This window comes from Nocardioides aurantiacus, assembly GCF_003752505.1.
GTDB classification, from domain to species: Bacteria; Actinomycetota; Actinomycetes; order Propionibacteriales; family Nocardioidaceae; genus Marmoricola; species Marmoricola aurantiacus.
The window spans coordinates 3785997-4014376 of sequence record NZ_RKHO01000001.1; the positions used below are offsets into that span (position 1 = coordinate 3785997).

Sequence of the window (228380 nt, forward strand, 5' to 3'; positions counted from 1 at the left end):
GTCACCCGCGACCCCGGGGCGGCCCGGTCCGCCCTCGACGGCCTCGAGGGCGTCCAGTCGGTGGCCCCGGGCGGCGAGGGCGACGGCTGGACCGAGCTGAGCGTCGTGCTCGCCGACGCCCCCGACTCCGAGGCCGCGGAGGCGACGGTGGAGCGGATGCGCGAGGCCCTCGCCGGCCAGCCCTCGACCTACGTGGGTGGCGCGACGGCCGAGGCCGTCGACCTCGCCGACGCCTCCGCGCGCGACCGGCTGGTGATCTTCCCGCTGGTGCTGCTGCTCGTGCTCGGCGCCCTGCTGCTCCTGCTGCGGGCGGTGGTCGCGCCGGTGCTGCTCGTGCTCACCGTCCTGGCGACGTACGCCGCGGCGCTGGGCGTCGGCTGGTGGGTCTTCTCCGGCCTGCTCGGCTTCTCCGGCATCGACCAGGGGATGCCGCTGCTGGCGTTCCTGTTCCTGGTCGCGCTAGGCGTCGACTACAACATCTTCCTGGTCACCCGGACCCGCGAGGAGGCCCGGCTGCACGGCCCCCGCGAGGGCATGCTGCGCGCGCTGGCCGCCACCGGCGGCGTCATCACCAGCGCGGGCGTGCTGCTGGCGGCGGTCTTCGCGGTGCTCGGCGTGCTGCCGCTGGTGGTGCTCGCCCAGCTGGGCGTGGTGATCTGCATCGGCGTGCTGCTCGACACGCTGCTGGTCCGCACCGTGCTGGTGCCCTCGCTCGCGCTGCTCCTGGGCGACCGCTTCTGGTGGCCGCGCAGGGTCGGTCCGGACCACGCGGCACAGCGCGCCGACGACGTCGTCGCGAGTGGTTCGCGCAGCTAGGGGCGCTCGGCAGGGACCGAGCCGAGGCACGCTCGGGAGACCGTGGCACCTGCCACCCTCTCCCGAGTCCGTCGGAGGCGGCTCGGGCCTGCGGCCACGTCGCCGCAGGGTCCTGGACCGAGACCGAGGGGGCGCTCGACGTGGCTCCCACCCAGGGGCAGCCGGTCACGGGTGGGGTGCGGGGTGGACAGCGCTTTCACCGCCAGGTCCGCTCCGTCGACGGCGAGCCGGGTCAGGGACCGCTCCTCGTCCCGGACCCGGAGGCCTGCCGCAGGGCCCACCCGGCCACGCGTGCGGCTCAGCGGTAGGTCGTCAGCTCCGGCAGCCCGTCGAGGTGTGCGTGGTCGTTGAAGGTGACCAGCGTCGTGCCCCGTCGGCCGACCACCAGTCGGGTCAGGCCGGAGTTGACGCAGACGACGTTGAGCTTGCGCCACAGCCGGGTGGCGACCTCGGGGTCGCCGTCGGCGAGCAGGCTCGCGGTCACCCAGGCGATCACGCCACCGGAGGTGACGACGGCCGTGGTGCCCGGCGCGCCGTCCTCCGTCGTACGCCGCAGCACCTCGCCGACGCGCGCGGTGAAGGCCGCGAACGGCTCGGGGTAGCGGTCGGCGTGCGCCGGGTCCATCCACGACTCCAGCGCCGTCTCGAGCAGCGCCTGGTAGCCGCGCTTGTCGGTGGGGGCCTCGGCCGGCGGCCCCGTCTCCGGCTGGGGCATGCCGTCGAGCACCGCGACGTGGTCGAACTCGTCCCACGCGGGGTCGACGGAGACGTCCGCGGCCGCGGGGGCACCCGGGAGCTCACCCAGGGCGGCCTCGGCCGTCTCCCGGTGGCGGCGCATCGAGCCGCGCAGCACCACGTCGGGGACGACGCCGCGCGAGGCCAGCGCCCGGCCCAGGACCCGGCCCTGGTCCCAGCCGGTCGGGGAGAGCACGTCGTAGTCGTCGGCGTCCCAGGAGGCCTGGCCGTGGCGGACGAGCAGCAGCTGGCCCACGCCTAGCCGGCCGCGATGATCGCGCGGCAGCGCTGCTCGAGGTAGCGCGCCGCGGGACCGAAGCCGGCGTACACCTCGTTGGTGGTCTGGCCGTGGAAGTAGCGGTAGTAGATCTGCTGGGCGATGACGCCGAGCCGGAACAGCCCGAAGACCTCGTAGAACCGCCACTGCTCGGGCGTCAGGGTGCGGCCCGTGCGCTCGAGGTAGTAGTCGACGACCTCCTGGCGGGTCAGCATCCCCGGCGCGGTCGTCGGCTGGCGCCGGAACTGCAGGAAGAAGTCGTCGTCGTCGGCCTGCACCCAGTAGCCCAGCGTGCCGCCGAGGTCCATCAGCGGGTCGCCGACCGTGGCCATCTCCCAGTCGAGGACGCCCACCACGCGGGTGGGGTCGTCGCGGTCCAGCACCAGGTTGTCGAAGCGGAAGTCGTTGTGGATCAGGCAGTGCCCGACGTCGGCGGGGCGGTGCTCCTCCAGCCAGCCCATCACCTCCTCGTAGTCACCCACGTCGTCGGTGCGGGCGTCGCGGAAGCGGCGCGACCAGCCCGAGACCTGGCGCTCGACGTAGCCGTCGCCCTTGTTCATCGCCGCCAGCGGCGTCTGGTCGACGTCGACGGCGTGCAGCTCGACCAGCACGTCGAGAGCGTTGGTGCACAGCTGCCGCACCTGCGCCTCGTCGAGGTCGAGGCCGGGTGGGAAGTCGCGCCGCGGGATGACGCCGTCGACGCGCTCCATGACGTAGAAGTCCGCGCCGATCACGGACTCGTCCGTGCAGAGCGCGATCATCCGGGGCACCAGGGGGAAGACCCCCGCCAGTCCCTCCTGGACGCGGTGCTCGCGCGTCATGTCGTGGGCGCCCTTGGCCTTCTGGCCGGCCGGGGGCCGGCGCAGGATCAGGTCGTGGTGGCCGTCGCGCAGCGAGTAGGTCAGGTTGGAGGCGCCACCGCCGAACTGCTGCACCTCCACCTCCTGGCCCAGCTCGGTGCCCTGCTCGGCCAGCCAGCGGCGTACGGCGTCGAGGTCGAAGGCATCCTCCTCGCGCACCGGGCTGGCGCCCTCCAGCGTGGTCCCCTGCTCGCTCATCCCTGCTCCCGTCCCATGGCGTGCAGGCGCGAGGCCTGCCGCCGCATGGTCTCGTCGTACGCCGTCCGGTCGGTCTGCTTGAGCTGGTGGGCGGCCCGCGCCGCCGGGTCGGGCAGGACCAGCTCCTCGCCGCGGTCGAGGCCCGCGAGGACCTCGGCGGCTATGTCGTCGGCCCCCAGCGGGGCGTGGTCGACCAGCTTGCGCATCAGCGGCTCCAGCAGCGGGTCGGCGCCGCGGAGGCTGGCCACCAGCCCGGTCCGGAAGTACGACGGGCACACGACCGCGCACCGCACGCCGAACTCCGCGAGCTCGTGGCCGGTGGTCTCGCTCAGCGCCACGACGGCCGCCTTGACGGCGTTGTAGGAACCCATGCCGGCCGGGTGCACCAGCCCGGCGAGCGAGGCGACGTTGACGACCAGGCCGGACCCCTGCTGCTTCATCAGCGGGGTGAAGGTGCGGGTGCCGCGGACCGCGCCGAAGAGGTTGACCTCGGTGATCCACTGCCACTCCTCGAGCGTGGCGACGTCGAGGCGACCGCCACCGGCGACCCCGGCGTTGTTGACCAGCACGTCGAGGCCGCCCCACTCCTGCTCGACCCACGCCCGGGCCGCGGCCCAGTCGTCGTCGGAGCGGACGTCGAGGTGGAGGAACGGACCCGTCCCCGGGTCGTCGGCCACGTCGGCGACGACCACGTCGTCCCCGCGGGAGCGGTACGCCGCGGCCAGCGCGGCGCCCAGCCCGCCCGCCCCCCCGGTGACCAGGACGCGGCTCATCGGGCGCCCCGGTGCTTGGCCAGCTCGAGCCGGGCGACCACGCCGCGGTGGACCTCGTCGGGGCCGTCGGCCAGGCGCAGCGCCCGGGCGGTGGTCCACATCCCGGCGAGCGGGAAGTCCTCGGAGAGCCCGCCGCCGCCGTGCAGCTGCATCGCCATGTCGATGACGTCCTGCGCCATCCGCGGCACGACCACCTTGATCTGGCTGACCTCGCCGAGGGAGTGCGCGGGGCCGGCGGTGTCGAGCTTCCACGCGGCGTGCTGGACCAGCAGCCGGGCCTGGTCGATGGCCATCCGCGCCTCGGCGACGCGCTCGCGGTTGCCACCGAGGTCGATGATCCGCTTGCCGAACGCCTGCCGGGCCAGTCCCCGGCGCACCGCCAGCTCGAGCGCGACCTCGGCCTGGCCGATCAGCCGCATGCAGTGGTGCACCCGGCCGGGACCGAGCCGACCCTGGGCGATCTCGAAGGCGCGGCCCTCGCCGAGCAGGACGTTCTCGCGCGGCACCCGGACCTGGTCGAAGGAGACCTCGGCGTGGCCGACCGGCTCGTCCTGGACGCCCATCGTGGTCAGCAGCCGCTCGACCTTCACGCCGGGGGCGTCGAGGGGCACCAGCACCATCGTGTGGCGGCGGTGCCGGTCGGTGTCGGTGTCGTCCTCGGGCACCGAGCGGCCCATGAAGACCAGCACCCGGCAGTCGGGGTGGCCCACGCCGCTGGTCCACCACTTGCGGCCGTTCACGACGACCTCGTCGCCGTCGAGGATCGCGCTGGCGTCCATGTTGGTGGCGTCGGAGGAGGCGACCCCGGGCTCGGTCATCGCGAAGCCGGAGCGGATCCGCCCGTCGAGCAGCGGGCGCAACCACTGCTCCTGCTGCTCCGGGGAGCCGTAGCGCAGCAGCACCTCCATGTTGCCCGTGTCGGGCGCGTGGCAGTTGAAGACGTAGGGCGCGAGGTGGGAGACCCGGCCCATCTGCTCGGCCAGCGGGGCGTAGTCGGCGTTGGTCAGGCCGCGACCACCGGCCGTGCCGTACTCCTCCGCCCACGCGTCGCCGTGCTCCGCCGGGAGGAAGAGGTTCCACAGGCCCTGCTCGCGAGCCTGCCCGCGCAGCTCCTCGAGGAGGGGCGACTCCTGCCACCGCGCCGGGTCGGCCTGCGCGCTGACCTCGCGGTGGTACGCCGCGGCGACCGGCTCGATGCGGTCGGTGACGAACGCCCTCACCCGCTCCGTCAGCTCGGCGGCCCGGTCCGAGGGTGAGAAGTCCATGCCGCGACCCTACAGAGGGCGACGGACGTCACACCGGGGGTCGCCGGAGGGCGGCCTCAGCCGCAGAGGTTGCGGGCCGTGGCGCGGGTCGGACCCCACTCCATGCTCGGCGTCCACTGCAACGAGGGATCGCCGATCTGCCCGGGGCGGGTCTCGAACAGGGCGCGCACCCGGACCGACTCACCGGGCCGCAGCGTCAGCGGGAGGACCGAGACCTGGCGGTCCCCGTCCTGACCGACCTTGATGCCGGCGGGCTCGCCGTCGACGGTCAGCGCCTGGAGGCGTCCCTCGGTCGGGGCGTAGAGGCGCAGGTTCATCGCGTCGTCGCCCTTGCGCGCGTAGGTGCCGTCACCGGTCACGAACTCGGTGAGCCGGGCCACGTCGTCCGGCACGTCCGAGCGCAGCTCCATCTCGGCGACGACCTGCTGTCGTCCGGCGGCCGTGCAGCCGAGCGAACGGATGTCGGCGTCGTAGCGGAGGTAGTACTGGATCTTCGCCCGGGTCGAGTCGTTAAGGTAGAGGCCCACCGACGGGCTGATGCCCTCGTCGCGCGGCAGTGCCGCCGCGATGGGGGTGTCCTCGATCCGGCGCTGCTCGTCGTCGCTGTCGCTCCACACCAGGAAGCGTCGCTGCTGCGCGGCCTGGCTGAGCACCCGCACCAGCTCCAGCTGGTCGCCCTGGCCGCTGAGCAGCGCGTCCAGGATGCCGCGGCTGACCTCCTGGAAGTAGGCGTCCTGCTCCTCGTTGCTGCGCAGCCGCTGGTAGGGCTCGTTGAGCAGCAGGCGCGGTGCGTTGTCCGCGTCCAGGCGCACGCCACCGGCCTCCACCGGTCCGGTGGCGCGCAGCACCTCGGCGAGGGTGACCGGGTCGACCGACACCACCCCGTCCACCTGCTGCCCCCGCTGCTCGGCGAAGCGGGCCATCAGGGACGCGGCCCGGGGGAAGTCGGGGATCAGGTTGGTGTCACGCAGGTCGAGCGCGACGTTGCGGCCGTAGAGGTCGACCTCGTCGGGCGTGAGGCGCGCGACGGGATCGGCGGAGAGGCCGAAGAGGCTGGCGTTGCCCTGCTTGCCCAGCTCCACGCGACCGTCCTCGGCCCGCAGCACCGACAGCGACCCGGGAAGGCCCCCCGTGCTGCGGATCTCGGCGTTGTTCTGCACCACCAGGAGGTACTCGCGGCGGTCACCGGCGCCCAGCATCGCCGGGAGCAGCTCGACGGCCTTCTCGGCGGCACCGAGCGACCGGTCCAGCTCCTGCACCTGCTGCTGGAGGTCGGCCACGGGTCCGGACAGGGGACCCACGAGCCGGTCGCTCCGGACCCCGGCGACCGCGCGGTCGGCACGGGTCGAGGCGTCGTGCGCCTCCGTCACGGGGCCGCTCACCGAGGCGAGCGTGTCGAGCCTGATGCCGCCGTCCTCGGACCGCAGCCCCCCTCCTCGCACCGTCTCCAGCACGCCCAGGGCGGGCGGCAGCGCGTCCGCGCCGAGCACGTCGACGCTGCGGGCGACCCGGCGCACGGCATCGACGTCGTCGCCGACGACCGGCAGGTGGGTGAGCGCGGCGAAGCCCCACCCGTCGGAGTGGCGACGGGCCACGTCGGCCTGCTCGGCCAGGCGCGACCCGGCGGAACGGGTGGCGGCCTCGTCCCCCGCGGCGAGCTCGGAGCGGAGCCGGCCGGCCGCGCTCTCGGCCTCACGGAGCGCCAGGGCCGTGCGCGCCACCTGGTAGGCGAGGAACCCGAGTCCGAGGACGACGAGGACGACGACGATGCGTCGACCACGACGTGCCCCTCGGGACCGCCTCGGCGGATCCCGACGGGAGCGTCTGCTCAAGCGCGTGGGTCAGGCGGACTGACGGCGGCGCGCGACGACGAGGGCGGTGCCGCCCACCGCGAGGAGTGCGGCGCCACCGAGGAGCAGGCCCGTCTCGGGGCCACCCGTCGAGGGCAGCACGCCCGTGCTGGGCGCCGCGGAGCCCGACACGTCGCTGCTGGGCAGGACGTCGGTCTTCGGCTGGTCGTCGCCGTAGCCGTCGGCGGCGTGGGCCGCCGGCGTCAGGGTCAGGGTGGACAGTGCGGTGACGACCGCGACGCCGGAACCGGCAAGCAGCTTCTTCATGGTGTGACTCCCCCGTTGGGTGCGTGGATCCAAGATCGCCTCGTCATCGTGGCACGGAAACCCCGTGCGGCTGTCATCGACGGATGCCGTGACGAGACGACGACCGATTGCGGTCTAGCCCAGATGCTTCCCGGCTCGCTCGCGACGAAACCTCGACGTCCGCATGGTGACCGCAGGACCAGCCTCAGCCCGCGACCGTCACCACGACGCGCGCGCGGGTCACCGGCTCCTCCCAGCGCTGGGCGACCCGCTCGAGCCGCCAGCCCGACCACAGCAGCATGAGCAGGGCGACCAGCAGCACCGCGGCCACGCTGCCGAGCAGCGCCAGGGTCGAGAACAGCAGGCTGGTGACCGTGGTGCTCAGCGCCAGCCGGGCGCTGTAGCCGACCATCACCACCGGCGGCGCGGGGGTGGCCCGGGCGCTGCGGAGGTCCGCGGCGTAGGGCCGCTGCACGCTCCACCTCGACGCCCCCGCGACCACCTGGAGGGTGACCACGAGCGTGAGCGAGAGCACGGCGGCGAGCTCGGCAGCGGTCGGCGTGCCCGCCCGCAGCGCCCCCAGCACCAGCGTGATCGACGCGGCCCCGACGAGCAGCTCGACGAGCACCCAGCAGCGGGCGAGCAGCACGGTGCGCGCGGCGACGGGGAGGTTCTCGCGCCACAGCATGCCGCGACCGTCGAGGCACCACGCGTTGACGGCGAACAGGAGCGCACCGCCGGAGACGACGAGGCCCGGCAGGATCATCAGGTTGCGCCAGTCCAGCGCGCCCAGCAGCGCCACCAGCCCGGGCATCACGGCCAGCACCAGCGTGCCCCGTCGCAGCGGCACGGACCGCCACACCGAGGCGCGGTCGAGGCGGACCAGGGCGCCCAGCTCGGTCCGGGGCGTACGCCGGGCCCGGTGCTGCCCGCCCTCGAGGCGCAGCTCCTCGCGCATCGGGCGCGCGAGCGCCCACCCGGCGGGCCAGGCGCCGGCGAGGACCAGCCCCACCAGGGCGACGCCGAGCCCGACGACGCCCGTGCCCCAGCCCCACCAGCGGTCGGCGGACCCGTCGAGGACGACGCCGAGCAGCACCCGGGTCGGCGAGCGGTCGAGCGCCGCGGTGACGCTGCCGGACAGCACGACGGCCGCGCCGGCGGCGGCGAGCAGACCGACGCCGAGCCGGAAGACCAGCGGGCCGTGCGGGCCGCGGCGTACGCCCTCGACGCACCAGCCCACCAACTGCGCCAGCGCGGTCGCCAGCAGCACCCACAGCAGCACGGGCAGCTGGTAGGCCCACCACCGCGTCGGACCCAGGGCCCAGGCCGTCGACCCGAGCAGCAGCCAGGCCTGGAGGAGCCAGGCGATGTTGAGCGGCGCCATCAGCAGGGCGCCGAGGTGGTCGACCGCGCTGGAGACGGGGAACGCCACCGCCTGGTCACGCGGCAGCAGCTCGCGCCCGCCGGCCGAGGCCACGGCGGAGACGACGGCCAGGACCACGAAGGCGAAGCCGGCGGCGGGGAGCAGGGCCAGCACCCTGCCGCCGGCGGTCTCGTCCCCGACGTAGGCCGGGACCACCGCGACCGCCACCGTGACCACGGCGACGCCGCCGGCGCCGAGGCGCACCCGGCGCCGGGACGCCGGGGTCAGGCCGGAGCGTCGGAAGGCCAGCAGCGCCGGCAGGTCGTGGCGGGCCCGGCGCAGCTCGCGCCAGGTCGTGGTCCGGGTGGTCATCGGGCGCTCATCCCTCGCTCACCCCAGCAGGGCGCGGTAGGTCTCGGCCCCGCGCTCGCCGCCGAGCTCCCCGGAGTCGAGCGTCGCCACCCGGGCCCCGCCGCGCAGCACCAGGGCCTGGTCGCACGCCTGCATCGCCAGCTCGCGCAGGTGGGTGCTGACCAGCACCGCGGCGCCGCGGGCGCGGGCGTCGGCGACCACGTCGAGGGTGGCCTCGACCCCCAGCGGGTCGACGCCGTCGAAGGGCTCGTCGAGGAGCAGCACGCCGGGCTCGTGGAAGGCCGCGAGGACCACCGAGAGCCGCCGGCTCATGCCGTGGCTGAACCCCGAGGTCACCCGGTGGGCGACGCCGCCGAGCTCGAACCGCTCCAGCAGGTCGCGGGCGCGCGGCTCCCACCCGTCGAGGCGACGCAACCGCGCCGAGAGCTGGAGGTGCTCCCACGGGGTGGCACGCGGGACCAGCCCGCCGACGTCGGGGCAGTAGCCGGTCAGCCGCTTCACCGTCATCGGGTCGGCCGCGACCTCGACGCCGTCGACCTGCACGTGCCCCGCGGTCGGCGGGATCACCCCGGCCAGCACCCGCATCGTGGTCGACTTCCCGGCGCCGTTGCGCCCCAGCAGCGCCGTCGCCCGCCCGGCGTGGGCGGTCACGTCGATCCCCTGCACGGCGTCGACCTCACCGAAGCGCACCCACAACCCGCGCACGTCGACCCTCGGACTCGTCACCCGACCATGATCACCGAGCCACGCCGTCCCGGTGTCCGTTTTGGGGGTATCCGTGGTGAGGCGGGTGCACCGCCGCCCCCGCCGCGCAGGGCACGACGGGGGCGGTGGGAGGAGCGGTCAGGCGGGCGGTCAGACGGGCACTCAGGCGGGGAAGGTCTCGCCCGCGGCCGCCATCTCGCGCAGCCGGTCGGTGGGCGCGAAGCGGTCGCCGTACAGCTTGGTCAGCTGGTCGGCGCGCTCGACGAAGCCGGCCAGGCCGTGGCCGGTCGGGCCGTCGTACCCCTGCATGAACTGGACGGTGCCGCCGGTCAGGGGCGGGTAGCCGATGCCCATGATCGAGCCGATGTTGGCCGCGGCGGCCGACTCGATGACGCCCTCCTCGAAGCACTTCGCGGTCTCGAGCGCCTCGATGAACAGGTAGCGGTCCTTGAGGTCGTCGATGTCGGCAGGCTCGTCGGCGGGCGGGAACAGGTCCTTCAGGCCCGACCAGAGGTGGGTACGCCGACCGCTCTCGTCGTAGTCGTAGAAGCCGGCGCCCCGCAGCCGACCCGGGCGGCCCTCGTCGATCATGGTCTGCACGACGTGGGAGGCCGGGTGGGCGGTGTAGGACTCGCCCTCGGCGTCGGCGGTGGCCTTGGCGATCTTGGCCATCAGCTCCATGTTGAGCTCGTCGGAGAGCTGCAGCGTGCCGACGGGGTAGCCCGCCTGCGTGGCGGCCCGCTCGACCGAGGTCGGGTGGACGCCCTCGCCCAGCATCGCCAGGCCCTCGTTGACCATCGTGCCGATGACGCGGCTGGTGTAGAAGCCGCGGCTGTCGTTGACCACGATCGGCGTCTTCTTGATCGCCTGCACGACGTCGAGCGCGCGGGCGACGGTCTCGTCGGAGGTCTGCGCGCCGCGGATGATCTCCACCAGCGGCATCTTGTCCACGGGCGAGAAGAAGTGCAGGCCCACGAAGTCGGCCGGGCGGTCGACGGCCTTGGCCAGCTCGGTGATCGGCAGCGTCGAGGTGTTGGAGCACAGCAGCGCGTCCGCATCCACGACCGACTGGATCTCGGCGTACACCTGGGCCTTGAGGGCCGGGTCCTCGAAGACGGCCTCGATGACCAGGTCGACGCCGGCGAAGTCGGCCGGGTCGGTGGTCGCGGTGATCCGGTCGAGGACCTCGGCCTTCTTGGTCTCGTCGAGCTGGCCGCGCTCGACGGCCTTGGCCAGGATCTTCTCGCTGTAGGCCTTGCCCTTGTCGGCCGACTCCTGGGCGACGTCCTTGAGCACGACCTGCATGCCGGCGCGGGCGCACGAGTAGGCGATGCCGGCGCCCATCATCCCGGCACCGAGCACGCCGACCTTGGTGGCGGTGAACTTCTCCACGCCGGCGGGGCGCAGCGAGCCGCCGTTGATGGCGGAGAGGTCGAAGAAGAACGCCTGGATCATGTTCTTGCTGTTCGAGCCGGTGATCAGCTCGGCGAGGTAGCGCGACTCGATCCGGCTGGCGGTGTCGAAGTCGACCTGGGCGCCCTCGATGGCCGCCGACATGATCGCGCGCTGCGCGGGGTAGTCGGCGCCCTTGACCTGCTTGCGCAGCATCGCGGGGAACGCGGGCAGGAACGCCGCGAGCTTGGGGTTGCTGGGCGTGCCGCCGGGCAGCTTGTAGCCCTCGCGGTCCCACGGGTTGGCCGAGGGGGTCTCGTCGTCGGCGTGGGCGAGCACCCAGGCGCGCGCGGCCGGGAGCAGCTCGTCCTGGCTCGCGACCAGCTCGTCGACCAGGCCCTTCTCCCTGGCCTTGGCCGGCTTCATCCGCGGGCCCTGGAGCAGGACGTCCATCAGCGCGGTCTGGATGCCGAACATCCGCACGGTGCGGGTGACGCCGCCGCCACCGGGCAGCAGGCCCAGGGTCGCCTCGGGCAGGCCGATCTCGTAGCGGCCGTCGACGGCGATCCGGTGGTGGCAGGCGAGCGCGATCTCGAGGCCGCCGCCCAGCGCCGCGCCGTTGATGGCCGCGACGACCGGCTTGCCCAGGGTCTCCAGGCGACGCAGGTCGGCCTTGACCTGCTCGACCTCGCCGAACACCGCCTCGGCGTCCTCACGGGTGGTGGTCACCATGCCCTTGAGGTCGCCGCCGGCGAAGAAGGTCTTCTTGGCCGAGGCCACGACGACGCCGCGCACCTCGTCCTTCTCGGCCACGAGCCGGGTGATCGCCGCGTGCATGCCGTTCTTGTAGCGCTCGTTCATCGTGTTGGCGCTCGACTGCGGGTCGTCGAGGGTCAGGGTCACGACGCCGTCGGCGTCGCGGTCGTAGGTCACTGCGGAGTCAGTCATCGGTGTCTTCCTGAGGAGTGGTGGAGGTCGGTGCCCTGCGGAGGTCGCTCGGCGACCGTCCCGAGCGTCAGACCAGCTCGACGATGGTGGCGATGCCCATGCCGCCGCCGACGCACAGCGTGGCCAGCCCGCGCTTGAGGTCGCGGCGCTCGAGCTCGTCGATCAGGGTGCCGAGGATCATGGCGCCGGTGGCGCCCAGCGGGTGGCCCATCGCGATCGAGCCGCCGTTGACGTTGGTGACCTCCTCGGAGATCCCCATGTCGCGCATGAAGCGCATCGCGACCGCGGCGAAGGCCTCGTTGATCTCGAACAGGTCGATGTCCTCGACCTTGAGCCCGGCCTTGGCCAGCGCCTTGCGGCTGGCGGGGGCGGGACCGGTGAGCATGATCGTCGGGTCGGCGCCGGAGACGGCGGCGGAGACGATGCGCGCCCGCGGGGTCAGGCCGAGGTCGGAGCCGACCTGCTCGTTGCCGATGGCCACCAGCGCGGCCCCGTCGACGATCCCCGAGGAGTTGCCGGCGTGGTGGACGTGGTCGATGCGCTCGACCCAGTGGTACTTCTCCAGCGCCACCGAGTCGAAGCCGCCCTGCTCGCCGATGCCGGCGAAGGAGGGGCGCAGCCTGGCCAGGCCCTCGACGGTCGACTCGGGCTTGATGAACTCGTCGTGGTCGAGCACGACCATGCCGTTGCGGTCGCGCACCGGGACCACCGAGCGGGCGAAGCGGCCGTCGGCCCAGGCCTTGGCGGCGCGGGCGTTGGACTCGACCGCAAAGGTGTCGACGTCGGAGCGGCTGAAGCCCTCGAGCGTGGCGATGAGGTCGGCGCCGATGCCCTGGGGCACGAAGTCGGTGGCGAACGCGGTGGCCGGGTCCATCGCCCAGGCGCCGCCGTCGCTGCCCATCGGCACGCGGCTCATCGACTCCACGCCGCCGGCGAGGATCAGGTCCTCGAAGCCGCCGCGGACGCGGGAGGCGGCCTGGTTGACGGCCTCGAGGCCGGACGCACAGAACCGGTTGAGCTGCACGCCCGCGACGGTGTCGGGCAGCCCGGCCGCGAGCGCCGCGGTCTTGGCGATGTCGCCGCCCTGGTCCCCGACGGGCGAGACGACGCCGAGCACGACGTCGTCGACGCGGTTCGCGTCGAGGGAGGGGTTGCGCTCCTGGACCGCCTCGAGGAGGCCGACCACGAGGTCGACGGGCTTCACCTCGTGCAGGGTGCCGTTCTTCTTCCCCTTGCCTCGCGGGGTGCGGACGGCGTCGTAGACGAACGCATCAGTTGCCATGGGAGTCCCAACTACTCGAGCGGTGCGTGACGGGCGGCCGACGGCGTCGCGGGCGGAGCCGGGCTCGTCGGTGTCACGATCATTGTGACAGTACTGCTGTCAACGTCAACGGCGTGCCGCGTGTGGGGCAGGTCACGACGGCCGGGGCGCGGCGTACGGTCCCTCGCATGAGCCTGCCCCGCAGCGCCCCGCACGCCCAGGGCGTCGACGCCGCCGGGGTCCTCGACCTGCTGGACGCGGTCGAGGACGTCGGCATCGACCTGCACGGCCTCGTCGTGGTGCGTCGGTCACGTCGTCGCCGAGGGCTGGTGGAGCCCGTACGCCGCCACGCGGCCGCACCTCGCCTACTCGCTGTCCAAGACGCTGACCGCCACCGCGGTCGGCCTCCTGGTCCAGGAGGGCCGTGTCGCGCTCGACGACCCGGTGCTCGACCTGCTGCCGCCGGAGGTGCGCGAGCACGCTTGCCCCGGCTGGGAGTCGGTGCTGGTCCGCCACTGCCTGTCGATGACGGTCGGCCACGACGTCGACGCCTGGCCGGCGCTCGGGCTGCGCGGCGGCACCGCCCCGACCGACGAGTGGCTGCACCGCGTCGTGGCCACCCGGCTCGACCACGCCCCCGGGGCGGAGTTCGCCTACGACCAGGTGGCGACCTACCTGCTCTCGCGCGCGATCACCCACGTGACCGGCGAGGACCTGCTCGACGTGCTGCGCCCCCGGCTGCTGCGGCCCCTGGGCCTGTCCGAGGACGTGCCGTGGCACCGCGACCCCGCCGGGCACGCGCTCGGGTTCAGCGGCGCGCACCTCACCACCGAGGCGATCGCGACGATCGGCCAGCTCCACCTCGACGGCGGCACGTGGCAGGGCGAGCAGCTCCTCGACCCCGCCTGGGTCGCCGAGGCCACCCGGGCGGTCGGGCCGCTCAACCGCGACCCCGGCGCCGGGCCCGACTGGCGGCGGGGCTACGGCTTCTCGTTCTGGCAGATGCGCGGCGGCTACCGCGGCGACGGCGCCTTCGGGCAGCTGATGGTGGTGCTGCCCGAGCACGACGTCGTAGTGGCGACCACCGCGGCGACCACCGAGATGCAGCTCCTGGTCGACCTGGTCCGCGACCACCTGGTGGCGGCGCTGGACGGCGCGCTCGACGACAGGGCCGACGGGGACGGCGGGGTCCAGGCCACCGAGGCACGCCTGCTCGAGCGGCTCGCCGGGCTGCAGGTGCGGCCCGTCGCCGCGACCGCCCCGGCGCCCGGCCCGGTCGCAGCGTCACGCGTCGCGTCGGGTGGGACCGACCTCGACCCGGCGTACGACCGGGTGGAGGTGGCGGCCGACGGGGGCAGCGTGGTGCTGCACCGCGGCGCCGAGGCCTTCGAGGTGGCGCTGGGCGACGGCCGCTGGGCGGAGTCGACCTGGCACCGCGACGGCGGGGCGTGGTCGCTCCCGGTGGCCGCGAGCGGCGGGTGGGTCGACGAGGACCGGTTCATCGCCGAGGTCCTGGTGGTCGAGTCGGCCCACCGGTTCGGAGTCGAGGTCCTCGCCGCCACCGACGGCGCGCCCGAGGCACGCCTGCGGTGGCGCGAGGTCCCGCTCAACGGCCCCGACCCGTGGCACTCCGCGGCGCGGGGGCCGCTCGACCAGGACCCGACGGTCCGCTAGCCCTCCTGCTCGGTGGGGCGCACCAGCAGCTCGTTGACCGCCACCCGGCGGGGCCGGGTCACGATGAACTCCACGGCCTCGGCGATGTCCTCGGACTCCAGGCGCTCCATGTCGCTGAAGCGCTGGTTGATGGTCTCCTGCACCTCGTCGCGGTTGTGCGAAACCAGCTCGGTCGCGACCGCGCCGGGCTCCACGAGCGAGACCCGCACGTGGCGCCGGGTGACCTCCTGGCGCAACGACTCGCTGAACGCCCCGACGGCGTGCTTGGTGGCGTTGTAGACGCCGCTGCCGTTGCGGGCCACGCGGCCGGCGACCGAGGAGACGTTGACCAGGTCGGCCACCTGTCGGGGCCCGTCCTGCGCCGCCTCGAGGAGGTGGGGCAGCGCCGCGTGGGCGACGTAGAGCAGCCCCTTGACGTTGAGGTCGACCATGCGGTCCCACTCCTCGACGGGGGCGTCGACGACCGGCCCGAGCAGCATCACGCCGGCGTTGTTGACCACCGTGTCGAGCCGGCCCAGCGTCTCGACCGTCTGCACGACCGCGGCGACGGCCTGCTCGGCGTCGCTGACGTCGGCGGTGACGGTCAGGGCGCGACCGCCGTCGGCGGTGATCGCCGCGGCGAGCTCCTCCAGGCGGTCCGTGCGCCGGGCCACGAGCGCGACCGCGGCACCGCGGGCGGCGAGCGAGCGGGCCGTCGCGTGGCCGATGCCGCTGGAGGCACCGGTGACGAGGGCAACTGTTCCGTCGAGTGAGTCAGCCATGCCCCCGACGCTACCCAGCGGCCGGAAGGACCGTGGTGGCGTCGGTGACCGCGGCGCGCAGCTGCAACCGGGTCCAGAACAGCGACCCCGTGAGGTCGGCGCCCCGCAGGTCGGCCCCGCGCAGGTCGGCACCGAGCAGGTCGGCGTCGGTGAGGTCCTGGCCGCGCAGGTCGGCCCCCAGCAGCACGGCGCCGCGCAGCGTCGCCCCCACCAGATCGTCCTCGCGCAGGTCGCGTCCGGCCAGGTCGCGGCCGCGCAGGTCGGCCCCGCCGCCGCCGCGCACCGCGGCGCTGACCTCGCCCAGCAGCGGGTCGGCCCGCAGCTGCAGCCGGAGCACCTCCACGTCGCCGGGGGCGTCGGCGGCCTGCTCGACCTGCTGCCGCAGCCCGGCCACCTCCTCGCGCAGGGCGGCGTCGGGGCAGCGGGCGTCGGCCTCGGCGAGGTACCAGAGCAGCTCGTGCAGCCGCTCGACGACCTCGAAGTCGGCGAACATCGCGGGCCGCACCTCCGGGTCGCGCCAGTCGCGTCCGGCGTACGACGCGGCGACCCGCTGGCCGGCGCCGAAGCAGTCGTAGACCGTGCAGCCGCGGAACCCCAGCTCGGGCAGCCGGTCGTGGACCGTGCAGCCGAAGTGGTCGCCCAGGTGGGGGCACGGCACCCCGGCGGGCTTGTCGATGGCGAACTCGCTCGAGGTCGAGAACGCCGGCACCACGCAGCACAGCCCCACGCAGGCCGCGCAGTCGGCGGCCAGGTGGTCGCGACCGGGCGCGGCGGCCGGCCTCACGACTGGACCACGACGCCCCGCTCCAGCAGGCCCTCGACGTCGGCCACGCCCCAGGCGACCAGCGCCTCCCGGGTCAGGTGGCCGGGCTCGGGGGCCGGCGGCAGGCTCAGCGTGCTCGGCGTACGGCTGAAGCGGGGGGCGGGGGCGGGCTGCACCACGCCCTCGTGCTCGACGAAGACCTCACGGGCGGCCATGTGCGGGTGGGTCCGCGCCTCGGTCAGGGTCACCACGGGGGCCACGCACGCGTCGGTGCCCTCGAAGACCTCGGTCCACTCCGCGAGGGTCCGCTGCGCGAAGGCGGCGGCGACCTGCTCCCGGAGCTCGCCCGCACGGGCCAGGTCGTAGCGGTCGGGTGCGTCGGGCAGCGGCAGCAGCCGGACCAGCTCGTCGTAGAACTGCGGCTCGAGCGGGCCCACCGAGACGTGGCGGCCGTCGGAGGTCTCGTAGAGGTCGTAGAACGGCATGCCCCCGTCGAGCAGGTTGGTGGCGCGCTCCTCGCGCAGCGAGCCGCCGGCGAGGAAGGCCGAGGCCATCGTGTTGGCGTGGGCGGTGCCGTCGACGATCGCGGCGTCGACGACCTGGCCGCGGCCGCTGGTGCGGGCCTCGAGCAGCGCGGCGAGCACCCCGATCACGAGGTACGTCGACCCGCCGCCGAAGTCGCCGACCAGGTTGCTCGGGAAGTGCGGCCGGGCGGGGTCCTGGCCCATGCCGTGCAGCGCGCCGGTGATCGAGATGTAGTTGAGGTCGTGTCCGGCGCTGGCGGCGAGCGGCCCCGTCTGGCCCCACCCGGTCATCCGGCCGTAGACCAGGGCGGGGTTGCGCTCGTGGCACTGCTCGGGGCCGATGCCGAGCCGCTCGGTCGTGCCCGGCCGCATCCCCTCGACGAGGACGTCGGCGTGCTCGACCAGGTCGAGGACCACCCCGGCGGCGTCGGGGTGCTTGAGGTCGAGCGCCACGCTCGGCCGGCCGCGGTTGAGCAGATCGGTCGGCCCGCCGGTCAGCATCGACCCGCCCGGCCGCTCCACCCGCACCACGTCGGCACCGAGGTCGGCGAGCGTCATGCAGGCGTGCGGACCGGGACCGATCCCGGCGATCTCGACGACCTTGACCCCGCTCAGCGGACCCGTTCCCCGACCCAGCTCGTACGTCATGGCCGCGATCATGACAGAATTGCTGTCAGGGTCCAGGGCCCCGCGCAGGCGCGCTCGGGACCGGCCCGGAACTGGCCCGGACCTGTCCTGGACGCGCCACAGCCCCGCGGCGCGCGCCGCGGGGCTGTGGTCGGGTCGATCAGGCTCGGGACCGGAGCGGCCTCAGAGCAGCCCGATGTCCTCGAGGTACTTCTTGGCGACCTGCTCGACGGGCTGGCCCTCGACGTCGACCAGGGCGTTCAGCTCGGCCATCTTCTCCTCGTCGAGGTCCTTGAAGATCTCGTCGGCGAGCGTCTTGTAGGTCTCGGCGTGCTCCTGGTAGACGGCGTCCTGCCAGGTCATGGACAAGTTGTAGAGGATCATCACGCCCGGGTCCTCGACCAGCTCGAGGTTGAGGGCCTGGATGCGTCCGTCGGTGGTGAAGACCTCGCCGAAGTCGCACTTGCCGTCGCTGGTCTCGGTGTAGATCAGGCCGGTGTCGAGGATCTGGATCTGCGACTGCGGGATCTTGTAGCCGGTGGCCTTCTCCCACAGCACGAGGCCGTCGGGACGGTCGGGGAACTCGGTCTCCATGCAGACCGTGGTGTCGGGGTTGGCCTTGAGGTAGGCGGCCATCGAGTCGAAGTCGAAGGGGCCCTCCTCCTTGGCGAGGTCACCGTTGGCCGCGAAGCCGTAGGTGTCGTTGAACGGCGACTGGCCGACCCACGCGATGTCGTTGTCCTTGATGTCCTGCTCGGAGGTCACCTTGAACAGCTCGGCGGGGTCCTGGCTGGGCTTCTCGTTGCCGAGGTGCACGGTCCAGCCGGTGCCGGTGTACTCCGGGTAGACGTCGATCTCCTTGTTCAGGAGCGCGTCGCGCGCCACCGAGGTGCCGCCGAGGTTGGTCTGGCTCGTGACGTCGGCGCCCTCGTTCTGCAGCGCCTGGACGTACATCTCGCCGACCAGGATGTTCTCGGTGAAGTCCTTGGAGCCCACGGTCAGCTTGACGCCGTCGAGGGCGCTGCCGCTCCCGCCACCGCTCCCGCCACCGCCACAGCCGGCGAGGGCCGCGGCGAAGGCGACGCTGAGGGACGCCGCTATCAGTCTCTTGTGGTTGCGCATCGGTTCACCCTTCGTGAGGAAGCAACGACCCCTGCCGGTCGGACCCACCGACCGGAGCGAGCCCCGCGCGAACGGGACCGACGGGCGCGACGCGGGCGCGCCGTGCCGTGGGTGTGCTCACAGTAGGGCGGGAGGGTCGCCGACGACGGGCGCAATCGCACGCGGTTGCAACGATTTGGTCTCGGCTGGGCACAGGCTTGCCCGGGTCTGCCCCGTTGCGCCCGGAACCGTCCGGTGACCGAGTGGCTAGAGACCGCGCGGCTTCAGGACGCGCTCGGCCACCGCGCCGAGCCAGTCGAAGCTGAGCGCGACCAGCGCGACCAGCCAGGCGCCGACGATCAGGATCGGGTCCTGGTTGAGCTTCAGGCCGGTCTGGATGGTGATGCCGAGCCCGCCGCCGCCGATGAGGAAGGCCAGCGTGGCCATGCCGATGTTGAGGGTGAGCGCGGTCCGGACCCCGGCGATGACGATCGGTACGGCGAGCGGCAGCTCGATCCGGGTCAACGCCTGCATCTTGGTCATCCCCATGCCGCGCCCCGCCTCGATGACCGAGCGGTCCACGCCGTCGAGGCCGACCATGGTGTTGCGCAGCACCGGCAGCAGGGCGTAGAGCGAGAGCGCCACGATCACGGTGAACCGGCCCTGGCCCATGATGCCGAGGAAGATCACCAGCAGGCCGTACGCCGGCAGCGCCTGCCCGGAGTTGGCCACCGCGAGGATGAACGGGCTGATCCGGCGTACGGCGGGACGGGTGAGCACGATGCCGAGCGGGACCGCGACCAGGATGACGATGACGGTCGACCAGAAGGCGATGTAGACGATCCGGATGGTCTGCGGGAGCAGCTTGTCGCCCCAGTTCAGCGCCGAGATGACGGTGCTGTTGCCGTCGGCCTGCAGGCCCCGGTAGTAGAGGAAGAACAGCAGTGCCAGCAGCGCGATCATCACCGGGGCCAGCCACAGGCCAGCGGTCTTGATCGCGCGGGCCCGCCGGGTGGCGGGGGGCGCGCTCGACGTGGCCGACGCGTCGGGCTCGGGGACGGCCTCGGGCTCGGTCCGGTCGAGCGTCGCGCCCGGGGCGCCGCCGCTCACGACTGACGCTCCATCTGCTCGTAGTGCATCCGCGCCTCGTACTGCGCCCGACGGATCGCCTTGGCGAGGTCGGCCATCCGGACGACCCCGACGAAGGCGCCCGAGCCGTCGACGACGCAGGTCTCGCCGGACGCGCTCTGCACCATCAGCTCGAGGGCGTGGAACAGGGTGTCCTCGGAGTGCAGCAGCTCGCCCACCGGCTCGCCCCGCTCGTCGCCGGTGCCGTCGAGGTCGTCGGCGTGGATCCACCGCACCGGCGCCCGGTTCTCGTCGAGCTGGACCAGCCACTCGCGGCCGGTGTCCTGCAGCGCCGCACGGCCGGCGTCGGGGGTGCTGCTCGGCTCGAGGGTGGGGTAGTCGGTGAGGGCCAGCGAGCTGACCTGGAGGAAGTTCAGGCCCTTTATCGTCGAGCCGGTGCCGATGAAGTCGTCGACGAAGTCGTCGACGGGGTAGGCCAGGATCCGCTCGGGGGTGTCGATCTGGCGGATCGTGCTGCGCTCGCCCAGGATCGCGATCTTGTCGCCCATCTTGATCGCCTCGTCGATGTCGTGGGTGACGAAGACGATGGTCTTGCGCAGCTCGCCCTGGAGCCTCAGGAACTCGTTCTGCAGCCGCTCGCGGGTGATCGGGTCGATGGCGCCGAACGGCTCGTCCATCAGCATGATGTCGGGGTCGGCGCCCAGGGCCCGGGCCACGCCCACGCGCTGGGCCTGGCCGCCGGAGAGCGCCTTGGGGTAGCTGTCGCGGTAGCGCTCGGGGTCCAGGCCGACCATGCCGAGCAGCTCCTCGCTGCGGGCCTTGGCCTTCTGCTTGTCCCAGCCGAGCATCCGCGGGACCGTCTCGATGTTCTGCGCGATGGTCTGGTGCGGGAACAGGCCGATCTGCTGGATGACGTAGCCGATCCGGCGGCGCAGCTTGTCGGGGTTGACCTTGGTGACGTCCTCGCCGTCGAGCAGGATGCGCCCGCCGCTCGGCTCGATCATCCGGTTGATCAGCCGCAGCGTGGTGCTCTTGCCGCACCCGGACGGGCCGACCAGCACGAGGATCTCACCCTCGTGGATGTCGAGGCTGAGCTCCTCGACGGCGGCGACCTTGGTGCCGGGGTAGGTCTTGCCGACCTTGTCGAGGCGGATCTTGGGCTCGCGGGTCGGGGTGTCGGTGCGCTGCTCGGGGCTCTGCTGCTGGGTGCTCATCTGGTGGCCTTTCTCAGGGCGTCTCAGGGCGACGGGGAGGGTCGGGTGCGCCTAGGCGCGGAGCCCGCGCGGGGTGCTGAAGCGCTGGAAGATCGCGAAGGCGATGTCCAGCACCAGGCCCAGCAGGACGGTGAACACGACGCCGGCCCACACGGAGTTCTCCGAGTTGGGCAGGCCGAAGCGAGTCAGCCCGCCCTGGATGTAGCTCCCGAGCCCGTCGCCGCCGACGAGGATGGCGATGGCCGCGATGCCCACGGTCATCAGGCTGGAGATGCGGACGCCGGCCATGATGACCGGCCAGGCGAGCGGGAGGCGGACGCGCAGCAGCTGCTGCGTGCTGCTCATCCCCATGCCCTTGGCCGACTCGACGACCGCGGGACTGACGGAGTCCAGACCGGTGACGGTGTTGCGCAGCACCGGCATCAGTGCGTAGAGGTAGAGCGCGAGCATCGCCGGCGGGTTGCCGATGCCGACGACCGGGATGAACAGCGCGAACAGCGCCAGCGACGGGATCGTCAGGATGATCCCCGACAGCGCCAGGACCACGGCCCGGGCGACGGGCCGCCGCTGGATCAGCACTCCCAGCAGCACCGAGGTGACGGTCGCCAACGCGATCACGATCAGGACGATCCGCGCGTGGTTGATCGTCTCCTCGAGGATGTACTCGAAGTTGTCGTTGACGTAGGTGAACCAGTTGGTGATGTTCTCCACGGACGGCCCCCTGGCTCGATAGGTGGGGACACCATACGCAGCCCGGTGCCCCTCGGCCCGTGATTGCGGTGCACAACCGTTCGCGTGGTGCTCGCGGGTCCGGAGGCGCCCCGGACCGCCGGGTCGACGTACGGCGCGGCGCGGCGTACGACTGAACCGGACATCTCGGGCTGCTCGACGTCCTTGCCGGGGACATGTCGGCCATCACGACAGCCGACACGTGCCCTGTTGCCCGGACGTCCGGGTGACCAGGGCCGCACCGACCCCGTCCTCAGCCCGGCAGCACCCGCCGGAGGAACTCGCGGGTGCGGGGCTCGCGGGGGGAGACCAGGACCTCGGCGGGCGGTCCCTGCTCGAGGATCCGGCCGCGGTCGAGGAAGCAGACCCGGGTGGCGACCTCGCGGGCGAAGGCCATCTCGTGGGTGGCGAGCACCATCGTCATGCCCGCCTCCGCCTCGGCGCGCACGACGGCCAGCACCTCCCCGACGAGCTCCGGGTCGAGCGCCGCCGTGATCTCGTCCAGCAGCAGCACCCGCGGCTCGGTGCACAGCGCGCGCACCAGCGCGACCCGCTGCTGCTGGCCGCCGGACAGCGCGTCGGGGTGGGCGTCGGCCTTCTCGGCGAGCCCGAACCGCTCGAGCAGCCGCTGCGCCCGCTCCCGGGCGGCGTCGGCCGAGACGCCGTGGACGCGGGTCGGGGCGAGGGTGCAGTTCTGCAGCACCGTGAGGTGGGGGAACAGGTTGTAGGCCTGGAACACCATCCCGATCCCCGAGCGTCGCACCTCGCGCGGGTCGGTCCGTGGGTCGGAGACCTCGCGGCCGTCGAGGGAGATGGTGCCGTCGTCGATGTCCTCGAGCAGGTCGAGGCAGCGCAGCAGCGTCGACTTGCCCGACCCCGACGAGCCGATCAGGCAGACGACGTCGTGGGGGTGCACGTCGAGGTCGATGCCGTCGAGCACCACGCGGTCGCCGTAGGTCTTGCGCAGGCCGCGTGCCGAGAGCACGGGCGCGGACGTCGCGCCGACCGGGCTCACCGGCCCCGCTCCCGTCGCATCGTCCGCCGGCCGAGGTGGTCGGTGAGCCGGGCCAGCGGGATCGTCAGGGCCAGGAAGAACACCGCGGCCACCACCAGGGGGGTGAAGTTGAAGTTGTAGTTGCCGTAGTCCTGCGCCCGGAACAGCGCCTCGAACACGCCGAGGACCGCCAGCAGCGCGGTGTCCTTCTGCAGCGAGACGAAGTCGTTGAGCAGCGGCGGCCCCTGCCGGCGCAACGCCTGCGGCAGGATCACGTGCCGCATCGTCTGGGCGCGGGTCAGCGCCAGCGCCTCGGCCGAGGCCAGCTGCGAGGGGTGGACCGAGTCGATGCCGGCGCGCACCACCTCGGCGACGTAGGCGCCGTAGGACAGCACCAGGGCGGTGGTGCCCAGCCAGAACACGTTGGTGGTCACGCCGGCGAGCTGCAGCGCGGGCACGCCGAGGCCGAGCAGGAACACCACCAGCAGCGTGGGTACGCCGCGGAACAGGTCGGTGTAGCCGATCGCGATCACCCGCAGCGGTGTCAGCCACGGCGAGACCGTCCACCGCGTCACGGCGACCAGCACCCCCAGCAGCAGGATCACCGGCTCGGCGACCATGAAGGAGGCGACGTTGAGCAGGAACCCCCGCGCCACGTCGGGGAACGACTCCCACGCGTGGTAGCGCGAGAAGAACAGCGCCTGCACCCGCGGCCACCCCGGCGAGGTGAGCAGCACCCACGCCACCAGCCCGAAGGCGACCACGCTCACCGCGGTGGCGAGCAGGCCCCGACGGGTGCGGTCGCGACGGCGTACGGCGCGCCGCTCGAGCTCGCGCTCGCTCGGCGTCCACGCCTCCCCCGCGGTGGGGGCCTGGGCGGTCCCGCTCACTCCAGGACGGGGACGTCGACGGTGGTGGAGAGCCACTGCTCCTGCAGGTCGGCCAGCGTGCCGTCCTCCTCCAGCTCCGCGAGGGCGTCGTCGGCGCACGGCGTGAGGTCGGAGCCCTTCTCGAGCAGCAGCCCGAACTCCTCGGCGTCACCCTCCGGCTGCTCGAACTGGCCGACGATGGTGGAGCCCTCGATCTCGGCAGCGGTGATGTAGAACGCCGTCGGCAGGTCGGTGACGATGGCGTCGAGCTGGCCGTTGAGCAGCTGCTGCTTGGCGATGTTGGTGTTCTGCAGCACCACCGGCTGGGTCTCCGGGTCGACGACGTCGCGCAGCGCGGTGAGGCTGGTCGTGCCGGTCTGGGCGCCCAGCTTCAGGCTCGTCAGGTCCTCGATCGAGCCCGGCTCGATCTTCGACCTCTCCAGCGCCACGACCGCCTGCGAGGCGGTGTAGTAGCCCGCGGAGAAGTCCACGACGCGCTCGCGCTCGGGGGTGATCGAGATCTGGTTGATGTCGAAGTCGAACTTCTTCGGCCCCGGCGCGTAGGAGTTGTTGAACGGCACGGTCACCCACTCGACCTGGCTCTTGTCGTAGCCCAGCCGGTCGGCGACGGCGTAGGCCACGGCCGACTCGAAGCCCTTGCCGTTGGTCGGGTCGTCCTCGCTGAACCAGGGGTCGTACGCCGGGGAGTCGGTCGCGACCGTGAGCTTGCCCTGCGTGGTCAGGTCGAGGTCGGCGGCGCAGTCCTCGGCGCTGGCGCCCTCGGTCGAGCCGCCGCTGCCGCCGGACCCGTCGTCGGTCGCGGGCGGGGACCCGCAGGCGGTGAGGAGGAGCAGGGGGGCGGCGAGCACGGCCAGCCCGCGGAGACGGGTGTTTCGCATGCCGAGATGCTAGGTCGCCGGTCCGACGCTCCGCGCCGCAGCACCCCGGGTGAGACGCGTCCTCGTGGTCGTGCAACGAGTTGCACAAGGCGCGGCGGTGGGCCATGCTCCGGGCATGTCGTTGGAGCACGCGCTGCTGGTCTCGCTGCGCGAGCGTCCCGGCAGCGGCATCGAGCTCGCCCGGCGCTTCGACCGCTCGATCGGCTTCTTCTGGCAGGCCACGCACCAGCAGATCTACCGCGTCCTGCGCCGCATGGAGGACGACGGGTGGGTCAGCGCCAGCGCCGGCGGGGCGCGCAGCACCGAGAAGCGCTACGACGTCACGCCGCGCGGCCGCGAGGAGCTCGCCCGCTGGGTGGCCTCTCCCACGCAGGCCGTCACGCTCCGGTCGGAGGCCGCGGTGAAGATGCGCGGGGCGTCGTACGCCGAGCGCTCGGCCCTGCTCGCCGAGCTCCGTGGCCTGCGGCTGGAGCACCAGACCCGGCTCGCCCACTACGAGCAGCTCGAGCGCGAGCAGTTCCCCGACCCCGACGGGCTGCGCCGTGACGCCGCGACCGACCCCGGGTCGTCCGCCGGCCACGCGCTCGACGTCTGGCTGGTGCTGCGCGGCGGCATCCGCACCGAGCACTTCTGGGTGGAGTGGCTCGGGGAGTACCTCACCGCCTGGGGTGACGACGACCGCACCACCGACCGACCGCACCAGAGAACGGGAACCCGATGACCGACACTCAGCCCTACCCCCACCTGCTCGCCCCGATCACGCTCGGTGGGCTGACGCTGCGCAACCGCGTGGTGATGGGCTCGATGCACACCGGCCTGGAGGACCACACCTGGGACCTGCCCAAGCTGGCGGCGTACTTCCGCGAGCGCGCGGCGGGCGGCGTGGGCCTCGCCGTCACGGGCGGCTTCGCGGTCTCCAAGCGGGGCTGGCTCAAGCCGCTGGCCGGTGAGATGACCACGCGCCTGGACGCCGCGCGCCACCGGCAGGTGACCGACGCCGTGCACGAGGAGGGCGGCGCGATCGCGCTGCAGCTCCTCCACGCGGGGCGCTACGGCTACACGCCGTTCAGCCAGTCCGCGAGCGCGATCAAGTCGCCGATCACGCCCTTCAGGCCGAGCGCGATGAGCAGCCGCCAGGTCGACCGGACCGCCACCGCCTTCGCCGACTCCGCCGTGCTGGCGCAGAAGGCGGGCTACGACGCGGTCGAGATCATGGGCTCCGAGGGCTACCTGATCAACCAGTTCCTGGCCTCGCGCACCAACCACCGCGAGGACGAGTGGGGCGGTACGCCGTCGCGCCGGATGCGCTTCCCGATCGAGGTCGTGCGCCGCACCCGTGAGGCCGTCGGTCCCGACTTCGCGATCGTCTACCGGCTCTCGCTGCTCGACCTCGTCGAGGACGGCCAGACCTGGGAGGAGACCGTCGAGCTGGCGCTGCTGCTCGAGCAGGCGGGGGTGAGCGTCCTCAACACCGGCATCGGCTGGCACGAGGCGCGGGTGCCCACGATCATCACGCAGGTGCCCCGGGCGGCCTGGGCGTGGACGACCGCGCGGCTGCGCGAGGAGGTCGGCGTGCCGGTCTGCGCGTCCAACCGCATCAACACCCCCGAGATCGCCGAGCAGCTGCTCGCCGACGGCACGTGCGACCTGGTCTCGATGGCCCGGCCGCTGCTCGCCGACCCCGAGTTCGTGGCCAAGGCCGCCGCCGGGCGGGCCGACGAGATCAACACCTGCATCGCCTGCAACCAGGCCTGCCTCGACCACGCCTTCGCCAACAAGAGGGCGAGCTGCCTGGTCAACCCGCGGGCCTGCCGCGAGACCGAGCTGGTCCTGCTGCCGCTCCCCTCGACCGCCCCGACGCGGCCCCGCCCCACCGCCGCCGTCGTCGGCGCCGGGCCCGCCGGCCTCAGCGCCGCGGTGTCCTACGCCGAGCGCGGCTTCGCGGTGACCCTGTTCGAGAAGGGCTCCGAGCTCGGCGGGCAGTTCCGGCTCGCGATGGCGGTCCCCGGCAAGGAGGAGTTCGCCGAGACGCTGCGCTACTACGCCCGGCGTCTGGAGGTCCTCGGCGTCGACGTGCGGTTGCAGACCGAGGCGCGCCTGGACGCGCTGCGCGGCTTCGACGAGGTCGTCGTGGCCACCGGCGTCGAGCCCCGCATCCCCGACATCCCCGGCATCGAGCGGGCCGTGTCCTACGCCGACGTGCTCTCGGGCCGCCACACCGCGGGCCGCCGCGTCGCGGTCATCGGCGCGGGCGGCATCGGCGTGGACACCTCGGTCTTCCTCACCCACGTCGAGGAGGACCTCGAGGACTGGCTGGCGCACTGGGGCGTCGGCGACCCCGACCTCCACCGCGGCGGCCTGACCGAGCGCAAGCCGCGCGAGTCCGCCCGCGAGGTGTTCCTGGTGCAGCGCAAGAGCACCCCGATCGGCATCCACCTCGGCAAGACCTCGGGCTGGGCGCACCGCGCCGTGCTCAAGCAGTCGGGCGTCGAGCAGGTCAGCGGGGCGACGTACGACCGGATCGACGACCGCGGCCTGCACGTCACCGTCGACGGTGAGACCCGCCTGATCGAGGTCGACGACGTCGTCGTCTGCGCCGGCCAGGAGTCGGTGCGGGGCCTCTACGACGACCTCGTCGCCGCCGGCCTCACCGCCCACCTCATCGGCGGCGCCGACCTCGCCGCCGAGCTCGACGCCAAGCGCGCCATCCGCCAGGGGGTGGAGCTCGCCGCGTCGCGGTGAGTGGTCGGGTCCCCGCAGGCCCGCCGAGGGGTCGTCTGCTCGCGACACCGTGCAGGACGCGACACCGGGTCAGGCGTGCGCCTCGCCCGGCTCGTGGGCCCGGTGGCTCTGGGGCTCGACCTGGAAGGTCGCGTGCTCGATGCCGAAGTGCTCGTGGACGCAGGCCGCGAGGTCGTCGAGGACCGCCCCGACGCCGCGCTCGGCCAGGGCCTCGTCGGTCACGGTGACGTGGGCCGAGAGGGCCGGCATGCCGCTGGTGATCAGCCAGGCGTGGAGGTCGTGGACGTCGACGACGCCGCCCGCGTGCAGCAGGTGGTGGCGGACGTCCTCGACCTCGACGCCGGGGGGTGCCGACTCGAGCAGCACCCGGACGCAGTCGCGGAGCAGCGACCAGGCCCGGGGCAGGATCAGGACCGCGATCAACAGCGAGGCCAGCGAGTCGGCGCGCTCGAAGCCGGTGGTCAGCACCACCACCCCGGCGACGATCGCCGCCACCGACCCGACGGCGTCGCCGAGCACCTCCAGGAACGCGCCGCGCATGTTCAGCGACTCGCCCTGCCGGGCGGCCAGCAGCCCCAGCGAGACCAGGTTGGCGGCGAGGCCGACCCCGGCGAAGACGAGCATCAGGCCGGCGTCGACGGGCGCGGGGTCGAGCAGGCGTCGTACGCCGGCCACGGCGAGGTAGCCGCACACCCCCAGCAGCACCACCGCGTTGATCAGCGCGGCCAGGATCTCGGCGCGGTGGTAGCCGAAGGTGCGGCGCGGGCTGGCGGGCAGCGTCGCGACGTACGACGCGGAGAGGGCCAGCACGATCGCCGCGGTGTCGGTGAACATGTGCCCGGCGTCGGCCAGCAGCGCCAGCGAGCCCGACAGCAGCGCCCCGACCAGCTCGACGACCGCGACGCCACCGGTGACCAGGAGCACCAGCCACAGCCGCGAGCGATCGGTGGCACGGCCGGCCGCGTGCCCGTGGTCGTGCCCCGCACCCATGCCCACGAGCGTAGAGGTCGCCCTCCTGCCACGATGGCCGGGTGATCGAGGTCCGGGAGGGTCAGGCGCGGCCGCGCACCGAGGCCGAGGGGCGCACGACGCTGCACTCCTTCTCCTTCGGCGCGCACTACGACCCGCGCAACGTCGGCTTCTCCGGCCTCGTCGCGCACAACGACGAGCGGCTGCCACCGGGCACGGGGTACGCCGACCACCCCCACGCCGACCTCGAGATCGTCAGCTGGGTGCTCACCGGGTCGCTCCACCACGCCTCCGACGTCGGCACCGGCGACCTCGGGCCGGGGTGGGTGCAACGGCTCTCGGCCGGCTCCGGCGTCGTGCACGCCGAGACCGGCGGCGACTCCGGGCCGACCCGCTTCGTGCAGGCGTGGGTGCGACCCGACGAGAGCGGGCTGATGCCGTCCTACGTCCGGCAGCCCGTCGACCTGGGCGGACCGGGCGCGGGCTGGACCTGCGTGGCCGACGGCGACGGCCGGGGCGTGGTGCCGATCGCCGCCCGGGGCACCTCGCTGCACGTGGCCGAGCTGACCGACGGCGCCCGGCTGGAGCTGCCGGACCGGCCGCGGCTGCACGCCCTCGTGGTCGCGGCGCCGGGCGAGGGCGTCATGGTCGGCGAGCGCCGGCTGGTCGACGGCGACGTCGCCCGGCTGGTCGACGAGGCCGGCCGCACCGTCACCGGGGTGGGCCGGGCACAGCTGGTGGTCTGGTCCTTCGAGCGTCCCTGACCCGGCCGCGCGGGTCGGTCAGCCCCGCTCGACCGCGCCGAGCTCGGCCACCACGGCCTGGGAGGCGCGCAGCCCCGAGGACATCGCGCCGGCGATGCCGGGCAGCTCGCGGTGGTCGCCCGCGACGAACAGCCCGTCGCCGAGGTCGACCTCGCGACCGGTGAGCAGCGGGGGTCGCGCCGTCGGCCATGCGGCCGACGCGACGTGCCGGGCGACCAGTCGCCAGGAGTCGGCGTCGGCGTGCAGCAGCTGGCCGAGGTGGCGGCGTACGTCGGTCTCGGACTCGGTGCCGGCGTCCCGGCCCGGCGGCGCCACCGTCACCGCCGCCACCAGCGCCTGGCCCCCCGAGGCGTAGCGGGGTGCCACGTTGGAGCTGATCAGGGCATGGGCGACCGGGCCGCCGGCCGGGCCGAGCGGGTTGACGAAGACCGTCTTGAGCGTGCTCGGCGGGTGCGGCGCGGCGAACCACCAGGTGGCGAGGCCGCGCATCGCCGGGCTGCCGATGCCCAGCAGCCCCGAGGCGGTCGCGGGGTCGGTCGCGACCACGACCGCGCGGCAGGTGAGCGCCCCGTCGTCGGCCAGCACGGTGACGCCGGCGCCGTGGTCGCGCTTGAGGCCGAGCACGTCGACCCCGAGGCGCACCGGGCGGTCGAGGGAGTGCGCGAGCTGGTTGGGCAGCGACTGCATCCCCAGCGCGGGCAGGGCGGGCATGCCCTGACGCAGCTGCTGGAGGACGAGCATGGCGTACTGGTAGGAGGTCCGCAGGTCCTCGTCGCCGAACAGGAGCCGGAAGAGCGGCCGCAGCACCTCCTCGCGCACCCGCCCGCCGATGCCGTGCTGGTCCAGCGACTCGGCGAGGGTGACGTCGCCCCCGGAGCGGATCCGGTCCGGCGTACGACGCATCGGGTCGCTCCAGCGCACCAGCCGGGCCACGTCCTGCGGCTGCCCGAGCCCCGACCGCAGCGCCGAGATCAGCGCGGGCTGCGACCCCTGGAGGATGCGGTAGCCGTCGGGGTGGGCGAGCACGATGCCGCGGTCGATCGGCCGCGGGTTGAGGGCCGCGACGTCGGCCACCTGCCGCACCACGGGGTGCTGGGCGTCGAGCCAGGAGAACCCCCGGTCGACCCGGAAGCCGTCCACCACGTCGGTGCCGACCCGGCCGCCGACCCGGGCCGAGCGCTCGAGCAGGCGCACGTCGAGACCGGACTTCTCCAACGCCCGTGCGCAGGTGAGTCCGGCGATCCCCGCGCCGATCACGGCCACGTCGGTGGCGTCCATCGCAGGGAGTATCACCCTGCCCCCGCCCGCCCGACACACGCGCGGGACGCGGCGCCGCCGATGGTCTGGACCACCGTCGCCGGGTTGTTTCAGACGGCGGGAATCGGCGGCCACCCGCCAGGCGTGGCCCTCACGCCACGGGCGGCGGGGTCGGGCCCGCGGCGGGCTCCGACGGGGGCGGCGCAGCAGCGGCGGTCGCGGCCCCGTGGGCCGGGCAGCCGGCCGCGAACGTGCCCAGCCCCGCGACGTCGTAGCCGGCCGGGTAGGTGCGGAAGTGGCCGAGGTCGCTGGCCCACCGCGGCTCGGAGCGGGCCGGGCGGTGCCGCAGCCAGCGCGCCCGCAGCCGCATCGCGGCGTGGACCAGGCGTCGCTCGGCCCGGGTGGGCAGCGGGTAGCCGAACGCACGCAGCAGCGGCTCGTCCATCAGCGCGAAGGAGAGCCGCTCGACCACACGTGCGGGCAGGAGGCGGTTCGGCCAGAACGTCGTCATCAGCTCCAGCGTCGCGTCGGCGACCCGCCGCCCGCCCTCGTCGGGGCCGAAGTGTGCGGCCTCGTGGTCCTCGAGCAGCCGCTCGAAGCCGGCGTAGTCCTCGGGCAGGTCGCGGATCGCCATCAGCCGGCCCAGCTGCCGGTAGTACTCCGTCATCGCCCGGACCTCGTGGTCGGTGAGGGGGCGGAAGCCGTAGGCGGTGATCCAACGCACCGGCACCACCACGAAGGTGGCCAGCACGTAGCGCATGTCCTCGTTGCTGATGTCGTACATCGCGTGCATCTGGTTGACCCGGCGTACGGCGCTCCGGCCGCGGCTGCTGGTCAGCCCGTGACGCTGCACCTCCTCGAGGAGGAGCCCGGTGTCGTCGTACCGCTTCTGGACGCGGCCGGTGAACTCGCCGGTCCGGTCGAGCAGGCTGCCGATCGAGGGCACGGCATAGGTGCGGAACAGCGCGAAGGACAGTGCCTGGACGGTGTCCCACGGGTAGTCGTGGGCGCTCACGCCGAGGCTGATCTCGCGGTGGTCGGCCACGGGGTCGAGCTCGAGGCTGCGCTGCGCCCAGTGCATCCGGGGCAGCCGGTCGCGTCGGTGGGGTCGTCGCACGCACGCCTCCTGGGGGGTCGGCCGAGGGACTGTGACAGTGACACTGTCACGGTCGGGCCGCCGGTGCCACCCCCGGCGCTACCGCCGGGCTGCTCCCGCGAGGAAGGACCGCAGCAGCGGGCCCGCCGTGCCCGAGCCGGAGTCGCCGCGCTCGACGAAGACCGCCACCGCCAGGTCGCCCTGCGCCGCCACCATCCAGGCGTGGGTCCGGGGCGGCTCCTCCTCGCCGAACTCGGCCGTGCCGGTCTTGGCCAGCACCGGGTCGCCGGGCAGGTCCGCCAGCTGCGACCCGCTGCCCCGCTCGACCACGGCGCGGAGCATCCGCCGCAGCGCCTGGGCCTCCGCCGGCTCCAGCGGGTCGGCCGGGTCGGCCTCGGGGGCCTCGAGCGCCGGCAGCAGCCGGGGCACCACGGTCCGGCCGGCCTGCACCGAGCCGACGACGGCCGCCATCGCCAGCGGGGAGGCCAGCACCGATCCCTGGCCGATCAGGTCGGCGGCGGCGCCGGTCTCGCCCTGCCCGGCCGGGTCGTCGGGTCCCGCTTGGCCGAGGTAGGCCGGGAAGCCGAGGTCGCGGTCGACCCCCAGCCCCACCGCCTCGGCCGCGCGGGAGACGTCCTCGCCGGAGACGTCCTCGCCGGAGACGCGCTCGCGGGCCGAGATGAAGGCGGTGTTGCAGGAGCTCGCGACCGCGTCCTCGAGGGTGATCCGGCCGAGCCCGGACGCCGGGTAGTCGTCGTAGTTCTCGAAGTCGCGCCCGTCGACGTCGACCGTGGCCGGGCAGGCGACCGGGTCGCCCGGCGCGACGCCGGCACGCAGCAGGGCCAGCGCGCTGACGATCTTGTACGTCGACCCGGGGGCGTACTGCCCGACCGTGGCGGTGGCGTAGCCCTCGGACCCCGGACCGTTCGCGGCGACGAGCAGGTCGCCCGTCGAGGGCTGCAGCGCCACCAGCGCGGCCGCCGGCCCGACGTCGGCCAGCGTGTCCTGGGCCAGCTGCTGCAGCCGCGGGTCCAGCGTCGTGGCCAGGTCCTTCCCGGCGACCGGGTCGGCGGCGAACAGCTCCCGGGGCTCGCCCTGCCCACCGGCCGTGCGGACGACCACCCCGCGGCGGCCGAGCAGGCGGGCGTCGTAGCGGCGCTGGAGGCCGGAGGTGCCGACCTCGTCGCCGGCGAGGACCCTGCCCCGCGACTCCTCCACGATCTCGGCGGTGGCCGGGCCGACGCTGCCGAGCAGCGGCGCGGCGTACTCCCGGGTGGGGGCCAGCGGCAGCTCGTCCTCGACCAGGCGTCCGCCCGGGAGCGCCTCGACCCGGGCCCGGACGTCGGGTCCGAGGTCGTCGGTCCGCAGCACGATCGCCTCGACGAAGGCCCGCTCACCGGCCGCGGCGACCTGCTCCGCGAACGCCTCGGCGTCGACGTCGACGACCTCGGCCACCCGGCGGGCGGAGGCGACGGCCTCGGCGCGGCGTACGCCCTGCTTGTCCACGCCCACCCGCACCACCGGGCGCGGCTCGACCAGCACGCTCCCCGCCCGGCCCAGGACGCGGCCGCGCTCGGGGGCGAGCGCGCTCGCGGCCAGCGTCTCCTCGCCCCGCAGCGATGGCTCCACGACCGCCGGCTCCCAGCGCAGCGCCCAGACGTCCTCGCCGCCGCGCGAGACCTCCTCCAGGGTGGCGGTGCTGCGGTAGCGCCAGTCGTCCCCGGCACCCTCGCCCCCCGCCCGCCAACGCCAGGTCAGCGGCACGGTGGCGGTGCCGTCCCCGGTCTCGACCCCGCCGCCCGCGACGGCCGGCTCGCCGAGCACGGCGGCGCCGGCCAGGACCCGGTCGAGCTGCCGCTGCACCTGCGCCCGGTCGCCCACGACGGGCACGCCCTCGAGCTCTCCCTGCGCCAGCCCGCGGGCCAGCCTCGCGGCCGCGGCGTCGGCGTCCGGCCCGGACCACGGCAGGCTGCAGGCGCTGGGCAGCAGCACGAGCGCGGCGAGCCCGGCCGCGACGGCCGCCCGCCGGGTGGGGGTGCGGCCAGGGGCAGGACGGGGTCGCGGACTCACCCGTCGATCGCACCACAGCCGTCCGAACCCGGACGAGCCCGACACGGGGGTCGGGACCTGGTCTGTGCCGCGCCGGCCGACCGCGGCGGGCGAGCCCACCGGCGCGACACAGGACGGGGGGCCGGGGAGCGGTGCTCACCCAGCGGGGCGGGTCGGCCACCCCCGGGAACCCCGGGTGCGACCGACGCGGACGTCCGGTGCGTGGGCCGTGTCCTCGACCTCGGGGGTGCAGGTACCCCCCGACCCCCGGCTCCTCACACCCGTCTCAGACTCCGGTCACCCCGTGGGCGCCGCGTCGCCACGGGGCCGGCCGGCGTACGCCGCTCAGCCGCCCGGACGGTGGGTCCGCACGACCCGGGCGGCGACCTCGACGAGCTTGAGGTTCATCTCCTGGCTCACCCGCGCCAGCATCGCGAAGGCGGCCTCCTGGTCGAGGTCGTGCATCGCCATCAGCAGGCCCACGGCCTTGCCGATCTCGCGGTTGCTCTCCAGGCCCTGGCGCAGCGTCGAGGCCTCTTGGCCGCGGTCCATCGCCACCAGCACCACCGAGGCGAAGGCGGTGAGCAGCGTCGCCTGGTGCAGCGAGTGCTCGGTGAGCTGGTCCGGGGTGTCGCTGAAGACGTTGAGCGCGCCGACCTTGGCGCCGTCGTCGCGCAGCCGGAAGCCGGCCATCCCGCGCACCGGGGTCTCGGCCAGCACCCGCTGCGCGAGCCGCGGCCAGCCGCACCCCTCGGGCAGGTCGGCGCAGAAGTGCTGGTGGGGGGCGTCCTCGTCGAGGGCGTCGAGGCACGGCCCCTCCCCGACCTCGCGCTCGAGGTCGTCGCAGGTCGCGGCGACCCCGTCCGAGGCGGCCACCGTGACCGCACGACCCCGGCGGCGCAGCATCAGCGAGGCGTGGTCGCACCCGTCGACCAGCTCGACCGCGGCCCGGCACAGGGTGTCGGCGACCGCCTCGAAGGACTCCCCGGCGTAGACGAGGTCGGCCAGCGTGCGGACGGTGTCGGACAGCTCCGGCGGCATCAGGGAGGGCATCGATAGTCCAGGTCGGTCCGTGGTCGTGCGGGGGCGGCGCGTCGGTCCCTGGTCGCGAGCCCGAGCGAGGTGCATCATGACACGCCCCGCGGAACGGGACGGTCCGCCGTCACCCCGGCGCGAGCGGGGCGGGCCGGGACTCGGGGTAGGCCTCGACCTCGGTCGCCTTGGCCGTGAGCCACACCTCGCGCCCCTCCACCAGCCCCAGCTCGGCCACGGCCGCGGCGGTCACGTCGACCAGCGCACCGGGCCGGCCCTCGACCTGGAGCCGCACCCGGTCCGCGAGCCGCTCCAGCGACGCGAGCCGGCCCGACCACTGGTTGCGCGGACTGGCGCCCGGGCCGTCCGGGCCGCCGGGGCGGCCGGTGTGGACGCTGATCGCGCTCGGCCGCAGCGCCACCAGCACGCGTCCGGGCGTCGCGTCCGTGGCCAGCGCCAGCGAGCCGCCCCGGTCGAGCTCGACCCGGCCGTCGTGGCCGAGCCGGCCGGACCACAGGTTGAGCCCCATCAGCCGGGCGACGTAGGTCGAGGCGGGCCGGCGTGCGACCTCCGCCGGCGTCCCCTGCTGCACCAGCCGACCGCCCTCGACCACCACCAGCCGGTCGGCGAGCACCATCGCCTCGAGCGGGTCGTGGGTCACCAGCACGACCGGGCCGCCGAAGTCCGCGAGGTGGGTGCGCAGGAAGCCGCGCACCTCCAGCCGCGCCCCCGCGTCGAGCGCGGCCATCGGCTCGTCGAGCAGCAGCACGTCAGGCTCGCGCGCCAGCGCCCGGGCCAGCGCCACCCGCTGCGCCTGGCCGCCCGAGAGCTGCGCCGGTCGCCGTCGGGCCAGGTCGTGGAGCCCGAGCCGGGAGAGCCAGCCGGCGGCGCCGTCGCGGGCCTCGGAGCGTCGTACGCCGGCCGCACGCGCCGCGAAGGCGACGTTGTCGAGCACGTCGAGGTGGGGGAAGAGCCGGTAGTCCTGGAAGACCACCCCGGCCGCCCGCTCCTCGGGCCGCAGCGCCGTCGTGCCGTCCTGCCACACCCGGCCCGCCACCGCCAGCGTCCCGGACGAGAGCAGCTCCAGGCCGGCGACGGCCCGCAGCAGCGTCGACTTGCCGGCGCCGTTGGGCCCCAGCACCCCGACCACCTCGCCGGGACCGGCCTCCATGCGCAGCGCGAGCTCGAAGGAGCCACGGTGGACGGTGCCGTCGAGGACGAGGCCCCTCCCCGCACCCGTGCCCGCGCTCACGCCGCGCCCTGGCCGGTCCAGCGACCGCGCAGCACGACCAGCACGGTGACCGAGACCGTCAGCAGCACCAGCGAGAGCGCGATCGCGGCGTCGGGGTCGGTCTGGATCGCGTTGTAGACCGCCAGCGGCATGGTGCGGGTGGTGCCCTCGAAGTTGCCGGCGAAGGTCGCGGTGGCGCCGAACTCCCCCAGCGCCCGCGCCCAGCACAGCACCGCGCCCGCGACCAGGGCCGGGCGGATGATGGGCAGCGTCACCCGCAGGAACACCGTCATCCGCGAGGCGCCGAGGGTGGCGGCGGCCTCGTCGTACCCCCGGTCGGCCGTGCGCAGCGCGCCCTCGACCGCCACCACCAGGAACGGCATCGCCACGAACGTCTCGGCGACCACCACCGCCGGCGTGCTGAACGGGACCGTGATCCCGAACCACGCGTCGAGGTAGCGCCCGACGATCCCGTTGCGGCCGAAGGCCAGCAGCAGCGCCACGCCGCCCACGACGGGCGGCAGCACGAGCGGGAGCGTCACCAGCGCCCGCAGCAGGCGTACGCCGGGGGCCTGCGACCGCGCGAGCACGTAGGCCAACGGCACCCCCAGCACCACCGAGACCAGCGTGGCGAGGCTGGCGCACACCAGCGACAGGCGCAGCGCCTCCCGGACCTCGGGCGTGAGCAGGATCCGGGGCAGGCCCTCCCACGGCGCGCGGACGAGCAGCCCACCCAGCGGCACCAGCAGCAGCAGCACCGCCAGCGCGGCGGGGACCCCCAGCGGCCAGGGGACGCGCTCGCGCCGGCGCCCCAGGGCCCTCCGCGGCCCGCCCGACGGGGCCGTCCTCACCGGAGACCTCACGGCAGACCGAAGCCCGCGTCCTCGAGCGCCTCGCGACCCACCTCCGAGCGCACCAGGTCGACGAAGGCCCGGGCCTGCTCGGCGTTCTCGGACCGCTCCAGCGCGGCGATGGGGTAGGTCGTGGTGGCCGCGTCCTCCTCGGGTACCGCGACGCCCGCGACGGCGTCGCCCGCGGCCTGCACGTCGGTGACGTAGACCAGGCCGGCGTCGACCTCGCCCAGGGTGACCTTGGTCAGGACCGCCTTGACGTCCTCCTCCTCGGTGACCGGGGTGACGTCGAGCCCGGCCGAGTCGAGGACGTCGACGGCCAGCACGCCGCACGGCACCTCGGGGTCGCACACCGCGACCTTGACCGACTCCCTCGCGAGGTCGTCGAGGGAGTCGACGTCGCCGGGGTTGTCGGCGGGCACGGCGATCTCGGCCTCGTTGGTGGCGAAGTCCTGCGGGTCCTCCGCCTCGCCGGCGTCGACGACGGTCTGCATCGTCCCGGGGCTCGCGGCGGCGAACACGTCGGCCGGGGCACCGCTGGTGACCTGCTCGGCCAGGCCCGAGCTCGGACCGAAGGACAGCTGCACGGTGGTCCCCGGGTTGTCGGCCTCGAACCGCTGGCCGAGCGCGGTGAACGTCTCGGTCAGCGAGGCCGCGGCGAGCACCCGCAGCGTGACGGTCTGACCCGACGCACCCGGCTGGTCGCCGCTGCTGCCGCACCCGGACAGGAGCAGGGTGCCCGCCAGGATGGTGGCGAGGGCGGTCCGGACCGGCAGGTGCCGGTGCTGTCTCACGGGGCCTCCGGGAGCTCGACGACGACGTTGGTGGACTTGACGGCGGCGATGGCCAGGACGCCGGGCTCGAGCCGCAGCTCGTCGGCGGCCTCGCGGCTCATCAGGGACACGACGCGGTGCGGGCCGGCCTGGATCTCGACCTGGGCCATCACGGTGTCGCGCAGCACCCGCGTCACCAGCCCGACGAACCGGTTGCGCGCCGACGCCGACACCACCGGGCCGGGCTCGGGGTGCTCCCCCGACGCGGCCAGCTGCTGCGCCACCTCGGCCAGCTCGACCCCGTCCACCACCTGCCGGCCCGAGCCGTCGGTCGTCGGGTGCAGCCGCCCCGACTCGGCCCACCGCCTCACGGTGTCGTCGCTGACGCCGAGCAGCTCGGCCGCCTGCTTGATCCGATACGTCGCCACGCCCGCAACCTAGCCGCACCTGCGGCGGCATGTCACCCTGTGATCCGCATGCGCGGACACCGACCCGGTCCTCGACGTACGCCCGACGTACGCCGCACCACCCCCTCTACCGCGGTTCTGTGGACGCTTCGGGGCCGGTAGAGCCCGTGTTGAGCGTCCACAACCCCGATTTACATGGGCGCCACTCCGGGCCGGCCCGACACCACACCCACGTCCGCCCTGCCTAGAGTCGGGGGCATGACGACCGAGCTGCCCGAGATCACCCGCCCGACGACCGGCGACGTGGTCGACCTGATCCTCGAGGACCACCGTGCGTTCGAGACGTTGCTGCGGGAGCTGCGCAACGACCAGAACGACCGCGCGGCGCTGCGCGGGCAGCTCTCGGCGCTGCTGGTCGCGCACGGGGAGGCCGAGGAGAGCCACGTCTACCCCGAGCTCAGGCGCAAGGACGCGATCGACGAGCACGAGGCCGAGCACGGCGAGGAGGAGCACCGCGAGATCTACGAGGCCCTGCTCCCGCTGCTCGAGGCGACCGACCTGTACGACGAGGACGCCAGCCACGCCCTTCACGAGCTGAGCGAGACGCTGCTCCACCACCTCGACGAGGAGGAGCGCGACATCCTCAACCCGGCCCGCTCCGACGTCGCCGACGCCGACCGCGCCCGTCTGGGCGAGGCCTGGGCCACCCGCCGCAACGAGCTGCTCGACGACGGCTGCGGAAGCCTCGAGCAGGTGCGGTCGCTCCTCGCCGGGTGAGGTCGGTCCTGGCCGACACCCGGCCACTGCGCGACCCGCACTTCCGGCGGCTGTGGATCGCCAACATCGTCACCGTCGTCGGCGCCCAGCTGACGGTCGTGGCGGTGCCGGCGCAGATCTACCAGCTGACCGGCTCCTCGGCGTACGTCGGGCTGACGGGCGTCTTCGGCCTCGTCCCGCTCGTCGTCTTCGGGCTCTGGGGCGGCGCCCTGGCCGACGTGCTCGAACGGCGCACCCTGCTGATCGCGACCACGCTCGGGCTGATCGGCACCAGCGCGCTGTTCTGGTTGCAGGCCTGGAGCGGGGCCGGCAACGTGTGGCTGCTGCTGGGGCTGTTCTCGCTGCAGCAGGCGTTCTTCGCGGTCAACCAGCCCACCCGCAGCGCCGTGCTCCCGCGCCTGCTCCCGCTGCCGCTGCTGCCGGCGGCCAACTCGCTCAACATGACGGTGATGCAGGCCGGGGCGATCGGCGGACCGCTGGTCGCCGGGGCGCTGATCCCGGTGTTCGGGTTCTCCTGGATCTACCTGCTCGACACCCTGGCCCTCGTCCCCACGCTCGCCGCGGTGGCCCTGCTGCCGCCGCTGCCGGTCGAGGGGGTCACGGGCAGCCTGGGGCTGTCGGCGGTCTGGGACGGCCTGGTCTACCTCAAGGGCCAGCCGGTGCTGCTGATGTCGTTCCTGGTCGACATCGTCGCGATGGTCTTCGGCATGCCCCGGGCGCTGTTCCCCGAGATCGCGCACGTCGACTTCGGCGGTCCCGAGGGCGGCGGGCTGGTCTTCGCGCTGCTCTTCGCCGGCATCCCGATCGGCGCCGTGCTCGGTGGCGTGTTCTCGGGCTGGGTCTCGCGGATCGAGCGGCAGGGCGTCGCCGTGCTGGCGTGCGTCGTGGTGTGGGGCCTGGCCATGGTCGGCTTCGGCGCGGCCGTCGGCCTGGCCGACACGTGGCGTACGCCGATGCTGGTGGCCGCCGTGCTGATGCTGGTCGTCGGCGGGGCGGCCGACATGGCCTCGGCCGCGTTCCGCACGAGCATGCTGCAGAGCGCGGCCTCCGACGCCGTCCGGGGCCGGCTGCAGGGCGTCTTCACCGTGGTGGTCGTCGGCGGCCCCCGCGTGGCCGACGTCGCCCACGGCGCGGTCGCGGTCAGCATCGGCGCAGCCGCCACGGCGGCCGGCGGCGGGCTGCTGGTCGTGGTCGGCACCGTGCTGGCGGCCGTCGCGTTCCCGGCGTTCGTGCGCTACCGCGTGACCACCGCCGTGCGCACCACCTGACCCCCTCCCGGCCGTCGGTGTCCTGCACTAGCCTCACGCGATGACGAGCAGCACCCCGGAGACCCACCCCGCCGACGGCCACGCGCTGATCCGCGTGCGCGGTGCGCGGGTCAACAACCTCAAGGACGTCTCGGTCGAGATCCCCAAGCGGCGGCTGACGGTGTTCACCGGGGTGTCCGGCTCGGGCAAGAGCTCGCTGGTCTTCGCCACCATCGCGGCGGAGTCGCAGCGGTTGATCAACGAGACCTACAGCGCGTTCCTGCAGGGGTTCATGCCCTCGCTGGCCCGGCCCGAGGTCGACCTGCTCGACGGCCTGACCACCGCGATCATCGTCGACCAGGAGCGGATGGGCGCCAACCCGCGCTCCACGGTCGGCACGGCCACCGACGCCAACGCGATGCTGCGCATCCTGTTCAGCCGGCTCGGCGAGCCCCACATCGGTCCGCCCACGGCGTTCGCGTTCAACGTGCCGACCCGGGTCGCGAGCGGCGTGATGAAGACCGAGAAGGGCCAGACCGAGAAGACGACGGTGGTCCGCGAGGCGGTCTACCAGGGCGGCATGTGCCCGCGCTGCGAGGGCATGGGGGCGATCAACGACATCGACCTCACCGCGCTCTACGACGCCACCAAGAGCCTCGCCGAGGGCGCTCTGACCGTCCCGGGCTACAGCATGGACGGGTGGTACGGCCGCATCTTCGCCGGCGCCGGCCTGCCGATGGACAAGCCCGTCGGGGAGTTCAGCGCCAAGGAGCTCGACAAGCTCCTGCACGCCGAGCCCACCAAGATCAAGGTCGAGGGCATCAACCTCACCTACGAGGGCGTCATCACCAAGCTGCAGAAGACGACGCTGACCAAGGACGTCGAGTCGATGCAGCCGCACGTGCGCCGCTTCGTCGAGCGCGCGGTCACCTTCACCACCTGCCCGGTCTGCGAGGGCACCCGGCTCTCCCGCGAGGCGCTCTCCTCACGGGTGGCGGGGCGCAACATCGCCGAGCTGTGCGCGATGCAGATCAGCGACCTGGCCGCCTGGCTGCGCGACCTCGACGAGCCCTCGGTGGGCCCCCTGCTCACCGGCCTGCAGCACCTCCTCGACTCCTTCGTGGAGATCGGGCTGGGCTACCTCTCGCTCGACCGGGCGTCCGGCACGCTGTCGGGCGGTGAGTCCCAGCGCACCAAGATGATCCGCCACCTGGGCTCGTCGCTGACCGACGTGACCTACGTCTTCGACGAGCCCACCATCGGCCTGCACCCCCACGACATCGAGCGGATGAACCAGCTGCTCCGGCAGCTGCGCGACAAGGGCAACACCGTGCTCGTGGTGGAGCACAAGCCCGAGACGATCGCGATCGCCGACCACGTCGTCGACCTCGGCCCGGGCGCCGGCACCGCCGGCGGCGAGATCACCTTCGAGGGCGACGTCGAGGGCCTGCGGGCCAGCGACACCGTGACCGGGCGCCACCTCGACGACCGGGCCCGGCTCAAGGACCGGCTGCGGACGCGCACCGGCGTGATCGAGGTCCGCGGCGCCCGGCGCCACAACCTGCGCGACGTCGACGTCGACGTGCCGCTCGGCGTGCTGTGCGTGGTCACCGGGGTGGCCGGCTCGGGCAAGAGCTCCCTGGTGCACGGCAACCTCGCCCACCGCGAGGGCGTCGTCGTGGTCGACCAGGGCGCGATCCGGGGGTCCCGGCGCAGCAACCCCGCCACCTACACCGGCCTGCTGGAGCCGATCCGCAAGGCCTTCGCCAAGGCCAACGGCGTCAAGCCGGCGCTGTTCAGCTCCAACTCCGAGGGCGCGTGCCCGGCCTGCAACGGCGCGGGCGTCATCTTCACCGAGCTCGGCATCATGAACACCGTCGAGTCGGCCTGCGAGGAGTGCGAGGGCCGCCGCTTCCAGGCCAGCGTGCTGGGCCACACCCTCGGCGGGGCCAACATCGCCGAGGTGCTCGCGATGTCGGTGGCGCAGGCCGAGGCCTTCTTCGCCGACGGCGAGGCCCGGACCCCCGCGGCCCACCGGGTCCTCGAGCGGCTCCGCGACGTGGGGCTCGGCTACCTCACCCTGGGCCAGCCGCTCTCGACGCTGTCCGGCGGCGAGCGCCAGCGCATCAAGCTGGCCTCGCAGATGGCCGAGAAGGGCGAGGTCTACGTGCTCGACGAGCCCACCACGGGCCTGCACCTCGCCGACGTCGAGAACCTCCTGGGCCTGCTCGACCGGCTCGTGGACTCCGGTCGCTCGGTGGTCGTCATCGAGCACCACCAGGCCGTGATGGCCCACGCCGACTGGATCGTCGACCTCGGCCCCGGCGCGGGCCACGACGGCGGCCGGGTGGTCTTCGAGGGGACGCCCGCGGAGCTGGTCGCCGACCGCTCGACCCTGACCGGCCGGCACCTCGCGGCCTACGTCGGCTGACCCGACGCCCTAGAAGCCGCCGAGCCGTCCCAGCCGGCGCAGCGGGCCCGGGCGGCCGTCGGGGTCGTGGAGGTGGGTGTAGGGCAGCACCGACAGCGCCCGCTGGAGCGGGTCGAGCTCGGGCGGCACCAGCCGTCGCAGCCGGCCCGGGGGCCGCTCGCCCGGCTTGCCGGCGGCGTGCCAGGCGTCGAGACGGTCGGCCGACTCGGCGTACGCCGCGAAGAAGTCGGCCGGCTCGACGCAGTCGGCCATCACCTCGAGCAGCTCGTCGGGGCGGCTCGGGTCCTGGGGGTCGACCACCGCCGGACGGTCGAGGTGCTCGGCGGCCAGTGTCAGCCGCAGCCGCCGGGCGTAGGGGCTGTGGTCGGGCGCGGAGGGGTCGACGACGACGGCCGAGAGCTCGGAGTCGTGGGTCCACGAGCGCCGGTTGAAGTTGTCGGACCCGACGGTGGCCCAGGTGTCGTCCATGACGCAGACCTTGGCGTGGACGTAGACAGGCGTGCCCTGGTGGTTCTCGATGCCGTAGATCGCGACCCGCCCCGGCGCCGCGTCGGTCATCTCGCGCATCGCCCGCGACCGGCCCAGCATCTGCGGCACCCGCGCGACGAAGCTGTCCTGGTCGGTGTGGATCGGCACGACCGCGACCACGAAGAGGTCCTTGTTGCGCCGCAGCGCCTCGACGAAGACGTCGCCGACCTGCTCGCCCCAGAGGTACTGGTCCTCGACGTAGACCAGCCGCCGCGCCCGCGAGACCGCCTTGGAGTAGCCGCGGGCGACACTGCGCTCGCCGCCGCGCGCGAACGGGTAGTCGCGGCCGTGGCGCAGGTTGGGGTAGGTGCGCAGCAGCTGCACGTGGTGGTTCGCACCCGGCACCGGGGGCGGCGGCGGGGCCTGCTCGGGCAGCGCGTCCGGCGTCATGTCGAGCCGGAACAGCTTGTCCTGGAGCCAGTAGACCGGGTGGCGGGTCAGCGGCGTGGGGTCCTCCCAGCGCTCGCGGAAGACCGTCTCGACGTCGTGCACCGCCGGGCCGGTGATCGCCGCCTGCACGTCGTGCCAGGGCGGGGTCGCGCCGTACTCGTCGGCCAGGTCGAGCGCCTGCGGGTCGCCCTGGTGGTGGATGTCGTCGCGGCGCGAGTGGCACAGGTCGATGCCCCCGACGTACGCCACGTCGCGCTCGGGTCGGTCGCGGTAGCGGATCACCACGAGCTTCTGGTGGTGCGAGCCGCCCGAGCGCACCCGCATGTCGAGCAGCACCTCGGCGCCGCGGGCCTGCAGCTGGCGGCCGAGCAGGCGGTTCTCGGCGGCGTTGAAGTTGAGCCGCTCCCAGTGCGAGCGCCAGATCAGGCCGCGCACGTCGACGCCGCGCTCGTCGGCACGCCCGAGCACCTCGACGACCTCGCTGCCGGGCTCGCCGGTCAGCCGCTCGTCGGCGTCGCCCTGCCAGTCGGTCAGGAAGACGACGTCGCCGCGGCGGGTCTCCTCCAGGCGCTCGTAGAGCTCGGCGAAGTACGTCGCGCCGTGCACCAGCGGCCGCACCTCGTTGCCCTCCGACCACGCCACCTGCCCCGGGTGGACGTCGTCCAGCCGGGTGTCGGGGTTGCCGCGCTCGGCCTGGGTCAGCAGCCAGTCGGTGTGGTGCACGCCGCCACTGTGCCACCCCGCTCATCGGCCGACGGCCGGGAGGCCACGCCCCTAGACTGCGCCGGTGACCACCGCCCGCACCGTCCCGGTGACCACCGAGATGGACGGCGACGAGCTCGACGCCGAGGACGCCTGGCACACCGTCCGGCGCCTCGGCGTACGCCGGCTGGCGGTCGACTCCTTCGTGCGGTTCCGCTTCGGCGACGGGTTCTCCAGCTCCCGGGCGCTCGCCCTGCAGGGGGCGCTCGCCGTGGTGCCGTTCCTGCTGGCGCTGACCGGGCTCGCCGCCGACATCGACGAGGAGAAGCCGTCCCGGGTGCTGGCCGCGGTCATCGACGCCATCTCGCCCGGCAGCGGCAGCGGCGACGCCATGGTCTCGGCCGTCAGCGGCAGCAGCACGAGCGAGCAGGCCGGCGAGGTGGCGCTGTGGTTCGGCCTGGTGTTCGCGCTGTTCTCGATGACCACCGCGATGGCCCAGGTCGAGCGCGGCACCAACCGGATCTACGGCATCAAGCGCGACCGGCCGGCGCAGTGGAAGTACGGCCGCGCCGCGGTGATGACGCTGCTGCTCGCCGGGCCGGTCGGCCTGGGCTTCCTGCTGCTCGTCGCGGGCAGCGCCTTCGCCGACGCGATGGCGCGGGAGTACGGCTGGGGCGACACCCTCACCGACACCTTCGACTGGATCCGCTGGCCGGTGGGCATCGCGCTGCTCGTGCTCACCATCGCGGTCGTGCTCGACCACGCCCCGCGCCGTCGCCAGCCCGGGCTGTCGTGGCTGGCGCTCGGCTCGGGGATCGCGGTCGTGCTCAACCTGCTCACCACGGCGGGGCTGGCGCTCTACGTCGAGCTGAGCCCGTCCTTCGGCGACATCTACGGCCCCCTCGCCGGCGTCTTCGCGCTGCTGCTGTGGTCGCTGCTCTCGGCGATGGGCCTTTTCTTCGGCACCGCCGTGTGCGCCCAGCTCGAGGCGGTGCGGGCCGGGCACCCCGACCCGGCGTACGACGACCCCGGCCGGCCGCACGGCGTGGTCGTCGACCAGGTCTAGTCGAGACCCGTCGCCTCGCGCACCCACGACCACATCCGGTCGCGGTCGGCAGGACGCGTGCGCGTGCGCCGCGGCAGCAGGTGCGGCGACCGCGCGCGACGGTCGTGCCAGAGCCGCCCCGACGGGGGTGTGGGCTCGGTGGCGGCCAGCCAGACGGTGGTGTCGGCGCCCTGCGCCGCGTCGCGCAGCAGCGGGCCGGTGACCCGGTGGAAGCCGGGCAGCGAGTCCACGACGCCGGGGGTGTCGGCCCAGCCCGGGTGGGTGGCGTGGGCGCCGATCCGCTGTCCCGCCCAGCGGCTGGCCAGGACCGGGAGCAGCTCGACCTGGGCGCGCTTGGAGCGGGCGTAGGCGGTGGTGCCGGAGTAGGAGCCGCGGGTGTACTCCGGGTCGTCCGCGCGCAGCGGCTGGGCGTACATCCCGCCCGAGGTCACCAGCACGACCCGGGCGTCCCGGGAGTCGGCGGAGCCCGCGAGCCGGTCGCGCAGCAGCTCGGTCATCAGCACCGGTCCGAGCACGTGGACGGCCATGGTCAGCTCGTGGCCCTGCGGCGACTCGGTGCGCTCGGCGGGCAGCGCCCCGGCGTTGTGCACGAGCACGTCGAGGCGGCCGCCGTCGAGGGCCGCGTCGAGGTCGGCCGCGAACCGGCGTACGTCCTCGAGGTCGGCGACGTCGCACCGGTCGACCGTCGCGACCGCGCCCGGCACGTCGCGCAGCAGCTGCTGGCGCACCCGCTCGCCCTTGTCGGTGTCGCGGACGACCAGCCGAACGTGGGCGCCGAGCCGCGCCAGTCCCTCGGCGGTGGCCAGGCCCAGGCCGGAGGTGGCTCCGGTGACCGCCGCGGTGCGACCGGCCAGGGCGCCCGGGCGCGCGTCCTCGGGCCAGGTCGGCAGCCGCCGGCGCACGGCGGGACCCAGGCGGGTGAAGCCGGGGACGACGGCCTTGTCGAGGGCGGTGTCGATGCCCCGGGCGACCGGGAGCGGCAGCGGTCTCATGCCGGTCACCGTAGCCAGGTCCACCCCGCCGACCGGGCACGTCTGCGCACTCCCAGGACGCCGACCGGGCAGGTGCGCCGGCCCGTCGTACGCCGAGCGGGCAGTTCTGCTGGTCGCGCCCGGTCCGCCAGCAGCACACCTGCCCGGTCGGCGTCGTACGACTGAGCAGAACTGCCCGGTCGGCGACTCCTGGGTGAGCAGAACTGCCCGGTCGGTGGCTAGGGCGGGTCGGAGCCCCGGGCCTCCTCCTGCTCGACGAGCTCGGGGAGGTCCTTGAGGCGGCCCAGGCCCTGGACGGGTCGGGCCATCCGGTGGTTGGTGGCGAGCTCCTCGCGGTGGCGGTCGAGGAACCACCAGTACCCCGCGGTGAACGGGCAGGCGTCCTCGCCGACCCGGACGGTGGGCTTGAGCTCGCAGGAGCCGCAGTGGTCGGACATCTTGTTGATGTAGGCGCCGCCCGAGGTGTAGGGCTTGGTGGCCAGCACCCCGCCGTCGGCGTGCTGCGACATCCCGACCACGTTGGGCACCATCACCCAGTCGTAGCCGTCGACGAAGGCGCGGTGGAACCAGTCGGTGAGCTCCTGCGGGGCCCAGCCGCGCTGCAGGCCGTAGGAGCCGAGCACCATCAGTCGCGGGATGTGGTGGACCCACCCGCGGTCGGCGACGCCGTCGAGGGTGTGGGACAGGCAGCGCGCCCGGGTGGCGGAGCCGTCGAGCTGGGCGAACCAGTCGGGCAGCCGGCGCCGGTGGTGCAGGTGGTTGCGGGTGCGGTAGTCGGGACCGAGGTGCCAGTAGAGGTGCCACACGTAGTCGCGCCAGCCCATCACCTGCCGGACGAAGCCCTCGACCGAGGCGAGCGGGGCGTCACCGGAGCGGTAGACCTCCTCCGCCCGGCGTACGACGTCCAGCGGGTCGAGCAGCCCGAGGTTCATCGGCGCCGACAGCACCGAGTGCGACATCCACGGGTCGCCCTCGAGGATCGCGTCCTCGTGGGCGCCGAAGGTCGCCAGCCGGTGGGACAGGAAGTGGTCGAGCACGGCCTCGGCCTCGGCGTGCGTCGCCGCGAACAGCCGCGGCCCGTCACGGCCGATGAAGGAGACGTCGCCGTCGGCCTCCCAGCGGTCGAGGTCGGCCCGCACCTGCGCGTCGATCTCGTCCTCCTGCGGCCACGGCGGCGGGTCGACACCGAGGGTCGCGGCATCCTTCGGCGGGGGCTCGCGGTTCTCGTGGTCGAGGTTCCACCGGCCGCCCTCGGGGTCGGCCGAGGAGCCCTCGAGCAGCACGCCGTGGCGCCGCCGCGCGTCGCGGTAGAAGTCCTCCATCAGCAGCCGCTTGCCGTCGCGGCCCTCGGCCCACCCGTCGAAGTCCTCCTGGGTGGTGACGAACCCGCGCGCGGGCAGCAGCTCGATGGCGCGGGGTCGGTCGGGGTCCTCGACGAGCCGCTCGACCAGCCCCCGTGCGGCGTACGACGTGGGGGCGATCACCTGGAGGTCGCGGGTGCGCCGACCCAGCCCCTCGACGTAGGTGCCGGTCTGCGCGTAGCGGACCCGGTCACCCAGCTCGGCCGCCCGGTGGCGCATCGCCGAGAGGATCAGGTGGGCCTTGGCCCGGTGGTAGCGCTTGCGGGCGAAGACCCGCCGCGACTCGACGAGCAGGAAGTCGCCGTCGTGGTCGTCGGCGAAGTGGGGCCCGAGCTGGTCGCCGAAGAGCCAGCGGGTGGTCTGCCGCGCCACGGCTCAGTCGCCCTCAGGGCTCGGTGTGCTCATCCCGGGCGACGTACCCGTCGCGGCCCGCGGACAAACGACGTCCGCGCACGCCCGCCTGGCGCTCGCGCCGCAGCATCTCCCGGGGGTCGTCGAACCGCTTGCTGCGGCGCTTGTCCGGGGTCGCCTCGTGGTTCCACTGCACCGCCGCGGTAAGGGCGTCGTGGACGTTGCGCAGGTTCATCAGCAAGCCGCCGTACTCGCGCCAGACCTCGGGCTCGAGCGAGGACTGCGAGAAGTCCTCGGTCATCCGGGACAGCTCCTCGCCGAGCTCCTCGAGCCGGGGGACGTCCTGGGCGTCGACGGCGTCGGCGGTGCCGCGGGCGACCTCGCGCCACCGCTCGCGGAACGACTCGTCCCAGTCGGTGCGGTTCTCGGCGCTGCGCGCGACGGTGCGCGCCATGCTCAGCGAGTCGGCCACGGCCTGCTCGAGCTGGTGGAGCACCTTGCGCAGCTCGCGCACGCCGGTGGGCTGGGAGCGCCGGGGGTTCATCCGGCCGCTCTCCTTGGCCTGCCACAGCAGCCGCCAGGCCTGGTCGATGTGGACGTCGACCTTGCGGATGCCACGGATCCAGGCCTTCACGTCGTGGGGGTCGAGGTCGGCGCCGATGCCCCCGGCGACGTCGCGCAGCACCGCGCCCAGCTCGGAGGGCAGCTGCTCGGTCTGGGACCAGGCGGCGCGGTCGCGCAGCGGCGGCCACACCACCAGGTTGACGGCCAGGCCGACCACGACGCCGAGCGCGGTGTCGATGAGCCGGCTGGCCAGCAGGTCGGTCTGGCCGATCGAGCCGGTGGCGATGACCACCAGTCCCGTGGTGGCGATGGTCCCGGCCTCCTCCTTGACCCAGCGCAGCTGGCCGATGAGGTAGCCCACCAGGATCACCAGGCCGATGGCCCAGGGACCGGTGCCGATCGTGATGCCGAGGCCGAAGGCGAGGAAGACCGCGAAGAAGGTCGCCGCCACCTGCTGGGAGCCGCGCGAGACCGTCTTGTAGACGGTCTCGTGGACCACCAGCACCGCGGCCCAGGGGGCGAGGAACGCCTGGTCGAGGTCGAAGACCCCGGCCATCCACCAGGCCAGCCCACCGGCCAGCGCCGTCTTCACCGTCTGCACGAGGTCGACCACACGCACCGGGTCCACACGCTCCACGAAGCGGCGTGCACGGTCGCGCGGCCGACGTCCCTCCCTGAACGTCACCACCCGGTGACCGTAACCCCCCGGGACCACCCCGGCGGCCTCCCCGTCCGGTCGGGCAGGTCGCCGGCGCCCGGGTGGCGGGCGCGGCCACCGGCGTACGCAGGGTTTGTCGATCCTCGTCTGTGCCCTGCGTCACTCCCGCGCCTAGCGTCGCGACGTCAGCCCCCGGTCGCTCCGTCGCCCCGGGATCCGCACCCAGCCAGGAGGCATCCCCCATGCAGGTAGACGAGCTGCTCAAGCCGTTCCCGATCAAGGAGTTCCACCCGTTCCCGCGGGCCCTGATGGGGCCCGGCGCCCACGAGATGATCGGCCCGGAGGCCCTCAAGCTGGGCTTCAAGAAGACGCTGGTGATGACCTCGGGCCTGCGCGGCACCGACATCGTCCACAAGATCGTGGAGTCGATGCGCTACCACGGCCTCGAGGTCGTGGTCTACGACAAGGTGGAGTCCAACCCCAAGGACTACAACGTCATGGACTCCGTCGCGCTCTACCAGGAGAACGCCTGCGACTCCTTCGTCTCCATCGGCGGCGGCTCCTCGCACGACGCCTGCAAGGGCGCCCGCGTCTCGGTGGCCCACGACGGCCGCAACGTCAACGAGTTCGAGGGCTTCAACATGTCCGAGAACCCGAAGAACCCGCCGCACATCGCGGTCTCCACCACGGCCGGCACCGGCTCGGAGACCTCGTGGGCCTACGTCATCACCGACACCACGACCGACCCCGAGAACCCGCACAAGTACGTCGCCTTCGACGACGCGTCGGTGACCAGCCTGGCCATCGACGACCCGGTGCTCTACTTCGACTGCCCGGTCGACTACACCGCCCAGTGCGGCTTCGACGTGCTCGCCCACGCCTCCGAGCCCTACGTCTCGCGGCTGGACTTCCAGCCCTCGCTCGGCAACGCGCTGCACGCCATCAAGCTCACCAACCAGCACCTGCGCGCGGCGGTGTGGAACGGCCAGGACCTCGCCGGTCGCGAGGGGATGATGTACGCGCAGTACATCGCAGCCCAGGCCTTCAACTCCGGCGGGCTCGGCATCATCCACTCGATCAGCCACGCGGTGTCGGCCTTCTACGACACCCACCACGGCCTCAACAACGCGATCGCGCTGCCGCGGGTGTGGGCCTTCAACATGCCGGCGCAGTACAAGCGCTTCGCCGACATCGCCCGGGCCATGGACATCGACACCCACGGCATGACCGACGTGCAGGCCGCCGAGGCCGCGCTGGCCGCCTCGATCCGGCTGCTCCGCGACGTCGGGATCACCGAGCGCTTCACCGAGATCACCAGCGACACCTACTCCAAGAACCGCCTGGGCACCGGCCCGACGAAGTTCTACGAGGACTCCAAGGTGATCACCGGCGACGACGCCGACGTGGACCGGATCACCAACCACGTCCTGGGTGACGCCTGCACGCCGGGCAACGCCAAGGAGTGCACCTTCGAGACGGTCCGCCCCGTGGTGGACCACTGCATGAACGGCGACCTGGACGACCTGCTCGCCTGACCCCCCCTCGTCGGTCGGGTCCACCCCCCACCGGGTGGGCCCGACCGACCACCAGCACCCCCCACCCCGACGTACGCGCAAAGGACCCCCGTGGCCGACACCGCCGCAACCCCCTCCGCCGACTTCGCGAGCGTCGGGGACACCCTCGAGCGCTTCGCCGACGCGGGCTACTTCGCCGACGAGCGCCTCGCCACCACCGTCTTCCTGCAGACCCGGCTCGACAAGCCGGTGCTGCTGGAGGGACCCGCGGGCGTGGGCAAGACCCAGCTGGCGGCCAGCCTGGCCGCGGTCACCGGCCGCCGGCTGCTGCGGCTGCAGTGCTACGAGGGCCAGGACGAGACCAAGGCGCTCTACGAGTGGGACTACGGCAAGCAGATGCTGTACACCCAGATCCTGCGCGAGAAGATCGGCCAGGTCGTCGAGGACGCCGCCGACCTCACCGAGGCCGTGGACCGGATCAGCCGCCAGGACAGCGTGTTCTTCTCCGAGCGCTTCCTCGCCCCCCGCCCGCTGCTCGAGGCCATCTCCTCCGAGGACCCCGTGGTGCTGCTCATCGACGAGGTCGACCGGGCCGACGAGGCGCTCGAGGCGGTGCTGCTCGAGCTGCTCTCGGAGTACCAGATCTCCATCCCCGAGATCGGCACCGTCCGCGCCAAGCACCTGCCCTACGTCGTCCTCACCTCCAACAACACCCGCGACCTGTCCGCGGCGCTGAAGCGACGCTGCCTGCACCTGTTCCTGGACTACCCCGCCGCCGAGCGCGAGCTGGCGATCATCCGCTCCAAGGACACCGGGCTCGCCGAGTCGCTCGCCGTGCGGCTGGTCGACATCGTGCGCGGTCTGCGCGACCTGGAGCTGCGCAAGGCGCCGAGCATCTCCGAGACCGTCGACTGGGCCCGCACCCTGGCCGTGCTCGGCGTCGAGGAGCTCACCGCCGACGTGCTCACCTCGACGCTCAACGTCGTCGTGAAGTACGAGCGCGACCTCGACAAGGCCCGCCGCGCGATCCCCCACCTGGTCGACCCCAACCGCACCGTCCCCGACAGCCTGGGCGGGCACGGTCACGGTCACGGGCACGGCCACGGCCACGACGGCGACCACGACCACGACGAGCCCCCGGCGCCGTCCCCGAGCCCCGCCGCCCCCGCCGCCCCGCTCGACGACGGCGACGTCGACGGCCGGGCCAAGCGCGCCGCCAAGGACCGGCCCGGCCGCCACGACGGCGCCTACGGCGGCGTCGGGGGCAGCTCCGACGACGGTCGCGCCGGCGACGGCAAGCGGGTCAGCGCCGCCCAGGGCCAGCGCTCCTTCGCCGCCCGGTCGGCGCGCAAGCGCCCGGTCTAGGCGGCCGGCGTGGAGGGCGCGGTCCACCGCTTCATCCGGCTGCTGCGACTGCACGGCCTGCGGGTCAGCACCGCCGAGGCGATCGACGCGATGCACGCCGTCGCGCAGCCCAGCGTGCTCGAGGACCGCACCGTGCTGCGCTCGGCGCTCGCGGTCAGCCTGGTCAAGGACCGGCGCGACCTGGCCACCTTCGAGACCGTCTTCGACCGGTTCTTCGGGTTGCAGGCGGTGGTCCCGCCCGAGGACGACAGCGCCCACGGCCACTCCCACGACGACCTGTCCGACGAGGGCGAGCTGGAGCAGTTCACGCTGTCCGAGGAGCCCGGCGACGTCCCCGAGGACGGGCACTCGCACGGCAAGCCCGACGACATCAAGGAGTTCTTCCGCCCCGAGGACATGGCCCAGCAGTACAACCTGCACCAGGAGGCCAACAAGATCGACATCGCGGCGCTGACCGACGAGATCGTCCTCTCCAACGACACGGAGGGAAGCGCCGGCGAGGCCGCCCGGGTGCAGATCAGCACCTCCCGGATGCACAACCCCGGCAACCCCGGCGACCTGGTCAGCAAGCCCGGGATGCAGCTGGAGACCGAGCTGTCGGTGGCGCAGGAGATGGCACTGCTGGCCTGGCTCGACGAGACCGCGCCCGACGACTCGCTGGTCGACGAGGTGCGCGAGGCCGAGACCCTCGCGGCGCTGCGCCAGGCGCTGGCGCCGTTCCTGGAGCAGCTGCCCGAGAAGCTCAAGCAGCACCTCGAGCAGCTGATGTCGATGGAGCGCGAGCTGGAGGAGCGCGAGTTCGAGCAGGCCCAGGCCGAGACCGTCGACGAGACCGAGCGGGCGCAGCTCGAGGAGGCGATCCGGCGACTGGTCAAGAGCCTGCACGGCGCCCCCCGGCCCCGCCGCAAGGCCGCCGCCCGCGGCACGGTCGACGGCGCCCGGACCATGCGGGCCAACATGAGGTACGACGGGGTGCCGTTCCGCCCGGTCACCGTCAGCAAGGTCGAGGACCGGCCGCGGCTGCTGGTGCTGTGCGACGTCTCGCTCTCGGTGCGTTCCGCGGCGCGGTTCACGCTGCACCTCGTGCACTCGCTGCAGTCCATCACCTCCTCGGTCCGCACCTTCGCCTTCGTCTCCGACCTCGTCGAGATCACCGACCTGTTCGCCGAGCACCGCACCGAGGAGGCGCTCTCGCTGGTACTGGCGGGGCTGCCGGCCAACGGGGTGCTCGACGTCGACGCCGACTCCGACTACGGCCACGCGTTCGGCGAGTTCCTGGAGCGGTTCGGGTCCGCGGTCAACCGGCGTACGACGCTGGTGGTGCTCGGCGACGGCCGCAGCAACGGCCGCGACCCCGGCCTGGCCGCCTTCGGCGAGCTGAGCCGCCGGGCGCGGGAGACGGTCTGGCTGACGCCGGAGCCGCGCTACTCCTGGGGGCTGGGGCGGTGCGACCTCCCGGCGTACGAGGAGTACTGCAGCCGCGTCCAGGTGGTCCGCAACCTCAGCGGCCTCGACCGCGCCACCATCGCGGCCACCCCCGGCTCGCGATGAGCGCGGCCCACGTCGGCGAGCCCGGCGGGGCGACGCTGCCACCGATCGACCCGCTCGGGCCGGCGGGGCCCGGCGGGTGGTACGTCGACGACCTGGTGCGCGTCCGCGCCGTCGGCACGCTGCGGCAGTGGAGCCGCGACAGCGTGCGCACCGAGCACTTCGACGTGCGGCACGTCGGGGTGCGGGTGCACGTCGACCACTGGGTGCCGCCGTCGCGCATCGACGACGACCTCGCCGGGCTGCTCGCGGACGAGCTGTTCACCCCCGGCTGGCTGCGTGGCACCGAGCTGTTCGAGCGCGTCTTCACCGGCGTGGTGCGCAGCGGCGCGGGCGACCCGCTGGAGCGCTGGCTGCTGTTCTACCGCAACAGCCTGGTGGGGATCGCCCGGGAGGTCGCGGGCGCCGCGTCGGGGGCGGCGTCCACCTCGGCGTCCAGCTCGGGGTCCGCGTCGGAGTCGGGCTCGGGCTCGGGCTCGGGGCACGGCACGATCGCCGGCTACGCGCCCGTCTACGACCACGCCGAGGGCCTGCTGGCCGACGGGTCGGTCCTCGAGCTCGGGTCCTGCTTCGGCTTCCTGTCGCTGCGCCTCGCCGGTCGGGGTCGCCGGGTGACGGCCTCGGACGTCTCGGCCGGGACGATGCGGCTGCTGGCCACGACGGCCCCGCTCCTCGGCGTACGGCTGGAGACGCGGGTGGCCGACGCCGCCCGCGTCCCCGCCCCCGACCGCAGCGCCGACACGGTGCTCGCTCTCCACCTGCTCGAGCACCTCGACCCCGCGCACGGCGACCGGGTGGTCGCCGAGGCGGTCCGGCTGGCCCGGCGGCGGGTCGTCGTCGCCGTGCCCCTGGAGGACGTCGCCGACGAGACCTGGGGCCACGTCCGCACCGTCACCCTCGACGACCTCCGCGCCTGGGGCCGCTCCACCGGCCTGCCGTACGACGTCCACGAGCACCACGGCGGCTGGCTGGTGGTGGAGACGGGCTAGGGGGTCGGCTCCCCGAGCCTCACCCCGCGACGTAGGGGATCGTCTGGGGACCCTCGGGCAGGACGCAGACGCGGGAGTCGGGGCCGGCGTCGTGGAGGGCGCGCAGCACGGTCTCGGCGACGTCGTCGGTGTGGCCGAGGTGGGCGGAGGCGAGGTCGGGCGCGGAGAGGTACGCCGAGTGCACGACCACGTCGGCGTGGGCCTGCACCTTGGCCTGCACCTGGACCTGCCACTGGTCGGGGACGGTGCGCTCGCGGGCGGCGATGGTGGCGAGCAGCGCCTCCGGGGAGGACTCCGAGGCGAGCACCTCGCGGTAGGAGCCGTGGTCGGGGAAGCCGTCGCGGCACTCCGCGGCGCACACGATGGTGCCCCCCGGGCGGACGACGGTCATGCCGGCCGACATCCCCTTCACCGCCTGGTAGAGGTTCTGGTCGAGCGGGTAGCCCGCGTTGGTCGTCACCACCACGTCGAACAGCGACGGCACCGGCTGCATGGCGAGGCGCTGGGAGGCCTCGCGGGCCGCGGCGTGCATCTCCGGGAGCGAGCCGCCGAAGGCCTGCACGATCCGCTGCTCACGGTTGAGCACCACGTCGAGCCCGAAGTCGACGCCGCCCACGGCCGCCACGACGGCGCGGATGTCGTCGTGCACCGGGTTGCCCTCGATCACCGCCCAGGTGGCGCGCGGGTCGCCGATGCGGCTGGCGTCGTGCAGCGTCAGCACCGTCTCCAGCCCGGCCAGACCGGGCGCGACGAGCTTGGGCCCGCCGCTGAAGCCGGCGAAGAAGTGCGGCTCGACGAACCCGGTCGTGATGCGGACGTCGGCCTCGACCCACTCGCGGTTGAGGAACACCGGTACGCCGCGCCCGTGCCGGCCCAGCCACACCAGCGAGGCGTCGTCACGGGCGTCGTGGTTGACCACGCGCACCTGGTCGGCGACGTCGCCGAGCATCGCCCGGACCTCCTCGTCGGTGTTGCCGCGGTGGGTGCCGGTCGCCACGAGCACGACGACGTCGTCGAGGTCGACGATGCCCTCGAGCTCCTCGAGCACGGCGGGGATCATCAGGTGGCGCGGCTGCGGGCGGGTGCCGTCGCACATCGAGATCGCCACCGTCTGGCCCTTGCTCACCAGCTCGCGCAGCGGCGTGCCGGCCACGGGCTCGCGCAGCGCCCGGCGCAGCAGGCCGCGCTGGTCCTCGGCCGCCTCGACGTAGGTCGGCTCGACCACGGTGGTGCGGTCGGCGGGGAGCTCGACGTCGAGGCCGGACTCGCCGTACGCCAGGTGGACGGTGAGCGTCTCGCCAGGAGCTGCTGATGTCATGGAGCCACCCTGCCACGCACCGTCGCAGGCCACCTCAGCCCAGCAGGCCGAGCTTGCCGCCCTCGTAGACCGCCTCGGCGCGGCTGGAGACGCCGAGCTTGCGCAGGATGTTGCCGACGTGGAACTTGGCCGTGGTCTCGGAGATGAACAGCTCGCGCCCGATGTCGCGGTTGGACATGCCGTGCGCGAGCAGCACCAGCACCTCCTCCTCGCGCTGGGTCAGCCGCGCCGAGGCGTCGACGGGCGGGGCGTTGAGCCCGCGCACCATGGCGGCGGCGGAGCGGGCGTCGAAGGCGCTGCCGCCACGGGAGACGTCGCGGATGGCCTGGATCAGGGCGGAGGTGTCGACGTCCTTGACGACGTAGCCCTTGGCCCCGGCCCGGATGGCGCGCAGCACCAGCTGGTCGTCGAGGAAGGTGGTCAGCACCAGCACGCCGAGACCCGGGTGGGCCCGGGTGAGCTCGCCGCACAGCTCGATGCCCTCGCTGTCGGAGGACGAGGAGAGCTTCAGGTCCATCAGCACGATGTCGGGCCGGGTGCGCTCGACGGCCCGCATCGCCTCGGCCGACGACGACGCCTCGGCCACCACGACCAGGTCGGGCTCGCGCTGCAGGATGGTGGTCAGCCCCTGCCGCACGATCGCGTGGTCGTCGACGAGCAGGATGCCCACCTGTCCCGCGCCGGCCGTTCCGGGCTGGTCGTGGTCGGGGCGGACCGGGGTGCCGATCATGAGACCTCCTCGTGGGGCGGGGACGGCCGCGGGGTGCGGCCCAGCTCGGTGACGGTGGCGCCGCCCGGCGCCGCGTCGGGGTCGTCGGGGTCGAGCGGCAGCCGCAGCTCGACCCGGATGCCGCCGATGCGGGCGCGGCGGAAGGCGAGGTCGCCACCGAGGTCGACGATGCGCGACTCGATGTTGGCCAGCCCGCGGTGGCGGCCGTCGGCCGTGCCGCAGCGCTCGAGCTCGAGCAGCCGGCGCAGCGCCGAGGGGTCGCCGCAGCCGTCGTCGGAGACCGAGACCAGCAGCTCGTCGTCGCGGTAGCGCAGCAGCACCGCGGCGCGGCGGGCACGGGCGTGGCTGACGACGTTGAACAACGCCTCGCCGATGGCGCGGGCCAGCTCGTGGTCGGCGTGGGCCTGCAGCGGACGCACCCGGCCGTGGGTGCGCACGCTGACCTCGAGCCGGCCGCGGTGGTGGGCCGCGACCTCGCGGGCGAGCTCCGGCAGCGTCGCGACCTCCTCGCCGCGGGGCTGGTGCAGCGCGAAGATCGCCCGGCGCAGCTGCTCGACGGCCTCGCCCGACAGGGTCTTGGCCGTGGCCAGCGCCTGCACCACGGACGCGGCCGGCTCGCCCAGCGCCTCGGCGTCGCCGCGGGCGATCTCCACCGACATGCCGGCGGAGAGGACGTACTGCGCCACGCTGTCGTGCAGCTCGCGGGCGATCCGGTGCCGCTCGGTGTCGAGCAGCTCGCGCTGCCGCGCCACCTGCAGCCGCTCCTGCGTGGCCCGCAGCTCCTCGGTGCGCACGGCCAGGTCGCGGCTCTGCGCGGTGGCCTCGTCGTAGAGCTGCTGGGCACGCCGGTGCAGCGTCAGCCCCGCCTGGTACTGCTCGGAGGTGTGCAGCGAGACCGCCGCCTGGTTGGCCAGGATGCGCAGCACCGCGAGGTCGCCCGCCTCGGGCGGCGCCTCCAGCCCGTGGCGGGCCACCAGGCTGCCGATGCGCCGGCCGTCGAGGGTCATCGGCACCCACACCCAGGCGTCGTCGTCGCGGGCCTCGGGGTGCCGGCCGGTGCGCAGGGCGCCCAGCACCTCGCGCAGGTCGGCGGGCAGCGACCTCACGTCGTCGACCACGACGCCGTCGGCACCGCAGGCCAGGAAGCGCGGCCGGGCGCCGGTGAGGCTGTCGTCGGCCAGCGCCAGCAGCGTCCAGTGCGCGTCGAGGTGGGCGGCGGCGGCGCGCAGCACCTCCTCGAGCAGCCCGCGCGGCCCCTCGACCGTGCGCACCAGCGCGCGGGAGATGGAGTCCATCGCCACCACCGCGCGCTGCACGCGCTCGTCGGAGGCGACGTAGGCGCGGTAGTAGGACCCCTTGCCCGACCGGACCCCGGTCAGCCGCGCCAGGTCGGGACGTGCCCGCCGGGGGCGGGCGGGGGTCACGGTCCGACCCCGCTCACAGGGCGTCCATGAACAGCCGGTGGACGTCGGCCTCGTCGGCCTCGCGGGGGTTGGTGGTCAGGCAGGCGTCGTCGAGCGCGGTGTGCGCCATCTGGCGTACGTCGGCCGCGGTGACGCCCAGGTCGGAGAGCCCGCGCGGCACCCCGACGTCGTCGGCCAGCCGGCGCACGTGGGCGGCCAGCATCTCCGCCGCCTCCTCGCCGGGCGCCCGGCCGACCTCGAGGCCGGCGGCCTGGGCGAGGGCGACGAACCGGTCGGGCGTGGCCCGGGCGTTGTAGCGGATGACGTGGGGCAGCAGCACGCCGTTGACCACCCCGTGCGGCGCGTCGAGCAGGCCGCCGACCTGGTGGCTCATCGCGTGGGTGGCGCCCAGGATCGCGTTGGTGAAGGCCAGGCCCGCCTGCAGGCTGGCCTGCGCCATCTTGGCGCGGGCACGCTCCTCGTCGGGGCTGGTGATGGTGGTCCGGAGGTGGCCGCACACCAGCCGCACCGAGGACAGCGCGTGGATGTCGGCCAGCGGGTTGTGGGCCAGCGAGACGTAGGACTCGATGCCGTGGGTGAGGGCGTCGAGCCCGGTCGCGGCGTTGAGCGCCTCGGGCATGGTGGTGAGCAGCCGCGGGTCGGTCAGCGAGATGTCGGGCACCAGCGCCCGGCCCATCACGGTGACCTTCACCGAGCGCTCGGTGTCGGTGACGATGCAGAACTGCGAGACGTCGGCGCCGGTGCCCGAGGTGCTGGGGATCATCAGCATCGGCGGGATCGGTCGGGTCACCTGGTCGACGCCGGCGTAGTCGAGGATGTCGCCGTCGTTGCTCGACAGGATCGCGACGCCCTTGGCGGCGTCGATGCACGAGCCCCCGCCGAGCGCGATGATGACGTCGCAGCCGCGGTCGACGTACCACGCGTGGGCAGCCCGGACCTCGTGGTCCTTGGGGTTGGGCGTGAGGTCGTGCCAGACCTGGGGGTCCAGGCGCGCGTCGCGGAGGTGGCCGAGCAGCAGGTCGACCCAGCCGGCCTCGATGACGCCCGGGTCGGTGACGACCAGCGGTCGCCTGGCGCCCAGCCGGGCGGCGGCGAAGCCGGCCTCGGCCAGTGCACCGACGCCGAAGACGACCTCGGGCGCGTGGAACTTCACGACCGCACCGAGCGCGGCGTCCCCGTCGGGGTCGCGCGGCACCCCGGGACCGAGGTCGGCGGTGCTGGCGAGGAGGCTCACGACTGCGTCCAATCTGAGGTGGCGCCGAGGCTACCCCCGCACCCGGCGCCGGGGGGAGTGCTCGGGTCAGCGTCCGGCCCGTGGGCTGCAGGTGGTGGAGACCGGGGCGCCCACAGGGTAGGCGTGACCCCCGTCACCAGTCCCTCTCCGATCGGACGGGCGCCCCACGGTCCGTCCGCGCCTCGGGCGGCCCTGACTAGCGTGGACCGCGTACGACGCACCGCAGCCGACCGACCCCGGTCGGTCACCGACCCCCGGGAGGGACCCCATGAGCGACCGCACCGAGCACGACGAGCAGGCACTGCAGCAGGAGAAGGTCGTGGAGATGATGCGCAGCGACCGGTTCTGCATGCTGACCTCGGTCGGCGACGAGGGCCGGCTGCAGTCGCACCCGATGACCCCCCAGGAGGTCACCGACGAGGGCGACGTCTGGTTCTTCATCGACACCACCAGCCACCACGCGGACAACATCCGCGCCGAGAAGCGGGTCAACCTGGCCTTCGCCGACGGCTCGACGTGGCTCTCGGTGGCCGGGCACGGCGACGTGCGCGACGACCGGGCCAAGGTCGAGGAGCTGTGGAACCCGATGGTCGCGGCGTGGTTCCCCGACGGCAAGGACTCCCCGGGGGTCGGGCTGCTGCACGTCGAGACCGACTCCGCGCAGTACTGGGACAGCCCCGGCGGCGGCCGCGTCGCCAGCGCCCTGTCCTTCGTGAAGACCCGGATCACCGGAGGTCGTCCGGCCGGCACGTCGGAAACCGTGGACCTTTAAACCAAACGGCACTACTCTCGTCTGGCTATCGCACCTCTCCCCCGGGATTCGCCGAGTCCTGCCCGTCCGGGGGCGACCCTCCGTCAGTCATGGGCAGGAGTGGGGGAACCACACGTTCCACGCAGCCGTCGCCAACCAGGCGTCGGGTGCTCGGGGTGAAGTCGCCGTGAGGCGGCGGAGCACTTTCCAGCTCCAACCCGACAGCTCACCTCACAGGCGTGGGAAAGGTCCTCATGTCCTCGCACGCCCTGCCGCGCCCGCACCACCCCCGCGCCCTCGCCCAGCTGCTCGTGATGATGGTGCTCGCCGCCGGCCTCGTGCTGGCCGGCCCCGCCGGTGACGCGTCCGCCGCGTCGACCACCAAGGTCCGCAACGCGACCAACATCGCCCTGAACCAGAAGGGCGACCCCTACCGCTACGGCGCCGCGGGGCCCGGTGCCTTCGACTGTTCCGGGCTCATCTACTACAGCTACCGCAAGGCCGGCATCTCGGTGCCGCGCACGTCGGGCCAGCAGGCGGCCCACGCCCGTCGCATCGCCAAGGGCAACATGCGCCGCGGCGACCTGATGTTCTTCCACAACGGCGGCCGGGTCTACCACGCCGCGATCTTCCTGGGCTGGAAGGACGGCCGGGCGCAGCTCCTGCACTCCCCCCGGAGCGGCAGCCGCGTCCACGTCACGCGGACCTGGACGACACAGTGGTTCGGAGGCACCCTCCGCGGCTGAACGGGCCTACGCTTCGGCGCATGACCACCCAGCACCTCGGCCGGCCGCTCGACACCGACGTCGCCGACGAGGAGCAGGAGTCGCGCACGCAGCTCGACGGCCTCTTCGAGGCCTCGCCGGCGTCCTCGTCGCACACCTCCGCCGCGGCGGTCCTCGCGTTCGTCGCGGGGACCGCCGCGGTGCTGCTGTCCCCCTTCTCGCTCCACCTCGGTCTGGCCGTGGTCCTGGCCGTGGTCGCGCTGGTCGCCTCCGTGGTCGGGCTGGCCCGGGCCAGCCGGCCCGGGACCGCCGGCACCGTGCTCGCCTCGCTCGGCATGGTCGCGGCGCTGGCGACCGCCGCCGTCGTCGGGCTCCGGTACGCCGGCATCGACACCGCCGTGGCCGATGGGCTGGGCCCGGCGCTGCGCGACGCCTCCGAGGCGCTGACCGCGCTCTTCCCCCGGCCCTGACGCCCTGCCCGGGAGGACCGCGGCGTTCGTCACCCACCCGTCCCCCGAGGAGCGCGATGCGGCTGCACCCGTCGGGGCAGCACGGCACGGCGTGAGGCTCAGGCGGGACTGAGCGCCAGCGCGACCCGCTGGGGCTCGCGGCCCCGGCGCGCGATCCGCTCCACGATCCCGAAGACCCGGAACTCCCAGCGGTAGCGCTCGCGCAGCCGGTGCTCCACCGCCGCCACCCGCGCCGGGTCGTCGCTGACGCTCGCACGGGCCTCGACCGTGGGCGCGCCCTCGGCCACGCGACCGCGCCGGTCGCAGGGACGCAGCGTCACCCGGCCGTCGCGGCGCAGCCGCTTCACCTTGCCGCTGCCGGCCGGCGTCCACACCGCGAGGCCCTCGGCGCCGTCGGGGACGAGCCAGACCGGGGTGGCCACGCCCTCGCCGTTGCGGCGGAAGGTGGTCAGCGAGACGAACCGCTCGTCGGCGAGGTCGCGCAGGGTGGTCGTCGGGGTGGTCACCGCCCCAGCGTGACAGGTGCGAGGCTGGGTCCATGTTCCACATCGGTGTCGACCTGGCCTGGGGACGTCGGCAGCCGACCGGTGTCGCCGTGCTCGACGACGAGGGTCGGCTGGTGCAGCTGGCGGCCGTGCGCACGGACGAGGAGATCCTCGCGCTGCTGGCGCCGTACGTCGACGGACCCTGCACCGTCGCCCTCGACGCCCCGCTCGTGGTCACCAACCCGACCGGCAACCGACCCGCCGAGCGCGCGCTCAACGCCGACTTCGCCCGCTTCGACGCCGGCGCCCACCCGAGCAACACCGGCAAGCGCGAGTTCGCCGACGGCACCCGCGGCGGCGCCCTGGCCGAGCGGCTCGGGCTCGACCTCGACCCCCACGCCCACTCCCCGCGGGCGGCGATCGAGGTCTACCCGCACGCCGCGACGATCTCGCTGTTCCGGCTGGGCCGGACGCTGAAGTACAAGAACAAGCAGGGCCGCGACCTCGAGCAGCTGCGTGGCGAGCTGCTCGTGCTGATGGGGCTGCTCGAGGGGCTGGGCGGGGCGGAGCCGGCGCTGCAGCTCACCGGCCCGGGGACCTACGCCGCCGGGGTCGTCGAGGCCGGGGTCGGCGGGGTCGGCGAGGGCGGGGCCGGCGAGGGCGGGGCCGGCTGGACGGCGCTGCGCCGCCAGGTGCAGCACGCCACGCGCAAGAGCGAGCTGCGCGTCGTGGAGGACCAGGTCGACGCCGTGGTCTGCGCCTACGTCGCCCTCTTCGCCGCGCGCCGGCCCGACGAGATCACCTCCTACGGCGACGCCGCGACCGGGATGATCGTCACCCCGCGGCTGCCCGAGGACCACCAGCCGACGCCGCGTCCGCGTCGCGGACCGCAGGACACCTCGCCGCCCCCGCCCGACCCGGTGGGCGCGGTGCGGGAGTACGCCCTGCGCCACCCCGGCCTGGTGCGTGCCGGCGAGGAGTTCCTGGCGATGGTGACCGGCATCCTCGACGACGCCGGCATCAACTACCTGACCGTCACCGGGCGCACCAAGACGGTGGCGTCCTTCGCGGAGAAGGCGCGCCGCCTCGGCCTCGACGGCGAGCCGCTCTACCCCGACGCGGCCCGCCAGATCGCCGACACCATCGGGCTGCGTGTCATCACCTACGTCCACGGCGACGTCGACACCGTCGCGGACCTGCTCCGCGAGCAGCTGCTGGTGCGCGACGACCGCGACATGGGGCAGGAGACCGCGCAGGAGGGCCGCTTCGGCTACGCCAGCCGCCACCTCCAGGTCGCGCTCGACCCCGAGCGCCCGGTGGCTGCGGGCCTCGAGCCGCTGGTCGGGCTGACGGCCCAGGTCCAGATCCGCACCGTGCTGCAGCACGCCTGGGCCGAGTTCGAGCACGACATCCGCTACAAGGGCTCGATACCCGAGGAGCACGCCCACGACTTCGACCGCCGGTTCACCCTCGCTGCCGGCCTGCTCGAGCTCGCCGACCGGGAGTTCTCCACCATCCGCGACACGCTGCGGGCACCGGAGCGGCGTACGCCCTCCGACACCGGCGTGGAGGAGGCCGCCACCGACCCGCGCGCCGGCATCGAGCCGCGCGACCTCGCCGCGTTCCTGGCCGGGCAGTACGCCGAGGCCGGCTGGTCGCGCACCGACCACTACGCCTGGATCGCCGGCCTCACCCACGAGCTCGGCCTGCTGACCCTGGCCGACCTGGCCCAGACGCTGCGCGAGGTCGACGAGACCGTGATCGCGGAGCGGATGGACTACCGCTACCCGCCCGGCGCCGTGCGCCGCCTCGACGACGCCCTCCTGCTCGCCTTCGGCGACGCCTACGTCGCCCTCCACGGCAACGCCCACCGCCGCGACCTCCTCGACGCCCGGCTCGCCCGGCTGCACGCGCCGCCGGGATAGGGGGGGGCGCAGCAGACCCACCGACGTACGCCGCCCTGCCGTCCCACTGCCCGGCAGCCCGCCCGGCCCAGCCCCGGGGCCAGCCCTCAGTCGGCGACGTCGACGTGCACGTGGTCGCGGTGCTCGAGCACCGCGGCGACCTCCGCCGAGCGGCCCGAGGTGTCCGGGGCGTAGTCGCGCCAGCCCTGGAGCGCCCGCCGGGCGGTCCAGATCCGGCCGTCGAAGATGACCGTCTCGACCGCGAGGCGGTCGGCGTGGGCGACGAGGTAGTGGGCGACGGCCCAGCCGCGCACCTTCTGGGGCCGGGTGACGGGGCGGAAGAAGACGTCGACGGCGCGGCCCTCGTAGTGCGCCGACCCCGGCATGTGGCCCTCGCTCACGCCGCCGGGGGCGAAGCCGCCGACGCGCTGCTCGCCGAAGGCCTCGTCGAGGTCCTCGCGGACCGCGGCGGCCCGGGCGGTGAGGCCGCGACGGTCGAGCTCGTCGGGCTCGGCCGCGGCACCGCCGCCGTGGGTGCAGCTGAGGGCGTGCCACGCCCGACCCTTCAGCGCGCGGGCCACCACGACGGAGTCCTCGTCGTCGAGGTCGAGCTCGCCGGCCACGGCCTCGGCCGTGGTGCGCATCCGCAGGTCGAGGCGCATCGCCCGCGCGGCGACGGTCGCAGCCCGCTGCGCCTGGGCGGTGCTGAGGTCGACCTCGTCGTCGCCGACGGTCGCGGTGCAGTCGGCGAGGCCCGGCAGCATCGACGGGCGGCCCAGCGCCGCGAGCAGCGTCACGACCAGCACGGCGACGGCGAGCAGCGCGGTCGCGACGACCACCAGCCGCCGGACCGGGCTGCGCTGCTGCACCCGTGCCATGACGCCAGTGTCCGGACCGCACCAAGCCAGGAGACCGGGCTCACGCCCGGCGCCCGTCCGAGGGGTCCCCGGGTGGGTACGTTGTCTGTCCAGCACCTCGAGGGAGGGACTTCACATGTTCAACATCATCGGCCTGCTCGTCGTCGGCCTGATCATCGGCGCCATCGCCCGTCTCATCAAGCCCGGCCGTCAGGCGCTCGGCATCGTCGGCACCCTGCTGCTCGGCGTCGCGGGCGCGCTCATCGGCGGCCTCGTGGCCAGCTTCCTGGGCACCGGCGAGATCTTCGAGCTCAACATCATCGGGTTCATCGTCGCCGTCGTCGCCGCCTTCCTGCTGATCGGCGTGGCCGAGGCCACCGTCGGCAAGAACAAGGGCGCCGTACGCCGCTGATCCCAGCGCACCGGCACCACCGGCATCACCACCCGGCCGCCGCGACCGCCCCGACCAGGGCGACCGCGGCGGCCGCGGTGCGTCCGCGGTCGACGAGCAGCAGCCGTCGCACCAGCGCCGCGTCCCAGCCCCGCCCGAGCCGGCCGTGGATCGGCGCCGCCGCCACGGCCGTGAGGCCGAGCGCGACCGCGTTGCCCAGCACCGCCAGGCCGGTGGCCCACGACCGGTCGTCCAGCAGCACGCCGACGCAGGTGACCAGCACCGCGGCGTACACCCCGACGACCAGGGGCACGATCCGGCGTGAGTGGGCGTCGTGCGCCGGTGCCCACCTGGCACGCGGCACCGCGGCCAGCGCGGGGTAGGCCAGCGTCGAGACCGTCACCTGGAAGCCCAGGTGCACCCCGGTTGCCGCCAGCAGGGCGACCTCCCAGCTCACGAGCAGCCCACCGGCACGCTCACCGGCCCGCTCATCGACCCGTTCACCGGCCCGCTCACCGGCCCCAGACCTCGGCCACCCGCGCCGCCTCGGCCGCGGCCTGGCGCAGCCCGGCCCGGGCCGCGTCGGCCCGCTTGGCCGGGTCGAGCACGTTGCGACCGATGTCGGCCCGCGCCGCCTCGTCGGGGCTGACCACGACGCTGCGCTCCGGCGCGACGTGCTCCAGCTGCGCCGCGACCGACGTGGCCCGGCTCAGCGCCCGCGGGATCGGGGCCAGCACCACGACCCGGTCGGCGCCGGCGGCGAGGTCGGCGTTGGCGGTCGAGCGGACCCCGCCGTCGACGTGGAGGCGACCCTGCACCTCGACGGGCGGCCAGACCAGGGGTACGGCGCAGCTCGCCGCGACGGCCCGGGTCAGGTCGGCCCCGGACTCGCGGGTGAAGCGCACCAGCTCGCCGGTGTCGGTGGCGACGGCGGTGACCACGAGGTCGCGGTCGGGCCAGTCGAGGTCGCCGTCGGCGGTGCGCAGCCGGCCGCGGATCACCTCGACGCGCGGCTCGGCCTCCCCCGGGCCCGCCGGCGGGTGCGCCCGGACCGCCATCGCGGCGACCCGACGCCGCTTGGTCCGGCCGCTGCCGGGCAGCAGCATGGCGGGAGCCATCCGCAGCAGCGTCCCGAGCCCCAGGTCGGCGGCCAGCTCCCCGGTGGCGGGACGCAGCTGGCCGGCGTACAGGTCGGCGAGGGTGCGCCCGCTCGTGGCCTGCGTCGTCACCTGGGCGCCCACCACCGAGCCCGCGGACGTGCCCACGACGAGGTCGGCGGTGGTCAGGTCGACGCCCGCCTCGGCCAGGCCGTGGAGCAGGCCGAGCTCCCAGGCGATGCCGGTGACGCCGCCACCGCCGAGCACGAGCGCGGTCCTGGGCATGGGTTCCTCCGGGGGTGGTGGGCGGGTCAGGCGTACGGCGTGAGCAGCTGGTCGACCGGCGCGTCGTCGTCGGTGAGCACCCGGGCGTCGCCGATCCAGGCACTCAGCGCGTCGCCGTCGACGACGTCCCAGGGCAGGTCCTGCTCCTCGAAGCCGGCCTCGATGCCTGCCAGGTCGAGGGGCGAGTCGGACGCGATCGCCAGCAGGTTGCCGCCGCCGCGGCCCGAGAGCGTGTAGGGGTCGGCGGCCAGCGCGACGTGGTCGAACACCCCGCGCAGCGTCCGCAGCTCGGCGCGGGCGAAGGCCAGCGGCTCGTAGTCGATGAGGTTGGCGGCGTACACGCCGGAGGGCCGGAGCACGCGCCGCACCTCCTCGACGGCCTCGGTCGTGGTGAGGTGCCACGGCACGCTGACGCCGCCGAACGCGTCGCCGACGACCAGGTCCCGCGAGTCGGTGCCGACGCGGGTGATCCCGCGGCGCCCGTCCTCGACGCGCACCTCGAGGTCGGGGCCGGTCCGCACCCCCAGCCGCTCGGTGTCCACCCGGACCACGCCCGGGTCGATCTCGGAGACCACGCTGCGGCTGCCGGGGCGGGTGGCGGCGAGGTAGCGCGGGAAGGTGAGGCCGCCCGCGCCGAGGTGGTACGCCGCCAGCGGCTCGCCCGCGTCGTAGGACCCGGCCACGACCCCGGCCAGGCCCTGGGTGTAGCTGAACTCCAGGTGCGTGGGGTCGTCGAGGTCGACGTAGGAGTGCCGCAGCCCGTCGAGCACGAGCAGCCGACCGCCCTCGCGCTCGGGGTCGGCGCTCACCTGGGCGCAGTGGTAGGTCGTCTCGGCGTCGCAGCCCCCGGGCACCAGCACGCCGACCAGGCCGGCGAGCAGCACCACGACCGCGGGCACCACCGGCACACGGCGGCGTACGCCCACCTCGACGACGGCCGCGGTGACCACCAGCACGGCGCCGAGACCGACCATGATCCAGGTGACGGGCACCGTCGAGATCAGCACGAACCCGGTGACGACGGTGCCGAAGATCGCGCCGGCCGTGCCGATGCCCGACAGCCGGCCGACCACGCTGCCGGTCTCGTCCAGCGAGGTCAGCACGAGCTTGGTCACCATCGGCGTCACCGCCGAGAGCAGCGCGCCGGGCACGATGATCGTCAGCCCGGCGACCAGCAGCAGCAGGCCGCCGTCGGCCAGCGACCCTGCCGCCCGCACCGCGAACGGCGTCACCGCCACGGCCGCCCCGGACACGGCGAGCAGCGGCGCGAGGGTGCGCCGCGGCTGCACCACGTCGGCGGACCGGCCGCCGAGCCAGGACCCCAGCGCGATGGCCGCCAGCGCCACCCCGATCACCAGGGTGTTGGTCTCCAGGGTCAGCCCGAGGTACGGCGCCAGCAGCCGCAGCGCCACCAGCTCGACGACGAGGACCGCCGCCGACGACCCGAAGACCAACGACCCTGCCGCCCAGCCGGCCAGCGGGGCGCGGCCGCGGCCGGGCGTGGTCTCGTCGGTCACGCGGCGATCATCGCAGGGCAGGACAACGGAGGACCGCGGCCACCTGGTGACCGGGGTCCTCCGTCGTCGTCGGAGCCTGCGGGCCGCTCAGGCCAGGGGCGCGGTGAGCTCGATGTTGATGTCGTCGGGGTCCTGGAAGGACAGGATCGCCAGGCCGGCGTCGGTGAGGTCGATGACCTCGCCGTGCCGGATGCCTGCCTCGTCGAACGCCGCCGCCGCGGCCACGAGGTCGTCGCGGGAGTCGACGGTGAAGCTGACGTGGTCGAGGCCGGTGGTGGTCGAGTCGAAGGTCGTGGCCCCGACCGGGCGCAGGCCGAAGAGCGTGCCCTGCGGGGTCTGGTAGACGACGCCGCCGTAGAACTGCTCGGGGTCCTCGGTCACGCCGGGCTCGTCGACCGACGCGGAGGAGTCGATCGCCTTCGGCCAGCCGAAGAGCTCGTCGTAGAACGTCTTCGACCGCTCGATGTCGGTGACGGTGAGTCGGACGTGGGCGTAGCCGTTGCTCGAGATGAGTGCCATGCCTGCGTCGTACCCCGATGGTGCAGGGCTCACCTACCCACGGCGACTACAATCGGGAGGCCGACTCCTCGCCGACGGTCTCGGCGTGCCGCTTCTTGGCGGCCTCGAAGAGCTCCATCAGCTTGTCGTCCTCGCGGGCCAGGGCCTTGCCCTTCTCGCCCTGGGCCCGGATCTGCTCGATCTCCTTGACGAGCAGGCCGTAGATCCGCTCGCGCTCGGCCTCGTCCTGGGTGTAGCCGAGGTCCATGTAGTCGCGGGCGTGGCGCTTGGCGTTGCCGGCCGCGGTCTTGGCGCGGCCCTTCTTGGAGGTCAGCGAGGCCACGACGGTGACCACCAGGACGCCGATGATGACGCCGAGCGAGAGACCGGTGCTGATCTCCACGACGTCGACGTGCTCGCCGTTGTTGATGAACGGGACGTTGTTCTCGTGCAGCGCGTGGATGATCAGCTTCACGCCGATGAAGGCCAGGATCGCGGCCAGGCCGTAGGAGAGGTAGATCAGGCGCTCGAGCAGGCCCTCGATGAGGAAGAACAGCTGGCGCAGGCCGAGCAGCGAGAACGCCGTCGCGGTGAAGACGATGAAGGTGTTCTGGGTCAGGCCGAAGATCGCCGGGATCGAGTCGAGCGCGAACAGGATGTCGGTGCCGCCGATGGCGACCATGACGAGCACCATCGGGGTCAGCATCTTCTTGCCGTCCACGACGGTGGTCAGCTTGTCGCCGTCGTACTCCTCGGAGGTGCGGATGAACTTCTTGGCGATCTTGACGATGAAGTTCTGGTCCTCGTGGCTGTCCTCGTCGCTCACCTCGCCCTTGAGCATGTTGCCCGCGGTCATGATGAGGATCAGGCCGAAGAGGTAGAACACCCAGGCGAACTGGTTGATCAGCGTCGCACCCAGGAAGATGAAGCCGGTGCGCGCGATCAGCGCGAACACGATGCCGAACAGCAGCACCTTCTGCTGGTCCTCGCGGGGCACCCGGAAGCTGCCCATGATGATGAGGAAGACGAACAGGTTGTCGACCGAGAGCGCCTTCTCGGTGATGTAGCCGGCGAAGTACTCCCCGCCCATGGTCCCGCCGCCGAAGACGAGCACGCCCAGGCCGAAGAGGATCGCGATCCCGACGTAGAGCGCCGACCAGACCGAGGCCTCCTTGAGCGTCGGCACGTGGGCCTTGCGCACGTGGAAGACGAAGTCGAAGAGCAGCATCCCCACGATGCCGACGACGGTCGCGATCCACACCCAGGTGGGCACGGTCATGGGGTCCTCCTCGCGGACGCCCCACGGCACCCGGTCACCTCGTGCGGGCGCGGCTGAGTGCCCGCCCTGAGGCGCCATCCTGCCAGGCTCGCCCTACCGGGAACGACGTCAGCCGACCCGGCCCGGGCACCTGGTTGACCCGGTCAACGGCATCGGTTGTGGAGGGCAACAGAACCGGGTCGAGCTCGAGTCCTCAGCGCCCCGGGCCGTGCCGCTCCCGGTAGGCCCGGGCCACCACCGAGCGCCGCGCGTCCGTGACGTCGAGCGAGGTCGCCCGGTCGAGCACCGCCGGGTGGGACAGGTCGTGGAGCCGGTCCAGCAGCCCGTCGAGGTCCTGGTGCACGGTCGTGGCCCCGGTGGGCGTCCGCACGGTGAACCCCGCCGGGCCGTACGCCGCGACGCTGCCCCGACGACCGAGCAGGTGCTGCGCCTGCCGGGCGCGGTCGGCGAGGTCGCGCGGCGAGCCGCCGTGGGCCGCGACCTCCCACGGCGCCCGCACCGTCCCGCTCCCGCACGCGCCGCACACCAGCGGACCGCCCGTCCCGCCCGGCCCCGCCCGGCGCCTCAGCCGGCCCGCGGCGTACGACGCACGAAGTCGTCGGCGATCTCGTCGAAGGTGACCCACTCGACCCCGTCGTGGCGGTTGATGTGCGCGATCAGCCGCTCCAGCGCCATCAGCACCTGCGGCCGGCCCGACACGTCGGGGTGGATCGTCATGGTGAAGGCGGCGTAGTCCATCTCGCGGTGGACCCAGTCGAACTGGTCGGCCCACATCTGCTCGATGTCGCGGGGGTTGACGAACCCGTGGCTGTTGGGGCTGGTCTTGATGAACATCATCGGCGGCAGGTCGTCGAGGTACCAGTTGGCGGGGATCTCGACCAGGTCGGTCTCCTCGCCACGCACCAGCGGCTTCATCCAGTCGTGCGCCGACGGGGCGTCGTAGTCGATGGGCGTCCAGGAGTCGCCCACCCGCACGTAGTAGGGCTCGAAGTCGCGGTGCATCAGGGAGTGGTCGTACTTGATGCCGCGCTCGAGCAGGAGCTCGTTGGTGACGGTGCTGAACTCCCACCACGGGGCCACGTAGCCGGTCGGGCGCTTCCCGGACCGGTCCGTGATCAGCTCGATGCAGTGGTCGAGCACCTCGGACTCCTGCTGGCGCGACATCGCGATCGGGTTCTCGTGGGAGTAGCCGTGGACGCCGATCTCGTGCCCGGCGGCCACGCAGGCCTCGAACTGCTCGGGGAAGGTCTCCACCGAGTGGCCCGGCCAGAACCAGGTCTGGCGCAGGTCGTGGCGGCGGAACAGCTCCAGCAGCCGGGGCACCCCGACCTCGCCGGCGAAGACGCCGCGCGAGATGTCGTCGGGCGAGCTCTCCCCGCCGTACGAGCCGAGCCACCCCCCGACGGCGTCGACGTCGGTGCCGAAGGCGACCTTGATCTGCTTGGTCATGCGTGCTCCTCGTGGGTGGACGGGTGGGACGGGTTCGTGCGGGTCTCGAGCCAGCCGCGCACCAGCGCGGTCGGGTCGTCGGGGGCGACCGCGAGGGCCGCCGCGAGCAGGACGCGGGCCTGCCAGGTCGTCTGGTCGCCGGCGAGCACCGCCCCCGCGGCGAGCAGGTCGACCCCGCCACCGCCGCCGTAGACCGCGCGGACCGCGCCGTGGGCGACGCGGCTGGTGAGGAGCACCGGCACGCCGGCCGCGACCGCGCGACGCACCTGCTCGGTGTCGCCGGGCGCGGTGTTGCCGATGCCCAGGCCCTGCAGCACGATCCCGCGGGTGCCCCGGTCGAGCAGCGCGGCCAGGGCGGCGCCGTCGCTGCCGGGGACGGTGGCGACGACGTCGACGGGGGCGAGCCCGCTCCGGCGTACGGCCTCGGCGGCAGCGGGCAGGCTCCCCCGCGTCCCCGGGACGGCCGCCACCGTCAGGCCGACGCCGTCGAGGCGCAGCCGCGGACCTGCCGGTGCCTCGAACGCGTGCAGGTCGCTGGTGTGCACCTTGCGCACCCCGACCGCGGGCCAGGCGGCACCGTCGAAGACGAGCAGCGCGCCGTGGCCTCGGGCCTCCTCGGACGCGGCCACCCGCACGGCGTCGCCCAGGTTGCGAGGACCGTCGGGGTCGGGGTCGTCGAAGGGCCGCTGGGCGCCGGTGACCACCACCGGCTGGTCGCCGGTGTGCAGCAGGTCGAGCAGGAGGACGGTCTCCTCCATCGAGTCGGTGCCGTGGGTGACCACCACCCCGTCCGCGCCGCGACCGAGCTCGTCGAGGACCAGCAGCGCCACCTCGGCGACCTGGTCGAGCGAGAGCGCGAAGCTGGGGCTGGTGCCGTGGTCCAGCGCCGCGACCGTGACCTCCGACGACAGCCCGGCGAGGTCGGCCCCCGCCAGCAGCTCGGCGGCCGGCACGCGCGCCACCACGGCTCCCTCGACCGACCGGCTGGCGATGGTGCCGCCGGTGCCGACGAGCACGATCCTGCGCGAGGTGGTCATGGCGTCGTCGTACCCACTGGGGCTGTGAGGCGTCAGTGGGCCATGTCGACGAACCGCGAGTAGTGGCCCTGGAAGGACACCACGACGTCGCGGGTGGGGCCGTTGCGGTGCTTGGCCACGATGATGTCCGCCTCGCCGGCGCGGGTGGACTCCTTCTCGTAGGCGTCCTCGCGGTGCAGCAGCATCACGATGTCGGCGTCCTGCTCGATCGAGCCGGACTCGCGCAGGTCGGACATCATCGGACGCTTGTCGGCGCGCTGCTCGGGACCACGGTTGAGCTGCGAGAGCGCGATGACGGGCACGTCGAGCTCCTTGGCCAGCAGCTTGATCTGCCGGGAGAACTCCGAGACCTCGACCTGACGGGACTCGACCTTCTTGCCCGAGCTCATCAGCTGGAGGTAGTCGATGACGATCAGCTTGAGGTCGTGGCGCTGCTTGAGCCGCCGGGCCTTGGCACGGATCTCCATCATCGTCATGTTGGGGCTGTCGTCGATGAACATCGGCGCCCCGGAGACCTGACCCATCTTGGGCACCAGCTTGGCCCAGTCGTCCTCGCTCATCGGGCCCTTGCGGATGTGGTTGAGCGGGATCTTGGCCTCGGCGGAGAGCAGCCGCATGGTGATCTCGCTCTTGGACATCTCCAGGCTGAAGAAGCAGCTGGTCAGGTTGTTGTGGATCGAGGCGGCCCGGCAGAAGTCGAGGGCGAGCGTCGACTTGCCCATGGCGGGACGCGCGGCGACGATCACCATCTGGCCGCCGGAGAAGCCGTTGCACAGCTCGTCGAGGTCGGCGAAGCCGGTGGGCACGCCGCTGGTGGTCCCGTCGTTGGCCGAGATGGCCTCGATCTCGTCGAGGGTCGACTCCATGATCGCCGAGAGCGGGGCGTAGTCCTCCTGGGCCCGCTTCTCGCCGATGGCGTAGATCTCCTGCTGGGCGACGTCGACGACCGAGTCGATCTCGCCCTCGCCGGCGTAGCCCATCTGGGCGATGCGGGTGCCGGCGTCGACGAGCTTGCGCAGGATCGCCTTCTCACGCACGATCGAGGCGTAGTAGCCGGCGTTGGCCGCGATCGGGACGCTCGACTCCAGGGTGAACAGGTAGGTCGCGCCGCCGACCCGCTCGAGCTGGCCGCGCCGCTCCAGCTCGGCCTTGACCGTCACCGGGTCGGCCGGCTCGCCGCGGCCGTAGAGGTCCACGACGACGTCGTAGATCATCTCGTGGGCCGGCTTGTAGAAGTCGGCGCCGCCGATCTCCTCGTTGACGTCGCCGATCGCGTCCTTGGACATCAGCATCGAGCCGAGGACGCTCTGCTCGGCGTGCAGGTCCTGGGGGGGCATCCGGCCCGACCAGTGCTCCTGGTTGCCGCCCTGGCCGCCGTCGCGGCCGGAGGGGTGGCCGCCGCCGAAGGAGTCGGTCGGGAAGGGCGCGAAGGTGTCGGAGCCCCAGCCGCCCATGGCGGTGCCCAACGTCGTGGGCCCCCCGTCGAAGCCGCTCTCGGTGGTGCTCATCCGCGCTCCCTCCTGATCGCCTCGCCGGTGCCGTGCCGGTGGGTCGCCCGCGTCGCCGCCTGCTGGACCCGGACCGCCGAGCGAGACGTTAGGCGGCCCCACCGACAGCTTCCGACGGGCCGCCCGCGGTGCTGCTGCGGGCGGTGGCGGTGAGGTGCTGGGGGACGCCGAGTGGTGGACAGTACGACGCTCGCGGAGCCGCCACCAAGCCCGTTGTCCACAGGCACCTGTGGACAACCCTGTGCATGGTGTGGAACTCGCCGCCGGATCTGGGGACAGCCTGGGGGTCCACCTGTGGACGACGAAAAAGTTTGAACGGTCATATGCGGTCTGACCTGCAGTTTCGTGGAACGACAGGCTGTGGACGGAAGAAGATCGGAGGTGGGCCATTCACGTGGACGTCATCTCGGCGACGCACGCGCCGTGGCCGCCACCCCGCTCTGACCTGCGCTGAACCCACAGATCGGGTGAGTTATGCACAGGCAGAACGCCTGTTTCGGACAGTCCCACCTCCCTCGGGGTGGCGTGTCGCGCGCCGGTCGTGTTAGTAGCCTCACCCCGGTGACACGGGTGGGCAGGGAGCACGACCGCGAGATCCTGCGGCTGGCCGTCCCCGCGTTCCTCGCCCTCGTCGCGGAGCCGATGTTCCTGCTCGCCGACAGCGCCATCGTGGGCCACCTCGGGACCCCCGAGCTCGCCGCCCTGGGGATCGCCTCGGCCGTGATGGGCACGCTGGTCAGCCTGTGCATCTTCCTGGCCTACGGCACCACCGCCTCGGTCGCCCGCCAGGTCGGCGCGGGCCGCACCCGCGCGGCGCTCACCCAGGGCGTCGACGGGCTGTGGCTGGCCACCGGCCTCGGGCTGCTCGCCAGCCTCGTCACGGTGCCGCTCACCCGACCGCTGGTGCGGCTCTTCGGTCCCGGGCCGCTGGTGGAGGACCAGGCCGTGGTCTACCTCCGGATCGCGCTCCTGGGCGCCGTGCCGCTGCTGCTGATGCTGGCGGCCACCGGCGTGCTGCGCGGCCTCCAGGACACCCGTACGCCGCTCCTGGTGGCCGTCGCGGCCAACGGGGCCAACGTCGTGCTCAACCTGGTGCTGGTCTACGGCGTCGGTGCCTGGGAGGGACTCGGGCTGGCGGGCTCGGCCTGGGGCACGCTGCTGGCCCAGCTCGGGGCCGCGACCGCCCTGGTCTGGGTCGTGGTGCGGGGCGCCCGGCGCACGCGGGCCACGCTGCGGCCCGACCTCGCCGGCATCCGAGCGGCCGGCCGGGCCGGCGTACCACTCATCCTGCGGACCCTGATGCTGCGCGCCTCCCTGCTGGTGATGACGTACGCCGCCGCGCGCCTGGGCGACGCCGACCTCGCCACCATGCAGCTCGCGCTGACGATCTGGACCTTCCTGGCCTTCACCCTCGACGCCGTCGCGATCGCGGCCCAGGCCATCACCGGCCGCTACCTGGGCGCGAGCGACGCGGCCGGTGCCCGGGCCGTCACCCGGCGGATGGAGCGCTGGGGCTGGGCGAGCGGCGTGGTGACCGGGGCCGCGCTGGCCGCGCTGTCGCCGTTCCTGGGCGGGCTGTTCACCAGCGACCCGGACGTCCTGGAGCTGCTCGTCCCGGTGCTGCTGGTCGCCGCCCTCGCGCAGCCGCTCGCCGGGATCGTCTTCGTCCTCGACGGCGTGCTGATCGGGGCCGGCGACGCGGTCTACCTGGCGTGGGCCCAGCTCGTCACCCTGGCGCTGTTCGCCCCGGTCGCGCTCGCGGTCGGCGACCGTGGGCTGACGTGGCTCTGGGTCGCCTTCGGGGTGCTGTTCATGGGCGGCCGCGCCGTCACGCTGCTGGTCCGCGCCCGCGGCGACGCCTGGCTGCGCCTCGGCGCCTGACCCACCCCCCGGCCGCGACGCTCAGCGCACCACCAGGGCGCCGTCGACGAACACCACCTCGCGCTTGTCGGCCGCCATGGCCTCCACGACGGCGGTGACGACGTCGGCCGAGGGGAACGGCGCCGGCAGGCGCGGCGGCTCCCCGGCGAGCGCCCGGCCGTCGAGGCCGGTGTCGAGGTGCGGCGGGCGCACGTCGACCACGGTGAGCCGGCGTCGCTCCTCGCGTCGGAGCACCTCCAGCCAGGTCGCCAGCGCGCTCTTGGCCGCGGAGTACTCCGCCATCCGGGCCGTCGGCAGGTCGGCCAGGATCGCCGAGAGGACCACGACCGTGCCGCGCTCGCCCATCGCCGCCGAGGCGGCCCGCACCAGCGCCATCGGGCCGAGCACGTCGACCGCGAACAGCTCCTCGACCACCGCGTCGTCGGCGTCGACCGCGGGACCGAACCCCGCGACGCCCACGCAGACCACCAGCGCGTCGAGGCCGCCGAGCTGCTCGGCCGCCGCGGTGACCGTGGCGCGGCAGGAGTCGGTGTCGACGGCGTCGAAGAGCAGCGGCTCGGTCCCGACCCGCGAGGCGACCGCCGCGGTCCGGTCGGCGTCGCGACCCGCCGCGACCACCCGGGCGCCCCGCTCGTGCAGCAGGTCGGCCAGCTGGCCTCCCAGTGCCCCCGACGCGCCCGCCACCAGCACCCGTGCGTCCTGCAGGTCCACCAGAGCCACCTCCCCGGGCCGACACCGGCGGCCTGCCCGCTCCCATGGTGGCGGGCACCCGGTGAGGCACCCGGTGAGGCACCCGGCGGGCACCCGGTGAGGCACGGGGTGGGCGACGGGGTGGGCGACGGGTGAGACGCTGTCGCCCATGACGCCGCCGCCGCCGTTGCAGCGGGTCGCGGTGGGTCTGCTGGTGGTCTTCGCCAGCGCCACCTGGCCGCCGGACCCCTCACCCTCGTGGGCCCGCTACGACCTCCTGGCCGACCCCGTCGGCTGGGCGCTGGTGCTCTGGGGCGCCGTGCCCCTGGCCCGGGTGCAGGCAGGGTTCGCGACCGCCCGCACCACGGCGGTGCTCGCCGCCCTGGTGAGCGTGCCGCTGTGGCTGCCGCAGCTGCGGCACCTGCTCGACGCGTCGGGCGAGTGGGCGGCCTCGCTGCCGCAGCTCGCGTTCTGCCTGCTGCTCGCGCGGGAGGTACGCCGCGCGGCCGACGAGCACGGGGAGACCCGGGTCGCGCGCCGCTTCGGGCTGCTGGTCGCCGGCCTCGCCGTCGTGGCGCTGCTGCCCGTGGTGGTCCTGGGCGGCGGCGTGGCGGGCCTGGCCCCGGTCACCGCCCTGCTGGCGCTGCTGGTCGACGTCGCGCTCGTCTGGTCCCTGTTCGCGGTCCACCGCCGGCCGTGGCTCGGCGGACAGGACCGGGCGGGGGCGCCAGACGGGCCGGACGGGGCCGGACGCACGACGGCCGCCCGCCCTCGCGAGGAGGGGGACGGCCGTCGGGCCGGCTGAGCGCCTGGATCAGGCGATCTCGGGCCGGGTCATGCCGGGTCTGGCTGGGTCACGCGGGGACGACGTTGAGGTTGACCTGCGCCTCGACGTCGTCGTGCACCTTCACCGTGACGGTGTGGGCGCCGAGCGACTTGATCGGGTTGGTGACCACGATCGTGCGCTTGTCGACCTCGCCGCCGGCCTCGGTGATCGCCGAGGCGATGTCGGCGGCGGTGACGGCACCGAAGAGCCGACCGCCGTCGCCGGCCCGGACGGCCACGTTGAAGGTCGAGCCCTCGAGCGTGGCCTTGACCTGCTTGGCGTGGTCGACGTCGCGGACCGAGCGGGCCTCGCGCGCCTTCTTGATCGACTCGATGGTCTTCTCGCCGCCACGGGTCCAGCGGATGCCGAAGCCACGGGGGATGAGGTAGTTGCGGCCGTAGCCGTCCTTGACCTCGACCACGTCGCCTGCAGCACCGAGACCGGTGACCTCCTGGGTCAGGATGAGCTTCATCTCCGGGTCTCCTTCCTCAGCGCGCGGTGGACGTGTAGGGCAGCAGAGCGACCTCGCGGGCGTTCTTGACGGCCGTGGCGACGTCGCGCTGGTGCTGCACGCAGTTGCCGGTGACCCGACGCGCGCGGATCTTGCCGCGGTCGGAGATGAACTTGCGAAGCAGGGTGGTGTCCTTGTAGTCGACGTAGGACACCTTCTCCTTGCAGAACTGGCAAACCTTCTTCTTGGGCTTGCGCATCACTGCCTTGGCCATTGTGGAGCTCTCCTCTCAAGAGCCCGGTCCAGCGTGGTGACTGCGACCGGAATGGGGGTGATGGACGGGGTGGATCGGTGGATCGGGTGGTGCGGGTGGATCAGAAGGGGGGCTCGTCGCCGGACGAGGCCCAGGGGTCGTTCTGCGGCTGGCCCCCACCGGAGCCACCCTGCTGACCGCCCCAGGAGCCGCCGCCCTGGCCGCCGGAGCCGCCGGAGCCGCCCCGCGGCTGACCGCCGCCGTAGCCGCCCTGACCGCCCTGGCCGCCGGACTGGCCGCCGGCCGGAGCCGCCTGGCCGCCCTGACCGGGGTTGGACGCCCACGGGTCGTCGCCGCCCTGGCCGCCCTGGCCGCCCCCGCCGTAGCCACCGCCGCCACCGCTGCGCTGGACGCGCGCGATCTTGGCCGTGGCGTACTTCAGGCTGGGGCCGACCTCCTCGACCTCGAGCTCGACGACCGTGCGCTTCTGGCCCTCACGGTCCTCGTAGGACCGCTGCTTGAGCCGGCCCTGGATGACGACGCGCATCCCCTTGGTCAGGGACTCCGCGACGTTCTCCGCCGCCTGCCGCCAGACCGAGCAGGAGAGGAACAGCGCGTCGCCGTCCTTCCACTCGTTGGTCTGCCGGTCGAAGGTGCGCGGCGTCGAGGCGATCCGGAAGTTGGCGACCGCGGCACCCGAGGGGGTGAATCGCAGCTCGGGGTCGTCGACGAGGTTGCCGACGACGGTGATGACTGTCTCGCCTGCCATGTGGTCTCCCAGGGTGTCCGGATCAGGTGGGTGGTGCGGGTGGTGCTGGGTCAGCGCGCGTCGGGACGCAGGACCTTGGTGCGCAGCACCGACTCGTTCAGCGTGAGCTGGCGGTCGAGCTCCTTGACGGTCGCAGGCTCGGCCTGCAGCGACACCACGGCGTAGATGCCTTCGGCGTTCTTGTCGATCTCGTAGGCGAGACGACGACGTCCCCAGACGTCGACGTTGTCCACGGATCCACCGTCGTTGCGGACGACGTTGAGGTACGTGTCGAGCGACGGGGCGACGGTGCGCTCCTCGAGGTTGGGATCGAGGATGACCATGAGTTCGTAGGTACGCATAGCGTTCTCCACCTCCTTCGGACTAAGGGCGGCCACGGCATTTCCGTGACAGGAGGGCTGTGCGATGTCGGCACTCCCATCGGGGGAGGACGACGCGCAAGGTTAACGCGGGTCCGCGTCCTGGCGGAAATCGTCGTCCACAGGCCGTCGGCCGCTGTCCCCGGCCGCTCGTAGGCTGCGCAGCATGAGCACCAGCCAGATCGCCATCGGCGCCCACGTCGACCAGACCGACCCGGTCGCGGAGGCCGCGGCCCGCGGGACGACGGTCGTGCAGTTCTTCCTCGGTGACCCGCAGTCCTACAAGGGCCCCGAGCTGCGCTACGCCGGAGGCGCCGCGGCCCTCCGCGCCGCCGCCGAGGACGCCGGGGTGGACCTCTACGTCCACGCGCCCTACGTCGTCAACGTGGCCACGACCAACAACCGGATCCGGATCCCCAGCCGCAAGCTGCTCCAGCAGCACCTCAGCGCCGCGGCCGAGATCGGGGCCAAGGGGCTGATCGTCCACGGCGGCCACGTGAACAAGACCGACGACCCGGCCACCGGCTTCGACAACTGGCGCAAGGCGATCGAGGCCACCGACCTGCAGATCCCGCTGCTGATCGAGAACACCGCGGGCGGGGAGAACGCCATGGCCCGTCACCTCGACCGCATCGCGGGCGTCTGGGACGCGGTGAGCCGGGCCGAGGGAGCCGAGCAGGTCGGCTTCTGCCTCGACACCTGCCACGCCTGGGCCGGCGGCGTCGAGCTGGGCACCGCGGTGGAGAAGGTGCTCGCCATCACGGGGCGGCTCGACCTGGTCCACGCCAACGACAGCCGGGACGGCTTCGACTCGGGTGCCGACCGGCACGCCGGCTTCGGCGCCGGGCAGCTGCCCCCCGACGAGCTCGCCGACGTCGTGCGGCAGGCCGGGGCACCGGTCGTGTGCGAGACCCCGGGCGGCGCGGAGGAGCACCGCGCCGACATCGCGTGGCTGCGCGAGCACGGGGTGTGAACCGGCCACCCTCGCCCCGCCCGTCCCGCCGGGCCGTCCTGGGCGGCCTGGGCGGCCTGGCCCTGGGGGGCCTCGTCTCGGCGTGCGGCGGCACCGCGCGCACGGCCGAGCCCTCGCCCGCCCCCACCGACGTCGAGCGGCTGACCTACGGCGACGACGACTCCCAGGTCGTCGACGTGCGTCGCCCCGACGGAGGCCAGGTCCTGGGCACGGTCGTGCTGCTCCACGGTGGCTACTGGCTCCCGCAGTACGGCCTGGACCAGCTCGACCCGCTCGCCAAGCGGCTGACCTCGCTCGGCTGGGTCACCGCCAACGTGGAGTACCGCCGCACCGGCGCCGGCGGCGGCGTCCCCGCCACCCTCGAGGACGTCGCGGCCGCCCTCGACCTCGTCACCACCGAGCGGCTCCCCGGCCCCGTGGTCACGCTCGGCCACTCCGCCGGCGGCCACCTGGCCGTCTGGGCCGCCTCGCGGTCGGCCCGCACCCCCGGCGGCGCCCCGCGGGGCCGGCTCGCCGGGGCGGTGTCGCTGTCCGGCGTGCTCGACCTCGACCTGGCCTCGGGCCGCTCGGGCTCCTCGGGCCCGGTGCGGGCCTTCACCGGCGGCACGCCCCGCTCCGCGGCGCGGGCGTACGCCGCGGCGGACCCGACCGCGCTGGTCCCCGCCCCGTGCCCGGTGTGGGCGGTGCAGGCCGAGGACGACCAGGTGGTCCCGCGCGAGCAGGCCACGTCCTACGTCGCGGCGGCACGCGAGGCCGGCGGCACGGCCGAGCTGGTGCTCGTGCCGGGCGACCACTTCACGGTCATCGACCCCGACGCCCGCTCGACGGCCACCGTCGAGCGGCTGCTCCGGCGGGCCGCGGGCTGACCCGGAGCCTTGGCTAGGCTCCCGGGGTGTCCTCCTCCCGCTCCGCCCCGGCCCTCACCGTGCGCACGACCGGCGCCGAGGAGCACCGCGCCTACGTGGCCGACCTGGCCGGACGCGGCGGCTCCGCGAGCTTCCTGCAGACCCCGGCCTGGGCCCGGGTCAAGCCCGACTGGAAGGCCGAGTCGGTGGCCTGGCAGGACCCCGAGGGCCGGGTGGTGGGCGTCGCGCTGGTGCTCTACCGCCAGCTGCCCAAGGTCCGCCGCTACCTCGCCTACCTGCCCGAGGGCCCGGTGCTGCCGTGGGAGGAGGTCGCCGAGCCCGGCGGGCTGGAGCGCTGGCTGGCCCCGCTGACCGCCCACGTGCGGGCGGCCGGGGCGTTCGGCGTCCGCATCGGTCCCCCCGTGGTGACCCGCCGGTGGAGCGCCGCCGCGGTCAAGGAGGGCATCGCCGACGACGCGGTCACCTCGCTGACCGACCTCACCCCGAGCGCCGAGCACGCCTCCGGGCTCGCGCTGGCACGACAGCTCGAGGAGCTCGGCTGGCGCCGCCAGGGCGCCGAGGGCGGGTTCGCCGCCGGCCAGCCGCAGTACAACTTCCAGGTCCCCCTCGCCGACGAGGCGGGCGTGCCGCTGCCCGAGGAGGAGGTGCTGCGGCGGATGAACCAGCTGTGGCGCCGCAACATCAAGAAGGCCGCCAAGCTCGGGGTCGAGGTCACCTCGGTGGCCGGTGCGGCCACCACCTCCTCCGAGCTCGACGAGGCCCTGGCCGCGTTCCACGCGCTCTACCTCCACACCGCCGAGCGCGACCACTTCACGCCGCGCCCGCTGTCCTACTTCCGCACCATGGTCGCGGCGCTCGGCGCCGAGGACCCCGACCGGATCCGCCTCTACCTCGCCCACCACGAGGGCGACCTCGTGGCGGCGACGATCTGGATCCGGGTCGGCAGCCACGCGTGGTACTCCTACGGCGCCTCCTCCACCGACAAGCGCGAGGTGCGCGGCTCCAACGCCGTGCAGTGGCAGATGGTCCGCGACGCGCTGGCCGCGGGGGCCCGGGTCTACGACCTGCGGGGCATCACCGACACGCTGCGTTCCGACGACGACCACGTCGGGCTGATCCAGTTCAAGGTCGGCACCGGCGGCGAGGCCGTCGAGCACGTCGGCGAGTGGGACCTCCCGCTCAGCAAGCCGCTGTACGCCGCCTTCGACCTCTACATGCGACGGAGGGGCTGATGTCGCTCACCCTGCACGTCGACGGCGACCGGTGGCGCGCCCACCTGCGCGACACCGTGGCCCACCACCCCGGCCTGGTGCCGGTGACCAAGGGCAACGGCTACGGCCTCGGCCTGCACCGCCTGGCCCGCCGGGCGCAGTGGCTGGGCGTCGACACGGTCGCGGCCGGCACCTACCCCGAGCTCGCCGAGCTCCACCAGCGCTTCGACGGCTCCCTGCTCGTGCTGCAGCCCTGGCGACCGGGCCACGGCGAGCACCAGGACCCCGCGGCGCTGGGCGTCGACCCCGACCGGGTGGTCCACACCGTGGGTCGGCTGGAGGACCTCGACGCCCTGGCCGACCAGGGCCGCGCCACGGGCCGTCCGGTCCGGGTCGTGCTCGAGCGGCTCACCTCGATGCTGCGCCACGGGTTCTCCGGTGACGACCTGGCCGAGGCCGTACGCCGCTCCCGCCGCGGCGGGCTGCGCGTCGAGGGCGTCGCGCTGCACCTGCCGCTGCCCTCGGCGCGGGCGACGCTGTCGACCCGGTCGAGCCGGTCCTCCCACGGCACCGAGGTCGAGCGGCTGCTGGCCGAGCCGGCCGTGGCCGACCTCGCGTCCGGCGGCGGTCCCGCGCGCCAGGTCTGGGTCTCCCACCTGACCGAGGCCGAGCTCGAGGTGCTGGCGCTGAAGTTCCCCGACCTGGTGCTGCGCCCGCGGGTCGGCACCGGCCTGTGGCTCGGCGACCGCGGCGCGCTGCAGGTCACCGCGGAGGTGCTCGACGCCCACCCGGTCGAGCGCGGAGACACCTACGGCTACCGCGGCCGCTCGGCGCCCCGGCGCGGCACCCTGCTGGTGGTCTCCGGCGGCACCTCCCACGGCATCGGCCTGGAGGCCCCGACCGGCGAGGCCACGCTCAAGGCGCGCGCCGCCTCGCTGGCACGGGGCGGCCTGGACGCCGCGGGCTTCGTCCGCTCGCCCTACAGCGTCGGCGGGAAGCAGCGGCTCTTCGCCGAGCCCCCGCACATGCAGGTCTCGATGCTCTTCATCCCGCACGGCGCCCCGGTGCCGGCGGTGGGCGAGGAGATCGAGGTGCGGGTCCGCTACACCGCGACGTCGTTCGACGCCGTCGAGATCTCCTGACGGCTGCGCGTCGCTCCGCCCGGCACGTGCACCGGGTCGGTGCGCACCGGGTCGTGGTCGGGCCGGAGCACGTCGCGCACCACGACGGCGACGAGGTAGAGCTGGGCCGCCAGCCGCAGCCAGATCGCCACGTCGTACAGCGGTGAGTCGGTGTCGGCGGCGTCCTTGAGGTAACCGCCGAGGTAGGCCCACACCATCACGAAGTAGAGGACCTCGCCCGCCTGCCAGACCAGCTGGTCGCGCCAGCGGGGCCGGGCGAGCACGGCCAGCGGCAGCAGCCAGAGCACGTACTGCGGCGAGTAGACCTTGTTGACGACCAGGAACCCCGCGACCACGAGGAACCCCAGCTGCGCCAGCCGCGGGGTCTCCGGCGCCCGGAGCCCGAGCACCGCCACCCCGACGCAGACCGCGCCGAAGAACACCCAGGACCACAGGTTGACCTGCTCGACCGTCGCGGTGACGCCGGCGTGGGAGAGCGCCAGCCAGACCGAGCCCAGGTCGGCCCCGCGGTCGGCGTTGAAGGACCAGAACACCCTCCACCGCTCCGCGTCCCCGAGGTACGCCGGGGCGTTGGCCAGCCCCCACGCGGCCGCCGCCGCGACCGCGGCCCGCGCGAACGCCCCCAGCTCGCGCCGCCGGAAGCAGATCACCAGCACCGGCCCGAGCAGGAACAGCGGGTAGAGCTTGGTCGCGGTCCCCAGCCCGATCAGGATGCCGGTCAGCACCGGGTCGCCGCGCGACCAGGCCCACAGCGCGCCCGCCACCAGCACCACGGCCAGCAGGTCCCAGTTGACCAGCCCGGTCAGCAGCAGGCTGGGCGAGAGCACGAACAGCAGCGCGTCCCAGGGCCGGCGGGCGTGCGCCCGGGAGAGCAGCCAGGTCGTCACGAGCGCACAGGCGGCGAGCAGGAGCGCGGTCAGCAGGAAGTAGCTGTTGGTCTCCTGCGCCATCCCCGGCAGGCCCCACACCCCGTCGGGCGAGGCCGAGCGGCGCTCGACGATCGAGGGCCCGTCCTGCGCGACGACCTGGGTCACCCGAGCGACGGCGTAGGCCACGTAGGCGATGCCCACGGGGTACTCCATCGCCTGGTGCCGGCCGCCGTCGGCGGCGTACGGCCACCAGGCCTCGGCCAGCCCACGACCGGTGTAGAGGTAGGGGACGTCGGAGTAGCAGCCCTTGCCGTAGCGGGCCTGGTCCACGGCCCAGCCGGTGTCCAGGCACGGCACGTGGTGGACCACCGAGAGGCCCATCACCACGGCCGTCAGCGCGAGCAGCACCCGCACCGGCGACCACCAGCGGTGCGGCAGCGCGTGCCGCCCGACGGGTCCGCCGGCGACGTCGCTGAGCCCCCGGGCGACCGGATCCGTGCGGGTGGGGGCGACCACGCCCGCCACCGCGGCTGGACCCCGGCCCGGCGCGGGCTCGGGCCGGCTAGCCGCCACCGGGGCTCGCGTCGCCGCCGCCCGGCTCGCGGCCGTTGCCCGGCTGCCCCAGGTCGGGGCCCGGGTCCACCGGCTCACCGGGGTCGGTGGGCTCGGGCGGCGCCGAGGTCGGCGGCGTCCGCGTCGGCGTCTCCGAGGGCGACTCGCTGGGCGACTCGCTCGGGGTCTCCTGGGGCGTCGGGTCCGGGGTGAAGGTCGGCGACGGCGGCGGGGTGTACGGCGCGTGGCCGTCCTCCGGCGCGTCGCCGTCCACGAACGCCGGCTCGGGGAAGTCCTCGACGTCGACGCCCTCCATCAGCCGGCTCATGATCGAGGACCAGGTCAGGGTGGGGTACTGGCCGCCGTAGAAGGTCGGCAGGAAGCCGTTGAGCGCCTCGTTGCCCTTGCCGCGGGCGTACATCACCGCGGTCGCGACCTGCGGGGTGTAGCCCACGAACCACGACGACGACACGTCGCCGTCGGCGTTGGTGGCGGTGCCGGTCTTGCCGGCGGCGGGACGGCCCACGCCCTGGGCGTTGGTGCCGCTGCCGCTGGCCACCACCTGCTGCATGGCGTAGCTGACGTCGCTGGCGATGTCCTCGGAGAGCACCCGCTTGGTCTCGCGCGGGGCCTTGTAGAGCACCTCGCCGTCCTCGGCGCGGGTGACCCGCTTGACCGTGAACACGTCGTGGGCGACGCCGCCGTTGGCGATCGTGGCGTAGGCGTTGGCCATCGAGACCGGGCCGACGGTCGCCGACCCGAGGGCGATCGCGTTGTTGGGCTCCAGGCCCGGCGCGTCGTCGGGCACCCCGAGGCGCACGGCCATCTGACGGATCTTGCGCGGGCCGTCCGGGATGCTGTCGGTGAGGTCGGCGTACGCCGTGTTGACGGAGTTCTCCGTGGCCGTGACCAGGCTGATCGCCGAGCCGAAGTTGGTGCCGGTGCCCTCGCCCTGGTTGTCCACCGAGCCGCTGCCGTCCTCGAACTCGTAGGGCGAGTTGCCGTCGAAGGTGTCGCGCAGGCTGTAGCCCGCGTCGAGGCCCGCGGCCAGCGCGAACGGCTTGAAGGAGGAGCCCGGCGAGGAGCCGATGGTGGCCCAGTCGAGCTGGCTCCGGAGGTAGTCCTGGCCGGCGAAGAAGCCGATCAGGGCGCCGGTCTGCACGTCGACCGAGGCGCTCGCGACGTGGAGGCCCTTGAGCCCCTCGGGGCGGCGCTCGGTCACGCCCTCGGCGTTGGCGGCCATGCCCGAGCGGGTGAAGGTGGTCTCGACCCGCAGTCCGCCGGTGTCGATCTCGGTCTCGTCGAAGCCGATGCGCTGCAGCTCGTCCTTGACCATGGAGAGCATGAACCCGCGCTGGCCGCCGAACTGGTTGCTGCCGCCGCGCTTGACGAAGCTCGGCAGCTTCCCGGCGATCCGGTCGGCCTCTGCGGCGTCGATGTTGCCCGCCTCGACCATGCCCGAGAGCACGTAGTCGTAGCGCGAGACCAGCCGGGCCCGCGTCTCGTCGCTGCCGTCGGGCGAGAGGCCGGCGGGCGAGTTGAGGACCGCGGCGAGCGTGGCCGACTCCTGGACGGTGAGCTGGCCGGCGTTCTTGCCGAAGAAGGCGCGCGAGGCGGCCTGAACGCCGTAGGCCCCGCGACCGAAGTAGATGGTGTTCAGGTAGCCCTCGAGGATGGCCTCCTTGGAGCGCTCCTGCTGCACCTTGAGCGAGAGGAAGGCCTCCTTCACCTTGCGGCTGAGGGTGCGCTCCTGGCTGAGGTAGAGCAGCTTGACGTACTGCTGGGTGATCGTGGAGGCGCCCTGGGTGGCGTTGCCGCGCGCGTTGGAGAAGGCGGCGCGGATGATGCCCTTGGGGTCGATGCCGCTGTTGGAGTAGAAGGTGCGGTCCTCGGCGGCGATGACGGCGTCCTGCATCGACTGCGGGATGTCGGCCAGTGGGACGGACTCGCGGTTCTGCTCCGCGAAGGTGCCGATGCGCTGCTTGCCGCCGCTGTAGGTGACGTAGGTCGACTGCGCCTCGAAGGCGCGGTTGGCACTGGGGATCTCGGTGTTGCGGTAGGTGAAGTAGAAGACGCCACCCCCGACCAGGGCCAGCACGAGGCCGACCACGAGGGTCCACTTGGCCACGGCCCGCAGGCGGCGCCTGACCGGGCGGGAGCCGTCCGACGACGGGCGGGGGGTGCGTTGCGCACTCACTGCGTGCTCTACCTCCTGGGGTGGGCGTGCCTGGGAGAGGCCGGTTCCGGTCACGAAGAGTACGGGGTCGCGCTGTGCCGTGGCCCTCGAACCCGACGCGCCGGCCCGGTCGACGGCGGTGCGGTCACGCGGTGGATATATCGGTGCGATAGGTTGTCTCGATGTAACGCCGGGAACGTCCGGCACCGGACGCACCCGAGGAGGTGGACGATGAGCAGCAAGGCCGCTGCACTGGAGCTCGCCGTCCTCGGGCTGCTGCACGAGTCGCCCCTGCACGGCTACGAGCTGCGCAAGCGGCTCAACCTGCTCTTCGGCTGGACCCGGGTGCTGTCCTACGGCTCCCTGTACCCCGCGCTGAAGCGGATGCTGCGCGCCGGCCTCGTGATCGAGGACACCACCACGGCCGGCGTGTCCCGCCGGCAGCGGATCGTCTACCGCATCACCGCCGCGGGCGAGGCGCGCTTCGCCGGGATGATCACCGACGTCGGCCCGTCGGCCTGGGAGGACGAGGACTTCACGATGAGGTTCGCGTTCTTCTCCCGCACCGACTCCGAGGTGCGGCTGCGGATCCTCGAGGGTCGCCGCAGCCGGTTGCAGGAGCGGCTGGACCGCGCCCGCTCCGACCGTCAGCCCACCGGCCCGGTCGACCGCTACGTCAGCGAGCTGCAGCGGCACTCCATCGAGTCGGTCGAGCGCGAGCTGCGCTGGCTCACCGACCTCATCACCGCCGAGCACCAGCAGCAGCAGTCCCCGCGCAGTCCTCAACCAGAGCACCGCACACCAGACCTCGACGTCTGAGTCGACGTCCGCAGAAGAAGGAGAAACCCATGGGATCGGTCCGTGTCGCCATCGCGGGAGTCGGCAACTGCGCCAGCTCCCTCGTCCAGGGCGTGGAGTACTACAAGGACGCCGACCCGTCGGGCGTCGTCCCCGGCCTGATGCACGTGGCGTTCGGCGAGTACCACGTCGCCGACGTCGAGTTCGTCGCCGCCTTCGACGTCGACGACAAGAAGGTGGGCAAGGACCTCTCCGAGGCCATCAACGCCTCCGAGAACAACACCATCAAGATCGCCGACGTCCCGACCCTCGGCATCGAGGTCCAGCGCGGCCCGACCCTGGACGGTCTCGGCAAGTACTACCGCCAGACCATCGAGGAGTCCGGCGCCGACGCCGTCGACGTCGTGGCCGCCCTGCGCGAGTCCGGCGCGGACGTGCTCGTCTCCTACCTGCCCGTGGGCTCGGAGGAGGCCGACAAGTTCTACGCCCAGTGCGCGATCGACGCCGGCGTGGCCTTCGTCAACGCGCTCCCCGTCTTCATCGCCTCCGACCCCGAGTGGGCCAAGAAGTTCGAGGACGCCGGCGTCCCGATCATCGGCGACGACATCAAGAGCCAGGTCGGCGCGACCATCACCCACCGCGTGATGGCCAAGCTGTTCGAGGACCGCGGCGTGGCGCTGGACCGCACCTACCAGCTCAACGTCGGCGGCAACATGGACTTCAAGAACATGCTCGAGCGCGAGCGCCTGGAGTCCAAGAAGGTCTCCAAGACCCAGGCCGTGACCTCCAACCTGACCGGTGAGCTGGCCGACAAGATCGACAGCCGCAACGTCCACATCGGCCCGTCGGACTACGTCGCCTGGCTCGACGACCGCAAGTGGGCCTACGTCCGCCTCGAGGGTCGCGCCTTCGGCGACGTGCCGCTCAACCTGGAGTACAAGCTCGAGGTCTGGGACTCCCCCAACTCGGCCGGCATCATCATCGACGCGATCCGCGCCGCCAAGATCGCCAAGGACCGCGGCATCGGCGGCCCGCTGCTGTCCGCGTCGTCCTACCTGATGAAGAGCCCCCCGGTGCAGCGCCCCGACGAGGAGGGCCGCAAGTCCGTCGAGGCGTTCATCGCCGGCGAGGTCGAGCGCTAGACCGACGCCCCGCACGAGGCCCCCACCCCACCGGGTGGGGGCCTCGTCGTTTGTGCCGACCACTTGACACAAACGGCTGAGGAACCGATGTTTGTACCAGCGACCTGGCACAAGGTCCGGAGATCGGGGGTACGCCGTGGGCATCGGGATGCTGGAGCTGGTGCTGCTGGCGGCGCTGCCGGTCGGCGTCGTCGTCACCGCGCTGGTGTTGCTGGGCGCGGGCGCCGGCCGGCGGGTCCCGTCTTCGCGCGAGTCGCGCCTGGTGGCGCTGACCCGGGCGGTCGGGCTGCTGCTGGGGATCGCCGCCGCGGCGCTGGTGCTGCAGGCGGGCTCCTACTCCTCCGGAACGGTGCTGGCGCCGGCGGCGGTCGGCCTCGGGCTGCTCGCCGGGGTCGCCGTCGGCGAGACGCTGGTGCGGCCGCGGCGCGCACCCGGCCCGCGGACCGCGTCGCTGCGGCCGCGCCGGGTGCGCGACTACGTGCCGCGCCGGCTGGGACCGGCCGTCGCCCTCCAGGTGGTGGCGCTGGTGGCGCTGCTGGTGCTGACCTCGCTCACCGCCAGCCGCGACGCCTCCACCGGCACCGTGCGGGCGCTGTCGTGCAGCGGTGCCGGCGTGTCGAGCACCAGGACGCCGTACCCCGGCTCGTTCTACAGCGTGCCGCTCGCGCTGGCCCTGCTCGCGGTGCTGCTCGTCGCGGCCCTGGCCGCCCGCCAGGTCGTCGCCCGGCCGCGCGGCGTGGGTGCTGCCGGCGACACCGGCGCCGACGACGCGCTGCGGGCGCGCTCGCTGGCCGTGGTGGTGGCCGCGACCGGGATCGCGGTGGCCGCGCCGTACTGCGGGATCGCGCTCACCGCGGGGATCGCGCTGCACGGCCTCGGCGGCGGCGACGCGGGCTGCGCGCCGGCCTGGACCGGCCCCGTGGGCCTCGTCGTCGGCTGGTCGGTGGTCCCGGCAGCCGTGCTGCTGCTGGCGTGCCTGGTCTCGCTGCTCGGCGACCGCGCCCGGCTGCCGCAGCCCGCCTTCCCGCCGCCGCCGGAGCAGGTACGCCGGTGACCGCCCCCGTCGCGCTCGTCGTCGACCCCGACGACCCCACCCCGCCGTACGAGCAGCTGCGCCGGCAGGTGCGCGACCTCATCGGGGGTGGCGTGCTGCACGCCGGCGACCGGCTGCCGCCGCTGCGCCAGCTCGCGGGCGACCTGGGCCTGGCCGTGGGCACGGTGGCGCGGGCCTACCGCGAGCTGGAGGCCGAGGGGCTGCTGACCTCGCGCCGGGGCGGGGGCACGCGGGTCAGCCACGGCGCCCGCCCGCTGCCCGCGACCGAGCTGCTGCGGCGTCTCGACGGCCTCGCGGCCGGCTTCGTGGCCCAGGCGCGCGCCGGCGGGGCCGGGGACCAGGACGTGCTCGACGCCGTCCGCACGGCGCTGGGGCTCAGCGCTCCGCGTCGGCCTTGATCTTGGCCAGCGTCTGCGCCATGCCGCGCTGGAGCTCGGCGGTGAAGTCGTCGACGCCGCCGAGCACCCGGTCGGTCAGCTTCACCGAGAGGTCGGAGATGCCCTTGGGGGCGTCGCGGCGCTGGGTCAGGCGGGTGCCGCCGGCCGCGGTCGGCTCGAGGTCGAAGGACCAGACGGTCCAGTTCTCCTTGATCCGGAACGCGACCCGCTTCTCCGGGACGAGGTCGACGACCTGGCCCTGGGTCGGCCACACCAGCAGCCCGCGCCGGTTGACGTTGACCATCTTGGCGCCGACCTTCATCTCGCCACCGCGCAGGAAGGTCTTGGCGCACTGCGGGCTCCACCGCGGCATGTGGCGCAGGTCGGAGACCAGCGCCCAGACCTGCGCGGGCGGGGCGTCGATCTCGGTCGAGGCCTCGAGGGGGGCGACGTCGGTCAGCGGCACGGGGTGGCTCCTGGGGTCGGCACGGGCGGGTCTCGGACTGTAACGGCTGATGTCACCGCGAGTTACCCGATGGTGAGGCAACGCACGTGCGGGGCGACCGGTGGCCTTGCTAGGTTCTCTGCCGCGGTCCAGCCCCGGCCGCGTCGCCCTCGTGACTAGACAGGTCTCGCATGGGTCCTTCTCGCGATGCCGCCCTGCTCACCGCGATCGCCGCCGAGCTGCAGGAGCACCCCACCGAGGACGGCACGGTCGCCGACGTCCTCGACCGCGCGGTCGCGCTGCTGCCGCCCGCCGACCACGCCAGCCTCACGGTCCGCCGGCGCCACGTCGGCTGGGACACCGCCGGCGCCACCTCGGCGCTCGCGGTCCGGGCCGACGAGCTGCAGTACGCCCTGGAGGAGGGACCCTGCGTCGAGGCGTACGCCGCGGCCGACCGCCGCACCAGCGACCGGGTCGCCGACGACCCGCGCTGGCCGCGCTGGGGGCCGGCCGCCGACGACCTCGGCGTGCGGTCGGTGCTCAGCATCGGCCTGGAGGCCCGGGGCGAGCGGGTGGGCTCGCTCAACCTCTACGCCGGCACGCCGGCCGGGTTCGCCGATCCCGCGGTGGCCGAGCTCGCGCGGTTGTACGCCGTCCACGCGTCGTACGCCCTGCACTCGGCGCACCGACGCGAGGGCCTGGAGTCGGCGATCGCCACACGCCACGTCATCGGGCTGGCGCAGGGGGTGCTGATGGAGCGGTTCGGACTGGACCAGGAGCGCTCGTTCGCGCTGCTGCAACGGCTCTCCAGCACCCACAACCGCAAGCTGCGCGACATCTGCGAGGAGCTGGTGCGCACCGGCGACACGCCCGGTCTGGCCGCCGGCCCCGACACCGGGCCTGACACCGGGCCTGACACCGGGCCTGACTAGCCGCGCGTCCCCGCCCACGCGCGCAGCGCGGCCACCGCCTCGGCCTCGCTCATCGGACCGTGGTCGAGCCGCAGCTCCAGCAGGTGGCGGTAGGCCTCGCCGACCTCGCGGCCGGGTCCGACGCCGAGCACCTCCATGATCTGGTTGCCGTCGAGGTCGGGCCGGATGGAGGCCAGCTCCTCCTCCTCGGCGAGCCGGGCGATCCGGGTCTCGAGGTCGTCGTAGGTGCGTCGCAGCCGCTCGGCCTTGCGCCGGTTGCGCGTGGTGCAGTCGGCGCGGGTCAGCACGTGGAGCCGCTCCAGCTGGTCGCCGGCGTCGCGGACGTAGCGGCGTACGGCGGAGTCGGTCCACTCCCCCGAGCCGTAGCCGTGGAAGCGCAGGTGCTGCTCGACCAGCTGCGCCACCGCGTCGACCTGGTCGCGGGAGAACCGCAGCGCCTGGAGCCGCTTGCGGGTCAGCTTGGCCCCGACGACGTCGTGGTGGTGGAAGGTGACGCTGCCGTCGTCGAGGAAGCGGCGGGTGCGCGGCTTGCCGACGTCGTGCATCAGCGCCGCCAGCCGCGAGACCAGGTCGGGGGCGCCCCCCAGCCGGTCCTCGAGGCCGACGGCCTGCTCCAGCACGGTCAGGGTGTGCTCGTAGACGTCCTTGTGGCGGTGGTGCTCGTCGCGCTCCAGCGCCAGGGCGGGCAGCTCGGGCAGCACGTGCTCGGCCAGCCCGGTCTCCACGAGCAGCCGCAGCCCGCGCACCGGGTCGGGCGAGAGCAGCAGCTTGACCAGCTCGTCGCGGACCCGCTCCGCGGAGACGATGGTGATCCGCTCGGCCATGTCGGTCATCGCCGCCACCACGGCCGGGTCCACGGTGAAGCCCAGCTGGGCCGAGAACCGCGCGGCGCGCATCATCCGCAGCGGGTCGTCGGAGAAGGAGGACTCGGGCGTGCCCGGGGTGCGCAGCCGCTTCTCGGCGAGGTCGACCACGCCACCGAAGGGGTCCTCGAGCTGCTCGCCCGGCAGCGAGAGCGCCATCGCGTTGACGGTGAAGTCGCGTCGCTCGAGGTCGGCGACCAGCGAGTCGCCGTACTGCACGGCCGGCTTGCGGCTCTCCGCGTCGTACGCCTCGGAGCGGTAGGTGGTGATCTCGACCTGCCACTCGCCCTTGCGGCAGCCGATGGTGCCGAAGGCGCGGCCGATGTCCCAGACGGCGTCGGCCCAGCCCTTGACCAGCCGCTCGGTCTGCGCCGGCGTCGCCGAGGTGGTGAAGTCGAGGTCCTGCTGCAGCCGGCCGAGCATGGCGTCGCGGACCGGTCCCCCGACCAGGGCGATCTCGTGGCCGGCGGCGGCGAAGCGGCGGCCGAGCTCGTCGGTCACCGGCGCCAGGCGGCGCAGCTCGCGCACCGTGCGCGCCTGGACGTCGCTGATCAGCAGAGGCTCCTCGGACACGAGGGACGAGTCTAGGGGGCGCGGGCCGGGCCGATCGGTAGCATCCCCCGGGTGCGAACCGCCAGCCCGACGACCCGCGTGCTGGCGGTGGTGGCACTCCTGGTGGCCCCGCTCGTCGGCGTCGCGCTCGGGGGCGCGACCGACCCGGCCGTCGCGGTCGAGGAGCCCGCGGCCACGCCGCTCACGGTGCGGCTGGACTCGATGTCCCCGGCGGTGCTGCCCCGCCGGGGCAGCATCACCCTGGAGGGCAGCGTCAGCAACGACTCCGAGGAGGACTGGGACGACGTCAACGTCACGCCGTTCTCCTCCACCACCCCGCTGACCACCCGCGAGGACCTGGCGCTCGCCGCGCAGACCCCGGAGCAGACGACCGTGGGCGAGCGGCTGGACGTCTTCGACGCGGTCGGCGACCTCGGTCCCGGGGAGTCGGCCGACTTCGCCGTGCGCGTCCCGGTCGGCGAGCTCCCGATCTCCGGCGACCCCGGGGCCTACTGGATCGGCGTCCACGCGCTCGGCACCGACGCCGCGGGCCGCGACGCCGTCGCCGACGGCCGGGCCCGCACGTTCGTCCCGCTGCTCACCCCGCGCCAGGCCCGCAGCGCCTCGGTCCCCGTCTCGCTCGTGCTGCCGCTGCGTCAGGCCGCCCGGCGCGCGGCCGACGGCAGCCTCGACGACCCGCAGCAGTGGGTCGACCTCAGCGCCGAGGAGGGCCGGCTGACGCGTCTCGCCGACCTCGCCGCCACGGCCGGCGACCGGCCGCTGACCTGGCTCGCCGACCCGGCGGTGCTCGACGCCCTCAGCGACCTCGGCCGGGGCAACCCGCCGGTCTCCCTCGAGACCCGCTCCGAGGGGAGCGACGAGGGGTCCGAGGAGGACGACCCGGAGGAGTCGCCCGCCCCGTCCGGCGGCAGCGACGCCGCCGGCGTGCCCGACGGGGCCGCAGCCGAGCGCGCCCGCGCGCTGGTGCAGCGCCTCCGCGACGAGCTGGACTCCCGCGACCTCCTCACCCTCCCGTACGCCGACCCGGACGCCGCCGCCCTGGCCCGTCGCCGTCCGCCGCTGCTCGCCCGGGCGGCCACGCTGTCCGAGCGGCGCACGGCCGCCCGCGACCTGGTGGGCCGCGCCGTCGTCGCCCCGCCGGGCGGGTTCTTCGACCCCGAGCTGGTCGAGGCCCTGCCCGAGGACGAGGACCTGCTGCTCAGCGACCAGGGCGAGCTCGCGCTCTCGCCCGCCTCGACCCTCGACGGCCGCCGCCTGACCCTCGCCGACGCCCGCACCTCCGCCGGCGGACCCGCCCCGGTCTCCGGCACCGACCCCCTGGCCCTGCGGCAGCGGGTCCTCGCCGAGGCGGCCACGCAGGTCGTGGCCGGCGACGAGGTGCGCCCGATCGTGGTCACGCTGCCGCAGCGCTGGGACCCGGGCGCGGCCTGGCGCGAGGCCGACCTCTTCGACGGGCTCGACACCGGCTGGGTGCGGTTCGCCGCGCTGCCCTCCGGCGGCACGGCGTACGACGGGCAGCTGCCGTACCCGCGCTCGCAGCGGGCCGCCGAGATCGGCACCGACAACCTGCGCGCCGCCGTCGAGCTGGCCGCGGCCGGCCGCACGCTGAGCGACCTGCTGACCGGCGAGGACGACGTGTCCGACGACCTGCTCGGGGCCTCGCTCCAGGCCGTGTCCTACAGCGCCCGCCGACTGCCACGCCTCAACGTCGAGCGCACCGACGCCCTCGCCGCCGCCGCCCGGGGCGAGCTGGCGCGGGTCCGGGTGACCGGCAACGACCTGGTCTCGCTGTCCAGCGGCTCGGGCGACGTCACCGTCACCGTCGTCAACGACCTCGAGCAGCCGGTGACCGTCGGCCTGCGCGTGGAGACCGACGCCGAGGTCGAGATCGACACCGGCGAGGCCGTCCAGCTCGGCCCCGGCCAGCGCTCCACGGCCCGGCTGCCCGTGCGCAGCTCCGACGGCGTCCACGAGGTGACGATGCAGCCGGTCACCAGCGACGGCGCGGCCGTCGGGGAGCCCTTCACCTTCAGCCTGCGCACCAGCGAGGTGGGCCGCGTCATCTGGGTGGTCATCGCCGCCGGCGGCGTGCTGCTCGCCGTGATGATCGCCCGCCGCGTCGTGCTCCGGCTGCGCAGCCGCCACCGGCGCGAGCGACCCACCGACCCCGCGAAGGACGTGCCGTGAGCACCCCCACCGACCCGTCCACGGATCCCCCCGGGGGCCCGCCCGAGGACCGACCGGAGGGGCGCACCGCCCCGCGGCACACCGCAGCGGCGATCCTCTCCTCCAGCGCCGTGATGGCCGCCGGCACGGTGGTCTCGCGGATGAGCGGGCTGGTGCGCGGCATCCTGCTGGCCGCCGCCCTGGGCGTCGGCCTGCACGCCGACGTGTTCAACATCGCCAACACGGTGCCGAACATGCTCTACATCCTGCTGGCCGGCGGCGTGGTCAACGCCGTGCTGGTGCCCCAGCTGGTGCGGGCGATGAAGGACGACCCCGACGGCGGCGACGCCTACACCAACCGGATCATGACGCTGGCCGCGCTGTTCCTCGGCGTGGTCACCGTGCTGCTCGTGGTCGCCGCCCCGCTGCTGATGCGGCTCTTCCTCGACGACCGCTTCTACGACCCCGACCGCCAGGCGCAGCTGGACTCCGTGGTGGCCTTCGCCCGCTACTGCCTGCCGCAGGTCTTCTTCTACGGCATGTTCGTGCTCGTCGGGCAGGTGCTCAACGCCCGCGGCCGGTTCGGCCCGATGATGTGGGCGCCCATCGCCAACAACGTGATCGCGGTCGGCGTGCTGGTCGTCTACCTCGTGCTGCACGGCGGTGCGCGCGGTCCCGAGCTCCAGGGCGGCTTCACGCCCGGTCAGGAGCTGCTGCTCGGCGTCGGGTCGACGGTCGGCATCGTGGTCCAGCTGCTGGTGCTGGTGCCCTACCTGCGCTCGGCGGGCTTCCGGTTCCGGCCCCGCTTCGACTTCCGCGGCGCCGGCCTGGGCCACACCCTGCGGCTGGGCCTGTGGACGGTGCTGTTCGTCATCGTCAACCAGGTCGCCTACACCGTCGTGGTGCGGCTGGCGAGCAGCGGCACCGTGGAGTCCGGCCCCGGCGCGTCGGGCGAGGGCACCGGCTACACGATCTACTCCAACTCCTTCGTGCTCACGATGGTGCCCCACTCGATCATCACCGTCTCGCTGGCCACCGCGGTGCTGCCGCTGCTCTCCCAGCACGCGAGCGACGGCGACGTCGCCGCCATCGGGCGCCAGGTCTCCCGCACGCTGCGCTCGGCGCTGGCCCTCGTGGTCCCCGTCGCGGTGCTGTACGCCGTGATGGCGCTCGACCTCGCCCAGGTGATCTGGGGGTACGGCGCCGCGAGCCGCGACTACGCCAGCTTCGCCCCGACGCTGGCGCTGTTCGGGATCGGGCTGGTGCTCTTCACCGCCCACTACCTCGCGCTGCGCGGCTTCTACGCCCTCGAGCAGACCCGGCGGGTGTTCTGGATCCAGTGCGTCGTGGCCGGCGTCAACATCGTGGCGGCGCTGCTGCTGGTGCCCGGCGCTCCCCCCGGCGAGACCGCACCCCGCCTGGTGATCGCCTACGCCTGCGCCTACGCCGCCGGTGTCGTGGTGTCCTACACCGTCCTCGCACGCACCGTGGGTGACCTCGCCGGTCGCCAGGTGCTGCGCTTCCTGGTCCGGCTGGCGCTGGCCGTCGGGCTCGCCGCGCTGCTGGCGCTGGGCGTCCGCGAGGGGCTCGACGCGCTGCTGCCCCGGGGCGGCCCGCTGCTGGCCCTGCTACCGCTGGCGGTCGTCGGCACGGCGTACCTCGGCTGCTACCTCGGGCTCGCCCGGCTGCTGCGGATCGGGGAGGTGAACGACGTCATGGCGCTCGTGCTGCGCCGTCTCCGACCGGGGACGCGGGCCTGAGCCGGTCCCGCTCAACCCGCCCCGGGTCTCGCCCGGGGTCCTACGATGGGCTCGGCGCGCCCGGCCGCACCCGGCCCGCGCCCGTCGCCGAGAGGAGTGTCGTGACCACCGGAAGCCACGGCGCCGGCACCCTCCTCGCGGGCCGCTACCGCTTCGAGGACCTGCTCACCGAGCACGCCGGGGCGCACTTCTGGCGAGCCACCGACACCGTCCTGGCCCGCTCGGTGGCGATCCACGCCGTCCCGAGCGACGACCCCCGCGCCCGCTCCCTCATGGAGGCCGCCCGGCTCTCGGCCACCGTCAACGACTCCCACCTGCTGCGCGTGCTCGACGCCGACGACGACGGCGAGCTCGCCTGGGTGGTCAACGAGTGGGGCGAGGGCCTCTCGCTCGACCTGATGCTCCAGCGCGGCGTGCTCGCGCCCGAGCGGGCCGCCTGGCTGACCCGCGAGGTCGCCGAGGCCGTCGCCGCGGGCCACCGCCAGGGCGTCGCCCACGGTCGCCTCAACCCCGAGGCCGTCCTGGTCACCCACGCCGGCGGCGTGAAGCTGATCGGCTACGTCGTGGACGCCAGCCTCCACCCGCCCGTGACCGGCGACCCGCTCTACGGCGCCCTCGACGAGCGCCGCGCCGACGTCGTCAACCTCGGTGCGCTGCTCTTCGCCTCGCTGACCGGCCGCTGGCCGGGCGTCGCTCCGTCCACGGTGCCCGCCCCGCCGGGGGAGTCCCACCGTCCGCTGCGTCCCCGCCAGGTGCGTGCCGGGGTCCCCCGGGTCCTCGACGCCATCTGCGACCAGGTGCTGCAGCCCGAGGGCTCCCACCACGTCCACCTCACCACCGCCCACGAGGTCGCCGCGGCGCTGGCCGACTTCACCGGCGGCGTCGGGGCCGTCGAGCCCGTGGCCCTGGCCGCGATGCACGCCGAGCCGACCGTCGCCGTCCCGGCCCCGACCGACGACCCGACCGACAACGGCCGCGACGACACGGGCGACGAGCCGACCCGGGCGGTGCCCGACCCACGCCAGGAACCCCCCGAGGACCCTGAGGCCACCCAGCTCTCCGAGGCCGTCCCGCACGGCCGTCCCGGACCGGCCATGGAGCACACCGCCCTGCACCGCGAGCCGCTGGAGAGCCCCGACTCGCTGCGCCCGATGCAGGCCCCCGACGTGGTGCCGCCCCCGCCGCCCTTCGAGGACTCCCCCGAGCGGCCGCTGTTCTCCACCACCGAGCGCCGCGTCCCGGCAGGCGCCGCCGCCCACCACGAGCCGACCGAGCGGTGGGACACCCCCACCGGCTCCCACCGAGCGGCCTCCCACACCGGCTCCCACCAGACCGCCACCCACGGGGGCGGCTCGGGGTCGGGGCCCGAGAGCTGGCTGTTCACCGACAGCGACCCGGCGCCGGCCCAGGGCAACGGCCACGAGGGCCGCGGCTGGCTGCGCACCGCCGTGGTCGTCGGGGTGGTGCTGGTGACGCTGGTCGCGATGGCCGTCGCCTTCACCCTGGGCCGCCAGGACGGCAGCGTGCTCAGCGGCATCACCGGGGGCGACGACGACCCGACGCAGGCCTCGCAGACCCCCAGCCAGCGCCTCGAGGTCGCCTCGGTCGAGGACTTCGACCCCGAGGGCGACCCGTCCGACGAGAACCCCGAAGAGGCCCCCGCCGCGATCGACGGGGACCCCGCCACCGCCTGGACGACCGTCACCTACCGCAACCGCCCCGACCTCGGCGGCCTCAAGGCCGGCGTCGGGCTGATGCTCGACCTCGGCGAGGACCGCGAGGTCGGCTCGGTCACCGTCCGCTTCGCCAGCAGCCCCACCTCCTTCGAGGTGTACGCCGCCCCCCGCGGCGTCACCGCGTTCCCGACCGCCGTCTCCGAGATGGACAGGGTCGCCACCCGCGACGCCGCCCCCGCCCGGGCCGCGGTGGAGCTCGACCCCCGTCCCAGCACCCGCTACCTGCTGGTGTGGCTGACCGAGCTGCCGCCCGCCGACGGCGGCTACCAGGGCGCGATCGCGGAGATCGCCGTCCGGTCGTGAGCCGGGTCGGGGTCGAGGGATGACCCGCGACGACCGGACGCTGCTCCGGGCCCACGTCGACGGCGACCCGACCGCCTTCGCCGAGCTCGTCACCCGGCACCGCGACCGGTTGTGGGCGGTCGCGCTGCGCACCACGGGCCACCGCGAGGAAGCCGCCGACGCCCTCCAGGACGCGCTGGTGGCCGCCCACCGCAAGGCCGCGACCTACCGCGGCGAGGCCGCCGTCACCACCTGGCTGCACCGGATCGTGGTCAACGCCTGCCTCGACCGGATCCGCCGCTCCCGGGTCCGCGCGGCCGACCCGCTGCCCGACGACCTCGGTGAGCACCCGCCTCCCGGAGCCGCCCGTGCCGACCCGGCGCCCGGCCCGGAGGAGGCCGTCCTGGCCCGCGAGACCCACGACCGGGTGCTCGCGGCGCTGGCCACGCTGCCGCCCGAGCAGCGCGCCTGCCTGGTGCTGGTCGACATGGAGGCCCGACCGCTGGCCGAGGTGGCCGAGGTCCTCGGGGTGCCGGTCGGCACCGTGAAGAGCCGGTGCGCCCGGGGCCGGGCGAGGCTCGCCGCCCTCCTGGGCGAGGACCGGCCACCCGGAACCGTCCCGCCCCCGCCCGCGTCCCACCACCGAGGAGGTGACCCCCGATGACCGGCTCCGACGACCCCGACGACCAGAACCCCGACCAGGACCCCGAGCAGACCCCTGAGCAGACCCCCGAGCAGACCGAGGACCGGTTCGACCCGGCCGAGCAGGACCGTGTCCGGGCCCTCCTCGCCGACCTCGGCAGCGGCGGCTCCCACCCGCCCGGCCCGGTGCCCGACGACGTCGCCGCCCGTCTGGACGCGACCCTGGCCGGGCTCGGCGCCGCCACCCGGACCTCCACCCCTGCCCACACCCCCGCCCGCACCCCCGCCCGCACTCCCGCCCGACGCCGACGCCGCGACCTGCTCGTCGCCGCGGCCGTGGTCGTGGTGCTCGGGGCAGGCGGCGTCACCGCGACGACGCTGGTCCGCGGCCAGGACGCGGGGACGAGCAGCAGCGCCGGGTCGAGCGCCGACGCGGGCGGGACGAGCCAGGAGGAGGCGACCGCGGTGCCCGACCTCACCCGCACCCGATTCGCGGCCCGGGCGGCCGCCGCGCTGCAGCGTCCGGCCGCCGGCCCGGAGTCGGGCAGCGCCGCCCGCTCGGGCCTGCTCGCCGGGTGCACGCCCCCGCCCGGTCGCGGCACCCTGCGTCCGGTCACCTTCGAGGGCGAGCCGGCGGTGCTGGTCGGACGCCCCGCCCGGGACGGTCGACAGGTCGTGGAGGCGTGGACCTGCGACGGCTCGCGGGTGCTGGCCCGCACCCGGCTCGCCACGCCCCCCTCCTGACCGGGAGACTCAGCGGCATGAGCCAGCCCGCGCCCCCGCGCCGCCACGTCCGCAGCCGCGTCGAGCTCGAGGTCCGCGAACCGGCCCAGCTGGTGTGGTCGGTCGCGGTCGCCACCGGGCCCGAGCTCGCCGAGGAGACGCTCACCGTCACCGTCGACGACCAACCGGTGGAGGTCGAGGAGCACCACGTCGCCGACGGGGGCCGCCTCCACGTCTGCACCGCGCCCGTCGGTCGCCTGGTGATGTCCTACGACGCCCTGGTGACCGGCCGCGCCGAGCCCGCGTCCGTCGACCCGGTCGACGACATCGTCTACCGCCGCCCCAGCCGCTACGCCGAGTCCGACGAGCTCGGCCCGACCGCCTGGGCGCAGTTCGCCCAGCTCGAGGGCAAGGCGCTGCTCGACGCGGTCAGCTCCTGGGTCGGCACCCAGCTCTACTACGTCAGCGGCTCCAGCCGCCCCACCGACGGGGCGACCCAGACGCTGCTGGCCCGGCAGGGCGTGTGCCGCGACTTCGCCCACCTCGTGACCGCGATGCTGCGCGCCCGCAACGTGCCCGCCCGCCTGGTCTCGGTCTACGCGCCCGGGCTGTCGCCCATGGACTTCCACGCGGTCGTCGAGGCCGCCATCGACGGGCAGTGGCGCGTCGTGGACGCCACCACCCTGGCGCCGCGACCCACCCTGGTCCGCATCGCCACCGGCCGGGACGCCTCGGACACCGCGTTCCTCACCACCCAGTCCGGACGCACCGACCTGGTCTCGATGAAGGTCGAGGCCACGGCCGAGCCGGCGCTGCCCGACGACGACCTCACGCACCTCGTCAGCCTCACCTGACGCGAGCGCCCCCGCTCCGGAACAAGCCCTGCCTAGGATGCGTTCTCACCCCCGACGCATCCTCGAACCCCTCTGGAGCAGTGCAGTGAGCGAGACCAGCGAGACCCGCAACGTGATCATCGTCGGGTCCGGCCCGGCCGGTTACACCGCCGCGACGTACGCCGCGCGCGCCAACCTGGCCCCCCTCGTCTTCGAGGGCTCGGTCACCGCCGGCGGGGCGCTGATGAACACCACCGAGGTCGAGAACTTCCCCGGCTTCCGCGACGGCATCCAGGGCCCGCAGCTGATGGACGAGATGCGCGCCCAGGCCGAGCGCTTCGGCGCCGAGCTGGTCGCCGACGACGTCATCGAGCTCGACCTGACCGGCGAGACCAAGATCGTGCGCACCGAGGAGGGCACCTTCACGGCCCGCGCGGTGATCCTGGCCACCGGCTCGGGCTACCGCAAGCTCGGCATCCCCGACGAGGACCGGCTCTCGGGCCACGGCGTCTCCTGGTGCGCGACCTGCGACGGCTTCTTCTTCCGCGAGCAGCACATCGCGGTCGTCGGCGGCGGCGACTCCGCCATCGAGGAGGCCACCTTCCTCTCCCGCTTCGGCTCCAAGGTCACCCTGATCCACCGCCGCGGCGAGCTGCGCGCCTCGAAGATCATGCAGGAGCGGGCCTTCGCCGACCCCAAGATCGAGTTCGCCTGGAACTCCGAGGTCAGCGCCATCCACGGCGAGGACAAGGTCACCGGCGTGACGCTGCGCGACACCGAGACCGGCGAGGAGCGTCACCTCGACGCCACCGGGCTGTTCGTGGCCATCGGTCACGACCCGCGCTCGGAACTGCTGCACGGCCAGGTCCGGCTCGACGACGAGGGCTACGTGCTCGTCGACGCCCCCGGCACCAAGACCAACGTCTCCGGCGTCTTCGCCTGCGGCGACCTCGTCGACCACGTCTACCGCCAGGCCATCACCGCCGCCGGCACCGGCTGCGCGGCCGCGCTCGACGCCGAGCGCTTCCTGGCCGACCTCGACTTCGCGGAGATCACCTCGGCCGGCGCCGCCACCGTCGGCGCGGGCGCCTGAGGCCCGAGGTCCGGAAGAAATCCACCCCCCGCGGGGTTGGGACACCACACCCCGCACACCACGAGTCTTCTCGATGAATGGAGCACCCATGTCCAACCTGAACGCCGTCACCGACGACACCTTCGAGGCCGAGGTCCTGAAGAGCGACAAGCCCGTGCTCGTCGACTTCTGGGCGGAGTGGTGCGGTCCGTGCCGCCAGGTGGGCCCGATCCTCGACGAGCTCAACGCCGAGCACGGCGAGAAGGTCACCTTCGTCAAGCTCAACGTCGACGAGAACCCCGTGACCCCCTCGACCTACCGCGTCACCGGCATCCCGACCCTCAACGTCTACAAGGACGGCGAGGTCGTGAAGCAGATCGTGGGCGCGCGCCCCAAGTCGGCGCTGCTCAAGGAGCTGGCCGACTTCATCTGAGCCGCACCGCTCAGACCTGCCTCACCGTCTCCCCCGGACGCTGCCACTAAAGTCCTCCGGGTGGAGACGACCCTGCGGCCCGGCGACACCGGACCCGCCGTCTCCCAGGTCGTCAGCCTGCTCGCCAGGCTGGGCCTGCTCGAGGCGTCGGACGGCGTCGCCGGGCCTGCGTCGTACGACGACCGGGTCGAGCTCGCCGTGCGGGCCTTCCAGCAGCAGCGCGGCCTGACCGTCGACGGCCTCGTCGGCCCCTCGACGTTCCGCCGCCTCGACGAGGCGCGCTGGCGGCTCGGCGACCGGATCCTGACCCACCGTCCGGGCAACCTGGTCGTGGGCGACGACGTCTACGCCCTGCAGAGCCGGCTGCTCGACCTCGGCTTCACCGTGGGGCGCCTGGACGGCTACTTCGGCACCGAGACCGAGGCCGGCGTGCGCGAGTTCCAGCGCAACTTCGGCATCCCGCCCGACGGCACCTGCGGTCCGGCCACCCTCAAGGCGCTGGCCCGGCTCCGGCCGCTGGTCAGCGGTGGCGCGCCCAACGCGATGCGCACCGAGGAGTGGATCCGCGAGTCCGGTCCCCACCTCGGCGGCAAGACCGTCGTGGTCGACGTGACCTCGGGCGACCCGATCCTGCACGACCTGGCCGCCCGCATCGAGGGCCGGCTGGTGGCGATCGGCGTCCAGGCATTCCTGACCACCCCTCGGTGGGCCGCGCACCCGCGCGACGAGGGCGAGCGGGCGGCGTTCGCCAACCGCGCCGGTGCCGACCTGGTGGTGTCCCTGGCGCTGGACGCCTCGGACAACCCCGACGCGTGCGGCGTCGCGGCGTACTTCTTCGGCGACGCCGACCGGCAGACCTGGTCCTCGGCCGGGGAGCGACTGGCCGGGCTCGTGCAGCGCGAGGTCGTCGCCCGCACCCGCGCGGTCGACCTGCGCTGCCACCCCAAGACGTGGGACCTGCTGCGCCGCACCCGGATGCCTGCGGTGCACCTCGACGCGGGCTACCGCACCCACGCCGGCGACCTCGCCCGGCTGGAGGACCCCGCCCACCGCGACGTGCTCGCCGCGGCCGTGGTGGTCGCGGTGCAGCGCTTCTACCTCTCCCCCGACGTCGACGCCGCCACCGGCGTGCTCGACGTGCGCGAGCTGCGCGACAGGTTCGGCCAGGGCGCGGGACGGCCCTGATGCCCCAGGTCACCGCCGAGGCGTGGGTGCCGGTGCCGCCCGAGCTGGCGTTCGCCGTCAGCCAGACCACCGGTGAGGTGCGGCTGCGCTGGGACCCCTTCATCCGCCACCAGCACCTCGTCGACGCCGACCGACCGGCCAAGGGCGTGGAGACGGTGACCACGGCACGCGTCGGGCCGACGATGAGGAGCCGCTACGTCTCCTACCGCCCGCCGACCTCGGTCGGCATGACGATGGTGCGCGGTCCGTGGTTCTTCGCCTCCTTCGGCGGTGGCTGGCGGTTCGTGCCCGAGACCCGCCACGGGGTCGCCGGGACGCGGGCGGTGTGGAAGTACACCTACGCCGTGCAGCCGGCCGTGCTCCGGCCCGTCGCCGAGCCGATCGGTCAGTGGCTCCTGGGCCGCGAGATCCGGGCGCGCATCGCGGCCTTCGCCCGCGCGTGCGAGGACCCGGTCGTCCTCGACGCCGTCTGAGGCTGCGTCACGGCGGGGCCGAGCAGCCGCTCGAGGCCCCTCTCCAGCTCCTCGCGCAGGCTGAGCGTGGTGCGCAGGTCCATCCGCATCCGCGGGTGCAGCGCGTGGGCACGCTGCGTGGAGAACCCCACGGCCAGCCAGAACGCGGTCGGCACCAGGCAGTCGTGCCCGTCGCCCCGGTCCGCCCCGTCGCCTCTGCTGTCGCCGAAGGTCTCCACGGCGCGCACCGCCGACCGTCCGCCCGATCCCAGCCGGCCGCGCACCAGGTCCTTGGCCACGCCCTGCACGAGCATCCGGCCCAGGCCGCCGCCACGGTGCGCAGGGTCTACGTGCAGCTCGGTCAGCACCACCGCGTCGCTGCTGACGGGCGCGGTGGCGAACCCCGCGGCGCCGGGCACGTACGCCGGCGGCGCCCACAGCACGTGGCCGACCACCTCGCCGTCGACCAGCACCACCCGGCCGCACGAGCCCCACTCGCGCAGCACCGTGCTCACCCAGGCGGCCTTCTCCTCGGCCTCGTGGCCCCGGGCCGCGCGGCGGCGTACGGGGTCGAGCTCCCAGGCCACGCACGAGCCCGACCCGCCGGGGAGCAGCGGCAGGTGGTCGAGGGTGAGGCGCTCGGTCTTGCGGCCCATGGCCCCAGCCTAGGTCGCCACGGGCTCAGGCGCGCTGGGTCGCGAGGAACTCCGAGATCCGGCCGATGGCCTCGGTGAGCGTGTCGAGGTCGGGCAGGGTCACCAACCGGAAGTGGTCGGGGGCGAACCAGTTGAAGCCGGTGCCGTGGGTGACCAGGATCTTCTTCGCCCGCAGCAGGTCGATCACGAACTGCTCGTCGTCGACGATCGGGTAGACCTCGGGGTCCAGGCGCGGGAAGCAGTAGAGCGCCCCGCGCGGCTCCACGCAGCTGACGCCCTCGATCTCGTTGAGGAGCCGCGAGGCGGTCTTGGACTGCTCGTAGAAGCGGCCGCCGGGGCCGATGTACTCGTTGATCGACTGGTAGCCGCCCAGGGCCGTCTGGATCGCGTGCTGGGCCGGCACGTTGGCGCACATCCGCATGTTGGCCAGCAGCGTGAGGCCCTCCAGGAAGCTCTCGGCCACGTGCTTGGGGCCCGAGATCATCACCCAGCCGGCGCGGTAGCCGCAGACGCGGTAGGCCTTGGAGAGCCCCGAGAAGGTCAGGCAGAGCACGTCGTCGCCGGCGTAGGCCGCGGTGTGGTGGTGCACCGCGTCGTCGAAGAGGATCTTCTCGTAGATCTCGTCGGAGAAGACGACCAGCTGGTGGCGCCGGGCGATGTCGACGAGACCCTTGACGGTCTCCTCGCTGTAGACCGCACCCGTGGGGTTGTTGGGGTTGATGATCACCAGCGCCTGGGTGGCTGGCGTGATCTTGGCCTCGATGTCGGCGAGGTCCGGGTCCCAGCCGTTCTCCTCGTCGCAGCGGTAGTGGACCGGCGTACCCCCGCACAGGGAGACCGCGCCCGTCCACAGCGGGTAGTCCGGCGCCGGGACCAGCACCTCGTTGCCGTCGTCGAGGAAGGCCTGGAGCACCAGCGAGATCAGCTCGGAGACGCCGTTGCCGATGAACACGTCGTCGACGCCGGTCTCGCGCAGCCCGCGCGACTGGTAGTACTGCGACACAGCCGTGCGCGCGGAGTAGATCCCGCGGGAATCGGAGTAGCCCTGGGCCTCGGGCAGGTTGTGGACCATGTCGGCCACGATCGCCTCGGGAGCCTCGAACCCGAACGGGGCCGGGTTGCCGATGTTGAGCTTGAGGATCTTGTGACCCTCGGCCTCGAGGCGCTGGGCCTCCACCAGGATGGGTCCGCGCACGTCGTACCGGACGTGCTGCAGCTTTCGGCTCTGGACGATCGGGCGCATGACGGGAGTCTCGCAGGTCGCCCGCCCGGATCCGTCGCGTGGCACGATGCCCCGGTGCGCGACCTCACCTACCCGCCCATCGTCCTCACCGCCAAGATCCTGTTCCGGGTGCTCGGCCTGTCGTTCCAGATGGAGGGCACCCACCACGTGCCGCGCACCGGTGGCGCGCTGCTGGCCTTCAACCACGTCGGCTACATCGACTTCGTGCTCGGCGGTCTCGCCGCACAGGACTCCGGCCGGCTGGTGCGGTTCATGGCCAAGAAGGAGGTCTTCGACCACCCCGTCGGCGGCCCCGTGATGCGTTCGATGCACCACATCCCCGTCGACCGTGGCGACGGCGCCGGCTCGCTGGAGGAGGCGCTGCGCTACCTCGAGGCGGGTCAGGTCGTCGGGATCTTCCCCGAGGCGACGATCTCGCGCTCCTTCGAGGTCAAGGAGCTCAAGACCGGCGCCGCCCGGATCGCCGCCGACGCCGGCGTGCCGCTCGTCCCAGTGGCGCTGTGGGGCACCCAGCGGCTGATGACCAAGGACCACCCGCGTGACTTCTCCCGCGGCAAGACGATCGGCATCCGCGTCGGGGAGCCGATGCACCCGACCGGTGACGACCCGGCCGCCGAGACCCTCGAGCTGCACGAGCGGCTCACCCGGCTCGTGCACGAGGCCGTCGACGCCTACCCCGGCGACGAGCAGCCCCCGGGGTCCTGGTGGCTCCCCGCCTCTCGCGGCGGCACGGCCCCGACCCCCGAGGAGGCCGCCCGTCTCGACGCGCAGGAGAAGGCGGCCCGTGCGGCCCGGAAGGCTGCGCGGGAGGGCTGAGCGGGGGCCTGCGGGTGCCTGCGGGTGCCTGCGGGTGCCTGCGGGTGCGGAGGTTTCACGGGAAACCGACGTCATGTCGTCTCGTCGGTCAATCGACAGGTTGCTTTGTCGACATGTCGTTCTGGGTGCGGCGATCTGAGCGGCTCGCGTGGGACGTCATACGTCCTCGTCGTCTGGGCGACCGCCTCGTATGACGCACCGCGGGACGTCATACGGTCCGGTCGTCCGGGCGACCACCACGTATGACGCATCCGCCGCCATCGACCAGCAGGTGGCGTACGTCATCAGGATCGTGGCCTCCACCCCACACCTGTGATGACGTCCGGTGGAGACAGGACGTCATACGTCCCGGTCGTCGGGGCGACCAGCTCTTATGACGCAGTGCGCGCCGCCCGACTAGATGGGGCGGTCGTCCCGGTTGCGGGGGTCGATCACCGAGACGATCCGCTCGAGGTCGGCCAGGGAGGCGAACTCGATGGAGATCCGGCCCTTCGAGCGGCCCAGCGCCACCTTGACCCGGGTCTCGAGCCGGTCGCCCAGGCGGTCGCCGAGCTCGCTGAGGCCGGGGGCCGAGGGACGGGACGGGCGGACCTTGGGTGAGGAGTCGTCGTCGGCGCCGTGATCGCCGACCGCGACGATCTCCTCCAGGCCGCGGACCGAGATGCCCTCCGCGACGACCCGACCGGCGAGCCGGTCCTGGACGCCGGCGTCGGTGACACCCAGCAGCGCGCGGGCGTGTCCGGCGCTCAGCACGCCGGCGCCGACGCGGCGCTGGACGGCGGGAGAGAGGTTGAGGAGCCGGAGCGTGTTGCTGACCTGGGGGCGGCTGCGGCCCAGGCGGGTGGCCAGCTCGTCGTGGGTGCAGCCGAAGTCGTCCAGCAGCTGGCGGTACGCCGCAGCCTCCTCGAGCGGGTTGAGCTGCGAGCGGTGGAGGTTCTCCAGCAGCGCGTCGCGCAGCAGGTCGTCGTCCTCGGTCTGCCGCACGATCGCCGGGATCGTGGCGTGCCCGGCCTCACGGGTGGCACGCCAGCGGCGCTCACCCATGATCAGCTCGTACGACGCGTCCCCCGTGCGGCGCACGACCACCGGCTGGAGCAGCCCGACCTCGCTCACCGAGTGCACCAGCTCGGCCATCGCCTCCTCCTCGAAGACCTGGCGGGGCTGGCGCGGGTTGGGCACGATCGCGTCGACGTCGATCTCGGCGAAGTAGGCACCGGCGGGGGCCGTGACCTCAGCAGGCGTCTCACCTGCGGTCTCGGTGGTCGGGTCGCCAGGCACCGAGGAGTCGCTCACCGACTCGGTGGCCTCGACGTCGGCCGTCGGCGCGCTCTCGACGGGGCCGCCCGACGAGGGCGGTGGGCCGGTGGGGATCAGCGAGCCGAGGCCGCGCCCCAGTCCGCGGCGTACGGGCTGGTGACCGCTCATCGGGCTCCTCCGGTGGGGGCGCCGCGCAGCGCGACCTCGCGCGCGGCCTCGAGGTAGGACAGGGCGCCCGGGGATCCGGGGTCGTAGGCCATCACGCTCTGCCCGTAGCTGGGCGCCTCCGAGACGCGGACCGACCGCGGGATGGCCGTGCGGAGCACCTGGTCGCCGAAGTGCTCACGCACCTCCGAGGCGACCCCGGCCGCCAGGTTGGTCCGGGCGTCGAACATCGTCAGCAGGATGGTGCTGACCGTCAGCCGCGGGTTCAGGTGGGTGCGCACCATCTCGACGGTCTCGAGCAGCTGGCCCAGGCCCTCGAGGGCGTAGTACTCCGCCTGGATCGGGATGAGCATCTCAGCCCCGGCGACCAGCGCGTTGAGGGTCAGCAGGCCCAGCGAGGGCGGGCAGTCGACGAGCACGTAGTCGAAACGGTCCTCGCCGTCCCCGTCGACGAGCGGGTGGGCGGCCAGCGCCTGGCGGAGCCGCTGCTCGCGGGCGGGCAGGCTGACCAGCTCGATCTCGGCGCCGGCCAGGTCGATGGTGGCGGGCACGACGTACAGGCCGGGGATCTCGTGGTGCGGCTGCACCACGTCGACGAGGGGCACCTCCTCCACCAGCACGTCGTACGACGAGGCGACCCCGCGGTGGTGCTCGACCGACATCGCGGTCGAGGCGTTGCCCTGCGGGTCGAGGTCGATGAGCAGGACGCGCAGACCGTGCTGGGCCAGCGCCGCGCCCAGGTTGACGGTCGTCGTGGTCTTGCCGACGCCGCCCTTCTGGTTGGCGACCACCATCACGCGGGTCGAGGCGGGGCGGGGCATCGGGTCGCCGTACCGACGGCCCTGCCGCACCAGCATCTGACGCTCGATCGCCCGTGCCATGGGCGTGGAGTCGTCGAAGCGCGGCCGGTCCGCCGCGAGGTCCCCGGCTGTCCGCACGGAGGGTGTCATGTCGCTCCCTGTTTCACGTGAAACTGGCTCTACCTGTGGATAAGTACGCCGCCCTGTGGATGCTCACGCTCAGCAGCCCGCCGGGACCGGTGGATAACCCTGTCATGCCGGCAGCCGCGCCTCGACGACGGTCACCGGCGGGTCGAGCAGCTCAGCCCCCAACCGGTGCACCTGGAACCGTCGCGCGCCGAGCTTGCGCAGGCCCTTCTCCGCCTCCGCCAGCTCGTCGTCCACCGACGACCCCTTCATGGCCAACATCGCGCCACCACGGTCGACGAGCGGCAGCGACCACCGGCCCAGCCGATCGAGGGGAGCAACCGCACGAGAGGTGACGACGTCGAACCACATCTGGCCGTGCACCTCCTCTGCGCGTCCCCGGTGGACGGTCACGTTGTCGAGCTCCATTGTGGACGCCGCCAGCTCGAGAAACGTGGTGCGACGCAGCAGCGGCTCCAGCAGAGTCACGTGCACGTCGGGTCGACGCAGCGCGAGCACCAGCCCGGGCAGTCCGGCCCCGGAGCCGACGTCCACGACCCTGGCACCCTCGGGCACCAGGTCGGCCACGAGCGCACAGTTCAGCAGGTGTCGCTCCCACAGCCGGGGCACCTCACGCGGACCGATCAGCCCGCGGACCGTCGCCTCGCCGGCCAGCAGGTCGGCGTACGTCTCGGCGAGCGGCAGCCGAGAACCGAACACCCCCCGCGCCAGCTCGGGCGCGGGGGGTGCCGTTTCACGTGAAACGGGGCCACGTGGGTCGGAGCTCATGCCGGCGGGAGCACCACGACGTAGCGGCGCGGCTCGGCGCCCTCGGACTCCGACTGCAGGCCGGCGTCGGCGACGACGTCGTGCACGACCTTGCGCTCGAACGGCGACATCGGCTCGAGCTCGGCCCGCTCACCGGAGTCGCGCACCTGGGCCACCAGCTCGGCGGCTCGCTTCTCCAGCTCGGCGCGGCGGTCTGCGCGGTGGCCGCTGACGTCGAGCATCAACCGGGAGCGCTCGCCGGTCTCCCGGTAGACGGCCAGCCGGGTCAGCTCCTGCAGCGCCTCGAGCACCTCACCGTCGCGACCCACCAGCTCGGGCAGCTCGGCACCGACGATGGAGACGGTGGCGCGGTCGCCCTCGACGTCCATGTCGAGGTCGCCGTCGAGGTCCGCGATCTCGAGGAGCTCCTCGAGGTAGTCGGCGGCGATCTCGCCCTCCTGCTCGAGGCGGGCGCGCTTGCCCTGCACCGGCTGCTGCTCGTCGGCCCCGCCGTCGGTCTGGCCGTCGGTCAGTGCGTCGGTCTGGATCTCTTCTTGGGCCTGGTCGGTCACGAGTTGTCTCCCTGGTCTGGCGTGGTCGGGTGGACGCGGGGCGCACCGGGCTTGCTGCCGCCCTTCTTGCGCTGCGACCGCGTCTGGTTGCGGGGCTGCTGGCGTGCCGGGGTGCGGGTCTCCTCCGTCGCGAGCGGGGTCGGGGACGCCGCCGCGTCGGGGGCCGCCGGATCCGCAAGGCCCTTGCGACGGCGCTTCTCGGCGTCGCGCTCCTGCTTGGCCCGGAAGGCCTCGGTGTTGGGCGCCGGGTTGTTGCGGATGACGTAGAACTGCTGGCCCATCGTCCACAGGTTGGAGGTGGTCCAGTAGAAGAGGACGCCGATCGGGAAGGCGATGCCACCCACGGCGAAGACGAGCGGCAGCACGTAGAGCAGCAGCTTCTGCTGCTGGGCGTACGGCCCGGTCAGCGCGTCGGCCGGCATGTTCTTGCTCATCAGCTGGCGCTGGGTGAGGAAGGTCGTCGCGGTCATGGAGAGCACGAGCACCGCGGCCAGCACCCGCACGCCGATGCTGTCGGTGTTGAGGAAGGTGTCGGAGATCTTCGCGCCCAGGAACACCGCGTCACCGAACTGGCGGTTGAGCGTCTCGGTCATCAGGCCACGCTCGACCGACGGGTCCTTGGCGGCCTGGTCGATCAGGCGGAACAGCGCCAGGAAGACCGGCATCTGGATGATCAGCGGCAGGCAGGAGGAGAACGGGTTGGTCTTGGTCTCCCGGAACAGCTTCATCTGCTCCTGGGCGAAGCGCTCCCGGTCGTGACCGTACTTCTCGCGCAGCTCCTTGACCCGGGGCTGCAGCAGCTGCATGTTGCGGCTGGACTTGATCTGCTTGACGAACAGCGGGATCAGCAGCGCCCGGATGACGAGGGTCAGCCCGATGATCGAGAGCACCCAGGCCACGCCCGTGGTGTCACCGAACAGCCCGCCCCACAGCTTGTGCCAGCCCAGCAGGATGGCGCTGATGGCGAGGTACAGCGGCGTCATGATGAAGCCGCCGATGGACTTGAAGAATTCCACTCAGACTCCTCGAGTCATCGAGTTCGGGGGAGGGACCGGGTCGTAGCCGCCCAGGGCCCACGGGTGGCAGCGCAGCAGCCGGCGTACGGCGAGCCAGCTGCCCCTCACACTGCCGTGCTGGGTCACGGCTTCCAAGGCGTACGCCGAGCAGGTGGGGTGGTAGCGGCAGACCTGACCGTAGAGCGGGCTGATCGCGTAGCGATAGCCCCGCAGCAGCACGATCAGGACGTGCTTCACGCCGGGGCCGCCTGGGGAAGGCAGCGCGCCAGGCCCCGGTCGAGCTCACGCCCCAGCACGTCGTACGACGCCTCGGCCGCGGCAGGCAGTGCCCGCACGACCAGCAGCGCGTGGTCCGGCAACCGGTCGACCCGGTCGGCGACGAGGTGGCGCAGCCGCCGCTTGACCAGGTTGCGGGTCACGGCGTTGCCGACGGCCTTGGAGACGACGAATCCCGCACGCGGGGTCGCCAGGACCGCGCCGGAGTCGGGCACCAGCAGGTGCACGACCATGACGGGACCACCGCTGCGGCGCCCGCGCCGGACCACCGCCCGGAACTGCTCGGGGGCGGTCAGGCGCTGGGACGAGGGCAGCACGCGGGCGTGGCCGACGCCTCAGGCGGCGAGGCGGCCGCGGCCCTTGCGCCGACGGGCCGACAGGATCGCCCGGCCGGCGCGGGTCCGCATGCGCAGACGGAAGCCGTGGGTCTTGTGCCGACGGCGGTTGTTGGGCTGGAACGTGCGCTTGCTCAACTTAACGTCACTCCACTCGAGGTGTTGCTGGACAGAAGTCTGGGGGGCGACCAGGCGGACAGGCCGAAGCCATCGACACCCGGTCGACCGCCCAACGGTACGCGCCGCGCGACGACAGGGTCAAACCGGCCGCTGGGAGGCTGTGGATCTGGCCCCGCAGGCCTGTGGACGACCGGTTGCCGCCCTGTGGACAAGGTTGTTAGCGTCCCCGTCCTGGACCTCCGGTGGTCAGCCGCGAATGCCGCAGACCCGGACATCCTTCGACATTGCACAACCTGTGGACAAAGCTGTGGACACGGGTGGCCGAACGGCCGAGCGGACCCAGGACGGAGCACCACCAGGCGTGGACGCGAACGACAGCACCAACGACGGATCGCACACCGGCAGGCTCCAGGTCCTCTGGCCCGGCATCGTGGAGAACCTCCCTCCCAACCAGCGGATGTGGCTCACCACCAGCAAGCCGCTGATGCTCGCCGAGAACACCGCGGTGGTCGCGGTGCCCAACGAGTTCACCCGCACCCAGCTCGAGGGCCGCCTGCGCACCCGCATCGAGGACGCGCTCTCCGACCAGATCGGCAAGCCCGTCCGCCTGGTCGTCAGCGTCGACACCTCGCTCGAGCGCACCGTGCCGCCGGACGAGGCCGCGGCGCCGGCGACGGTCACGCCGCTGCAGCCGCGCGACCTGCCCCGCGACGACCGGGACGGGCGCGACGACCGCGACGACCGGGAGGCACGCGACCGGTTGCTGGAGCAGCGGGACCGCGAACGCGAGCGGGAGCGGGACGAGCGGCGGGATCGACAGGACGACGTACCGCTTCATCGACACAGAGACATGTCGACAAAGGCGAGCTCCTCGCTCACCACCGGCATCCCGGACAGCCCGCTCAACCCGCGCTACTCCTTCGAGACCTTCGTCATCGGCTCCTCCAACCGGTTCGCACACGCGGCCGCGGTCGCGGTCGCCGAGGCGCCGGGCAAGGCCTACAACCCGCTGATGGTCTACGGCGACTCCGGGCTCGGCAAGACGCACCTGCTCCACGCCATCGGCCACTACGTCCGCAACCTGTGGACCGGCGCGAAGATCCGCTACGTCTCCTCCGAGGCGTTCACCAACGACGTCATCAACGCGATCAAGGACGCCAACACCGCAGCGCTGCAGCGCCGCTACCGCGACGTCGACGTGCTGCTGGTCGACGACATCCAGTTCCTCGAGGGCAAGCAGCAGACGCAGGAGGAGTTCTTCCACACCTTCAACACGCTGCACAACGCCAACAAGCAGATCGTCATCTCCTCCGACCGCTCCCCCAAGCGGCTCACCCAGCTCGAGGACCGGCTGCGCAACCGCTTCGAGTGGGGGCTGCTCACCGACGTACAGCCGCCCGACCTGGAGACCCGCATCGCGATCCTGCGCAAGAAGGCCGCCGCCGACCGCCTCTCCGCGCCGGCCGACGTGCTGGAGTTCATCGCCTCCCGCATCCAGACCAACATCCGCGAGCTCGAGGGTGCGCTGATCCGGGTGACGGCCTTCGCCAGCATCAACCAGCAGGAGGTCGACATGACGTTGGCCGAGATCGTGCTGCGCGACCTGATCCCCGAGGGCGGCGAGCCCGAGGTCACCGCCGGGCTGATCATCGCCCAGACCGCGTCGTACTTCGGGTTCTCGATCGAGGACCTCACCGGTCCCAGCCGCACCCGCGCCCTGGTGACGGCCCGCCAGATCTCGATGTACCTCTGCCGTGAGCTCACCGAGCTGTCGTTGCCCAAGATCGGCCAGCAGTTCGGCGGTCGCGACCACACCACGGTGATGAACGCCGACCGGCGGATCCGCAAGGACCTCGCCGAGCGCCGCAACGTCTTCCACCAGGTGACCGAGCTGACGACCCGGATCAAGCAGCAGGCCAAGCAGGCCTGAGCAGCCGTGAGCGGGCGCGAACTACACGCGTGCAAGATGTGGTTCCCGCTCGGCGAGTCCGTGGACGAGGTGGGGAGGAGGCTGTGGACGAGCCCTGCCCGTGCTGCACAGGCCGGTCGGCGGGCCACAGGAAGTGGTAGTTCACCCCGGCGCCGTCCACAGGCACCGACTCACAACTTCTCGCACCTGACCTGCGGCGCAGCCCGTCGTCCACAGAATCCCCACCACCTACTACTACGACGAGATCTATCCATGGACTCTCGTCGAGCAACCACCGAACGAGCCCCGACCTGTGGACTGCGGGGCCGTGGCAGGATGCTCACCCCGACCTGATGGACCTGATGGAGAGGAACCCATCGCCGTGAAGTTCCGCGTCGAACGTGACGTCCTGGCCGACGCTGTCGCCTGGACGGCTCGCGCGCTCCCCGTACGCCCGAGCGCACCCGTCCTGGCCGGCCTGCTGATCGAGGCCGGCTCCTTCGAGGACGACGGGGAGGGACTGCGGCTCTCGACCTTCGACTACGAGACCTCGGCGCGTGCCACCCTCAACGCCGAGGTCAGCGAGGAGGGCCGGGCCCTGGTCTCCGGCCGGCTTCTCGCCGACATCTGTCGCAGCCTGCCCAACAAGCCGGTCGACGTCGACGTCGACGGCGCCAAGGTGACGCTGGTCTGCGGCTCGGCGCGGTTCAGCCTGCAGACGATGCCGGTCGAGGACTACCCCACGCTGCCGACCATGCCCGAGGCCCGCGGCACCGTCCCGAGCGGTGTGTTCTCCCAGGCCGTCGCGCAGGCGGTCACCGCCGCCGGTCGCGACGACATGCTCCCGGTGCTGACCGGCGTCCGCATCGAGCTCGACGGCGGCTCGATCGCGATGCTCGCCACCGACCGCTTCCGCCTCTCCCAGCGCGAGCTCGGCTGGGACCCCTCCGCACCCGACATCGACGCCGCGGCCCTGGTGCCGGCCAAGGTGCTGGCCGACACGGCCAAGGCCCTCACCGGCGGCTCGGAGATCCGGATCGCGCTGTCGTCGGCGTCCGGCAGCGGTGCCGGCGAGGGCATCATCGGCTTCGAGGGCTCCGCCGGGGGCGGCGTACGACGCACCACGACGCGGCTGCTCGACGGGGAGTTCCCCAAGGTCCGCTCGCTGTTCCCCTCCGAGCACCTCACCGTCGCCCGGGTCGACCGGGCCGCGCTGGTCGACTCGGTCAAGCGCGTCTCGCTCGTCGCCGAGCGCAACACCGCGGTGCAGCTGGCCTTCTCCGAGGGCGTGCTGACCCTCGACGCCGGCTCCGGCGAGGAGGCGATGGCCAGCGAGTCGATCGAGGCCAACGTCACCGGCGAGGACATCACGACCGGCTTCAACCCCGCCTACCTGCTCGACGGCCTCACCGCCCTCGAGGCTCCGGTGGTCGAGCTGGCCTTCACGCAGGCCAGCAAGCCCGTCGTACTCTCGGGTGTCGACAGCCTCGACGGGGAGGCGGACACCGCGTTCCGCTACCTGCTGATGCCGCGTCGCCTGCTCTCCTGACCCACCCAGCACGACCCACCACTGCACACAGGAGCACCGCCATGCACCTCGGACTGATCGGCCTGGGCAAGATGGGTGGCAACATGCGCACCCGCCTGCGCAACGGTGGCCACACCGTCACCGGCTACGACCGCAACCCCGACGTGAGCGACGTGGGGAGCCTGGCCGAGCTGGTGGAGGCGCTGCCCTCGCCCGCGGTGGTCTGGGTGATGGTGCCCGCCGGCGACCCGACGCGCGAGACGGTCGCCGAGCTGGGCGAGCTGCTCTCCGAGGGCGACCTGGTCGTCGACGGCGGCAACTCCCGGTGGACCGACGACCAGCTCAACGCGGAGAAGCTGCGCGAGAAGGGCATCGGCTTCGTCGACTGCGGCGTCTCGGGCGGCATCTGGGGCCTGGAGAACGGCTACGCGCTGATGTACGGCGGCGCCGACGACGACGTCGCCAAGATCCTGCCGGCCTTCGAGACGCTCAAGCCCGAGGGTGACTCCGGCATGGTCCACGCGGGCCGGAAGCCGGGCGCCGGGCACTTCGCCAAGATGGTCCACAACGGCATCGAGTACGCCATGATGCAGGCCTACGCCGAGGGCTGGGAGCTGCTCGAGAAGGTCGACGTGGTCGACAACGTGACCGAGGTCTTCGACTCCTGGCGCGAGGGCACCGTGATCCGCTCCTGGCTGCTCGACCTGCTGGTCGTGGCGCTCAAGGACGACGCCCACCTCGACGAGATCCGCGGCTACGCCGAGGACTCCGGCGAGGGTCGCTGGACCGTCGAGGCCGCCATCGACAACGCGGTGCCGATGCACGTCATCGCGGCCTCGCTGTTCGCGCGCTTCACCTCCCGCCAGGACGACAGCCCGGCGATGAAGGCGGTGGCCGCGATGCGCAACCAGTTCGGCGGGCACGCCACCCAGGCCGGCAGCCCGGCCGGCGGCGACTCCTCCGCCCCGCCCGAGAAGTAGCCGGGCGGCTCGGCCCTCCCGGTGTACGTCGCGCACCTCTCGCTCCACGACTTCCGCTCCTACGAGACGCTGGAGATCGACCTCGACCCCGGGGTCAGCTCGTTCGTGGGTCGCAACGGGCAGGGCAAGACCAACATCGTCGAGGCGATCGACTACCTCTCCCGGCTGAGCTCGCACCGGGTCGCCGCCGACCTGCCGCTGGTGCGTCGCGGCGCCGAGCGTGCCGTGGTCCGGGCCGCCGTGGTCCGCGACGACCGCCGGGCGGTCCTCGAGGTCGAGATCAACCCCGGGAAGTCCAACCGTGCCCGCGTCAACCGCGGTCCGCTGCCCAAGGCGCGCGACCTCGTCGGGCTGGTCCGCACGGTCGTCTTCGCGCCCGACGATCTCGCGCTGGTCAAGGGCGACCCGACCGAGCGGCGGCGCTTCGCCGACGACCTGCTGGTGCTCCGGGCCCCGCGGTACGCCGGGGTGCGTGCCGACTACGACCGGGTGCTCAAGCAGCGCAACTCGCTGCTCAAGACCGCCCGCGCCCGGGGCGGCTCCGCCGGGGAGTCGATGCTCAGCACCCTGGAGGTCTGGGACGAGCGGCTGGCCCGGCTGGGCGCCGAGGTGATGACGACCCGGGCGGCGCTGGTCGAGGACCTGGTCCCCCTGCTCGGCACGGCCTACGAGGCGGTCGCCCGGGGGGCGCACCGCGACGACGCGGTGATCTCCTACCGGCCCAGCTTCGAGGTGCCGACAGGCGAGGACGGCGCCGACGTCGAGGCGTTGTTCCACGTGGAACTGGCCCGCCGCCGGCGTGACGAGCTCGACCGCGGCGTCACGCTCGTGGGTCCGCACCGCGACGACCTGCTCTGCGAGCTCGGCGGCTTGCCGGTCAAGGGCTACGCCAGCCACGGCGAGGGCTGGTCCTTCGCGCTGGCGATGCGGCTGGCGTCCTACGACCTGCTCCGGAGCAGCGGCGACGACCCGATCCTCGTGCTCGACGACGTCTTCGCCGAGCTCGACACCGGCCGCCGCGAGCAGCTGGCCGAGCTGGTCGCCGGCGCGGAGCAGGTGCTGGTCACCGCGGCCGTGGCCGGTGACGTGCCCGAGGCGCTGCGCGGCCGGCGCTACGACGTCGCCGACGGCGGGGTGGTGCCGCATGGGTGAGGAGACCCACGACGAAACCGGCCTCGACCTCGCCCGCTCCGTCGCGCGCGGGCTCGCCGGCCGGACCCCTGCGGCGGGTGGGCGCGGGCTGGGCCGGGCACCGGGTCGCGGACGCCGGCGCCCGGTGGTGGAGCCGCGGGTCAGCGGGGCGCGTCCCGACGACCGCGACCCGCAGACCCTCGACACCTCGATGACCCGCTTCGTGGCCGACCAGGGCTGGGCCTCGGAGCTGCGCGTGCACGGGGTCTTCGCCCGCTGGGAGGCGATCGTGGGCCGCGAGGTCGGCCAGCACGTGCGTCCGGAGTCACTGGCCGACGGTCGGCTCGTCGTACGCACCGACTCCACGGCGTGGGCGACCCAGATGAAGCTGCTCGCGCCGGACGTCGTACGCCGCCTCAACGAGGTGCTGGGCGAGGAGACGGTGCGCGTCATCGACCCCGTCGGACCGCGCGCGCCGAGCTGGACCCGCGGACGGCTCCGTGTCAAGGGCCGGGGTCCGCGCGACACCTACGGCTGACCCAGGGCCCGCTGGGAGGTCGAGGGGCGTACGGGGACCAAGCCGACCCCCTCCCGCGGGCCAGCGGAGCCGCTCACGGGCCTCTGAGGGCCACGTTCGGGTCACGGTCGTCCCCAACTCGGGGCCACGAGGCATGGTGCGGGGCCTCCGGGCGGGTAGACTGGCTCCAGGTCGCCGGCCCTCGTGCGTGGCGGCCGCTGTGATGTCTAGGACCTGAGGACGTGTCCGTGGCCGACGAGCCCACCACCCCTGCTGACCTGCCCGCTGACCTGTCGGCCGCCGTGCCGGCCGACCACCCCGAGGTGCCCGCCGTGGTGCCCGCCAGCATCGTCGAGGGGCACGCCGTCGAGGCGGGCAACTACGACGCCAGCGCGATCCAGGTGCTGGAGGGGCTCGAGGCGGTCCGCAAGCGCCCCGGCATGTACATCGGCTCCACCGGCGAGCGCGGCCTGCACCACCTGGTGTGGGAGGTCGTCGACAACTCCGTCGACGAGGCGCTGGCCGGCTACTGCGACCGCGTCGAGGTCACGGTGCTGCCCGACGGCGGCGTCCAGGTCTCCGACAACGGCCGCGGCATCCCGGTCGACGTGCCCCCGGGCCAGGAGCTGCCGGCCGTCACGGTCGTGCTGACCGTGCTGCACGCCGGCGGCAAGTTCGGCGGCGGCGGCTACAAGGTGTCCGGCGGCCTGCACGGCGTCGGCGTCTCCGTGGTCAACGCGCTCTCGCGCCGCGTCGAGGTCGACATCAAGCGCGACGGCTACCGCTGGACGCAGGCCTTCGAGCTCGGGGTCCCGACCGGGCCGCTCGAGCGCCACGAGGCGACGGAGGAGACCGGGACCACGACCCGCTTCTGGGCGAGCCCCGACATCTTCGAGACCACGACGTACTCCTTCGAGACCATCACCAACCGGTTCCGCGAGATGGCCTTCCTCAACAAGGGTCTCGAGATCGTGGTGCGCGACGAGCGGCCGGCCGCCGCGCAGATCGCCGAGGCGGTCAACGACGAGACGGTGACCGACGCCGAGGACGCCGGCGAGGCCGAGGACGGGACGCACGCCGACCGTGCCGACCTGGCCCGCGGCACCGCGGCCGGTGCCGTCGAGCGCCGGTTCCGCTACGACCGCGGCCTGGTCGACTACGTCGAGCACCTCAACCGCAGCAAGACCGTGGCCAACCCCAGCATCATCAGCTTCGAGGCCGAGACGCCGGAGAGCCACGACGCCCACATGAGCCTCGAGCTCGCGATGCAGTGGAACACCTCCTACAACGAGTCGGTCCACAGCTTCGCCAACACCATCAACACCCACGAGGGCGGCACCCACGAGGAGGGCTTCCGCACCGCGCTCACCACGCTGGTCAACAGCTGGGGCGAGGAGTGGGGCCTGATGAAGAAGGCCGAGGACCGCGTCAAGGGCGACGACATCCGCGAGGGCCTGACCGCGATCATCTCGATCAAGCTCGGCGAGCCGCAGTTCGAGGGCCAGACCAAGACCAAGCTCGGCAACACCGAGGCCAAGGGCTTCGTGCAGCGGCTGGTCAACGAGCAGCTCGGGATGTGGCTGGAGAAGAACCCCGCCGAGGGCAAGGACATCGTCCGCAAGGCCCAGTCCGCGGCGCAGGCACGGATCGCGGCCCGCAAGGCGCGCGACCTGGCCCGCTCGCGCAAGGACCTCTTCGGCGGCGGCGGCCTGCCCGGCAAGCTGTCGGACTGCCAGTCCAACCTGCCCGAGGAGTGCGAGGTCTTCATCGTCGAGGGCGACTCGGCCGGTGGCTCGGCGCGCCAGGGCCGCGACCCGCGCGTCCAGGCGATCCTCCCGATCCGCGGCAAGATCCTCAACGTCGAGAAGGCGCGGCTCGACAAGGTGCTCGCCAACACCGAGGTCCAGGCGATCATCTCGGCGCTCGGCACGGGCGTGCACGAGGAGTTCGACATCGACAAGCTGCGCTACCACAAGGTCGTGCTGATGGCCGACGCCGACGTGGACGGCCACCACATCAACACCCTGCTGCTGACGCTGCTCTTCCGCTTCATGAAGCCGCTCATCGAGGGGGGCTACGTCTACATGGCGCAGCCGCCGCTCTACCGGCTGCGGTGGAACAAGCCCCACGAGCACGAGTTCGTCTACTCCGACTCCGAGCGCGACCTGCTGATGCGCGACGGGCTCGCCCAGGGCCGCAAGCTGCCCAAGGAGAACCCCGTCCAGCGCTACAAGGGTCTCGGCGAAATGAACGCCGACGAGCTGTGGGAGACCACGATGAACCCCGACCAGCGGCTGATGCTGCAGGTCACCCTCGACGACGCCGCGCAGGCCGACGAGGTGTTCTCGGTGCTCATGGGTGAGGACGTCGAGCAGCGACGCTCCTTCATCCAGCGCAACGCCAAAGACGTCCGCTTCCTCGACATCTAGGACACACACCCCATGACTGAGACCACCGACAACCTCGGGTCCGGCGACGGCGGAGGCGGCGGCCGCATCGAGCCGATCGAGCTGCAGACCTCCATGCAGCGGGCCTACATCGACTACGCGATGGCCGTCATCGTCGGTCGCGCGCTGCCCGACGTGCGCGACGGCCTGAAGCCGGTGCACCGCCGGGTGCTCTACGCGATGTACGACGGCGGCTACCGCCCCGACCGTGGCTTCTCCAAGTGCTCCCGCGTCGTCGGCGACGTGATGGGCCAGTACCACCCGCACGGCGACTCCGCGATCTACGACACCCTCGTCCGGCTCGCCCAGCCGTGGGTGATGCGCGCGCCGCTGATCCAGGGCCAGGGCAACTTCGGGTCCCCGGGCAACGACGCCGCCGCCGCGATGCGCTACACCGAGTGCCGGATGGACCCGCTCGCGCTGGAGATGGTGCGCGACATCGACGAGGAGACCGTCGACTTCCAGCCCAACTACGACGGGCGCTCCCAGGAGCCGACGGTGCTCCCGTCGCGCTACCCCAACCTGCTGGTCAACGGCTCGGCCGGCATCGCGGTCGGCATGGCCACCAACATCCCGCCGCACAACCTGCGCGAGGTCGCCGAGGGCGCGCTGTGGGCGCTCGAGCACCCCGACGCCAGCCGTGAGGAGCTCCAGGACGCGCTGATCGAGCGCGTCAAGGGCCCCGACTTCCCCAACGGTGCGCTCATCGTGGGTCGCGAGGGCATCGAGCAGGCCTACCGCACCGGTCGTGGCTCGATCACCCAGCGCGCGGTGATCGAGGTCGACGAGGACAGCCGCGGCCGCACCTGCCTGGCCATCACCGAGCTGCCCTACATGGTCAACCCGGACAACCTCGCCGAGAAGATCGCCGACCTGGTGCGCAGCGGCAAGGTGCAGGGCATCGCCGACGTGCGCGACGACTCCTCGGGCCGCACCGGCCAGCGCCTCGTCGTGGTGCTGCGCCGCGATGCCGTCGCCCGGGTGGTGCTCAACAACCTGCTCAAGCACACCGAGCTGCAGACCAACTTCAGCGCCAACATGCTGGCTCTGGTCGACGGGGTGCCGCGCACGCTGACCATCGACCAGTTCGTCACCAACTGGGTCGCCCACCAGATCGAGGTCATCCAGCGGCGCACCCGCTACCGGCTCCGCAAGGCCGAGGAGCGGGCCCACATCCTGCGCGGGCTGGTCAAGGCGCTCGACATGCTCGACGAGGTGATCGCGCTGATCCGGCGCTCGCCCGAGGTCGACGACGCCCGCACCGGCCTGATCGAGCTGCTCGAGATCGACGAGCTGCAGGCCAACGCGATCCTCGACATGCAGCTGCGTCGCCTGGCCGCCCTGGAGCGCCAGAAGATCATCGACCAGCTGGCCGAGATCGAGCTCGAGATCGCCGACCTCGAGGACATCCTGGCCAACGAGTCGCGGCAGCGCTCGATCGTGGGCGAGGAGCTCGCCTCGATCGTGGAGAAGTACGGCGACGACCGGCGTACCCAGATCATCGCGGCCGACGGCGACCTGTCCATGGAGGACCTGATCCCCGACGAGGACCTCGTCGTGACGATCACCCGCGGCGGCTACGCCAAGCGGACGCTGGCCTCGAACTACCGGACCCAGCGTCGTGGCGGCAAGGGCGTGCGCGGAGCGGCGCTGCGCGGCGACGACGTCGTCGAGCACTTCATGGCGACCTCCAACCACCACTGGCTGCTGTTCTTCACCACGGCGGGTCGCGTCTACCGGACCAAGGCCTACAACCTGCCCGAGGCCTCGCGCGACGCCAAGGGCGGCCACGTGGCCGGGCTGCTGTCCTTCCAGCCCGACGAGGAGATCGCGCAGGTGCTGGCGATCCGCGACTACGAGCAGGCGCCGTACCTCGTCCTGGCCACCCGGGCCGGGCTGGTGAAGAAGACCCGCCTCGGCGACTACAACAGCCCCCGGCAGGCCGGCGTCATCGCGATCAACTTCCGCGAGGCCGACGACGAGCTCATCGGGGCCGAGCTGGTCGACGCCGGCGACGACATCCTGCTGGTCTCCCGCAAGGGGCAGGCGATCCGCTTCCCGGCCGACGACAGCCAGCTGCGTCCCATGGGCCGCGCGACGTCCGGCGTGCAGGGCATGAAGTTCCGCGAGGGCGACTCGGTGCTGTCGATGTCGGTGATCCGCGCCGACCAGGTGCAGGCCGAGGCCGAGCACACCGCAGCCAAGCCGCAGTACGTCTTCACCATCACCGACGGCGGCTTCGCCAAGCGCACCCCGATCGCCGACTACCGCACCCAGTCCCGCGGCGGTCTCGGCATCAAGGCGATGTCGCTGGCCAACGAGGAGCGAGGCGTGCTCGTCGGCGCGTTCATCGTGGTCGAGGGCGACGAGATCCTCGCCATCACCTCGGGCGGCCAGGTGGTCCGCAGCCCCATCGACGACCAGTTCCGACCGACCGGTCGCTCCACCATGGGCGTGCGGTTCGTGACGCCGAAGAACGGCGACGAGGTCGCGGTCGTGGCCCGCAGCGTCGAGCGTGACGCCGAGGTCGAGGAGGCGGTCGAGCTGGCGGTCGAGGAGGCCGACGCGGTGGTCGACGCCGGTGCGCCCGACGCGGAGAGCCAGGACCCGGGTGACACAATCACCGAGGTCGAGGACTCGTCGACCGACGAGACCGACACCGACGGATCCGGGGAGGACTGATGTCCGAGCGTCGTGACGACGGCCCGCTCGCTCCGCGCCGCACGCTGCAGGGTGGTGGCGGCCCGGTACTGCCCCCGCCCTCGCCGCAGCAGGACGAGGAGAAGCGCAGGGCCGCCGAGGCCCAGGCCGCCAAGGAGGCCCGCGAGGAGCAGCGCCGCGCCGAGAAGGAGGCCGCCCGCCGCGAGCGGGAGGCCAGGTCGCAGGAGCGCCGCGACGCCAAGCAGGCGGCCAAGGACGACAAGGCCGAGAAGGCCGCCCAGGACCGGGCGGCCCGTGACAGGGCCGACCGCGAGAAGGCCGAGCGCGAGAAGGCGGCCGCTGCTGCGGCGCCGGCTGCGTCGGGCTCGACCTCCAGCTCGGCCCCGGCCCGGCGTCCTGCCGGCGCTGCGACCGCCCAGGGTGGTGCGGCCACGGGCGCTGCGAAGCCGGGTGCTGCGAAGTCGGGCGGCAAGCCCCGCACCCGCAAGGCGCGGCTGCGGCTGACGCAGATCGACGCGTGGTCGGTCATGAAGACCTCGTTCCTGCTCTCGATCGCCCTCGGCATCGTGCTGGTGGTGGCCGTGGCCATCGTCTGGGCGGTGCTCGGTGCGGCCGGGGTGTGGGACTCCATCAACTCGATCGTGCAGCAGTCCGTCGGCAACGCCTCGGGCCCGCAGTTCGACGTCACCGACTACGTCGGCACGTCGCGGGTGATGGGCTTCACCATGATCGTGGCGGTCGTCGACGTCATCCTGATCACCGCGATCGCCACCCTCGGCGCGTTCCTCTACAACCTCTCGGCCGCGCTGCTGGGCGGCATCGAGGTCACCCTCGCCGAGGACAGCTGACCCGTTTTGTAGGGCTCCCCGTCGATGGGATAGCCTTCCTGCGGTTCACGGGCCTATAGCTCAGACGGTTAGAGCGCTTCCCTGATAAGGAAGAGGTCAGAGGTTCAAGTCCTCTTAGGCCCACCCGAGAAAGCCCAGTTCGGAGCACCAATCGACCTGGGCTTCTTGCTTTTCCAGCAGGGACAGTGCCTGGGATGCCCTCTTCTGACCAACGACCCCCCACCCACCACACCCCGCAGCGCCGCCGGTGGGGTGCGGCGGTGGTCGGTACCACCATCGGCGCCATCGGCGTGCTGCTCGTCGTCGTACCGTTCCTGGCTCCCGACGCCGGTGACCCGCTGCTGCTGCCCGCGCTCGGTGTCGCGATGCTCGCGGCCGCGGCCGCGATGGAGATCGGGGCCCTGGCGCTGCCACGGCCCGCGAAGGCCGTCTCCACCGAGGACAGCCCCGCCAGTGCGGCCAGCTCTGTCGGTGTGGCCGGTGCCGGCGGGCCTGTGCTGCGAATCCGGATGCGCACCACGGTGCCATGGTCAGTGGCGCTGGTCGGGGTCGGGTTCACCGTCTTCTTCGTCACGGCCGCGCTGGGCATGGGGCTGGACGGCGGCGGGTTGTTCCTGCTGCCGTTCGTGCTGCTGTTCGCCTCGCTGATCCCCGATGCGGTGATGACCTTGCTGCGCCGGCGGGCGCTGCTCGTCGACCCCCAGGGAGCACGCCTCGAAGGCTGGGGCGTCTCCGCTGCCCTCGCTTGGGACGACGTCACCCACGTCGACCTCCAGACCGAAGGCCGCCGCCCGGCGGTGCTCGTGCACGGGCGCGACGACGCTCCCTCGTGGCGCCACCACCGCATCCGCATCATCTGGCCGACCGAGCCCCGACCGACGCGCGCGACGCTCGCCGTCCCCGTCGTCGCCCTGGACGCCCCCGGTGCGGTGATGGTGCTGTGCCGTGAGCTAGCCGCCAGCACCCTCGAACGTCGCCGATCTTTCCTCGCCCATGGCGCCACCGGGCTCCTGACCGGGGACCGGTCGCTGGTCTGACCCCACCCCCACCCGGCGGGTTCGATCAGCCGGGCTGAGTGTGGAACAGGCCCCGGCTCACCACTACTCGGGTGACCGCGCCGTAGGTGCAGGCCACGGCACGAGTCCAGCCAAGCTCGGCGCCTGACGGGTCAGGCCGCGGGTGCCCACGCGAGCTGCAGGGGGGTGCGGATGACGTCGATCCGGAGCCGCGGGCGTTCGGTGGCGTGGTGGGTGGCGTGGTGGGTGGCGTGGTCGGTGAGGTGGTGGGTGCCGGACTTGTCGGTCACGAGGACGTAGCCGTGGGGTGTGGTCCACACGGACCTGCCGTCGCGCAGGGTGAGGTGCCAGCCGGGGTGGTGGGTCTTGGTGCGGTGGCCGGTGCGGGCGAGGTGGGCGAGGTTGGACACCCGGGTCTGGGCTGGTGGGCCGGTGTCGTCGTAGGGCTGTTGGTATGGCTGGGCGTGGTCCAGGTCGGTGCCGCTGCTGGTGCTGGTGCCGTGGGGGAAGGTGTCGGCGGGTCGGATCAGGTGGACGCGTTCGGCGATCGCGGCGGGGATCTCGTAGGAGTCGGCGGCGACGTCCTCGGCGAGGTCGATCACGGGCTTCAGCGTGACGTGGTGGTGGCCGAGCAGATCGACGAGCTGGGTCTTGGTCAGCGCGCCGATCTGCTCGGCGCGGGCGACGCCGTGGCCGTGGAGGAGTCCGGGGGTGAGGTGGAGATAGGCGATCGCCCGCGGCCGGGTCATGGCGGGGGAGGCGTCACGGATCGCGTCGGCGATGGGCTCGGGCTGGTCGTGGTGCTCGGCGCCGACAAGGAGCTTGAGGGCAGCGAGCGGGTTGGCGAGGAGGCCGAGGGCGTCGCCGCGGAGCTCCTCGAGACTGGCCTCGGGCGGGGTGTCGGTGTGCTCGGCGAGGAGGTGGGCGAGGTGGTCCAGGCGGGTCCAGACCTGGGTGAGGGTCTCGGTGTCGCCGCGGGCGACGAGGGTCTGCAGGCCGGTGTCGGGGTCGGGTCGGCCGAGCCAGGCGCCGCGGCGTTGTCTGGCGGCGGCGGCCTTGGTCTCGGCCAGGGCGTGGTCGGCCTCGACGACGCGGGCGGCCAGGACGTCGAGGAGGCGTCCGGTGGGCAGGGTGGGGAGCAGCGGCGCGATGGCGTCGTCGACATGGGTGGCGGCGTCAGGGGCGAGGTCGCGGGTGGCGGTGGCGACCTTGCGGGCGACCCACAGCTCGACCTCCCCGGCCTGCAGGGCAGCCCAGCTCTGGGGGAGCCGGGCCTCGAGGTCGACGGCGTCGGCCATCAGGGCCCGGGCGGCGAGGGGGTGGACGTGCAGCACCACCGCGAGCTCGGCGTCGCAGCACGGTTCGACGACCAGCCCGTGGCCACCCAGGGTGATCACCCCGAGCCGGGGGTCGCCCATCAGCGTCCTGGTGCCGGGGTCGTCGGGGTCCAGGGCGTGGGCGCGGGCCCAGTCCAGGGCGATGCGGCCGCGTTCGGCGTCGAGGAGTCGGGTGGCGCGCGTGTTGCGCTCCGCGCGGGCGAGGATGGCGGCGGTCCCGGGGGTCGGAGGTCGCGGCTGCCAGCGCATGCCCGGAGTCTATATCGAACATGTGTTCGAACACCAGGTCGATCTCGATCTATGGATGTGCAGGAGCTCGACCGATCGTCACGACGGGCGCTGGGACGCATGGGCGCTCTCTCCGACCGGGTGCTGCGGCCCCGGGCCGTGGTCGATGGCATCGCCCACACCGGCCGGCTGGTGACCTCGGCGGCGCTGATCCTGTTCCTGGCCCTCGTGGCGCTGTCGACCGCACCGACGGTGGAGGTCAAGATCCGCGACCGCGACCGCGACCGCGACCGCGCTGGCGCTCGGGATCGCGATCGACGCCGTCGCGGTGCGCAGCCTGCTCGCGCCGGCGCTGGTCGGCGTGCTCGGGCGCGCCAACTGGACGCTGCCGCGCTGGCTCGGCGCGGTGGTGCGGCTCAGCGGCGGGAGTCGAGGTCCTGGTAGTCCTCGTGGCGGTCGAGGAAGGCCTGGACGAAGGGGCAGATGGGGAGGGCCTTGAGCCCCTCCGCGCGCACGTCGTCCAGGGCGGCGCGCACGAGGTGACCGCCCAGGCCCTCGCCCTCGTGGCCGTCGTCGATCTCGGTGTGGGTGAAGACGATCTCGTCGGGCGTGCGCTGGTAGGCCGCGAACCCGACGAGCTGGTCGTCGACGCGGACCTCCCAGCGGGACCGGTCCTCGTTGCGGGTGACGGCGGTGGCCATCAGAGGACCTGCTCGCCGTACATCTCGCCGAGCGGGTCCGCGATCAGCTCGATGCGGGCCCCGTCGGGGTCGGTGAAGTAGACCGAGACGCCGCTGTGCACCTCGTGGGGCACGCCGGCCTCGGTGAGCCGCTCGACCAGGGCACCCCAGGTGTCGGGGTCGACGGAGATGGCGCAGTGGTGCAGGCCGCCCAGCACCTCGGCGTAGGGGCCGACGTCGAGGCCGGGGAAGTCGAAGAACGCCAGGAGGTTGTCGTGCCCGAGGTCGAAGAAGAAGTGCGAGGAGCCGGGGTAGTCGCGGTTCTCGATCAGCTCGGTCAGCGGGAAGCCCAGCACGTCCTGGTAGAAGCGGATGGTCCGCTCGACGTCGCTGCTCACCAGCGCGGTGTGGTGCAGACCCCGGGCGGTCGACGCCGGCCGCTCGCCGGGCGGACGGAGATGGGTCTCGCGGAGCCGGGCGCGGCGCTCGGCGAGGTCGTCGGGGGACGGAGCGGGCGCCGAGGTCATGGTCGTCCTTCGGGTGGTGGGCGAGCCGTCACGGTACACGATTAGTTGATGTGTCATCCACCGGCGTACGATGCCGCGGTGTCCATCACCTCCGAGGCCCCGTGGCTGACCGGCGACCAGCAGCAGGTCTGGCGACGCTGGCTGGCCGTCCAGGCCGCGCTTCCCGCCGCGCTGCACCGCCAGCTGCAGCGGGACTCCGGGCTCTCGCTGCCCGACTTCGACGTGCTGGTGCAGCTCACCGACCAGCCCGAGGGTCGGGTGCGCGTCTCCGTGCTGGCCGCGGAGCTGCAGTGGGAGCGCAGCCGGCTCTCCCACCACGTCAAGCGGATGGAGGCCCGCGGGCTGGTGCGGCGCGAGGAGTGCGACGACGACGGTCGCGGCTGGTTCGTGCAGCTCACCGACGCGGGCCGCGACGCGATCGTGGCCGCGGCCCCCGACCACGTGCGCGAGGTGCGCGAGCTGGTCTTCGAGGACCTCACCACCGACGAGCTCGCGGTGCTCGACCGGGTCACCACCAAGGTGCTGGCGCGGGTGTCGGGTCGTCTAGGCTGACCCGGTCGTCCCAGGAGGTCACGGAAATGAAGAAGATCCTCGTGCTCGCGCTCACCGGCGCCGCAGCACTGTTCGCCAAGCACAAGCTCGACGAGGGCAAGAACGAGCAGGACCTCTGGCGCGAGGCGACGGACCCGGTCCGCAAGGCCTGAGCCGTTGCACCGCTCCACCGGGGGCCTTGGCGCAATTGGTAGCGCACCTGCTTTGCAAGCAGGGGGTTAGGGGTTCGAGTCCCCTAGGCTCCACGTCTCATACCGGTAGACCACTCGGTAGTCCACCTGGATCTGCATCGGACGCTTTGTCCGATTTGGTGGCATTATTGGCGCCTCCGGACCCGGGACTCCCCGAGGTCCCCGACCCGTCGGGAGTCGCCGTGATCCAGGTCCAGTCCCCGCCCCGCCCCGCGTCGACCGACGTCCCGCTGGCCACCTCGGTGCACCGCGACCTCGAGGTGGGTCGCTACGACCACGTGCCGCAGGGCGCACCGTGGCTGCGTGCCCTGGCGCTCGAGGCGGCCCGGGTCGCCGAGGTCCCGATCGTGGCCATCAACCTGATGAAGTCGACGACGCAGCGCACCGTCGCGGCCGTCGGGGCCGAGGTCACCCTCCAGGCCCGGCAGCACACGATGTGCCACGCGGTCATCGACGACGGCCAGACGGTGCACGTCGCCGACGCCTCGGCCGACCCGCGGTGGGCCGCGAACCCCTTCGTCGACGGGCGGTGGGGGCGGATCCGCTTCTACGGCTCGCACCCGCTGGTCAGCCCCGCCGGGTTCGTGGTCGGGACGCTGTGCGTCCTGGACGACCACCCCCGGGAGCTCGCCCCCGCGCAGGTCGAGGCCCTGGACGCGCTGGCCGCCCGGGTGGTCGCCGAGCTCGAGGAGAGCCGGTTGGCCGCCCTCAAGGCCGGGATCCGCACGTGGAGCAGGACCGTCGCCTAGGCTCGGCCGGCGATGACCGACACCTCCGAGCAGCCCATCTGGACCGTCGTACGCGCGGCCGACCTCGACGTCCCCACCCTGTACGACGTCCTGGTGCTGCGCGCCGAGGTGTTCGTCGTCGAGCAGGAGTGCGCCTACCTCGACCCGGACGGACTGGACCTGCTCGAGGGCACCCGTCACCTGCTGGGTCACCTCGGTGAGGGCGGGGAGCGCGACCTGGTGGCCTACGCCCGGGTGCTGGCCCCCGACGCGGCGTACGACGCACCGCGGATCGGTCGGGTGATCGTGGCCGGCCGCGGCCGGGGTCGCCAGCTGGGCCGGGCGCTGATGGAGCGGGCGCTGGAGGTGTGCGCGACCGACCACCCGGGGCTGCCGGTCGAGCTGGGCGGTCAGGCGCACCTCGAGGCGTTCTACGCCAGCCTGGGCTTCGAGCCGGGCGAGCACTACGTGGAGGACGGCATCCCGCACGTGTGGATGCGCCGCCCGCCCGGCCGGGGCCGGCCCTAGGACCAGTGCGGCCCTAGAACCAGTCCGGCCCTAGAACCAGCCCAGCCCCTCGGCGATCAGCACCAGCCCGAAGATCGCGAACAGTGCGGCCGCGCCGTACTTGATGACGCGCTCGGGCAAGTGCTTGCCGAGCACCGCGCCGACGACGATGGCGAGGGCGTCGGCCGCGACCATGCCGACGGTGCTGCCGATCCAGGTGCCGAGCCAGCCCTCCTGGGTGGCGAGGGTGATGGTGGCGAGCATGGTCTTGTCGCCGAGCTCGGCGAGGAAGAACGCGACGCCGACGGCGAGGATCGCGGCGCCGGTGGCGCTCTTGGCCTTGTTGGCCTCGGCCTCGGTGAGCTCGTCGCCGCGCAGCGTCCAGGCCGCGAAGGCGAGGAACGCGACGCCGGCGACGATCGCGATGGTGTCCTGGGAGTCGGCGAACGCGTCGCCCACCCAGTAGCCGATGCCGACCGAGGCGAGGTGGACCAGGGCGGTGGCGGCGGTGATGCCGATGAGGACGTCGCGGACGCGGTAGCGCGTCGCGAAGGTCATCGCCATCAGCTGGGACTTGTCGCCCAGCTCGGCGACGAAGATCACCGCGGTGGACAGCAGGAAGGCGTACATGAGGGGCTCCTTCTCCGCGCCCGGGACGAAGCGGGCCCCGGGGGAGCGCGTCTCGACCAGGACGCGCAGCTCTGAGGGTGCGTCGGACTGGTCGAGAGTCTCGTCCGCCACCTCGCGGTGGCCCGCCGTACCGGATCCCCGTGGGGGGACCAGTGTGTCGACACGGCTGTTGAGGACTACTCCCTCTCGGCGGGCACGAGTCTAGGGCACCAGGCGCGGGAACGTAGCCTGGACCGGTGACCGAGATGCTCCGCCCCCGCCACTGGGGCGGGCACCTGCTGCTCGTGGTGGCGGTCGCGGCCACGACCTGGTTGGGGTTCTGGCAGCTCTCGGCGTGGCAGCACGGCCGCGAGGCCGAGGCCCGCGACCTCAGCTCGGCGGCGCCGGTCGCGCTCACCGACGCGATCGGGCCCGACGACCCCTTCCCCGGGCAGTACGTCGGCCAGCCGGTCGAGCTGCGGGGCAGTTGGGTCCCTGCCAGCACGCTCTACGTGTCCGACCGGGTGCGGGACGGGGGGCAGGGCGGGCAGCGGGGCTACTGGGTGATGACGCCGGTGCTCGTGCAGGGTGGCGACGGGAGCGCCGTACCCGTGGTGCGGGGGTGGTCGCCCACGGCCGACGCGGCCCCGGTGCGCGGTGAGGTCGACCTGACCGGCTGGCTGCAGCCCTCGGAGGGCAGCGGCCTGCCCGACACCGACGCCGCCGACGACGTCATCCCCGAGATGCGGGTCGCGAGCGTCACCCAGCGGGTCGACGCCGACCTCTACAGCGGCTTCGTGGTGGTCCGCGACGCCTCCTCGGGCACCAGCGGCCTGGCCGCGGTCAGCCCCGACAGCATCCCGTCGGTCTCGGCCGTCACCTCGCTGCGCAACCTGCTCTACGCGGTCCAGTGGTGGGTCTTCGGCGGCTTCGCGGTCTACGTCTGGTGGCGCTGGTGCCGGGACACCGTGGAGGCCCTGGAGCGCGAGCAGGAGGCCCAGGCCGAGCAGGTAGGTTCGCCGGTGTGACGCTCGAGACCAACCTCCGCTTCTACCGGGTGATGGCGTGGATCGTCGGGGTCCTGCTCGTCGTGCTGGTGATCGTCGGCGTGCCGCTGGCGAACTTCGACGGCACCGGGATGTGGGAGGTCTTCGACAGCACTCCCGTGTGGTTCACGGGCGACAGTGCAGCGAAGCAGACCGGTCTGTTCATCACCCAGTACCTGGGTGTCGCCCACGGCTGGCTCTACATGATCTTCCTGGCTGCCGCCTTCCTGCTCTCCCGCAAGGCGCGCTGGCCGATCGGCTTCACCCTGGTGACGCTGCTGTGCGGCACGGTGCCGCTGCTGAGCTTCTGGGCCGAGCGCCGCGCGACCGCCCGCACGCTCGCGACCACCGAGGCCGCCCCGGTCCGCTCGTGAGCGGCACGCCCCGCACCGCCTTCGTCCTCGGTGGCGGCGGGCTGCTGGGCGCGGTCGAGGTGGGCATGCTCCGGGCGCTGCTGGAGCGCGGCGTACGCCCCGACCTGGTGCTGGGCACCTCGGTCGGCGCCCTCAACGGGCTCGTCGTGGCCGCCGACCCCACGCCGGCGGCGGTGGACCGGCTGCTGGAGCTGTGGCGCTCGGTCTCCGGGGACGACCCGGTGTACGCCGACGGGCCGCTGCGCCAGGTCGGGCGGGCCGTGCGCACGGGGACCCACCTGCACTCGGCGCTGCCGCTGCGCCGCCGGCTCGAGGCGGAGCTCGGGGACACCCGCTTCGAGGACCTCGCCGTGGAGTTCCGCTGCGTCGCCGCCTGCATCGAGCGCTCGGCCGAGCACTGGTTCGACTCCGGGCCGGTCGTGCCGGCGGTGATGGCCAGCGCGGCCGTGCCCGGGTTGCTGCCCCCGGCCGAGGTCGACGGCGAGCACTTCCTCGACGGCGGGGTGGTCAACTCGGTGCCGCTCGGCAAGGCTGCCGAGCTGGGTGCGGAGCGGGTCTTCGTGCTGCAGGTGGGCCGGGTCGAGCGGCCGCTGGCCGTGCCGCGGCGGCCGTGGGAAGTGGCACGGGTGTCCTTCGAGATCGCCCGGCGCCACCGGTTCGTGCGTGAGCTGGCCGAGCTGCCCGACCACGTCACCGCCCACGTGCTGCCCTCGGGCAGCACGGCGGCCGACGACTCGCCGCTGGCCTACCGCGACACCCGTCGGGTCGCGCGGCGCATCGACGCGGCGTACGAGCAGAGCTGTGCCTACCTCGAGGAGCACCGGTGCTGACCCGGGTCGTCCAGCGGGCGGTCGTGGCGCCCGCGACGATCGCCCTGACCGTCGCGATGTGGGTGGGGCTGCCGCTGTGGCTCCTCGCCGCGGGCCTGCTCTCGCCGCTCGCCCCAGGCTGGCTGCGGCCGGTCCGGCTGCTGTGGCTGCTCGTGGTGCACCTGACGCTGGAGAGCGTGGCGCTGGTGGAGCTGTTCGGGCTGTGGGTCGCCTCGGGGTTCGGGCTGTGGCTGCGGCGGCCGTTCTTCGAGCGGATCCACTACGACGTCGTCCAGGCCTACCTGTGGATCTTCTTCCACGAGGCCCGGCGGGTGCTGCGGCTGCAGATCGAGACCGTCGGCCCCACCCCCGACGCCCACCCGGGCGAGCCGCTGCTGGTGTTCTGCCGCCACGCGGGTCCGGGCGACTCGTTCACCCTGATGTACACGCTGATGCACTGGTACGGCCGCGAGCCGCGCGTCGTGCTCAAGTCGACCCTGGCCTGGGACCCCGCGCTGGGGGTGCTGCTGCACCGGCTGCCGAGCCGGTTCGTCTCCGCGCCCCGGCCCGGTCAGGACCGCGAGGCCGACGTGGGCGAGCTCGCGCGCGGGCTCGACGAGAACGACGCCTTCGTGATCTTCCCCGAGGGCGGCAACTTCACCCCGGAGCGCCGCGAGCGCTCGATCGCCCGGCTGCACAAGCTGGGGCTGCACGGGATGGCGCGACGGGCCGAGGAGATGATCCACGTGCTGGCGCCCCGGCCCGGCGGGGTGCTGGCCGCCCTCGACGCGGCGCCGGAAGCCGACGTGCTGCTGGTGGCCCACACCGGGCTCGACCACGTGGTCAGCGTGCGCGACGTGTGGCACGCGCTGCCGATGGACAAGCGGATCAGCATGGGCTGGTGGCGGATCCCGCGCGAGGAGATCCCCCAGGGGCGCGAGGAGCGCATCGAGTGGCTCTTCGACTGGTGGGACACGGTCGACGACTGGGTGCAGGAGCACCGACCGGTCGACCTGCCCCGCCGCTGAGCGGGCAGGACAGGCCGACCGGATCTCGGACCGTGGGTCTCAGACCTTGGGGTCCGGAGTGTCGGTGACGTCGACGCTCTCGGCCGGGTCCTCCGGCGTGGTCACCGGGTGGGTCGCCGGCGCCGCCGGGGCGGCCGGTGCGGGCGACGGCGTGTAGGACGACTGCCAGTTGTCGCTCTGGTCCCCGCCGGCGAGCTTCTTGCCGACCACGGCGCCGACGGCGCCGAGGGCGACGATCAGCAGCAGCTTCTTGCCCTTGCTGCCCTTCTTGACGTCCTCGCCCTTGATCGCGGCCGTGGCGAGCACGCGGCGACGGTCGGCCTCCGCGGCGGCCTGGTGGGCCTGGTCGCGCACGTCGTGGACGACCTGCTGCACGCCGAGGATCGTGCGGTCACGCGCGGTCTCGACGTAGGGCGCCGCGTTGTCCCGTGCGTCGGCGAGGCGCGAGGCCCCGGCGTCGCGGACGTCCGCCAGCTTGGGGCCGACCGCGTCGCGGGCGTCGGCGAGCTTGGGGGCGACGGCGTCGCGGGCGTCGGCGAGGCGGGCGGCCCCGGCGTCGCGGACGTCGCTGAGGACGGGCTTGAGGTCCTCGCGCGCCTTCTCGACGCGGGGGACGATGGCCTCGGTCAGGTCGTGGGCCAGGCTCTGGGCCTGGTCGACGAGCTTGTCCTTGCGGCTCTTGCGAAACATGTGTGCGAGGTCCCTCTCTGCAGGTGTGGCCGACGCGCGTGCGCGCAGGCGTAAGCCCTGATCATGCCTGGGTGCCGGGGAGTTTTAAACCCGTGTCACGCGCGGGCGGATGGGTAGGTGCCGCGTGGGAAGATCGGTGCCGACTCACGCACCCGTCGCGAAAGGCACCCATGTCCGACCTCAAGGCCACGCTCAAGACCAACCGTGGCGACATCGTCATCAACCTCTTCCCCGACCACGCGCCGGCCACGGTGGAGAACTTCACCGGCCTCGCCGAGGGGACCAAGGACTTCAACGACGACGCCGGCCGCACCGGGGTGAAGTTCTACGACGGCCTCGGCTTCCACCGGGTCATCCCCAACTTCATGATCCAGGGCGGCTGCCCGCTCGGCACCGGCACCGGCGGCCCGGGCTACAAGTTCAAGGACGAGTTCCACCCCGAGCTGCAGTTCGACCGGCCCTACCTGCTCGCGATGGCCAACGCCGGCCCGGGCACCAACGGCTCGCAGTTCTTCGTCACCGTCACCCCGACGCCGCACCTTAACCGTCGCCACACCATCTTCGGTGAGGTCGCCGACCAGGAGAGCCGCGACGTCGTCGACGCGATCGCCACCACCCGCACCGGCGCCATGGACCGCCCGGTTGACGCCGTGGTCATCGAGTCGGTGGAGATCGAGCGCCCGTGACCCAGGGCGGCCCCGAGGCGCCGCCGACCTGCTACCGCCACCCGGACCGCGAGACCTGGATCCGGTGCCAGCGCTGTGACCGGCCGATCTGCCCGGACTGCATGCGCTCGGCGGCGGTGGGCTTCCAGTGCCCCGAGTGCGTGGCGGAGGGAGCCCGGTCGACGCGCCAGCTCCTCACGCCGTACGGCGGGAAGCGGGTCTCGGACCCCCGGCTGACCAGCTTCGTGCTGATCGGGCTCAACGTCCTGGTCTGGCTGGCCGTGCTGGCCACGGGCGGGCGTTCGAGCCGGCTGACCGACTACCTCGCGCTGCTGCCGCAGTCGGCCGCCAAGCAGTACGGCGACGGCTCGGTCGAGCTGGTCCGCGGGGTCTCCGACGGCGCGGTGTGGGAGCTGATGACCTCGGCGTTCACCCACGTGCAGCCGCTGCACATCGCCTTCAACATGCTGGCGCTGTACTTCCTCGGGCCCACGCTCGAGAGCGTGCTCGGCCGGGCGCGCTACCTCGCGCTCTACCTGGTCTCGGCGCTCTCGGGCTCGGCCGTGGTGATGCTGCTCTCCCCGGAGAACAGCCAGACCCTCGGCGCCTCGGGGGCGATCTTCGGCCTGATGGGCGCCCTGGCGGTCGTCGCGCTGAAGGTCCGGGGCGAGGCGCAGCAGGTGCTGGTGTGGATCGCGATCAACCTGGTCATCACCTTCACCCTCCCGAGCATCTCGTGGGAGGGCCACCTCGGTGGCCTGGCCGCGGGTGCGGTGATCGGCGCGGCGATGGTCTACGCGCCCAAGCAGCGGCGCTCGCTGGTGCAGTGGGGCGCCGTCGCGGCGGTCGCGCTGGTGGCCCTGGCCGCCATCGCGGCCCGGGCACTGGCGCTCGCCTGACCCTCCGCCACCGAACGACACGGACGAATGACACCGGTGTAGTTGTCCACACCTGGGGACAACCCTGTGGACAACTACACCGGTGTCATTTGCGTCGTGGGACGGCTACTCCCACTTGGTGGCGAAGGTGAAGCCGACGGCCATGAAGCCGATGCCGACCAGCAGGTTGTACTGGTCGAGGTCCTTCATCACCGGGATCGCGCCGTCCTGGCCGACGAAGTAGAACGTCACGATCCAGACCAGCCCGAACAGGAAGCAGCCGAGCATCCCGACGACGACGCCCCGGCCGCGGCCCAGGGGGGTGGTGCGGTGGGCGGCGACGGTGAGGCCGAGGAAGATGGCCAGGAAGCCGATCAGGAAGTTGTAGCGACCGAGGTCCGACATCCAGGGCAGCGGGTCCTTCGGCGCCTTGGCGCCGGGGAAGTCGACGAACACGGCGGCGTCCTTGGCCACGTTGACGTAGACCGCGATCCAGGCGATGCCGGCCACGACGAGCAGCACGGCGAGGGCGGTGCGCACGACCGAGGTCTCGTAGCCACTACTGACCATGACCTTCGGCTGACGCGCGGTTCGCTTGGACACGGGGCTCCTCGGTGGCGTGGGGGGTGTGACCTGGTGGGCTAGCGTAGACGGGCCACCCGCCGCACCGCTCTCCAGGACGGAGCTCCTCGTGCCCAGCCGCCACCGCCGCCGTCCCCGGGCCACCCAGGTGCCGCCCTGGCGCCTCGCGGCCGTCGGTGGGTTCGTCGTCGCGGGGACGCTGTTCGTCACCAGCTCGCTCAACGCCGACGGCCTGGACCTGCGCTCCTCCAGCGTCACCGACCTCGACACCGTCGTGCGCCAGGAGCGCGACCGGACCGACCAGCTGCAGCAGCGCGTCGCCGACCTCACCGACGAGGTCGACACCCTGGGGCGGTCGGTGGGTGACGCCGAGGTGCGCGAGCTGCAGGCGCAGGTGCGCGAGCTCGCGGCGCCGGCGGGGTTCGAGGCGGTCCGGGGGCCGGCCCTCACCGTCACCCTGGAGGACGCCCCCGCCGAGGTGATCGCGCAGGCCACCGAGAAGGGCGAGGTCGGGGCCGAGGAGCTGGTCGTGCACCAGCAGGACATCCAGGCCGTGGTCAACGCGCTGTGGATCGGCGGCGCCGAGGCGATGACGCTCCAGGGCCAGCGGGTGATCAGCACGACCGGCATCAAGTGCGTGGGCAACACGGTCGTGCTGCACGGCGTGCCCTACGCCCCGCCGTACGTCATCACCGCCGTCGGCGGGGTCACCGAGATGCGCCGGGCGCTGGACACCTCCGAGCGGATCGCGGACTACCGCGACTACGCCGTGGCCTACGACCTCGGCTTCGCGGTGCGCACCGACCCGGAGGTCACCCTGCCGGCGTACGACGGGGCGAGCGAGCTGCGCCACGCCACGGCCGTCCGCGGCGAGTCCGACCGGGCGGTGCGCGAGCGTCCCTAGGGGGTCGGCACCGGGTCCTCGGTCGGGCTCGGCTCCTCGGTGGGCGTCGAGGTCTCGCTCGGCGTGGGCGTGGGCGTCGGGGTGGGGGTCGGACGCTGGAAGGTCGAGACCACGATCGTCACGGTGCTGCCCGCCGACGCGTCCTGGCCGGCGGGGGGCGCCTGCTGCAGCACGGTGCCGCGCTCGGCCTCGGTCGTGGAGTCGTTGACCACCGAGACCTCGAACCCGGCCGCCTCGATGCGGCGGCGCGCCTCGGCCTCGGCGAGCCCGACGACCTCGGGCACCTGCTCGGGCCCGTCGGACCAGAACAGCGTCACCCGGGAGTCCTCGGCGACGTCGGTGCCGGCGGGGGGCTGCATCTCCACGACGCGGTCGGCGGGCTCGTCGGAGCCGCGCTCGCTCAGCACGACGCGTACCCCCTCGGCCCGCAGCGCGTCGGCCGCCTCGTTCTTGTCGTCGCCGACGACGTCGGGCAGCGTGATCTGGGGCGGGCCGAGCGAGACCTGGAAGTCGACCGCCGACCCGGCGTCGCGCTGGTCGCTGGCCTGGGGGTCCTGGGAGATCACCCGACCGCGGGCGACCTGCTCGCTCTCGGACCGGGTCACCTCGCCGACCTCGAGCCCGGCCTGGGTGATGGTGCGCTCGGCCTGCTGCCGGGTCATCCCGGTCACGCTCGGCACCGGCACCTGCTCGGGGCCGGTGTCGGCGAGGCGGGGCAGCAGCAGCACGCCGGCGACGATCGCCGCGAGCAGGGCGAGCAGCCCGAGGACCAGCGGCCAGCGGCGCTTGCGCTCCGGCGCCTCGTCGTCGTCCTGCTGCTGGGTGGTGACGCGGGTGGCCGGCCCGGCCGTGGGGAGGTACGTCGTGGCGGCGGCCGCCACCGCCGGGGCCTCGACCGGCTTCCCGGCGAGGTAGCGGTCGATGTCGTCCTTCATCGCCGCCGCGCTCGGGTAGCGCTCGTCGAGGTCCTTGGCCAGCGACTTCATCACGATGGCGTCGATCTCGGGGGTGAGGTCCTCGTCCAGCGCCGACGGCGGCTGGGCCTGCTCGCGGACGTGCTGGTAGGCCACGGACACCGGGCTGTCGCCGACGAACGGCGGCCGGCCGGTGAGCAGCTCGTAGAGCAGGCAGCCGGTGGAGTAGACGTCGGAGCGGGAGTCGACGCTCTCGCCGCGGGCCTGCTCGGGGGAGAGGTACTGCGCCGTGCCGACGACCGCGGCGGTCTGCGTCATCGTCGAGGAGGCGTCGCTGACGGCCCGGGCGATGCCGAAGTCCATCACCTTGACGTTGCCGGCCGGGGTCAGCATCACGTTGCCGGGCTTGATGTCGCGGTGGATGATGCCGGCACGGTGGCTGTAGTCGAGCGCCCGCAGCACGCCGGAGGTGATCTCCAGGGCCCGCTCGGGCAGGATCTTGCGGCCGTCGCGCACCACGTCGCGCAGGGTGCGGCCGGCGACGTACTCCATGACGATGTAGGGCTGGGCGACGTTGCTGCCGTCGGTGGCCATCTCCTCGCCGGTGTCGTAGACCGACACGATCGAGGGGTCGTTGAGGGACGCGGCGGACTGCGCCTCGCGGCGGAAGCGGGCCTGGAAGGTGGAGTCGCTGGCCAGGTCGGTGCGCAGCCGCTTGATCGCGACCGTGCGGCCCAGGCGCACGTCGGTGCCCTTGCGGACCTCGGCCATGCCGCCGCGGCCGAGGAGCTCCCCGACCTCGTAGCGACCGCCGATGCGGTGCGGTTGCGTCATCCGGGCTCAGTCCCCCTTCTTGTCGGGCTTCACCGTGTCGTCGGGCTTGCCCGGACCCTCGTCGTCGCCCTCGTCGTTGCCGTTCCCGTTGCCGCTGTTGCCGGGGTCGACCGGCTCCTCGGTGGAGGTCTCCGACGGTGTCGGGGTGGGGCTGGGCGCCGGCGGCGCGCCGAGGACGTCGAGGGTGATGGTCTCGCCCTCCTCCACGTCGCCGGTGGGCGAGAGCGAGGTGACGTCGCCCTCGTCGCCCTGGTCGCCGCTGCCGTCGTTCGGGACCGGGCGCGTCGTGGTCTCCAGGCCCAGGTCGGCCAGCGCCGACTCGACCTCGCCGACGGGACGGCCGACGAAGTCGTCGGGGTCGAGGCTGACCGTGGGGGTCGCCTCGGCGGTCTCGCTCGGGGTGGCGCTCGCCGAGGGGGTCGGCGCGGGGTCGTCCCCGGCCGCGGTGTCGGTGTCGTCGGCCCACGGGCGGGTCAGCAGCAGCACGACCAGCAGCAGCGCCAGCAGCCCCGCCACGGCGTACGCCGCCCACGGGGTACGGCGCTCGCGGTCGTCGTCCCGCGGGGGCGGGACGGCGGCGGCGACCGGCGTGACGCGGGTGGGCCGTGTGGCCGGGCCGGGCGCCACGGCCGTCATCACCCGGGTCGGCTCGGGTCCCGTCGGCACGCCGCCGTGGGCGGCCTCGCGCAGCGCCCGGGCGATCTCGGCGCCGTCGGCGTAGCGCTCGGCGGGGTCCTTGGCCAGGGCGCGGTAGGTCACCGCGGCGAGCCCGGCCGGGACGCCGGCCGGCAGCTCGGGGACGTCGTCGCGCAGGTGGGCCATGGCCAGGCCGACTGCGGTGTCGGCGGCGAAGGGCCGCTGCCCGGCGAGGCACTCGAAGAGCACCACGCCGAGGGCGTAGACGTCGCTGGCCGCGGTCGCGGGCTTGCCGGACGCCTGCTCGGGGGAGAGGTAGTGGGGGGTGCCGATGATCTCGCCGGTGCGGGTGATGGCTGCGTCGCCGGTGGCACGGGCGATGCCGAAGTCGGTGATCTTGACCCGGCCCTGCGGGGTGACCAGCAGGTTGGCGGGCTTGACGTCGCGGTGCACCACACCGGCCGCGTGGGCCACGGCCAGCGCCTCGGCGACCTGGAGCACCAGCTCGCGGGCCCGCTCGGGGTCCAGCGCCCGGCCGCCGGAGACGAGCTCGGAGAGCGGCTTGCCGTCGACCAGCTCCATGACGAGGTACGGCGACCCGTCGGACCCCTCGGTCGCGAAGTCGAAGACCGAGGCGATGCCGGGGTGGTGCAGCGCGGCGGCGTTGCGGGCCTCGGTGGAGAAGCGGGAGCGGAAGCCGGCGTCCGCGGCGTACTCGGCCTTGAGGACCTTGAGCGCGACGTCGCGACCCAGGACGGTGTCGTGGGCGGCCCAGACCTCGCCCATGCCGCCGGTGGCGATCCGGTGTCGGCGCTCGTAGCGCTCGGCCTGCTCGCTCACCGGCCGACCACCGCCTCCATCACCGCACGCGCCACGGGGGCGGCGAGGCCCGACCCGGAGATCTCGTTGCGCTCCACGCCGGCGTCCTGCACCAGGACGGCGACGGCGACCGAGGGCGTCTGCGCCGGGGCGAGCGAGACGAACCAGGCGTACGGCGGCCGGTCGGGCGCGCTCTGGGCGGTGCCGGTCTTGCCGCCGACCTCGACGCCGGGGATCGCGGCGGTGCCGGCGGTGCCGTTCTCCACCACCGAGACCATCATCTGGCGCAGGTCGCGGGCCGACGCGGCGTCCATCGCGGGCTGGTCGGGCATCTCCTCGGGCTCGGTGCGCTCGATGGTCTCCAGCTTGGGCGAGAGCGTCTCGTCGACGAGGTAGGGCCGCATCACGGTGCCGTCGTTGGCGATGCCGGCCGCGACCATGGCCATCTGCAGCGGGGTGGCGGCGACGTCGTACTGGCCGATGGCCGAGAGCGCGGTCTGCGGCTCGTCGGGGTCCTCGGGGAAGCGGCTGACCGCCTGGCGGGTCAGGGCGTCGTCGAGGTCGTCGAAGGTGCGGGTGCCGAACCCGAACTTCTCGGCCTGCTCGCGCAGCGCGTCGGCGCCGACGTCCATGCCCACCTGGCCGAAGGAGACGTTGCAGGAGACCTCGAGCGCGCGGGTCAGCGTGATCTCCTCGCCCCCGCAGGAGCCGCCGCCGTCGTTGATCAGGTCGGTGCTGGTCTGCGGCAGGTCGAGCCGGGCGCCGCCCGGCACCCGCGTCTCGGGGTCGAAGTCGCCGGACTCCAGGGCGGCCGCCGCCGTGACCAGCTTGAAGGTCGAGCCCGGGGGCAGCACCCCCTCGATCGCCTTGTTGTTCAGGGCCGAGGCGCCGCCGCCCTCGAGCAGCCGGGTCTTGTACTGACCGGCGGCGCTGAAGTCGTGGGTGGCGAGCCGGTTGGGGTCGAAGGTCGGGTTGGAGACCATCGCCAGGATCTTGCCGGTGCTGGGCTCGAGGGCCACGACGGAGCCCTGCACGTCGTCGCCGAGGGCCCGCAGCCCGTCGTACGCCGCCCGCTGGGCCTGCGGGTCGATGGTCAGGCTGACGCTGCCGCCCTTGGGGTCCTCGTTGTCGGCGAGGTCGACGACGCGGTTGACGAAGAGGGCGGAGTCGCTGCCCGACAGGATGGAGTTCTGGGTCGCCTCCACGCCGCCGAGGCCGTTGTCGCGGGTGAAGTAGCCGGTGAGGTGGGCGTACTGCAGCGCGCGGGGGTAGGTGCGCTGGAACGCGTAGGCGTCGTCGGAGGGGTTGCTCTCGGCGACGGCTCGGCCGCGGACCAGGATCGAGCCGCGCTCGCGGGCGAACTCGGCGTCGCGCACCCGGATGTTGTCGGGGTGCTTGGACAGCGAGGTGAGGTCGTCGGCCTGCCAGTACTGCACGTAGGTGGCGTTGACGAGCAGCGCCGCGAAGAGCAGCAGGCAGCCCACGGACATGGTGCGGATGGGGCGGTTCACCGCAGGTTCACCACCTGGGTCGCGTCGGAGTCGAGGTCGTCGTCGTCGCTCACCAGCTCGGGCGGGGGACGGCGGGCCTGGTCGGAGATGCGTAGCAGCAGCGCCACGATGGCCCAGTTGGCCACCAGGCTGGAGCCGCCCTGGGACAGGAACGGCGTGGTGAGGCCGGTCAGCGGGATCAGCCGGGTGACGCCGCCGATGACGACGAACACCTGGAGGGCGAGGACCACGCCCAGGCCGGTGGCCATCAGCTTGCCGAAGTTGTCGCGGCAGATCAGCGCGGTGCGCAGGGCGCGCTCCACGAGGATGCCGTAGAGCAGGATGATCGCCATCACGCCGGTCAGCCCGAGCTCCTCGCCCATCGAGGCGATGATGAAGTCGGAGAAGCCCAGCGGCGTGATCTGCGGCTGGCCCTGGCCCAGCCCACGGCCCACGAGCCCGCCCCAGCCCATGCCGTAGAGGCCCTGGACCAGCTGGTAGGCGTTGACGTCGGGGTCGAACGGGTCCAGCCAGGCGGCGACGCGCGCCTGCACGTGGCCCAGCGAGAGGTAGCCGAGGTAGGCACCGACGGCGAACATCGAGCCGCCGACCACCAGCCAGCCCGGCCGCTCGGTGGCGACGTAGAGCATGGTCAGGAACAGGCCGAAGAACAGCAGCGAGGAGCCGAGGTCGCGCTGGAAGACCAGGATGCCCAGCGAGACCAGCCACATCCCGAGGATCGGGCCGAGGTCGCGGCCGCGGGGCAGGTCGACGAACAGCAGCCGCCGCCCGGCCAGGGCGAGGGCGTCTCGGTGCAGCACGAGGTAGCCGGCGAAGGCCACGACCAGCAGCACCTTGGCCACCTCGCCGGGCTGGAAGCTCAGCGGGCCGATGCCGATCCAGATCCGGGAGCCGTTGATGGTGCGCCCCAGCCCGGGCACCAGGGGGAGCAGCAGCAGCACGATGGCGGCCAGCCCGGCGGTGTAGGTGAACGCCTGCAGCCGGCGGTGGTCGCGCAGCACGACCAGCACCGTCGCGAACAGGATCGCGCCGAGCGTCATCCAGACCAGCTGGGTGGAGGCGAAGGCGGCGGCGTCGGGGTTGCGGGCCTGCCGGCCGAGGTCGATGCGGTGGATCATCGCCAGGCCGAGCCCGTTGAGGGCTCCCACGATGGGGAGCAGCACCGGATCGGCGTACGCCGCGAACCGGCGGAGCACGACGTGGCAGCCGAGCAGCAGCACCGTGAGCCACAGCCCGTGGGTCAGCAGGTCGACCGGCAGGGTGCCGTCGACGCCCAGGCCCACCGCGGCGTAGGCGCCGACGCCGACGACGAGGCTGAGCAGCAGCAGCACCAGCTCGGCACCGCGTCGGCGACGGTGCACGAACCCGGTGCCGCGCGAGGCGGCCGACAGGCCGGGGCTACTCATCGGCCTCGGTGCACAGCGCCGACGTGGTGGGGCTGGACGGGGGGCTGGACGAGGCGGACGGGGTGGGCGAGGCGGACGCGCTCGGGCCGGTCGAGGGGCTCGCGCTGGGCTGCGCCGGCTCGGGGCAGGTGACCCGTCGCTCCAGGCGCTGCACGATGTCGCGGGCGTCGGCCAGGCTGCTGGCGCTGATGCCCTCGCTGACCTCGCGGGCGTAGGCGTCGGGCAGGTCGGTCAGCCGCAGCTCGCTGGGCTCCTCGACGCGGTGGGTGGTCAGTCCGGGCACGTCGGCCTCGATGCCGCGGAAGATGGCGACGGTCTCGGCGTCGTCGCCGACGTAGTACTGGTCCTGGGTCCAGCGGTAGGCCGCCACGGCGATCAGCCCCACGGCGAGCAGCAGCACCAGGGCGAGCAGGGTGCGTCGGGCCCAGGTGAACCGCTTGGGCGGCCGCGGGGCGTAGCGCGCCTCCTCGGGGTCGAGGTCGTCGTCCGCCGCGGCGGGACGGGCGGAGCCCCGGCGGGCCTCGACGGCCATAGGAGCGGTGTCGCCGACCGGTTCGAGCTCGCCGGTGTCGCGTGCGCCGGCGATCCGGCCGCCGGGGCCGCGGCTGCGAGCCCCCTCGGCCGCGGCTCCGACCAGCATCGGCCCGGTCGTGGCCGCCGCGGAGGTCTCCGGGTCGTCGACCGCGTCGTCGTCGACGAGGTCGGCCACCACGACGGTGACGTTGTCGGAGCTGCCGGCGTCCAGCGACCGGTCGACCAGGGAGTACGCCGCGCTGTCGGGCGTGCCCTCGGCCAGGATCCGGGTCAGCTGCTCGTCGGTGAGCACCCCCGACGCCCCGTCGGAGCAGAGCAGGATCCGGTCGCCGGGGGCGACCTCGAGGGTGAACACGTCGGGCTCGGGCTCGTGCACGCCGTCGACGGCCCGCAGGATCAGGTTGCGGTGCGGGTGGACCCGCGCCTCGTCCTCGGTGATGCGGCCCTCGTCGACCAGGCTCTGCACGAAGGTGTGGTCGGTGGTGAGCTGGGCCAGGGTGCCGTCGCGCAGCAGGTAGCCGCGGCTGTCGCCGACGTGGCCGACCGCGATCCGGTCGCCGTCCAGCACCAGGGCGGTCACCGTGGTGCTGGTGCCCTCCAGCGACGGGTCGGCGGCCACCAGCTCGGCGATCCGGTCGTGGCTGAGGTGGATGGCGCCGGCCAGGGCGCCGAGCACGTCGTTGCCCGGCGGGGTGTCCAGGCGCCGCAGCACCTCGACGGTCTCGGCACTGGCCACGTCGCCGCGCGCCGAGCCGCCCACGCCGTCGGCGACGACGAGCAGGTGGGGGCCGGCGTACCCGGAGTCCTGGTTGTCCTTGCGCACCCTCCCGACGTCGGAGAACGCGGCGTAGCGCAGCCTCATCGACGACTCACTTGCGCAGCTCCAGCACGGTCTTGCCGATGCGGACACGGGTGCCGAGCTGGATCGCGGTGGGCTGGGTGATGCGGCTGGTGCCGACGTAGGTGCCGTTGGTGGAGCCGAGGTCCTCGACGTACCACTGCTCGCCGGAGCTGGCGATGCGCGCGTGGCGGGTGGAGGCGTAGTCGTCGTCGAGTCGGATGGCGGCGTCGGTGCCGCGCCCGATCAGCAGCGGGGCGTCCTCCAGGGAGACCGTCTCGCCCTGGTTGCCGCCCTCGACGATGACGACCTGGGTCGGCGCCCCGCGCCGCGCCTTGGCCGGCTTGGAGCGCGCGCGCCTCTCCGACCGCTTGTCGGGGCGCTGCGGCCGGCCGCCGCCGCGGGCGCCCTCGCGCGCGACCCGGGCCCCGAACATGTCGGAGCGGATCACCGAGATGCACGAGAGCACCAGGATCCACAGGATCGCGAGGTAGGCGAAGCGGATCAGGACGAGAGTCAGCTCGGACAACTAGGGCTCATCCTTGTCGCAGCCGCAGGGACATGGTCGTGGTGCCGATCCTGATGGTGGCACCGTCGGTGAGCCTCGCCTGCTCGACGCGCTTGCCGTTGACCGACACACCGTTGGTGCTGCCCAGGTCGATCACCGAGACGCGCGGCTCGCCGTCGGGCTCCTGCGGCGCCTCCACCCGGATCTCGGCGTGCCGGCGCGAGACCCCCGGGTCGTCGATGCGCAGGTCGGCGTCGTTGCCCCGGCCCAGGACCAGCCCGGGCGGGGCGAGCGGCACCGCCTCGCCGTGGAGGAGCAGCGAGGCCGTGGCGCGGCGTACGGCGGTGGGGGTGGGGTCGCCGCCCGCCAGGCGGGAGCTGGAGTGGGAGGCGCTGCGGACCCGGAACCGCCCGGTGGTGAGGTCGTCGGCCTGCTCCAGGGTGATGGAGACGGGTCCGGTGAAGACGTAGGACTGGTCGGCGGCGTGCTCGCGCAGCATCTCGGTCAGCTCGCGGGTCAGCTGTGGGCCGAGCGCGTCGAGCCGCTCGTGGTCGGTGTCGGCCAGCTCGACGTGGAAGTCGTTGGGCACCAGCCGACGGTCCCGGCTGAGGATCTGGGCGGAGTTGTCGACCTCGCGGGCCAGCGCCGAGGCGATCTCGACCGGCTGCACGGCGCTGCGGAAGGTGCGGGCGAACACGCCGGAGACCAGCTGCTCGAGCTTGTTCTCGAAGCGTTGCAACGCACTCATGCTGACTCCTCTCCACCATGCTCGGGACGCGGAGGTGCGATCGTAGCGGGCCGGGTCGGCCCACCCGGGGCCGGTTTGGGCGGTGGGCCGCGCGTGGGATAACCTGACGCCTGCTTCACGCGCGAGTGGCGGAATAGGCAGACGCGCACGGTTCAGGTCCGTGTGCCCGAAAGGGCGTGGGGGTTCAACTCCCCCCTCGCGCACCGTCTGCACCAACCAGCTGAGCCCCCGACCGGGTCACCGGTCGGGGGCTCGACTGCTTCCGGGGACCCGGGCCCGGTGTGGCCGGGCGGCGTCCCTAGCGGCCGACCTTCACCACGGCGTTCCCGACGTCGCGGCCCTTCTGCTCCACGCACGAGCCGATGTCGACGATGTTGGCCCACGACTCGGCCGGCTCCTGCAGGTACGCCTCCAGGCCGGTCGCGAACATCGTCGTCAGGGCGTACGCCTCGAGCACCGCGCCGCCGGCGTGGTTGATCCTCTTGTCGCCGTCGATCGCGTCGCCGAGAAGGTCGGTGCCGACACCGATCGCGTTGTCGGCGTGGTCGTTGCCCGGGCTGAACGGGGGAGCGCCGTCGCCGGTCGCCCACGTCTGCGTGCAGTCCGCGACCGCGTTGACCATGTCGATACCGGACTGGATCGCGTTCCCGACGTCCTTCATCTTCTCGATGCCGGCGCCCTCGACGCCCAGAGCCGAGAGGCCCTCGGCGATGCCGACGACAGGTCGACACCGTTGACGGTGAAGGTGACGCGGGGGCCCTCGTCGCGCGAGGCGGCGAAGGTCTCCAGGACCCGGCGGGCGCGCTGGCCGTTCAGGGTGATGGCGTCGTTGCCGTTGATCGTGACCCCGCTGCCGACGCGCAGGGTGGCGACGAGGTCGATCCGGCCCTCGACGGCGAACCGGACGACGGCCGGGTCGCCGACGGCCGCGGCGGTCGCGGCCCTGGACAGTGCCGCGCGGACGCTGCACGGGGCGGCGTCCACGCACGCGGTCGCGGGGATGGTGGTGGAGTCGGTGAGCGTGTTGACGACGAAGTCGGTCTCGGACTCCTCGACCCACGCGGACGCGGCGGCGCCGACGGCGCCGGCCAGGATGGGCGCCAGGAGCGCCACGACCAGCGTGGACGCGGTCGCGGCGAGCCGGTTCGGACGCCAGAAGCGACCGAAGGCGGCTGCCGGAGAGATCCGCTCCGGCCCGGGCCTGGCGGGGGGAGCGGTGGACCGGGTGTGCGCGAGTATCCCGAGCAGGGAGCCGGCGACGGCGAGCAGGAGGGCGGCCGTGACACCGAGCACCGCGGTGCCGGTCGCGAACTCGCCCGTGCTGGCGCCGGGCGCGGCCGTGCGGCTCAGGCCGAGGGCGCCGAGGCCCCAGCTCACCAGGCCGAGTACGCCGACGACCGCGAGGGCGCCCAGGCGGGCGCGCAGGGTCGCGGTCACCGCGGCACGGACCGCGTCGCGCAGCGTCGCGCCGGTGACCAGGTGGCTCCAGGTGGTCGGGAGCGCGGCGAGGACGGCGAGCGCGACCGCGAACGGGAACGCGAGCCACAGGCCGGCGCCAGGGCTGCTCTCGGTGTCGGCACGCGACTCGGGGCTGCGCAGCCGCCAGGCGGCGCGGGCCAGGACCGCGACGCTCAGCGCCGGCCACAGCACGACGCCGAGCACCACCGCGGGGACGCCGACCGCGCCGAGGGCAAGGACCTTCGGCAGCGTCCGCCAGGCGCGGGCCCAGCCGGCTGCGTACCGGCCGCGGTGGCCGGCGAGGCTGTCGCGCACCAGGGAGGCGACCACCGTCGTGCCGGTGATCATGCCGGTCAGCGTGGCCAGCGCGAGGGCGAGCGTGGGCACCAGCGCGAGGGCGAGGCCCTTCACCGGGGTGGTGTCCTGCAGCAGGGAGTCCAGGGACCCGGTCAGGCCCAGGGCGAGCACCGCGAGCATCACGGCGACACCGAGGCCGCCGACGACCGCGGCGGGCACGCTCCAGGTCAGGGTGGCGGCACGCTCCCAACGGGGGGTGGTGGCGTGCATGTGCGCTCCTCGAGAGACCCGTTTCCGGGGCGTGTGGCGGGGGGCCGCCCGCCGGGCGGCCCAGCGTCCGAGCGGCGACGTGCACCACGGGGAGGACGCTGCCGAGACAGCGTGATTGAAGCGGCAGGGGGCCCCTCCCCGGAGCGGTTTCCGCAACCGGGCCGAACTGGTCTAGCTCGCCCGGCGTCCAGCGGCCGGGCCGTCAGTGCCAGGGCGAGGTGCGCACGATCTGCAGCGCCCGGCTCTTCACGAACGGGTCGGCCTGCATGTAGAGCCAGGGCCGGCCGAACCAGAGGAAGCCGTCGACCAGGTTGCGGGCGTGGGTGCGGTTGGTGGCGCTGAGGCCCCAGCGGGTGTTGGTGACGTCGACCGTCGGCGGGATGCCCAGCGTCACGCAGCGGGTGTCGGTGCGGGAGCGGCAGACCGGCGAGTTGTCGAAGTTGCTGCTGCGCTTCTGCTTCCAGGTGAACGGCTTGCCGTTCTTGGCGGTGTCGACGACGAAGTGCTTGCCCGGGATCCCGCGGCGGGTCAGCTCGCGGACCATCGCGGCGCCGTAGGCGATGTCGCTGCCCACCGAGGTGTAGTGGGTGGAGTTCAGCGCGAAGCCGCGGGTGTGGGCGATGCCGGCGGGCACCAGGAAGTCCACGGCCTTCGACGGGTCGTCCTCGGGCCAGTCCGAGGCGCCGCCGTCGATGTAGACGGCCGTGTTCGGCAGCGCGGAGAACTTCTTGGCCGAGTAGGCGATCAGCCGCGAGGGGACGAGGGACCTGCCCGGCACGCACAGTGCGAACGGGCCGTCGGGCTGCAGCACCAGGGCGACGTGGGCGTCGCCGACGGCGGCGGCGAACCGGTCGACCCACTGCTTGTACGACGCCTGCTCGGCCGCCGTGGGCAGCCGGCGGCACGCCTCGTGCTCCCACGGCTTCATCCGGAACACCGTCATCTGCACCAGCACGTCGGGGTCGCCACCGGTGGAGTTGGCGATGTAGGCGTCGACCTTCTTGGCGATCTCGCCGTGGGGGATCCAGCCCCCGAACCACTTCGCCTTCGGACGCAGCGCGATCTTGCCGAGCAGCGTCTTCTCGGTGCCCGACGCCTTGACGTACGGCGCCCACGACTGGTCGCCGTTGCCCTTGTAGACGCCCCACCGGCGGCCCGCCAACGGGTTGTCGCCGGTGTCGAGCGCGGTCAGCGCGGCGCCCAGCGCGGGCGAGAGCGCGGGGGCGTCGACGGTGGGCCGGTCCTCGGCGCCCGCGGTCGGCTGGGCGAGGAGCGAGCCGACCAGGGCGAGGGCGGCGGTGGCCGCGACGGCGGCCCACCGGGAGGTGCGCGAGGAGCGTCCACGAGAGGTCATGCGCTCCAGCGTGCGCGTTTCGAGACGGGAATGCAGGATATTCGTAGCAAATGTCGGTACGGCCGGGGTCCACCAGGTGCTGGACCCCGGCCGTTCCGGAGGTGGTGCGGTCGTGCGGTGGCGCTAGCGGGCGAACGCGTAGAGCACGCTGTGGGCCACCGAGCCCAGGCGCAGCGTGGCCGAGCGGTCACCCGTGGTGGTGGCCTTGCCGGGGGCGTAGGTCAGCGTCAGCCTCGCCGAGCCGCCGGCCGGGACCGTCAGCGTGCTGGCCGACACCCGGAAGGCGGGGTCACCGGTGACTGAGACCGGCGTGGTCACCGGCGCCGCGGTCAGGTTGGTGACCGTCAGCGTCCGGGTCAGCGCCTGGCCGCTGCCCGAGGGCACCGCGCCGAAGGAGGTGCTGACCGAGGACAGCGCCAGCCGGGCGCCGACGGCCGCGTCGAGGTCCTCGAGCCCGGACCCGGTCACGAGCGGGTCGGTCTCGAGGGCGGTGACGGCGGTGGACTGCTTCAGCACGCCCGTCGCGGAGGTGTTGACCAGGGCCGAGCGGACCTGGGCGGCGCTCCACCCGGGGTGGGCCTGGCGGACCACGGCGGCGGATCCGGCGAGGTGCGGGGTGGCCATCGAGGTGCCCTGCATGAAGCCCCAGCAGCCCTCGGCGGGCAGCGGGTCGCAGAAGGACTGCGGCAGCGAGGAGAGGATGTTGACGCCGGGAGCGGTCACGTCGGGCTTCACGCGGTAGCTGACGTCGGTCGGGCCCTGGCTGGAGAAGTCGCCCATGATGTCGTCGTTGCCGCTGTCGACGTACGCCGGGGTGACGCCGATCGTGACGGGTCCGCCGGCCAGGCCGGCCAGCTCCGTGGCGTCGGCGTACGGCGCCATCACGGCCGGGATCGTCGCCGGGGCGGCGGCGTCGGCGGCCATCGCGACCGGGTCGCCGGGCACGTTGTTGACCACGATCGTGCCGACGGCGCCGGCCTTCTCGGCGGTCGCGACCTTGGTGCCGAAACTGCAGGTGCCGCGCGCCACGAGGGCGATGGCGCCGGTGGTGGAGGCGGTGAAGTCGCCGGCCTCGCAGCCGTCCCCGAACGCCAGCGCGGAGGTGCCGCCGGCCGGGACGAGGGTGCCGGTGAGCGGCGTCGTCGGGATCGCGAAGTCGCCGGTGGCGGTGACGCTCACGGGGGTGCCGGTGGCCGCGGTGCCGGCGTACACCGGGACGCCGGTGTAGTGGCCGACCGAGGACGCGCCCGCGGTCAGCGCCCGCTCGGCGGAGCCGGGGGAGCCGATCGTGAAGTGGCCGGGGCCCTCGTTGCCGCCCGCGACCGCGACCACGATGTTGGCCCTGTCGAGGTTGTCCACGGCGGTGGTGAGCAGGTCCTGGTTGCCAGAGGCGCTGCCGCCGAGGCTCATGTTGAGCACCTGCATGCCGTCCTCGGCGGCGGCCTGCAACGCGTCGAGGATGTCCTCGCTGCGCGCGTTGTCGATGTCGCCGGGGAAGACGTTGTAGTTGCCGAGCAGGGCTCGCGGGGCGACGCCGCTGGGGGCGTAGGGGATCTTCGCGCCGTCGACCGAGGCCGGGGTGCGGGGGTTGCAGGCGGCGGTGCCGGCGACGTGGGTGCCGTGGTCCTGGACCGCCTCCGGGGTGAGCCCCTGCTGGGCCGCCTTGTTGGCGAAGACCCGGGCCACGACCACCTTGTCGTTGGTGAACCGGGTGTCGCCGAGCTGCTTCTGGGCGGGGTAGCCGGTCGCGCGGAAGCACGGGTGGGTCGCGTCGATGCCGGTGTCGACGATCCCGATCCTGACGCCCTCGCCGGCCCGCGTGGGGGCGCCCGGCTCGGCGATCGCCCACGCGGCCTCGGCGTCGATGCGCTCGAGGTCGGGGTCGGTGACGCTGGGGGCGTACGTCGCGGCGTACCCCGCCTGGGCGACGCCGGGGGCGCCGGCGAGGGTCGCGAGCGGGGTGCCGTTGAGCCGGACCGCGACGCCGTTCAGGGCGATGTCGTACTCGCCCACGACCGTGGCCGCCGGGGCGTTGCCGCGCAGCCAGGCGCGCAGGTCGTTGCGCTGGGCCGCCAGCCGGGCCCGGACGTTCCTGGCCTTGGTGGTGCCGAGGGCGAGGCCCTTGCCGGCGGCCGGGGCGGTGCTCGGGTCGGTGGCGACGGGGTCGCGGGAGAGCCGCAGGATCGCGGTGCTGGTGTCGGCGCCGGACGAGGAGCGGACGTCGGAGGTGGCCTGGCGGGTGGTGCCGGACCCGCCGGCGGGGTCCGCCGCGTCGGCCGGACCAGTGAGGGCGACCCCCGTGGCGGCGGTGCTCAGCCCGAGGACGGCAGCGGCCGCCACGGCGGACAGCTGGCGAGGTGTACGTCGGTTCATCGTGCTCCCGGTGACAGGGCACGACCCGGTCACCCCCGCGGACCCGAGCCGTACCGATGGTTGTCCCGTGAAACTAGGTCGCCGTCACGGCTCCCGGGAAGGGCCGGGGGCAGGTCGTGACCGACTCGTGTCCGAACGCGGGGGCTCAGCCCAGCTCGGGCGAGACCCCCGTCAGCCCGACGGAGACCTCCCACAGCCGGGCCGCGAGCCCCGCGTCGCGGGCCCAGCGGCTCTGCTTGGCCTCGCCGAGCCGACCGCGGCTCTCCATCAGCCCGGTCGGGCCGGTGTAGGAGCCCGGAGCGGCGTACGTCGAGGCCCACAGCGTCGGGTTGGCCCCGGCCCTGGAGGACTGCACGACCAGGGGCATCACCAGCGGGGCGAGCTGCTTGACGCCGGGCAGCGAGCCCAGGCCGTCGGGGCTGGTCACCAGGCCGGTGTTGGAGACGCCGGGGTGGCAGGCGGTGACGGTGAGCCGGCTGCCCGCCGCGGTGGCGCGGCGCTGCAGCTCGTGGGCGAACAGCAGGTTGGCCAGCTTGGAGTTGCCGTAGGCCTTGTTGGAGCTGTACGTCGCCCCCGGGTTGCCCTCGAGCACGGAGTCGTCGCCCCGGTGGTGGGCGATCGAGGAGACCGCGACGACACGCGGGGCCTCGGCCTCCAGGAGCCGCGGCAGCAGCCGTCCGGTGAGCGCGAAGTGGCCGAGGTGGTTGGTGCCGAACTGGAGCTCGTGACCGTCGGCCGTCTCGCGGTAGCGCGGCGGCGTCATCACGCCGGCGTTGGCGACGAGCAGGTCGAGCGGGCCCTGCCAGGCCTGCGCGAACGCGCGCACGGACTCCTGCGAGGCCAGGTCGAGCTCGGCGACCTCGGTGTCGCCGGTCAGCCGGCCCTGCGCCTCGCGGGCCGAGTCGAGGTTGCGGCAGGCGAGCGTGACGTGGGCGCCGTGGGCGGCGAACGCCTTCGCGGCGTGGAACCCGATGCCGGAGTTGGCGCCGGTCACCACGACCCGCCGTCCGGTCAGGTCTGGGAGGTCGTCGGGGCCGAAGCGGGCGAGGTGCGGGGTGCGGGTGGGGGTGCTCATGCGGTGCCTCTCGGAGGGGTGGGGTCGGTGAGGAGCGCGCCGGTGCCGCCCCGGGCGAGCGACCGGGCGATCACCAGGCGCTGGATCTGGTTGGTGCCCTCGAAGATCTGGGTCACCTTGGCCTCGCGCATGAAGCGCTCGACCGGGAAGTCGCGGGTGTAGCCGTAGCCGCCGAGCACCTGCACCGCGTCGGTGGTCACCTTCATGGCGGCGTCCGTGGCCACGAGCTTGGCCACCGAGGCCTCGCGGGAGAAGGGCAGGTCGCGGTCCTTGAGCCGCGCCGCGTGGAGGTACGTCGCCCGGCTGCTCGCCACCGCGGCCTCCATGTCGGCCAGCAGGAAGCCGAGGCCCTGGAAGTCGATGATCCGCTGGCCGAACTGCTGGCGCTCCTTGGCGTAGGCCACCGCGTGGTCGAGCGCACCCTGGGCGAGGCCGACGGCCACCGCGGCGATACCGAGCCGGCCGGCGTCGAGGCCCGACAGCGCGATCGTGAGCCCGTCGCCCTCGGCGCCGAGCAGCCGGTCCGCGGGCACCCGGGCGCCCTCGAAGCGCATCGTGGCGGTGGCCGAGCCGGTGAGGCCCATCTTGTGCTCCGGCGGGTCCGCCACCAGGCCCGGCGTGTCGGCCGGGACGAGGAAGCAGGAGATGCCGTTGCGCTCCTCGGAGGTGCGGGCCATCAGCTTGTAGAAGTCCGCGTGACCTCCGTGGGTGGTCCACGCCTTCGCGCCGTCGACGACGTAGTCGTCGCCCTCGCGTCGGGCGCGGGTGCGCATCGCGCTCGGGTCGGAGCCGGCGTGGGCCTCGGAGAGGCAGTAGGCGCCCAGCAGCTCGCCGCCGAGCATGTCGGGCAGCCAGCGCTGGCGCTGCTGTTGCGTGCCGGCGGTGACGAGCCCGAAGCAGGACAGTGCGTGGACGCTGACCCCCACCCCGACGCTGGCCCACACGCTGGCGATCTCCTCGACGACCTGCAGGTAGACCTCGTAGGGCTGGCCGCCGCCGCCCAGCTCCTCGTCGTAGGGCAGACCGAGGAGACCGGCGCGGCCCAGGGTGCGGAACACCTCGCGCGGGAAGGTCTCGGTGGCCTCGGCCTCGGCCACGCGGGGGAGCAGCTCGCCCTCGCACAGGTCGCGGGTCAGCCCGAGGAGCGCGGTGGCCTCCTCGGTGGGGAGCACGCGGGTCGCCGGCATGACCCCGAACCTAGCCCGGGAATCCAGCCGGCGGGCTCAGCGCTCCGAGGCGAGGGCGGCGGCCCCGACGATGCCCGCGGTGTTGCGCAGCGTGGCCGAGATGATCTCGGTCTCGACATCGATGAGGTGCATGAACTCGGCCGCGTGCTTGCTCACGCCACCGCCCACCACGAACAGCTGCGGGGAGAACAGCCGCTCCAGCGTGCGGTAGTAGGTGGTGAGCCGGCCGGCCCACTTCTCCCACGAGAGGTCCTCGCCCTTGCGGGCCGAGTTGGCGGCGCGCTTCTCGGCGTCGTGGCCCTCGATCTCGAGGTGGCCGAGCTCGGAGTTGGGGATCAGCACGCCGTCGTACAGCAGCGCGGAGCCGATGCCGGTGCCGAGCGTGGTGACGATGACCAGGCCGGGGCGGTGGTGGGCCACGCCGTAGCGGGCCTCGGCCAGGCCGGCGGCGTCGGCGTCGTTGATCGCGTGCACCTCGCGGCCGAGCTCGTTGGCCAGGAGGTCGTCGGCGTCGGTGCCGATCCAGTCGGAGTCGATGTTGGCGGCCGAGGCCACGACCCCGTTGGTGCGGACCACGCCCGGGATGGTGACCCCGACCGGGCTGGTGGTGTCCTCGAAGCGCTCGAGCAGCTCGGCCATCACCTTGGCCACCGCCTTGGGGGTGGACTTCTCGGGGGTGTCGATCCGCTCGCGCTCGGCGGAGAACTCCCCGGTGGCCAGGTCGACGGGAGCCGCCTTGATGCCGCTGCCGCCGAAGTCGATGCCGATGGGGTCTGCCATGCGCGACAACCTAGCCGGGCGCCGTCGTGATGCCCATGGTTGCCGAAACGTTAACCGCCCAGACCTCCCCGAACCGGGCGGACCGGGATAGGAAGGACGACGGCGGTGGCGCCCCATCTCGGGCGGCGTCACGTTCTCGAGGAGTCTCCCCATGCGCCCTGCCCCGCGCCCGTTGCTGCGCCCCTTCGTCCTGCCGACCCTGGCCGCGCTCGCCGTCGGTGTCGTCCCACTCCTGGCGACGCCCGCCGGCGCCGCGCCCGCCGGCGACCAGCTGGTCGTCTCCGAGGTGTACGGCGGGGGCGGCTCGGCGAGCTCGACCGTGGCCCGCGACTTCGTGGAGCTGCTGAACCCGACCTCGGCGCCGCTGTCGGTCGACGGGTTGTCGGTGCAGTACCGCTCGGCGACCGGGGCCGCCGCACCCTCGGGCGTCACGACGCTCACCGGCACCGTGCCGGCCGGCGGTCGCTACCTCGTCGGCCTCAGCGGCAGCGGCAGCAGCACCTCCGCCGCGCCGCTGCCCACGCCGGACGCCAGCGGCAGCACGGCCCTGGCCGCCGGGTCCGGCACCGTCTTCCTGGCCCGGGGGACGACGCCCCTGACCACGCCGCCCACCGGCTCGCTCACGGGCGACCCGCGGGTGGTCGACCTGGTGGGCTACGGCACCAGCAACACCTTCGAGGACGCGCCCGCCCCGGCCGGCTCGGCCGGCACCTCGCTGGCCCGTGACGCCGCCGGCAAGGACACCGACGACAACGCCGCCGACCTCGGGGTCGGCGCACCCACGCCCGACGCCGCGCCCGCCGGGTCGACACCCGAGCCGCCCGCCCCGGCCACCGACGCCACCGTCGCCGAGGTCCAGGGCACCGGCACGACCAGCCCGCTCGCCGGCCGGCAGGTGCGGACCACCGGCGTCGTCACCGCGGCATACCCCACGGGGGGCTTCAACGGCTTCTTCCTGCAGACCGCCGGGACCGGCGGCGCCACCGGTGCGCGGACCGCCTCGGACGCGTTGTTCGTCTACGGCTCCGCCGCGACGCGCGAGGTCGCCGTGGGCGACCACGTGCAGGTGACCGGGCGCGTCTCGGAGTACCAGGGCATGACCCAGCTGACGCCGGGGTCGGCGGCCGACGTCGCCGACCTCCCCGGCGCGGCGGCCGTCACCCCCACCGCCACCGGCTGGCCGCGCACCGACGCCGAGCGGGAGCGGCTCGAGGGCATGCTGCTGGCGCCGCAGGGACCGTTCACGGTCGCCGACAACTACGCCCTCAACCAGTACGCCGAGCTCGGGCTCGCCTCGGGCACGACCCCCCTCTTCCAGCCCACCGAGGTGGCCGACCCCGCCGACGCCGCCGAGATCCGCGCGGTGGTCGAGGACAACGCCGCCCGCGCGGTCACGCTCGACGACGGGGCGACCACCAACTTCCTCACCGCGAAGGACACCCCGCTGCCCTACCTGACCCAGGACCGCGAGCTCCGGGTCGGGGCGCCGGTGTCCTTCGAGCAGCCCGTCGTCCTGGACTACCGCTTCGACGCCTGGCGGCTCCAGCCCACCGACCAGCTGACCGCCACCGACCCGCTGCCGGTGCGCGTCGCCGACACCCGCACCTCGGCGCCCGAGCCGGTGGGCGGCCGGGTGCGGATCGCGTCGTTCAACGTCCTCAACTACTTCACCACCACCGGGGAGGACGTCGAGGCCGCCGGCGGGGACTGTGACTACTACACCGACCGGGCCGGCAACCCCGACACGGTGAGGAGCTGCGAGACCGCCGCCGGCGGGGACGGGCCGCGTGGTGCCGCGCAGGCCGACGACCTCGCCCGCCAGCAGGCCAAGCTGGTGGCGGCGCTGAACGGTCTCGACGCCGACGTGGTCTCGCTGGAGGAGCTGGAGAACTCCGCGAAGTTCGGCCTCGACCGCGACGCCGCCCTGGCCACCCTCACCGGCGCGCTCAACGACGCGGCCGGCGTCGGCACCTGGGACTACGTCCGCTCGCCGGGCTCGGCCGACTCGCCGGCCGCCCAGGAGGACGAGGACGTCATCCGCACCGGCTTCGTCTACCGTCCCGACGCGGTGCGCCCGGTCGGGGAGTCGGTCATCGACGACGTGCCGACGTTCGACAACGCCCGCGACCCGCTGGCCCAGGCCTTCGAGCCGCGCCGCAGCGGCGGGCCGCAGAGCCGGTTCATGCTCGTGGTCAACCACTTCAAGTCCAAGGGCTCCGGCGCCCCGGGCGACGGCGACACCGGCCAGGGCGCGTCCAACCTGGCCCGGGTCGCGCAGGCCCGCGAGCTGGTGCGCTTCGCCGGGGAGATGGAGTCCACCGTCCCCACCGGTCGCGTCTTCCTGGCCGGCGACCTGAACGCCTACACCCAGGAGGACCCGCTCCAGGTGCTCTACGACGCCGGCTACACCGACATCGGCTCGGACCGCGCACCCGAGGAGTTCACCTACCTCTTCGACGGTCGGGTGGGCTCGCTCGACCACGTGCTCGGCAACCCCGCGGCGATGCGGACCGTCACCGGCGCCCACGTGTGGAACCTCAACGCGGTCGAGTCGGTGGCCCTGGAGTACAGCCGCTACAACTACAACGCCACCGACTTCTTCGCCCCCGACCCCTACCGCTCCTCCGACCACGACCCCCTCGTCGTCGGGCTGGACCCGCGGCCGGGGCGTGGGACGGGCCGGTAGCGCGACGGTGACCGGACGCACCTACCGACCGGTAGCCGCGCCGGGCATCATGGGGGCATGACGACCTCACCCGCCGCCACCGGCACGTCCCGGACCCTGCCCGACCACGTCGGCGTCGTCGTGATCGGCGCCGGCCTGTCGGGCATCGGGGCGGGCTACCGGCTGCAGACCGAGTGCCCCGACCGCGACTACCTGATCCTCGAGGGACGCGAGTCGATGGGCGGCACGTGGGACCTGTTCCGCTACCCCGGCGTCCGCTCGGACTCCGACATCTTCACCTTCGGGTTCACCTTCCGCCCGTGGGAGGGCGACCAGGCGCTGGCCGACGGCCCCGGCATCCTGCAGTACGTCAAGGACACCGCCGCGGAGTTCGGCATCGAGGAGAAGATCCGCTACTCCACCCAGGTCGTCGGGGCCGCCTTCGACACGGGCGCCGGGGTGTGGACGCTGAGCGTCGAGACGCCGTCGGGTCCGGCGGAGCTGACCTGCGACTTCGTCGTCGGGTCCCACGGCTACTACAGCTACGACGCGCCGTACGACGCGAAGCTGACCGGCATCGACGACTTCGCGGGCGAGGTCGTGCACCCGCAGTTCTGGCCCGAGGACCTGTCGCTGGCCGGTAAGAAGGTCGTGGTCGTCGGCTCCGGCGCCACCGCGGTGACGATCGTGCCGTCGGTCGCCGGCGAGGCCGAGCACGTGACGATGCTGCAGCGCACCCCGACCTACATCGCGGCGCTGCCCCGTCGCGACAAGCTCGCCGGGCTCGCCCAGCGCTTCCTGCCCGAGATGGCGGCCTACCGCGCGATCCGGGTCAAGAACATCGCCTACCAGGCCGGCACCTACGCGTTCTTCCGGCGCTTCCCCGAGCTCGGCAAGAAGGTCCTGGCCAGCGGGGTGGCGCGTCACCTCAACGCCGAGGCGGCGGCCGACAACTTCGCCCCGCCGTACGACCCCTGGGACCAGCGGCTGTGCGTCGTCCCCGACGGTGACCTGTTCAAGGCCATCAAGCGCGGCGACGCCGAGGTCGTCACCGACACCATCGACTCCGTCGTGCCCGAGGGCATCCGGCTCTCGTCCGGGCGGGTGCTCGAGGCCGACGTGATCGTGACCGCGACCGGGCTCAGCCTCGACGTGAGCGCCGGCATCGCGCTCACCGTCGACGGTGAGGAGGTCGACCTGGGGCAGGAGTTCATGTGGCGCGGCGCGATGGTGACCGGCGTGCCGAACTACGTGCGGGTCATCGGCTACACCAACGCCTCGTGGACGCTGCGGGCCGACGTCACCGGGGTGCTGGCGACGCGGGTGCTCAACCTGATGCGCGAGCGGGACGCGGCGTACGTCGTCCCGGAGCCCGACGGCGAGCTGCGCCCGCAGCCGCTGCTCGACCTGGCCTCGGGCTACATCAAGCGCTCCGCGCACCAGCTGCCGCAGCAGGGGCACCGGCGGCCGTGGCTGATCACGCAGAGCTACCCGATCGACCGCCGGCAGACGCTGCACGGCGAGCTCGACCGCGAGCTGAAGGTCGTGACGCGGGCCGCGCTGCCGGGGGCCGCCACCGCGTCGGCCTCCTCGGAGTCCGTCGCGTGAGCGGCTGGCAGCCGGACGTCCTCGGGGACGGCTACGAGCAGCGCACCCTCGAGCTCGGGCCCGACCCCGACGGCGAGGGCGAGGTCGCCGCGGTCGTGGTGCGTCGTACGCCGCGGGAGGCCGACGAGGTCCGTGGCGCCGTGCTCTACGTCCACGGCTTCACCGACTACTTCTTCCAGACCGACCTGGCCGACTTCTTCGCCGCCCACGGGCTGGCGTTCCTCGCCGTCGACCTGCGCAAGTCCGGGCGGGCGCGGCGCGAGGGGCAGACCGCCCACTACACGACCGACCTCGCCCGCCACGACGAGGAGCTCGACGCGGCCCTGGCCGTCGTGGTCGAGGAGCACCCCGGCCTCCCCGTCGTCGTCCTCGCCCACTCCACCGGCGGGCTGATCACCCCGCTGTGGCTGGACCGGCGCCGTCGGCGGCTCGGTGACGTCGGTCCCGTCGCCGGCCTCGTGCTCAACAGCCCGTGGTTCGACCTGCAGGGCACCGACCTGCAGCGCGGTCCGGTGACCCAGGCGCTGCGCCTGCTCAGCAAGGTGCGGCCGCTGCAGGAGCTGACCGCGGGGCTCAGCATCTACGGCCCCTCGCTGCACACCAGCGGCACCGGCGAGTGGGACTTCGACCCGGCGATGAAGCCGCTCGAGGGCTGCCCGGTCACGTGGGGCTGGCTCAACGCCGTACGCCGCGGCCACGCCCGGCTCCACCGCGGCCTCGACGTCGGCGTCCCCTCCCTGGTCCTCCGCTCCCGGCGCAGCGACTTCTCCTCGGCGTACTCCGAGACCAGCGACCGCGCCGACATCGTCCTCGACGTCGAGCACATGTCGCGCTGGGCCGGCTGCCTCGGCGGCGAGGTCGAGGTCGCCGTCCTCGACGACGCCCGCCACGACGTCTTCCTCTCCCTCCCCACGCCGCGCGCCGCGGCGTACGACCGGGTGGGGCGGTGGTTGCGGGAGCACGGGTTGGGGGAGGGCAGTTTCACCGGCTAGCCGGTGAAACTGCCCGACGAAGGGGGCGAATCGGACGGACGCGGGCAGTTTCAGCTGCGTGACTGTCCGTTTCGAGCCAGTCGGACCAGGCGTACGCCGCGTGGTGTGAAGCGCCACCTGGCATCCACAGCCTCCCCGACGCGGCGACGTGTCCACAGGCCGGCAAGAAGGACTGTCGTTCCACGGTGAGTCGACCACGCTGCTGGCGTGGACGACCTCATCGACGAGCTGCTCGGCGACGACCTCTTCTTCCTCCGCCGTGACGCGCTGGCGTGCGGCCTGGGCGACAAGGCGTTGGCGAGGCTGCGCCGCGAGGGGGTCCTTCATCGCGTCCGCCACGGCGCCTACACGCGGCGCTCGCACTGGCGCTCCCTCGACCAGGCCGGGCGGCACCTCCTCCGCGCCAGGTGCTCCGTCCGGGCGGCGTGCTCCGACGTAGCGCTGTCGCACACCTCGGCTGCGCTGGCGATGGGATGCCCCGTGTGGGGGATCGCCCTCGACGACGTCCACCTCCTCCGGCTCGACGGCCGCGGCGGCCGTCGGGAGGCCGGTGTCTGCCAGCACCACCACTCCTACGTCCAGGAGGACCTCGTCATGTCTGGGGGCATCCTGGTGACCTCCCCAGCGCGCACCTGTCTCGACCTCACGACCATCACCGGTGTCGAGCGGGCGCTCGTCGTCGTCGACCACCTGCTGCACCGGGGCGAGGTCAGCAAGGAGGACCTCCTCCGACGGAGACGCGACATGCCCTACAGACCAGGGTCCCTGACGACCGGGTTGACCCTGTCGCTGGCCGACGGCCGCTCGGAGTCCGTCGGGGAGACGCGCCTGCGCTACCTGCTGTGGCGAGGTGGGCTGCCGTCCCCCGTGCCGCAGTTCCCGGTGACGACCGGCGATCGGGTGCTCTACCGGCTGGACCTGGCGTGGCCCGAGCTCGGGGTGTGGCTTGAGTTCGACGGCCGGGACAAGTACGTCAGCTACCTGCGTCCCGGGGAGTCGGTGGTGGACGTCGTGCTCCGGGAGAAACGGCGCGAGGAGGACATCGCGCGGCGTACGGGGTGGCGCTGCATTCGCGTCACCTGGAGGGACCTGGCTGATCCGGGCCGCCTGGTGGCTCGCATCGCCGCGGCGCTGGCCGGTGGTCCGGTTGCCGCCTGAACAGACAGATCGGGCGGTCGGGCAGGCGAAGCCGGCGGCTGATGTCCGATGTGCCGCTCTTGACGGGCAGTTTCACCGGCCAGCCGGTGAAACTGCCCCGCTTTACATTCGAGAACCCCTTGTCGAACTTCTGTACAAACGCTACGTTCCTGTCCATTCCTTTGACATCTGGCCCTCAGATGTCAAATGAGAGGAGCAGGCGATGGCGAGCAGCGCGACGGTCCCGCAGGGGTCAACCGAGGAGTGGCAGGACGGCAAGCGCCGGCTGTGGCTGATCGGGCTGGTGGTGCCGTCGCTGGCGCTGGTCGCGTTCGTGATGCACCGGCTGACCGACTGGCCGGTGTGGGTGTGGATCGGGCCGATCGTGATCCTCGTGGTCGTGCCGGCCATCGACCTGATCGCCGGGCTCGACCGCACCAACCCGCCGGACGACGTGATCGAGCGGCTCGAGGCCGACCGCTACTACCGGTGGATCACCTACGCCTACCTCCCGATCCAGTACGCCGGCTTCGTGATGGCGTTCGTGTGGATCTCCCACCCCGAGTGGCTGGGGGTGGACCCCCTGGGCACCTGGGAGAAGATCGGCGTCGCCGTCTCGATCGGCTGCATCGGCGGCATCGGCATCAACACCGCCCACGAGCTCGGCCACAAGAAGGAGAGCCACGAGCGCTGGCTGTCCAAGATCGCGCTGGCGCAGAGCTTCTACGGCCACTTCTACATCGAGCACAACCGCGGCCACCACGTCCGCGTCGCCACCCCCGAGGACCCCGCGAGCAGCCGCTTCGGCGAGACGTTCTACGCCTTCTGGCCGCGCACCGTGGTCGGGTCGCTGAAGAGCGCCTGGCGCCTGGAGAAGCGGCGGTACGCCCGCAAGCACCAGCACCCGTTCCGGCTCGGCAACGACGTGCTCAACGCGTGGCTGATGTCGGTGGTCCTGTGGGGCGCGATGGTCGCGGTGCTCGGCTGGCAGGTCCTGCCGCTGCTCGTGGTGCAGGCCGTCGTCGGCTTCACGCTGCTCGAGGTCGTGAACTACATGGAGCACTACGGGATGCTGCGCCAGAAGGTCGGCGTCGGCCACCGCGAGCGCTACGAGCGCGTCGACCCCAGCCACAGCTGGAACAGCAACAACATCGCCACCAACGTGCTGCTCTACCACCTGCAGCGCCACAGCGACCACCACGCCAACCCCACCCGTCGCTACCAGACGCTGCGCGACTTCGAGGAGTCCCCGGTCCTGCCCACGGGTTACGCCGGGATGATCGTGCTCGCTGTCGCGCCCCCGCTGTGGCGCCGCGTGATGGACCCGCGCGTGCTGGCCCACTTCGACGGCGACATCACCCGCGCCAACCTGCAGCCGCGCAAGCGCGAGCGCATCCTGGCGCGGTACGCCGCGGACACCCGGGCCGCCCAGGAGAAGGCCGCGCGCGACGCCGCCGACGCGGCCGCGCTGGCCGCCGCCGACGAGGTGCTGGCGGCGCAGTGCCCCGGCTGCGGCTACACCTACGAGGTCGAGCGCGGCGACGAGCACGAGGGCTTCGCCGCCGGCACGGCCTGGGCCGACGTGCCCGACTCCTGGTGCTGCCCGGACTGCGGCGTGCGCGAGAAGGTCGACTTCGTGCCCGTGGACGCCGGGCGCCTGACGGGGTCGTGAGGACGGGGCTCGCGCAGCGGGCACCTAGGCTGAGGGGCATGCGCCCCTTCGTCGCCCCCGTCTCCCACCGGGAGCGGCTGCTCGGGGCGGCGGCGCAGTTCACCGCCGAGCGCGGCTGGAGCGCGCTGACGATGGCCAAGCTGGCCGAGCTCGTCGGGGTGAGCCGGCAGACGGTCTACAACGAGATCGGCGGCAAGCCGCAGCTCGCCGAGGCGATGATCCTGCGCGAGCTGGAGACCTTCCTGGCGCGCGTGGACGCGGCGTTCTCCGACAACCCGGCCGACCTGGTCCGTGCGATCGAGGCGGCGGCGGTCAACGTGCTGGAGCTGGCGCGCACCGACCCGCTGCTCCACATGGTGGTGCGCAGCAGCCAGGGCGCGGAGTCCGACCTGCTGCCGCTGCTCACCACGCACTCCGAGGCGCTGCTCGACGCCGCCGGTGCCGTCATCGGTGAGCACGTACGCCGCTACGACGTCCCGCTCGACCGCGAGCGGATGCAGGTCATGGTCGACATGGTGATCCGACTCGTGCTCAGCCACGTGATGCAACCCGCCGGCGAGCCCCGCGAGACCGCGGCCACGATCGCCTGGATCGCCGAGCGCGTCCTCGCCGCGTGACCACCTGCTGGTCCCGCGGTGAGAACACCTGACCGCCTTGCTACTGGCGAGTTAGGCTCGGCCCACGACGCCCCCGCTGCCGGTGAGGGGTGCCCTGGGGAGGGTCGGAGCAGATGTGCGAGGAGCACGAGAGCGGAGCCGGTGTCGGACGCCGTCCGCTGCTCGCCATGCTCGGCCTGGGCGCGGTCACCACGGCGTGCGGGAGCTCGGCCGGCGACGACCAGCGCCGCGCCTCGGCCCCGACCACGGCCGGCACCACGCCCGGCGGCAAGGGCGGGAGCTCCGAGGGCGCTGCCCCGGCGGCCGATCCCGACATGGCGGTCGACCCGCCCGGTGAGCTGGAGGGCGCACTGCGCTCCTCGGACTTCCTCGTCTACGGCAAGGGGCCCCTGGAGAAGGGGGCGGTGGAGAAGATGCTCGACATCTCGGGCGTCCAGCAGGTCGAGCCGATCGCGCTGGCGTCGTTCTACGTCGACGACGCCCAGGTGACCTACGCCGCCGTCGACCCGGGCACCTTCCGCCGGTTCACGATGGCCGGCACCGCGCAGACGCAGGCGGTGTGGGACCGGGTGGCCGGGGGCGAGATCGCGGTGGAGCCCAAGATGGGTCGCAAGCTGCAGAGCAAGGACGGCTTCATCGAGATCGGCAACGAGTCGGACTCGCAGCGCATCCACATCGGTGCCTACGCCGGACTGCTGCCCGAGACCGTCGCCCGCCGCATCGACGCCGTCGTCAACCTCAAGTGGGGCGAGGAGCTCGGCATGAAGCTCGGCAACGCCGCGCTCGTCGGCCTCGGCTCCACCTCGCCCCAGAAGGTCCGCAAGAAGCTGCAGGCCGCCGCCGGCGACGGGGCCAGCATCCTGATCCTCGGCCCCGACCTCGACATCAACGCCAAGCAGACGGTGGTGCTCTCCGGTGGCTCGGCGGCGCAGGCGATCGGCTCGTTCTCCTACCGCGCCAACTCCGACGGCACGGTGGCGCCCGACCCCCGCTGGGTGGCGGCCAACATCCGCACCGAGACCATGCCGATCATCGGTCGCGTCACCGGCCACCGCGTGATGCTGCCGCAGCTCAAGGGCGCCCTCGAGGAGATCGTCACCCAGGGCCTGTCGAGCAAGATCTACACCTACGACGGCTGCTACGTGCCGCGGTTCATCGGCCGCGACCCGTCGCGGGGGCTCAGCTTCCACACCTACGGCACCGCCATCGACCTCAACGCGGCCGACAACTACCGCGGCATCGCGGGGGCGATGGACCGCCAGGTGGTCACAATCTTCAAGCGCTGGGGCTTCGCCTGGGGCGGCGACTGGAACTACACCGACCCGATGCACTTCGAGCTCTCCAAGATCAAGGAGAACTGACCCGACCGACCACCGTCGGCGTCGGTCCCACCGCTAGCCTCCCCTGCATGCGCGCAGTGAGAGTCACCAGCCTCGACGGACCCGACGCCATCACCGTGGAGGAGGTCGACGAGCCGCAGGCCGACGGGCCCTTCGGACCCCAGGTGCTCGTCGAGACCCACGCGGTGGGGATCTCCTTCCCCGACCTGCTGCTGAGCAAGGGCGAGTACCAGCTCAAGCCCGACCTCCCCTTCACCCTCGGCGTCGACTTCGCCGGCGTGGTGCGCTCGGCCCCCGAGGGCTCCGGCCTCGCGGCCGGTGACCGCGTCGCGGCGGTGCTGGGCCAGGGAGGTGCCGCCGAGGTCGTCGCCTGCGGCGCCGAGAGCGTCTTCCCGCTGCCCGACTCCCTGAGCTTCGAGCAGGGCGCGGCGCTGCCGATGAACTACCTCACCGCCCACTTCGCGCTCGCCGTGCGCGGCGACCTCCGCGAGGGCCAGACCGTGCTCGTGCACGGCGCCGCCGGCGGCGTCGGCACCGCCACCATCCAGGTCGCCAAGGGGTACGCCGCCCGCACCATCGCCGTGGTCAGCACCGAGGAGAAGGCCGAGGTCGCCCGTCGCGCCGGCGCCGACGAGGTGGTGCTCGTCGACGGCTTCCGGGACGCGGTCAAGGAGCTGACCGAGGGGCGCGGCGTCGACGTGGTCATGGACGTCGTCGGCGGCGACCTGATGACCGACTCCCTGCGCTCGCTCGCCCCCGAGGGCCGGCTGCTGGTGGTCGGGTTCACCGGCGGCACCATCCCGCAGGTCAAGGTCAACCGGCTGCTGCTGAACAACGTCGACGTCCGGGGCGTCGGCTGGGGCGCCTACGCCATGGCGCGACCCGGCTACATGCGCTGGCAGTGGGACGAGCTGCTGCCGATGATGGAGTCCGGCGTCATCGACCCGCCGATCGGGGCGACGTACGACGTGACCGAGTTCGGCCGCGCGCTCACCGACCTCGCCGAGCGCCGCACGCTCGGGAAGTCGGTCGTCACCTTCTAGCCACCTCCGCGGCGTGGGCCGGGTCCTTGACCGGGTCCCCCCACGGGCCCAGACTCACCCCCAGGCTCGGGCCCCGGAACCGATCCATGCCCAGGAGGCGACGATGGCGTCCACGTACGACGAGCGCGGGGTCGACGACAGCTACCTCGAGCACCGCAAGCTCAAGCGGGGCGCCGCGGGGTGGGTGCTGCTGGCGGGCCTCGGGGTCAGCTACGTCATCTCCGGCGACTTCGCGGGCTGGAACTTCGGGCTCGACGAGGGCGGCTGGGGCGGTCTGCTGATCGCCACGCTGCTGATGGGCCTGATGTACACCTGCATGGTCTTCGGCCTGGCCGAGATGTCCTCGGCGCTGCCCGTCGCCGGCGCGGGCTACGGCTTCGCGCGGCGGGCGATGGGTCCGCTCGGCGGCTTCGCGACCGGCATGGCCGTCCTCATCGAGTACGCCGTGGCTCCCGCAGCCATCGCGGTCTTCATCGGGGGCTACGTCGAGGCGCTCGGCCTGTTCGGCCTGACCAGCGGCTGGCTGGTGTTCGCGATCGCCTACCTGGTCTTCATCGGCATCCACCTCTACGGCGTCGGCGAGGCGCTGAAGCTGATGTTCGCCATCACCGCGATCGCCGTCGTGGCGCTGGTCGCGGCGCTGGTCGGGCTGCTGCCGTCGTTCTCGACCTCCAACATGCTCGACATCGCCCCCACGGGCGCGGCCGGGGCCAGCGACTTCCTGCCGATGGGCTTCGCGGGCGTGGTCGCCGCGCTGGTCTACGGCATCTGGTTCTTCCTCGCCGTCGAGGGGGTGCCGCTGGCGGCCGAGGAGACCGACAACCCGGCGCGCGACATGCCCCGCGGCATCATCGCGGCGATGCTGACGCTGCTGCTCTTCGCGGCGCTGATCCTGTTCATCCTCCCGGGCTCGGCGGGCTCGGAGACGATCCGCGCGAGCGACAACCCGCTGCCGGAGGCGATCCGCGCGGTGCGCGGGGAGGACTCGCTGCTCGCCGACTTCGTCAACTGGGCCGGTCTCGCGGGCCTGGTCGCCAGCTTCTTCTCGATCATCTACGCCTACTCCCGCCAGCTGTTCGCGCTCTCCCGGGCGGGCTACCTGCCGCGCGTGATGTCGCTGACCTCGTCGCGCAAGACCCCCTGGGTCGCGCTGCTGGTGCCGGGCACCATCGGCTTCGTGCTGGCCGGCGTCCTCGAGGCCAACATGGGCGCCGACGCCGGCGCCCTGCTGATCAACATCGCCGTCTTCGGCGCCACGGTCTCCTACGTGCTGCTCAACCTCAGCCACATCCTGCTGCGCCGGCGCGAGCCCGACCTCGAGCGGCCCTACCGGACGCCGGGCGGGGTCGTGACGACCGGTGTGGCCCTGGTGCTGAGCGTGGTCGCCGTGGTCGCGACCTTCTTCGTCGACGAGCGCGCCGCCGGCATCACCGCCGGGGTGTTCGTGCTGGCGCTGGCGTACTTCTGGTTCTACAGCCGGCACCACCTGGTCGCCTCCGCGCCCGAGGAGGAGTTCGCCGCGATCGAGAGCGGCGAGTCCGACCTGCACTGATCGCGGCAGCGCGCGGCGGCCGGGGCCGCTTGAGTCGAATCGGCCTGCGCAGGCCGGGCGCGGGTGGGTACTCGGTCGGGGCCGACCCCCCGCCGTAGGAGCCCACCATCACCTCCCCCCAGCGTGACGCCGCCGTCGTGTTCGACGTCGACGGCACCCTCGTCGACTCGACCTACCACCACGCGGTGGCCTGGCAGCGCGCCTTCGACCGCCACGAGCTGCACTTCCCGCTCTGGCGGATCCACCCCACCGTCGGCATGGGCGGCGACAAGCTGGTCGGCGAGGTGGCGGGCGACGCGGTCGAGGAACGGCTCGGCGACGACCTGCGCGAGGCCTGGCAGGAGGAGTACGCCGAGCTCGAGGCCGAGGTCGACCCGCTCCCCGGCGCCCGCGACCTGGTGCGGGCGCTGGCCGCCGACGGCTGGCGCGTCGCGCTGGCGAGCTCGGGCGAGCCGCAGTTCGCCGAGAAGGCGCTGGCCTCCCTCGGCGTGCGCGACGACGTCGCCGTGCTGGTCACCAACGACGACGTCGAGGCCTCCAAGCCCGAGCCCGACCTGCTCGAGGTGACGCTGTCGAGGCTCGGCGTCGCGCGCGCCGTGATGGTCGGGGACACGCCGTACGACGTGCAGGCGGCGACCGCCGCCGGCCTGGCGTGCGTCGCGCTCCGCTCGGGCGGCTTCGGCGAGGCCGAGCTGACCGAGGCCGGCGCCGTGCACGTGGCCGGGACCCCCGCCGACCTGCTCGACCTCGACTGGGAGCAGCACCTGCGCCCGGTCGCCCCGTCCGGACCGACCCCCTCGAGGAGCCCACGATGACGTCCTTCGGCTACACCCTGATGACCGAGCAGGCGGGGCCGCGCGCCCTCGTCGACCACGCCGTGCGCGCCGAGGACGCCGGCTTCGACTTCGAGGTGATGAGCGACCACTACTCGCCCTGGCTCGCGGCGCAGGGCCACGCGCCGTACGCCTGGTCGGTGCTCGGCGCCGTCGCCCACGCCACCTCGCGGGTCGGGCTGATGACCTACGTGACCTGCCCGACCGTGCGCTACCACCCGGCCGTCGTGGCGCAGAAGGCCGCGACCGTGCAGCTGCTCGCCGAGGGCCGCTTCACCCTCGGCCTCGGCAGCGGCGAGAACCTCAACGAGCACGTCGTCGGCACCGGCTGGCCGGCCGTGCAGGACCGCCAGGCGATGCTGCGCGAGGCGATCGAGATCATCCGCGAGCTGCACACCGGCGAGCTCACCGACTACCGCGGCGAGTACTTCCAGGTCGACTCCGCCCGCATCTGGGACCTGCCCGAGGGCGGCGTGGACATCGGCGTCGCCGCCGGCGGCGAGCGCGCCATCGAGGCGCTCGCGCCGCTGGCCGACCACCTGGTCGCCACCGAGCCCGACGGCGAGCTGGTCACCACGTGGAACGGCGTCGACGGCGCTCCCCGCGTCGGTGAGCGCGCCCGGGCCGTGGGTCAGATCCCGATCTGCTGGGACGCCGACGAGTCGGCGGCCGTCGAGCGCGCCCACGAGCAGTTCCGCTGGTTCGCCGGCGGCTGGTCGGTCAACGCCGACCTGCCCACCACCGCCGGGTTCGCCGGCGCCACCCAGTACGTCCGCCCCGAGGACGTCGCTGCGTCGATCCCCTGCGGGCCCGACCTCGACGCGATCGTGGAGGCGGTGCGGCCGTTCTGGGAGAACGGCTTCACCGACGTCGCCCTCGTCCAGATCGGCGGCGACACCCAGGAGGCCTTCCTCGCCGAGGTGGCCCAGCCCCTGCTCGAGAAGCTCAGAAAGGCATCGTCATGACGCAGTCCGTCCCCTCCTCCGACGACCCCCGCGTGGAGGTCCTCCAGGCCGTCTACGACCGGGTGAACTCCTATGAGGAGTCCGCCACCCCCGAGATGATCCGCAAGGAGCTCGACGAGGCCATCGCCGAGGCCGGCATCGACGTCAGCGAGGAGACCCGCCACACCCTCGCCCAGCACATCGACGACCGGGGTGGGCGGGAGGACGTCGCCAAGCTGCTGTGAGGTGGGGTGGGGCAGTTTCACCGGCTAGCCGGTGAAACTGCCCGCTGGCGTCCGGGATGTCCGATCTCGCGGGCAGTTTCCCGTGCGCGCCGCCCGGTTCGTCCCCCGTACGCCGCCCCCGCACCACGCCCCGGCACGACGCCCCCCGCCCCCGTACGCCGCCCGCCCCCCGCTCAGCCGACCGGCGCGAGGCCGGCCTTGGTGCCGCCGAAGGCGAGGAACAGCAGGTCGGTCATCGCGAAGCCGCCCTTCGTGGCGCTGACGACGTTGGGTCGCCAGTCGGGCTCGCGGACGATGCTGATCCGGCTGCCCTCGATGACGCGGTGGAAGGTCTCGGCCAGGATGCGGGCGCCGACCCCGGTCAGCCTGCCCTTGTTGAGCTCGGCCTCGCGCAGCACGTAGAACCACAGCGGGGTGCGCGCGGCGACGGCGTTGCGCTCGGCGTCGGTGAGGTGGTCCAGCTTGGCGCCGCCCCTGCCCTCCAGGATCTGCGCCCGGGTCAGCGGGGTGACGGTGACGCCGGCGTTCTTCAGTCGCGTCACCATCTGCTGGCCGGTCGCGAGGCGCACCAGGGAGCCGCGCACCAGGTTGCGGAAGGCCAGGTTGTGCTGCATGGGCGGCGTCGAGTCGTCGCCGCCGAAGCTGCCGGCCGGGAGGAACGACAGCGGGTCGGTCAGGCGGGTGTCGATGCGCATCGCGCGGTTGACGCCGCTGTCGGGCGCGGGCAGGCCGGGGCGCCCTCCCGCCGGGAAGTCGTAGAGCCGCCGCCAGTCGGCGATCCAGCTGCTCACCAGCCTCCTGTTGCCGCCGAGGTCGCCGCCGGTGCCGGAGAAGAAGAACAGCAGGTCGAGCGACCCGCCACCGTCGGAGAACACGGAGTTCCAGTTGTAGGCGTCGCGGATCATGCTGTGGCCCATCCGGAACGCCGCCACGGAGAACTCCACCGGCATCGTCGGCATCGTCATCGCGGTCGCGTCGGGCTCGACGACCTTGCGGCCGCGGTCGAAGACGTCGTCGAGGACCCGGGCGTCGCAGATGCGCGGCAGGTAGTCGTGGCGCACGATCCACTGGTAGTGCAGCGTCACCCGACGCCGGGCCCGTCGGAACTTCTCCGCCTCCGGCGTGCCCCGGGGGAGCTTGTCGACGACCCGGTTGTGGAAGTGGATGAAGGCCAGGTGGGTCTGGCCGACCGCAAGGTTCTCGTCGTTGCGCGGGTCGGGGATGTCGGCCCGGCGCGCCGTGCTGAGCGGGCCGGTGCCGACCCGCGGGAGGTCACGGCCGACCTTGACGCGCAGGTCGCCCTCGCGCTGGGTGTCGCCGGTGCGCAGGTGGATCCGGTCGGGCGCGTAGAACCCGACGGAGCCAGGGCTGCCCGGGCCCGCGCCGTACAGGCTGTCGAGGTCGAGCGACGGCGACCGGCCGCTGAGCAGCGTGGCGGGGTCGATCTCGCCGCTGGTCATGAGGTCGGTCTTGTCGAGGGTCAGGTCGTGGTCGACGAACTGGCCGAGGTAGGTGTAGCCCGCCGGCACGTTGCCGGCCGTGCCGCCGCCCCCGACCGTCATCGCGCGCGCGAGCTTGCGCGCCAGCGGGATCGGCAGCGCCGGGCCCTTGGGGCCGAGGCGGGAGAAGCGGAACGGCGGCGCGGCCCTTGCGGCCAGCGGGGCGGCCGCGACCGGGCGGGGGCTCGCGACCTCGGTGAGCGGGTCGCCCTCCTCGCCGGTGCGCCCGCCGACCTGGGTGGTGAGCACCCCCTCGCCCTGGACGAAGAACGTCTCCGACCCGTGCTTGACGTGCTCCCGTGCCATGCCGAGCTCCCCTCGCCGGTCCCTCCAGGCCTACCAGGACCGGGCCTGCGACGACCAGGGTCGGCGAGGGGTACGCCGCCACTGGTGTGGACCAGCCGCGGGGACTACGTCTCGTGGACCGGGGTCCCGTCGACCCACGTCGAGACCACCCGCGCCCCGGCCACCGAGGCGAGCTCCCCGGCGAACGGGTCGCGGTCGAGCAACACCAGGTCGGCGACCGCGCCGGGCGCGATCGTGCCCGCGTCGTCGCGGTGGTTCACCCAGGCCGACCCGCTGGTGTACGCCGCGAACGCGGTCTCCAGCGACACCGCCTGCTCCGGCAGGAACGGCCGCCCGGGATCGCCGTCCTCGGGGTCCCACCGGTTGACCGCGACGTGGATCGCGGCGAGCGGGTCGGGGGAGGAGACCGGCCAGTCGCTGCCCATCACCAGCCGGGCGCCGGAGGCGTGCAGCGATCCGAAGGGGTACTGCCAGGCGCTGCGCTCGGGCCCCAGGAAGGGCAGCGTCAGCTCGTCCATCTGGTCGTCGTGGCAGGCCCACAACGCCTGCGCGTTGGCGGCCACGCCCAGCGCGGCGAAGCGGGGGACGTCGGCGGGGTCGACGACCTGCAGGTGGGCGACGTGGTGGCGCAGGTCGGCGCCGGCGGGCAGGCCCTCGAAGGCGTCCAGCGCCTCGCGCACCCCGCGGTCGCCGATCGCGTGGACGTGGACCTGGAAGGCACTCGCGGCGAGCAGGGCGACGTACTGCCCCAGCGCGGCGGCGTCGACGAAGGAGTGGCCGCGGTTGGCGGTGACGTGCCCGCAGCGGTCGAGGTAGGGCGCGTTCATCGCGGCCGTGAAGTTCTCCGCGACGCCGTCCTGCATGATCTTCACGCTCGTGGCGCGGAACCTGCCGTGGGTGTACGCCGCCCGCCGCTCCACCAGCGACGCGACCTGCTCGGCCCCCTGCTCGCGGTCCCACCACAGCGCCCCGACGACGTGGCCGGTGAGGTCGCCGCGCTCGGCGGCCCGGACGTACGCCGGACCCGGGTCGTCCATGCCGGCGTAGGACCCCACGATGGCGTCCTGCCAGCCCACGACGCCGAGCGAGTGGAGGTGGCGCTGGCCCTCGAGCAGCGCCCGGTCGTAGTCGGTGTCGAGGGTGCGTGGCAGGAGCGCCGCCACCAGTGCCATCGCGCCCTCGTGGAGGGTGCCGGTCGGGGCGCCCGTCGGGTCGCGCTCGATCCGGCCCCCGGGCGGGTCGGGCGTGGCCGCGGTGATGCCCGCGAGCTCCAGCGCCCGGGTGTTGACCCAGGCGCCGTGGTGGTCGCGGTTGGGCAGGAAGGCCGGGCGGTCGGCGACCACGGTGTCGAGGTCGGCCGCCGTCGGGGTGCCTCCGGGGAAGGCCGACATGCCCCACCCGCCGCCGAGCACCCAGGGGTCGGCCGGGTGCGCCGCGGCGTGGTCGGCGACCCGCGCGAGGTAGTCCTCGCGGGTGCGGCCGTCCGACAGGTCGCAGCGGATCCGCTCCAGCCCGCCCTGCACGGTGTGGACGTGGGCGTCGACGAAGCCGGGGAGGAGCAGGCCGCCCGCGCACTCGACGACCCGCGCGCCCGCGGGCACGTCCTCGCCGACGGCCACGACGCGGCCCTCCTGCACCAGCACCGCGCCGACCTCGCCGCGGTGGCGGTGGCCGTCGAAGACCCGGGCGTGGACGAAGGCGGTGACGGGCGGCTGGCTCACACCGGCGATCATGCCGGGTCGGTCGGCTGCAGCCGCAGGAACCGCGTCAGCACGGGTGGGTCGTCCACCGCCCGGACCTGGGCGCGATCACCCGACGGGCGTCAGCCCCCGAGAGCCCCGGTGATCGTCCCGATGTCGCTCGGACCCACCCGGCAGCAGCCACCGACCAGGCGCGCGCCCGCGTCGACCCAGGTCGGCACCAGGGCGGGGTCGAAGGCCCCGCCCCCGCTCCAGGCCTTGCGCCGGCCGTCCCACTCCTCCCCGCGGTTGGGGTAGACGACCGCCGGCAGGCCGGTGACGCGGGTGGCGGTGCGGACCGCGCCGAGCACGTCGACCGGCGCGGAGCAGTTCACGCCGGCGGCGACGAGGCTGCGCCGGCCGGCGGCGACGGCGTACGCCTCGGGGAGGGGTTGTCCGGCCCGGGTGCGGTCGCCCTCGACGCTGTAGGACAGCCAGGCGGGCAGGCCGAGCTCGTCGAGCAGCTCGACCAGCACGGCCGCCTCGTCGAGGTCCGGCACGGTCTCGACGGCCAGCAGGTCGGGGCCGGCGGCGGCGAGCAGCTCGAGGCGGGGCGCGTGGAAGTCGCGCAGCCGGGCGGGGCTGAGTCCGTAGCGACCGGTGTACTCCGAGCCGTCGGCCAGCACCGCGCCGTACGGACCCACCGAGGCGGCCACCCACAGCGCGCGGCCGGTCTCGGCGGCCACCCGGTCGCGGACCTCCCGGGCCACGGTGACGCTCGCGGTGAGCAGCGCCTCGGCCTCGGCGCGGGTCAGGCCGGCGTCGACGAGGCTGGGCACGCTGGCCTGGTAGGACGCGGTGGTCGCCACCTCGGCGCCGGCGCGGAAGTAGGCCTCGTGCACGGCCGCGACCCGCTCGGGCTCGTCGAGCAGCAGCCGCGCCGTCCACAGCGAGGACGACAGGTCGGCGCCGGCGTCCTCGAGCGCGTTGGAGAGGCCGCCGTCGAGGACCACCACCCCGCCGTCGGCGAGGCGTCGGGTGAGGGAGGTGTCGGTCGTCACCGGGTCATCCTCTCGTGCCCCGGGGCTGGGCGCGGGGTGCGCGGCGGGGGGCGGGTGCCCCGGGTGCTCCGGTCGTGCGGAGCAGCGAGCGGGTGGGCACGGAGGTGCCCTTGTCGTCGGGGGACGGTCGACCCGCCAACCGTCGGGGTCCCGACTGGGAGGCGGCTGGGGCGTCGCAGGCGGACGAACCGGGCGTCGACGTACGGGAAACTGCCCGCGGAAGCGGACCAACCGGACATCGACGGGCAGTTTCACCGGCTGGCCGGTGAAACTGCCCCTCACCCCCGCAGGTAGGTCGTCTCCGCCGCGAGGTCGGTGATGCGGGCCCAGTCGGCCGACGCGACGGCGTCGGCGGGGGTGAGCCAGGAGCCGCCGACGCAGCCGACGTTGTCCAGGGCGAGGTACGCCGGGGCGCTGGCCGGCGTGATGCCGCCGGTCGGGCAGAAGCGGGCCTGCGGCACCGGGGCGCCGAGCGACTTCAGGAACGCAGCGCCGCCGGACTGCTCGGCGGGGAAGAGCTTGCACTCGGTGTAGCCGAGCTCGAGCAGCCGCAGCACCTCGCTGACGGTGGCCGCGCCGGGCAGGTGGGGCAGCCCGGTGGCCTGCATCGCGGCGGCCAGCGTCTCGGTGGTGCCGGGCGAGACGAGGAACTGCGCGCCGGCGGAGGCGGCGTCGCGGGCGTTCGCGGGGGTGACGACGGTGCCGACGCCGAGCAGGATCTCGGGCACCTCGGCGGCGATCCGCTCCACGCAGGCCAGCGCGGCCGGCGTGCGCAGGGTCAGCTCGATCACGGGGACGCCGCCCGCGAGCAGCGCCTCGGCGACGGGCACGGCGTGCTCGACGTCGTGCAGCACGACCACGGGGACGACCGGGACGGTGTCGAGGAGGCCGCCCCAGGCGGGGGCGGGACGGGTGAGGGTCTCAGTCATCGGTGGGCTCCGGGGCGACGGTGGAGGTGAGGGCGGCTTCGTGGGTGGGGAAGATGCTGGCGCCCTCGTCGGCGGGACCGACGGCGGTGCGGAAGGCGTGGAACAGCTCGCGACCGGTGCCCCAGACGCGGCTGTCGTCGGCCCGGGCGACCTGGCGCTGCTCCAGCTCGTAGGCCGGGACGTGCAGCTCGAGGATCCCCGCGTCGGCGTCGAGGGTGACGAGGTCGCCGTCGCGGACGCGGGCGATCGGGCCGCCCACCGAGGCCTCCGGGGTGAGGTGGATGGCGGCGGGGACCTTGCCCGAGGCGCCGGACATCCGGCCGTCGGTGGCGATCGCGACCCGCTGACCGCGGTCCTGGAGGACGCCCAGCGCCGGGGTGAGCTTGTGCAGCTCGGGCATGCCGTTGGCGGCCGGTCCCTGGAAGCGGATCACCGCGACGAAGTCGCCGGTCAGGGTGCCGTCCTGGAAGGCCTGCAGGAAGTCGAGCTGGTCGTCGAAGACCCGCGCCGGCGCCTTGACCTGGCGGTGCTCGGGCGCGACCGCGGAGGTCTTGACGACCGAGCGGCCGAGGTTGCCCTCGAGCATCCGCAGGCCCCCGTCGCGGCTGAACGGGTCGTCGGCGGGCCGCAGCACCTCGAGGTCGAGGGAGGTCTTGGGGCCCTCCTCCCAGGTCAGCGTGCCGCGGTCGAGCCGCGCCTCGGTGGTGTAGCGCCACAGGCCGTGGCCGGCGACGGTGTGGACGTCGTCGTGCAGCAGCCCGTTCTTGAGCAGCGAGTGGACGGTGAAGGCCAGCCCGCCGGCGGCGTGGAAGTGGTTGATGTCGGCCTTGCCGTTGGGGTAGACGCGCGCCATCAGCGGGACCACCGCGGACAGCTCGGCCAGGTCGTCCCAGGTCAGCGTGATGCCGGCGGCGCGGGCGATGGCGACCAGGTGCAGCGTGTGGTTGGTCGAGCCGCCGGTCGCGAGCAGCGCCACGCAGCCGTTGACGATCGCCTTCTCGTCGACGATCCGGCCCAGGGGGGTGAACTCCTCGCCCCACGAGGTCAGCTCGACGGCGCGGGCGGCGGCGGCGTCGGTCAGCGCCGCGCGCAGCGGCGTACCGGGGTTGACGAAGGACGCACCCGGCAGGTGCAGGCCCATCACCTCCATCAGCATCTGGTTGCTGTTGGCGGTGCCGTAGAAGGTGCAGGTGCCGGCGGAGTGGTACGACGCGGACTCGGCCTCGAGCAGCGCGTCGCGGTCGACCTCGCCGGCGGCGTACGCCTGGCGGATCCGGGCCTTCTCGCCGTTGGGCAGCCCCGAGGTCATCGGGCCGGCCGGCACGAAGATCGCCGGCAGGTGGCCGAAGGACAGGGCGCCGATGAGCATGCCGGGCACGATCTTGTCGCAGACGCCGAGCATCAGGCCGGCGTCGAACATGTCGTGGGAGAGCGCGATCGCGGTCGACATCGCGATCACGTCGCGGCTGAACAGCGAGAGCTGCATCCCGTCGCGGCCCTGGGTGATGCCGTCGCACATGGCGGGCACCCCGCCGGCGAACTGCGCGATGCCGCCCGAGCGCAGCACGGCCTGCTTCATCTGGGCCGGGAAGCTCTCGAAGGGCTGGTGGGCCGAGAGCATGTCGTTGTAGGCCGACACGATCGCGACGTTGGGCTTGACCTTGCCGCGCAGGGCGGCCTTGTCGACCTCCCCGGAGGCGGCGAAGCCGTGGGCGAGGTTGGCGCAGGCGAGCTTGGTGCGCATCGGGCCGCGGGTGGCGGACTCCTCGAGCCGGCGGAGGTACGCCGCCCGGTCGGCGCGGCTGCGCTCGGTGATGCGCTCGGTCACCGCGGCCAGGACGGGGTGCAGGGTGCGTGCGGTCATGTCAGGGGTCTCCTCGGGAGGTCTCACTCGTGCCAGGAGCGGCCGTCGCGCTCGATGAGCGTCGTGGCGGCGAAGGGGCCGGAGGTGCCGGCCGGGTAGCGGCGGGGGGCGTGCTCGGGTCGGGCCCAGCGCTCGTGGATCGGCTCGATCCACCGCCAGGCGGCCTCGACCTCGTCGCGGCGCATGAACAGCGTCGGGTTGCCCCGCACCACGTCCATGAGCAGCCGCTCGTAGGCCTCGGGCGAGTGCTTCTGGAAGGTCTGCGCGTAGTTCAGGTCGAGCGAGACCGGCCGCAGCCGGATCCCGCCGGGACCGGGCTCCTTGGCGGTGAGGTGCAGCTTCATGCCCTCCTCGGGCTGGAGCTGGATCACGAGGCGGTTGGGCTCGCTGGTGCCCTCGGCGTCGGGGAACATCGGGTGCGGCACCGACCGGAACTGGATCACGATCTCCGAGCAGCGCTCCTCCATCCGCTTGCCGGTGCGCAGGTAGAACGGCACGCCGGCCCAGCGCCAGTTCTGCACCTCGGCCTTGATCGCGACGAAGGTCTCGGTGACCGAGCCGGGCCGCTCCGCGTCCTCGCGGTACGACGCGACGGCCGCACCCTGCGCCAGCCCGGCCTGGTACTGCCCGGCGACGACGTGGTCGTCGACGTCGGTGCCGGTGATCGGCTTGAGCGCCTGGAGGACCTTGAGCTTCTCGTCGCGCACGGTCTCGCGGCCGACGTACGTCGGGGGCTCCATCGCCACGAGGCAGAGCAGCTGCAGCAGGTGGTTCTGCACCATGTCGCGCAGCGCGCCCGAGCCGTCGTAGTAGCCGCCTCGCGACCCGACGCCGAGCGACTCGGCGGCCGTGATCTGCACGTGGTCGACCGAGGTGGCGTTCCACAGCGGCTCGAGGAAGGTGTTGGCGAAGCGCGTCACCAGCAGGTTCTGGACGCTCTCCTTGCCGAGGTAGTGGTCGATCCGGAAGATCTGCTGCTCCTCGAACACCGCGCCGACGGCGTCGTTGATGGCCAGCGCCGAGGCCAGGTCGTGGCCCAGCGGCTTCTCCAGGACCAGCCGCGACTGCGGGGTGACCATGCCGTGGCGGTCCAGCTGCTCGCTGACGGTGCCGAACAGCGAGGGGGCGATGGCGAGGTAGAAGACCCGCACCTTCTCGGCGTCGGGGAGCTCGCGGGCCAGGGCGGGCCAGCTGTCGTCGTCGGCGATGTCGAGGCTGACGTGGGTCAGGCGGGCGATGAAGCGGGTCAGGACGGCGTCGTCGAGCTCCTCGGGGCGGACGAAGGCGGGCAGGTCGCCGCGGATCTTGTCGCGGTAGCCGTCCTCGTCGAGGCCGGCGCGGGAGGTGGCGACGATGCGGGTGGTCGGGGGCAGCTGGCCGTCGCGGTCGCGCAGGTAGAGGGCCGGCAGCAGCTTGCGGACGGCGAGGTCGCCGGTGCCACCGAAGACGACGATGTCGGCTGCGGGGACGGGGGAAGGGCCGTGCGAGGGGGACATCGGGGGGCTCTCTGGGTGACTGGGTCGAGACACCACCGTAGGGAGGGTTGTGCACTGCTGCAAGCAGGGTTACGTATTTCCACGGCATAAATAGACCAGTGGAGACGTCTGCGCGGCGGTCCGATGGTTGAATGCGGGTCGTGACCCTGTCCGCGATCGGCAACGCCGGCGGCCCGCGTGGCGCCCGCGGGGGCCACGCGGGCGTGGTCGTCGTCCCCGGCGACACCGCGACGGCCGGTGAGGTGTTCTCGCTGGTCCGCGACGGGGTGGTGGCCACCCGCAGCGACATCGCCCGGCTCACGGGGCTCTCCCGCACCGCGGTCGCCGCCCGGGTCCAGGCCCTCATCGACGTCGGCCTGGTGGCCGAGGGCACCGACCCCGACCGGCCCCCGGCCTCGGGTCGCCCGCCCGTCGTGCTGCGGCTCGACCGGGCGGCCGGGGTGGTGCTGGCCGCGGCGATCGGGCGCAGCCGGACCCAGCTCGGGGTGTGCGACCTCGACGGCCAGGTGCTCCTCGCCCGCGACGTCGACCAGGAGGTCGGCCTGACCCCCGACGTGCTGATGCCGCGGGTGGTGGCGGCGCTCGGCGAGCTGCTCGGCGAGCTCGGACGCGACGCGGCGGAGGTGCGGGCGGTCGGGCTGAGCATCCCGGGCACGGTCGACACCGCCACCGGGGCCAGCCTGGACTCGCCCATCATGACCGGCTGGGACGGCGTCGCGCTGGCGCCGTACGTCGCGGAGCTCGCCGGCGCTCCGGTCTTCGTCGACAACGACGCCAACGTGATGGCGCTCTCGGAGCGGCGCGGCCACCTCGAGGCCCACCGCGACCTGCTCTTCCTCAAGGCCTCCACCGGCATCGGCGTCGGCGTGGTCACCGGCGGCCGGCTGGTCCGCGGCGGCCTCGGCGCGGGCGGCGAGATCGGCCACACCAAGGTGCCGGCCGCGACCGGGATGGCGTGCCGCTGCGGCGAGTCCGGCTGCCTGGAGTCACTGGCCTCGGGCTGGGCGCTCGTGCAGGCGGCCCGCGAGGCCGGTCACGAGGTCTCCCACGTCCGCGACCTCGTGGCGCTGGCCGGTCGGGGCGACCCCGAGGCCCGCCACCTCGTGCGCGAGGCCGGCCGCCGGATCGGCGAGGTGCTGGCCGCGGCCGTCAACCTGCTCAACCCCGAGGCCGTGGTGGTGGGCGGCGACCTGGCCGGGGCCTACGACCCGTTCGTCGCCGGGCTGCGCGAGTCGCTGTACTCCCTGGCCACCGCGCTCGCCACCCGCGACCTCGTCATCGTCGCCCTCACCCACGGCGAGCGGTCGGGCGTCGTCGGCTGCGCCGCGCTGGCCCTGCGCGAGGTGCTCGACTCCACCGCCGTCGACCGGTTGCTGGCCGCCCGGGGCGCGTGAGGCCCGTCGACCTCGGGACGGGGCGTCGCGAGCGGCCGCTCGGAGGAGCGCCGGTGTCCCGAGGTGGGTCAGCCGAGCTCGGAGCGGATCAGGGTGAGCCGCTCGAGCAGCGCCTCGAGGGCCACCTCGAACTCCGACGCCGAGGCGTCGTGGGCCAGGTCGTGGCGCAGCCGCCAGACCGTGGCGTGCCGCGACGCCTCCACGTCGTCGGCCTGGTGGTCGTCGACCACGTCGAGCGGTCCGACGTCGGCCCCGTGGGCGGAGACCTCCAGGAGCAGGGTGCCGAGCAGGAAGCTGGTGAAGGAGCGGTACGCCGCCACGGCCGCCTCGTCGCTGAACCCCTCCTCGAGCAGGCCCGAGAGGAAGGCGTCGACCCACTCCAGGCTGCGCAGCGGCGGCCGGAGCCAGGGCGCCTCGGGAGGACGGGAGGCGACGAGCGGGAACGCCCGGGGGTGGGCGAGCGCCACCCGGCGTACGCCGTGGGCGAGGCGCTGCAGGAAGTCCTGCCAGCCGTGGGTCGGGCTGTGCAGCACGTCGGGGTCCATGCGGAGGTCGCCGATGAGGAGCTCCACGACGCCGTCGAGGAGCTCCTCCTTGCCGGGCACGTAGCGGTAGAGCGACATCGCCTCGACGCCCACGCGGTGGCCGAGCCGACGCATGGTGAGGCCGGCGAGGCCCTGCTCGTCGATGTGCGCGAGCGCGGCGGCGAGGATGCGGTCGCGGTCGAGCGCGATGCGGTCGGAGGGGACGGGCTCACCGGCGACCACGGCCGCGTCGGCGTCCGGCACGGCGTCCGGCCCCGGGGCCGAGCCTGGTGTCGCGTCCATCGCACCTCTTCCGTCACCCCGAGCCTATCCGGGAGCACCCTGGCGCCCGGGCGTGGCGTAGGCTCGTCTCGACTTACAACGTAAGTCCGGCGCCGCACGACCAGGAGGACCGCCGCATGGAGGCCCAGACCCGCACCTCGATCGACCTGGGGTCGCTGGCCCGCATCGCGGCCCTGGCCGTCGCGCAGACCGACGGGCTCGACCCGGACGGCCCGGTGGACGGCCCGGTGGACGGCCCGGTGGACGGCCCGGTGGACGGCCCGGTGGACGGCCCGGTGGACGGCGCGGCCGTGGTCGAGGTGGCCCCGGACGGCTCGTTGCGGGTGCGGCTGCGTGTCCACGGCCACTGGGGCACCTCGCTGCCCCGGGCGGCGTCACGGCTGCGGCGCGAGGTGGTGCGGGTGACGGCCGCGATGACCGGGCTGCGCGTCTCGTGCGTCGACGTCGAGGTGGTGGGGCTGGTCGCGCCGGCGCCGGTCGGGCAGCGGGTCGGGCAGCCCGTCGGGCAGGCCGACTAGGGACCGAGCAGCGGGGGCCGGCGCAGGTGGTGGTCGGTGACGGTCTCCCAGGCGGCGGCCAGCGCGAGCAGGTCGTCGTCGGCGCGCGGCCGCCCGATCACCTGGAGGCCCATCGGCAGGCCCGCGGCCGAGAACCCCGCGGGCATCGCGAGCACCGGGGTGCCCAGCAGGGTGCCGAGCGCGCTGACCTCCATCCAGCGGTGGTAGGACGACATCGCCACCCCGGCCACCTCGCGCGGCCAGTCGAGGCGTGCGTCGAACGGCATCACCTGGGCGGTCGGCAGCACCAGCAGGTCGACCTCGTCGAAGAGCCCCAGCACCGCCCGGAACAGGTCGCTGCGCAGCTCCGAGGCCACCATCACCTCGTGGGCCGAGAGCGGGGGCCGGTCGCCGTCGCCGAGGAGTCCCTCGACCTCGAACCTCGCCTCGGGCTTCATCCGGGCGCGCAGCACCGGGTCGGCGTACGTCGGGGCGAGGGCGGACCCGGCGAGCCAGTGGCGCCACGGCAGCCAGGTGCGCCAGAGGTCCTCCGGGCCGCCGAACCGGCCGTGCGCCGGCAGCGCGGCCTCGACCACCTCGAGGCCCAGCTCGCCGAACGACGGCAGCGCGCGGTGGCAGATCTCGAGCACCTCGGCCTCCATCGGCAGGTAGCCGCCGAGGTCACCCAGCCACCCCACCCGCACCGGCCGTCCCGGTCCGGCGCCCGGGTCGCCGAGACCCAGCGGGTCGCGCGCGTCCGGCCCCGCGAGGGTGCGGTGCAGCGCCGCGAGGTCGGCCGCCGTACGCGCGACCGGCCCGTCGACCCCGCCGCGGGAGAGCCAGCTCTCGCCCTCGACCTGCGGCACCCGGCCGAGCGAGGGCCGCAGCCCGTAGACGTCGTTCCAGCCGGTCGGGTTGCGCAGCGAGCCGAAGAAGTCGCTCCCGTCGGCGACCGGCAGCATCCGCAGCGCCACGGCGACCGCCGCCCCGCCGCTGCTGCCGCCGGCGGTGCGGGACTGGTCCCAGGCGTTGAGCGTGGTGCCGTGCACGGAGTTGTAGGTGTGCGACCCCAGGCCGAACTCCGGGGTGTTGGTCTTGCCGACCACGATCGCCCCGGCCGCCTGGAGCCGGGCGGCGACGAGCGAGTCGCTGGTCGCGGGCGGTGCGTCGGCCACGAAGCCCCGACTGGTCGGCAGCCCCGCGGCGTCGTTGAGGTCCTTGACCGCGACGGGCAGCCCGTGCAGCCAGCCGCGGGGCCGCCCGACGGCCAGCTCGGCGTCGGCCGCGGCGGCCTCGGCGAGCAGCTCCTCGCGCGGGCGGCGGGCGACGACCGCGTGGACGACCGGGTCGAGGGCGTCGATCCGGTCGAGGTGGTCGGTCATCACCTCCACGCACGAGGCCTCCCGGCGCCCGACGGCGCCGGAGAGGTCGAGGGCGGAGAGGTCGGCGAGGTTCACGCGCCCTCCTCGTCCTCCTCCTGCGGCGTCGGCGGCTCGACGTGGAGCGCGAGTCCCTCGTGCGGGGCGAGCGTGACGCTGAAGGCCATCAGGTCGTCGACGGTGCCCATCTCCATCCCGTCGGCGAGGTCGGTCACCAGCGAGCCCGGCACGAGGTGCTTGGAGCGCACCGTGCCCTGGACCTCCTCGGTGGAGAAGTTCAGCACCGTCACCTCGTGGCTGCCGTCGGCCAGCAGGTGCACCATCACCAGCATCCCGCGGTGCGAGACCGGTGGCACGTCGACCTGGGTGGCGGTGGCCACGCCGGAGGAGTCACGCACGGCCAGCACGGTCTTGAGCTCGCGGGCGAACGAGCCCGGGCGCTCCAGCTGCTCGGGCAGGGGGCCGTAGAGGCTGGTGCCCTGCGGCATGCCGGTGAAGCGGTCGTTCTCGCCGTACGCCATCAGGTCGTACGCCGCCCGGTGGATCCACCGCGTGTCCCCGCCGCGCAGCAGCCCGCGCACCTGCTCGCGCGGCAGCGGGAGCATGCCGCACAGGTCCCAGCCCGAGAGCGCGAAGACGCCCGGCTGCCAGGCGTTGAACATCGCCAGCAGCAGGTGGGCCTGCTGGATCTCCTCGATGCTCGCCGCGTCGATGTCGTCGAGGTCGGTGATGCCGAGGGAGGCGGCGATGATGCTGGCCGTCGTCGAGGCGATGCCGTTGGTGGTGAACACCGCGTTGTACGGCGCCGCGTCGCCCGTCAGCCGCTCGAGCAGGTCGGCGCGCACCGTCTCGGCGAGGTCGCCGCCGAGGACCGTGTCGCCGCGGAAGGTGTACTCGTCGTCCTTGTGGCGGGTGGCGAAGTGCACCAGCTCGTAGGTCAGCTCGTCGTGGTTCTGCAGGGCGTGCACCAGCCCGATCGGCGGCACGTCGTGCTCGAGGGAGAGGTTGAGCGTGAGCCGCAGGAACTCGGTGTCCGCGCAGGCCAGGGCGTGGTGGTAGGCCGGACGGTTGACGAAGTCGTAGGACAGGTCGGCCCCGGCGCGCGAGGTCTCGCGGATGTCGTCGATGGTGAGGTTGAGCTCCTGGAAGGTGAAGCCGCCGACCTTGCGGACCATGCTCGCGATCAGGTGGTTGGCCGCCTCCGAGAGCGGGTGCCCCTCGGACCACGCCGGCAGCCCCTCGGCGCCGATCTCGACGCCCAGGAAGCCGTTGGCGTCGAGCCGCAGCGCGCCCGAGCCGAGGTCGCCCAGGGAGTGCAGCGCGTCGCCGAAGACCAGTCGCATGCCGGCGAAGGACGGGTCGAGCCAGTTGATCGAGGGCTGGCCCTCCTTGAAGTAGTGCAGGTAGACCCAGCGGCGCTCCACGCCGTCGGGCCCGACCACGGCGGAGGTCACCGACCAGTTGGTGTCCTTGACCCCGGGGTCGTGGAAGATCACGCGCTGCAGCTGGCCGATGATGTAGCCGGCCCTCGACAGGCGCTCCTCGGCCTCGGCGTCGAGGTTCTGCGAGTCGCGTCCGGGCTCGACGTCGGGCAGCAGGTGCCAGTCCTCGGGCTCGATCTCCACCATGTGGTAGATCCCGGGGTAGTCCTCCACCCCCATCTCGGCGAGCCGGAAGTCGGCGCCCTTGCCGGTGTGGCCCGGCACGATGTCGTCGATGATCGTGCCGCCGTGCTCGCCGGCGACCTCGCACATCGTGCGGAAGTCGTCCTCGGTGCCGAACGCCGAGTCGATCTCGGTGCTGATCCGGTCGAAGTGGCCGTCGACGCTGGGGGTGGGCTGCCACCCGGTCAGACCGCCGGCGCGCTTGACCGGCCCGGTGTGGAGCGCGTTGATGCCGATCTCCTCGAACACCTGCCACAGGTCGTCGTCGGCGAGCGTGCCGAGGAAGGAGTGGCCGGGCTTGGTCAGCATCGACAGCGGGTAGGCGGTGAACCACACGCCGGCGGTGCGGATCGCCGCGCGCGGGTCGGGGGTCGCGAACGGCCGCTGCCACATGCTGCCCCGGCCGCTGAACTGACCGGCGATCGTGTTGGCGTCGCGCAGCATCGAGCTGCGCTGCAGCCACGCGACGTAGAACGGGTTGGTGCCCGTCGCCTCCCCGGTGCGGTCCTCGCCGTGCGTCGGGCTGCCCTGCGGGCGCAGCCGGGCCCGCGGCTTCAGCGACCGCGGCCGGGCGGGGAAGAACTGCTCGGAGTAGGTGATCTCCGAGGGCTCGTGCTCGGTCGACTCCGTGGGGTCGGTGCCGAGGTCGTCCTGGGGGTCGGTCTGGGGGGAGTCGGCCATGCGGGTGATGTTTCCACGGGCGGTGGTTCTCAATCCCGCGGGCCGCCCACATGTAAATCGGGGTTATGGACGCTCAACACGGGTCCTGCCGGGGCGGAACCGTCCACAACCCTCGCCAGGAGGCGGCGTACGGCGTCCCGGGCCCGCGGTCCGCTCGGGCACGGCGTCCCGCCCGACCCGTCGGGCGTGTCGTCATCTGGCGCGGGTTCGTGGACGGTCGAGGGGCGGAACAGCACGTGTGAAGCGTCCATAACCCCGATTTACAAGCCGTCCGCGTGCCCCGCGTGCCCCGCCCGCCCCGCCGCCGCGTCCGCGGCCCGGCCGAAGCGGCTCAGGTGGGGGAGCGGTACGCCGGGGCGCGCGGCGACCGCTCGGCGGCCGTGGTCGCCAGCAGCGGCAGCACGCGGGGCTCGATCAGCGTCGAGAGCACCATCACGCTGGTCGACCGGACGACCGAGCCGCTGCGGTTGAGGTCGAGCAGCACGTCCTGGAGGCCCGCGTGGCTGGCGGCCGCGACGCGGCACAGCACGTCGGAGGTGCCGGTCGTCACGAACGCCTCGACCACCCCGGGGATGGCGAGCAGCTCCTCGCGGACGGAGTCGAGCGCGCCCTGGGCGATCTCCAGGGAGACGTACGCCGCGACGCCGAACCCCGCCGCCTCCAACGACACCTGCGGGCTCCACCCCCGCACCACGCCGGCCTCGGTCAGCCGGGCCAGCCGGCTCTGCACCGTGGCCCGGGCGACCGAGAGCAGCCGGGAGAGCTCGAGGTCGCCCGCGCGGGGGTGGTCGCGCAGCGCCTCGAGCAGGGCGAGGTCGAGGGCGTCGAGCGGGTGGGCCATGCGACCAGCCTAGACGCGCCCGGCTGGTCAACCTGACCAGTTCCGAGCGGTCCGGTCCGGCCAGAACCGACAACCTGACCAGTCGCGCACGCGCAGGTTGAGCAGCGGCGCGGCGAGGGCCAGCATCGGCCCATGACCCTGGAGCAGACCCTCACCGACGCAGAGCGCCTCGCCGACCTCGACCTGGGCACCCTGCAGCAGCTCGTCGGCCTCGTCGAGCACGACGCCGCCGCCGACCCGTTCCCCGTCGTGGGCTGGGACGCCGTGGTGTGGGCGGTCGGCAACGCCACCCAGACCGCCCACTTCTTCACCTCCGCGTTCGGGATGCGCCTGGTCGCCTACTCCGGCCCCGAGACCGGCAACCGCGACCACCACTCGTTCGTGCTGGAGAGCGGCGCGGTGCGGTTCGTCGTCAACGGCGGTGTCGCGCCCGGGTCCGCGGTGATCGCCCACCACGCCCGCCACGGCGACGGCGTCACCGACATCGCCCTCGAGGTCGTCGACGTCGACCGCTGCGTCGCCCACGCCCGGGCGCAGGGCGCGGTCGTGCTGGAGGAGCCGCACGACCTGACCGACGAGCACGGCACGGTCCGCCGGGCCGCCGTCGCGACGTACGGCGAGACGCGGCACACGCTCGTCGACCGCAGCGGCTACACCGGCCCCTACCTCCCGGGGTACGTCGAGCGCACGTCCTCCTACGCCCGGCGCGACGGGGCCCCGAAGCGGCTGTTCCAGGCCCTCGACCACGTCGTGGGCAACGTCGAGCTCGGCCAGATGGACCAGTGGGTCGACTTCTACCGCCGGGTCATGGGCTTCACCAACATGGCCGAGTTCATCGGCGACGACATCGCCACCGACTACTCCGCCCTGATGAGCAAGGTCGTCGCCAACGGCAACCACCGGGTCAAGTTCCCGCTCAACGAGCCCGCGGTGGCGGCGAGGAAGAGCCAGATCGACGAGTACCTCGAGTTCTACGGCGGCCCCGGCGCCCAACACCTGGCCCTGGCCACGAACGACATCCTGCGCACCGTCGACGCGCTGCGCACCGAGGGCATCGAGTTCCTGGCGACGCCCGACAGCTACTACGAGGACCCCGAGCTGCGCCAGCGGATCGGCGAGGTGCGGGTGCCGATCGAGGAGCTGCAGCGCCGCGGCATCCTGGTCGACCGCGACGAGGACGGCTACCTGCTGCAGATCTTCACCAAGCCGGTCGGCGACCGTCCCACGGTGTTCTTCGAGCTGATCGAGCGCCACGGCTCGCTCGGCTTCGGCAAGGGCAACTTCAAGGCCCTCTTCGAGGCCATCGAGCGCGAGCAGGAGAAGCGCGGCAACTTCTGAGGCGGGTCGACGGCCGGGCCTTTGTAGGGTCCTCGGCGTGAGCGAGACGAGCGCCGGACCGAGCGAGATCCCCTGGTGGCACGCGGGGGTGATCTACCAGGTCTACCCCCGCAGCTTCGCCGACAGCGACGGCGACGGCATCGGCGACCTGGGCGGGGTGATCGCGAAGCTCGACCACCTGGAGCGGCTGGGCGTGGACGCGGTCTGGCTGAGCCCGGTCTACGCCTCGCCCATGGTCGACAACGGCTACGACATCAGCGACTACCAGGACGTCGCGCCGGAGCTCGGCACGCTGGCGCAGCTGGACGACCTCCTCGCGCAGGCGCACGCGCGCGGCATCCGGATCGTGATGGACCTCGTGGTCAACCACACCAGCGACCAGCACCCGTGGTTCCTCGACGCCCGGTCGTCGACGCAGAGCCCCTACCGCGACTTCTACTGGTGGCGGCCGCCCCGCGAGGGCCACGTCGGCGGCGAGCCCGGGGCCGAGCCGACCAACTGGGGCTCGGTGTTCTCGGGCCCGGCGTGGGAGTGGGACGAGGCGACGGGGGAGTACTACCTGCACCTCTTCGCCCCCGAGCAGCCCGAGCTCAACTGGGAGCACCCGCCGCTGCGCGAGGCGGTCTACTCGATGATGCGCTGGTGGCTCGACCGCGGCGTCGACGGCTTCCGGATGGACGTCGTCAACATGATCTCCAAGCGGGTGGTGCCGGGCAGCCCGGGCCTCGAGGACACCCCGCTCGGGGAGGCACCCGAGGACACCTCCGGCGGCACCGACCACACGGCGTACGGCGACCCGGCACCGCACGTCTTCAACGGCCCGCGCATCCACGAGCTCCTCGCCGAGATGCACCGCGAGGTCTTCGACGGGCGGCCGGCGGGGCTGGTGACCGTCGGTGAGATGCCGGTGACGACCGTCGAGCACGCCCGGCTCTACACCGACCCCGCCCGGCGCGAGGTCGACATGATCTTCACCTTCGAGCACGTCGACCTCGACTCCGGCCCCGGCGGGAAGTGGGACGTGGTGCCGCTGCCGCTCAGCGCGCTCAAGCGCAGCCTCGGCGCCTGGCAGACCGGGCTCGCGGACGTGGGCTGGAACAGCCTCTACTGGAGCAACCACGACCAGCCGCGGCCGGTCAGCCGCTTCGGCGACGACTCCCCGGAGCACCGCGTCCGGTCGGCGACGGCCCTGGGCACGGTGCTGCAGCTGCACCGCGGGACGGCGTACGTCTTCCAGGGCGAGGAGCTGGGCATGACCAACGCGCCGTTCGCCTCCATCGAGGACTTCGACGACGTCGAGTCGCTCGGCCACCACCGCGAGGCGCTCGCGCGCGGGGAGGACCCCGAGGCGGTGCTGGCGGCGCTGCGCACCAAGAGCCGCGACAACGCGCGTACGCCGGTGCAGTGGACGGCCGGCCGGCACGCCGGGTTCACCACCGGCGAGCCGTGGCTGTTGGTCAACCCCAACCACGTCGAGATCAACGCCGAGAGCCAGTACGACGACGCCGACTCCGTCTACTCCTACTACCGTCGCCTGATCGCGCTGCGCCACGACGAGCCGGTGGTGGCCCGGGGCGACTTCACGATGCTGGTGCCCGAGCACGAGCAGCTCTACGCCTTCACCCGCGAGCACGACGGCGTGAGGTTGACCGTCGTGGCCAACCTCTCCAGCGACGGCCCGCTCGACCCGGTGGCCGAGGGCGTGCCCGTGCCCGACGGTGCCGAGGTCGTGCTCACCAACGAGCCGGACAGCGGGGCGAGCGACGTGCTCGGCCCGTGGGGCGTGCGCGTGCTGCGCAGCTGAGCAGTCGTGTGCCTGGCGACGCGCCACGGCGCGTCCTCGGGCACACGACTCAGGCGTCGGGGGAGGACCGCTGCTGGCGCAGCTCCTCGACGACCTGGCGCAGGCCCTCGTCGTTGACGCGGGTCAGCTCGGCGAGCACCTGGGCGAGGAGCTCGTTGGTGCGGACCAGCTGGTCCTGGAGGGCTCCGATGCCGGAGAGGGCGTTGAGCATGTCAGCTTCCTTCGGTGGGGGTGCGGGGGGCGGTCAGGTGGTGCTGCTCCTCGAGCGCTGCCTCGCGCTCGTCGCGGCGGCGTACGACCACGACGGTGGCGGCGAGCGCGGCGACGGGCCCCAGCAGCAGCGCCAGGAACATCACCCACTCGACGGCGTGCAGCGCTCCGAGGTGGAGGAGGGTCACGCGGCGACCCCGGTGCGGGTCGCGGCGCGGTGGTGCGAGGACGCGAGCCGGTGGTAGCGCGAGACGCCCCAGCCGAGCGCCAGCACCAGCACCGTGGAGCAGAGCAGCACGACCAGGCCGGCGACGGTCCACAGCCAGGCCGGGATGTCGTCGTCGAGCTCGCGCTGCAGGATCGACTTCTCGCCGGCGAAGGAGCGGGTGGCGTCGCGGGCGGCGACGACGTCCTCGCCCAGCGCCCGGTCCGAGGGCAGGAAGACCGGCAGCGCCGCGATGTCGCGTCCGTCCTGCAGCCGCACCATCGTCTTCCAGGTGCCGCCCACGGGCATCGGCTCGGTGGTCTCCCACACCGTGGGGGAGATCTCGCGCAGCGGCGCGACGTGGAGGCCCTGCGACCCGCCGCCCTGCCAGGCGGTGATCGTCAGCCACGCGGGCTCCTCGCCGACGACGGGGGGCCGGTCGAAGCGGACGGTCGCGTCGGTGGTGTCCGCCTCGCCGCGGGACTCGGTGGCGAGCTCGAGGCTGGCGGTGAGGTCGTCGGGCCGGGTGGTGCGCAGGCCGTCGACCACGCCGGCGGCGATGGCCAGTACGGCCGCCGCGAACAGCACCCGCACGAGCGCACGACGCGGCAGCGTGCCCTCCAGCCCCATCACCAGCAGCGCACCGAGCACCCCGCCGGCCACGCCGCCGACGACCGCCAGCAGCACGCCCTCGACGAGGACGTCGCTGGTCCACGGCAGCGGGAAGACCGCCTGCGTCCAGGCGTGCTCGCCCGCGAACCCGACGGTGCCGATCAGCAGCCCGGAGACCACGCCCAGCCGCAGCGGGCGGCGGGCCACCACGAGGGCGGCGGCCTCGACGCACAGCGCCTCGACGACGTAGAGCGGGATCGCCGACCAGAGCTCGCCGATCACCCAGGGGCCGACGACCACGCTGACGCCGCCGCGCACCAGCACGTAGAAGCCGACCGCGGCGAGCGCACCGCCGCGACCCAGCCAGAGCCGGGCGGTCACCAGCGACAGGCCGGCGGCGACCGCGATCAGCAGCGGGTGCAGCACCAGCCGGAACTGCGGGACGCCGAAGTCCCACTCGGCCTGGAAGACCGAGAGCCCGATGAGCATGCCGCCGGTGACGCCGACCCGCATCAGGTAGTGGCGGCGTCGCGTCGAGGCGTCCGGCGCGACCGAGCGGTCGGTGCCCTCCTCGAGCAGCACCGCCATGGCGACCAGCGAGAGCCCGGCGCCGCCGATGAGCATCAGGTGGGTCGGGCCCCAGAGCGTGACGTCCTGGCCGAAGAGCCGGTGCCAGACGTCGTCGAGCGGGAACCCGAGCAGGGCGTAGGCCCCGGCGCCGGTGAGCAGCACGCCGCCGACCGGCATCCGCCAGCGCCGCGAGACGCGCAGCGCGGCGGGTCCGGCCTGCTCGGCGGTGGGCAGGGTGCAGGCGATCGCGCCGGAGGCGCTGAGGCCGAACAGGCCCAGCAGGATCGGGTAGTGCGCCGGGTTGGCCAGCGGCCCCTCGTCGCGCCCGACCCCGATGTGCAGGGCGATGTCCCAGTACATCCCCAGCAGGGCCGTGATCAGCGAGACCATCGCCAGCATCAGCGGCAGGGTCGCCCAGCCGGCGACGCCGCGGAACGCGGGCAGGCGCTCGAACCACGCCACGAGTCGCGCGAAGAACCGGTTGCGGCCGGTGCGGTGACCGACCAGCGCCCAGCCCAGGAGGGCGCTCAGGACCACGACGACGCCGGTGGCGAGCACCACCTGGTCGAGCGGGGCGGCGCCGGCGGGGCGCGTCTCGCCGGCAGCGAGGGGGAGGGCCGTGCTCAACCATGACATATTTCGATGTAACACCAACGGATGGCACATGCGCAAGGGCTAGGCTGCGCGCCGTGGGTGACACGGAGGACGACGGCGGGCCGAGGGAGAGCGACGACGGCTTCGTCATCGAGGAGCTCTCGCGCCGCACCGGGCTCACGGTCCGCTCGCTGCGCAGCTACCAGACCCAGAAGCTGCTCCCGCCGCCCGCGGTGCGCGGTCGCACCGGCTACTACGGCGAGCAGCACGTCGCCCGGATCGAGCTGATCAAGGACCTGCAGAGCCAGGGCCTCAAGCTCAGCAGCATCGCCCGGATGGTCGACGGCCAGTCCGGCTCCGAGGCCGACCTGCTGCGCTTCACCCGCACCGTCACCAACCTGTTCGGCGAGCGGCGCGGCGCCTTCACCTCGGCCGAGGAGCTGATGGAGCGCTTCCGGGTCACCGAGGACGACGCGCCCACGGTCATCGTCAAGGCGATGGAGCTCGGGCTGGTCCAGGACGTCGGCGACGGCACCTTCGAGGAGCTCTCCCCGGAGCTGCTGAGCGCGGGCGAGCGGGCGGTACGGGTGCTGCGGCTCGACGCCGGCGGCGCGCTGCGGGTGCTGGAGTCGCTGCGCAAGCAGGCCGACGCGGTCGCGGACACCTACCTCGACCTGTTCATCGAGCGGGTCTGGTCGCCGTTCGTGGAGGCCGGTCGGCCGGCGGAGCAGTGGAGCGAGGTGGAGGCGGCGCTGCTCGACGTGCGCGCCCTGGCGACGGAGGCCCTGGTCAGCACCTTCGAGCTCGTGATGTCCGACCGGGTCGCCGAGGTCTTCGACCGCGAGGTCGTGCGCGGCCAGGCCCGGCCGAAGCGACGCGGGCGGGGCCGCTGATGCGCGCGGTGCGCTACGCGGCGTACGGCGCCACGCCCGAGCTGGTCGACCTGCCCGCCCCCGACTGTCCCTCCGACGGCGTCCTGGTGCGGGTCGAGGCGACCGGGGTGTGCCGCTCGGACTGGCACGCCTGGCGCGGCCACGACCCGGTGCCGCTGCCGATGGTGCCCGGCCACGAGCTGGCCGGCGTCGTGGCCGAGGTGGGAGCAGGCGTGGCCGGCTGGTCGGTGGGCGACCGGGTGACGGTGCCGTTCGTCGTCGGCTGCGGCCGCTGCGCCTGGTGCCGCGCGGGCGAGCAGCAGGTCTGTCCCGACCAGCAGCAGCCGGGCTTCACCTACGCCGGCTCCTGGGCCGAGCTCGTCGCCGTGCCCGCCGCCGCGGCCAACCTGGTCCGGCTGCCCGACGGGGTCGACACCGTCACCGCGGCGACGCTCGGCTGCCGCTACGCCACCGCGTTCCGGGCGCTGCGGGTGCACGGCCAGGTGGCGGCCGGCCAGTGGGTCGCGGTGCACGGCTGCGGCGGGGTGGGGCTCTCGGCGGTGCAGGTCGCGCGGGCGCTCGGCGCCCACGTGGTCGCGATCGACCCGTCGGCCGACGCGCGGCGGCTGGCCGTCGAGCTCGGCGCGCACGTGGTCGTCGACCCGGCGGAGACCGACGCCGCGGCGTACGTCCAGGACGTGGCGGGCGGCGCCGACGTCTCGCTCGACTGCGTCGGCGCGGCCGTCACCGCCCGTGCCTCCGTGGCCGGCCTCCGGCCCCGCGGCCGGCACGTCCAGGTCGGGCTGCTGCTCGGCGACGCCGCCCGCGACGCGATCCCGATGGACCTCGTCGTCGCACGCGAGCTGAGCGTCCACGGGTCCCACGGCATGCCCTCGGGCGGGTACGCCGAGCTGCTCGACCTCGTCGCCGACGGCACCCTCGACCCCCGCCGTCTCGTGACCCGCGTCGTCGACCTCGCCGAGGGCCCGGCCGCCCTCGCCGCCCTCGACGACCCCTCGGCGGCCGTCGGCATCACCGTCCTGCGGCCCTGAGCCGCCTGCGTCCGGGCCCGGGCCGGACCTAGCGGGGGGCGACGAGGAGGGGCTGGGCGACGGCGGCGACGAGGCCCTGCCGGTCGGCGAGGGTGGCCTGCGCCAGGCCACGGCCGTGGGGGCCGATGGTGCTGCGGGCGTCGAACCACAGCCACTCCTCGGCCGGCTCGCGGAGCACCGTGACCGACAGCGTGGGCGGGATGAAGAGCCACTCGGCGAGCGGGAGCTCCCCGGACAGCCCGTTGGCGGAGTCGGCGACGACGAGCAGCCGGCCCACCGGGGAGGTCTCGAGTCCCGCGACGAGCGGGATCCGGACGCGGGCCCACAGCGCGGCGGGACCGGGAGCGGCGTACCCGCCCTCGACGAAGCGCCAGTCGACCGCCCGGCCGTAGCCCCACTCCGGCGAGGTGCCGGGGAAGAACTCCTGCGGCTGCTCGTCGGGCAACGGCGGCAGCTCCAGCGCCGGGGCGGCCTGCGCGCGGGTGGCGTCGGGCGAGGTGACGATGCGCCAGGCCGTCGCCGAGACCGCGACCCGGTCGCCGACGCTCAGGCTGGCCTCGACGAGCTCCACCCGCCGCCCCGGCCGTACGACGCGCGAAGTCGCCCGCATCCGGCCCTGGGGGATGCCGCCCAGCATGTCGACGGTGATCCGGGCGATGCCCCCGGGGCCGCCGCCGGGGGTCTGCTCGATGACGTGGGCGAGCAGCGCGGCAGGCGGGCCGCCGTGCTGCAGCGACTCGTCCCAGGGGCTCGAGGTGGCCGTCGTGGACTCGAACTCGTGCTCGTCGACCTGGGTGTAGAACGCGCTGGGCTGGTCCACGGATGTCCTCTTCGGGGTGAAGGTCCGGTTGTTGGGTACGTCACTTCATGGTCGTGGTGTCAACCACCGGCCGTGTTGGACGTTCTTCCTACCAGGAGGTGCTCCGTGAGCACTGGACCGTGTCGTCCCGTGACCCATCCGTGAACGGCGTCGTGCTCCACGTCGACGCCGCCGGCCTCCTGGCCGTGGCCCGACTGATCGGTGACGGCCTGCGCGACGTCGGCCGCGAGGTCGGTCGAGTCCCGGGCCTGCTGGTGCGTCGGCACTAGTCCCCGCCATCCCCTCGGGTGGTCTGATCCACAATTCCGGACAAACTGGTCCGGAAAAGACGGGCCGGCCCACATAATCCTGGGGTGAGGAACCCGTCGCGCGCCGCGGTGCGCCTGTCGCTCTGGTGCGGTCTGTACGCCGTCGCGGGCGTGCTCGGACGGGTCACGATCATCGACGACCAGGCGCTGAGCCTGGTCTGGCCCGCGGCCGGCGTCGGTGCGCTGTGGATCGCCACCAGCACCCGGCAGCGGCTGCCGGTCGACCTGCTCGCGATGGCCGGCGTGGTCTACGTCGTCAACGCCGCCACTGGCGCCTCGCCGGCCCTGGGGGCGGTGTTCGTGGTGACCAACCTGCTCCAGGCGCTGGTCTTCGCCGTCCTGGTGGGACGGCTCCGGCCCGGCTTGTGCACCCCCGGCGGGGACCGTGCTCCGCGCAGCCTGGACGACCTCGGTGTCGTCGGGGGCAGCGCGGCCGCCGCCTGCCTGGTCGCGGCGGCCGTCGGTCACCTGGCCCTGACGCTGCTCGGCCTGGACCCGACCCCGCTGGGCTTCGCGCTGTGGTGGGGCCGCAACCTCACCGGCATCCTGACCGTCGGCGTCCTCGGCCTGCTCGTGATCGCGCGGTACGCAACGCCGGTCGCCGGGCAGCCGGGTGCGCGCCTCTCGCGGCGCACGGCGTGCGAGGCCGTGGCCCTGAGCGCCCTCTCGCTCGGCCTGGTGCTGGCGATCTTCGGTCGTGCGGAGGCGCCTCCCGTGGGCTTCTTGCTGCTCTTCGCGACGGTGATCGCCGGGGTGCGGCTCGGTCCGCTCGGCGCGGGCCTCCACGGCCTCGGCACCGGCGGCGCCGCGGTCGCGTTCACGCTGCTCGGGCGCGGGCCCTTCGCCGGGGTGGGGGACCTGACCGAGCGGGCGCTCTACGCCCAGGTGTTCGTCACGATGACCGTGCTGACCGGCCTCGTCCTGGCCTTCAACCGGGCCGAGCGCAACCGCGCCCTCCTCGGGCTGCAGGCGCTCCAGGCCGACACCGCCGACCGGGCGCAGCTGTTCGAGGCCGTGCTGGAGCACATGCGCGAGGGCGTGGTGGTCACCGACGCCCAGGGCGAGTTCCTGCTGCGCAACACCGCCGGCCGCGCCCTCCTGGGTGAGCTGCCCGGTGACTCCAGCCGGGTGCAGGACCCGGCCTACTACGACATGCGGCACCTCGACGGCAGCACGGTGCTGGCCGAGGAACGACCGTTCCGCCTGGCGGTCCAGGGCCACGAGGTCCTCGCGGACTACCTGCTGCGCCCCCGCGACGGACGCGACCCCATCGTGCTCGAGGTGGCCGCGTCGCCGCTGCCGCCGTCGGACCCGTCCGACCCGCAGCCGCGCGCGATCATCACCTACCGCGACGTCACCGCGCTCCGCCACGACCGCGACGCGCTCGCCTCCTTCAGCGGCGTCGTCGCCCACGACCTGAAGCGGCCGCTGACGGTCATCAACGGCTGGTCCGAGGCGCTCGCCGAGCGCTTCGCCGACGGTGCCGTGGAGCCCGGTGACGGGTTGCGGATGCTCGACCGGGTCACCGGCGCGGCCGTGCAGATGGGGCGGTTCATCGACGACCTGCTCAGCTACACCGTCGTCCGCGACGCCCCGGTGCAGCGTGTCGACGTCGACCTCTCGGCCGCCGCCGACGACGCCGCGGCGGTGTTCCGGGAGCGCGAGAACCGGCCGCAGGTCTACGTCCAGACCGGGCTGCACGCGCTGGCCGACCCGGTGATGGTGCGCCAGGTCCTCGACAACCTGATCGGCAACGCGACCAAGTACGTCGCCCCGGGCGTCCGTCCCCGGGTGCAGGTGCGCGGCCGGGAGGACGCCGACTGGACGCTGCTGACGGTGACCGACAACGGCATCGGGATCCCGCCCGACCAGCGCGAGCAGGTCTTCGAGACCTTCCACCGCGCCCACGGCGAGGCCTACCGCGGCACCGGCCTGGGGCTGGCGATCGTGCGCCGGGCGGTCGAGCGGTGCGGCGGCTCGGTGGTGGTGCGCGACAACCCCGGGGGCGGCACGGTCTTCGAGGTCCGGCTGCCGGCCGCGCCGCTCACCGAGGTGGTCGAGGCGCCCACGCCCGACGGCCCGGTGGTCCGTCACCGTGCGGACGGGGTAGCGTCCCGGCACACGTGACGCACACGTGGTGAGGGGACGGTGAGGTGGCCACACCCGACCAGGTCGAGACCGTCGTGCCGGTCTTCTTCCTCTCCGACAGCACCGGCATCAGCGCCGAGACGATGGGCAACGCGCTGCTCATCCAGTTCCCGGACCTGCTCTTCGACCGGACGCTGATCCCGTTCATCTCCTCGGTCGAGGACGCCCGCCGCGTCGTCGAGCAGCTCGACGAGGCCATGGACGGACCGGTCACCCCGCTGGTGTTCAGCACCGCCGCCGAGGACGCCGTGCGCCAGGAGCTGCAGCGCACCCGCGCGCCCCTCATCGACTTCTTCGAGCTGCACATGGGTCGCGTCGAGGAGGTGCTCGGCCAGCGCGGCGTACGCCAGCCCGCCCGGCTGCACGGCGTCGGCGACATCAAGCGCTACAACAACCGGATGGCGGCCATCGAGTTCACCATCGAGCACGACGACGGCCAGAGCGTGCGGATGCTGGAGAAGGCCGACGTGATCCTGCTGGCGCCCTCGCGGTGCGGCAAGACCCCCACGAGCATGTACCTCGCCCTCCAGCACGGCCTCTTCGTCGCCAACTACCCGCTCGTCGACGAGGACCTCGAGAGCAGCGAGCTGCCCGACCCCGTGCGCGAGCACGTCGAGCGCTGCTTCGGGCTGGTGACCAACGTCGACCGGCTCAGCCGGGTGCGCGGCGAGCGCCGCCCGGGGTCGCGCTACTCCTCGCCCGAGCAGTGCCGCTGGGAGCTGCGCCGCGCGCAGCAGCTCTTCGACGGCCACCGGGTCCCCACCATCGACTCCTCGGCCCGCTCGGTCGAGGAGATCTCCACCGTCATCATCCAGCAGCTGGTCCGCACGCGCGGCCGCACCCGTCCCGCGTCGAACCGCTGACGCCCCACCCGAGGAGCACCCCCATGTCCGACCAGACCCCGGCCCCCAACGTCCGCTGGTTCTCCGACCTCGGCATGGACGACCTCGACCAGGTCGGCGGCAAGAACGCCTCGCTCGGCGAGATGGTCTCCCACCTCACCGACCTTGGCGTCGCCGTGCCCAACGGCTTCGCCACCACCGCCGACGCGTTCGTGCGCTTCCTCGAGGTCGACGGGCTCGCGACGCGCATCGAGGAGCGGATCAAGGACCTCGACACCGACGACACCCGCGCGCTGGCCGAGGCCGGCCGCGAGGTCCGCGGCTGGATCAACGAGCACCCGTTCCCCTCGGACCTGGAGAGCCAGGTGCGCGAGGCCTACGACGTGCTGGTGGAGGAGTCCGCGGGCACGGCCGAGCCGTCGTTCGCCGTGCGTTCCTCGGCCACCGCGGAGGACCTCCCCGACGCCTCCTTCGCCGGCCAGCAGGAGACCTTCCTCAACGTCAAGGGCATCGAGGCGATCCTGCAGTCGGTGCGCGAGGTCTACGCCTCGCTCTACAACGACCGCGCCATCAGCTACCGCGTCCACCACGGCTTCGCCCACGCCGACGTCGGCATCTCCGCCGGCGTGCAGAAGATGGTCCGCTCCGACGTGGGCTCCTCGGGCGTCATGTTCACCATGGACACCGAGTCGGGCTTCCGCGACGCGGTGTTCGTGACCTCGGCGTACGGCCTCGGCGAGGGGGTCGTGCAGGGCGCGGTCAACCCCGACGAGTGGTACGTCTACAAGCCGGCGCTGCGAGCCGGCCGGCCCGCCGTGCTCAAGCGCGGGGTCGGCGGCAAGGCGACCAAGATGGTCTACACGCAGGATCCCGCGGTGGGTCGCACGACCGAGTTCGTCGACGTCGACGCCGCCGACTCCCGGCTGCTCAGCCTCACCGACGCCGAGGTGGAGGAGCTGGCCCGCCACGCGCTCACCATCGAGGACCACTACGGCCGCCCGATGGACATCGAGTGGGCCAAGGACGGCGTCGAGGGCGGGCTCTACATCCTCCAGGCGCGCCCCGAGACGGTGCAGTCGCGCTCGACCGGCACGCTCGAGCGGTTCAAGATCTCGCGCCAGGTCACCGAGGGCGCCGAGGTCGTCGTCGAGGGCCGCGCCATCGGCCAGAAGATCGGCGCCGGCGCGGTGCGGGTGATGTCCTCGATCGACCAGATGCACGAGTTCGTCGAGGGCGAGGTGCTCGTCGCCGACATGACCGACCCCGACTGGGAGCCGATCATGAAGCGCGCCTCGGCCATCGTCACCAACCGCGGCGGCCGCACCTGCCACGCCGCGATCATCGCCCGCGAGCTCGGCATCCCCGCCGTCGTCGGCACCCGCAGCGGCACCAAGGACATGGCCGACGGCCGCGAGGTCACCGTGTCCTGCGCCGAGGGCGACACCGGGATGGTCTACGACGGCATCCTCGACTTCGACATCGAGCGCACCGAGCTGGACTCCATGCCCGACGTGCCGGTCAAGATCATGATGAACGTCGGCACACCCGACCAGGCGTTCTCGTTCGCGCAGCTGCCGAACCGCGGCGTGGGCCTGGCCCGGCTGGAGTTCATCATCAACCGCCAGATCGGCATCCACCCCAAGGCGCTGCTCGAGCTCGAGGCCGGGGGCGAGGACCTGCCGGCCGAGCTGCGCTCCGAGGTCGAGGACATCATCGCGGCGTACCCCTCGCCCCGGGACTTCTTCGTGCAGCGCGTCGCCGAGGGCGTCTCGATGCTCGCCGCGGCGTTCGCGCCCGAGCCGGTGATCGTGCGGATGAGCGACTTCAAGTCCAACGAGTACGCCAACCTCGTCGGCGGCACCCGCTACGAGCCCGACGAGGAGAACCCGATGATCGGCTACCGCGGCGCCTCGCGGTACCTCTCCGAGGAGTTCGCCGACTGCTTCGAGATGGAGTGCGCGGCGCTCAAGCACGTGCGCGACGAGATGGGCCTGACCAACGTCAAGATCATGATCCCGTTCGTGCGGACCGTGACCGAGGCCAAGGGCGTCATCGACCTGCTCGGCACCCACGGGCTGGTGCGCGGCGAGAACGACCTGCAGGTCGTGATGATGTGCGAGGTGCCCTCCAACGCCGTCATCCCCGAGGCCTTCCTCGAGCACTTCGACGGCTTCTCGATCGGCTCCAACGACCTCACCCAGCTCACCCTGGGCGTCGACCGCGACTCCTCGCTGGTGGCCGGCTCCTTCGACGAGCGCGACCCGGCCGTCAAGGTGCTGCTCGAGAAGGCGATCAGGGCCTGCCGCGACCTCGACAAGTACGTCGGCATCTGCGGCCAGGGCCCCTCGGACCACCCCGACCTCGCCGACTGGCTGGTCGAGCAGGGCATCGAGTCGATGAGCCTCAACCCCGACACCGTCGTCGACACCTGGCTCCGGCTGGGGAAGCAGGCGGCCGAGCGCGGCTGAGGGTCTGGCTGCACGTAGACGCGAGACGCATGTAACGCGGGGTTATGGCATGTGAACAAGGGCCGTCCGGCACACCCGAGCACCACAACACCGCACCAGATGTACGCCGCCGGGATGCGCGGCCCCGGGTTGTCGGTCAGGGACGACCACCCGTCTGGGAGGCTCCTGCCCGTGAGCGGACGCGACGTGAGAGCCGTGCTGTGGGACATGGACGGGACGCTGATTGACTCCTCGGCGATCGTGCCGGACGCGTTCGTCGAGACGGTGCTCTCGCTCGGCGGGCCGCGGCTGACCCGCGACGAGGTCGTCGCCTACTACGACGCCGGCGCGCCCCACGTGATGCTCGGGATGATGCTGGACCGCGAGCCCGACCCGGTGCTGGGCGAGCGCTACCACGCCACGCTGGCCGATGTCGGGAGCGGCGTACGCGTGCACGACGGGGTGGCCGAGGTGCTGGCCGAGCTCCACGGGCGCGGCGTGCCGATGGGCGTCTTCACCGGCAACAGCGCGCGGGCCGCGTCGATCCTGCTGGAGGCGGCCGGGCTGCGGGGCTGGTTCGACGCGGTGGTCGGCGGCGACGAGGTGGAGCGGCCCAAGCCCGCCCCCGACGGCGTGCTGCGGGTCGCGCAGGAGCTCGGGGTGGACCCGGCGCGCTGCGTCTACGTCGGTGACTCACCCCTCGACGTCGGCGCCGCCCGTGACGCCGGAGCGGTGCCGCTCGCGGCCGGCTGGGGGCACCTGTTCGACGCCGACCGGGCGGTCACCGTGCTGGCCACCCCGGCCGACCTGCTGGCACACCTGACGACAGTCGGCTGACCAGCCGGGTCCCGCCCGGGCGGAGGGCGGCGGCCATGTGGTGCGGTGCTGTGGTGCTCAGCGCGCCATACAGGCCTTGTTCACATGCAATAACCCCGCGTTACATGGCCGGCCGGGTCCGGCCGGGTCCGTGCCGACCCCAGCCCGGTCACCCCAGCCCGAGCGCCTGCCGGACGTGGTCGTTGGTGAACTTGCCGGCGGGGTCGGTGCGGGCGAGGAGGTCGCGGAAGTCGGGCAGGCGCGGGTAGAGCCCCGGGTCGACGGCGCCGTGGACCTTGCCCCAGTGCGGCCGGGCGGCGTACGGCGCGAGGGCGTCCTCGATGCGCAGCGCCATCGACAGCACGGCCATCGGGTCGCGCTTCCAGGTGAAGTGCAGTGCCACGGTCTCCCGACCCTGTGCCGGGGAGAGCCACAGGTCGTCGCCGCGGATCGCGCGGATCTCGGTGACGGCGAGCAGCGCCTCGAGCTCGCCACCGAGGGCGGCCGCCAGGTCGGTGACCGCCCGCAGCGCGGGGACGGCGTCGTCGGCGTCGACGAACCACTCGGTCTGGATCTCGTCGCCGAAGCTGGGCTGCCGGTCGCCGCGGAAGTGCGGCAACCGCTCGGCCCACGGGCCGGGCTCGCCGCGCAGCGTCAGGTGGTCCTCGCCGGGCAGCAGCCGGAACGCGGCGTCGGCGGCCATCGGCGGCACCCCGCCCGTCCAGTCCAGAGGCACCTCGTCGGGCTCGACGCGGTGCTTGACCAGCACCTCGGTCGGGTCGGTGTCGTTCCAGCGGCCGAACACGCTCACGCTGTACGCCGACCCCAGCAGCTCGGTGACCTGCTCGATCGACTCCGACCAGCGCAGGTGGTCGTAGAGGTCCTGGCGCACGAGGTAGGTCGGCTCGACCTCGAGGTCGAGCCGGGTGACCGCTCCCAGCGCCCCGAGCGCGACGACCGAGCCGTCGAAGTCGACGTGGTTGTCGGCGATGGTGCGCAGCTCACCGGAGGGGTCGATCAGCTCCAGGCGTCGTACGCCGGCGGCGAGGACGCGGTTGCCGGCCCCGGACCCGTGGGTGCCGGTGGCGCAGGCACCGCCGACGGAGATGTGCGGCAGCGACCCGAGGTTGGCGAGCGCGAGGCCGCGCTCCTGCAGGAACGACGCGACGACGCGGTACGGCGTGCCGCTGGTCACCCGGACGGTGCCCTCGGCCTCGTCGAGCTCCGGCTCGGCCGTGACGCCGGTCAGGTCGATTAGCGTCCCGGGGGTGTCGCAGAGGTCGTTGAAGGAGTGGCGGGTGCCCACCAGCCGGACGTGGTCGGCGTCGGCGACCGCCTGCTGCGCCTCCTCGACGGACCCGGCCCGCAGGTAGCGGCCGGCGGAGTAGCGGTGGTTGCCGGCCCAGTTGACCAGCTCGTCGGGGGTGGGTGCGCTCACATCAGCAGAGCATGTCACCAGTCGCCGAGCCACGCCTCCAGGGAGAGGTCGTCGGGCAGCGGGCGGCCCGGCGCGGGCGCCGTCGCGGGTGCGGGCGGGGTGGTGCCCCAGCGCTCGGCGCGGCGCACCAGCCGCAGCTCGGTGGTGGTCGCGACCGGTCCGGCGGCGTCGTGGAGCACCCCGGGGGAGGCGCCGGCCAGCAGCGTGCGCCAGGCGTCGTCGTCGAGCTGCCAGGGCCGGTGCAGCCCGACCAGCAGCCGCGCGGGGGAGGCCGCGGCCGCGGCGAGCGGGTCGCCGTCGTGCCGCAGCACGCGCGGCTCGCCGGCGAGCACCCCGGCCTGCCGTTCGTCGAGCAGCAGGTGCGCGGTCGGGTCGGCGCGCAGCGCGGCATCGCACACCAGCAGCAGCGCGCGGTCGTCGAACGCGGCGTCGGTGGCGAGCAGCCGGTCGACCGGGGTGGGGCGGCCGGCCAGGCCGAGCAGGCCGCGCGGCGCGAGCCCGGGCACGCCGACCCGGGAGGCGATCGCGGCGGTCTCGGCGGTCTTCACGCCGCGCGGGCGCTCCCCGGCGTCGGGGCCGTCGTGCCAGGCGACCGCCGCCGGCTCGTGGGCGAGCAGGCCACCGGCGAGGCGGCTGCGGTGCGCGAGCTCCCAGTCCTCCCCGCCGTACGCCGTGAAGCCCTCGTCGAACCCGCCCAGCTCCTCGAACCACCAGCGCGAACAGGCCATCACGGCGCTGATGACGAACCGGCACGACAGGTCGTCGGCGTCCCGCAGGTCGCGCGAGGCGGCGTACGCCGAGCGCAGCCACGGCGGCTCGGTGAGCTCGTGCGCCGGCCCTGCGACCTCGACCGGCGCGTCGACGGGGCGGGCGGCGAGGTCGGCGTGGCGGCGGCGGCCGACCACGAGGACGTCGGGCTGCAGCCGCGGCAGCCGGGTCAGCGCCTCGAGCAGCCCGGGCTCCGGCGTGGTGTCGGCGTCCAGCAGCACGACGACGTCGGTGCCCAGCTGCGCGACGCCGTGGTTGCGGGCGGCGGCGGCGCGGAAGCCGCGGTCCTCCTGCGTCACGAGCCGTACGCCGCGCGGCACGCCCGGCGGCACGGCCGACCCGTCGTCGGAGACCACGACCTCGTCGGGTGGCAGCGTCTGGCGGGTCAGGGCGTGCAAGGTGCGCGCCAGCTCGGCCGGCTGCTCGAAGTGGGTGACCACGACGCCCACGGTGCGGCGGGGGGCGTCCTGCTGCTCGATCGCGTCGCGGTCGGCGTCGGAGCGGGGGCGTCCCCAGGGCGGGCGGGACCAGGGCGGGCGGGACCCCGGGGCCGGGGTCACGCGACCCGGCCGGTGCCCTGGAGCAGCACCCGCTGCCAGAACCGCTCGTAGCCGCGCGCCGCGTCGGCCAGGTCGTGGGCGAGCCCGGCCCCCGGTCGCAGCCGCGTGCTGGAGGGGTCGGCGAGGGCGGCGGCGACGGCGTCGGGCAGGCCGGCGACGTCGACGAGGTGGAGGGTGCCGGGGCGGAGCCGGGCCATCTCCTCGAAGTAGGGGCCGCGGCGCACCAGCGGTCGCCTCCCGGCCGAGAGCCAGGAGTTGACCGAGCCGGAGGCCGAGACGTTGCGGTGCCCGGCGTACGGCACGTCGACGGCGGCCAGGGCGGCGTCGAGCTCGTGGTCGGCCAGCCAGCCGCTGATCCGCACCTCGACGCCGATCCGGGCGCCGCGGCGCACGAGCTCCTCGGCGTCGGCGTCGTGGCCGCGGGCGACGGCGCCCAGCGCGAGCACGTCGACCACCAGGCCGCGGCGGGCGAGCGCGGCGGCGGCGCCGAGCGCCTGCAGGTGGCCCTTGCCGGGGTAGACCCAGCCCGCGACCCCCAGCGTGCTGCGCCCCGGGCGGTGCCAGCTCCCGCCGTCGGGGTGCCCGGGGTGATCGGGGTGCCCGGTGCGATCGGGGCGGGCCACCGCGGGCAGCGGCACCACCCCGACGGGGGTCCGGGGGCCCGGGTGGTCCTCGAGCACGCGGGCGAGCAGGCCGCGCTCGTGCCGGGAGGAGACCACGACGCCGGCCGCGGCGCGGGCCATGGCGGCGTAAGCCGCACGGCGGCGGGGGAACAGCGCGCGCCCGTCGTGGGGCTGCGGCACGTCGTGGAGGGTGAGCGTGGTCGGGCGGGACCGGCAGACGGCGACGACGGCGGTCGCGGCGGCCTCGGGCGTGGCGCCCCAGACCCGGTCGGTGACGTGGAGGTGCAGCGGTCGGGCGTCGCCCGGGGGCACCTCGGCCACCACCGTGGCGCCGACGGCGTCGGCGAGCTGGCGGGCGCACAGGTCGACCCCGTGGCCGCGGGGGCCGGGGACGACGTGGACGGGGACGTCTCCTGAGGTCTCACTCGGTGTCGGCACGGGCAGCTCACCTCCGGGGTCGTGGGGCGGGACGGGGGCCGTGTACCCGCTCGGCCCCCCCTGACCCCCCGGGGGGCCGTCGACCCGTTCCGCGCGATGATCGGGGGGTGAGCACCGACCCCGTCGCCCTCGTGAGCGCCGCCGACGTGGACGCCGCGGCCGACGTCCTGGCCGGCACCGTCCCGGTGACGCCGCTGGAGGACAGCCTCCGGCTCTCGGCCCGCCACGGCCTGCGGGTGGTGCTCAAGCGCGAGGACCTGCAGCCGGTGCGGTCCTACAAGTCGCGCGGCGGCTACCACTTCCTGGCCCGGCTGACGCCGGAGGAGCGCGAGCGCGGCGTGGTCTGCGCGAGCGCCGGCAACCACGCCCAGGGCGTCGCCTTCGCGTGCGCCGCGCTGGGGGTCTCGGCCCGGGTCTACCTGCCGCGCACCACCCCCCGGCAGAAGCGCGACCGGGTCGCCGGGCTCGGCGGCGAGCACGTCACCGTGGTCGTCGAGGGCGACTCCTTCGACGACGCCGCCCGGGCCGCCCGCCGCCACGCGGAGGCGACGCACCGGGTGCTGGTGCCGCCCTTCGACCACCCCGCCACGGTCGCGGGCCAGGGCACCGTGGTCCGCGAGGCGGTCGCGCAGCTGGGCGCCGTCCCCGACGTGGTGGTCGTGCCCGTCGGCGGCGGCGGGCTGCTGGCCGGGACGGTCGCCTGGCTGGGCGAGCGGCACCCCGGCGTGCGCGTGGTGGGGGTGGAGCCCGCCGGCGCCGCCTCCCTCACCGCGGCGCTGGCGGCCGGCCACCCCGTCGAGCTGCCCGAGGTCGACCCCTTCGTCGACGGTGCCGCCGTACGCCGCGTCGGCGACGTCACGTATCGCCAGGTCAGCGCCTCCGGTGCGGCGGTCGTGTCCGTGCCCGAGGGTCAGGTCTGCACCGAGATGCTCGCGCTCTACCAGTCCGACGGGATCATCGCCGAGCCCGCCGGGGCGCTCGCCACGGCGGCGCTGCCGGCGCTGCTGCCGACCCTGTCGCTCGGGCCGGACGCCGTGGTGCTGTGCGTGCTCTCGGGCGGCAACAACGACGTCAGCCGCTACGCCGAGATCCTGGAGCGCTCGCTCGTCCACACCGGCCTGAAGCACTACTTCCTCGTCGACTTCCCCCAGGAGCCCGGTGCGCTGCGGGCCTTCCTCGACGAGACCCTCGGCCCGGACGACGACATCACGCTCTTCGAGTACGTCAAGCGCAACAACCGCGAGACCGGCCCCGCCCTCGTCGGCGTCGAGCTCGGCGACGCCGCCGACCTCGCCGGGCTGCTGACGCGGATGTCCGCCTCCCCCTCCCGCATCGAGCACCTCCCGCCCGACTCCCCGCTCACCCGCTGGCTGACCTAGGTCCCGAGGCGCACCATGGAGGCATGAGCCTGCTCGACACCGCGCGGGCCGACCTGCGGCTGGGCCGGCGGCTGGCGACGCTGCGCGCCGGGACGCTGGGGCTGGCCGCGCTGGGCGACCCGGTGGCACGGCTGTTCCAGGCGCCCTGGAAGCACGACCCGTACGCCGTCCACGAGCGGCTGCGCTGCGAGCGCCGCCTGACCTGGAGCCGGTCGGGGATCTGGGTGGCGAGCACCTACGACGACGCCCACGCCGTGCTGCGCGACCGGCGGTTCGGCGTACGCCTCGCCAACGGGCAGCAGCCCTTCGACGTGACCGGCGGGCCGGTCCACGAGGGCACCGAGCCCGACGTGCTGGAGATGTCGCTGCTCGGGCTCGACCCGCCCGACCACGGCCGGCTCCGGAGGCTGGCGACGCCGGCGTTCTCGGCCCGGCGGATCGAGGCGGTGCGGCCCCAGGTCGAGGCCACCGCCACCCGGTTGCTGGACGCGCTGGACCCCGCGCGGGGTCCGGTCGACCTCGTCGCGTCGTACGCCAGCCCGCTGCCGGTCGCGGTGATCAGCGACCTGCTGGCGATCCCGCCCCAGCACGCGCGGCAGTTCGCTGCGTGGGGCAGCACGCTGGGCGCCTCGCTCGACGGGGTCACGTCGGTGCCGCACCACAAGCGGCTGCTGCGGGCGCAGGCCGACCTGCGGGCGCTGTTCGAGCGGCTGGTCGCCGAGCGCCGCGCCGACCCCGGCGAGGACCTGCTGAGCCGGCTCGCCACGGCCGCCGACGGGCCCGACGCGGTCACCGCCGACGAGGTGGTCGCGCTCGCGCAGCTGCTGCTGCTCGCCGGGTTCGAGACCACCACCAACCTGGTCGGCAACGCCGTCCACGCGCTGCTGCAGCACCCCGACCAGCTGGCGATGGCGACCGAGGACCCGTCGCTGGCCGGCCGCGTCATCACCGAGACGCTGCGCTGGGACCCGCCGGTGCAGCTGACCGCGCGGGTGGCGCACGAGCCGGTGCGGGTCGGGCCGGTCGACGTGCGCCGCGACCAGGTCGTGCTCGTGCTGCTCGGCTCGACGGGGCGCGACGAGGCCGTCCACGGGGACGCCGACGTCTTCGACCTCACCCGCCCCGAGGGTCGCGACACCCTGGCCTTCTCCGGAGGTGCGCACTACTGCGTCGGCGCCCCGCTCGCGCGGCTCGAGGGCGAGGTGGCGCTGCGGCTGCTGCTCGAGCGCTGGCCCGGCGTACGACGCGCCGCCCGGCCGCGACCGCGGGGCACCACGGTCATCCGCGGTTGGCGCACCCTGCCCGTGCGCGCCTGAGCGGCGTCCCACCCCACGACCTCCAGATGCGAGGGAACCCTCCGATCCACTAGGTTCGTGCTGCCCTGCGGGTGCCGCCGACGTCGCCGGCCCTCCTGACCGGACCGATCTCCACACCACCGGGAGCACCCATGTCCGAGCACCTGCCCCACGCCCCCGAGGCGCCGCTGCGCCACGACATCCGGCTCGTCACCTCGATGCTCGGCGAGACGCTGACCCGCACGCACGGCCAGGAGCTGCTCGACCTGGTCGAGAGCGTCCGCCTCGCCGCCAAGGACGACTCGCTCGACCTGCCCGAGCTCGACCTGCCCACCGCGATGACGCTGGCGCGAGCGTTCACGGCGTACTTCCACCTCGCCAACGTCACCGAGCAGGAGCACCGTGGCCGGTCGCTGCTGGAGCAGCGCGGCGAGCACGGCGGGCCGCTGGCCGGCGCGATGCGTCGGGTCCGCGAGGCCGGCACCGAGGCCGAGGACGTCGCCGCCACGGTCGCGCAGGTCGCGGTGCGCTCGGTCTTCACCGCCCACCCCACCGAGGTCGCGCGGCGCACGACGCTCGACAAGCTGCGCTCGGTCGCCGCCCTGCTCGAGGAGCCCGACACCCCCCGCCGCACCCGCCAGCTCGAGGGCGCCGTCGACCTGCTGTGGCAGACCGACGAGCTGCGCATCGACCGGCCCGAGGTCGTCGACGAGGCGCGCAACGGCATCTACTACCTCGAGGGCCTCACCTCGGCGGCGGTGCTCGACGTGCTCGAGGAGCTCGAGGAGCAGCTGGCCGACTGGGGCGTCGAGCTGCCGTTGGAGACCACCCCGCTGCGGTTCGGCACCTGGATGGGCGGCGACCGCGACGGCAACCCCAACGTCACGCCCGACACCACCCGTCAGGTGCTGCGGCTCCAGGCCACCCACGGCATCGCGGTGATCCGCCGCAAGGTCAACGAGCTGCGGCGCACCCTCTCGGTCTCGGTGCGGCTCTCCACGGTCTCCGAGGACCTGCTGGCCCGCACCGAGGAGATGCTCGACGGGCTGCCCGAGGTCGAGCCGCGCTACCGCCGCCTCAACGTCGAGGAGCCCTACCGGCTCTTCCTGACCTGCGTCGACCTGCGGCTCCAGGTCACCGAGCAGCGGATCCGCACGGGCGCGCCCCACCAGCCGGGCCGCGACTACCGCGACGACGCCGAGCTGCTGGCCGACCTCGTGCTGCTGCACGCCTCGGTGCTGGAGCACCAGGGCCCGCTGCTGGCCGGCGGCGACCTGCAGCGCCTGGTCCGCACCGTCGCCGCGTCCGGCCTGACGCTGGCCACCCTCGACGTCCGCGAGCACGCCGAGAAGCACCACCACGCCCTGGGCCAGCTGCTCGACCGCCTCGGCACCCTGGACACGCCCTACGCCGACCTCACCCAGGCCGAGCGCACGGAGGTCCTCGCCCGCGAGCTGGCCGTGCACCGTCCGCTCTCGCAGCAGCCGCCGCCCATCGACGACGACGGCCGCCGGACCGCCGAGGTCTTCGGCGTGATCCGCGAGGCGCTCGACAGCCTGGGCGGCCGCGCCGTCGAGAGCTACATCATCTCGATGACCCGCGACGTCGACGACGTCCTCGCCGCCGCGCTGCTCGCCCGCGAGGCCGGCCTGGTCGACCTCGCCGGCGGCGTCGCGCGGATCGGCTTCGTGCCGCTGCTGGAGACCGTCGAGGAGCTCGAGCGCGTCGAGCCGATCCTCGAGGGCCTGCTCGCCGAGCCGTCCTACCGCGAGCTGCTGCGGCTGCGCGGCGACGTGCAGGAGGTCATGCTCGGCTACTCCGACTCCAACAAGTCCGGCGGCATCGCCACCTCGCAGTGGCAGATCCAGCGGGCCCAGCGGCTGGCCCGCGACGTCGCGCGTCGCCACGGCGTGCGGCTGCGGTTCTTCCACGGCCGCGGCGGCTCCGTCGGTCGCGGCGGCGGTCCGACGTACGACGCGATCATGGCGCTGCCCTTCGGCACCGTCGACGGCGAGGTCAAGCTGACGGAGCAGGGCGAGGTGATCAGCGACAAGTACGCCCTCCCCGTGCTGGCGCGGGAGAACCTCGAGCTGCTCGTCGCGGCCACGCTCGAGGCCTCGCTGCTGCACCGCCGGGACCGTCGTACGCCGGAGCAGGCGAAGCGCTGGGACGACCTGATGGACCAGGTCTCCGCCCACGCGCACCGCCGCTACTGCGACCTCGTGGAGCGCGACGACCTCGCGGAGTACTTCCTGGCCTGCACCCCGGTCGACCTGCTCGGCTCGATGCACATCGGCTCGCGGCCCTCCAAGCGTCCGCAGCAGGACGCCGGCCTCGACGGACTCCGCGCGATCCCGTGGGTGTTCGGCTGGACCCAGTCGCGGCAGATCGTGCCGGGCTGGTTCGGCGTCGGCTCCGGCCTGGCCGCGGTCGACGGGAGCGAGGACGACCTGCGGGAGATGTACGCCGCCTGGCCGTTCTTCCGCACCTTCCTCGACAACGTCGCGATGACGCTCTTCAAGGCCGACCTCGAGGTCGCCGAGCGCTACGTCACGACGCTGGCCCCGGAGCACACCCACGGCATCCTGGCCGTGATCCGCGAGGAGTACGACCTCACCTGCGCCCGGGTCCTGGCCGTCACCGGCGACGAGCGGCTGCTGGAGCGGGAGCCGGTGCTGCGGCAGACGCTGGAGGTGCGCGAGAACTACCTCGAGCCGCTCCACCTGCTCCAGGTGCAGCTGCTCTCGCGGCTGCGCGCCGGCGAGGAGAGCCCCGACCTCGAGCGGGCGCTGCTGCTGACGATCAACGGCATCGCGGCGGGGATGCGCAACACCGGATGACCCCTCCCCGTCCGCGCACTGCCGCGCGTCCGGGGGCGCTGCCGTGGGTCTTCGTGGCCGTCCTCGTGCTGGTCGCGCTCAACCTGCGCTCGCCGTTCGTCGCGGTGGCGCCGATCACCGGCCAGCTGCGCACCGACCTCGGCGTCGGCAGCGCGGCGGTCGGGCTGCTGACCAGCCTGCCCGTGCTCTGCTTCGGTCTGCTCGCTCCCGTCGCGCTCGCGGTGATCCGGCGCTCGGGCATCGCGCAGGCGGTCTCGATCTGCCTGGGCCTGGTGGTGGTCGGCTCGGTGGTCCGCAGCCTCGGCGGCTACCCGCTCGCGGTCCTCGGCACCCTCGTGGTCGGCGCCGCGATCACCGTCGGCAACGTCGTCGTGCCCGTGGTGATCCGCCGCGAGACGCCGCTGCCGCAGGCGGGCGTGGTGACCGGGGTCTACGTCACCGCGATGAACCTCGGCTCGATGGTCGTCACGCTGGCCACCGCCCCCGTCGCGCAGGCCCTCGGCTGGCGCGTCGCCCTGGCCGTCTGGGCGCTGCCCGCGGTGCTCGCCCTGGCCGCGTGGCGGTGGTGGCGCGGGCGGTCGGGGTCCCGGCGGGCGGTCCCGACGGGCGGGGCCGAGCCGGCACCGTCCCCGTCGGACGTCAGGATCGTCTGGCGCACCCCGATCGCCTGGCTGCTCGGCCTGGCCTTCGCCGGGCAGGCCAGCTCCTACTACGCCCTGACCGCCTGGCTGCCCTCCCTGCTGGCCGACGAGATCGGCCTCGGGGCGACCGGGGCGGGCACCGCGTCGTCGGTGTTCCAGGTGTGCGCGATCGTCGGGGCGTTCGGCGTGCCCCTGCTCGCGACGCGGCTCTCGCCCGCCGTCACCATCGCGGTCGTGGGGCTGCTGTGGGTGTGCTTCCCGGTGCAGCTGCTGCTCGCCCCGGAACTCTACCTGCTCGGCAGCGTCCTCGGCGGCGTCGCGCAGGGCGGCGGCTTCGCCGCGATCTTCACCATCGTCGTGCAGGTCTCGCGCACCGACCGCGAGAGCGCTCAGCTCTCGGCGTTCGTCCAGGGCGTGGGGTACGTCGTGGCGGCGACCGGCCCCGCGGTGCTCGGCCTGGCCCACGACGCGACCGACGCCTGGACCGCCCCGGTGCTGATCGTGCTGGGCACCACGGCCACCTTCGCCGTCATGGGCACCCTGGCCGGCGCCTCCCAGCGCCGTTCCCACACCTAGGCGAGGACTACGGAGACGGTGGCAGGTGCCACCCTCTCCGTAGCGCGTCCGGAGCGGTCGGCGCGCCCCGGTGGGCTGGGCCCCGGGGTGGGGTGGCCCACCGGTCGGGCGGGGGCCGAGGGTCAGACCACGCGCGCTGGGTACGTGAGGGGTGGATGCCACCTCGGGTGCGCAGCCCAGGCCCGAGGTGATCGTCCGCGGCATCCCACGTTGGTCAAGCAGCGAGCCACGGAGGTGCCGTGGGTGGTGCCCCGCCACGTCGTCCGCGACGGCGGCGGGGTGCCACCCGTCCTCAGCCCCGGCCGAAGGCGTTGTCGCCCTCGCCGACGACCATCTCGAGGGGCGCGTCCATCTCGGGGGCGACGTCCTCGACGAACATCATCGGCTCGGGCACGCCCGCGGTGATCTTGGTGCCGTCGGCGCGGGTGCCACCGACCTGGGGCTTGTCGCCGAGCAGGCCGTCGATGCGCGGGCCCTGGTCGGCCAGGGCGACCACGAGCGGCTCCTCGACGCAGACCTTGTGCAGCTGGCCGCCGACGCGGACGTGCACCTTCTCCTCGCCCATCGACAGGCAGGTGACCGCGAGCGAGTCCTGGGTGATCTCCACGCGCAGCTGCGAGCCGCGCCACGCGAGCGGGAAGCGCAGCGCGTCCCAGCCCGCGGGCAGGCGGGGGTCGAAGCTGAGCCGGCCCTCGCGGTCGCCCATGCCGGCGAAGCCGAAGACGATGGCGCTCCACACACCGCCGGCGGACGCGACGTGGATGCCGTCGACGGTGTTCTCGTGGAGGTCGCCGAGGTCGACGTAGACCGCCTGGCGGAAGTAGTCCATCGCGACCTCGTGGTAGCCAACCTCGGCCGCCATGATCGACTGCACGACCGCCGACAGGGTGGAGTCGCCGGTGGTGATCGGGTCGTAGTACTCGAAGTTGGCGCGCTTCTGCTCGTCGGTGAAGCGGTCGCCGTGCAGGAACATCGCCAGCACCACGTCGGCCTGCTTGAGCACCTGGAACCGGTAGATCACCAGCGGGTGGTAGTGCAGCATCAGCGGCCGGTTCTCCATCGGCGTCCGCGAGAGGTCCCACACCTCGCGGTCGAGGAAGAAGTCGTCCTGCGGGTGGATGCCCAGGCCCTCGTCGAAGGGGATGGCCATCCCCTCGGCGCAGCGCTTCCAGGTCTCGACCTCGTCCGCGCCCAGCCCGAGCCGGTGCACCAGCTTCTGGTGGTCGACCGGGTAGTGCTCGCGGATCCGCTCGACGACCAGCGCGGCCTTCTCGAGGTTGTAGCGGGCCATCACGTTGGTGAACAGGTTGTTGTTCACCACGGTGGTGTACTCGTCCGGCCCGGTGACGCCGTGGATGTGGAAGCTGGGCTTGCCGTTGGTGCGCCAGAACCCCAGCTCGGACCACATCCGGGCGGTCTCGACGAGCAGGTCGACGCCGTCACGGACCAGGAAGCCGACGTCGTTGGTGGCGCCGACGTACTGCATCAGGGCGTAGGCGATGTCGGCGTCGATGTGCATCTGGGCGCTGCCGGCCGCGTAGTACGCCGAGGCCTCCTCGCCGTTGATCGTGCGCCACGGGAACAACGCCCCGCTCTGCGCCATCTCGCGGGCCCGCTGCCGCGCCGCCGGGAGCATCCGGTTGCGGAAGTGCAGCAGGTTGCGCGCCACGTGGGGCTGGGTGAAGGACAGGAACGGGACGACGTAGATCTCGGTGTCCCAGAAGTAGTGGCCCTCGTAGCCCGAGCCGGTGACGCCCTTGGCCGGGACGCCCTGGCGGTCGGCGCGGGCGCTGGCCTGGGCGAGGGTGAACAGGTTGAACCGCACGCCCTGCTGCAGCTCGGCGTCGCCGTCGAGCTCGACGTCGCTGGTGGCCCAGAACCGGTCGTACCAGCCGCGCTGCTCCTCCTCGTAGTGCGTCACCGAGTGGCGCAGCGCGCGGTCCAGGGTGCGGTCGCAGCGGTCGGAGAGCTCGCGCACGGGCACGCCGCGCGAGGTGTGGTAGCTGACGACCTTCTCCAGCCGGATCGACCGGCCCTCGCGGGCCTCGACCCGGAAGACCGTCTTGCCGAGGTCCTCGCTGCCGCGGACCAGCACCTCGTGCTCGTTCTCGGTCTCGAGCCGGTGGTCGGCGGCGACGGCGATGGTCATCTGCGACCGGGCGCACTGGTAGCCCAGCATCATCCGGTCCTCGGTGGCGTAGTGCATCCGCGGCAGCAGCACCCGCTGGTCGAACGCGGCGGCCTTGCGGGGGTCGGTGCCCTCGCCCATCGCCTCGTACGGCGTGTGGTACTCGTCCTGCCCGTCCTGGCGGTTGAGCAGCTGCGAGGAGATGACGATCGGCGCGTCTCCGGTGAGCATCGTGACCTCGAGGGTCATCACAGCGAGGTGGCGCTGGGTCATCGAGACCATCCGGGTCGACTCGACCAGGACGCGCTTGCCCGAGGGGGTGCGCCAGACCAGGCTGCGCCGGAGGATGCCGTCGCGGAAGTCGAGGCTGCGCTCGTAGTGCTCGAGGTCGGCGGTGCCGAGGATGAGCGGCTCGTCGTCGACGTAGAGCTTCATCAGCTTGGAGTCGGGGACGTTGACGATGGTCTGGCCGGTGCGCGCGAAGCCGAAGGCGGCCTCGGCGTGACGGATCGGCCAGGTCTCGTGGAAGCCGTTGACGAACGTGCCGTGGGCGACGGCGTCGCGGCCCTCCTCGGGGTTGCCGCGCATGCCGAGGTAGCCGTTGCCGACGGCGAACAGGGTCTCGGTGGTGCCGAGGTCCTCGTAGCGGTGGGTGGTCTCCACCAACCGCCACGGGTCGGCGGGGAAGCGGCCGCGGTCCATCGGGTGCGCGATCTTCTGGCGGCGGTTCACGGCGCGTCCTGGGTGGGCGGCACCAGCTCGTCGAGGTCGGCGACGACGAGGTGGGCCCCGGCGTCGGTGAGGGTCTGGACGCCGGCGCCGCGGTCGACGCCGATCACGAGCGCGAAGTCGCCGGCCGCACCCGCACGGACGCCGGAGACGGCGTCCTCCAGCACGACGGCGCGGTCGGGGGTGGTGCCGAGGACCTCGGCGGCGCGGACGAAGGTGTCGGGCGCCGGCTTGCCGGGCAGGCCCTCGGCCTTGGCCACGGCGCCGTCGACGACGGTGGCGAAGCGGTCGGAGAGCCCGGCGGTCTCGAGCACGGCCGGGGCGTTGGCCGAGGAGGAGACCACGGCCAGCGGCAGGCCGAGCGAGCGCAGGTGGTCGAGCAGGCGCACCGAGCCGGGGTAGCCCTCGACGCCGTCGCGCTCGAGCACCGCGTTGAAGGCGTCGTTCTTGCGGTTGCCCAGGCCCTTGACCGTCTCGCGGTCGGCCGGGTCGTCGTCCTCGCCCTCGGGCAGCTCGATGCCGCGCGAGGACAGGAAGTCACGGACCCCGTCGAAGCGGGGCTTGCCGTCGACGTGGGCGAAGTAGTCCGCGTCGGTGTACGCCGCGCGGTCACCGCCGCCGGCGTCGCCCCCGGAGAGGAAGGCGTTGAACATCTCGGCCCAGGCGCGCATGTGCACCTCGGCGGTCGGGGTGACCACGCCGTCGAGGTCGAACAGCACGGCGGCGTAGTCGGACCAGTCGACCGGGGTAGTTGAGTCATGCAGCACCCGAGAAGCGTAGGGGCGATGCGGGTCGGTCGTGACATCGATGTGGACACGGTCACCGCTGGGAGTAGACCACCGGTGCCTCCGCACCGTGCCGCCGCGCCGTCCTCGGGGGCGGCCTCCGGCCTGGCTAGGGTGACGGCGTGACCGACCCGACGCCCACGCCGCGCGGCCGCACCTCCGCCAAGCGCGCGGCGATCGCCGAGACGCTCGCGGGGTTCGAGGACTTCCGCAGTGCGCAGGACGTCCACGAGGAGATGCGCCGCGCCGACCGGCGGGTCGGCCTGGCCACGGTCTACCGCACCCTCCAGGCCATGGTGGAGGGCGGCGAGCTCGACTCGCTGCGCTCGGAGACCGGCGAGGTCACCTACCGGCTGTGCTCGGGGAGCCACCACCACCACCTGGTCTGCCGCGTGTGCGGCAAGGCCCTGGAGGTCGAGGGCCCCGCGGTGGAGACCTGGGCCGCCGCGACGGCCGAGGCGCACGGCTTCCGCGACATCAGCCACACCGTCGAGCTCGTGGGGACCTGCTCGGACCACTGAGGGTCAGGCGCCCAGCCGGACCGCCCGCTGGAGGGTGGCGGCGAGGGCGCGGTCGGCGGCACGGCGTACGACGCCCGGGGGACGGCCCGGCGTCAGGGAGACCTCGTCGCCCTCGTGGACCGGACCCTCGGCCGCCACCTCGGCGTACGCCCCGGCGAAGCGGTCGGCCCGTCGCGCCACCGCCCGCATCACCTCGCGGTCACGGTCGAGGCCGGCCTGGGGCCGCGTGGGCACGACGCACCGCACCGTCGGCGTCACCACGTCGAGCCGGGCGCCGCCGAGCCGGAGGGTGCCGCCGGACCAGCCGTGCTCGGGCAGCCCGGGGTCGGGCGCCCGGTCCGGGTCGGTCAGCTCGAGCACCACGTTGGGCCGGAACCGGCGTACGTCGAACCGGGACCCCGGCGCCTCGGCCGCGAGCGTCGCCAGGGTGGTCGTGGAGAGGAGGTGGACCGGGAAGACGTCGACGTGGCTGCCCGGCGGGGTGGCGTAGCGCGCCAGCCGCAGCAGCGTGGCCAGCGGGATGGCCGGCCGGGAGGGGAGCCGGTCGTCGCGGTCGAGGCCGAGGTCGCGGCGTACGGACGCGGGGGTCTGCACGCCCGCCCGGTGCGCCCGGCGGTCACCGAGCGGCGGCAGCGGCGCGAGCCGCACCCGCCGCCCGAGCAGCTCGGAGAGCCGCTGGTGGACGCGCGGGTCGTCGCTGCCCAGCTCCTCGCCGCCGGGGAGGGTCACCACCACCGGCCACGGCCGGCCCGGCCCGACGTCGGCCGGCGGCTCGCCGTCGAAGCGCGCCTCGCAGGCCAGCAGCCCGGGGAGCCGGCGGGCGGTCGCCAGGACGTCGGTCTCGAGGTCGCGGACGGCCCAGAGCCGGTCGGTGCGTACGCCGCGCCGCCCCACCGTCGCCGCGGGCACCCGGTGGCCGCCCATCGACTTCACCGGGTAGCGCCACAGCTGCGCGACCCGACCCACCGGCTCCACGGCGGCGCTCAGCCGGTGCCGCGGTCGTCGTCCGCGCGGGTCGGCAGGGGTGGGCTGACGAACCGCTCGGTCGAGGCCAGGGCCGCGTCGACCCGGGTGACGCGCACCCGGGTGACCCCGGGCTGGCCGGGGGCGTCGACCACCTCGGCCTGCAGCTCGACCAGGTCGAGCCGGGCGTCGAGCACCCGCCAGGTCACCAGGCTGCCGAAGCCGCCCACCCCCGACAGCGAGCCGCCGTGGACCTGCACGGCCGCCACCAGGGCGGCCGCGACGGCACACGGGCGGCCTACGACGAGGGCCTCGACCACGGGTGCTGGCACTTCGAGGAGCTCCTGGGATCTGCGGGGGAGTGCTGGGGACAGTGAACACCTGTGCTGGTCGTCGCGGCGGAGAATCGGCGAACCGGCGGGCACCCGCCCGGTGCGGCGCCGCGCCGTGGGCCACCTAGGCTCGTGCGGTGTCCGGACCGACCGCCAGCATGCCCTCCCCGACCAGCCGGAGCAGCGCGAGCACGCTCGCGGCGCGCAACGCGGTGGCGCTGACGTTCTTCCTCAACGGGCTGCTGTTCGCGACCTGGGTGTCCCGGATCCCGGAGGCGCGGCGGTCGCTGGGGCTCGACAACGGCCAGCTCGGCCTGCTGCTGCTGGCGATCGCGGCCGGGTCGCTGCTGTCGATGCCGACCTCGGGGGCGCTGATCTCGCGGCTGGGCACCACCCTCGTCGTGCGCGTGGCCGGGCTGAGCGCGCTCGTCGGTCTCGCCCTCGCCGCCGTGGCGATCGGGGTGTCCTCGGTGCCGGTCGCGGCGGTGGGGCTGTTCCTCTACGGCGTCGGCACCGGCGTGTGGGACGTCGCGATGAACGTCGAGGGCGCAGCCGTCGAGCAGCACCTGGGCCGGACCGTGATGCCGCGCTTCCACGCCGCGTTCAGCTTCGGCACCGTGCTCGGCTCGGCCGTGGGCGCGGCCGCCGTCGGGCTCGGGGTGCCCACCGCGGGCCACCTGCCCGTGCTGGCGGTCCTCGCCGTGGCCGTGCTGCTGTCCTGCACCCGGATGTTCCTGCCCGACGAGGACGCGGCCCACGACGGCGACGAGGGGCCGACCCCGTCGTCGTGGTCGGCGTGGACCGAGCCGCGCACGCTGCTGATCGGCCTGATGGTGCTGGCCCTGGCGCTGACCGAGGGCACCGCCAACGACTGGCTGGCCCTGGCGCTGGTCGACGGGTACGACGTGGCCGACTGGGTCGGCGTCGCCGGCTTCGCCGTCTTCGTGACCGCGATGACGGTCGGCCGGCTGGGCGGGCCGGTGCTGCTCGACCGGTTCGGCCGGGTGCCGGTGCTGTGGGCCACGATGGCGGCCGCGGGCGGCGGCGTGCTGCTGATCGTGCTCGGCCAGAGCCTCGCGCTCGTGGTCGTCGGGGTCGTGCTGTGGGGCCTCGGGGCGTCGCTGGGCTTCCCGGTCGGGATGAGCGCCGCGGCCGACGACCCGAAGCGGGCGGCAGCACGGGTCAGCGTCGTCTCGACCATCGGGTACGCCGCGTTCCTCTCGGGCCCGCCGCTGATCGGCTTCGTCGCCGACCACGTCGGCACCCTCGACGCGCTGCTGGTGGTGGCGATCGTGCTGGTGCCGTCGGCGCTGGTCGTGCCGGCCGCGCGGTCCCGCCGCTAGTGCCGGCGACCGGCGGCTGAGGTGGCCCTGCTCAACGGCTTCGTCACCCTCGCGCTCGTCATCGGGCTGGGGGCGCTGCTGGCCCACCTGCGGGTGGTCACCGAGGTCACGCAGCGCGAGCTCAGCCGGCTGGCGTTCTGGGTGGCCTCGCCCGCGCTGATCCTCACCACGATGGCCCGCACCGACCTCGACGCGGCGCTGGTCGGCGGCACGGTCGCGGCGCTGGCCTCGGTCGTGGTCGCCGGCGGCGCCTACGCGGCGTACGCCCGGTGGTGGCTGCGGCGCGACCTCGACGGCCTGCTCGTGGGGGTGCTGTGCTCGACGTACGTCAACGCGGGCAACCTGGGACTCGCGATCGCGGGCTACGTGCTCGGCAACGCCGCGGCGGTCGTGCCGGCGCTGCTGGTGCAGCTGCTGCTCCTGCAGCCGCTCTCGCTCGCCGTGCTCGAGAGCCGGACCCGCGGCCGCACCGGCCTGCTCCAGGTGGCCGGCCAGCCGCTGCGCACCCCGCTCACCCTCGCCTCGGTGGCGGGCCTGGTGCTCGCCGCGACCGGGTGGCGCCTGCCCACCGCGGTGCAGGCGCCGGTCGAGCTCGTCGGGGCGATGGCGATCCCGATGATGCTGCTGGCCTACGGCATCGCCCTGCGGCTCGGTCCCGGCCTGGCCGAGGCGGGCGCCCGTGCCGAGCTGGGCGTCATCGTGGCCTGCAAGCTGGCCGTCCAGCCGCTCACGGCGTACGTCGTGGCGGTGCTCCTCGGCATCGAGGGGCCGGCGCTCGTGGCGGTCGTGGTGACCGCGGCGCTGCCGACGGCGCAGAACATCTTCATCATCGCCAGCCGCTACCGCCGGGCCGAGACCCTGGCCCGCGACTCGGTGCTGCTCACCACGCTCGCCTCGGTGCCGGTGATCGTGGGTGTCGTGCTGGTGCTCGGCTGAGCCCCGTAGCGTCCACCCCGTGACCCACCTCGACGTCGCCGGACTCCTCTTCGACAACGACGGGGTCCTCGTGGACTCGGTCGCCAGCGGCAACGAGGCGTGGACGCAGTGGGCCGGGGAGCACGACCTCGACCCCGACCACGTGCTCGCGCTGATCCACGGCCGCCGCGCGGCGGACACCGTCGCCGGCCTGCTGCCCGCCGAACAGGTCTCCCGGGCCACCGAGCGGATCGACGAGCTCGAGCTCTCCACCGCGGGCGCGACCGTCGCGCTGCCGGGCGCGCTCGCCCTGCTCACCTCGCTCACCGGGGCCGGGCTGCCCTGGGCCGTCGCGACCTCGGCCACCCGCCGGCTCGCGCTGGCCAGGCTGGAGGCGGCCGGGCTGCCCGTGCCCGAGGTGCTGGTCACCGCCGACGACGTGGCACACGGCAAGCCGGCACCCGACCCCTACGTCGAGGCGGCCACCCGGCTCGGGCTCGACCCGGCCGACTGCGTCGTGCTCGAGGACAGCCCGGCGGGCGTCGAGGCGGGGGTCGCCGCCGGCGCCCGCGTCGTCGGGGTGTCGCTGCCCGAGGGTGCCCCCGGCACCGACCTGGTCGTCGCCGACCTGGCCGGGCTGACGGCGTCGCGCGCGGGGTCCGGCGTCCGGCTGGTGCGGGGCTAGTCCCCGGCCTACGGCCGCAGGTCGACCAGCACCGCGGCGAGGTCCTCGCACCCGACGCCGGCGCGGCGGGCCGCGGCCTCGAGCCGGTCGTAGGCCGTGATCGGGTCGGCGCCGAGCCGCACCGAGAGCTGCCCGATGACCCGGTGCACGACGCCGTCGTCGCGCAGCGAGCGCGGTGCGGCCTCGGGCGGGCTGTCCTGCGTCGGCGGCGCCGCGCTGAGGCGGGTGCAGAGACCGGCCCCGTCGAGCAGGGCGTCGAGGTCGTCGGCGACCCCGGCGAACGGGTCGTCGCCGGCGGCGTACAGGTGGACCTCGCCGACGACCACCTCGCCCTCGCAGACCGAGGCGGCGCGGGTGCTGCCCACCCCGGCCGCGGTCGCGCCGCGGGCCAGGTGGGGCCAGCGGGTGCGGCTGATCGTGACGTCGCGGTCGCGGGTCGGGGCGGGTCCGCCGTCGAGGTGCTGCAGCGCGTCGAGCAGCCGCACCCGGCGGGTCGTCGCCTCGAGCGTCACCGGCCCGTCGGGGCCGTTGCGGCACAGGCTCAGCCCGACGAGGTCGGGCACGAGCGCGCGGACGTCGCGCTCGAGCTGCTCGAGATCAGCGGTGCGGGCGTGGGGCCCGTCGGTCCCGGTGGTGTCGGGGACGGTGCCCCCGGTGGTCGTGCCGTTCGTGGTCCTCATGATGTGGGCGCGCGCCGGAGCACGCGCTGGCCTCCCTTCCAGCTCCCCCTGCCAGAGCTGTACCCACCTCCGACGGGGGTGATGCACGCCACAGTCACGCGGGTCGCGCGGGTCGCCCGGGTCGCGCCGCGAGCTAGGGGGCGTCGGCCTCCATCGCCGCGACGAAGTCCTTCTTCACGCGGCGCCAGGCCTCGTCGTCCATGTCGTGGCGCCAGTAGGGCGAGCACGACATCTGCTGCCGGGTCAGGCCGCGCTCGCCGAGCAGGTGGGCCCGGACCGCGCGGATCTCGTCGGCCTCGCCGTGCACGAAGGCGTGCACCCGACCCTCCGGCCAGTCGACCGAGCGGACGGCGTCGAGCAGCGCGTCGGGCCGGTCGCGGTGCACCCAGAGCAGGTCGAGGTCGGCGTCGGTGGCCAGCGGCAGTTGGTGCGCCACCGAGTCGCAGACCAGCCGCACCACGGCCCGGGCGCCCCGGGGCAGCACCTCCAGCGACGCCGCGATCGCCGGCAGCGCCGACTCGTCCCCGACCAGCAGGTGCCAGTCGGCCTCGGGGTCGGGCCGGTAGCCCGCCCCCGGTCCCTCGAGCACGAGCACGTCGCCCGGCTGCGCCCGCGCGGCCCACGGCCCGGCGGCCCCGCGGTCGCCGTGCACGACGAAGTCGAGCGTCAGCAGCCCGCGCGCGGCGTCCCAGGCGCGGACGGTGTAGCGGCGCCGCAGCGGCCAGACGTCCTTCGGGTGCTCGTCACGGACCACCCGGGGGTCGAACACCTCGTCGTACGGCGCCCCGTCGGGCCGTAGCGCCAGGTTGACGTAGGCGTCGGTCGAGTCGGGCATCGTGAACCCCGCGAGCCCCTCCCCGCCGAGGACGATCCGGACCATCCCGGGGGTGAGCCGGGTCGTGGAGACCACCTGCGCGTGCATGACGACGAAGGTAACCCTCACCTGGGTGCGGCTCGCCGTCGGTCGGGCTCGTCGAGACTCCTCAGCCGAGCAGCCCCAGGTGGCGCAGGACGCGGTCGGTGGCGTGGCCGTCCTCGTGGGGGGTGAAGCGCTCGCGGAAGGCGGCGTAGCGCTCGGCGTACTCCTGCTCGAGGCCCGGGAGGTCGCGCAGCGCGTCGAGCAGCTCCTCGGTGGAGCGCAGCACCGGGCCGGGAGCGTCGGGCCACAGGTCGAGGTAGAAGCCGCGGGTGACCGAGCCGTACTGCTCGAGGTCGGAGGCGAGGTAGAGCAGCGGCCGGCCGGTGACGGCCCAGTCGAACATCGTCGAGGAGTAGTCGGTGACCATCACGTCGGCGGCGCAGTAGAGGTCGGCGACGTCGGGCGGGGTGAGCGAGACGTCGCGCAGCCAGTCGTGGTCGTCGACGTGCCAGCGCCCGGCCACCATGTTGTGGGCGCGGAGCAGCAGCACGTGGTCCTCGCCGAGCGCCTCGCCGAACCGGTCCAGCTCGAGCCGCACCGGCACGTCGAGGGAGGTGTCGTAGCCCTCGGCGTCGCGCCAGGTCGGGGCGTAGAGCACGACCGTGGTGCCCGGGTCGATGCCCAGCGCGTCGCGGACCTCGGCGCGGCGGGCGTCGTGGCGGGGCGCGGAGAGCACGTCGTTGCGGGGGTAGCCCGACTCCAGCAGCTCGCCCTCCCACCGGAAGGCCTGGGTCAGGAAGCGGGTGGCGTGCGGGTTGGGGGAGAGCAGCAGGTCCCAGCGCTGCACGTCGCGGTCGAGCTGCTCGAGCTTGCCCTCGGGCGCCCACAGCACGTCCCAGTGCACGGTCTTCAACGGCGTGCCGTGCCAGGTCTGGACGTACGTCGCCCCGGGCTTCTTCTCCCACTCGACCTCGATGTGGCTGCTGGCGAAGACGAGGTCGGCCGACTCCAGCGCCCGCGCCGCCTCGGGGGTCCGGCTCGTGACCAGGGTGACGTCGGTGGGGAAGGTGTGGCGCAGCTCGTCGCGGACCAGCCAGACGTGGTGGAGGTCGTCGCGCTCGGCGCGGAGGCGCTCGTAGAGCGCGCGGGGGCTGTCGCTGAAGCGGCCGTCGAAGCTGCTCCACACGATGGTCGTGGGCGAGTTCACGTGCGGACCGTAGCGGGTCGAGGTGGCCCCGACCCGCCACGGTCCTGCGCGACCGCGGTGCGATCAGGGTGCGAAGACGACCTTGACCACGCCGTCCTGCTTCTTCTGGAACTTCTCGTACGCCGCGGGGGCGTCGGCCAGCGCCACCCGGTGGGTCGCGAAGTCCTCGGTGCCGAGCGGGTCCGCGTCGTCGGTCAGCAGCGGCATGATGTCGTCGCTCCACCGGCGCACGTTGGCCTGGCCCATCCGGAACTGCAGCTGCTTGTCGAACATCGTCAGCAGCGGCATCGGGTCGCTCTGGCCGCCGTACACCCCGATCAGGGAGACGGTGCCGCCGCGACGGACGCTGTCGATGGCGCTGTAGATCGCCGCCATCCGGTCGAGCCCGGCCTTGGACATGATGCTGGCGCTGAGCCGCTTGGGCAGGGCGTTGAACAGCTTCTGGCCCATCTCGGCGACCGGCGACCCGTGGGCCTCCATGCCCACCGCGTCGATGACGGCGTCGGCGCCGCGACCGGCGGTGCGGGAGCGGACCTCCTCGCCCAGGTCGTCGACCTCGCGCAGGTCGAGCACCTCGGCGCCGCGCAGGCGGACGCGCTCGATGCGCTCGGTGACACGGTCGACGCCGATCACGCGCAGCCCGCGGTGCAGCGCAATCCGGCAGGCCATGTCGCCGATCGGGCCGAGGCCCAGCACGAGCAGGGTGCCGCCCTCGGGGGTGTCGGCGTACTCCACGGACTGCCAGGCGGTGGGCAGCACGTCGGAGAGGAAGAGGAACCGCTCGTCCGGCGGGCCCTGGGGCACCTTGATCGGCATGAACTGCGCCTCGGGGACGCGCAGCAGCTCGGCCTGGCCGCCGGGGACCTCGCCGTAGAGCTTGCTGAAGCCGAACAGCGCCGCGCCCATGCCCTGGTCGCGGACCTGGGTGGTCTCGCACTGCGTGAACAGGCCGCGCTGGCACATCCAGCAGTGGCCGCAGCAGATCTGGAACGGCATCACCACCCGGTCGCCGACGGCGAGGTCGCCGGCCTCGGGGCCGACCTCCTCCACGATCCCCATCGGCTCGTGACCGAGGACGTCGCCCTGGCCCATGAACGGGCCGAGCGTCTCGTAGAGGTGCAGGTCGGAGCCGCACAGGCCGCTGGAGGTGACCCGCACGATCGCGTCGTTGGGCTTCTCGATCCGGGGGTCGGGGACCTCCTCGACGCGGACGTCGCGCTTGCCGTGCCAGGTGACTGCCTTCATCGGGTGCTCCTCTCGTGGGCGACCGCCGAGCCGGTGGCCGCAGGGCTACCGGTACCCGTGGGCGCGGCTCGGACTCCCACCCCCGCGGGTGGGCGTGCGCCGCGCGCGAACGGGCACCGGGCGTGGCTCCCGGACGGGTCCCGGACGGGTCCTAGGCGGGGTCGGTCGCGTCGGTCGACGGCAGGTCGCCCCGCTCGACCACGGTGCGGGCGAGGTCGCGCAGCTTGAGGTTCTGGTGGCTGGAGTAGCGGCGCAGCACCTCGAAGGCCTGCTCCAGCCCGAGGTCGTAGCGGTGCATCAGGATGCCCTGGGCGACGCCGATCAGGTGCCGGCTGGCCATCGCGGTGGTGAGGCCCTCGACGGCGTCGGCGGAGCTGATCGCGTTGGCGGCGTGCACGGCGAAGAGCAGCGCCACGTCGCGGTCCTGGTCGTCGAAGGCGTGGGTCGGCTCGGCGTACAGGTTGAGCGCGCCGATGGTGCGGGTCTCGGTGGCCAGGCGTACGGCGAGCACCGACCCGACGCCCGACTCGGCCACCCGGGCGCACCACCGGGGCCAGCGCTCGTCCCGGCGCAGGTCGTCGCTGACGTAGACCTCGTCGTCCCAGGTCGCCTCGAGGCACGGCCCCTCCCGCAGGGCGTACTGGAACCCGTCGCAGGTCTCGGCCAGGTCCGAGGTCGACGCCACCGTCTCGACGCGGTCACCACGGCGACGCAGCGTGATGCTGCAGTGCTCGGCCGCGGGCACGACGTCGAGGGCCCGGCGCGCGGCCCGGGACGCGGTGGCCTCGCCCTCGGGGCCCTCCATCAGCTCGCGGCTGACGCGGGCCAGCAGGCGGGCCAGGTCGGGCCCCGGCTCGGCTCCCATGTCGCTCCTCGGTGGTGGGGCGGGCGTGCGCCCCGCACGTCGTCCCGCTGACGCTAGCGGGCGTCGACCAGGGTGTCAGCAGGGGCTCGTTCGAGTCCACGACGCAGGTCGCGCAGGATCCGGCTGAGCAGCCGGGAGACCTGCATCTGGGTCACGCCGATGTCGTCGGCGATCTCGCGCTGGGTGAGCCCGGAGAAGAAGCGCAGCTCGATGACGCGGCGGTCGCGCTCGGAGAGCCGGCTCACCAGCGGCCCGAGGACGGCGCGCGCCTCGGCGGCGCCCTGGGCCGGGTCGACGTCGCCCAGCAGGTCGGCCAGCGGCATCTCGCCGGTCTCGCCGACCGGCCGGTCCAACGACGCCGGGACGAAGCAGCCGCGGGCGGCCAGGGCCTCCTCGACATCGCTGAGGTCGACCTCGAGGGCTGCGGCCAGCTCGCTGGGACGGGGGGAGGTGCCGAGCCGGGCGCCGAGCTCGCTCTCGACCGCGGCGATGCCGGCCTGGATCTCCTGGATCCGGCGCGGCGGCCGGATCATCCAGCCGGAGTCGCGGAAGTAGCGCTTGATCTCGCCGCGGATGGTCGGCACCGCGAAGGAGAGGAAGTCGTGGCCCGAGTCGGTGTCGTAGCGGCGTACGGCCTTGACGAGCGCGAGCCGGGCGACGCCCTCCAGGTCGTCGTCACCGACGCCGCGGCCGCGGTAGCGCGAGGCGATCGACTCCGCGACCGGGATGTTGAGCAGGAGGACCTCCTCGAGGATCCGGGTGCGCTCGGCCTCGTCCTGGGTGTCCGCCAGCTCGGCGAACAGCTCGGAGGTGCGCAGCGAGCGGCGGTTCCGCGGGGGTGCGACCGGGGCGTCGGAGCCGGGCTCCGGCGCGGCGGCCGTGAGGTCCGGCGAGGTGGAGGGCTGGGGGAGGAGCGAGGTCATGAGCTCACCACTAACGGGTGTCGATCTCAGACGTCGCCGGTGTCTACAGCGATTCCTGTGGTTCCAGGCGACTGCCTGACTTACAACGTAACCCTTCGAGGGGGGCACGGCGCAAACCTCCGGCGCAGAACCACCTGTTGGGGTGAGCGCCTCCCGGTCGGCCGCGCTCACCAGCCCGGGTGGTCCTCGCCGGAGCCGGCCTCCGCCTCGTGTCCCGCGACCATGCCGCGGTGCATCACGCGGTCGCCGACGACGCCGGAGTGGTCGGCCCGGTGCATCACCACGGCGTTGTCCCACATCACCACGTCGCCCGACGACCAGGCGTGGCGCAGCGTGTTCTCCGGGCGGGTGGAGTGCTCCAGCAGCCGCGCGACCACCGCCTGCGTCTCCGCCTCGTCCATCCCGCTGATCGAGGCGCAGCGGGCGGCGGTGGAGAGGTAGAGCGCCGGGCGCCCGGTCACCGGGTGCGGCCGGAACACCGGGTGCTGGGCCTGGGTCTCCTCGTCGTCGTCGAGGTCGAGCCCGGTGACGACGTGGGTGATGCGCCGGCCCTCGAGGTGCTCGCGCAGGTCGGCGGGCAGGGTGTCGTGGGCGAGGTACTGGTTGGTGAAGAGGGTCTCGCCGCCCTCGTCGGGGATGGTGACGGTGCGCAGCGCGGTGTACGCCGGAGGGACCCGCAGATAGCTGGAGTCGACGTGGAACTGGCTCCGCGGCGGGGTGGTGCGCCCGACGTTGCTGATCAGGTTGAGCTCGGGGCAGCCCTCGACCGGGGTCTCGCCGACCGTGAAGGCGAGGTCGCCGAACCGGCGCAGGAACGCCACGAACGCCTCGTCGTCGACGTCCTGGCCGGGGAAGACCGCGACCCCGCGCTCGGCCAGCAGCAGCCGCAGCTGCTCGACCTCGGCGTCGCTGACCTCGCGCAGGTCGAGGTCGGTGACCTCGACGCCGACGGGCTCGGTGGTGGTGGTCCTCATGGGGTGCTCCTCATCGGTGGACGGCCCGCGCCAGGGCCTGGTCGAGGCCGGCGCGGAACAGGTCGGGCAGGCAGGTGCCGGCGGCGTCGGCCATCACGGCGACGACGCTGGTGGCGGCGTAGGAGCAGTAGAGGCCGGCCTCGAGGAACCACGGCTCCCCGTCGGCGTCCACCCGGAAGTCGAACAGGCTGTAGTCGCGGCAGCCCAGGGCACGGTGCGCGGCGTACGCCGCCTCGTGGACACGGGCGGTGAGCGGGTCGGCGGGGTCGAGGATCCAGGCGTACTCGTCGGTCTTGGCCACCAGGGCCAGGCTGCCCGCGCCCTCTCCCGGGCCCTCGCCCGCACCGTCCTCGGCCGGGTCGCGGCGCAGCTTGTCGGCCTCGCCGCGGACCGGCTTGGTCTCGCGGTCCACGGCGTACTCCTCCAGGGGGAGGCCGACGAGCCTGCCGTCGACCTCGAGGACGCCGCAGCGGACCTCGCGGCCGAGGTCGACGTACTCCTCGACCAGCACGTCGTCGCCGTGCTCGCGGGCGGCGGCGAGCGCCGCGTCCCACTCGGTGTCGTCACGCACCAGCGAGACGCCCGAGGAGTTGTCGGCGTCGACCGGCTTCACGACGGCCGGGAGGCCGAGCGTGGGTCGCTCGCCGGGCGCCAGCACCTCCCCGGCCGGCACCCGCACGCCAGCGGCCGCGACGACCGCCTTGGCGCGGGCCTTGTGGGCGGTCAGGGCCATCACGTCGGGTGCGTTGCCGACGAAGGGGATCCCGAGCAGGTCGAGCAGCGAGCGGTAGGTCGTCATGCCGGCCAGGCAGAACATCTGCGGCACCGCGACGTCGGGTGCCTCCGCGCGAAGCCGGGCCAGCGCCTCGTCGAGGCCGACGGCCGGTGCGGCGGCCACGGTGGCCCGCGCCAGGTCGGCCGGGAAGCGCCAGGAGCCGTCGGGCGAGACGTGGGCGACGAGGACGTCGTGCCGCTCGGGGTCGTGGGTGGCGACCAGGCAGTCGGCGGCGTACAGCACGGACAGCTCGGCCATGAGGTCGGACGTGGGCGAGCCGACGAGGTGGAGCACGCGCAGCCGCCGGCCCGTCGTGGTCACCGGGTCAGTCACCGCCGGCCTCCACGAGCTTGCCGATGTTGAAGTCCACGCGCAGCCACGGCCGGCCCTCGATGAGGCTGCGCAGCAGCAGCCACGGCACCTGCACGTGGTGGGTGACGAAGAACGGCAGCGGGTCGTCCCAGGCGAAGATCGCGTCGGTGCCCTCGCGCAGCACGCGCAGCCGCTCGCGACGACCGCGCTCGGCGAGCAGCCGCCAGGCCTCGTGGTAGGTCCAGTACGTCGGCCGGCTGGCCGCCGTCGGCACCACGACCTCGGCGTCCGGGTCGTCCTCGAGGTAGGCCGCGGCGACGCCCGGGTGGTCGTGGAGCAGCGTGATCGCGGAGTGGGTGCGCGGGTTGCACTCGATGGCGAGCACCTCGTCGTGCCCGTCGACGATGAAGTCCAGCGAGACCTGGCCCGTCAGGCCCGCCTCGCCGACGAAGGTGTCGACCCACGCGCGGATGCCGGGGTGCTCGACGTGGTCGTAGTTGACCTGGAAGGCCGAGGACTCGCAGCAGCAGTAGACGGTGAGCCGGCCGTCGCGGACGGTGGAGTGGGTGCAGTACTCCGTGCCCTCGACGAACTCCTGGAGGATCCAGGGGTTGGCCTCGCTGATCGGCAGCGAGCGCACGAAGGACTCCATGCCGGGGAACGGCAGCCGGGTCAGGTCGAGCCGGTGCACGGGGTCGTAGGCGATGGACTTGAGGATGTAGGGCCGGGTGGCGCCGGAGAAGTCGTGGTCGAGGACCTGCTGGGCGTCGGTGACCAGGTGGGTGTCGGGCACGCCCAGCCCGGCCTCGGCGGCGGCGCGGGCGAAGCGGAACTTGTCGTCGACCAGCTCCAGCCGGTCGGCGTCGAGGTGGACCACCTCGCAGACCTGCTCCAGCTGCTTCTTGGCCCGGGCGTCGGCGACCGACGACGCGGGACTGCAGACCGGCACGTAGACGTCGACGCCCTCCGTGCGCGCGATCGCCTCCAGGGCGTCGGCGTAGTCGGGAGACCCGGCGTCGGGGATCGTGTGGAACGCGTCGACCGAGCGGGAGAAGCGGTGGCCGGTGAACCGGTAGCGCGCCGACTCCACCAGCACGACCCGGTGACCGGCGGCGTGGAAGGCCCGGCACAGCGCCAGCGCCTTGGTCATCTTGCCGCCGCTGACCATCACCGTCCTGGGTCGCGACGGGCTCGACCGCCGGGCACCCTCGAGCGTCGGTCGAGGACCGAGTCCCGTCGGTCGAGCCCGTCGAGGCCACGAGGCCACCAGCGCCGTCGTGGTCAACGCCGCGTTGGCGGGCAGCACCAGGCCGAGCAGGCCCAGCGCACCGAGCGTGCGGGCGGAGTGGGTGAGGCGGGTCATCCGGCGGTGCGGCGCACGAGCGTGACGCCGTCGCGGACCGGCAGCACCACCTGCTCGACGCGGGGGTCGTCGGCGAGCACCTGGTTGAAGGCGGCGATCGCCTCGCCGTTCGCGGACGAGGTGCCCCCGGTCCACGGCTCGCCCTGCATCAGGGTGTTGTCGACCACGAGCAGCCCGCGGCGGGCGAGCAGCCCGGTGTCGAGCAGGGCGCGGAGGTAGTCGACGTAGCCCGCCTTGTCGGCGTCGAGGAAGACCAGGTCGAACCGCGCGCCGGCGTCGGCCAAGGCGTGGAGCGTGTCCAGCGCCGGTCCGACGTGGACGTCGATGCGATCGCCGGCCGGGGAGGC

General features: G+C 73.6%; 209 protein-coding genes, 3 tRNA genes, 1 pseudogene and 1 riboswitch (2 of these 214 cut by a window edge). Of the genes and pseudogenes, 95 read left to right on the forward strand and 118 right to left on the reverse strand.

The annotated features are described in order from the left end of the window. On the forward strand, positions 1–816 hold the end of the coding sequence (locus EDD33_RS18360) for an MMPL family transporter (RefSeq protein WP_123392487.1). The gene continues 1269 nt to the left of window position 1, outside the view; 816 of the gene's 2085 nt are visible here — the last part of the coding sequence; its start codon lies off the left edge, out of view; its stop codon occupies positions 814–816. 298 nt (positions 817–1114) lie between these two features. Here the strand turns inward: EDD33_RS18360 and EDD33_RS18365 are convergent, their stop codons facing one another. The 10 genes from EDD33_RS18365 to EDD33_RS18410 all read right to left on the reverse strand — a co-directional run bounded on the left by EDD33_RS18365 (position 1115) and on the right by EDD33_RS18410 (position 13082). After that, positions 1115–1807, reverse strand: a complete 693-nt coding sequence (locus tag EDD33_RS18365; RefSeq protein ID WP_170169879.1) for a histidine phosphatase family protein — start codon at positions 1805–1807, stop codon at positions 1115–1117. 2 nt (positions 1808–1809) lie between these two features. Beyond that, on the reverse strand, positions 1810–2886 hold the full coding sequence (locus EDD33_RS18370; protein WP_123392490.1) for a phosphotransferase family protein: 1077 nt from the start codon (positions 2884–2886) through the stop codon (positions 1810–1812). Continuing rightward, complete coding sequence (locus EDD33_RS18375) at positions 2883–3659, reverse strand: SDR family NAD(P)-dependent oxidoreductase (protein WP_123392491.1); 777 nt, start codon at positions 3657–3659, stop codon at positions 2883–2885. The genes EDD33_RS18370 and EDD33_RS18375 overlap by 4 nt, the downstream gene beginning before the upstream one ends. After that, positions 3656–4924: an acyl-CoA dehydrogenase family protein gene (locus EDD33_RS18380; protein ID WP_123392492.1), complete on the reverse strand. Its 1269-nt coding sequence runs from the start codon at positions 4922–4924 to the stop codon at positions 3656–3658. The genes EDD33_RS18375 and EDD33_RS18380 overlap by 4 nt, the downstream gene beginning before the upstream one ends. Before the next feature lie 56 nt (positions 4925–4980). Continuing rightward, on the reverse strand, positions 4981–6645 hold the full coding sequence (locus EDD33_RS18385; protein WP_123392493.1) for a DUF4012 domain-containing protein: 1665 nt from the start codon (positions 6643–6645) through the stop codon (positions 4981–4983). Between the two features lie 120 nt (positions 6646–6765). After that, positions 6766–7041, reverse strand: a complete 276-nt coding sequence (locus EDD33_RS18390; protein WP_123392494.1) for an LPXTG cell wall anchor domain-containing protein — start codon at positions 7039–7041, stop codon at positions 6766–6768. 184 nt (positions 7042–7225) lie between these two features. After that, positions 7226–8755 (reverse strand): hypothetical protein, encoded by a 1530-nt coding sequence (locus tag EDD33_RS18395; protein ID WP_123392495.1) that lies wholly within the window; start codon positions 8753–8755, stop codon positions 7226–7228. A gap of 18 nt (positions 8756–8773) precedes the next feature. Continuing rightward, positions 8774–9481: an ABC transporter ATP-binding protein gene (locus EDD33_RS18400; RefSeq protein WP_123392496.1), complete on the reverse strand. Its 708-nt coding sequence runs from the start codon at positions 9479–9481 to the stop codon at positions 8774–8776. A gap of 141 nt (positions 9482–9622) precedes the next feature. Beyond that, positions 9623–11800, reverse strand: coding sequence for a 3-hydroxyacyl-CoA dehydrogenase NAD-binding domain-containing protein (locus tag EDD33_RS18405; protein WP_123392498.1), 2178 nt, complete (start codon positions 11798–11800; stop codon positions 9623–9625). A 67-nt stretch (positions 11801–11867) separates the two neighbouring features. After that, positions 11868–13082, reverse strand: coding sequence for an acetyl-CoA C-acetyltransferase (locus tag EDD33_RS18410; RefSeq protein WP_123392499.1), 1215 nt, complete (start codon positions 13080–13082; stop codon positions 11868–11870). Positions 13083–13379: 297 nt separating this feature from the next. Here EDD33_RS18410 and EDD33_RS20395 point away from each other — a divergent pair. After that, positions 13380–14735, forward strand: a pseudogene (locus EDD33_RS20395) (serine hydrolase domain-containing protein); the annotation flags it as partial. Here the strand turns inward: EDD33_RS20395 and EDD33_RS18425 are convergent. The 10 genes from EDD33_RS18425 to EDD33_RS18470 form a co-directional block, all read right to left on the reverse strand. Next, positions 14732–15496 (reverse strand): SDR family NAD(P)-dependent oxidoreductase, encoded by a 765-nt coding sequence (locus tag EDD33_RS18425; protein WP_123392502.1) that lies wholly within the window; start codon positions 15494–15496, stop codon positions 14732–14734. The pseudogene EDD33_RS20395 and the gene EDD33_RS18425 sit on opposite strands and share 4 nt — an antisense overlap. A 10-nt stretch (positions 15497–15506) precedes the next feature. Then, positions 15507–16280 carry a pentapeptide repeat-containing protein gene (locus EDD33_RS18430; RefSeq protein ID WP_123392503.1) on the reverse strand — a complete coding sequence of 258 codons (774 nt, stop codon included), beginning with the start codon at positions 16278–16280 and terminating at the stop codon, positions 15507–15509. Continuing rightward, positions 16277–17431: a CaiB/BaiF CoA transferase family protein gene (locus EDD33_RS18435; RefSeq protein ID WP_123393675.1), complete on the reverse strand. Its 1155-nt coding sequence runs from the start codon at positions 17429–17431 to the stop codon at positions 16277–16279. Before EDD33_RS18435 ends, EDD33_RS18430 begins: the two co-directional genes overlap by 4 nt. 162 nt (positions 17432–17593) lie before the next feature. Further along, the gene (locus EDD33_RS18440; RefSeq protein ID WP_123392504.1) at positions 17594–18532 is read right to left on the reverse strand and encodes a glycine betaine ABC transporter substrate-binding protein; all 939 of its coding nucleotides are present in this window, start codon (positions 18530–18532) and stop codon (positions 17594–17596) included. Between the two features lie 246 nt (positions 18533–18778). Next, complete coding sequence (locus EDD33_RS18445) at positions 18779–19621, reverse strand: ABC transporter permease (protein ID WP_211332598.1); 843 nt, start codon at positions 19619–19621, stop codon at positions 18779–18781. Beyond that, positions 19618–20814 (reverse strand): betaine/proline/choline family ABC transporter ATP-binding protein, encoded by a 1197-nt coding sequence (locus EDD33_RS18450; protein ID WP_123392506.1) that lies wholly within the window; start codon positions 20812–20814, stop codon positions 19618–19620. The genes EDD33_RS18445 and EDD33_RS18450 overlap by 4 nt, the downstream gene beginning before the upstream one ends. A 51-nt stretch (positions 20815–20865) precedes the next feature. Next, positions 20866–21525: an ABC transporter permease gene (locus EDD33_RS18455; RefSeq protein ID WP_123392508.1), complete on the reverse strand. Its 660-nt coding sequence runs from the start codon at positions 21523–21525 to the stop codon at positions 20866–20868. 271 nt (positions 21526–21796) lie between these two features. Then, complete coding sequence (locus EDD33_RS18460; RefSeq protein WP_123392510.1) at positions 21797–22558, reverse strand: amino acid ABC transporter ATP-binding protein; 762 nt, start codon at positions 22556–22558, stop codon at positions 21797–21799. Then, positions 22555–23427, reverse strand: a complete 873-nt coding sequence (locus tag EDD33_RS18465; RefSeq protein ID WP_123392512.1) for an amino acid ABC transporter permease — start codon at positions 23425–23427, stop codon at positions 22555–22557. Before EDD33_RS18465 ends, EDD33_RS18460 begins: the two co-directional genes overlap by 4 nt. After that, positions 23424–24305 carry an ABC transporter substrate-binding protein gene (locus EDD33_RS18470; protein ID WP_123392514.1) on the reverse strand — a complete coding sequence of 294 codons (882 nt, stop codon included), beginning with the start codon at positions 24303–24305 and terminating at the stop codon, positions 23424–23426. Before EDD33_RS18470 ends, EDD33_RS18465 begins: the two co-directional genes overlap by 4 nt. Before the next feature lie 115 nt (positions 24306–24420). Here EDD33_RS18470 and EDD33_RS18475 point away from each other — a divergent pair, with 115 nt between their 5' ends. Both EDD33_RS18475 and EDD33_RS18480 read left to right on the forward strand, forming a co-directional pair. Beyond that, positions 24421–25026: a PadR family transcriptional regulator gene (locus tag EDD33_RS18475; protein WP_123392516.1), complete on the forward strand. Its 606-nt coding sequence runs from the start codon at positions 24421–24423 to the stop codon at positions 25024–25026. After that, complete coding sequence (locus EDD33_RS18480; protein WP_123392518.1) at positions 25023–27047, forward strand: NADPH-dependent 2,4-dienoyl-CoA reductase; 2025 nt, start codon at positions 25023–25025, stop codon at positions 27045–27047. Before EDD33_RS18475 ends, EDD33_RS18480 begins: the two co-directional genes overlap by 4 nt. A 69-nt stretch (positions 27048–27116) precedes the next feature. Here the strand turns inward: EDD33_RS18480 and EDD33_RS18485 are convergent, their stop codons facing one another. Then, positions 27117–28037 (reverse strand): cation diffusion facilitator family transporter, encoded by a 921-nt coding sequence (locus EDD33_RS18485; RefSeq protein ID WP_123392520.1) that lies wholly within the window; start codon positions 28035–28037, stop codon positions 27117–27119. Positions 28038–28078: 41 nt separating this feature from the next. On the opposite strand from EDD33_RS18485, the gene EDD33_RS18490 reads away from it, so the two are divergent. After that, complete coding sequence (locus EDD33_RS18490) at positions 28079–28780, forward strand: pirin family protein (RefSeq protein ID WP_123392521.1); 702 nt, start codon at positions 28079–28081, stop codon at positions 28778–28780. Between the two features lie 18 nt (positions 28781–28798). Here the strand turns inward: EDD33_RS18490 and EDD33_RS18495 are convergent, their stop codons facing one another. The 8 genes from EDD33_RS18495 to EDD33_RS18530 all read right to left on the reverse strand — a co-directional run bounded on the left by EDD33_RS18495 (position 28799) and on the right by EDD33_RS18530 (position 37497). After that, the gene (locus EDD33_RS18495) at positions 28799–30058 is read right to left on the reverse strand and encodes an NAD(P)/FAD-dependent oxidoreductase (protein ID WP_123392523.1); all 1260 of its coding nucleotides are present in this window, start codon (positions 30056–30058) and stop codon (positions 28799–28801) included. A 130-nt stretch (positions 30059–30188) separates the two neighbouring features. Then, positions 30189–31154, reverse strand: a complete 966-nt coding sequence (locus EDD33_RS18500; protein ID WP_246003600.1) for an oxygenase MpaB family protein — start codon at positions 31152–31154, stop codon at positions 30189–30191. A gap of 78 nt (positions 31155–31232) precedes the next feature. After that, the gene (locus EDD33_RS18505) at positions 31233–33203 is read right to left on the reverse strand and encodes a penicillin-binding transpeptidase domain-containing protein (protein ID WP_123393681.1); all 1971 of its coding nucleotides are present in this window, start codon (positions 33201–33203) and stop codon (positions 31233–31235) included. Positions 33204–33527: 324 nt separating this feature from the next. Further along, positions 33528–34235, reverse strand: a complete 708-nt coding sequence (locus EDD33_RS18510; protein WP_123392525.1) for a GAF and ANTAR domain-containing protein — start codon at positions 34233–34235, stop codon at positions 33528–33530. Between the two features lie 109 nt (positions 34236–34344). Beyond that, positions 34345–35466, reverse strand: coding sequence for an ABC transporter ATP-binding protein (locus EDD33_RS18515; RefSeq protein WP_246003601.1), 1122 nt, complete (start codon positions 35464–35466; stop codon positions 34345–34347). After that, positions 35463–36296 carry an ABC transporter permease gene (locus tag EDD33_RS18520; RefSeq protein ID WP_246003602.1) on the reverse strand — a complete coding sequence of 278 codons (834 nt, stop codon included), beginning with the start codon at positions 36294–36296 and terminating at the stop codon, positions 35463–35465. The genes EDD33_RS18515 and EDD33_RS18520 overlap by 4 nt, the downstream gene beginning before the upstream one ends. Before the next feature lie 8 nt (positions 36297–36304). Next, complete coding sequence (gene modA / locus EDD33_RS18525; protein ID WP_123392528.1) at positions 36305–37090, reverse strand: molybdate ABC transporter substrate-binding protein; 786 nt, start codon at positions 37088–37090, stop codon at positions 36305–36307. Further along, the gene (locus EDD33_RS18530) at positions 37087–37497 is read right to left on the reverse strand and encodes a TOBE domain-containing protein (protein WP_123392530.1); all 411 of its coding nucleotides are present in this window, start codon (positions 37495–37497) and stop codon (positions 37087–37089) included. Before EDD33_RS18530 ends, modA begins: the two co-directional genes overlap by 4 nt. 237 nt (positions 37498–37734) lie before the next feature. On the opposite strand from EDD33_RS18530, the gene EDD33_RS18535 reads away from it, so the two are divergent. The 3 genes from EDD33_RS18535 to EDD33_RS18545 are packed head-to-tail and all read left to right on the forward strand — an operon-like array spanning position 37735 to position 41931. Further along, positions 37735–38253, forward strand: coding sequence for a hemerythrin domain-containing protein (locus EDD33_RS18535; RefSeq protein ID WP_123392532.1), 519 nt, complete (start codon positions 37735–37737; stop codon positions 38251–38253). Beyond that, entirely contained in the window at positions 38250–39521 is a 1272-nt protein-coding gene (locus EDD33_RS18540; protein WP_123392534.1) for an MFS transporter, read from the forward strand. Before EDD33_RS18535 ends, EDD33_RS18540 begins: the two co-directional genes overlap by 4 nt. Before the next feature lie 40 nt (positions 39522–39561). Continuing rightward, positions 39562–41931, forward strand: a complete 2370-nt coding sequence (locus EDD33_RS18545; protein WP_123392536.1) for an ATP-binding cassette domain-containing protein — start codon at positions 39562–39564, stop codon at positions 41929–41931. A gap of 9 nt (positions 41932–41940) precedes the next feature. On the opposite strand, the gene EDD33_RS20740 is transcribed toward EDD33_RS18545, so the two are convergent. After that, complete coding sequence (locus tag EDD33_RS20740) at positions 41941–43572, reverse strand: phospholipase D family protein (RefSeq protein ID WP_123392538.1); 1632 nt, start codon at positions 43570–43572, stop codon at positions 41941–41943. A gap of 64 nt (positions 43573–43636) precedes the next feature. On the opposite strand from EDD33_RS20740, the gene EDD33_RS18555 reads away from it, so the two are divergent. Further along, entirely contained in the window at positions 43637–44617 is a 981-nt protein-coding gene (locus EDD33_RS18555) for a YihY/virulence factor BrkB family protein (protein WP_123392541.1), read from the forward strand. On the opposite strand, the gene EDD33_RS18560 is transcribed toward EDD33_RS18555, so the two are convergent. The 3 genes from EDD33_RS18560 to EDD33_RS18570 form a co-directional block, all read right to left on the reverse strand. Beyond that, positions 44614–45609 carry an SDR family NAD(P)-dependent oxidoreductase gene (locus EDD33_RS18560; RefSeq protein ID WP_123393685.1) on the reverse strand — a complete coding sequence of 332 codons (996 nt, stop codon included), beginning with the start codon at positions 45607–45609 and terminating at the stop codon, positions 44614–44616. The two genes, EDD33_RS18555 and EDD33_RS18560, sit on opposite strands and share 4 nt — an antisense overlap. A gap of 218 nt (positions 45610–45827) precedes the next feature. Then, positions 45828–47342: a cryptochrome/photolyase family protein gene (locus EDD33_RS18565; RefSeq protein WP_123392542.1), complete on the reverse strand. Its 1515-nt coding sequence runs from the start codon at positions 47340–47342 to the stop codon at positions 45828–45830. 13 nt (positions 47343–47355) lie between these two features. Continuing rightward, positions 47356–48573: an FUSC family protein gene (locus EDD33_RS18570; protein WP_148077141.1), complete on the reverse strand. Its 1218-nt coding sequence runs from the start codon at positions 48571–48573 to the stop codon at positions 47356–47358. A gap of 212 nt (positions 48574–48785) precedes the next feature. Here EDD33_RS18570 and mdo point away from each other — a divergent pair, with 212 nt between their 5' ends. The 4 genes from mdo (at position 48786) to mftM (ending at position 53959) form a co-directional block, all read left to right on the forward strand. Then, positions 48786–50078, forward strand: a complete 1293-nt coding sequence (mdo, locus tag EDD33_RS18575) for an NDMA-dependent methanol dehydrogenase (RefSeq protein ID WP_123392546.1) — start codon at positions 48786–48788, stop codon at positions 50076–50078. 90 nt (positions 50079–50168) lie between these two features. After that, positions 50169–51422 (forward strand): AAA family ATPase, encoded by a 1254-nt coding sequence (locus tag EDD33_RS18580; protein WP_123392548.1) that lies wholly within the window; start codon positions 50169–50171, stop codon positions 51420–51422. Between the two features lie 9 nt (positions 51423–51431). Continuing rightward, positions 51432–52973, forward strand: a complete 1542-nt coding sequence (locus EDD33_RS18585; RefSeq protein WP_123392550.1) for a VWA domain-containing protein — start codon at positions 51432–51434, stop codon at positions 52971–52973. Continuing rightward, positions 52970–53959, forward strand: coding sequence for a mycofactocin oligosaccharide methyltransferase MftM (mftM, locus tag EDD33_RS18590; RefSeq protein ID WP_123392552.1), 990 nt, complete (start codon positions 52970–52972; stop codon positions 53957–53959). Before EDD33_RS18585 ends, mftM begins: the two co-directional genes overlap by 4 nt. A 19-nt stretch (positions 53960–53978) precedes the next feature. On the opposite strand, the gene larA is transcribed toward mftM, so the two are convergent. From larA to EDD33_RS18610, 4 genes are read right to left on the reverse strand one after another with little or no spacing between them, the layout of a single operon-like run. Beyond that, on the reverse strand, positions 53979–55277 hold the full coding sequence (gene larA / locus EDD33_RS18595; protein ID WP_123393687.1) for a nickel-dependent lactate racemase: 1299 nt from the start codon (positions 55275–55277) through the stop codon (positions 53979–53981). Positions 55278–55311: 34 nt separating this feature from the next. After that, positions 55312–56007 (reverse strand): MadR family response regulator transcription factor, encoded by a 696-nt coding sequence (locus EDD33_RS18600; RefSeq protein WP_123392555.1) that lies wholly within the window; start codon positions 56005–56007, stop codon positions 55312–55314. Continuing rightward, a complete protein-coding gene (locus tag EDD33_RS18605) occupies positions 56004–57431 on the reverse strand; it encodes a MadS family sensor histidine kinase (RefSeq protein WP_123392557.1) in 1428 nt (475 codons plus the stop codon). Before EDD33_RS18605 ends, EDD33_RS18600 begins: the two co-directional genes overlap by 4 nt. A gap of 13 nt (positions 57432–57444) precedes the next feature. Beyond that, a complete protein-coding gene (locus tag EDD33_RS18610) occupies positions 57445–58665 on the reverse strand; it encodes an iron-containing alcohol dehydrogenase (protein ID WP_246003603.1) in 1221 nt (406 codons plus the stop codon). A gap of 268 nt (positions 58666–58933) precedes the next feature. Here EDD33_RS18610 and EDD33_RS18615 point away from each other — a divergent pair, with 268 nt between their 5' ends. The 3 genes from EDD33_RS18615 to EDD33_RS18625 all read left to right on the forward strand — a co-directional run bounded on the left by EDD33_RS18615 (position 58934) and on the right by EDD33_RS18625 (position 60611). Then, positions 58934–59437: a pyridoxamine 5'-phosphate oxidase family protein gene (locus tag EDD33_RS18615; protein ID WP_123392559.1), complete on the forward strand. Its 504-nt coding sequence runs from the start codon at positions 58934–58936 to the stop codon at positions 59435–59437. Positions 59438–59476: 39 nt separating this feature from the next. Next, positions 59477–59669: riboswitch (cyclic di-AMP (ydaO/yuaA leader) on the forward strand. Continuing rightward, complete coding sequence (locus EDD33_RS18620) at positions 59656–60162, forward strand: C40 family peptidase (RefSeq protein ID WP_148077142.1); 507 nt, start codon at positions 59656–59658, stop codon at positions 60160–60162. Its footprint overlaps the riboswitch before it by 14 nt. A gap of 20 nt (positions 60163–60182) precedes the next feature. Then, positions 60183–60611 (forward strand): hypothetical protein, encoded by a 429-nt coding sequence (locus EDD33_RS18625; protein WP_123392563.1) that lies wholly within the window; start codon positions 60183–60185, stop codon positions 60609–60611. 98 nt (positions 60612–60709) lie between these two features. On the opposite strand, the gene EDD33_RS18630 is transcribed toward EDD33_RS18625, so the two are convergent. Further along, complete coding sequence (locus tag EDD33_RS18630) at positions 60710–61117, reverse strand: PPOX class F420-dependent oxidoreductase (RefSeq protein ID WP_123392565.1); 408 nt, start codon at positions 61115–61117, stop codon at positions 60710–60712. A 32-nt stretch (positions 61118–61149) separates the two neighbouring features. On the opposite strand from EDD33_RS18630, the gene EDD33_RS18635 reads away from it, so the two are divergent. Continuing rightward, entirely contained in the window at positions 61150–63021 is a 1872-nt protein-coding gene (locus EDD33_RS18635; protein WP_123392567.1) for a DUF429 domain-containing protein, read from the forward strand. Between the two features lie 86 nt (positions 63022–63107). Here EDD33_RS18635 and EDD33_RS18640 read toward each other — a convergent pair whose 3' ends face one another. Then, on the reverse strand, positions 63108–63878 hold the full coding sequence (locus EDD33_RS18640) for a VldE C-terminal domain-containing protein (protein WP_123392569.1): 771 nt from the start codon (positions 63876–63878) through the stop codon (positions 63108–63110). A gap of 115 nt (positions 63879–63993) precedes the next feature. Between EDD33_RS18640 and EDD33_RS18645 the strand changes: the two genes are divergently transcribed. Then, the gene (locus EDD33_RS18645; protein WP_246003604.1) at positions 63994–64269 is read left to right on the forward strand and encodes a GlsB/YeaQ/YmgE family stress response membrane protein; all 276 of its coding nucleotides are present in this window, start codon (positions 63994–63996) and stop codon (positions 64267–64269) included. A gap of 25 nt (positions 64270–64294) precedes the next feature. Here EDD33_RS18645 and EDD33_RS18650 read toward each other — a convergent pair whose 3' ends face one another. From EDD33_RS18650 to dnaB, 9 genes are all read right to left on the reverse strand, one after another. Further along, complete coding sequence (locus EDD33_RS18650; protein WP_123392571.1) at positions 64295–64705, reverse strand: hypothetical protein; 411 nt, start codon at positions 64703–64705, stop codon at positions 64295–64297. 55 nt (positions 64706–64760) lie between these two features. Then, complete coding sequence (locus tag EDD33_RS18655) at positions 64761–65630, reverse strand: patatin-like phospholipase family protein (protein WP_123392573.1); 870 nt, start codon at positions 65628–65630, stop codon at positions 64761–64763. Between the two features lie 26 nt (positions 65631–65656). Next, positions 65657–67147: a fused MFS/spermidine synthase gene (locus EDD33_RS18660; RefSeq protein WP_170169880.1), complete on the reverse strand. Its 1491-nt coding sequence runs from the start codon at positions 67145–67147 to the stop codon at positions 65657–65659. An 87-nt stretch (positions 67148–67234) separates the two neighbouring features. Further along, positions 67235–67666 (reverse strand): VOC family protein, encoded by a 432-nt coding sequence (locus EDD33_RS18665; protein WP_123392575.1) that lies wholly within the window; start codon positions 67664–67666, stop codon positions 67235–67237. Between the two features lie 46 nt (positions 67667–67712). Continuing rightward, positions 67713–68924, reverse strand: coding sequence for a TerC family protein (locus EDD33_RS18670; RefSeq protein ID WP_123393694.1), 1212 nt, complete (start codon positions 68922–68924; stop codon positions 67713–67715). Between the two features lie 193 nt (positions 68925–69117). Beyond that, positions 69118–69423 carry a hypothetical protein gene (locus tag EDD33_RS18675; RefSeq protein ID WP_123392577.1) on the reverse strand — a complete coding sequence of 102 codons (306 nt, stop codon included), beginning with the start codon at positions 69421–69423 and terminating at the stop codon, positions 69118–69120. A 65-nt stretch (positions 69424–69488) separates the two neighbouring features. Beyond that, the gene (locus tag EDD33_RS18680; RefSeq protein WP_123392579.1) at positions 69489–70373 is read right to left on the reverse strand and encodes a polysaccharide deacetylase family protein; all 885 of its coding nucleotides are present in this window, start codon (positions 70371–70373) and stop codon (positions 69489–69491) included. Continuing rightward, positions 70370–71410 carry an asparaginase gene (locus tag EDD33_RS18685; protein ID WP_123392581.1) on the reverse strand — a complete coding sequence of 347 codons (1041 nt, stop codon included), beginning with the start codon at positions 71408–71410 and terminating at the stop codon, positions 70370–70372. Before EDD33_RS18685 ends, EDD33_RS18680 begins: the two co-directional genes overlap by 4 nt. Positions 71411–71442: 32 nt before the next feature. Next, positions 71443–72747, reverse strand: coding sequence for a replicative DNA helicase (dnaB, locus tag EDD33_RS18690; RefSeq protein WP_246003696.1), 1305 nt, complete (start codon positions 72745–72747; stop codon positions 71443–71445). Positions 72748–73479: 732 nt separating this feature from the next. Between dnaB and EDD33_RS18695 the strand changes: the two genes are divergently transcribed. Next, entirely contained in the window at positions 73480–74799 is a 1320-nt protein-coding gene (locus EDD33_RS18695; RefSeq protein ID WP_246003605.1) for an MATE family efflux transporter, read from the forward strand. 21 nt (positions 74800–74820) lie between these two features. Here EDD33_RS18695 and EDD33_RS18700 read toward each other — a convergent pair whose 3' ends face one another. Continuing rightward, positions 74821–75510, reverse strand: coding sequence for an SDR family NAD(P)-dependent oxidoreductase (locus EDD33_RS18700; protein WP_123392586.1), 690 nt, complete (start codon positions 75508–75510; stop codon positions 74821–74823). A gap of 148 nt (positions 75511–75658) precedes the next feature. On the opposite strand from EDD33_RS18700, the gene EDD33_RS18705 reads away from it, so the two are divergent. Continuing rightward, positions 75659–76294, forward strand: a complete 636-nt coding sequence (locus tag EDD33_RS18705; protein WP_148077143.1) for a hypothetical protein — start codon at positions 75659–75661, stop codon at positions 76292–76294. Between the two features lie 49 nt (positions 76295–76343). Here EDD33_RS18705 and rplI read toward each other — a convergent pair whose 3' ends face one another. From rplI to rpsF, 4 genes are all read right to left on the reverse strand, one after another. Continuing rightward, the gene (rplI, locus tag EDD33_RS18710) at positions 76344–76787 is read right to left on the reverse strand and encodes a 50S ribosomal protein L9 (RefSeq protein ID WP_123392589.1); all 444 of its coding nucleotides are present in this window, start codon (positions 76785–76787) and stop codon (positions 76344–76346) included. A 16-nt stretch (positions 76788–76803) separates the two neighbouring features. Continuing rightward, complete coding sequence (rpsR, locus tag EDD33_RS18715) at positions 76804–77040, reverse strand: 30S ribosomal protein S18 (protein WP_056540105.1); 237 nt, start codon at positions 77038–77040, stop codon at positions 76804–76806. A gap of 100 nt (positions 77041–77140) precedes the next feature. Continuing rightward, entirely contained in the window at positions 77141–77788 is a 648-nt protein-coding gene (locus tag EDD33_RS18720; RefSeq protein WP_123392591.1) for a single-stranded DNA-binding protein, read from the reverse strand. A 50-nt stretch (positions 77789–77838) separates the two neighbouring features. Continuing rightward, positions 77839–78129, reverse strand: coding sequence for a 30S ribosomal protein S6 (gene rpsF / locus EDD33_RS18725; RefSeq protein ID WP_056540095.1), 291 nt, complete (start codon positions 78127–78129; stop codon positions 77839–77841). A 184-nt stretch (positions 78130–78313) separates the two neighbouring features. Here rpsF and EDD33_RS18730 point away from each other — a divergent pair, with 184 nt between their 5' ends. The 4 genes from EDD33_RS18730 to EDD33_RS18745 are packed head-to-tail and all read left to right on the forward strand — an operon-like array spanning position 78314 to position 82339. Continuing rightward, entirely contained in the window at positions 78314–79120 is an 807-nt protein-coding gene (locus EDD33_RS18730) for a deoxyribonuclease IV (protein ID WP_123392593.1), read from the forward strand. After that, positions 79117–79986: an alpha/beta hydrolase gene (locus tag EDD33_RS18735; protein ID WP_123392595.1), complete on the forward strand. Its 870-nt coding sequence runs from the start codon at positions 79117–79119 to the stop codon at positions 79984–79986. Before EDD33_RS18730 ends, EDD33_RS18735 begins: the two co-directional genes overlap by 4 nt. A gap of 26 nt (positions 79987–80012) precedes the next feature. After that, on the forward strand, positions 80013–81218 hold the full coding sequence (locus tag EDD33_RS18740) for a lipid II:glycine glycyltransferase FemX (protein WP_123392596.1): 1206 nt from the start codon (positions 80013–80015) through the stop codon (positions 81216–81218). Next, positions 81218–82339: an alanine racemase gene (locus EDD33_RS18745; RefSeq protein WP_123392598.1), complete on the forward strand. Its 1122-nt coding sequence runs from the start codon at positions 81218–81220 to the stop codon at positions 82337–82339. The genes EDD33_RS18740 and EDD33_RS18745 overlap by 1 nt, the downstream gene beginning before the upstream one ends. On the opposite strand, the gene EDD33_RS18750 is transcribed toward EDD33_RS18745, so the two are convergent. After that, positions 82300–83724, reverse strand: coding sequence for a glycosyltransferase family 87 protein (locus EDD33_RS18750; RefSeq protein WP_246003606.1), 1425 nt, complete (start codon positions 83722–83724; stop codon positions 82300–82302). The two genes, EDD33_RS18745 and EDD33_RS18750, sit on opposite strands and share 40 nt — an antisense overlap. Positions 83725–83770: 46 nt before the next feature. Then, positions 83771–85888 carry a transglycosylase domain-containing protein gene (locus tag EDD33_RS18755; protein WP_170169881.1) on the reverse strand — a complete coding sequence of 706 codons (2118 nt, stop codon included), beginning with the start codon at positions 85886–85888 and terminating at the stop codon, positions 83771–83773. Positions 85889–86167: 279 nt separating this feature from the next. Between EDD33_RS18755 and EDD33_RS18760 the strand changes: the two genes are divergently transcribed. The 4 genes from EDD33_RS18760 (at position 86168) to EDD33_RS20615 (ending at position 89328) form a co-directional block, all read left to right on the forward strand. Continuing rightward, positions 86168–86755, forward strand: a complete 588-nt coding sequence (locus tag EDD33_RS18760; RefSeq protein WP_123393696.1) for a PadR family transcriptional regulator — start codon at positions 86168–86170, stop codon at positions 86753–86755. A gap of 29 nt (positions 86756–86784) precedes the next feature. Further along, positions 86785–87876 carry an inositol-3-phosphate synthase gene (locus tag EDD33_RS18765; protein WP_123392601.1) on the forward strand — a complete coding sequence of 364 codons (1092 nt, stop codon included), beginning with the start codon at positions 86785–86787 and terminating at the stop codon, positions 87874–87876. Positions 87877–88012: 136 nt separating this feature from the next. After that, complete coding sequence (locus EDD33_RS18770) at positions 88013–88930, forward strand: hypothetical protein (RefSeq protein WP_123392603.1); 918 nt, start codon at positions 88013–88015, stop codon at positions 88928–88930. Beyond that, positions 88927–89328 carry a GntR family transcriptional regulator gene (locus tag EDD33_RS20615; protein WP_123392604.1) on the forward strand — a complete coding sequence of 134 codons (402 nt, stop codon included), beginning with the start codon at positions 88927–88929 and terminating at the stop codon, positions 89326–89328. The genes EDD33_RS18770 and EDD33_RS20615 overlap by 4 nt, the downstream gene beginning before the upstream one ends. Here the strand turns inward: EDD33_RS20615 and EDD33_RS18780 are convergent. Further along, positions 89306–89773: an SRPBCC family protein gene (locus EDD33_RS18780; protein WP_246003607.1), complete on the reverse strand. Its 468-nt coding sequence runs from the start codon at positions 89771–89773 to the stop codon at positions 89306–89308. The two genes, EDD33_RS20615 and EDD33_RS18780, sit on opposite strands and share 23 nt — an antisense overlap. A 170-nt stretch (positions 89774–89943) precedes the next feature. Here EDD33_RS18780 and EDD33_RS18785 point away from each other — a divergent pair, with 170 nt between their 5' ends. Further along, entirely contained in the window at positions 89944–90684 is a 741-nt protein-coding gene (locus tag EDD33_RS18785; protein WP_123392606.1) for a GAF and ANTAR domain-containing protein, read from the forward strand. Here the strand turns inward: EDD33_RS18785 and EDD33_RS18790 are convergent. Beyond that, complete coding sequence (locus EDD33_RS18790; protein WP_425463857.1) at positions 90681–92120, reverse strand: CCA tRNA nucleotidyltransferase; 1440 nt, start codon at positions 92118–92120, stop codon at positions 90681–90683. The two genes, EDD33_RS18785 and EDD33_RS18790, sit on opposite strands and share 4 nt — an antisense overlap. A gap of 51 nt (positions 92121–92171) precedes the next feature. On the opposite strand from EDD33_RS18790, the gene EDD33_RS18795 reads away from it, so the two are divergent. The 10 genes from EDD33_RS18795 (at position 92172) to EDD33_RS18840 (ending at position 103425) form a co-directional block, all read left to right on the forward strand. Next, positions 92172–94307: a DUF6049 family protein gene (locus tag EDD33_RS18795; RefSeq protein ID WP_148077144.1), complete on the forward strand. Its 2136-nt coding sequence runs from the start codon at positions 92172–92174 to the stop codon at positions 94305–94307. Further along, positions 94304–96046, forward strand: a complete 1743-nt coding sequence (gene murJ / locus EDD33_RS18800; RefSeq protein ID WP_246003608.1) for a murein biosynthesis integral membrane protein MurJ — start codon at positions 94304–94306, stop codon at positions 96044–96046. Before EDD33_RS18795 ends, murJ begins: the two co-directional genes overlap by 4 nt. A gap of 101 nt (positions 96047–96147) precedes the next feature. Then, positions 96148–98085, forward strand: a complete 1938-nt coding sequence (locus tag EDD33_RS18805; RefSeq protein WP_123392611.1) for a protein kinase family protein — start codon at positions 96148–96150, stop codon at positions 98083–98085. A gap of 19 nt (positions 98086–98104) precedes the next feature. Further along, positions 98105–98728, forward strand: coding sequence for an RNA polymerase sigma factor SigM (sigM, locus tag EDD33_RS18810; protein ID WP_123392613.1), 624 nt, complete (start codon positions 98105–98107; stop codon positions 98726–98728). Further along, positions 98725–99450: a hypothetical protein gene (locus EDD33_RS18815; protein WP_123392615.1), complete on the forward strand. Its 726-nt coding sequence runs from the start codon at positions 98725–98727 to the stop codon at positions 99448–99450. The genes sigM and EDD33_RS18815 overlap by 4 nt, the downstream gene beginning before the upstream one ends. 17 nt (positions 99451–99467) lie before the next feature. After that, the gene (locus EDD33_RS18820) at positions 99468–100283 is read left to right on the forward strand and encodes a transglutaminase-like domain-containing protein (protein WP_123392617.1); all 816 of its coding nucleotides are present in this window, start codon (positions 99468–99470) and stop codon (positions 100281–100283) included. Between the two features lie 85 nt (positions 100284–100368). Then, on the forward strand, positions 100369–101355 hold the full coding sequence (trxB, locus tag EDD33_RS18825; protein WP_246003609.1) for a thioredoxin-disulfide reductase: 987 nt from the start codon (positions 100369–100371) through the stop codon (positions 101353–101355). An 88-nt stretch (positions 101356–101443) separates the two neighbouring features. Continuing rightward, positions 101444–101767 (forward strand): thioredoxin, encoded by a 324-nt coding sequence (gene trxA / locus EDD33_RS18830; protein ID WP_123392619.1) that lies wholly within the window; start codon positions 101444–101446, stop codon positions 101765–101767. A 60-nt stretch (positions 101768–101827) separates the two neighbouring features. Next, positions 101828–102952: an N-acetylmuramoyl-L-alanine amidase gene (locus EDD33_RS18835; RefSeq protein ID WP_123392621.1), complete on the forward strand. Its 1125-nt coding sequence runs from the start codon at positions 101828–101830 to the stop codon at positions 102950–102952. Further along, the gene (locus tag EDD33_RS18840; protein ID WP_123392623.1) at positions 102952–103425 is read left to right on the forward strand and encodes an SRPBCC family protein; all 474 of its coding nucleotides are present in this window, start codon (positions 102952–102954) and stop codon (positions 103423–103425) included. Before EDD33_RS18835 ends, EDD33_RS18840 begins: the two co-directional genes overlap by 1 nt. Here EDD33_RS18840 and EDD33_RS18845 read toward each other — a convergent pair. Both EDD33_RS18845 and EDD33_RS18850 read right to left on the reverse strand, forming a co-directional pair. Continuing rightward, positions 103338–104060, reverse strand: coding sequence for a GNAT family N-acetyltransferase (locus tag EDD33_RS18845; RefSeq protein ID WP_123392624.1), 723 nt, complete (start codon positions 104058–104060; stop codon positions 103338–103340). The genes EDD33_RS18840 and EDD33_RS18845 overlap by 88 nt on opposite strands. A gap of 25 nt (positions 104061–104085) precedes the next feature. Further along, the gene (locus EDD33_RS18850) at positions 104086–105303 is read right to left on the reverse strand and encodes a pyridoxal phosphate-dependent aminotransferase (protein ID WP_123392626.1); all 1218 of its coding nucleotides are present in this window, start codon (positions 105301–105303) and stop codon (positions 104086–104088) included. 54 nt (positions 105304–105357) lie between these two features. Here EDD33_RS18850 and EDD33_RS18855 point away from each other — a divergent pair, with 54 nt between their 5' ends. After that, on the forward strand, positions 105358–106119 hold the full coding sequence (locus tag EDD33_RS18855; protein WP_123392627.1) for a lysophospholipid acyltransferase family protein: 762 nt from the start codon (positions 105358–105360) through the stop codon (positions 106117–106119). Between the two features lie 396 nt (positions 106120–106515). Here the strand turns inward: EDD33_RS18855 and EDD33_RS18860 are convergent, their stop codons facing one another. From EDD33_RS18860 to rpmH, 8 genes are all read right to left on the reverse strand, one after another. Continuing rightward, positions 106516–107544 (reverse strand): ParB/RepB/Spo0J family partition protein, encoded by a 1029-nt coding sequence (locus EDD33_RS18860; protein ID WP_123392629.1) that lies wholly within the window; start codon positions 107542–107544, stop codon positions 106516–106518. Then, complete coding sequence (locus EDD33_RS18865; protein ID WP_123392630.1) at positions 107541–108491, reverse strand: ParA family protein; 951 nt, start codon at positions 108489–108491, stop codon at positions 107541–107543. Before EDD33_RS18865 ends, EDD33_RS18860 begins: the two co-directional genes overlap by 4 nt. A gap of 102 nt (positions 108492–108593) precedes the next feature. Beyond that, complete coding sequence (gene rsmG / locus EDD33_RS18870; RefSeq protein WP_342773647.1) at positions 108594–109187, reverse strand: 16S rRNA (guanine(527)-N(7))-methyltransferase RsmG; 594 nt, start codon at positions 109185–109187, stop codon at positions 108594–108596. A 65-nt stretch (positions 109188–109252) separates the two neighbouring features. Further along, positions 109253–109723, reverse strand: coding sequence for a Jag family protein (locus EDD33_RS18875; RefSeq protein ID WP_056543180.1), 471 nt, complete (start codon positions 109721–109723; stop codon positions 109253–109255). Positions 109724–109803: 80 nt separating this feature from the next. Further along, positions 109804–110790 (reverse strand): membrane protein insertase YidC, encoded by a 987-nt coding sequence (gene yidC / locus EDD33_RS18880; RefSeq protein ID WP_123393705.1) that lies wholly within the window; start codon positions 110788–110790, stop codon positions 109804–109806. A 33-nt stretch (positions 110791–110823) separates the two neighbouring features. Then, positions 110824–111060 carry a membrane protein insertion efficiency factor YidD gene (gene yidD, locus EDD33_RS18885; protein WP_123392634.1) on the reverse strand — a complete coding sequence of 79 codons (237 nt, stop codon included), beginning with the start codon at positions 111058–111060 and terminating at the stop codon, positions 110824–110826. Continuing rightward, on the reverse strand, positions 111057–111416 hold the full coding sequence (rnpA, locus tag EDD33_RS18890; protein ID WP_123392635.1) for a ribonuclease P protein component: 360 nt from the start codon (positions 111414–111416) through the stop codon (positions 111057–111059). The genes yidD and rnpA overlap by 4 nt, the downstream gene beginning before the upstream one ends. An 18-nt stretch (positions 111417–111434) precedes the next feature. Beyond that, a complete protein-coding gene (gene rpmH / locus EDD33_RS18895) occupies positions 111435–111572 on the reverse strand; it encodes a 50S ribosomal protein L34 (RefSeq protein ID WP_056542990.1) in 138 nt (45 codons plus the stop codon). A 439-nt stretch (positions 111573–112011) separates the two neighbouring features. On the opposite strand from rpmH, the gene dnaA reads away from it, so the two are divergent. The 10 genes from dnaA to EDD33_RS18945 all read left to right on the forward strand — a co-directional run bounded on the left by dnaA (position 112012) and on the right by EDD33_RS18945 (position 124612). Next, complete coding sequence (dnaA, locus tag EDD33_RS18900) at positions 112012–113484, forward strand: chromosomal replication initiator protein DnaA (RefSeq protein WP_246003699.1); 1473 nt, start codon at positions 112012–112014, stop codon at positions 113482–113484. Positions 113485–113845: 361 nt separating this feature from the next. After that, the gene (gene dnaN, locus EDD33_RS18905; RefSeq protein ID WP_123392638.1) at positions 113846–115012 is read left to right on the forward strand and encodes a DNA polymerase III subunit beta; all 1167 of its coding nucleotides are present in this window, start codon (positions 113846–113848) and stop codon (positions 115010–115012) included. Between the two features lie 41 nt (positions 115013–115053). Then, on the forward strand, positions 115054–115971 hold the full coding sequence (gene gnd, locus EDD33_RS18910; protein WP_123392639.1) for a phosphogluconate dehydrogenase (NAD(+)-dependent, decarboxylating): 918 nt from the start codon (positions 115054–115056) through the stop codon (positions 115969–115971). 21 nt (positions 115972–115992) lie between these two features. After that, positions 115993–117123 (forward strand): DNA replication/repair protein RecF, encoded by a 1131-nt coding sequence (gene recF, locus EDD33_RS18915; RefSeq protein WP_123392640.1) that lies wholly within the window; start codon positions 115993–115995, stop codon positions 117121–117123. Beyond that, positions 117116–117640 (forward strand): DciA family protein, encoded by a 525-nt coding sequence (locus EDD33_RS18920; protein ID WP_123392641.1) that lies wholly within the window; start codon positions 117116–117118, stop codon positions 117638–117640. The genes recF and EDD33_RS18920 overlap by 8 nt, the downstream gene beginning before the upstream one ends. A 227-nt stretch (positions 117641–117867) precedes the next feature. Next, positions 117868–120048, forward strand: coding sequence for a DNA topoisomerase (ATP-hydrolyzing) subunit B (gyrB, locus tag EDD33_RS18925; protein WP_425463858.1), 2181 nt, complete (start codon positions 117868–117870; stop codon positions 120046–120048). A 12-nt stretch (positions 120049–120060) separates the two neighbouring features. Next, the gene (gene gyrA / locus EDD33_RS18930) at positions 120061–122748 is read left to right on the forward strand and encodes a DNA gyrase subunit A (RefSeq protein ID WP_123392642.1); all 2688 of its coding nucleotides are present in this window, start codon (positions 120061–120063) and stop codon (positions 122746–122748) included. Beyond that, positions 122748–123575 carry a DUF3566 domain-containing protein gene (locus EDD33_RS20400; RefSeq protein WP_211332600.1) on the forward strand — a complete coding sequence of 276 codons (828 nt, stop codon included), beginning with the start codon at positions 122748–122750 and terminating at the stop codon, positions 123573–123575. The genes gyrA and EDD33_RS20400 overlap by 1 nt, the downstream gene beginning before the upstream one ends. Positions 123576–123624: 49 nt before the next feature. Beyond that, positions 123625–123698 (forward strand) — tRNA-Ile (locus EDD33_RS18940). A 137-nt stretch (positions 123699–123835) separates the two neighbouring features. Further along, entirely contained in the window at positions 123836–124612 is a 777-nt protein-coding gene (locus EDD33_RS18945) for a hypothetical protein (RefSeq protein WP_123392643.1), read from the forward strand. Between the two features lie 131 nt (positions 124613–124743). On the opposite strand, the gene EDD33_RS18950 is transcribed toward EDD33_RS18945, so the two are convergent. Next, positions 124744–126177, reverse strand: coding sequence for a DUF222 domain-containing protein (locus EDD33_RS18950; protein ID WP_123392644.1), 1434 nt, complete (start codon positions 126175–126177; stop codon positions 124744–124746). A 292-nt stretch (positions 126178–126469) separates the two neighbouring features. Between EDD33_RS18950 and EDD33_RS20920 the strand changes: the two genes are divergently transcribed. Beyond that, positions 126470–126655, forward strand: coding sequence for a hypothetical protein (locus EDD33_RS20920; protein ID WP_425463868.1), 186 nt, complete (start codon positions 126470–126472; stop codon positions 126653–126655). On the opposite strand, the gene EDD33_RS18960 is transcribed toward EDD33_RS20920, so the two are convergent. Then, positions 126573–126857, reverse strand: a complete 285-nt coding sequence (locus EDD33_RS18960; protein WP_123392646.1) for a GNAT family N-acetyltransferase — start codon at positions 126855–126857, stop codon at positions 126573–126575. The two genes, EDD33_RS20920 and EDD33_RS18960, sit on opposite strands and share 83 nt — an antisense overlap. Continuing rightward, complete coding sequence (locus EDD33_RS18965; RefSeq protein WP_056542975.1) at positions 126857–127363, reverse strand: VOC family protein; 507 nt, start codon at positions 127361–127363, stop codon at positions 126857–126859. Before EDD33_RS18965 ends, EDD33_RS18960 begins: the two co-directional genes overlap by 1 nt. Positions 127364–127441: 78 nt before the next feature. On the opposite strand from EDD33_RS18965, the gene EDD33_RS18970 reads away from it, so the two are divergent. The 5 genes from EDD33_RS18970 (at position 127442) to EDD33_RS18985 (ending at position 129362) form a co-directional block, all read left to right on the forward strand. Next, positions 127442–127915: a MarR family winged helix-turn-helix transcriptional regulator gene (locus EDD33_RS18970; RefSeq protein WP_246003611.1), complete on the forward strand. Its 474-nt coding sequence runs from the start codon at positions 127442–127444 to the stop codon at positions 127913–127915. 26 nt (positions 127916–127941) lie between these two features. Then, positions 127942–128067, forward strand: a complete 126-nt coding sequence (locus EDD33_RS20410; protein WP_211332601.1) for a DLW-39 family protein — start codon at positions 127942–127944, stop codon at positions 128065–128067. A 20-nt stretch (positions 128068–128087) separates the two neighbouring features. Further along, a tRNA-Ala gene (locus EDD33_RS18975) sits at positions 128088–128160 on the forward strand. 128 nt (positions 128161–128288) lie between these two features. Further along, positions 128289–128855, forward strand: a complete 567-nt coding sequence (locus EDD33_RS18980) for a GAF domain-containing protein (RefSeq protein WP_170169882.1) — start codon at positions 128289–128291, stop codon at positions 128853–128855. Positions 128856–128867: 12 nt separating this feature from the next. Further along, positions 128868–129362 (forward strand): GNAT family N-acetyltransferase, encoded by a 495-nt coding sequence (locus tag EDD33_RS18985; RefSeq protein WP_123392650.1) that lies wholly within the window; start codon positions 128868–128870, stop codon positions 129360–129362. Positions 129363–129392: 30 nt separating this feature from the next. Here the strand turns inward: EDD33_RS18985 and EDD33_RS18990 are convergent, their stop codons facing one another. Then, complete coding sequence (locus tag EDD33_RS18990) at positions 129393–130082, reverse strand: TMEM165/GDT1 family protein (RefSeq protein WP_246003612.1); 690 nt, start codon at positions 130080–130082, stop codon at positions 129393–129395. Between the two features lie 134 nt (positions 130083–130216). On the opposite strand from EDD33_RS18990, the gene EDD33_RS18995 reads away from it, so the two are divergent. The 4 genes from EDD33_RS18995 to EDD33_RS19010 are packed head-to-tail and all read left to right on the forward strand — an operon-like array spanning position 130217 to position 133207. Further along, complete coding sequence (locus tag EDD33_RS18995) at positions 130217–130978, forward strand: SURF1 family protein (protein WP_246003701.1); 762 nt, start codon at positions 130217–130219, stop codon at positions 130976–130978. Then, positions 130975–131370, forward strand: a complete 396-nt coding sequence (locus tag EDD33_RS19000) for a DUF3817 domain-containing protein (protein ID WP_211332602.1) — start codon at positions 130975–130977, stop codon at positions 131368–131370. The genes EDD33_RS18995 and EDD33_RS19000 overlap by 4 nt, the downstream gene beginning before the upstream one ends. After that, a complete protein-coding gene (locus EDD33_RS19005) occupies positions 131367–132200 on the forward strand; it encodes a patatin-like phospholipase family protein (RefSeq protein WP_123392653.1) in 834 nt (277 codons plus the stop codon). The genes EDD33_RS19000 and EDD33_RS19005 overlap by 4 nt, the downstream gene beginning before the upstream one ends. Continuing rightward, positions 132194–133207: a 1-acyl-sn-glycerol-3-phosphate acyltransferase gene (locus EDD33_RS19010; protein ID WP_246003613.1), complete on the forward strand. Its 1014-nt coding sequence runs from the start codon at positions 132194–132196 to the stop codon at positions 133205–133207. The genes EDD33_RS19005 and EDD33_RS19010 overlap by 7 nt, the downstream gene beginning before the upstream one ends. A 39-nt stretch (positions 133208–133246) precedes the next feature. On the opposite strand, the gene EDD33_RS19015 is transcribed toward EDD33_RS19010, so the two are convergent. Then, the gene (locus EDD33_RS19015; protein WP_123392654.1) at positions 133247–133897 is read right to left on the reverse strand and encodes a hypothetical protein; all 651 of its coding nucleotides are present in this window, start codon (positions 133895–133897) and stop codon (positions 133247–133249) included. 170 nt (positions 133898–134067) lie between these two features. On the opposite strand from EDD33_RS19015, the gene EDD33_RS19020 reads away from it, so the two are divergent. Then, positions 134068–134583 (forward strand): peptidylprolyl isomerase, encoded by a 516-nt coding sequence (locus EDD33_RS19020; RefSeq protein ID WP_123392656.1) that lies wholly within the window; start codon positions 134068–134070, stop codon positions 134581–134583. Next, a complete protein-coding gene (locus tag EDD33_RS19025) occupies positions 134580–135461 on the forward strand; it encodes a rhomboid family intramembrane serine protease (protein WP_246003614.1) in 882 nt (293 codons plus the stop codon). The genes EDD33_RS19020 and EDD33_RS19025 overlap by 4 nt, the downstream gene beginning before the upstream one ends. Positions 135462–135566: 105 nt before the next feature. On the opposite strand, the gene EDD33_RS19030 is transcribed toward EDD33_RS19025, so the two are convergent. Beyond that, entirely contained in the window at positions 135567–136043 is a 477-nt protein-coding gene (locus EDD33_RS19030) for a cell division protein CrgA (RefSeq protein WP_246003615.1), read from the reverse strand. 88 nt (positions 136044–136131) lie between these two features. Here EDD33_RS19030 and EDD33_RS19035 point away from each other — a divergent pair, with 88 nt between their 5' ends. Next, the gene (locus tag EDD33_RS19035) at positions 136132–136926 is read left to right on the forward strand and encodes a DUF881 domain-containing protein (protein WP_246003616.1); all 795 of its coding nucleotides are present in this window, start codon (positions 136132–136134) and stop codon (positions 136924–136926) included. On the opposite strand, the gene pknB is transcribed toward EDD33_RS19035, so the two are convergent. The 7 genes from pknB to EDD33_RS19070 are packed head-to-tail and all read right to left on the reverse strand — an operon-like array spanning position 136923 to position 145674. Further along, a complete protein-coding gene (pknB, locus tag EDD33_RS19040; RefSeq protein WP_123392657.1) occupies positions 136923–138674 on the reverse strand; it encodes a Stk1 family PASTA domain-containing Ser/Thr kinase in 1752 nt (583 codons plus the stop codon). The two genes, EDD33_RS19035 and pknB, sit on opposite strands and share 4 nt — an antisense overlap. A gap of 6 nt (positions 138675–138680) precedes the next feature. Further along, on the reverse strand, positions 138681–140150 hold the full coding sequence (locus EDD33_RS19045) for a protein kinase domain-containing protein (RefSeq protein ID WP_123392659.1): 1470 nt from the start codon (positions 140148–140150) through the stop codon (positions 138681–138683). Further along, on the reverse strand, positions 140147–141640 hold the full coding sequence (locus EDD33_RS19050) for a peptidoglycan D,D-transpeptidase FtsI family protein (RefSeq protein ID WP_123392661.1): 1494 nt from the start codon (positions 141638–141640) through the stop codon (positions 140147–140149). The genes EDD33_RS19045 and EDD33_RS19050 overlap by 4 nt, the downstream gene beginning before the upstream one ends. Continuing rightward, on the reverse strand, positions 141637–143046 hold the full coding sequence (locus EDD33_RS19055) for an FtsW/RodA/SpoVE family cell cycle protein (RefSeq protein WP_123392662.1): 1410 nt from the start codon (positions 143044–143046) through the stop codon (positions 141637–141639). Before EDD33_RS19055 ends, EDD33_RS19050 begins: the two co-directional genes overlap by 4 nt. Beyond that, positions 143039–144442 carry a PP2C family protein-serine/threonine phosphatase gene (locus EDD33_RS19060; protein WP_123392664.1) on the reverse strand — a complete coding sequence of 468 codons (1404 nt, stop codon included), beginning with the start codon at positions 144440–144442 and terminating at the stop codon, positions 143039–143041. Before EDD33_RS19060 ends, EDD33_RS19055 begins: the two co-directional genes overlap by 8 nt. 7 nt (positions 144443–144449) lie before the next feature. After that, complete coding sequence (locus tag EDD33_RS19065; RefSeq protein ID WP_123392666.1) at positions 144450–144947, reverse strand: FHA domain-containing protein FhaB/FipA; 498 nt, start codon at positions 144945–144947, stop codon at positions 144450–144452. Positions 144948–144954: 7 nt separating this feature from the next. Beyond that, a complete protein-coding gene (locus EDD33_RS19070; protein WP_123392668.1) occupies positions 144955–145674 on the reverse strand; it encodes an FHA domain-containing protein in 720 nt (239 codons plus the stop codon). A gap of 119 nt (positions 145675–145793) precedes the next feature. On the opposite strand from EDD33_RS19070, the gene EDD33_RS19075 reads away from it, so the two are divergent. Further along, positions 145794–145877: transfer RNA gene (locus EDD33_RS19075), tRNA-Leu, on the forward strand. A 95-nt stretch (positions 145878–145972) separates the two neighbouring features. On the opposite strand, the gene EDD33_RS19080 is transcribed toward EDD33_RS19075, so the two are convergent. From EDD33_RS19080 to ppgK, 7 genes are all read right to left on the reverse strand, one after another. Next, on the reverse strand, positions 145973–146335 hold the full coding sequence (locus EDD33_RS19080; RefSeq protein ID WP_123392670.1) for a hypothetical protein: 363 nt from the start codon (positions 146333–146335) through the stop codon (positions 145973–145975). Then, positions 146332–147699 carry a hypothetical protein gene (locus tag EDD33_RS19085; protein ID WP_123392672.1) on the reverse strand — a complete coding sequence of 456 codons (1368 nt, stop codon included), beginning with the start codon at positions 147697–147699 and terminating at the stop codon, positions 146332–146334. The genes EDD33_RS19080 and EDD33_RS19085 overlap by 4 nt, the downstream gene beginning before the upstream one ends. Before the next feature lie 202 nt (positions 147700–147901). Continuing rightward, entirely contained in the window at positions 147902–149053 is a 1152-nt protein-coding gene (locus tag EDD33_RS19090) for a glycoside hydrolase family 6 protein (protein ID WP_123392674.1), read from the reverse strand. A 123-nt stretch (positions 149054–149176) separates the two neighbouring features. Then, positions 149177–151393 carry a S8 family serine peptidase gene (locus tag EDD33_RS19095; protein WP_123392675.1) on the reverse strand — a complete coding sequence of 739 codons (2217 nt, stop codon included), beginning with the start codon at positions 151391–151393 and terminating at the stop codon, positions 149177–149179. 178 nt (positions 151394–151571) lie between these two features. After that, entirely contained in the window at positions 151572–152501 is a 930-nt protein-coding gene (locus EDD33_RS19100; RefSeq protein WP_123392676.1) for an oxidoreductase, read from the reverse strand. Further along, positions 152498–153688, reverse strand: a complete 1191-nt coding sequence (locus EDD33_RS19105) for an acyl-CoA dehydrogenase family protein (RefSeq protein WP_123392678.1) — start codon at positions 153686–153688, stop codon at positions 152498–152500. Before EDD33_RS19105 ends, EDD33_RS19100 begins: the two co-directional genes overlap by 4 nt. A gap of 36 nt (positions 153689–153724) precedes the next feature. Further along, positions 153725–154468, reverse strand: coding sequence for a polyphosphate--glucose phosphotransferase (gene ppgK, locus EDD33_RS19110; RefSeq protein ID WP_056542937.1), 744 nt, complete (start codon positions 154466–154468; stop codon positions 153725–153727). Positions 154469–154619: 151 nt separating this feature from the next. Between ppgK and EDD33_RS19115 the strand changes: the two genes are divergently transcribed. The 12 genes from EDD33_RS19115 to EDD33_RS19170 all read left to right on the forward strand — a co-directional run bounded on the left by EDD33_RS19115 (position 154620) and on the right by EDD33_RS19170 (position 169116). After that, a complete protein-coding gene (locus EDD33_RS19115; protein WP_123392680.1) occupies positions 154620–157154 on the forward strand; it encodes an ExeM/NucH family extracellular endonuclease in 2535 nt (844 codons plus the stop codon). Positions 157155–157211: 57 nt separating this feature from the next. Further along, positions 157212–158741 (forward strand): flavin-containing monooxygenase, encoded by a 1530-nt coding sequence (locus EDD33_RS19120; RefSeq protein WP_123392681.1) that lies wholly within the window; start codon positions 157212–157214, stop codon positions 158739–158741. Next, the gene (locus EDD33_RS19125; protein ID WP_123392683.1) at positions 158738–159733 is read left to right on the forward strand and encodes an alpha/beta hydrolase; all 996 of its coding nucleotides are present in this window, start codon (positions 158738–158740) and stop codon (positions 159731–159733) included. The genes EDD33_RS19120 and EDD33_RS19125 overlap by 4 nt, the downstream gene beginning before the upstream one ends. Before the next feature lie 207 nt (positions 159734–159940). After that, a complete protein-coding gene (locus tag EDD33_RS19130; RefSeq protein ID WP_123392685.1) occupies positions 159941–160891 on the forward strand; it encodes a type IV toxin-antitoxin system AbiEi family antitoxin domain-containing protein in 951 nt (316 codons plus the stop codon). 202 nt (positions 160892–161093) lie between these two features. Continuing rightward, positions 161094–162542: a fatty acid desaturase gene (locus EDD33_RS19135; RefSeq protein ID WP_123392687.1), complete on the forward strand. Its 1449-nt coding sequence runs from the start codon at positions 161094–161096 to the stop codon at positions 162540–162542. A gap of 38 nt (positions 162543–162580) precedes the next feature. Next, a complete protein-coding gene (locus EDD33_RS19140; RefSeq protein ID WP_123392689.1) occupies positions 162581–163159 on the forward strand; it encodes a TetR/AcrR family transcriptional regulator in 579 nt (192 codons plus the stop codon). A gap of 113 nt (positions 163160–163272) precedes the next feature. Then, positions 163273–164520: a M15 family metallopeptidase gene (locus EDD33_RS19145; protein ID WP_123392690.1), complete on the forward strand. Its 1248-nt coding sequence runs from the start codon at positions 163273–163275 to the stop codon at positions 164518–164520. A gap of 47 nt (positions 164521–164567) precedes the next feature. Further along, positions 164568–165542, forward strand: coding sequence for an NADPH:quinone oxidoreductase family protein (locus EDD33_RS19150; RefSeq protein WP_123392692.1), 975 nt, complete (start codon positions 164568–164570; stop codon positions 165540–165542). A gap of 103 nt (positions 165543–165645) precedes the next feature. Then, positions 165646–167094 (forward strand): ethanolamine permease, encoded by a 1449-nt coding sequence (eat, locus tag EDD33_RS19155; protein ID WP_123392694.1) that lies wholly within the window; start codon positions 165646–165648, stop codon positions 167092–167094. Positions 167095–167231: 137 nt separating this feature from the next. Further along, positions 167232–167909, forward strand: coding sequence for an HAD family hydrolase (locus tag EDD33_RS19160; protein ID WP_246003617.1), 678 nt, complete (start codon positions 167232–167234; stop codon positions 167907–167909). Further along, complete coding sequence (locus EDD33_RS19165) at positions 167906–168892, forward strand: LLM class F420-dependent oxidoreductase (RefSeq protein WP_123392697.1); 987 nt, start codon at positions 167906–167908, stop codon at positions 168890–168892. The genes EDD33_RS19160 and EDD33_RS19165 overlap by 4 nt, the downstream gene beginning before the upstream one ends. Next, entirely contained in the window at positions 168889–169116 is a 228-nt protein-coding gene (locus EDD33_RS19170) for a hypothetical protein (RefSeq protein ID WP_056542912.1), read from the forward strand. The genes EDD33_RS19165 and EDD33_RS19170 overlap by 4 nt, the downstream gene beginning before the upstream one ends. A 173-nt stretch (positions 169117–169289) precedes the next feature. Here EDD33_RS19170 and EDD33_RS19175 read toward each other — a convergent pair whose 3' ends face one another. The 6 genes from EDD33_RS19175 to zwf form a co-directional block, all read right to left on the reverse strand. Next, positions 169290–170921, reverse strand: a complete 1632-nt coding sequence (locus tag EDD33_RS19175; protein WP_123392699.1) for a peroxidase family protein — start codon at positions 170919–170921, stop codon at positions 169290–169292. 104 nt (positions 170922–171025) lie between these two features. Continuing rightward, positions 171026–172642: an amidohydrolase gene (locus tag EDD33_RS19180; RefSeq protein ID WP_246003618.1), complete on the reverse strand. Its 1617-nt coding sequence runs from the start codon at positions 172640–172642 to the stop codon at positions 171026–171028. A gap of 101 nt (positions 172643–172743) precedes the next feature. Beyond that, positions 172744–173661, reverse strand: coding sequence for a homocysteine S-methyltransferase (gene mmuM, locus EDD33_RS19185; protein WP_123392702.1), 918 nt, complete (start codon positions 173659–173661; stop codon positions 172744–172746). Between the two features lie 278 nt (positions 173662–173939). Continuing rightward, positions 173940–174590, reverse strand: coding sequence for a bifunctional 4-hydroxy-2-oxoglutarate aldolase/2-dehydro-3-deoxy-phosphogluconate aldolase (gene eda / locus EDD33_RS19190; RefSeq protein WP_123392704.1), 651 nt, complete (start codon positions 174588–174590; stop codon positions 173940–173942). Next, positions 174583–176454, reverse strand: a complete 1872-nt coding sequence (gene edd / locus EDD33_RS19195) for a phosphogluconate dehydratase (protein ID WP_123392705.1) — start codon at positions 176452–176454, stop codon at positions 174583–174585. The genes eda and edd overlap by 8 nt, the downstream gene beginning before the upstream one ends. Before the next feature lie 23 nt (positions 176455–176477). Beyond that, positions 176478–177950, reverse strand: coding sequence for a glucose-6-phosphate dehydrogenase (gene zwf / locus EDD33_RS19200; RefSeq protein ID WP_123392706.1), 1473 nt, complete (start codon positions 177948–177950; stop codon positions 176478–176480). 140 nt (positions 177951–178090) lie between these two features. On the opposite strand from zwf, the gene EDD33_RS19205 reads away from it, so the two are divergent. After that, positions 178091–179344, forward strand: coding sequence for an ROK family transcriptional regulator (locus EDD33_RS19205; RefSeq protein WP_246003619.1), 1254 nt, complete (start codon positions 178091–178093; stop codon positions 179342–179344). 68 nt (positions 179345–179412) lie between these two features. On the opposite strand, the gene EDD33_RS19210 is transcribed toward EDD33_RS19205, so the two are convergent. Then, a complete protein-coding gene (locus EDD33_RS19210; RefSeq protein ID WP_123392709.1) occupies positions 179413–180171 on the reverse strand; it encodes a TetR/AcrR family transcriptional regulator C-terminal domain-containing protein in 759 nt (252 codons plus the stop codon). A 116-nt stretch (positions 180172–180287) separates the two neighbouring features. Here EDD33_RS19210 and EDD33_RS20745 point away from each other — a divergent pair, with 116 nt between their 5' ends. Continuing rightward, positions 180288–180689 carry an Asp23/Gls24 family envelope stress response protein gene (locus tag EDD33_RS20745; protein WP_170169883.1) on the forward strand — a complete coding sequence of 134 codons (402 nt, stop codon included), beginning with the start codon at positions 180288–180290 and terminating at the stop codon, positions 180687–180689. On the opposite strand, the gene EDD33_RS19220 is transcribed toward EDD33_RS20745, so the two are convergent. From EDD33_RS19220 to EDD33_RS19230, 3 genes are all read right to left on the reverse strand, one after another. Further along, positions 180686–182125, reverse strand: coding sequence for an amidase (locus EDD33_RS19220; RefSeq protein ID WP_123392711.1), 1440 nt, complete (start codon positions 182123–182125; stop codon positions 180686–180688). The genes EDD33_RS20745 and EDD33_RS19220 overlap by 4 nt on opposite strands. Continuing rightward, positions 182122–184392, reverse strand: coding sequence for a maltose alpha-D-glucosyltransferase (gene treS / locus EDD33_RS19225; protein ID WP_123392713.1), 2271 nt, complete (start codon positions 184390–184392; stop codon positions 182122–182124). Before treS ends, EDD33_RS19220 begins: the two co-directional genes overlap by 4 nt. Before the next feature lie 331 nt (positions 184393–184723). Beyond that, positions 184724–185233, reverse strand: coding sequence for an Lrp/AsnC family transcriptional regulator (locus EDD33_RS19230; RefSeq protein WP_123392714.1), 510 nt, complete (start codon positions 185231–185233; stop codon positions 184724–184726). A gap of 132 nt (positions 185234–185365) precedes the next feature. Between EDD33_RS19230 and hppD the strand changes: the two genes are divergently transcribed. Together hppD and EDD33_RS19240 are read left to right on the forward strand one after the other, a co-directional pair. Further along, a complete protein-coding gene (gene hppD / locus EDD33_RS19235; RefSeq protein WP_123392716.1) occupies positions 185366–186571 on the forward strand; it encodes a 4-hydroxyphenylpyruvate dioxygenase in 1206 nt (401 codons plus the stop codon). Positions 186572–186608: 37 nt separating this feature from the next. Further along, complete coding sequence (locus EDD33_RS19240; protein ID WP_211332603.1) at positions 186609–188375, forward strand: alpha-glucosidase; 1767 nt, start codon at positions 186609–186611, stop codon at positions 188373–188375. A gap of 49 nt (positions 188376–188424) precedes the next feature. Here the strand turns inward: EDD33_RS19240 and EDD33_RS20190 are convergent, their stop codons facing one another. Genes EDD33_RS20190 through EDD33_RS19250 form a run of 3 tightly spaced genes read right to left on the reverse strand, consistent with a single transcriptional unit; the run spans position 188425 to position 190599 of the window. Next, positions 188425–188586, reverse strand: a complete 162-nt coding sequence (locus EDD33_RS20190; protein WP_170169884.1) for a hypothetical protein — start codon at positions 188584–188586, stop codon at positions 188425–188427. Between the two features lies 1 nt (position 188587). Next, positions 188588–188773: a hypothetical protein gene (locus EDD33_RS19245; protein ID WP_123392717.1), complete on the reverse strand. Its 186-nt coding sequence runs from the start codon at positions 188771–188773 to the stop codon at positions 188588–188590. Continuing rightward, positions 188770–190599: a hypothetical protein gene (locus EDD33_RS19250; protein WP_123392719.1), complete on the reverse strand. Its 1830-nt coding sequence runs from the start codon at positions 190597–190599 to the stop codon at positions 188770–188772. Before EDD33_RS19250 ends, EDD33_RS19245 begins: the two co-directional genes overlap by 4 nt. Positions 190600–190661: 62 nt before the next feature. Between EDD33_RS19250 and EDD33_RS19255 the strand changes: the two genes are divergently transcribed. Both EDD33_RS19255 and EDD33_RS19260 read left to right on the forward strand, forming a co-directional pair. Next, positions 190662–191459 (forward strand): MerR family transcriptional regulator, encoded by a 798-nt coding sequence (locus EDD33_RS19255; RefSeq protein WP_170169886.1) that lies wholly within the window; start codon positions 190662–190664, stop codon positions 191457–191459. Further along, entirely contained in the window at positions 191459–192490 is a 1032-nt protein-coding gene (locus EDD33_RS19260) for an alcohol dehydrogenase catalytic domain-containing protein (protein ID WP_123392723.1), read from the forward strand. Before EDD33_RS19255 ends, EDD33_RS19260 begins: the two co-directional genes overlap by 1 nt. Positions 192491–192518: 28 nt before the next feature. Here EDD33_RS19260 and EDD33_RS19265 read toward each other — a convergent pair whose 3' ends face one another. After that, complete coding sequence (locus EDD33_RS19265) at positions 192519–193310, reverse strand: thioesterase family protein (RefSeq protein ID WP_123392724.1); 792 nt, start codon at positions 193308–193310, stop codon at positions 192519–192521. A 140-nt stretch (positions 193311–193450) separates the two neighbouring features. Between EDD33_RS19265 and EDD33_RS20750 the strand changes: the two genes are divergently transcribed. The 5 genes from EDD33_RS20750 to EDD33_RS19285 all read left to right on the forward strand — a co-directional run bounded on the left by EDD33_RS20750 (position 193451) and on the right by EDD33_RS19285 (position 199892). Then, entirely contained in the window at positions 193451–193579 is a 129-nt protein-coding gene (locus EDD33_RS20750; RefSeq protein WP_281274208.1) for a hypothetical protein, read from the forward strand. 84 nt (positions 193580–193663) lie between these two features. Then, on the forward strand, positions 193664–195745 hold the full coding sequence (locus EDD33_RS19270) for an ATP-binding protein (RefSeq protein ID WP_123392726.1): 2082 nt from the start codon (positions 193664–193666) through the stop codon (positions 195743–195745). Positions 195746–195771: 26 nt separating this feature from the next. Further along, positions 195772–196629: a pyruvate, water dikinase regulatory protein gene (locus EDD33_RS19275; RefSeq protein ID WP_123392727.1), complete on the forward strand. Its 858-nt coding sequence runs from the start codon at positions 195772–195774 to the stop codon at positions 196627–196629. Between the two features lie 23 nt (positions 196630–196652). Continuing rightward, a complete protein-coding gene (gene ppsA, locus EDD33_RS19280; RefSeq protein WP_123392729.1) occupies positions 196653–199076 on the forward strand; it encodes a phosphoenolpyruvate synthase in 2424 nt (807 codons plus the stop codon). A 171-nt stretch (positions 199077–199247) separates the two neighbouring features. Then, positions 199248–199892, forward strand: a complete 645-nt coding sequence (locus EDD33_RS19285) for an HAD family hydrolase (RefSeq protein ID WP_123392731.1) — start codon at positions 199248–199250, stop codon at positions 199890–199892. A 148-nt stretch (positions 199893–200040) separates the two neighbouring features. On the opposite strand, the gene EDD33_RS20200 is transcribed toward EDD33_RS19285, so the two are convergent. From EDD33_RS20200 to EDD33_RS20210, 3 genes are read right to left on the reverse strand one after another with little or no spacing between them, the layout of a single operon-like run. After that, positions 200041–201309 carry an FAD-binding protein gene (locus EDD33_RS20200; protein ID WP_170169888.1) on the reverse strand — a complete coding sequence of 423 codons (1269 nt, stop codon included), beginning with the start codon at positions 201307–201309 and terminating at the stop codon, positions 200041–200043. 14 nt (positions 201310–201323) lie between these two features. After that, positions 201324–202637 (reverse strand): glycosyltransferase, encoded by a 1314-nt coding sequence (locus tag EDD33_RS20205; protein WP_170169889.1) that lies wholly within the window; start codon positions 202635–202637, stop codon positions 201324–201326. Further along, positions 202634–203698, reverse strand: coding sequence for a hypothetical protein (locus EDD33_RS20210; RefSeq protein WP_170169890.1), 1065 nt, complete (start codon positions 203696–203698; stop codon positions 202634–202636). The genes EDD33_RS20205 and EDD33_RS20210 overlap by 4 nt, the downstream gene beginning before the upstream one ends. A gap of 107 nt (positions 203699–203805) precedes the next feature. On the opposite strand from EDD33_RS20210, the gene ilvA reads away from it, so the two are divergent. From ilvA to EDD33_RS19315, 4 genes are all read left to right on the forward strand, one after another. Next, entirely contained in the window at positions 203806–205077 is a 1272-nt protein-coding gene (ilvA, locus tag EDD33_RS19300; RefSeq protein ID WP_211332604.1) for a threonine ammonia-lyase IlvA, read from the forward strand. Positions 205078–205100: 23 nt separating this feature from the next. Beyond that, on the forward strand, positions 205101–206393 hold the full coding sequence (locus EDD33_RS19305) for a cytochrome P450 (protein ID WP_123392734.1): 1293 nt from the start codon (positions 205101–205103) through the stop codon (positions 206391–206393). A gap of 131 nt (positions 206394–206524) precedes the next feature. Continuing rightward, positions 206525–209212 carry a phosphoenolpyruvate carboxylase gene (gene ppc, locus EDD33_RS19310; RefSeq protein WP_123392736.1) on the forward strand — a complete coding sequence of 896 codons (2688 nt, stop codon included), beginning with the start codon at positions 206525–206527 and terminating at the stop codon, positions 209210–209212. Further along, complete coding sequence (locus tag EDD33_RS19315; protein ID WP_123392737.1) at positions 209209–210429, forward strand: MFS transporter; 1221 nt, start codon at positions 209209–209211, stop codon at positions 210427–210429. Before ppc ends, EDD33_RS19315 begins: the two co-directional genes overlap by 4 nt. 292 nt (positions 210430–210721) lie before the next feature. On the opposite strand, the gene EDD33_RS19320 is transcribed toward EDD33_RS19315, so the two are convergent. Both EDD33_RS19320 and EDD33_RS19325 read right to left on the reverse strand, forming a co-directional pair. Beyond that, a complete protein-coding gene (locus EDD33_RS19320; protein ID WP_123393728.1) occupies positions 210722–213259 on the reverse strand; it encodes a glycoside hydrolase family 65 protein in 2538 nt (845 codons plus the stop codon). A gap of 26 nt (positions 213260–213285) precedes the next feature. Continuing rightward, complete coding sequence (locus tag EDD33_RS19325) at positions 213286–214053, reverse strand: HAD family hydrolase (RefSeq protein ID WP_123392739.1); 768 nt, start codon at positions 214051–214053, stop codon at positions 213286–213288. 140 nt (positions 214054–214193) lie between these two features. On the opposite strand from EDD33_RS19325, the gene EDD33_RS19330 reads away from it, so the two are divergent. After that, on the forward strand, positions 214194–214592 hold the full coding sequence (locus EDD33_RS19330) for a Fur family transcriptional regulator (protein WP_123392740.1): 399 nt from the start codon (positions 214194–214196) through the stop codon (positions 214590–214592). A gap of 3 nt (positions 214593–214595) precedes the next feature. Here EDD33_RS19330 and EDD33_RS19335 read toward each other — a convergent pair whose 3' ends face one another. Both EDD33_RS19335 and EDD33_RS19340 read right to left on the reverse strand, forming a co-directional pair. Beyond that, positions 214596–215567 (reverse strand): MOSC domain-containing protein, encoded by a 972-nt coding sequence (locus EDD33_RS19335; RefSeq protein ID WP_211332605.1) that lies wholly within the window; start codon positions 215565–215567, stop codon positions 214596–214598. Positions 215568–215575: 8 nt separating this feature from the next. Then, positions 215576–215887 carry a hypothetical protein gene (locus tag EDD33_RS19340; RefSeq protein WP_148077145.1) on the reverse strand — a complete coding sequence of 104 codons (312 nt, stop codon included), beginning with the start codon at positions 215885–215887 and terminating at the stop codon, positions 215576–215578. A gap of 137 nt (positions 215888–216024) precedes the next feature. Here EDD33_RS19340 and EDD33_RS19345 point away from each other — a divergent pair, with 137 nt between their 5' ends. From EDD33_RS19345 to EDD33_RS19355, 3 genes are read left to right on the forward strand one after another with little or no spacing between them, the layout of a single operon-like run. After that, positions 216025–217230: an MFS transporter gene (locus EDD33_RS19345; protein ID WP_246003620.1), complete on the forward strand. Its 1206-nt coding sequence runs from the start codon at positions 216025–216027 to the stop codon at positions 217228–217230. A gap of 21 nt (positions 217231–217251) precedes the next feature. Then, positions 217252–218166 (forward strand): AEC family transporter, encoded by a 915-nt coding sequence (locus EDD33_RS19350; protein ID WP_123392743.1) that lies wholly within the window; start codon positions 217252–217254, stop codon positions 218164–218166. A 19-nt stretch (positions 218167–218185) separates the two neighbouring features. Then, complete coding sequence (locus tag EDD33_RS19355) at positions 218186–218830, forward strand: HAD-IA family hydrolase (protein ID WP_123392744.1); 645 nt, start codon at positions 218186–218188, stop codon at positions 218828–218830. Positions 218831–218838: 8 nt separating this feature from the next. Here the strand turns inward: EDD33_RS19355 and EDD33_RS19360 are convergent, their stop codons facing one another. The 10 genes from EDD33_RS19360 to EDD33_RS19405 all read right to left on the reverse strand — a co-directional run. Then, complete coding sequence (locus tag EDD33_RS19360) at positions 218839–219510, reverse strand: hypothetical protein (protein WP_123392745.1); 672 nt, start codon at positions 219508–219510, stop codon at positions 218839–218841. A gap of 133 nt (positions 219511–219643) precedes the next feature. Next, positions 219644–220432 (reverse strand): siderophore-interacting protein, encoded by a 789-nt coding sequence (locus tag EDD33_RS19365; RefSeq protein ID WP_123392747.1) that lies wholly within the window; start codon positions 220430–220432, stop codon positions 219644–219646. Between the two features lie 61 nt (positions 220433–220493). Next, complete coding sequence (locus EDD33_RS19370; RefSeq protein ID WP_211332606.1) at positions 220494–221576, reverse strand: CDP-glycerol glycerophosphotransferase family protein; 1083 nt, start codon at positions 221574–221576, stop codon at positions 220494–220496. A gap of 63 nt (positions 221577–221639) precedes the next feature. Then, positions 221640–222821, reverse strand: coding sequence for an alcohol dehydrogenase catalytic domain-containing protein (locus tag EDD33_RS19375; RefSeq protein ID WP_123392749.1), 1182 nt, complete (start codon positions 222819–222821; stop codon positions 221640–221642). 151 nt (positions 222822–222972) lie between these two features. Continuing rightward, the gene (locus tag EDD33_RS19380; RefSeq protein ID WP_123392751.1) at positions 222973–223686 is read right to left on the reverse strand and encodes a GAF and ANTAR domain-containing protein; all 714 of its coding nucleotides are present in this window, start codon (positions 223684–223686) and stop codon (positions 222973–222975) included. A 53-nt stretch (positions 223687–223739) separates the two neighbouring features. Further along, entirely contained in the window at positions 223740–224609 is an 870-nt protein-coding gene (locus EDD33_RS19385) for a sigma-70 family RNA polymerase sigma factor (RefSeq protein WP_123392752.1), read from the reverse strand. Positions 224610–224776: 167 nt separating this feature from the next. Next, complete coding sequence (locus EDD33_RS19390; protein ID WP_123392753.1) at positions 224777–225583, reverse strand: TauD/TfdA dioxygenase family protein; 807 nt, start codon at positions 225581–225583, stop codon at positions 224777–224779. A gap of 10 nt (positions 225584–225593) precedes the next feature. Next, complete coding sequence (locus tag EDD33_RS19395) at positions 225594–226691, reverse strand: D-alanine--D-alanine ligase family protein (RefSeq protein WP_211332607.1); 1098 nt, start codon at positions 226689–226691, stop codon at positions 225594–225596. Continuing rightward, a complete protein-coding gene (locus tag EDD33_RS19400) occupies positions 226684–228033 on the reverse strand; it encodes an ATP-grasp domain-containing protein (RefSeq protein ID WP_123392754.1) in 1350 nt (449 codons plus the stop codon). The genes EDD33_RS19395 and EDD33_RS19400 overlap by 8 nt, the downstream gene beginning before the upstream one ends. Then, on the reverse strand, positions 228030–228380 hold the 3' portion of the coding sequence (locus tag EDD33_RS19405; protein ID WP_123392755.1) for an O-methyltransferase. It continues 492 nt past the right edge of the window; only the last 351 of its 843 coding nucleotides appear in the window; its start codon lies beyond the right edge, outside the window; its stop codon occupies positions 228030–228032. The genes EDD33_RS19400 and EDD33_RS19405 overlap by 4 nt, the downstream gene beginning before the upstream one ends.

Bases quoted from the DNA above. Each gene is read 5' to 3' on its own strand.
- EDD33_RS18370 (WP_123392490.1), bottom strand. From the start codon at position 2,886: ATGAGCGAGCAGGGGACCACGCTGGAGGGCGCCAGCCCGGTGCGCGAG.
- EDD33_RS18375 (WP_123392491.1), bottom strand. From the start codon at position 3,659: ATGAGCCGCGTCCTGGTCACCGGGGGGGCGGGCGGGCTGGGCGCCGCG.
- EDD33_RS18380 (WP_123392492.1), bottom strand. From the start codon at position 4,924: ATGGACTTCTCACCCTCGGACCGGGCCGCCGAGCTGACGGAGCGGGTG.
- EDD33_RS18390 (WP_123392494.1), bottom strand. From the start codon at position 7,041: ATGAAGAAGCTGCTTGCCGGTTCCGGCGTCGCGGTCGTCACCGCACTG.
- EDD33_RS18395 (WP_123392495.1), bottom strand. From the start codon at position 8,755: ATGACCACCCGGACCACGACCTGGCGCGAGCTGCGCCGGGCCCGCCAC.
- EDD33_RS18405 (WP_123392498.1), bottom strand. From the start codon at position 11,800: ATGACTGACTCCGCAGTGACCTACGACCGCGACGCCGACGGCGTCGTG.
- EDD33_RS18410 (WP_123392499.1), bottom strand. From the start codon at position 13,082: ATGGCAACTGATGCGTTCGTCTACGACGCCGTCCGCACCCCGCGAGGC.
- EDD33_RS18425 (WP_123392502.1), bottom strand. From the start codon at position 15,496: ATGGCTGACTCACTCGACGGAACAGTTGCCCTCGTCACCGGTGCCTCC.
- EDD33_RS18435 (WP_123393675.1), bottom strand. From the start codon at position 17,431: ATGACGTACGAGCTGGGTCGGGGAACGGGTCCGCTGAGCGGGGTCAAG.
- EDD33_RS18440 (WP_123392504.1), bottom strand. From the start codon at position 18,532: ATGCGCAACCACAAGAGACTGATAGCGGCGTCCCTCAGCGTCGCCTTC.
- EDD33_RS18450 (WP_123392506.1), bottom strand. From the start codon at position 20,814: ATGAGCACCCAGCAGCAGAGCCCCGAGCAGCGCACCGACACCCCGACC.
- EDD33_RS18470 (WP_123392514.1), bottom strand. From the start codon at position 24,305: ATGCGAAACACCCGTCTCCGCGGGCTGGCCGTGCTCGCCGCCCCCCTG.
- EDD33_RS18475 (WP_123392516.1), top strand. From the start codon at position 24,421: ATGTCGTTGGAGCACGCGCTGCTGGTCTCGCTGCGCGAGCGTCCCGGC.
- EDD33_RS18480 (WP_123392518.1), top strand. From the start codon at position 25,023: ATGACCGACACTCAGCCCTACCCCCACCTGCTCGCCCCGATCACGCTC.
- EDD33_RS18485 (WP_123392520.1), bottom strand. From the start codon at position 28,037: ATGGGTGCGGGGCACGACCACGGGCACGCGGCCGGCCGTGCCACCGAT.
- EDD33_RS18495 (WP_123392523.1), bottom strand. From the start codon at position 30,058: ATGGACGCCACCGACGTGGCCGTGATCGGCGCGGGGATCGCCGGACTC.
- EDD33_RS18510 (WP_123392525.1), bottom strand. From the start codon at position 34,235: ATGCCCTCCCTGATGCCGCCGGAGCTGTCCGACACCGTCCGCACGCTG.
- EDD33_RS18535 (WP_123392532.1), top strand. From the start codon at position 37,735: ATGACGACCGAGCTGCCCGAGATCACCCGCCCGACGACCGGCGACGTG.
- EDD33_RS18545 (WP_123392536.1), top strand. From the start codon at position 39,562: ATGACGAGCAGCACCCCGGAGACCCACCCCGCCGACGGCCACGCGCTG.
- EDD33_RS18560 (WP_123393685.1), bottom strand. From the start codon at position 45,609: ATGAGACCGCTGCCGCTCCCGGTCGCCCGGGGCATCGACACCGCCCTC.
- mdo (WP_123392546.1), top strand. From the start codon at position 48,786: ATGCAGGTAGACGAGCTGCTCAAGCCGTTCCCGATCAAGGAGTTCCAC.
- mftM (WP_123392552.1), top strand. From the start codon at position 52,970: ATGAGCGCGGCCCACGTCGGCGAGCCCGGCGGGGCGACGCTGCCACCG.
- larA (WP_123393687.1), bottom strand. From the start codon at position 55,277: ATGACATCAGCAGCTCCTGGCGAGACGCTCACCGTCCACCTGGCGTAC.
- EDD33_RS18600 (WP_123392555.1), bottom strand. From the start codon at position 56,007: ATGATCGGCACCCCGGTCCGCCCCGACCACGACCAGCCCGGAACGGCC.
- EDD33_RS18615 (WP_123392559.1), top strand. From the start codon at position 58,934: ATGAGCGACCGCACCGAGCACGACGAGCAGGCACTGCAGCAGGAGAAG.
- EDD33_RS18625 (WP_123392563.1), top strand. From the start codon at position 60,183: ATGACCACCCAGCACCTCGGCCGGCCGCTCGACACCGACGTCGCCGAC.
- EDD33_RS18635 (WP_123392567.1), top strand. From the start codon at position 61,150: ATGTTCCACATCGGTGTCGACCTGGCCTGGGGACGTCGGCAGCCGACC.
- EDD33_RS18640 (WP_123392569.1), bottom strand. From the start codon at position 63,878: ATGGCACGGGTGCAGCAGCGCAGCCCGGTCCGGCGGCTGGTGGTCGTC.
- EDD33_RS18645 (WP_246003604.1), top strand. From the start codon at position 63,994: ATGTTCAACATCATCGGCCTGCTCGTCGTCGGCCTGATCATCGGCGCC.
- EDD33_RS18655 (WP_123392573.1), bottom strand. From the start codon at position 65,630: ATGCCCAGGACCGCGCTCGTGCTCGGCGGTGGCGGCGTCACCGGCATC.
- EDD33_RS18665 (WP_123392575.1), bottom strand. From the start codon at position 67,666: ATGGCACTCATCTCGAGCAACGGCTACGCCCACGTCCGACTCACCGTC.
- EDD33_RS18670 (WP_123393694.1), bottom strand. From the start codon at position 68,924: ATGACCGTGCCCACCTGGGTGTGGATCGCGACCGTCGTCGGCATCGTG.
- EDD33_RS18680 (WP_123392579.1), bottom strand. From the start codon at position 70,373: ATGACCAAGCAGATCAAGGTCGCCTTCGGCACCGACGTCGACGCCGTC.
- EDD33_RS18685 (WP_123392581.1), bottom strand. From the start codon at position 71,410: ATGACCACCTCGCGCAGGATCGTGCTCGTCGGCACCGGCGGCACCATC.
- dnaB (WP_246003696.1), bottom strand. From the start codon at position 72,747: ATGCCCCCCCAGGACCTGCACGCCGAGCAGAGCGTCCTCGGCTCGATG.
- EDD33_RS18705 (WP_148077143.1), top strand. From the start codon at position 75,659: ATGACGCCGCCGCCGCCGTTGCAGCGGGTCGCGGTGGGTCTGCTGGTG.
- rplI (WP_123392589.1), bottom strand. From the start codon at position 76,787: ATGAAGCTCATCCTGACCCAGGAGGTCACCGGTCTCGGTGCTGCAGGC.
- rpsR (WP_056540105.1), bottom strand. From the start codon at position 77,040: ATGGCCAAGGCAGTGATGCGCAAGCCCAAGAAGAAGGTTTGCCAGTTC.
- EDD33_RS18720 (WP_123392591.1), bottom strand. From the start codon at position 77,788: ATGGCAGGCGAGACAGTCATCACCGTCGTCGGCAACCTCGTCGACGAC.
- rpsF (WP_056540095.1), bottom strand. From the start codon at position 78,129: ATGCGTACCTACGAACTCATGGTCATCCTCGATCCCAACCTCGAGGAG.
- EDD33_RS18730 (WP_123392593.1), top strand. From the start codon at position 78,314: ATGAGCACCAGCCAGATCGCCATCGGCGCCCACGTCGACCAGACCGAC.
- EDD33_RS18745 (WP_123392598.1), top strand. From the start codon at position 81,218: ATGTCGCTCACCCTGCACGTCGACGGCGACCGGTGGCGCGCCCACCTG.
- EDD33_RS18760 (WP_123393696.1), top strand. From the start codon at position 86,168: ATGAGCAGCAAGGCCGCTGCACTGGAGCTCGCCGTCCTCGGGCTGCTG.
- EDD33_RS18765 (WP_123392601.1), top strand. From the start codon at position 86,785: ATGGGATCGGTCCGTGTCGCCATCGCGGGAGTCGGCAACTGCGCCAGC.
- EDD33_RS18785 (WP_123392606.1), top strand. From the start codon at position 89,944: ATGGGTCCTTCTCGCGATGCCGCCCTGCTCACCGCGATCGCCGCCGAG.
- sigM (WP_123392613.1), top strand. From the start codon at position 98,105: ATGACCCGCGACGACCGGACGCTGCTCCGGGCCCACGTCGACGGCGAC.
- EDD33_RS18815 (WP_123392615.1), top strand. From the start codon at position 98,725: ATGACCGGCTCCGACGACCCCGACGACCAGAACCCCGACCAGGACCCC.
- EDD33_RS18820 (WP_123392617.1), top strand. From the start codon at position 99,468: ATGAGCCAGCCCGCGCCCCCGCGCCGCCACGTCCGCAGCCGCGTCGAG.
- trxA (WP_123392619.1), top strand. From the start codon at position 101,444: ATGTCCAACCTGAACGCCGTCACCGACGACACCTTCGAGGCCGAGGTC.
- EDD33_RS18840 (WP_123392623.1), top strand. From the start codon at position 102,952: ATGCCCCAGGTCACCGCCGAGGCGTGGGTGCCGGTGCCGCCCGAGCTG.
- EDD33_RS18845 (WP_123392624.1), bottom strand. From the start codon at position 104,060: ATGGGCCGCAAGACCGAGCGCCTCACCCTCGACCACCTGCCGCTGCTC.
- EDD33_RS18850 (WP_123392626.1), bottom strand. From the start codon at position 105,303: ATGCGCCCGATCGTCCAGAGCCGAAAGCTGCAGCACGTCCGGTACGAC.
- EDD33_RS18860 (WP_123392629.1), bottom strand. From the start codon at position 107,544: ATGAGCGGTCACCAGCCCGTACGCCGCGGACTGGGGCGCGGCCTCGGC.
- EDD33_RS18865 (WP_123392630.1), bottom strand. From the start codon at position 108,491: ATGACACCCTCCGTGCGGACAGCCGGGGACCTCGCGGCGGACCGGCCG.
- yidC (WP_123393705.1), bottom strand. From the start codon at position 110,790: ATGACGCCGCTGTACCTCGCCATCAGCGCCATCCTGCTGGGCTGGCAC.
- dnaA (WP_246003699.1), top strand. From the start codon at position 112,012: ATGTGGCTCACCACCAGCAAGCCGCTGATGCTCGCCGAGAACACCGCG.
- gnd (WP_123392639.1), top strand. From the start codon at position 115,054: ATGCACCTCGGACTGATCGGCCTGGGCAAGATGGGTGGCAACATGCGC.
- EDD33_RS18920 (WP_123392641.1), top strand. From the start codon at position 117,116: ATGGGTGAGGAGACCCACGACGAAACCGGCCTCGACCTCGCCCGCTCC.
- gyrA (WP_123392642.1), top strand. From the start codon at position 120,061: ATGACTGAGACCACCGACAACCTCGGGTCCGGCGACGGCGGAGGCGGC.
- EDD33_RS20400 (WP_211332600.1), top strand. From the start codon at position 122,748: ATGTCCGAGCGTCGTGACGACGGCCCGCTCGCTCCGCGCCGCACGCTG.
- EDD33_RS18950 (WP_123392644.1), bottom strand. From the start codon at position 126,177: ATGCGCTGGCAGCCGCGACCTCCGACCCCCGGGACCGCCGCCATCCTC.
- EDD33_RS18960 (WP_123392646.1), bottom strand. From the start codon at position 126,857: ATGGCCACCGCCGTCACCCGCAACGAGGACCGGTCCCGCTGGGAGGTC.
- EDD33_RS18965 (WP_056542975.1), bottom strand. From the start codon at position 127,363: ATGACCTCGGCGCCCGCTCCGTCCCCCGACGACCTCGCCGAGCGCCGC.
- EDD33_RS20410 (WP_211332601.1), top strand. From the start codon at position 127,942: ATGAAGAAGATCCTCGTGCTCGCGCTCACCGGCGCCGCAGCACTGTTC.
- EDD33_RS18985 (WP_123392650.1), top strand. From the start codon at position 128,868: ATGACCGACACCTCCGAGCAGCCCATCTGGACCGTCGTACGCGCGGCC.
- EDD33_RS18995 (WP_246003701.1), top strand. From the start codon at position 130,217: ATGCTCCGCCCCCGCCACTGGGGCGGGCACCTGCTGCTCGTGGTGGCG.
- EDD33_RS19015 (WP_123392654.1), bottom strand. From the start codon at position 133,897: ATGTTTCGCAAGAGCCGCAAGGACAAGCTCGTCGACCAGGCCCAGAGC.
- EDD33_RS19020 (WP_123392656.1), top strand. From the start codon at position 134,068: ATGTCCGACCTCAAGGCCACGCTCAAGACCAACCGTGGCGACATCGTC.
- pknB (WP_123392657.1), bottom strand. From the start codon at position 138,674: ATGACGCAACCGCACCGCATCGGCGGTCGCTACGAGGTCGGGGAGCTC.
- EDD33_RS19055 (WP_123392662.1), bottom strand. From the start codon at position 143,046: ATGAGTAGCCCCGGCCTGTCGGCCGCCTCGCGCGGCACCGGGTTCGTG.
- EDD33_RS19060 (WP_123392664.1), bottom strand. From the start codon at position 144,442: ATGAGGCTGCGCTACGCCGCGTTCTCCGACGTCGGGAGGGTGCGCAAG.
- EDD33_RS19070 (WP_123392668.1), bottom strand. From the start codon at position 145,674: ATGAGTGCGTTGCAACGCTTCGAGAACAAGCTCGAGCAGCTGGTCTCC.
- EDD33_RS19080 (WP_123392670.1), bottom strand. From the start codon at position 146,335: ATGAAGGACGTCGGGAACGCGATCCAGTCCGGTATCGACATGGTCAAC.
- EDD33_RS19085 (WP_123392672.1), bottom strand. From the start codon at position 147,699: ATGCACGCCACCACCCCCCGTTGGGAGCGTGCCGCCACCCTGACCTGG.
- EDD33_RS19090 (WP_123392674.1), bottom strand. From the start codon at position 149,053: ATGACCTCTCGTGGACGCTCCTCGCGCACCTCCCGGTGGGCCGCCGTC.
- EDD33_RS19100 (WP_123392676.1), bottom strand. From the start codon at position 152,501: ATGAGCACCCCCACCCGCACCCCGCACCTCGCCCGCTTCGGCCCCGAC.
- EDD33_RS19105 (WP_123392678.1), bottom strand. From the start codon at position 153,688: ATGCCGGCGACCCGCGTGCTCCCCACCGAGGAGGCCACCGCGCTCCTC.
- ppgK (WP_056542937.1), bottom strand. From the start codon at position 154,468: ATGGCAGACCCCATCGGCATCGACTTCGGCGGCAGCGGCATCAAGGCG.
- EDD33_RS19115 (WP_123392680.1), top strand. From the start codon at position 154,620: ATGCGCCCTGCCCCGCGCCCGTTGCTGCGCCCCTTCGTCCTGCCGACC.
- EDD33_RS19120 (WP_123392681.1), top strand. From the start codon at position 157,212: ATGACGACCTCACCCGCCGCCACCGGCACGTCCCGGACCCTGCCCGAC.
- EDD33_RS19135 (WP_123392687.1), top strand. From the start codon at position 161,094: ATGGCGAGCAGCGCGACGGTCCCGCAGGGGTCAACCGAGGAGTGGCAG.
- EDD33_RS19140 (WP_123392689.1), top strand. From the start codon at position 162,581: ATGCGCCCCTTCGTCGCCCCCGTCTCCCACCGGGAGCGGCTGCTCGGG.
- EDD33_RS19145 (WP_123392690.1), top strand. From the start codon at position 163,273: ATGTGCGAGGAGCACGAGAGCGGAGCCGGTGTCGGACGCCGTCCGCTG.
- EDD33_RS19150 (WP_123392692.1), top strand. From the start codon at position 164,568: ATGCGCGCAGTGAGAGTCACCAGCCTCGACGGACCCGACGCCATCACC.
- eat (WP_123392694.1), top strand. From the start codon at position 165,646: ATGGCGTCCACGTACGACGAGCGCGGGGTCGACGACAGCTACCTCGAG.
- EDD33_RS19165 (WP_123392697.1), top strand. From the start codon at position 167,906: ATGACGTCCTTCGGCTACACCCTGATGACCGAGCAGGCGGGGCCGCGC.
- EDD33_RS19170 (WP_056542912.1), top strand. From the start codon at position 168,889: ATGACGCAGTCCGTCCCCTCCTCCGACGACCCCCGCGTGGAGGTCCTC.
- EDD33_RS19175 (WP_123392699.1), bottom strand. From the start codon at position 170,921: ATGGCACGGGAGCACGTCAAGCACGGGTCGGAGACGTTCTTCGTCCAG.
- eda (WP_123392704.1), bottom strand. From the start codon at position 174,590: ATGACTGAGACCCTCACCCGTCCCGCCCCCGCCTGGGGCGGCCTCCTC.
- edd (WP_123392705.1), bottom strand. From the start codon at position 176,454: ATGACCGCACGCACCCTGCACCCCGTCCTGGCCGCGGTGACCGAGCGC.
- zwf (WP_123392706.1), bottom strand. From the start codon at position 177,950: ATGTCCCCCTCGCACGGCCCTTCCCCCGTCCCCGCAGCCGACATCGTC.
- EDD33_RS19210 (WP_123392709.1), bottom strand. From the start codon at position 180,171: ATGGACGCGACACCAGGCTCGGCCCCGGGGCCGGACGCCGTGCCGGAC.
- EDD33_RS20745 (WP_170169883.1), top strand. From the start codon at position 180,288: ATGGAGGCCCAGACCCGCACCTCGATCGACCTGGGGTCGCTGGCCCGC.
- treS (WP_123392713.1), bottom strand. From the start codon at position 184,392: ATGGCCGACTCCCCCCAGACCGACCCCCAGGACGACCTCGGCACCGAC.
- EDD33_RS19230 (WP_123392714.1), bottom strand. From the start codon at position 185,233: ATGGCCCACCCGCTCGACGCCCTCGACCTCGCCCTGCTCGAGGCGCTG.
- hppD (WP_123392716.1), top strand. From the start codon at position 185,366: ATGACCCTGGAGCAGACCCTCACCGACGCAGAGCGCCTCGCCGACCTC.
- EDD33_RS20190 (WP_170169884.1), bottom strand. From the start codon at position 188,586: ATGCTCAACGCCCTCTCCGGCATCGGAGCCCTCCAGGACCAGCTGGTC.
- EDD33_RS19260 (WP_123392723.1), top strand. From the start codon at position 191,459: ATGCGCGCGGTGCGCTACGCGGCGTACGGCGCCACGCCCGAGCTGGTC.
- ppsA (WP_123392729.1), top strand. From the start codon at position 196,653: ATGTCCGACCAGACCCCGGCCCCCAACGTCCGCTGGTTCTCCGACCTC.
- EDD33_RS19305 (WP_123392734.1), top strand. From the start codon at position 205,101: ATGAGCCTGCTCGACACCGCGCGGGCCGACCTGCGGCTGGGCCGGCGG.
- ppc (WP_123392736.1), top strand. From the start codon at position 206,525: ATGTCCGAGCACCTGCCCCACGCCCCCGAGGCGCCGCTGCGCCACGAC.
- EDD33_RS19315 (WP_123392737.1), top strand. From the start codon at position 209,209: ATGACCCCTCCCCGTCCGCGCACTGCCGCGCGTCCGGGGGCGCTGCCG.
- EDD33_RS19320 (WP_123393728.1), bottom strand. From the start codon at position 213,259: ATGGACCGCGGCCGCTTCCCCGCCGACCCGTGGCGGTTGGTGGAGACC.
- EDD33_RS19360 (WP_123392745.1), bottom strand. From the start codon at position 219,510: ATGAGGACCACGAACGGCACGACCACCGGGGGCACCGTCCCCGACACC.
- EDD33_RS19365 (WP_123392747.1), bottom strand. From the start codon at position 220,432: ATGCACGCGCAGGTGGTCTCCACGACCCGGCTCACCCCCGGGATGGTC.
- EDD33_RS19375 (WP_123392749.1), bottom strand. From the start codon at position 222,821: ATGAAGGCAGTCACCTGGCACGGCAAGCGCGACGTCCGCGTCGAGGAG.
- EDD33_RS19380 (WP_123392751.1), bottom strand. From the start codon at position 223,686: ATGGGAGCCGAGCCGGGGCCCGACCTGGCCCGCCTGCTGGCCCGCGTC.
- EDD33_RS19385 (WP_123392752.1), bottom strand. From the start codon at position 224,609: ATGACCTCGCTCCTCCCCCAGCCCTCCACCTCGCCGGACCTCACGGCC.
- EDD33_RS19390 (WP_123392753.1), bottom strand. From the start codon at position 225,583: ATGAGGACCACCACCACCGAGCCCGTCGGCGTCGAGGTCACCGACCTC.
- EDD33_RS19400 (WP_123392754.1), bottom strand. From the start codon at position 228,033: ATGACCCGCCTCACCCACTCCGCCCGCACGCTCGGTGCGCTGGGCCTG.